At 39.2% G+C, this 199753-nt stretch carries 181 protein-coding genes, 2 tRNA genes, 2 riboswitches and 2 other annotated features; of the genes, 143 read left to right on the forward strand and 40 right to left on the reverse strand.

Features of this window, described 5'->3' with window-relative positions; genetic code table 11:
* Positions 1-32: 32 nt before the first annotated feature.
* Positions 33-590: a hypothetical protein gene (locus tag P9Q65_RS00005; protein WP_304507025.1), complete on the reverse strand. Its 558-nt coding sequence runs from the start codon at positions 588-590 to the stop codon at positions 33-35.
* 224 nt (positions 591-814) lie between these two features.
* Here P9Q65_RS00005 and P9Q65_RS13350 point away from each other — a divergent pair, with 224 nt between their 5' ends.
* The 3 genes from P9Q65_RS13350 (at position 815) to P9Q65_RS00020 (ending at position 3354) form a co-directional block, all read left to right on the forward strand.
* Positions 815-1042 carry a helix-turn-helix domain-containing protein gene (locus P9Q65_RS13350; RefSeq protein ID WP_304507193.1) on the forward strand — a complete coding sequence of 76 codons (228 nt, stop codon included), beginning with the start codon at positions 815-817 and terminating at the stop codon, positions 1040-1042.
* A gap of 4 nt (positions 1043-1046) precedes the next feature.
* Positions 1047-2180 (forward strand): tyrosine-type recombinase/integrase, encoded by a 1134-nt coding sequence (locus tag P9Q65_RS00015; RefSeq protein WP_304507026.1) that lies wholly within the window; start codon positions 1047-1049, stop codon positions 2178-2180.
* Between the two features lie 811 nt (positions 2181-2991).
* On the forward strand, positions 2992-3354 hold the full coding sequence (locus tag P9Q65_RS00020) for a hypothetical protein (protein ID WP_304507027.1): 363 nt from the start codon (positions 2992-2994) through the stop codon (positions 3352-3354).
* A 120-nt stretch (positions 3355-3474) separates the two neighbouring features.
* Here P9Q65_RS00020 and P9Q65_RS00025 read toward each other — a convergent pair whose 3' ends face one another.
* On the reverse strand, positions 3475-4656 hold the full coding sequence (locus P9Q65_RS00025; RefSeq protein WP_304507028.1) for an MFS transporter: 1182 nt from the start codon (positions 4654-4656) through the stop codon (positions 3475-3477).
* Between the two features lie 18 nt (positions 4657-4674).
* Positions 4675-5544, reverse strand: a complete 870-nt coding sequence (locus tag P9Q65_RS00030) for a methionyl aminopeptidase (RefSeq protein ID WP_304507029.1) — start codon at positions 5542-5544, stop codon at positions 4675-4677.
* Between the two features lie 318 nt (positions 5545-5862).
* Between P9Q65_RS00030 and cysK the strand changes: the two genes are divergently transcribed.
* Both cysK and P9Q65_RS00040 read left to right on the forward strand, forming a co-directional pair.
* The gene (gene cysK, locus P9Q65_RS00035) at positions 5863-6792 is read left to right on the forward strand and encodes a cysteine synthase A (protein ID WP_304507030.1); all 930 of its coding nucleotides are present in this window, start codon (positions 5863-5865) and stop codon (positions 6790-6792) included.
* Entirely contained in the window at positions 6792-7421 is a 630-nt protein-coding gene (locus P9Q65_RS00040; RefSeq protein ID WP_304507031.1) for a TraX family protein, read from the forward strand. Before cysK ends, P9Q65_RS00040 begins: the two co-directional genes overlap by 1 nt.
* 70 nt (positions 7422-7491) lie before the next feature.
* Here the strand turns inward: P9Q65_RS00040 and ytvI are convergent, their stop codons facing one another.
* From ytvI to ribD, 5 genes are all read right to left on the reverse strand, one after another.
* Positions 7492-8553 carry a sporulation integral membrane protein YtvI gene (gene ytvI, locus P9Q65_RS00045; RefSeq protein WP_304507032.1) on the reverse strand — a complete coding sequence of 354 codons (1062 nt, stop codon included), beginning with the start codon at positions 8551-8553 and terminating at the stop codon, positions 7492-7494.
* Between the two features lie 172 nt (positions 8554-8725).
* Positions 8726-9196 (reverse strand): 6,7-dimethyl-8-ribityllumazine synthase, encoded by a 471-nt coding sequence (gene ribH / locus P9Q65_RS00050; protein WP_304507033.1) that lies wholly within the window; start codon positions 9194-9196, stop codon positions 8726-8728.
* Positions 9197-9277: 81 nt separating this feature from the next.
* Positions 9278-10483: a bifunctional 3,4-dihydroxy-2-butanone-4-phosphate synthase/GTP cyclohydrolase II gene (locus P9Q65_RS00055; protein ID WP_304507034.1), complete on the reverse strand. Its 1206-nt coding sequence runs from the start codon at positions 10481-10483 to the stop codon at positions 9278-9280.
* A gap of 11 nt (positions 10484-10494) precedes the next feature.
* Entirely contained in the window at positions 10495-11139 is a 645-nt protein-coding gene (gene ribE, locus P9Q65_RS00060; RefSeq protein ID WP_304507035.1) for a riboflavin synthase, read from the reverse strand.
* A complete protein-coding gene (gene ribD, locus P9Q65_RS00065; protein ID WP_304507036.1) occupies positions 11124-12239 on the reverse strand; it encodes a bifunctional diaminohydroxyphosphoribosylaminopyrimidine deaminase/5-amino-6-(5-phosphoribosylamino)uracil reductase RibD in 1116 nt (371 codons plus the stop codon). Before ribD ends, ribE begins: the two co-directional genes overlap by 16 nt.
* Before the next feature lie 311 nt (positions 12240-12550).
* Positions 12551-12667: riboswitch (FMN riboswitch) on the reverse strand.
* Between the two features lie 245 nt (positions 12668-12912).
* Here ribD and ispE point away from each other — a divergent pair.
* The 18 genes from ispE to dusB all read left to right on the forward strand — a co-directional run bounded on the left by ispE (position 12913) and on the right by dusB (position 34732).
* Positions 12913-13833 (forward strand): 4-(cytidine 5'-diphospho)-2-C-methyl-D-erythritol kinase, encoded by a 921-nt coding sequence (ispE, locus tag P9Q65_RS00070; RefSeq protein WP_304507037.1) that lies wholly within the window; start codon positions 12913-12915, stop codon positions 13831-13833.
* Positions 13808-14482, forward strand: a complete 675-nt coding sequence (locus tag P9Q65_RS00075) for a GntR family transcriptional regulator (protein ID WP_304507038.1) — start codon at positions 13808-13810, stop codon at positions 14480-14482. The genes ispE and P9Q65_RS00075 overlap by 26 nt, the downstream gene beginning before the upstream one ends.
* Positions 14483-14807: 325 nt before the next feature.
* Positions 14808-15908 (forward strand): G5 domain-containing protein, encoded by a 1101-nt coding sequence (locus tag P9Q65_RS00080; protein ID WP_304507039.1) that lies wholly within the window; start codon positions 14808-14810, stop codon positions 15906-15908.
* Between the two features lie 71 nt (positions 15909-15979).
* Positions 15980-17314 carry a glucose-6-phosphate isomerase gene (locus tag P9Q65_RS00085; RefSeq protein ID WP_330695074.1) on the forward strand — a complete coding sequence of 445 codons (1335 nt, stop codon included), beginning with the start codon at positions 15980-15982 and terminating at the stop codon, positions 17312-17314.
* 245 nt (positions 17315-17559) lie between these two features.
* Positions 17560-18369, forward strand: coding sequence for an MBL fold metallo-hydrolase (locus tag P9Q65_RS00090; protein ID WP_304507040.1), 810 nt, complete (start codon positions 17560-17562; stop codon positions 18367-18369).
* Positions 18370-18381: 12 nt separating this feature from the next.
* Positions 18382-19641 carry an amidohydrolase gene (locus P9Q65_RS00095; RefSeq protein ID WP_304507041.1) on the forward strand — a complete coding sequence of 420 codons (1260 nt, stop codon included), beginning with the start codon at positions 18382-18384 and terminating at the stop codon, positions 19639-19641.
* A 137-nt stretch (positions 19642-19778) separates the two neighbouring features.
* Entirely contained in the window at positions 19779-22421 is a 2643-nt protein-coding gene (locus P9Q65_RS00100; protein WP_304507042.1) for an S-layer homology domain-containing protein, read from the forward strand.
* Between the two features lie 255 nt (positions 22422-22676).
* Entirely contained in the window at positions 22677-25079 is a 2403-nt protein-coding gene (spoIIE, locus tag P9Q65_RS00105) for a stage II sporulation protein E (protein WP_304507043.1), read from the forward strand.
* A 288-nt stretch (positions 25080-25367) separates the two neighbouring features.
* Positions 25368-26732 (forward strand): tRNA lysidine(34) synthetase TilS, encoded by a 1365-nt coding sequence (tilS, locus tag P9Q65_RS00110; protein ID WP_304507044.1) that lies wholly within the window; start codon positions 25368-25370, stop codon positions 26730-26732.
* A complete protein-coding gene (gene hpt, locus P9Q65_RS00115) occupies positions 26729-27259 on the forward strand; it encodes a hypoxanthine phosphoribosyltransferase (protein WP_304507045.1) in 531 nt (176 codons plus the stop codon). Before tilS ends, hpt begins: the two co-directional genes overlap by 4 nt.
* A 190-nt stretch (positions 27260-27449) precedes the next feature.
* Positions 27450-29375: an ATP-dependent zinc metalloprotease FtsH gene (ftsH, locus tag P9Q65_RS00120; RefSeq protein WP_304507046.1), complete on the forward strand. Its 1926-nt coding sequence runs from the start codon at positions 27450-27452 to the stop codon at positions 29373-29375.
* Entirely contained in the window at positions 29375-29776 is a 402-nt protein-coding gene (locus P9Q65_RS00125) for a thioesterase family protein (RefSeq protein ID WP_304507047.1), read from the forward strand. The genes ftsH and P9Q65_RS00125 overlap by 1 nt, the downstream gene beginning before the upstream one ends.
* 53 nt (positions 29777-29829) lie before the next feature.
* Positions 29830-30801, forward strand: a complete 972-nt coding sequence (locus P9Q65_RS00130) for a biotin--[acetyl-CoA-carboxylase] ligase (RefSeq protein WP_304507048.1) — start codon at positions 29830-29832, stop codon at positions 30799-30801.
* A 1-nt stretch (position 30802) separates the two neighbouring features.
* A complete protein-coding gene (locus tag P9Q65_RS00135; RefSeq protein WP_304507049.1) occupies positions 30803-31183 on the forward strand; it encodes a DUF6145 family protein in 381 nt (126 codons plus the stop codon).
* 211 nt (positions 31184-31394) lie between these two features.
* Positions 31395-32039 carry an ECF transporter S component gene (locus P9Q65_RS00140; protein WP_304507050.1) on the forward strand — a complete coding sequence of 215 codons (645 nt, stop codon included), beginning with the start codon at positions 31395-31397 and terminating at the stop codon, positions 32037-32039.
* Between the two features lie 65 nt (positions 32040-32104).
* On the forward strand, positions 32105-32902 hold the full coding sequence (locus P9Q65_RS00145; RefSeq protein ID WP_304507051.1) for a type III pantothenate kinase: 798 nt from the start codon (positions 32105-32107) through the stop codon (positions 32900-32902).
* Positions 32893-33660, forward strand: coding sequence for a type III pantothenate kinase (locus P9Q65_RS00150; RefSeq protein WP_304507052.1), 768 nt, complete (start codon positions 32893-32895; stop codon positions 33658-33660). The genes P9Q65_RS00145 and P9Q65_RS00150 overlap by 10 nt, the downstream gene beginning before the upstream one ends.
* A gap of 91 nt (positions 33661-33751) precedes the next feature.
* Complete coding sequence (gene dusB, locus P9Q65_RS00155) at positions 33752-34732, forward strand: tRNA dihydrouridine synthase DusB (RefSeq protein ID WP_304507053.1); 981 nt, start codon at positions 33752-33754, stop codon at positions 34730-34732.
* Between the two features lie 153 nt (positions 34733-34885).
* Here the strand turns inward: dusB and P9Q65_RS00160 are convergent, their stop codons facing one another.
* Entirely contained in the window at positions 34886-37405 is a 2520-nt protein-coding gene (locus tag P9Q65_RS00160) for a heavy metal translocating P-type ATPase (protein WP_304507054.1), read from the reverse strand.
* Positions 37406-37581: 176 nt separating this feature from the next.
* On the opposite strand from P9Q65_RS00160, the gene P9Q65_RS00165 reads away from it, so the two are divergent.
* Complete coding sequence (locus P9Q65_RS00165; RefSeq protein WP_304507055.1) at positions 37582-38058, forward strand: pyridoxamine 5'-phosphate oxidase family protein; 477 nt, start codon at positions 37582-37584, stop codon at positions 38056-38058.
* Positions 38059-38183: 125 nt separating this feature from the next.
* On the opposite strand, the gene uraA is transcribed toward P9Q65_RS00165, so the two are convergent.
* Positions 38184-39440 carry a uracil permease gene (gene uraA / locus P9Q65_RS00170; protein ID WP_304507056.1) on the reverse strand — a complete coding sequence of 419 codons (1257 nt, stop codon included), beginning with the start codon at positions 39438-39440 and terminating at the stop codon, positions 38184-38186.
* A 411-nt stretch (positions 39441-39851) separates the two neighbouring features.
* Here uraA and P9Q65_RS00175 point away from each other — a divergent pair, with 411 nt between their 5' ends.
* Positions 39852-40748: a copper amine oxidase N-terminal domain-containing protein gene (locus P9Q65_RS00175; protein ID WP_304507057.1), complete on the forward strand. Its 897-nt coding sequence runs from the start codon at positions 39852-39854 to the stop codon at positions 40746-40748.
* A 91-nt stretch (positions 40749-40839) separates the two neighbouring features.
* On the opposite strand, the gene P9Q65_RS00180 is transcribed toward P9Q65_RS00175, so the two are convergent.
* The gene (locus P9Q65_RS00180; protein ID WP_304507058.1) at positions 40840-41274 is read right to left on the reverse strand and encodes a GTP pyrophosphokinase; all 435 of its coding nucleotides are present in this window, start codon (positions 41272-41274) and stop codon (positions 40840-40842) included.
* Between the two features lie 196 nt (positions 41275-41470).
* On the opposite strand from P9Q65_RS00180, the gene P9Q65_RS00185 reads away from it, so the two are divergent.
* Together P9Q65_RS00185 and P9Q65_RS00190 are read left to right on the forward strand one after the other, a co-directional pair.
* Entirely contained in the window at positions 41471-42238 is a 768-nt protein-coding gene (locus P9Q65_RS00185) for an EFR1 family ferrodoxin (RefSeq protein WP_304507059.1), read from the forward strand.
* Positions 42239-42259: 21 nt separating this feature from the next.
* A complete protein-coding gene (locus tag P9Q65_RS00190; RefSeq protein ID WP_304507060.1) occupies positions 42260-43723 on the forward strand; it encodes a polysaccharide deacetylase family protein in 1464 nt (487 codons plus the stop codon).
* 259 nt (positions 43724-43982) lie between these two features.
* Here the strand turns inward: P9Q65_RS00190 and P9Q65_RS00195 are convergent, their stop codons facing one another.
* Positions 43983-44357, reverse strand: a complete 375-nt coding sequence (locus P9Q65_RS00195) for a metal-dependent transcriptional regulator (protein ID WP_304507061.1) — start codon at positions 44355-44357, stop codon at positions 43983-43985.
* A 454-nt stretch (positions 44358-44811) separates the two neighbouring features.
* Between P9Q65_RS00195 and P9Q65_RS00200 the strand changes: the two genes are divergently transcribed.
* The 8 genes from P9Q65_RS00200 (at position 44812) to P9Q65_RS00235 (ending at position 54359) form a co-directional block, all read left to right on the forward strand.
* Complete coding sequence (locus tag P9Q65_RS00200; RefSeq protein ID WP_304507062.1) at positions 44812-45534, forward strand: DNA alkylation repair protein; 723 nt, start codon at positions 44812-44814, stop codon at positions 45532-45534.
* A gap of 13 nt (positions 45535-45547) precedes the next feature.
* Positions 45548-46051 carry a DNA-deoxyinosine glycosylase gene (locus P9Q65_RS00205; RefSeq protein ID WP_304507063.1) on the forward strand — a complete coding sequence of 168 codons (504 nt, stop codon included), beginning with the start codon at positions 45548-45550 and terminating at the stop codon, positions 46049-46051.
* An 84-nt stretch (positions 46052-46135) separates the two neighbouring features.
* Positions 46136-46240, forward strand: a riboswitch (SAM riboswitch).
* A 161-nt stretch (positions 46241-46401) separates the two neighbouring features.
* On the forward strand, positions 46402-47580 hold the full coding sequence (gene metK, locus P9Q65_RS00210; RefSeq protein ID WP_304507064.1) for a methionine adenosyltransferase: 1179 nt from the start codon (positions 46402-46404) through the stop codon (positions 47578-47580).
* Positions 47581-47921: 341 nt separating this feature from the next.
* Positions 47922-50174: an SF1B family DNA helicase RecD2 gene (gene recD2 / locus P9Q65_RS00215; protein WP_304507065.1), complete on the forward strand. Its 2253-nt coding sequence runs from the start codon at positions 47922-47924 to the stop codon at positions 50172-50174.
* Positions 50171-50878: a ComF family protein gene (locus tag P9Q65_RS00220; RefSeq protein ID WP_304507066.1), complete on the forward strand. Its 708-nt coding sequence runs from the start codon at positions 50171-50173 to the stop codon at positions 50876-50878. The genes recD2 and P9Q65_RS00220 overlap by 4 nt, the downstream gene beginning before the upstream one ends.
* Before the next feature lie 188 nt (positions 50879-51066).
* Positions 51067-52554: a DUF1846 domain-containing protein gene (locus tag P9Q65_RS00225; RefSeq protein WP_334307187.1), complete on the forward strand. Its 1488-nt coding sequence runs from the start codon at positions 51067-51069 to the stop codon at positions 52552-52554.
* Positions 52555-52694: 140 nt separating this feature from the next.
* Entirely contained in the window at positions 52695-53720 is a 1026-nt protein-coding gene (add, locus tag P9Q65_RS00230; protein WP_304507068.1) for an adenosine deaminase, read from the forward strand.
* A gap of 171 nt (positions 53721-53891) precedes the next feature.
* The gene (locus tag P9Q65_RS00235) at positions 53892-54359 is read left to right on the forward strand and encodes a TspO/MBR family protein (RefSeq protein WP_304507069.1); all 468 of its coding nucleotides are present in this window, start codon (positions 53892-53894) and stop codon (positions 54357-54359) included.
* A gap of 147 nt (positions 54360-54506) precedes the next feature.
* Here the strand turns inward: P9Q65_RS00235 and P9Q65_RS00240 are convergent, their stop codons facing one another.
* Entirely contained in the window at positions 54507-54965 is a 459-nt protein-coding gene (locus P9Q65_RS00240; RefSeq protein WP_304507070.1) for a hypothetical protein, read from the reverse strand.
* 201 nt (positions 54966-55166) lie between these two features.
* Here P9Q65_RS00240 and cls point away from each other — a divergent pair, with 201 nt between their 5' ends.
* On the forward strand, positions 55167-56639 hold the full coding sequence (gene cls / locus P9Q65_RS00245) for a cardiolipin synthase (protein ID WP_304507071.1): 1473 nt from the start codon (positions 55167-55169) through the stop codon (positions 56637-56639).
* Positions 56640-56657: 18 nt separating this feature from the next.
* Positions 56658-57407: an acyl-[acyl-carrier-protein] thioesterase gene (locus P9Q65_RS00250; protein WP_304507072.1), complete on the forward strand. Its 750-nt coding sequence runs from the start codon at positions 56658-56660 to the stop codon at positions 57405-57407.
* Here P9Q65_RS00250 and P9Q65_RS13355 read toward each other — a convergent pair.
* The 3 genes from P9Q65_RS13355 to P9Q65_RS00260 form a co-directional block, all read right to left on the reverse strand.
* Entirely contained in the window at positions 57355-57948 is a 594-nt protein-coding gene (locus P9Q65_RS13355) for a lysoplasmalogenase family protein (RefSeq protein WP_442870827.1), read from the reverse strand. The two genes, P9Q65_RS00250 and P9Q65_RS13355, sit on opposite strands and share 53 nt — an antisense overlap.
* Before the next feature lie 267 nt (positions 57949-58215).
* Entirely contained in the window at positions 58216-58626 is a 411-nt protein-coding gene (locus tag P9Q65_RS00255) for an HIT family protein (RefSeq protein WP_304507073.1), read from the reverse strand.
* Positions 58627-58687: 61 nt separating this feature from the next.
* Positions 58688-59200: a hypothetical protein gene (locus P9Q65_RS00260; RefSeq protein ID WP_304507074.1), complete on the reverse strand. Its 513-nt coding sequence runs from the start codon at positions 59198-59200 to the stop codon at positions 58688-58690.
* A 150-nt stretch (positions 59201-59350) separates the two neighbouring features.
* Here P9Q65_RS00260 and P9Q65_RS00265 point away from each other — a divergent pair, with 150 nt between their 5' ends.
* From P9Q65_RS00265 to P9Q65_RS00410, 30 genes are all read left to right on the forward strand, one after another.
* Positions 59351-60409: an undecaprenyldiphospho-muramoylpentapeptide beta-N-acetylglucosaminyltransferase gene (locus P9Q65_RS00265; protein ID WP_304507075.1), complete on the forward strand. Its 1059-nt coding sequence runs from the start codon at positions 59351-59353 to the stop codon at positions 60407-60409.
* A 106-nt stretch (positions 60410-60515) separates the two neighbouring features.
* Positions 60516-61331 (forward strand): peptidylprolyl isomerase, encoded by an 816-nt coding sequence (locus tag P9Q65_RS00270; RefSeq protein ID WP_304507076.1) that lies wholly within the window; start codon positions 60516-60518, stop codon positions 61329-61331.
* 27 nt (positions 61332-61358) lie between these two features.
* Positions 61359-61802 (forward strand): hypothetical protein, encoded by a 444-nt coding sequence (locus tag P9Q65_RS00275; protein WP_304507077.1) that lies wholly within the window; start codon positions 61359-61361, stop codon positions 61800-61802.
* A gap of 471 nt (positions 61803-62273) precedes the next feature.
* Positions 62274-63872, forward strand: a complete 1599-nt coding sequence (locus P9Q65_RS00280; RefSeq protein ID WP_304507078.1) for a CTP synthase — start codon at positions 62274-62276, stop codon at positions 63870-63872.
* Positions 63873-63979: 107 nt separating this feature from the next.
* Positions 63980-64405, forward strand: a complete 426-nt coding sequence (locus P9Q65_RS00285; RefSeq protein WP_304507079.1) for a hypothetical protein — start codon at positions 63980-63982, stop codon at positions 64403-64405.
* Positions 64406-64633: 228 nt separating this feature from the next.
* Positions 64634-65134: an SEC-C metal-binding domain-containing protein gene (locus P9Q65_RS00290; protein ID WP_304507080.1), complete on the forward strand. Its 501-nt coding sequence runs from the start codon at positions 64634-64636 to the stop codon at positions 65132-65134.
* A 3-nt stretch (positions 65135-65137) separates the two neighbouring features.
* Positions 65138-66193: an L-threonylcarbamoyladenylate synthase gene (locus P9Q65_RS00295; protein ID WP_304507081.1), complete on the forward strand. Its 1056-nt coding sequence runs from the start codon at positions 65138-65140 to the stop codon at positions 66191-66193.
* Positions 66194-66223: 30 nt separating this feature from the next.
* Positions 66224-66652, forward strand: a complete 429-nt coding sequence (rpiB, locus tag P9Q65_RS00300; protein ID WP_304507082.1) for a ribose 5-phosphate isomerase B — start codon at positions 66224-66226, stop codon at positions 66650-66652.
* Positions 66653-66671: 19 nt separating this feature from the next.
* Positions 66672-67298, forward strand: a complete 627-nt coding sequence (gene upp / locus P9Q65_RS00305; protein ID WP_304507083.1) for a uracil phosphoribosyltransferase — start codon at positions 66672-66674, stop codon at positions 67296-67298.
* A gap of 99 nt (positions 67299-67397) precedes the next feature.
* A complete protein-coding gene (locus P9Q65_RS00310; protein ID WP_304507084.1) occupies positions 67398-68435 on the forward strand; it encodes an MraY family glycosyltransferase in 1038 nt (345 codons plus the stop codon).
* Positions 68436-68542: 107 nt separating this feature from the next.
* A complete protein-coding gene (locus P9Q65_RS00315; protein ID WP_304507085.1) occupies positions 68543-69469 on the forward strand; it encodes a DnaD domain protein in 927 nt (308 codons plus the stop codon).
* A 12-nt stretch (positions 69470-69481) separates the two neighbouring features.
* Entirely contained in the window at positions 69482-70477 is a 996-nt protein-coding gene (locus P9Q65_RS00320; RefSeq protein ID WP_304507086.1) for an ATP-binding protein, read from the forward strand.
* 287 nt (positions 70478-70764) lie between these two features.
* Positions 70765-71391 carry a dTMP kinase gene (gene tmk, locus P9Q65_RS00325; protein WP_304507087.1) on the forward strand — a complete coding sequence of 209 codons (627 nt, stop codon included), beginning with the start codon at positions 70765-70767 and terminating at the stop codon, positions 71389-71391.
* A 21-nt stretch (positions 71392-71412) separates the two neighbouring features.
* Positions 71413-71739 carry a cyclic-di-AMP receptor gene (locus P9Q65_RS00330; RefSeq protein ID WP_304507088.1) on the forward strand — a complete coding sequence of 109 codons (327 nt, stop codon included), beginning with the start codon at positions 71413-71415 and terminating at the stop codon, positions 71737-71739.
* Between the two features lie 59 nt (positions 71740-71798).
* The gene (gene holB / locus P9Q65_RS00335; protein ID WP_304507089.1) at positions 71799-72788 is read left to right on the forward strand and encodes a DNA polymerase III subunit delta'; all 990 of its coding nucleotides are present in this window, start codon (positions 71799-71801) and stop codon (positions 72786-72788) included.
* The gene (locus P9Q65_RS00340; protein ID WP_304507090.1) at positions 72785-73657 is read left to right on the forward strand and encodes a PSP1 domain-containing protein; all 873 of its coding nucleotides are present in this window, start codon (positions 72785-72787) and stop codon (positions 73655-73657) included. The genes holB and P9Q65_RS00340 overlap by 4 nt, the downstream gene beginning before the upstream one ends.
* A complete protein-coding gene (locus P9Q65_RS00345) occupies positions 73647-74402 on the forward strand; it encodes a tRNA1(Val) (adenine(37)-N6)-methyltransferase (protein ID WP_304507091.1) in 756 nt (251 codons plus the stop codon). The genes P9Q65_RS00340 and P9Q65_RS00345 overlap by 11 nt, the downstream gene beginning before the upstream one ends.
* Before the next feature lie 8 nt (positions 74403-74410).
* Positions 74411-75259: a 16S rRNA (cytidine(1402)-2'-O)-methyltransferase gene (gene rsmI / locus P9Q65_RS00350; protein WP_304507195.1), complete on the forward strand. Its 849-nt coding sequence runs from the start codon at positions 74411-74413 to the stop codon at positions 75257-75259.
* Positions 75260-75298: 39 nt separating this feature from the next.
* Positions 75299-75676 carry a hypothetical protein gene (locus P9Q65_RS00355; RefSeq protein ID WP_304507092.1) on the forward strand — a complete coding sequence of 126 codons (378 nt, stop codon included), beginning with the start codon at positions 75299-75301 and terminating at the stop codon, positions 75674-75676.
* Positions 75677-76042: 366 nt separating this feature from the next.
* Positions 76043-80311 carry an acyl-CoA dehydratase activase-related protein gene (locus P9Q65_RS00360; protein ID WP_304507196.1) on the forward strand — a complete coding sequence of 1423 codons (4269 nt, stop codon included), beginning with the start codon at positions 76043-76045 and terminating at the stop codon, positions 80309-80311.
* A gap of 364 nt (positions 80312-80675) precedes the next feature.
* A complete protein-coding gene (locus P9Q65_RS00365; RefSeq protein WP_304507093.1) occupies positions 80676-83828 on the forward strand; it encodes a PAS domain-containing hybrid sensor histidine kinase/response regulator in 3153 nt (1050 codons plus the stop codon).
* A gap of 355 nt (positions 83829-84183) precedes the next feature.
* Positions 84184-84876, forward strand: a complete 693-nt coding sequence (locus P9Q65_RS00370; protein ID WP_304507094.1) for a response regulator — start codon at positions 84184-84186, stop codon at positions 84874-84876.
* 11 nt (positions 84877-84887) lie between these two features.
* Positions 84888-86675: an ATP-binding protein gene (locus tag P9Q65_RS00375; protein WP_304507095.1), complete on the forward strand. Its 1788-nt coding sequence runs from the start codon at positions 84888-84890 to the stop codon at positions 86673-86675.
* A gap of 150 nt (positions 86676-86825) precedes the next feature.
* Positions 86826-87287 (forward strand): hypothetical protein, encoded by a 462-nt coding sequence (locus tag P9Q65_RS00380; RefSeq protein WP_304507096.1) that lies wholly within the window; start codon positions 86826-86828, stop codon positions 87285-87287.
* Positions 87288-87320: 33 nt separating this feature from the next.
* Complete coding sequence (locus P9Q65_RS00385; protein WP_304507097.1) at positions 87321-88730, forward strand: hypothetical protein; 1410 nt, start codon at positions 87321-87323, stop codon at positions 88728-88730.
* A 52-nt stretch (positions 88731-88782) separates the two neighbouring features.
* Positions 88783-89646, forward strand: a complete 864-nt coding sequence (gene yycI, locus P9Q65_RS00390) for a two-component system regulatory protein YycI (RefSeq protein ID WP_304507098.1) — start codon at positions 88783-88785, stop codon at positions 89644-89646.
* Positions 89647-90005: 359 nt separating this feature from the next.
* Entirely contained in the window at positions 90006-91262 is a 1257-nt protein-coding gene (locus tag P9Q65_RS00395; RefSeq protein WP_304507099.1) for a UDP-N-acetylglucosamine 1-carboxyvinyltransferase, read from the forward strand.
* Positions 91263-91690: 428 nt separating this feature from the next.
* Positions 91691-92479, forward strand: coding sequence for an MBL fold metallo-hydrolase (locus tag P9Q65_RS00400; RefSeq protein ID WP_304507197.1), 789 nt, complete (start codon positions 91691-91693; stop codon positions 92477-92479).
* 8 nt (positions 92480-92487) lie between these two features.
* Positions 92488-92967 carry a 23S rRNA (pseudouridine(1915)-N(3))-methyltransferase RlmH gene (rlmH, locus tag P9Q65_RS00405; RefSeq protein WP_304507100.1) on the forward strand — a complete coding sequence of 160 codons (480 nt, stop codon included), beginning with the start codon at positions 92488-92490 and terminating at the stop codon, positions 92965-92967.
* A 67-nt stretch (positions 92968-93034) separates the two neighbouring features.
* On the forward strand, positions 93035-93766 hold the full coding sequence (locus P9Q65_RS00410; RefSeq protein ID WP_304507101.1) for a YoaK family protein: 732 nt from the start codon (positions 93035-93037) through the stop codon (positions 93764-93766).
* 96 nt (positions 93767-93862) lie between these two features.
* Here P9Q65_RS00410 and murC read toward each other — a convergent pair whose 3' ends face one another.
* Positions 93863-95239, reverse strand: coding sequence for a UDP-N-acetylmuramate--L-alanine ligase (gene murC, locus P9Q65_RS00415; RefSeq protein WP_304507102.1), 1377 nt, complete (start codon positions 95237-95239; stop codon positions 93863-93865).
* Positions 95240-95678: 439 nt separating this feature from the next.
* Here murC and P9Q65_RS00420 point away from each other — a divergent pair, with 439 nt between their 5' ends.
* The 12 genes from P9Q65_RS00420 to P9Q65_RS00475 all read left to right on the forward strand — a co-directional run bounded on the left by P9Q65_RS00420 (position 95679) and on the right by P9Q65_RS00475 (position 112549).
* Positions 95679-96953 carry a glucose-1-phosphate adenylyltransferase gene (locus tag P9Q65_RS00420; protein ID WP_304507103.1) on the forward strand — a complete coding sequence of 425 codons (1275 nt, stop codon included), beginning with the start codon at positions 95679-95681 and terminating at the stop codon, positions 96951-96953.
* A 2-nt stretch (positions 96954-96955) separates the two neighbouring features.
* Positions 96956-98074: a glucose-1-phosphate adenylyltransferase subunit GlgD gene (gene glgD, locus P9Q65_RS00425; protein ID WP_304507104.1), complete on the forward strand. Its 1119-nt coding sequence runs from the start codon at positions 96956-96958 to the stop codon at positions 98072-98074.
* A gap of 192 nt (positions 98075-98266) precedes the next feature.
* The gene (gene glmU, locus P9Q65_RS00430; protein WP_304507105.1) at positions 98267-99643 is read left to right on the forward strand and encodes a bifunctional UDP-N-acetylglucosamine diphosphorylase/glucosamine-1-phosphate N-acetyltransferase GlmU; all 1377 of its coding nucleotides are present in this window, start codon (positions 98267-98269) and stop codon (positions 99641-99643) included.
* Between the two features lie 121 nt (positions 99644-99764).
* A complete protein-coding gene (locus P9Q65_RS00435) occupies positions 99765-100724 on the forward strand; it encodes a ribose-phosphate diphosphokinase (protein WP_330695082.1) in 960 nt (319 codons plus the stop codon).
* A gap of 410 nt (positions 100725-101134) precedes the next feature.
* Positions 101135-102115, forward strand: coding sequence for a 2-hydroxyacid dehydrogenase (locus P9Q65_RS00440; RefSeq protein WP_304507106.1), 981 nt, complete (start codon positions 101135-101137; stop codon positions 102113-102115).
* 454 nt (positions 102116-102569) lie between these two features.
* On the forward strand, positions 102570-103259 hold the full coding sequence (pth, locus tag P9Q65_RS00445) for an aminoacyl-tRNA hydrolase (RefSeq protein ID WP_304507107.1): 690 nt from the start codon (positions 102570-102572) through the stop codon (positions 103257-103259).
* Positions 103256-106762 (forward strand): transcription-repair coupling factor, encoded by a 3507-nt coding sequence (gene mfd / locus P9Q65_RS00450; RefSeq protein ID WP_304507108.1) that lies wholly within the window; start codon positions 103256-103258, stop codon positions 106760-106762. The genes pth and mfd overlap by 4 nt, the downstream gene beginning before the upstream one ends.
* A gap of 17 nt (positions 106763-106779) precedes the next feature.
* On the forward strand, positions 106780-107865 hold the full coding sequence (locus P9Q65_RS00455; protein WP_304507109.1) for a SurA N-terminal domain-containing protein: 1086 nt from the start codon (positions 106780-106782) through the stop codon (positions 107863-107865).
* A gap of 143 nt (positions 107866-108008) precedes the next feature.
* Positions 108009-108833, forward strand: coding sequence for a hypothetical protein (locus P9Q65_RS00460; RefSeq protein ID WP_330695083.1), 825 nt, complete (start codon positions 108009-108011; stop codon positions 108831-108833).
* 114 nt (positions 108834-108947) lie between these two features.
* Complete coding sequence (locus P9Q65_RS00465) at positions 108948-109847, forward strand: LysR family transcriptional regulator (protein ID WP_304507110.1); 900 nt, start codon at positions 108948-108950, stop codon at positions 109845-109847.
* A 70-nt stretch (positions 109848-109917) separates the two neighbouring features.
* Entirely contained in the window at positions 109918-110265 is a 348-nt protein-coding gene (locus P9Q65_RS00470; RefSeq protein ID WP_304507111.1) for an ArsR/SmtB family transcription factor, read from the forward strand.
* 94 nt (positions 110266-110359) lie between these two features.
* A complete protein-coding gene (locus tag P9Q65_RS00475) occupies positions 110360-112549 on the forward strand; it encodes a heavy metal translocating P-type ATPase (RefSeq protein ID WP_304507112.1) in 2190 nt (729 codons plus the stop codon).
* A 201-nt stretch (positions 112550-112750) separates the two neighbouring features.
* On the opposite strand, the gene P9Q65_RS00480 is transcribed toward P9Q65_RS00475, so the two are convergent.
* The 6 genes from P9Q65_RS00480 to P9Q65_RS00505 all read right to left on the reverse strand — a co-directional run bounded on the left by P9Q65_RS00480 (position 112751) and on the right by P9Q65_RS00505 (position 116829).
* Positions 112751-113233 carry a hypothetical protein gene (locus P9Q65_RS00480; RefSeq protein ID WP_304507113.1) on the reverse strand — a complete coding sequence of 161 codons (483 nt, stop codon included), beginning with the start codon at positions 113231-113233 and terminating at the stop codon, positions 112751-112753.
* A 46-nt stretch (positions 113234-113279) separates the two neighbouring features.
* Entirely contained in the window at positions 113280-113771 is a 492-nt protein-coding gene (locus tag P9Q65_RS00485) for a hypothetical protein (RefSeq protein ID WP_304507114.1), read from the reverse strand.
* 28 nt (positions 113772-113799) lie between these two features.
* Positions 113800-114552 (reverse strand): YdcF family protein, encoded by a 753-nt coding sequence (locus P9Q65_RS00490; protein WP_304507115.1) that lies wholly within the window; start codon positions 114550-114552, stop codon positions 113800-113802.
* 520 nt (positions 114553-115072) lie between these two features.
* A complete protein-coding gene (locus P9Q65_RS00495) occupies positions 115073-115267 on the reverse strand; it encodes a DUF951 domain-containing protein (RefSeq protein ID WP_304507116.1) in 195 nt (64 codons plus the stop codon).
* Between the two features lie 3 nt (positions 115268-115270).
* Positions 115271-116128 (reverse strand): mechanosensitive ion channel family protein, encoded by an 858-nt coding sequence (locus P9Q65_RS00500; RefSeq protein WP_304507117.1) that lies wholly within the window; start codon positions 116126-116128, stop codon positions 115271-115273.
* A 2-nt stretch (positions 116129-116130) separates the two neighbouring features.
* The gene (locus P9Q65_RS00505; protein ID WP_304507118.1) at positions 116131-116829 is read right to left on the reverse strand and encodes a gamma-glutamyl-gamma-aminobutyrate hydrolase family protein; all 699 of its coding nucleotides are present in this window, start codon (positions 116827-116829) and stop codon (positions 116131-116133) included.
* A 184-nt stretch (positions 116830-117013) separates the two neighbouring features.
* On the opposite strand from P9Q65_RS00505, the gene P9Q65_RS00510 reads away from it, so the two are divergent.
* From P9Q65_RS00510 to P9Q65_RS00595, 17 genes are all read left to right on the forward strand, one after another.
* Positions 117014-117712, forward strand: a complete 699-nt coding sequence (locus tag P9Q65_RS00510; RefSeq protein WP_304507119.1) for a 5'-methylthioadenosine/adenosylhomocysteine nucleosidase — start codon at positions 117014-117016, stop codon at positions 117710-117712.
* A gap of 251 nt (positions 117713-117963) precedes the next feature.
* A complete protein-coding gene (locus tag P9Q65_RS00515) occupies positions 117964-118431 on the forward strand; it encodes a hypothetical protein (RefSeq protein WP_304507120.1) in 468 nt (155 codons plus the stop codon).
* A 231-nt stretch (positions 118432-118662) separates the two neighbouring features.
* Positions 118663-119217, forward strand: coding sequence for a hypothetical protein (locus tag P9Q65_RS00520; protein WP_304507121.1), 555 nt, complete (start codon positions 118663-118665; stop codon positions 119215-119217).
* A 12-nt stretch (positions 119218-119229) separates the two neighbouring features.
* A complete protein-coding gene (locus P9Q65_RS00525; RefSeq protein WP_304507122.1) occupies positions 119230-120021 on the forward strand; it encodes a Cof-type HAD-IIB family hydrolase in 792 nt (263 codons plus the stop codon).
* A gap of 23 nt (positions 120022-120044) precedes the next feature.
* Positions 120045-121343 (forward strand): tRNA (N(6)-L-threonylcarbamoyladenosine(37)-C(2))-methylthiotransferase MtaB, encoded by a 1299-nt coding sequence (mtaB, locus tag P9Q65_RS00530; RefSeq protein ID WP_304507123.1) that lies wholly within the window; start codon positions 120045-120047, stop codon positions 121341-121343.
* Between the two features lie 105 nt (positions 121344-121448).
* Complete coding sequence (locus P9Q65_RS00535; RefSeq protein ID WP_304507124.1) at positions 121449-121712, forward strand: IreB family regulatory phosphoprotein; 264 nt, start codon at positions 121449-121451, stop codon at positions 121710-121712.
* A gap of 15 nt (positions 121713-121727) precedes the next feature.
* The gene (ruvX, locus tag P9Q65_RS00540) at positions 121728-122156 is read left to right on the forward strand and encodes a Holliday junction resolvase RuvX (RefSeq protein WP_304507125.1); all 429 of its coding nucleotides are present in this window, start codon (positions 121728-121730) and stop codon (positions 122154-122156) included.
* A 40-nt stretch (positions 122157-122196) separates the two neighbouring features.
* Entirely contained in the window at positions 122197-122499 is a 303-nt protein-coding gene (locus P9Q65_RS00545; RefSeq protein ID WP_304507126.1) for a DUF1292 domain-containing protein, read from the forward strand.
* A gap of 612 nt (positions 122500-123111) precedes the next feature.
* Positions 123112-124803, forward strand: a complete 1692-nt coding sequence (locus tag P9Q65_RS00550) for a ribonuclease J (RefSeq protein ID WP_330695096.1) — start codon at positions 123112-123114, stop codon at positions 124801-124803.
* Between the two features lie 154 nt (positions 124804-124957).
* On the forward strand, positions 124958-126079 hold the full coding sequence (locus tag P9Q65_RS00555; RefSeq protein ID WP_330695086.1) for a ribonuclease HII: 1122 nt from the start codon (positions 124958-124960) through the stop codon (positions 126077-126079).
* A 10-nt stretch (positions 126080-126089) separates the two neighbouring features.
* On the forward strand, positions 126090-126899 hold the full coding sequence (gene pgeF, locus P9Q65_RS00565; protein WP_304507128.1) for a peptidoglycan editing factor PgeF: 810 nt from the start codon (positions 126090-126092) through the stop codon (positions 126897-126899).
* 135 nt (positions 126900-127034) lie between these two features.
* Positions 127035-128360, forward strand: coding sequence for a ribosome biogenesis GTPase Der (gene der, locus P9Q65_RS00570; RefSeq protein WP_304507129.1), 1326 nt, complete (start codon positions 127035-127037; stop codon positions 128358-128360).
* Between the two features lies 1 nt (position 128361).
* Positions 128362-128976, forward strand: a complete 615-nt coding sequence (plsY, locus tag P9Q65_RS00575; protein WP_304507130.1) for a glycerol-3-phosphate 1-O-acyltransferase PlsY — start codon at positions 128362-128364, stop codon at positions 128974-128976.
* A 23-nt stretch (positions 128977-128999) separates the two neighbouring features.
* A complete protein-coding gene (locus P9Q65_RS00580; protein WP_304507131.1) occupies positions 129000-129989 on the forward strand; it encodes an NAD(P)H-dependent glycerol-3-phosphate dehydrogenase in 990 nt (329 codons plus the stop codon).
* A 265-nt stretch (positions 129990-130254) separates the two neighbouring features.
* On the forward strand, positions 130255-130800 hold the full coding sequence (gene spoVT / locus P9Q65_RS00585) for a stage V sporulation protein T (protein ID WP_304507132.1): 546 nt from the start codon (positions 130255-130257) through the stop codon (positions 130798-130800).
* 261 nt (positions 130801-131061) lie between these two features.
* Positions 131062-132009, forward strand: a complete 948-nt coding sequence (locus tag P9Q65_RS00590; protein ID WP_304507133.1) for a diacylglycerol/lipid kinase family protein — start codon at positions 131062-131064, stop codon at positions 132007-132009.
* 28 nt (positions 132010-132037) lie between these two features.
* Positions 132038-132253 (forward strand): DUF1653 domain-containing protein, encoded by a 216-nt coding sequence (locus P9Q65_RS00595; RefSeq protein WP_304507134.1) that lies wholly within the window; start codon positions 132038-132040, stop codon positions 132251-132253.
* Between the two features lie 69 nt (positions 132254-132322).
* Here the strand turns inward: P9Q65_RS00595 and P9Q65_RS00600 are convergent, their stop codons facing one another.
* Positions 132323-133210 carry a CPBP family intramembrane glutamic endopeptidase gene (locus P9Q65_RS00600; protein WP_304507135.1) on the reverse strand — a complete coding sequence of 296 codons (888 nt, stop codon included), beginning with the start codon at positions 133208-133210 and terminating at the stop codon, positions 132323-132325.
* Positions 133211-133279: 69 nt separating this feature from the next.
* Positions 133280-134500 (reverse strand): AI-2E family transporter, encoded by a 1221-nt coding sequence (locus tag P9Q65_RS00605; protein ID WP_304507136.1) that lies wholly within the window; start codon positions 134498-134500, stop codon positions 133280-133282.
* Between the two features lie 318 nt (positions 134501-134818).
* Between P9Q65_RS00605 and P9Q65_RS00610 the strand changes: the two genes are divergently transcribed.
* From P9Q65_RS00610 to mgtE, 7 genes are all read left to right on the forward strand, one after another.
* Positions 134819-135784, forward strand: coding sequence for an AAA family ATPase (locus P9Q65_RS00610; protein WP_304507137.1), 966 nt, complete (start codon positions 134819-134821; stop codon positions 135782-135784).
* The gene (locus tag P9Q65_RS00615; RefSeq protein WP_304507138.1) at positions 135781-136641 is read left to right on the forward strand and encodes a DUF58 domain-containing protein; all 861 of its coding nucleotides are present in this window, start codon (positions 135781-135783) and stop codon (positions 136639-136641) included. The genes P9Q65_RS00610 and P9Q65_RS00615 overlap by 4 nt, the downstream gene beginning before the upstream one ends.
* 152 nt (positions 136642-136793) lie before the next feature.
* Positions 136794-137102, forward strand: a complete 309-nt coding sequence (locus tag P9Q65_RS00620; protein WP_304507139.1) for a MazG-like family protein — start codon at positions 136794-136796, stop codon at positions 137100-137102.
* Positions 137103-137130: 28 nt separating this feature from the next.
* Positions 137131-139101: a DHH family phosphoesterase gene (locus P9Q65_RS00625; RefSeq protein WP_304507140.1), complete on the forward strand. Its 1971-nt coding sequence runs from the start codon at positions 137131-137133 to the stop codon at positions 139099-139101.
* A gap of 1 nt (position 139102) precedes the next feature.
* Positions 139103-139549, forward strand: coding sequence for a 50S ribosomal protein L9 (rplI, locus tag P9Q65_RS00630; protein ID WP_304507141.1), 447 nt, complete (start codon positions 139103-139105; stop codon positions 139547-139549).
* A 20-nt stretch (positions 139550-139569) separates the two neighbouring features.
* Positions 139570-140919: a replicative DNA helicase gene (dnaB, locus tag P9Q65_RS00635; protein ID WP_304507142.1), complete on the forward strand. Its 1350-nt coding sequence runs from the start codon at positions 139570-139572 to the stop codon at positions 140917-140919.
* A gap of 346 nt (positions 140920-141265) precedes the next feature.
* Entirely contained in the window at positions 141266-142609 is a 1344-nt protein-coding gene (gene mgtE / locus P9Q65_RS00640; protein WP_304507201.1) for a magnesium transporter, read from the forward strand.
* A gap of 189 nt (positions 142610-142798) precedes the next feature.
* Here the strand turns inward: mgtE and P9Q65_RS00645 are convergent, their stop codons facing one another.
* Entirely contained in the window at positions 142799-144187 is a 1389-nt protein-coding gene (locus P9Q65_RS00645) for a sodium-dependent transporter (RefSeq protein WP_304507143.1), read from the reverse strand.
* A gap of 527 nt (positions 144188-144714) precedes the next feature.
* Entirely contained in the window at positions 144715-146604 is a 1890-nt protein-coding gene (locus tag P9Q65_RS00650; protein ID WP_304507144.1) for an LTA synthase family protein, read from the reverse strand.
* Positions 146605-146867: 263 nt separating this feature from the next.
* On the opposite strand from P9Q65_RS00650, the gene P9Q65_RS00655 reads away from it, so the two are divergent.
* Genes P9Q65_RS00655 through P9Q65_RS00670 form a run of 4 tightly spaced genes read left to right on the forward strand, consistent with a single transcriptional unit; the run spans position 146868 to position 150261 of the window.
* Positions 146868-148052 carry an LCP family protein gene (locus P9Q65_RS00655; protein ID WP_304507145.1) on the forward strand — a complete coding sequence of 395 codons (1185 nt, stop codon included), beginning with the start codon at positions 146868-146870 and terminating at the stop codon, positions 148050-148052.
* An 18-nt stretch (positions 148053-148070) separates the two neighbouring features.
* Positions 148071-149408, forward strand: a complete 1338-nt coding sequence (locus tag P9Q65_RS00660; RefSeq protein ID WP_304507146.1) for an LCP family protein — start codon at positions 148071-148073, stop codon at positions 149406-149408.
* Between the two features lie 28 nt (positions 149409-149436).
* The gene (gene udk / locus P9Q65_RS00665; protein ID WP_304507147.1) at positions 149437-150063 is read left to right on the forward strand and encodes a uridine kinase; all 627 of its coding nucleotides are present in this window, start codon (positions 149437-149439) and stop codon (positions 150061-150063) included.
* Between the two features lie 12 nt (positions 150064-150075).
* Complete coding sequence (locus P9Q65_RS00670) at positions 150076-150261, forward strand: hypothetical protein (protein WP_304507148.1); 186 nt, start codon at positions 150076-150078, stop codon at positions 150259-150261.
* 76 nt (positions 150262-150337) lie between these two features.
* Here P9Q65_RS00670 and P9Q65_RS00675 read toward each other — a convergent pair whose 3' ends face one another.
* The 3 genes from P9Q65_RS00675 to P9Q65_RS00685 form a co-directional block, all read right to left on the reverse strand.
* On the reverse strand, positions 150338-150877 hold the full coding sequence (locus P9Q65_RS00675; protein WP_304507149.1) for a hypothetical protein: 540 nt from the start codon (positions 150875-150877) through the stop codon (positions 150338-150340).
* Between the two features lie 391 nt (positions 150878-151268).
* On the reverse strand, positions 151269-151622 hold the full coding sequence (locus tag P9Q65_RS00680) for a type II toxin-antitoxin system PemK/MazF family toxin (RefSeq protein ID WP_304507150.1): 354 nt from the start codon (positions 151620-151622) through the stop codon (positions 151269-151271).
* A gap of 111 nt (positions 151623-151733) precedes the next feature.
* Complete coding sequence (locus P9Q65_RS00685) at positions 151734-152360, reverse strand: LolA family protein (protein WP_304507151.1); 627 nt, start codon at positions 152358-152360, stop codon at positions 151734-151736.
* A gap of 424 nt (positions 152361-152784) precedes the next feature.
* Here P9Q65_RS00685 and P9Q65_RS00690 point away from each other — a divergent pair, with 424 nt between their 5' ends.
* The 14 genes from P9Q65_RS00690 to gdhA all read left to right on the forward strand — a co-directional run bounded on the left by P9Q65_RS00690 (position 152785) and on the right by gdhA (position 172026).
* Positions 152785-155133 carry a phosphodiester glycosidase family protein gene (locus P9Q65_RS00690; RefSeq protein ID WP_304507152.1) on the forward strand — a complete coding sequence of 783 codons (2349 nt, stop codon included), beginning with the start codon at positions 152785-152787 and terminating at the stop codon, positions 155131-155133.
* Positions 155134-155280: 147 nt separating this feature from the next.
* A complete protein-coding gene (gene murJ, locus P9Q65_RS00695; protein WP_304507153.1) occupies positions 155281-158421 on the forward strand; it encodes a murein biosynthesis integral membrane protein MurJ in 3141 nt (1046 codons plus the stop codon).
* Positions 158403-159515 carry a glycosyltransferase gene (locus tag P9Q65_RS00700; RefSeq protein ID WP_304507154.1) on the forward strand — a complete coding sequence of 371 codons (1113 nt, stop codon included), beginning with the start codon at positions 158403-158405 and terminating at the stop codon, positions 159513-159515. The genes murJ and P9Q65_RS00700 overlap by 19 nt, the downstream gene beginning before the upstream one ends.
* Entirely contained in the window at positions 159512-159997 is a 486-nt protein-coding gene (locus P9Q65_RS00705) for a DUF4330 domain-containing protein (RefSeq protein WP_304507155.1), read from the forward strand. The genes P9Q65_RS00700 and P9Q65_RS00705 overlap by 4 nt, the downstream gene beginning before the upstream one ends.
* A gap of 2 nt (positions 159998-159999) precedes the next feature.
* Entirely contained in the window at positions 160000-160476 is a 477-nt protein-coding gene (locus P9Q65_RS00710; RefSeq protein WP_304507156.1) for a DUF4330 family protein, read from the forward strand.
* A gap of 14 nt (positions 160477-160490) precedes the next feature.
* Positions 160491-162731 (forward strand): polysaccharide pyruvyl transferase CsaB, encoded by a 2241-nt coding sequence (gene csaB, locus P9Q65_RS00715; protein WP_304507157.1) that lies wholly within the window; start codon positions 160491-160493, stop codon positions 162729-162731.
* On the forward strand, positions 162731-163462 hold the full coding sequence (locus tag P9Q65_RS00720) for a WecB/TagA/CpsF family glycosyltransferase (RefSeq protein ID WP_304507158.1): 732 nt from the start codon (positions 162731-162733) through the stop codon (positions 163460-163462). Before csaB ends, P9Q65_RS00720 begins: the two co-directional genes overlap by 1 nt.
* A gap of 4 nt (positions 163463-163466) precedes the next feature.
* The gene (locus P9Q65_RS00725; protein WP_304507159.1) at positions 163467-164321 is read left to right on the forward strand and encodes a YitT family protein; all 855 of its coding nucleotides are present in this window, start codon (positions 163467-163469) and stop codon (positions 164319-164321) included.
* A gap of 305 nt (positions 164322-164626) precedes the next feature.
* Positions 164627-165718: a PucR family transcriptional regulator gene (locus P9Q65_RS00730; protein WP_304507160.1), complete on the forward strand. Its 1092-nt coding sequence runs from the start codon at positions 164627-164629 to the stop codon at positions 165716-165718.
* Positions 165719-166082: 364 nt separating this feature from the next.
* Positions 166083-166769, forward strand: a complete 687-nt coding sequence (ftsE, locus tag P9Q65_RS00735; protein ID WP_304507161.1) for a cell division ATP-binding protein FtsE — start codon at positions 166083-166085, stop codon at positions 166767-166769.
* A complete protein-coding gene (gene ftsX, locus P9Q65_RS00740) occupies positions 166759-167658 on the forward strand; it encodes a permease-like cell division protein FtsX (RefSeq protein ID WP_304507162.1) in 900 nt (299 codons plus the stop codon). Before ftsE ends, ftsX begins: the two co-directional genes overlap by 11 nt.
* Before the next feature lie 178 nt (positions 167659-167836).
* Positions 167837-169030 (forward strand): S41 family peptidase, encoded by a 1194-nt coding sequence (locus P9Q65_RS00745; protein ID WP_304507163.1) that lies wholly within the window; start codon positions 167837-167839, stop codon positions 169028-169030.
* Between the two features lie 107 nt (positions 169031-169137).
* The gene (gene mreB, locus P9Q65_RS00750; RefSeq protein ID WP_304507164.1) at positions 169138-170178 is read left to right on the forward strand and encodes a rod shape-determining protein MreB; all 1041 of its coding nucleotides are present in this window, start codon (positions 169138-169140) and stop codon (positions 170176-170178) included.
* A 501-nt stretch (positions 170179-170679) separates the two neighbouring features.
* Positions 170680-172026: an NADP-specific glutamate dehydrogenase gene (gene gdhA, locus P9Q65_RS00755; RefSeq protein ID WP_304507165.1), complete on the forward strand. Its 1347-nt coding sequence runs from the start codon at positions 170680-170682 to the stop codon at positions 172024-172026.
* A gap of 535 nt (positions 172027-172561) precedes the next feature.
* On the opposite strand, the gene P9Q65_RS00760 is transcribed toward gdhA, so the two are convergent.
* A complete protein-coding gene (locus P9Q65_RS00760; protein WP_304507166.1) occupies positions 172562-172732 on the reverse strand; it encodes a DUF362 domain-containing protein in 171 nt (56 codons plus the stop codon).
* Positions 172733-173355: 623 nt separating this feature from the next.
* On the opposite strand from P9Q65_RS00760, the gene P9Q65_RS00765 reads away from it, so the two are divergent.
* The 8 genes from P9Q65_RS00765 (at position 173356) to rplL (ending at position 177214) form a co-directional block, all read left to right on the forward strand.
* Positions 173356-173607, forward strand: a complete 252-nt coding sequence (locus P9Q65_RS00765) for a TIGR03905 family TSCPD domain-containing protein (protein ID WP_304507167.1) — start codon at positions 173356-173358, stop codon at positions 173605-173607.
* A 160-nt stretch (positions 173608-173767) separates the two neighbouring features.
* Positions 173768-173917, forward strand: coding sequence for a 50S ribosomal protein L33 (gene rpmG, locus P9Q65_RS00770; RefSeq protein WP_066052538.1), 150 nt, complete (start codon positions 173768-173770; stop codon positions 173915-173917).
* A gap of 32 nt (positions 173918-173949) precedes the next feature.
* A complete protein-coding gene (gene secE / locus P9Q65_RS00775; protein WP_304507168.1) occupies positions 173950-174207 on the forward strand; it encodes a preprotein translocase subunit SecE in 258 nt (85 codons plus the stop codon).
* A gap of 29 nt (positions 174208-174236) precedes the next feature.
* Positions 174237-174791 (forward strand): transcription termination/antitermination protein NusG, encoded by a 555-nt coding sequence (nusG, locus tag P9Q65_RS00780; protein ID WP_304507169.1) that lies wholly within the window; start codon positions 174237-174239, stop codon positions 174789-174791.
* Between the two features lie 83 nt (positions 174792-174874).
* A complete protein-coding gene (gene rplK / locus P9Q65_RS00785; protein WP_066090155.1) occupies positions 174875-175300 on the forward strand; it encodes a 50S ribosomal protein L11 in 426 nt (141 codons plus the stop codon).
* A 70-nt stretch (positions 175301-175370) separates the two neighbouring features.
* On the forward strand, positions 175371-176066 hold the full coding sequence (rplA, locus tag P9Q65_RS00790) for a 50S ribosomal protein L1 (RefSeq protein WP_304507170.1): 696 nt from the start codon (positions 175371-175373) through the stop codon (positions 176064-176066).
* Between the two features lie 57 nt (positions 176067-176123).
* Positions 176124-176248: a sequence feature (ribosomal protein L10 leader region), on the forward strand.
* A 22-nt stretch (positions 176249-176270) separates the two neighbouring features.
* On the forward strand, positions 176271-176765 hold the full coding sequence (gene rplJ, locus P9Q65_RS00795; protein ID WP_304507171.1) for a 50S ribosomal protein L10: 495 nt from the start codon (positions 176271-176273) through the stop codon (positions 176763-176765).
* Positions 176766-176851: 86 nt separating this feature from the next.
* A complete protein-coding gene (rplL, locus tag P9Q65_RS00800) occupies positions 176852-177214 on the forward strand; it encodes a 50S ribosomal protein L7/L12 (protein ID WP_304507202.1) in 363 nt (120 codons plus the stop codon).
* A gap of 534 nt (positions 177215-177748) precedes the next feature.
* On the opposite strand, the gene spo0A is transcribed toward rplL, so the two are convergent.
* The 3 genes from spo0A to P9Q65_RS00815 form a co-directional block, all read right to left on the reverse strand.
* Positions 177749-178540 carry a sporulation transcription factor Spo0A gene (gene spo0A / locus P9Q65_RS00805; protein ID WP_304507172.1) on the reverse strand — a complete coding sequence of 264 codons (792 nt, stop codon included), beginning with the start codon at positions 178538-178540 and terminating at the stop codon, positions 177749-177751.
* Positions 178541-179155: 615 nt separating this feature from the next.
* Positions 179156-180034, reverse strand: a complete 879-nt coding sequence (gene rsmA, locus P9Q65_RS00810; protein ID WP_304507173.1) for a 16S rRNA (adenine(1518)-N(6)/adenine(1519)-N(6))-dimethyltransferase RsmA — start codon at positions 180032-180034, stop codon at positions 179156-179158.
* A gap of 11 nt (positions 180035-180045) precedes the next feature.
* Positions 180046-180552, reverse strand: coding sequence for a COG2426 family protein (locus P9Q65_RS00815; protein ID WP_304507174.1), 507 nt, complete (start codon positions 180550-180552; stop codon positions 180046-180048).
* A 280-nt stretch (positions 180553-180832) separates the two neighbouring features.
* On the opposite strand from P9Q65_RS00815, the gene P9Q65_RS00820 reads away from it, so the two are divergent.
* Positions 180833-181696: a MurR/RpiR family transcriptional regulator gene (locus P9Q65_RS00820; protein ID WP_330695094.1), complete on the forward strand. Its 864-nt coding sequence runs from the start codon at positions 180833-180835 to the stop codon at positions 181694-181696.
* Between the two features lie 130 nt (positions 181697-181826).
* Here P9Q65_RS00820 and P9Q65_RS00825 read toward each other — a convergent pair whose 3' ends face one another.
* A complete protein-coding gene (locus tag P9Q65_RS00825; protein WP_304507176.1) occupies positions 181827-182348 on the reverse strand; it encodes a DUF6648 family protein in 522 nt (173 codons plus the stop codon).
* Between the two features lie 88 nt (positions 182349-182436).
* On the opposite strand from P9Q65_RS00825, the gene P9Q65_RS00830 reads away from it, so the two are divergent.
* Positions 182437-182856, forward strand: coding sequence for a hypothetical protein (locus tag P9Q65_RS00830; protein WP_304507177.1), 420 nt, complete (start codon positions 182437-182439; stop codon positions 182854-182856).
* Here the strand turns inward: P9Q65_RS00830 and P9Q65_RS00835 are convergent.
* Positions 182828-183379 carry a DJ-1 family glyoxalase III gene (locus tag P9Q65_RS00835; protein ID WP_304507178.1) on the reverse strand — a complete coding sequence of 184 codons (552 nt, stop codon included), beginning with the start codon at positions 183377-183379 and terminating at the stop codon, positions 182828-182830. The genes P9Q65_RS00830 and P9Q65_RS00835 overlap by 29 nt on opposite strands.
* A 140-nt stretch (positions 183380-183519) precedes the next feature.
* Between P9Q65_RS00835 and P9Q65_RS00840 the strand changes: the two genes are divergently transcribed.
* From P9Q65_RS00840 to trmB, 3 genes are all read left to right on the forward strand, one after another.
* Positions 183520-183984 carry a CYTH domain-containing protein gene (locus P9Q65_RS00840; RefSeq protein WP_304507179.1) on the forward strand — a complete coding sequence of 155 codons (465 nt, stop codon included), beginning with the start codon at positions 183520-183522 and terminating at the stop codon, positions 183982-183984.
* Between the two features lie 97 nt (positions 183985-184081).
* Complete coding sequence (locus P9Q65_RS00845) at positions 184082-185416, forward strand: DUF7922 domain-containing protein (RefSeq protein ID WP_304507180.1); 1335 nt, start codon at positions 184082-184084, stop codon at positions 185414-185416.
* 69 nt (positions 185417-185485) lie between these two features.
* On the forward strand, positions 185486-186121 hold the full coding sequence (gene trmB, locus P9Q65_RS00850; RefSeq protein WP_304507181.1) for a tRNA (guanosine(46)-N7)-methyltransferase TrmB: 636 nt from the start codon (positions 185486-185488) through the stop codon (positions 186119-186121).
* A 375-nt stretch (positions 186122-186496) separates the two neighbouring features.
* On the opposite strand, the gene P9Q65_RS00855 is transcribed toward trmB, so the two are convergent.
* On the reverse strand, positions 186497-187213 hold the full coding sequence (locus P9Q65_RS00855; RefSeq protein ID WP_304507182.1) for a GntR family transcriptional regulator: 717 nt from the start codon (positions 187211-187213) through the stop codon (positions 186497-186499).
* Positions 187214-187501: 288 nt separating this feature from the next.
* Here P9Q65_RS00855 and spoIVB point away from each other — a divergent pair, with 288 nt between their 5' ends.
* The 7 genes from spoIVB to xerD all read left to right on the forward strand — a co-directional run bounded on the left by spoIVB (position 187502) and on the right by xerD (position 194968).
* Positions 187502-188767 (forward strand): SpoIVB peptidase, encoded by a 1266-nt coding sequence (gene spoIVB, locus P9Q65_RS00860; RefSeq protein WP_304507183.1) that lies wholly within the window; start codon positions 187502-187504, stop codon positions 188765-188767.
* 446 nt (positions 188768-189213) lie between these two features.
* Positions 189214-190026: a sporulation initiation factor Spo0A C-terminal domain-containing protein gene (locus tag P9Q65_RS00865; RefSeq protein ID WP_304507184.1), complete on the forward strand. Its 813-nt coding sequence runs from the start codon at positions 189214-189216 to the stop codon at positions 190024-190026.
* Between the two features lie 161 nt (positions 190027-190187).
* Complete coding sequence (locus P9Q65_RS00870) at positions 190188-191120, forward strand: dipeptidase (RefSeq protein ID WP_304507185.1); 933 nt, start codon at positions 190188-190190, stop codon at positions 191118-191120.
* A gap of 392 nt (positions 191121-191512) precedes the next feature.
* Complete coding sequence (locus P9Q65_RS00875; protein ID WP_304507186.1) at positions 191513-192709, forward strand: pyridoxal phosphate-dependent aminotransferase; 1197 nt, start codon at positions 191513-191515, stop codon at positions 192707-192709.
* Positions 192710-192767: 58 nt separating this feature from the next.
* Positions 192768-193298 carry an NUDIX hydrolase gene (locus P9Q65_RS00880; protein ID WP_304507187.1) on the forward strand — a complete coding sequence of 177 codons (531 nt, stop codon included), beginning with the start codon at positions 192768-192770 and terminating at the stop codon, positions 193296-193298.
* A 53-nt stretch (positions 193299-193351) separates the two neighbouring features.
* A complete protein-coding gene (locus tag P9Q65_RS00885) occupies positions 193352-193927 on the forward strand; it encodes a stage II sporulation protein M (protein WP_304507188.1) in 576 nt (191 codons plus the stop codon).
* 156 nt (positions 193928-194083) lie between these two features.
* A complete protein-coding gene (gene xerD, locus P9Q65_RS00890) occupies positions 194084-194968 on the forward strand; it encodes a site-specific tyrosine recombinase XerD (protein WP_304507189.1) in 885 nt (294 codons plus the stop codon).
* A 215-nt stretch (positions 194969-195183) separates the two neighbouring features.
* Here xerD and P9Q65_RS00895 read toward each other — a convergent pair whose 3' ends face one another.
* The 3 genes from P9Q65_RS00895 to pepT form a co-directional block, all read right to left on the reverse strand.
* Positions 195184-195762, reverse strand: coding sequence for a DJ-1/PfpI family protein (locus P9Q65_RS00895; RefSeq protein WP_304507190.1), 579 nt, complete (start codon positions 195760-195762; stop codon positions 195184-195186).
* A gap of 370 nt (positions 195763-196132) precedes the next feature.
* Positions 196133-197362, reverse strand: a complete 1230-nt coding sequence (tyrS, locus tag P9Q65_RS00900) for a tyrosine--tRNA ligase (protein WP_304507191.1) — start codon at positions 197360-197362, stop codon at positions 196133-196135.
* 80 nt (positions 197363-197442) lie between these two features.
* Positions 197443-197665 (reverse strand) — a binding site (T-box leader).
* Between the two features lie 20 nt (positions 197666-197685).
* Positions 197686-198915 (reverse strand): peptidase T, encoded by a 1230-nt coding sequence (pepT, locus tag P9Q65_RS00905; RefSeq protein ID WP_304507192.1) that lies wholly within the window; start codon positions 198913-198915, stop codon positions 197686-197688.
* A gap of 423 nt (positions 198916-199338) precedes the next feature.
* Here pepT and P9Q65_RS00910 point away from each other — a divergent pair.
* Together P9Q65_RS00910 and P9Q65_RS00915 are read left to right on the forward strand one after the other, a co-directional pair.
* Positions 199339-199424, forward strand: a tRNA-Ser gene (locus P9Q65_RS00910).
* Positions 199425-199465: 41 nt separating this feature from the next.
* Positions 199466-199556: transfer RNA gene (locus tag P9Q65_RS00915), tRNA-Ser, on the forward strand.
* The last annotated feature ends 197 nt before the right edge of the window (positions 199557-199753 follow it).

Consider the following 199753-nt stretch of genomic DNA (forward strand, 5'->3'; position numbering starts at 1 on the left):
TATTTTCCGACATAATTACACTCCTTTTAGTTTTAGTATGTAAAATTTTTAATTAGTAAAATCCAAAAAATATAAGTTATAATTAGACTAAATACTGCTAAAGTCATATAAGCACTTAATTTCATTTGATATTTATTTTTAATTAAGTTTTGCTCTCTATTCTGGATGGCTTTATCTATAAAATAATTTTTCAAGAAAATACAATTAGCTTCTTCAATCTCATTTTCAACATAAAAATTGATTAACGATGCATTGTAAGATAATTTTTCTTTAATTTCTTTAATCGATATCAAATAATAACTATTTTTATAATAAGTTTTTAGAAAATAATATAATGTAATTAAAGTTAAAACAGCAGAAACTAATTCAAACAAAAAGAATATAATTGGTATGATTTTAAATACTAAATTCAAGTCTGTCAGTATTCCAATTATAAATGTTTGTCCTGTGCATAAGATTGTAAGTAGTGTTAAAGACGTTCCAATTTTGTTGTTCATAGCGTCTTTATATTCAATTTCTTTATAATATAATTCTTTGTATTCGGCAACTAAATTAAGTTTGTCCATGATATCCCCTTGTACAATAATCATATATACAACATCTCTTAAATATAGTAACATTTTTACAAATATTGGTCAATGTTAATATTATAATAAGATAGTAATGATTTTCTGAATGTTTAATAGTTTTTATGTGTGAACAAATATAATAAAATTTAAAACTTTTAGGACAGGTATTTAAGTATAGCTGTCCTTTTTTTGATTGGAAAGAAGGATGATTAATTATAGAAGAAATTTTAAAGGATTGCCCTGATATTGTTGGAGTTAATGATTTACAGAATTTATTACATATTGGCAGAAATAAGGCATATGAACTATTGAGGAATAATGAAATACGCTCTATTAAAATTGGAAGAGATTATAAGATACCTAAAAGATGTATTATTGACTATATTTATAACGGATTAGGAATTCAAAACAATAATGCTTTATGTTATAATATTATTGATTTTAAAAGTGGGCTATCAATAAAAGGAGAGTGAAACTATGACTGGTAGCCTTCAAGAGAAAAATAATAAGTTTTACGTTGTCCTTAACTTTAAAGTGGAAGGTAAAAGAAAACAAAAATGGATACCATCAGGGTTAGATGTTAAAGGCAATAAAAGAAAAGCCTTAGAATTTCTAAAACTAACACTTCAAGAATATGAAAAAAATGAAGAAAAATTAGTTGGTTCATCTAAAATGTTATTTGCGGATTTCATGTTGGAATGGCTAGAAGTAATTAAGACTACAGTTAGACCAAATACATATTGTTCATATGTAACCGTTGTGAAAGCTCATATTGAGCCGTATTTCAGAAAAGAAAAATTAAATCTTCAAGACTTAAAACCTATTCATATTCAAAAATATTATTCTTATAAACTTGAGACTATAAGTGGAAATACAGTGATCAAACATCATGCTAACATTCATAAAGCATTGGCTTACGCAGTTACTCTTGAATTGATTCAGCATAATCCAGCAGACAATGTATTGTTGCCAAAGAAAAAGAAGTTCAAATCTAGCTATTATGATGTTGAGCAAATTAATAAACTATTGCAAATTGTAAGAGACACAAGCCTTGAAACCCCTGTACTATTAACCTCATATTATGGATTTAGGCGTAGTGAAATATTAGGTTTAAAATGGAGTGCAATAGACTTCAAGCAAAATGTAATCCACGTTGACCACACTGCTATATTGGTAGGAAGTCAAACAGTTTACGATGATGTGACTAAAACAAAATCCAGTTGCAGAACTTTGCCATTGGACAAGAATATTAAGTCATATCTTCAGAAATTAAAAAAGAAACAATTAGAAGATAAAATGTTGATGGGAAATTGTTACCAAGATAATGATTATGTGTGTAAACGGCAAGATGGAAGTCTGATAAAACCAAACTATATCTCACAAGCATTTAAAGATATTCTGGTTGAAAATAATATGCCATCAATAAGATTTCATGATTTGAGGCATAGTTCAGCATCTATGTTGTTAAATTTGGGGTATAGTATTAAGGATATTCAAGAATGGTTGGGGCATGGAGATTACGCTACCACAGCTAATATTTATGCTCATTTGCAATATGAATCTAAGGTTAATATGGCAAGTGAGATTGAAGGGAAGTTGGCTATATATTAAGACAGGATTACTTCTAACCACTTCTAACATTTTTCTAACCAATGGCGTAAAAATGAGAAGTAAGCAAACTTAACGAAATTTGTGTAAAAGTGGTGAAAACTCAGTAAAATCAATGGTTCGAGCGGTGCTAGTTAAACTTAATTAATGCTGAAAAGTGATTGATAACATATAGATTTTTAGATTCAGGTTCTAGTCGGGGTTTTCCTGGTGCAGGTTCAAGTCCTGTCATCCGCATTATTGCTGAAGTCTTGAAAATCAACATTTTCAAGGCTTTTTTAGTGCTTAAAATTTGCTTTTTAAGCCTTGAATAGCCTTAAAAGAAGGGTATGAAACTAACGAAGATGTAACCATTTAATTGTCTTAAGAAAAATATGGAAATTTATAGAAATAATCATTGCAATTTAATTTGAACGTAGATAAAATACAATAAGACAATACAAACGTAGTAATTGATTTCATTGCAAAAATTCCGAAAATAGGGTGCTTATCTACACAGTTAAAAAAAGGAGCCTTTATTACAGAAATTTAGAACGTTTGGAAAAATTCAAAATTTACGGGAAAAAGATTTCTTATTCTGCAAAAGCAACAAATTGTGAACGCAAAGTAGAAGAATCAGAATGATACAAATTTTATGATATATATGTTTTAAAGCGAATTCTCATAAAGCAAAATATTTATTAGATGAATGTATAAGAAATTTTAATGGTTAGAAAAGCATAAGTATTTCGTCAGAAGTGGGTTGAACCCGTATATGACCTTTCTTTAGCTATGATAAAATAGGGTTTAGATATTTGTGATAAGGAGTTAAGCTATGAAAAGAATATTACTGTTTCCAGTAGCAATGGGATTAATGATAATTGGATTGATATGGTGGAGCAATAAAGAGGAAATTATGCACATAGGAGTAAATGCAGAAATTTTAGAGATCAATAAAGAACTAAAAGGTTTTGTAGTTAAAAGCTTAGACGAAGACAGTGTTTTAGGGGAAAAGTGTTATATCAGCTGTGAGAATCCGGAAGTGTATTTTATTTATGTCGACTATGACACCAGAGAAGTTCAAAATTTGACATATGATGATTTCGTTGTTGGAGATGAAATTACAGTAGATGTAAAATCGGTTGAAAAGAAATATGCGTTAACTTATAGGGTACAACTGCTTACGCAAAGATTATGAAAAATGGGGAGTGTTAAAATTCCTGGTAGATACGGGGCTGAAAAGAACCGGGGTTTCAACAAAAGAAAGCCAGCATCGATTAGACGCTGGCCATAGATAATCTATGATATGGAATTTACCTTAAGCTGTACACTGTACATCGTTGTTTGGGGTATTTTGCGCACCCAGAAGAAAGAACACCATGCCGATGACACATAATAAAGTAGAAATCCATAGCATAACGCTTACATTGAAATACTGTAAAATATACCCACCTGAAAGGCTGCCCAGGATATTTCCCACTGTAATGCCAACTGTGATAAGGGCTTGCCCTTTGACTTGATCGCATCTTCCTAAGACTGCACTAACATAATATACGATTGCCGCCGTAAAAGGAGCGAAGGAGATGGCTTGAAAGCTTAATGCCAAATATAACATGGTTAAGTTTGAGGCAAGTGTTATGCCAAGGCCTTTCATAACAAAGAAAACTGCCGTAAAACGAAGCAATTTTCCGCAATTCCATTTGCGAATCATCCTTGTGCAAAAAAGCATTGCGGGAACCTCCAAAAGGGCGGTATAAGCCATAATTTGCCCCAATGCTTCATTTCCTGCCCCGATGTGCTTTATGATATGTATCATATAGTTGCTGATTGCGCTATGGGATATAAAAATGCAAGCGATTCCTATGACGAGCAGGGCAAAGCGAGGATTATTTTTTAATACTGTAATGCTTCCCCCTTGTACCAAATCTATGGTTTGCTGGCTTCCCATTTCCGGAAATTTTTGAAGGAAAAGCAGAAGAATTATGATTAATCCACAGGCAATCAAAGGCAGGCAGTTTGTAGAAAAAATAACAGTGAGTGTTCCTAAAAAGAATGTCAAAACAGAGTATGATAATGAGCCGATACCCCTTGAAACCCCGAAATTTAGAGGGATTCCGTTTTGAATCAGTTGGATGCCCAAGGCACTTAATATTGGCTGTGAGGAAAGCTGCAAAAGAATGAGCAGACTATACAAGATTGCCACGATGATTTTAGGCAAGGGAAACACAGCCAAAAGGAGAAAAGGGACAATTTGCGCCAAGTAAAGGAGCATAAGCACCCGTTTTACGGTAAAATGTGTGCCTTTATCTGCCGCACCGGCAATGATGGGTTGTAAAAGGACAGAAAGAAAGCTGGAGACAGCAATGAGCGTTCCAATACTGCCATTGGAAAAACCGTGGTCTAGAAGGAATAAGGCTGTAAAGCTTACAACACAGCCGTAACTCATCCAATAGAACCCTTGCAAAGCACCATAGAAATAGATTAAATTATCCCTCTTCATTTTTTAAACCTCATACAGTTAATGGGTAATGATTTCTGCTCCATCCTCCGTTACAAGAACGGTATATTCCCATTGGGCGGATAGGGAACCATCTTTCGTGTAAATTGTCCACCCGTTTTCTTCATCTTGGTAAAATGGCTCTTTTCCTGCATTTACCATAGGTTCGATGGTGAATACCATGCCGGGAACCAAAAGCATTCCCGTTCCCCGCTTGCCAATATGGCAAACATAAGGGTCTTCGTGGAAGTCATTTCCAACGCCATGGCCGCCAATATCTCTTAATACTGTATAGCCGTTGGCATAAATATATTCACTGATAACAAAGCCTATATCCCCTAAAAAACCCCAAGGTTTTACTTCTTTTAAAGCCAAATCCACAGATTCTTTTGTCACTTGAACCAGTTTTTTTGCCTCCGGGCTGACTCCTCCAATGCAAAACATACGAGATGCATCCGCATAATAGCCGTCTAAAATTGTTGTTACGTCAACGTTTATAATGTCCCCTTCTTTTAAAACCTCATCGGGAGATGGGATGCCATGACATATTACATCATTGACAGAGGTGCACACACTTTTGGGATATCCGCAATAATTCAAGGGTGCAGGTATGCCGCCGTGGGAAACGGTATATTCATGAACCAGAGTGTTGATATCGTCGGTGGACATACCGGCGCAAATTTTTTCGGACACCATATCCAAAATTTCCGTATTTAATATTCCGGCTTTTCGGATACCTTCAATTTGAGCCGGAGTTTTAATGATTTTGTGTGAGGGAACCGTGGCGCCCTTTGCTTTATATTGTGCAAGTTTTTCATCCAATACTGCATGGCAGTGTTTATATTTTTTACCGCTGTTGCACCAGCAGGGGTCGTTACGACCGAGCTTCATAAATGGTCAGATCCTTTCTTAAAATTAATTTAGTGTGTTAGAAAGCCATATTTATTGGTTTTTTGCAAAAAAGTTTCACAAACAGCAGAGGGAACTCTTATAAAGTAGTTTTTTGTCTATTTGTGAGTAAATTTAGGAAGAACACACAATAAATAAAAGGTTTTTTCAAAACACCTAAAAAAATCATTTACAAATTCAATTTTCATAGTAGCATAAAAGAGAAGGAATAACAATAGAGATATTGCTTGACTGGAATTTATATCAGTGGTATTACTAAAACATATGGAAGCAGATAAAAATGGAAAGGATGGGAAAATTATGATTTTTCGCAGCATTGAACAGTTAATTGGAAAAACACCATTATTGGAATTGACGCAGTTTGAAAAAAAATATGAGTTACAAGGTAAATTACTTGCAAAGGTGGAATTTATGAATCCCGGCGGCAGCGCAAAAGACAGGGTAGCCAAGGCGATGATTGAAGATGGAGAAAAAAGGGGTATTTTAAAAGAAGGGGCAACCATTATTGAGCCTACCAGCGGTAATACGGGGATTGGCTTAGCGGTAATGGCTGTGGCGAAAGGATACCGTGCTATCATCGTAATGCCGGATTCTATGAGTATGGAACGTCGTTTGCTTATGAAAGCCTTTGGTGCAGAGTTGGTGCTTACTCCGGGTGCAAAAGGGATGGCGGGAGCCATTGAAAAAGCGGAAGAATTAAATAAGGAAATTCCTAATTCTTTTATCCCCGGACAGTTTGATAACCCGGCGAATACAAAGGCTCATTATGATACTACGGGGCCTGAGATATATGAAGATACGGAGGGAAAGGTGGATATTTTTGTTGCGGGTATTGGCACCGGAGGTACAATTTCAGGTGTGGGTAAATATTTAAAAGAAAAGAATCCAAACATTCAGGTGGTTGCTGTTGAGCCTGCTTCCTCTCCTTTGTTATCCAAAGGCGTGGCAGGTTCCCATGGTATTCAGGGGATTGGTGCAAATTTTGTTCCTTCTATATTAGATACCCAAATATATGACGAGATTATTACTGTTGAAAATGAAGAAGCCTTTGAAATGGGACGGGATATTGCGAAAACAGAAGGTCTTTTGGTGGGCATTTCTTCAGGAGCAGCTATCTTTGCCGCAAAGAAATTGGCAGAACGTCAGGAGAATGCGGGAAAAAATATTGTTGTGTTTTTACCTGATACAGGTGATCGCTACCTTTCCACAGCAATGTTTGCTGAAGGATAATGGGTGAGCGGAATCATTTGACAGCGGCCTTAGCGGCCATTCTTATGGTTGTTGACCATATTGGTGCCATATTTTTTCCCGGTGAAATAGGTCTGCGTTTAATTGGTCGGCTGTCTTTTCCTTTGTTTGCATACGGAATTGCCCAGGGGGTAACTTATACATCCAATTTCTATAAGTATATATTCCGTATTCTTTTGGCGGCAGTTATTTCTCAGCCTATTTATCAGAGGGCATTTTACAGCACCAACTTGAACCCTTTATTTACTCTGGCACTGGGGGCAGTGGTATTGCGGCTCTGGAGAAAGGGAGAAAAAGAGAGGTTTTTGGCAGGGATATTACTGATTCTTTCTTACTGGTTCAAAAGCAGTTATAGTTGGTACGGCGTTGCTACTATTTTTTTATATGGATTCTATTATTGTGCCAAAGAGATTTCTTTTTACGGACAGGTGCTACTTCAGATTTTGTATGGATTTTTTACAGGCACATGGTTACAAAGTGCTTCCCTATGTGCTTTTCCTTTGGCGGGGAAGAAATGGAAACAAACGGTGCATTTGCCGAAATATTTTTTCTATGTATTTTATCCTATGCACCTACTCATTTTAATAGGTGTCAGAGGAATACTATATTAAAAAACGGTCTGCTAAGTTCTGGCAGACCGTTTTTTAATATAGATGATATCTATGATAAAGGAAAGTTTTTTTAGGTATATTCTTGTTTTTTTGGTTGGCGAATGCGGATAATGGTCCGTAATATAACAGCAACAACAGGACCCAGAAGTAACCCCCAAAACCCAATGCACTTATATCCAAAATACATGGAAAATAAGGTGAGCAATGGGTGCATTCCGATTTGCGCACCCAATATTTTGGGCTGCATTAGCTGGCGCACAATCTGAACAATTCCATAAATCACAAGGTATCCGATGCCTAGGCCCGTATTTCCTAAAACAAAGTGAATAACCGCCCCGGGCCAAAGAATAAATCCGCTTCCGAAAAAAGGGATTGCGTCGATAACGGCGATACAGACACTGATTAATAGGGCATAAGGGGAACGCAGAATATATAATCCAATGACGCAGATGAGAAAAATATAAACCATCAGAATCAATTGGGTTTTTACATATCCCCAAAGGGAGGCTGCCAAATCCTTCTTTGTTGCTTCCAGAGAAATGCCCAACAACGGTTCTACATGGGTTTGATATGCCAAATGAATACTTTCTCGATCCTTTGTTAAAAAGTATGCGGAGAATAAAGCAATGAAAAAACCCAGTAAAACCTTAGGTACGGCAGTAATGGCTGTGACGGAGCCGCTGCTTTGTACCAAGGAAAGCAAAATCCCAAACAGTTTCTCATGCAAGTTGGTGGTTGCATTAAAAATGCCGTCAGGCAGGTGGATGAGAAGCTCATCTACTCTTGCCCAGAATAAGGTGAAACCTTCCTCCATCTTTTTCAAATAAAAGGGCAGATCGTTGAGCAAATTTTGTAGCTGTTCATAAAGCCCATTTCCTGCAAAATACCCTAAAAGAGCCAGGACAGAAATAAGAAGAACAATGCCCAGCAAAGCACCTGCCCAACGAGGAATATGATGGTTTTCCAATTTATCTGCCAAGGGATTAAACATTAGGCTTAATAACCAGCCGAAAACAAAGGGCAGAAAAATGGGGAACAGGTAGCGAAAAAATAGAAAGCAGGCAAGGATTCCTCCGCAAAGAATTAAAAAATTTTGTATTGCCTGTCTGTTTTTCATGTAAAAATCCTTCATATCATCCCTCCTTATCAGGATAACCTGCCATATTATGTAATTATATAATATGATAAAAGGATTTGGTACAAGTTTCACAAGAATTAAAGAATAATTAATTTTTCTACCATGAAAGACAATAAAACAGTTTACGCAAATTGTCCGGTTAAGCCCTTCCGTTTTTGGCGCAAAATTAAATATTATTAATTTCAGCGGAGAGGTTTACCATTTCAATGGCTGCCAATGCAGTATCATAACCTTTATTGCCTGCTTTTGTTCCAGCACGTTCAATGGCCTGTTCGATATTTTCCGTTGTGACTACGCCAAACAGTACAGGGGTGTTGGTTTCCATGGAAAGATGAGCGATGCCTTTGGAAACTTCGCTGCAAACATAATCATAATGGGTTGTAGCTCCGCGGATGACTGCTCCAAGGCAAATAATTGCATCAAAGGTACCGCTGTTTACCAGAAGCTTTGCCGCAGCGGGAATTTCAAATGCCCCGGGAACACGCACCAAAGAAATATTGTCTGCATCTACACCATGACGCAAAAGCGCATCCTCAGCTCCTTCAATCAACTTTCCAACAATAAAGTCATTAAAACGAGCAGCTACAATGCCTACCTTCATATCTGTTGCAATTAAATTTCCCTGAATTAATTTCATAGTATAATCCTCCTAATAGAATCATTTTGAGATGAGTGAATTTATTTTTTCGTTAAGAACTCTGAGAACTTGTATTACCCCTTAAATTGTATGGGAAAAAATATGCCCCATCTTTTCTTGCTTGGTGCGCAAGTATTCCAAATCGTGTTCTTGAGGTGCGATTTCTATGGAAACACGTTTTGTGATATCTACACCAAATCCATCCAGACCATAAACTTTTTCGGGATTATTGGTGAGAAGATGTAATTCTTTTGCGCCTAAGTCCTGTAAAATTTGTGCACCAATCCAATATTCTCTTAAATCCGGGGCAAAGCCCAAGGAGATATTTGCTTCTACGGTATCTTGTCCCTGTTCCTGCAGAGCATATGCCTTTAATTTATTAATGAGACCAATGCCTCTGCCTTCCTGACGCATATATAAAAGAATGCCTCTGCCTTCTTTTTCAATTTGGCGCATGGCGGCTGCCAACTGCTGTCCGCAGTCGCATCTGCAAGAGCCGAACACATCTCCTGTTAGGCATTCCGAGTGCACACGGCATAAAATATCTTTTCCGTCGCCGATTTCGCCTTTGACCAAAGCAACATGATGTTCTCCGGTAATATCGTTGACATAACCGTAAATTTTAAATTCTCCGTAAGGGGTGGGAAGGTGTGCAGCTGCTTCGCAGTGGACATGTTTTTCATGGCGGCGGCAGTAGTTTTGTAAATCATGAATGGTAATGAATTTTAAATTATATTCTTCTGCCAACTTCCAAAGTTCCGGTGTTCGCATCATAGTGCCATCCTCTGCCATGACTTCGCAGCAAAGGCCGCATTCCTTTAAGCCAGCAAGACGCATCAAATCCACAGTGGCCTCGGTATGTCCTTCTCTTTTTAAAACACCGCCTTTTCTGGCAATGAGGGGGAACATATGCCCAGGTCTACGAAAATCTTCGGGTTTTGCGTCATCTTCCACACATTTCAACGCTGTAACGGAGCGTTCTGCGGCGGAGATGCCTGTGGTCGTATCTACGTGGTCAATGGAAACGGTAAAAGCGGTGGAATGGTTATCCGTATTTTCTGAAACCATTTGGGGTAAGCCTAATTTGTGCCCTAATTCTTCATTCATGGGCATGCAGATCAAGCCTTTTCCGTATTTTGCCATAAAGTTTACGTTTTCTTGAGTTGCAAATTCTGCAGCACAGATGAGATCACCCTCGTTTTCACGATTTGGGTCGTCGGTAACAAGAATGATTTTTCCTTGTTTTAATTCTTCTAAGGCTTCTTCGATGGTGGTATAAGTATACATTTTTTCTCCTCCTAAAATCCGTTTTCTTTTAAAAATTCCAAGGTTAAAGGTTTATCCTGTTGCGCACTGTTATTTTCCAAAAAGCGTTGGATATACTTGGCGATAATATCTGTTTCTAAGTTTACCTGATCGCCTATTTTTTTATCCAATAAAGTGGTTTGCGTTCCTGTATGGGGAATAATACCTATAGAAAATTGTTCGTTATCTACAGAAATTACGGTTAGACTAACACCGTCAATGGCGATGGAGCCTTTTTCGATGATTTGTTTTAATAGGTCTGGGTCAGCATTGATGAAAATTCGGGTTGCATTGCCCTCATTCTTTTTGCCGGAAATAATGCCTGTTCCGTCAATATGACCGCTTACCATATGCCCTCCAAAGCGTCCGTTTGCTGCCATTGCCCGTTCCAGATGAACGGGAGTACCTTTTTGAAGTTGGCCTAAATTGCTGCGTTTTAAAGTTTCGGGCATAACGTCTGCGGTAAAGGATACTTTGGTCAAATTGGTTACGGTAAGGCAAACGCCATTGACTGCAATACTGTCTCCAAGCTTTGCGCCTTCTTGTATTGTTTTGGCGTGGATCACCAGCTGACCACCGCTGTTTTGAGAAATTACTTTATCTATGAAACCAATTTCTTCGATTAATCCTGTGAACATACAGCGCCTCCTTTTGTTTCAATTTGATACTCTAGTAAAATATCCCCCTCCAGCGTATTACTATGCAAGAGTTTCAGTAAAAAAGCGTCTTTCGGTTCAAGAATTCCCTCACCGCCCACTGGTGTTTTTGCGATATTACCGCCGAAAATTTTGGGGGCGAAATAAATATAGAGCTTTTGTGCAAGGTTATGTTGTAAAAACCCATAATGGATGGTTCCGCCGCCTTCAACCAAAACGCTGTCGATTCCTGTTTCTCCCAGCTTTTTCATTAGCATGGGCAGAGAAACTTTGCCATTTTCATCGGGTAACTGCCATAAAGTAAGTCCTAAGGCCTCCAAAGATTCTTTTTTGTCAAAGGGATCTTGGGCATAGGCAATAATTGTGTCATATTCCTTCGCCGTTTGGCAGATTTGGCTTTCCGGGGGAATACGCAGACGGCTATCGCAAATAATTCGAAGGGGTTGTGTTCCGTGTTCCAGCCGACAATTTAATAAAGGATCATCCTGTAAAACCGTTTCAATGCCCACTAAAATACTACTGTATTGATGGCGCAGGTGATGAGCATGATGGCGGGAGGCCTCATTGCTAATCCATCGGGAGGCGCCTGTGGAGGTTGCGATTTTTCCATCAGCAGTCATGGCATATTTTAAAGCGACATATGGCATTTTTGTTGTAATGTAATGAAAAAATACGTCATTTAGTCCATCACATTCTTTTTGAAGAAAATGCTCTGTTACGGTAATGCCATTTTTTCGCATGATTTCCACACCTTTGCCCTTAACAAGAGGGTTAGGATCGGAAGAACCAATGACGACACGTTTAATACCTGCCTCGATGATGGCTTCTGTGCAAGGGGGGGTACGGCCTTGATGACAGCAAGGTTCCAGGGTAACATATATGGTTGCCCCTTTGGGGCTTCTTTTACAGTCAGCAAGTGCCATACGCTCGGCATGGGGTTGACCGGCTTTATGATGATAGCCTTCGCCGATAATTTTGCCATCTTTTACAATAACAGCACCTACCAAAGGGTTTGGGCTTGTGTACCCCAAAGCTTTTTTTGCTAAAAAAACAGCTCGTTTCATATATTTTTCATGAAGCATAAAAATAACTTCCTTTCTTTCAGGGAAAGAATGGGAGAGAATTCCCAAGGAAGGGATGGAAGAAGAGGCCTCCGAAGGTGGAGGGAAAAGCGATTATTTGAACATGAAAAGAAAAATCTTTTAAAAAATAATCGCAAATTCAAAATAAAAGCCCTGTATGTGCTAAAAAAGCTCATACAGGGCATATCAAACATTTTCATACAGCAAAAAGCGTCCATAAAACTAGTAAAAGGTATTATGGGTATGCCAAATAGACATAATAAACCATAGCTGTATTATAGGGCAATCAGAAACAGATTACCACCTTGATGTTTGCTCTTCTTCCATCCAGACTATACTGTCGGTTTTGGAATCTCACCAAATCCTGCGTAACAACGCTCGCGGACTTTACCGCCGATCGGGAATTTCACCCTGCCCTGAAGAGGTATTATATATTTATATGACATTATTATACACTTCTTCGTTCATTTTGCAAGAGGAATTTTCAAGAAAAAATATGCTCTAAATATTAAGGAAGAAAGTGGGCAAAAATGGGCTATTAAATTTTATTTATTAGCGTTTTTCATAGGGAAAAGGATGCCTTTTTGTATAAGATGGTGATTGTAACTTTGTGAAAACTATTATACAATAAATAGATAAAACAATGTATACAGTATTATTAAGAGGTCATATTTTGAGAGAATTAAAATTAAAAGCGCGAGCAAAAATTAATTTAACATTGGATGTGACAGGTAAACGGGAAGATGGCTACCACCTGATCAAGAGTATTATGCAGACGGTAAGTCTATATGACGGAATTTACATGAAGCGTATCCGCACAGATACCATTCTTATTAAAACCAATCTGCCTTGGCTACCCGCGGATAACCGCAATTTGGCATACCGTGCGGCAGAGCTGATGAAAACAAGGTTCAACATTGCGGAAGGCGTTTATATTGAAATTGATAAGCGTATTCCTGTGGCGGCAGGCTTGGCAGGGGGAAGTGCGGATTGTGCGGCTGTTATTGTGGGAATGAACCGCTTGTTTGGATTGGGGCTTTCCTTAAAAGAATTGGAAAGCATTGCTTTTTTATTGGGTTCGGACATCCCTTACTGCGTTCAAAGGGGAACGATGTTAGCAGAGGGTGTTGGAGAAATATTGACACCGGTGAAATACCCGTGTCCTTTGTGTTATGTTGTATTGGCAAAACTTCCCGTCAGTGTTTCTACGGCGATGGTTTACCGTAAATTAGACTGGCAGGAAATTGAGAATCATCCTGATACAGAAGGGATGATACAGGCTATGGGTGAGGCGGATATTGGGAAAATGGGCAGGCTTTTAGGTAATGTGCTGGAAACTGTGACCATACCCATGTATCCCAAAATTGCTCAGCTAAAAGAAGAAATGCTTCGTCTTGGTGCAAAGGGTGCCTTGATGAGCGGAAGCGGTCCGACGGTGTTCGGATTGTTTCCGGAGGAAGAGAATGCAAAAAATGCGGCGGTAGCAATTCGAAAAAAATTCGGTTTGAAGGAGGTTACTGCCACAAAGATTTATCACGGAAACGGTGGTAAGGGAGGAGAAGAGAGGAATGGAAGAAACAAAATTTATCATTAATGGCAACGAGTACCTTCCTTTAAGGGATGTTGTTTTTAATACCCTTAGGGATGCCATCCTTACAGGTAAATTGATACCTGGGGAAAGACTGATGGAAAATCAATTGGCGGATAAGCTTGGTGTAAGCAGAACCCCTGTGAGAGAAGCCTTGCGTATGTTGGCTTTAGAAAATCTGGTGGAGCTTGTACCCAGAAAAGGTGCCCAGGTGTTGGATATGAGTGAAAAGGATATTATTAATATCTTAGAGGTCAGAGACGCCTTAGAAAGCTTAGCAACCAGCATTGCCTGTAAAAAGATGAGCAAAGAAATGTTACAGCAGTTAAAACTTGTGGAGGCTGAATTTGAACAGGCAATTGAGGTAAATGATTTGGAGCGAATTATTCAGTTGGACGAAGACTTTCATGATTTGATTTTAGAATCCACAGAAAATGATAAGTTATCTCATATTTATCAAAATCTGCGTATTCAGCTATATCGGTATCGTATGGCTCATTTAAAGGTGGATAGCTCTATTCCTGCGATTATTGCCCATCACAGAGGAATTTTACGTGCCATTGAAAATCATGACGCTGAGGAAGGGGCAACTGTTGCCCATGGCCATATTAAATACCATACAGAGTTCATTTTACGTTCCATTCACAATAAATAATAGTACAAGGTTGTCAAATGTTTAAGGAAACAAAGAACCGACAGGTTTAAAAAATATATTAAACTTTTTTAATTGAACAGAGGGAAAAAGGTCCGATTGCTTGCACAAGATTTACACTTTTGAAGCAATGGGACTTTTTTATTTTTGCAGGAAAATTTATTTTTTCATTTTTTTTGATACAGGTTTATCATTCCTTTGAAGAATTAAGTTACAGTTTTCCAATAGTTCTTTCTTTAATGGTGTCTTTTGCTTGCAATCCGTTGTTGAATAATTTAAAATGATAGTAGTTTTAGACGAATCGTGTAAGAAAGAAGGTGGCGTAAAGGTGGCCGAAGGAAAAGATAATTTTCCCCGTAGACAAGAGCGGGAATTATATGGCGTGAAAAAGGAGAGAACGTCTAGACGAGATAATACAAGTCAGGGCAGAAGGCCACAAAAGGCGCAGAATACGGAGAAACGAAAACACAGAAAACGTAATGTATTGAATAGAAAGCAGATCATTTGGGGAATCGGCCTAGTGTTTTTGCTGATAATCCTTTTCTTCTTTTTACGGAAAAATGGAACGGAAGTTTTTGTTGGTTCAGAGAGTGTTGGTGTATTGGAAGGAAGGTCTGCTACGGCGGAAACCATTACAGATACAATTGAAACCCAGCTTGCGGGGATTGTAGGCACTGAGGTTAAGTTAAACGAAGAAATAAAGACGGTACGCATTCATATTGGAAGCAGCCGAAAAAAAGATATTTGTACACTGGAGCATTTAATACCAAAGATACGAAATATGGTGACATATAAAGTGAATGCGGCGATTATTATGATTGATGGAGGCAAAGGGGTTGTTTTGGCAAACGAAGAACAGGCAAACAATGTTTTGGATGCCATCAAGGAGCCATATCTTCCGGCGGAGGGCGTTGATGCAACGGTGGAATGGGTGGAAAGTGTTACCATTACCACGGATTTTGTTGATTCTAAAGAGGTGCTTTCAGAAAGTGATGCAACCTCTGTTTTGCAGGCTACCACTACTGTAACGGGAACTTATACCGTACAATCCAATGATGCCTTATATAAACTTGCGCAAAACTATGATTGCTCTGTAGAGGATTTGCTTAATTTGAATGAAGGGCTAACCATTGAAGCGGGTATTCGTGTGGGGCAGGTTCTCAATGTGCCTATTCATAAACCGAAGCTGTCCGTTAAAACCAATGAAACACAAGTTTTGACTACGGTTGAACCAAAAACTTATGAATATCAAACGGATAATACTCAGCCCAAAAGCTATCAGAAAGTGACACAGCAGGGGAGGGCAGGTCAGAAAAAAAGCACCATTCAAATTACGAGGATAAACGGATTTGTTCAGGAGGAGAAGGAAATTTCGAAAGAAATTATTACTGAGCCTATTCCTGAAATCATCGTAAGAGGAACCTTATAATAAACTGGAAAAAGGGCATACTTTCCCAATGGGGAGGGTATGCCTTTGACAAAGAAAAGGAGGATTTCAAAATGGGACTTAAGTTTTTACTGCAAGGGGAAGCAATGCAAAAAGAAGAATTTATGGTGCTTTCCAAAGAGGTGCGCCGTTGTCATGAGGTACTCCACAATAAAACCGGTAAAGGGAATGATTTTGTGGGATGGGTGGATTTGCCCCCAAATTATGATAAAGAGGAATTTGCAAGGATTAAAAAGGCGGCGGCAAAAATTAAGCAAGACAGCAGCGTGCTCATTGTAATTGGTATTGGTGGTTCTTATTTGGGGACGAGAACAGCCTTGGATTTTATCAAAAGCCCGTACTATAATGATCTGAAAAAAGAAACACCGAATATTTATTTTGTAGGCAATAACATCAGTTCAGCCCATTTAAACGATATTTTGCAGATTTTAGGCGATCGGGATTTTTCCATCAATGTGATTTCAAAATCGGGAACCACAACAGAACCGGCCATTGCTTTTCGTATCTTTAAACAGCTTTTGGAAAAGAAATATGGTAAGGAGGAAGCGGCTTCCCGTATTTATGCCACCACGGACAAAGAAAAAGGTGCATTAAAGGAAATGTGTAATGAAGAAGGGTATGAAACTTTTGTAATCCCTGATGATATTGGCGGAAGATTTACTGTTTTGACTGCAGTGGGGTTATTGGCTATGGCAGTGGCAGATGTGGATATTGACGCTGTAATGGCTGGGGCGAAGGATGCAATGGAAACCTATGCAAAGGCAGATATTCAGGAAAATGAATGCTATCAATATGCTGCAATGCGGTATTTATTTTATAAACAGGGTAAAACCGTTGAAATTTTTGCAAATTACGAACCTCATATGACTTCTTTTGGTGAGTGGCTGAAACAGCTTTTTGCCGAAAGCGAAGGAAAAGATGGCAAGGGTGTCTTCCCTGTTTCTGCGAATTTTTCCACGGATTTACACTCTATAGGCCAGTTTATTCAAGAGGGAGGAAGATATTTTTTTGAAACAGTTTTGTGGAACAAAGAACCCAAAACTTCGGCAATCATTCCTTTTGACCAAGGAGATGGAGATGGTTTAAATTTTCTGGCGGGAAAGGAATTGCAATTTGTCAATAGCAAGGCATTTGCAGGAACCATGCTTGCCCATATGGATGGCGGTGTACCAAATATGGTTATTGAAATAGACAAGATGGATGCATGGCACTTTGGTGCATTGGTTTATTTCTTTGAAAAAGCTGTTGGCATCAGCGGGTATTTACTGGATGTAAACCCTTTTGATCAACCAGGGGTAGAGGCGTATAAGAAAAATATGTTTGCTTTGCTTGGAAAACCGGGATATGAGGCGTTAAAGGAGAAGCTGGAGGAAAGGCTTTCTAAATAATTGTGTGTTTTTCTAAGTTTTCATTATAGAAAAGATTCATATTTCAAAGGTGCAGACAAACACTGCACCTTTTTTATGGGGAAAAGCGAAGGAAGATGGGATAGTGTTGAATCGGAAAAAGAGTGGAGAAGAATTGAAACTTTTTTCACAGGTTTTCGTCACAAAAAAAGTAGATCATCCTCTCTTCCTTGTGTTTATTCAGTGCTTCAAGTATAATGGTAGGAAGAATGTGGGAGGGGAAATAGATGAAAGTTACAGTATTAATGGATAATCATACAAATATCGATGTTTATTATCTGGGTGAACCTGGAGTATCTTATTGGATTGAGACGGAAGGGAAAGCTTTTCTATTTGATGTTGGCTATTCCTCTGCGTTTTTGAAAAATGCTTCAGATATATCCATTGATGTGACAAAGGCGGATGCCATTGTTCTTTCCCATGGACATAATGACCATACCAGGGGGCTGAAATCATTAGTGGATGTTTGCCAAGGTGAAAAACCAAAGGTAATATGCCATCCCCATGCCCTGATACCCCGTTTCTTTGATGGGCTTTCCATTGGATGTCCCTTTGACAAAAAAACAATGCAAGAGCATTTTTCCCTTTTTGAAACAACAAAACCTTATTGGCTTACGGAAAAGCTTGTTTTTCTTGGGGAGATTCCCAGAGAGATTGGATTCGAAAAGCCGTATCCTATTGGCATATTGGAAGAAGAGGATGGAGCGAAGCCGGATATGATTTTGGATGATACCGCGTTAGCTTATAATACGGATGAGGGAATTTATATTATTACAGGCTGTTCCCATGCAGGGATTTGTAATATTATTGCATATGCAAAAAAAATACTGGGAAAAGAAAAGGTGTTGGGAATCTTAGGAGGTTTTCACCTTTTTAACATCAATCAACGTACGAAAGAAACAATTTCCTATTTAGCAAAGGAACAAATACGAGATTTGTATCCTTGCCATTGTACGTCTTTTCGGGTAAGAGCCGCTTTGGACAAGGAGTGTCCGGTGGAAGAAGTAGGCGTTGGATTGGTTTTGAATTGGGAATAGGAGGAAATGGGAATGCTTACAAAAGAAGAACTATTTTCGTTTATTGAGAAGGAGAAGCAGGCCATTTTCCAACGAGGTGAGACATTTTTTCATTGTGCTGAATTGGGTTTTAAAGAAGTGGGAACGGCAAAAAAAATAACAGATTTATTGGACGAATGGGGTGTTTCCTTTCAAAAAGAGGTTGGGGTTACCGGGGTGATTGCAACCATTGGTAGGGGAGACGGTTATCATATTGCCTTTGTGGCAGATATAGATGCATTACCAAGAAAAGACGGTATGGGGAATATTCACTCCTGTGGACACAGCATACAGACTACCATGGCTCTGTCTGTTTTAAAGGCGCTGAAGGATTCAGAGATTATGGAGCAGACGGATTGCAGGGCTAGTTTTTTCTTTACGCCTGGGGAGGAGTATATTGATTTTAAGTATCGGGATGAATTGATTGCTGCTGGAAAGCTGGAATTTCGTTCGGGTAAACAAAATATGATTGCTTTAGGATGTTTTGACGGTGTGGATTGTGTGCTTTCTGCCCATGCCAATGGGGATGAGGGAACAAAATTTGATGTAGGATCCACATTGGCGGGCTTTATGGCGAAGAAGGCAGTTTTTATTGGTCGTGCTGCCCATTCCGGTGCTGCCCCTCATTTGGGGCGAAACACTTTGCATGGGGCAAGCTTAGCTATGAATGCGATTTCTTTTTTGAAAGATCAGTTTGCTCCGGAAAAAGGATTGCGTTTAAATCCGGTTTTGACGGAATGTGGCGGGAGTGTAAACGTAATTCCTGATCGTACTGTTTTGGAAACCTATGTAAGAGCCAATGATAATGAAACACTGTTTGAGGCTTGCAAACGTGTGGATAGTTGCTTAGAGCATTGTGCAAAGGCGTTGGAATTGGAGTGTTTTATTACAAACACTACGGGGTATTTGCCTTTAAAGCAGTCAGAGAAACTAAACAAAACAGTAAGAGAGAACATGCTTTTATTTTGTGGTCCGGAAGAAATCGTGGAAAATCCTGTTTCGGGAGCATCCGGAGATGTAGGAGATTTAAGCTTTTTAATCCCTACAATTCAGTTTGGTTTTTCCGGAATAAAAGGTCGGTTTCACGATGATAGTTTCGAAGTTTCGGATTATGAAAATTGTTATCTTACTTCGGCAAAGATTATGCTGGGGACAATTTACGACTTGTTGAAAGAAAAAGGTGCCAGGGCATATCCCAAGGAATATAAACAAAGAAAAAAAGATTATCTTTGTATGTTGCGTCGAAAAGATTGAAAAAGGGCGGAATATTATAACAACCTTAATATTTTTGAAAAGATTTTTTGCGGATGAGTATGTTATAGTAGAGTTAGAACGCCCGAAGTGGCAAAATTTTAGGATAAAAGATATAAGTTGAATGGGGGCATTTACTTATGAAAAAATTTTTAGCGGTGGCAATGGCCACATCTTTAGTGTTTGGAAGCATGGGTGTAACTGCTTTTGGTTCTGTATTTTCGGATATTAATGCAGCTCCGTGGTCAGGTGCAAAAAAGTACATTGATGAAGCACAATCATTGGGATTGATGAATGGTTATACTGAGAATGGAAAAAAGTATTCCAAGCCCAAAAATAATGTTACATTATGTGAATCTGTACAAATGATTTACTCTATTATGAAGGTACACACCAAACAGGATGTATCCTCCCAAGAGGTTACAAAATGGACACCTGTAATGAGTGCCTATAACATTCCAACATGGGCTTATAACGCGACAGCTTATGCCTTGGAAAACAAAATAATTGAAAATAGTGATTTGACAAAATTGAAAGATGGCACACAATATGCAACCAGAGAAGAAGTTGGATTAATGTTTGGTAAGGCACTAGGTACTATTTATACTGTTAACAACAGTGCAACCCTTTCTTATGGAGATAAATCTAAAATTTCCAGCGATGCAGTGCCATATTTGGCTCTTTTGAATAGTAAAAATATCATGGTAGGGGACACGAATAATAATTTTAATCCCAAAGCCAAAATAAATCGTGCAGAGATGGCAGTGTTATCTGTTATTACATATAACAATTTGGATGGTTCGGCTACTACGACACCGACTGCCCCAGCTTCGGGCACGGTAACAGGAACAGTCATTAACAGTATGATAATGGCGAATGGCGATATCTTTTTAAGTGTAAAAGCCAATAGCGGTGAAGGTGTAAATGTATTTGGCAAAAGCAGTTCTGTGAAGGTGACTTATGATAAAGAAACCGTTTCCTTAAAGGATATTGGAACGGGGGATAATGTTACCATTACATATAATAAAGAAAATTTAAGTGCAGTAGTCATAAATAAATCCGTAAATGGTATTATTACCAACAAGACCTTCACATTGAAAGACTTAACAAGCAGCAAGATTACCGTAAAGGATGGCAGTAAAGAAGAAGTATACCGCTTGGATGATGATGTTAAGGTTACAATTGCTGACAAAAAATCCACTGTTTCTAATTTAATTGATGAAATGGAAGATTATGAGTACAACGTAACGCTGACCTTTGACAAATCAAACTACGTTACAAAAATTGAAGCAATGAGCAGCAAAGATAATCCACTTACGGGTGATCTTACCTATATGAACAATTCAAAATTGACCATAGAGGTTGGCAGCAAAGATTATGATTATCCCCTTTCCGATGATGATGTTAAGGTAAAATTTGATGGGAAAACAGTTCTCTTTTCCAGGCTAATGAGTGATTATAAAAAGAATAATTATAAGGTTACTTTGAAATTGGATAGCAAAGGCTATGTTACCAATATTGATATTGATTTCATGGAAGATGAAACGCATGGAACGCTGGAGTTCCTTAACACTCGTCGTCTTGAATTAAGTGCAGCAGGCGAAACTATCGGTTATTATCTTGATGACGATGTGGATGTTGAGATTGATGGCAAGAAAAGTACACTTGCAAAATTAAAGGATCAATATGAGGATAATCCTTACCGCGTTTCTTTAACGGTGGATCGCGATGATGTCGTTACAGAAATTTCTGCTACAACAAAAAATTCTGCTGTATCAAAGGGAACATTGAAGGAAGTGACATCATCTAAAATTAAAATTACAGTGGACGGTAAGAATTATGAATACGATTTGGACGATCCAACTGTTAAAATTGATAAGAAGACGGTATCCTTCTCTACATTTAGAAGCAGCTACAAGGATTATGAATATGAAGTTGAACTGGGCTTTAACAGTAAAGGCGATGTTACGGAAATTACAGGGAAAAATAAAGATGCCACCGAGGGTATTCTTAAAAATATTGAGCCTAAAAGAGATACAATTGAAATACGTGCTGGTGGTGTGAATTATACTTATGATATTGACGATGATGTTACTGTAAAGCTGGATGGCAGCAGTTCCACCGTTTCCAAATTGGATTCTGCTTTTGAGGATGCTTACAGTCATGACGAAGAAATAGAAGTTAAGCTGACCTTGAATAGCAAGGACGATGTAACAAAAATAGAGGCTGATTGGGTAGAGGATTCCGATGATACGGAGAAAGGTACCCTTAGGGACATAGGATATTTTGATATTACGATTAGGAAGGACTCCAAAACCAAGACCTATGATTTTAAATCCGGAAATGTAACTATGACACTAGATGGAAAAAGTGCCGATAAAGGTGATTTTGATGACGCACGGCATGACTTGGACAGCAATGAGGTAATTACAGTAACCCTTTATTTGAACTCTGATGATAAGGTCACCAAGGTAGTGGCAAAGATTGAGGATGAGGATGAGGATAAACCGACAAAAGGTAATTTAACCAGTGTATCAACTTCAAGCGGCAGATTGAAAATAGAGGATAGCTCAGAGGATGAGTATACATGGTATGCGAAAGACAGTGTAAAAATATATTATGATGATTTGGGCAGTCACTATGACGAAAGTGATTATGATAATGATCTGAGCGGATTGAAAAAATTCTTGGGAAAATGCAAGGATAGAGATGATGACTGCTATGTAAAATTTGAAGTTAATAGCAGTGATAAAGTAACAAAAATTACGGCTACGGATAAATAAGTTTGCCCAAAGAATCATGGGAAATTAAAACAATATATCATGCTATAGCGGAAAAAGGCTTGTAATCCATAGGATTACAAGCCTTTTATATGTAGAAGTACCTTAAATTAATTTTTATTTTTCTTGCAAACCAAACCTGCAATGGATGCGTAGGTTTATAAGGATATTTGTCGTAAAAAAAAGTACGATACCTCCAGCAATTGACAAAAAAAGCAGTCATATTTTCCTACAATAGGGAATATGGAGGGAAGAGTCATGGAAAAAACAGAAATCGTATTAGAACGAGTTATCCAAGAACCGGTGGTGTCCAGGGAGACACCTTTTGCTAGGGAACGATTACCTAAGTTGATACACGGCAAGGATATATTGAAGTTTGTGCTGTTATGTGTGATGGGGGTCTGCTGGGGAAAGGCAGAAATGCTCCACATACTACGTCCCATGGGGATTGCATACATATCTTTATTTTTCGGGGAGGGAATTTTATTTTGGGGCGCATTGATTTCCGTTGCGGCCGGATGTATTGTAGATATTCCTTTAAAGGCAGGAGCGGCACTAGCTGCTGCATGTGCAATCCAACTGACATTGGGGAGGTTTGTAGAACGGGATGAAATGTTAAAAAAGGCACTTCTTGGGGCGTTTGCTATGGCATTGGCGGGGATTTTTTTAGCAATCAGCAAAGGAGGTTTAACCTTTTATTTTGCAGTTGCGGGAATGGAAAGCGCTTTGTCCGTAGGTCTCTCCTTGCTTGCACAAAAAGGTGTTATGTTTCTGTGGGAGAAAAGAACGGTTTCCATACCCAGTCGAGAAGAAACCTTGGGCTTGGTGTTTCTGCTGGGAGGAGCGTTGGCGGGACTTTCCACAATGGAGGTGCCGTATCTGGAACAAGGATTGCTTCCCTGTCTTTTGGCATATTTCGTGGCTGCTTGTGCTTGGCGCGATGGAATGGGCGGAGGTGCAGCAGCGGGGATATTGTTTGGACTCTTACTGTATCTTTGCAGCGGTGTAGATTTGTTGTTTTTCACGGTTCTTGGTGTGAGCGGATTGATAGCAGGTTGTCTCAAGGATATGGGACGCTTTGCATTGGTGTTGACCCTTATTATTACCCCGTTGTTGTTTTTGTTTTATGCCAGCCCTTCTTTGGTAGCGCCATTGTGGGCAGGGGGATGGGCATTGGGCGCAACAGCATTTCTACTTACCCCTAAAAAATGCCTTGTATGGATGACAGGAAACTTATGGGAACAAGAGGGTAGTAAAGATAAATATATTAGAAAAAAGGAATTGCTGGAGGAAAGGCTTATGGGCTTTTCCCAAGCATTTTCTGCATTGGCAAAAACCTTTGTACACCAAGAGGAGGTGCAGGAGAAAAAGGATGTCTCTAAACTGGTGGATACCATTGCGGAGAAGGCCTGTCAAGGCTGTGGTATGGCGCACTATTGTTGGAATGAGGAATTATATCGTACTTACAGTATGACGTTTTCTGCCCTATCCCACTGTGAGGAGAAAGGCTGTGTTACTCTATCTCAATTGCCGGAGCCCTTTCGACAAATGTGTGCAAGAGGAGATCTGTTTGTGGAAACGGTAAATAAGGCTTATGACGGCTATCGAAGAGATCGCCTTTGGTTGGGACGATTGGCAGAGTGCAGGGAGCTGGTGGGTCAGCAAATGACAGCGGTAAGTGATATTTTATTAGGTCTTTCTGACCAGCTTGAAGTCGGCTATGTTTTTTTAGAACAAGCTGGACAAATGTTAAAGGAGGAATGTGCAAAGGAAGGCATTCGTTTGCGAGACGTTCGCGTAGTGGAGGAAAAAAACAGATATGGCAGGCAAGTGCAAATTTCCTTCCGTGGCTGTGGATGCCGAGGCATATGTAAAAGTAAATTATTGCCTTTGGTAAAGCGAACAATGAATCGTCCTATGGTTTTAAAAGATGGAAACACCTGCCATTGCCAGAAGGATGGGATATGTACGCTCTGCTTTACGGAGGTTCCCGCTTTCAGTTTGACAACGGCCACAGCTTTTTCTTCGGCAGCGCAAAATCAGCCCATTGGCGATACCACGGCTTTTTTGGAGACGGACAAGGGGATGGCTCTTATGGCGTTATCTGACGGTATGGGACAGGGAAAGAGTGCGGCTGAAGAAAGCAGAACCGCCATTGAACTACTGGAACAGTTTACAGAGGCAGGGTTTGAGCGAGATTTGGCGGTGAAAATGATAAATTCAGCACTGTTATTGAGAAAAGGCGAAGAAACCTATGCAACCCTTGATATTTGTGCCGTTGACTTATTTGATGGCAGAGCGGAATTTATCAAGCTGGGAGCTGTTTCTTCTTACATAAGCCGAGGCGGGCGTATTTTGACGGTAACAGCCCACACCTTGCCGGCAGGGATATTGCAACAAGTGCAAATAGTAAAAAATGAAATGCTTTTAAAAGATGGAGATATCCTTTTTCTCTTATCTGATGGAATTACGGAGGCATTAGGTGGCGAAAACGTTACAGCCGGATGGTTAAAAGATAAATTAGAAAAATTTCCATTAGCCAATCCGCAGGATGCGGCGGAATATATTCTGAAAGAGGCGGAAAAAGAAAGGAAGGATGGTGCAAAAGACGATATGACTGTTTTGGCAGGGCGATTTTGGAAAAAAAGAAAAAGTGCTTAACAGTGAATAAAAAATTGAACATTAGTTCATGCTAATAGAGTGAAATTTTTCCTTGGTTAAGATAAGTAAATATAATTGATTTTATTGGGTTGGCAAAATCTCTCCTGGTTTTTCGAAATCGGGAGAGATTTTTCGTTTTAAATGGGTTGGATTAAGTAAAACGCATCAGGTTATTGCTATTTCCCCAAATTTCATGTAAAGTGAATACATATTTTTATTGATGAAGCTGGGAAAATTTCTGTTTTTATGGACAGGGGTTATCTGAAATTTTGTTTGGGGGCTTTCGGCTTGGAACATAAGGTTTGGTGTACAATTAAAGAATTTCACATGTGCCCGCAGGGTGCCAATATTGTGGTTGGTGTATCCGGCGGTGCCGATTCCGTTGCGTTGTTGCACATATTAAAGGGCTTTGCATCTTCGGAAAGCTGGAACATAACCGCAATCCATGTGCACCACGGTTTACGAGGAGTAGAGGCTGACCGAGATCGAGATTTTGTGGAGGGAATTTGCCGTAAATGGGAAATTCCTTGTAAGATATTTTACTTTGACGTGGCAAAAGAAGCCCAAAAAAGAGGCTTAGGTACAGAAGAAACAGGGCGCTTGCTTCGTTACGAAGTTTTTGATAAGGAGAGAAAAGGCGGAGTTGTAGCTGTTGCCCATAATAAAAATGACCAAGGAGAGACGGTTTTGATGCGTCTTTGTCGAGGTGCTGGGGGTGCAGGATTGGCGGGAATTCGACCTGTGCGGGATTATATTGTGCGCCCGTTGCTATTTTGCACAAGAAAAGAAATTGAGGAGTATTGTGAGGAAAATGGCCTGCATTATTGTCAGGACAGTACAAATCAAGAAAATATTTATACCAGAAATCGGGTTAGAAATGAAATACTACCTCTATTGGAGGAAATTTATCCAAGAGCAACAGAACATATTGCCCAAACTGCGGAAATATTAGCGGAGGAAGAGAAATATTTGCAGGGGCAAGCCAGAGCTCTATATTACGAGGCTTTGGAAAGCGCGGGCAAAGACGAGGTGACCCTTAAGGTAAATGCATTAATGGATATGCATAAGGTAATGCGGAAAAGAGTTTTCGCAATGGCTTTTCGGAAATTAGGGGCCAAAAAAGATGTATCCTCCATTCATTTTGAATTACTGGAGGGGCTTATGAAGCAGGAAAGTGGTAAGAGCTTGAATTTACCGAATAAAATTCATGTGAGGAAAAATTATGGTGTGTTAACTATAAAAAAAGAGGTAGAGAAAAGCAAAGGATTTTCCTATTCCTTGCCCTTGGATCAGGAAATCTTTGTTGGGGAAGCGGATTTTTTTGTGCGTGCTTGGGTTTGTACAGAAAAAAAAGCAGAAAATAGAGAAGATTACTGTACGAAAGTATTTGATTATGATAAAATAGGCTGTGCGATTTTTTGTCGAACCAGACAAAAAGGCGATAGCCTTGCCATTGGAAACGGACGAAAGAAGCTGAAAAATTTTTTGATTGATGAAAAAATTCCCAGAGAAGAGCGGGAGAGTTTACCTCTGATTGCCTTTGAGAATGAGATTCTTTGGGTAGTGGATCAGCGGATTTCGGCGGCTTATCAGCCAGATGAGGAAACAAAACGGTTTTTAACAGTTCAGATACGGAGGTTCGTTAGGGAATGAAAGAAAGAGTAGAAGTTATGATCAGCGCTGAGGCAATCAGCAAAAGATTAGAAGAAATGGCCGAGCAGATTTATGAAGATTTTGGCGGCGAACAGGTAGAGTTGGTTTGTGTATTAAAGGGAGCCGTTGTGACCTTGACAGAGCTTTCTAAGAGACTGAAAATGCCCGTTACTATGAGCTTTATGGATGTTTCCAGCTATGGCAATGGCACCGAAAGCTCAGGTAAAATCAAGATTTTGCGTGATTTGGATGAAGATATTTCAGGTAAAAATGTTCTTTTAATTGAAGATATTATCGACAGTGGTAGAACACTGAGCCATTTGAGAGAGCTTTTATTGAAAAGAGAACCAAAAACATTTAAGATTTGTACTCTTCTGGACAAGCCTGACAGACGTGTTGTTGATGTGCCTGTTGATTATGTCGGTTTTACCATTCCCGATGCATTTGTTGTTGGGTATGGCTTAGATTATGCTCAAAGATATCGTAATTTAAATTATGTAGGTGTATTGCACTTTGACGAAGAGTAAGTAATAAAAAAGAGGAGTTTTCTGCGAGGAACTCTTCTTCTTTTTTTGTAGGAAAAAGAGTTGTTTTTGGTTAAACTTTTCTAATCCTTCGTTGCCTTTTTTATTAAAATATGATAAAATTATTAACTGATACGGATTCAGGAGAAGAAAAGAAAAAAATTCGCATTACGAATCAACAGGAGGGAATCTATTGAATAAATACTGGAAGGCCATAGGGCTGTATGCGGTGATTTTTGTTATTATTTTGGCTTTTTTGGCCTTCAATGGCGAGGGATTCACCAATCCTCAGAAGGAAGAAGAGGCATATACTTACAGTGACTTAGTAAGCGAGCTGGAAGGCGGAAATATAAAAGAGCTTGACATTAGTAGAAGCAAAGAAGTTGGGGATTTTGGTACTGTGGATGCAACACTTAACGATGGCAGTGTGATTACTGTAAATATTCCCAGTATTTCTACTTTCCAAGAACGTGTGGATCAAAAAGTTGCTGATGGGGACGCAATTAAAGTAACAACGGAGGATGTACAAAAAGAAAGTTTGCTTTCAACCATATTACCGTCTTTGATTATGATGATTGTTATGGTGCTGTTTTTTATGCTGCTGTTTAATAAGCTTCAAGGCGGCGGCGGGAAGATGGCAAGCTTTGGCAAGAGCAAAGCAAAGATGAGCGTTGAGGGTGAAAATAAAATTACCTTTGAAAACGTTGCAGGCTGTGATGAAGAGAAGGCGGAGCTTGAAGAATTGGTTCAATTTCTCCGAACCCCTCAAAAATTTACGAATTTGGGTGCACGTATTCCCAAAGGCGTCCTTTTAGTAGGCCCTCCGGGGACAGGTAAAACATTGTTGGCAAAGGCTGTTGCAGGAGAGGCAGGCGTACCCTTCTTTAGCATTTCCGGATCGGATTTCGTGGAAATGTTTGTCGGCGTTGGTGCATCACGTGTGCGTGATTTATTTGAGCAGGCAAAAAAACATGCGCCAAGTATTGTTTTTATTGATGAAATTGATGCCGTAGGTCGTCGCAGAGGCGCCGGACTTGGTGGCGGACATGATGAAAGAGAGCAAACTTTGAATCAGCTTCTTGTTGAAATGGATGGTTTTGGGATTAACGATAGCGTTATCATTATTGCTGCCACAAACCGTGCAGATATTTTAGATCCTGCGCTGTTGCGTCCCGGTCGTTTTGACAGACAGGTTTATGTTGGCAGACCTGACGTAAAGGGCAGAGAAGCAATTTTGCGTGTGCATTCCAAAGGAAAAACTTTGGCACCTGATGTTGACTTAAAGGTTGTTGCACAAACAACAGCAGGGTTTACAGGTGCTGACTTAGCAAACCTTTTGAATGAAGCGGCGTTATTAACAGCCAGAGCGAATAAAACCGCCGTTGATATGGCAGAAATTCAGAAAGCCCTTATCAAAATTGGCGTGGGAACAGAGAAAAAGACCAGAGTTATCTCTGAAAAAGAAAAATATATTACGGCTTACCATGAGAGCGGCCATGCCATTCTATTTGAAGTTTTAAGCGAGTTGGATCCTGTTCATAGTATTTCCATCATTCCTACAGGTATGGCAGGGGGTTACACCATGCCGTTGCCCGGGGAAGACAAAATGTATATGACAAAGATGTTTATGGAACAGGAAATCATCAGCTTATTGGGCGGTCGTGCTGCGGAATATATTGTAATTAAAGATATAACCACAGGTGCGTCAAATGACATTGAACGTGCAACGGCAATGGCCAGAAATATGGTTACAAAGTATGGTATGAGCGATATTTTGGGCCCGATACAGTTTGGTGATGACAACAATGAGGTGTTTATCGGCAAAGATTGGGGACATCAGCGCAATTACAGCGAAGCTGTTGCAACGGATATTGATAAAGAAGTGAAACGTATTGTAACTTATGCTTATGATGAAGCAATACGAATTTTAAAAGAGAATTTGGAAGTATTGCATGCTTCAGCAAAACTCCTTGTGGAAAAAGAAAAAGTAACGGGAGATGATTTCCGTAAATTATTTGACCAAGAGGTGCGTAATGAAGTTTTAGGCATCTCAACGGAAGAAACAAAAGCAATTACAGATTCGCAAAACATAAGAGAAGATAGAGAGGAGCAAGACTAATGGATTTTAACAACATTGTACCCGGCATTACCTATGAAAGAGAATATATTGTTGAGGAGGCGGATACAGCAACTGTATTCGGTAACGATAATGTACCTGTTTTTGCATCTCCTAGATTATTATCATGGATTGAAGGTACCTCTATTGGTGCTGTAAAGCCGTTTTTGCCAGAAGGCTGGGAAACTGTGGGAACATCTTTTGAGTTTAAGCATATGGCAGCTACTCCCGTGGGAATGAAGGTACGTGTTGTAGTAGAGTTAACAGAAGTAAACGGTAAGCTCTTAACATTCCAGATTAAAGCTTATGATGAAGTTGACAAAATCTGCGAAGGTACCCATGGCCGTGCAATTATTGAACTACAAAAATTTATGAGCCGTGTAAACAGCAAGGCAAAAGCGTAAGGTAAGAATTTAGAGCGTCTCATAGGCGCTCTTTTTTTGACGGAGGCTATCATATGTATCGAATTTTAGAAATATTACGTCGAGAATCGGGATTTCTTTCAGGCGAAGGGATTGGAAAGCAATTGGACATTAGCCGAGCCGCCGTTTGGAAAGGAATCAAAAAATTGAGGCAAGAGGGTTATGAAATTGAAGCTGTTACCAATAAGGGCTACCGCTTGGTTTTGCATGATACCATGTATAATGATAAGGAGATTGCTCAGGGGCTGGAGACAAAAAAATTTGGGCATCCCATTTTCTTTTATAAAATTACGGATACCACCAATGGATGTTTGCGCGCGGCGGCAGTAGAGGGGGCACCGGAAGGAACCATAGCCGTTGCAGAACAAATGACGGCAGGACGGGGCAGACGAGGAAGACATTGGGAAGCTCCTGCCGGTTCCGGTATTTGGATGAGCATATTACTGCGTCCTACGATTTTCCCTTCAGAAGCATCCGTACTTACCCTTTTGGCGGGTTTGGCTGTTTGCCAAGCATTAGAAGAAGAAACAGGCCTTTCCCCTCAAATTAAGTGGCCCAATGATATCTTATTAAATGGAAAGAAACTGGTTGGAATTCTAACGGAAATGGATTGCGAAATGCAGGAAACCCATTTTGTGATTGTTGGAATCGGCATTAATGTGAATACAGCAGAATTTCCGGAGGGAGTAAATGATGTTGCAACATCCCTTTATTTGGAAAGTGGTAGAACTTTTTCCAGGAAGAACATCCTGCAACGGGTTTTACTGAATTTTGAAAATTTGTATGAAGCGTTTATCAGTTCTCATTCCGGTTTTGCACCGTTTTTATCAAGGTACAAGGAAAAGTGCAGTACCCTTAATCAGGAAGTTAGGGTGATTGGAAAGGAAACTTTTTTTGCGCAAGCGGTGGATATTACGCCGGAGGGTGAATTGGTAGTGATTAGGAAGGATAATGGGAAACAAGAAATTGTGTTTTCCGGAGAGGTTTCTATCAGAGGGGGAAAGTAAGTTGAGTGACTTTATTTTGGCAGCGGCGAGCTATGAGAAGCAAAAATATTATTTGGAGCCAAAGTTTCAGGCGCTTCCTGAATCCATTCAGGAGGAGATACGTATCATTTGCGTTACAACGGCGCAAAAGCTTGGTTGTACTTTTCTCATGGGGTTTCGCCAAAACGGTGAAATTTATTTTGAAACCGTAAAGCGGGAGGACGATTTCAATTTTGATGAAATTGGCGCAGAGTTAGAGGTAAAGGAGATTATTCGTAAACAAAAAAGTCTGCTTGCATCTTTAACAGCATGGTTTACCATTTTTTTTACGGAAGAAGGGGAAAAATTAAAGGACAAGCTTTTAGAAGAATCAGAAAATGGAGAAACATTGTACAAAAATTAACGAATTTTTAAAAATATATTGTAATTATTTCATTAGCTGTTATAATGGTTCATGGTAACCTTTCTAAGAGGAAATCAGGGAAAGATGTCATGGTTTTAAGAAGCCAGATATACTTCGAATGCTTAGGAAGTTTAACAAAAAAACAACCTAGTAATCTTATATCTTCCGCTATGCGGAGCATAAGAGTGAGAATGAAAGGAGCTATATTTAAATGAGTGAACAACTAGTGGCAATGAAAAACGAAAACAGGATTTCTGCGAAGGAATTAACGACAACAGGGATGATGATTGCAATTATTTTGCTAATGTCATTTACCCCTTTAGGCTACCTTCGAACGGCTGGTTTAGAGGTGTCATTAATTACAATTCCCGTTGCAATTGGAGCAATGATTATCGGACCCAAGGCGGGTTTGCTTTTGGGGGCGGTTTTCGGGTTGACAAGCTTTTACCAGTGTTTTGGAATGAGTCCTTTTGGGGCGGCGCTTTTGGGAATTAATCCCTTTTTGACTTTTCTTGTTTGCGTACCTACAAGAGCTTTGATGGGGTGGTTTACGGGCCTGGCTTTTAAAGGAATTGAAAAGTTAGACCGTTCCAAAACAGTTTCCTTTTTCATAGGTGGGCTTCTTGCCGCATTATTTAATACAGTGCTGTTTATGGGAGCACTCATGTTGTTTTTCTGGAATACGGAATTTATACAGTCCATTAATGCCAGTATAGGCAACTTAAGCTTTTTTGCATTTGTACTTACCTTTGTCGGTGTGAATGGTTTGTTGGAGATGCCTGCAACTTGTATCGTTGGTGGGGTGGTTTCTAAAACACTGAAAAAAGTATTATATAAAAAAATTCGTTCAAACTAAGGCTATCGGTAAAGGTGCGGGTCAGCCCGCACCTTTTTAACCCTTGTTTTTAAGGAGAGGGCAGAATGATACTAGTAATTGATGTTAGTAATACCAACACCGTGATAGGCGTTTTTGATGGAGAAGTGCTTGTGGCTAATTGGCGATTATCTACGTTAAGCAGCCGAACCTCTGATGAAACGGGCATACTAATCCGTTCGTTTTTTCATCATGCCGACATTCCGGTGATAGAAATTGAAGCAGTGATTATTTCCTCTGTTGTCCCCAATGTGATGTATTCATTGACCAACGGGATTCGTAAATATTTTAGGCGGGAAGCATTGATTGTTCGTTCGGGGATGAAAACAGGTATCAATCTAAGGATGGAAAATCCTAAGGAGATGGGGACAGATCGTATTGTTAATCTGGTCTCTGCATATGAAAGGTACGGCGGACCGGCTATCGTGATTGATTACAGCACGGCAACGACCTTTGATGTGATAAGCGAAAACGGCGTGTTTTTGACAGGAATTACGGCACCCGGGCTTCAAGTGTGCGCGGAGGCTTTATACCAAAAGGCTGCAAACTTACCTAAGTTCGAAATTGTTGCGCCAGAGAGTATTATTACCAAAACCACCATTGAGAGTATGCAAGCAGGGCTTGTGATCAGTCATATTGGAGAAACGATTTATATGATTGAATGTATTCGAGAGGAAGTGGGTTTGCCTGAATTGAAAGTCATTGCCACCGGCGGACTTGCCAAAATAATTGATGATCAGGAAGAAATATTTGATGTTTTTGACCCTGTTCTTGCGTTGCATGGGTTACGGCTTATATATGAAAAGAACAAGAACAGGCGACAGGGGGAAAGCAAATGCTTCTAGTAATAGACGTTGGGAATACCAACTATGTTTTAGGTGTATACCATGGAGAAAAACTTGTAAAATGCTGGAGAATGGCTACCGGTAGCAATAAAACTGCAGATGAAACAGGGATTTTTCTGTATAATTTATTTGAAACAGCAGGTTTTGATGTAAAGCGGATTGAAGCAGTGATCATTTCCTCTGTGGTTCCTGACATTATGTATTCTTTAACACAAGGAATTAGAAAATATTTTAATATAGAACCTATGATTGTAAGTGCTGGAATGAAAACGGGCATTGTAATCAAACGGGACAACCCCAAAGCAGTGGGAGCGGATCGTATTGTTAATTTGGTTGCAGCAAATGAAATTTACGGTGGACCTGCCGTGGTGATTGACTATGGTACTGCCAATACCTTTGATGTAATTAATGAAAAGTCAGAATTTATAACGGGCTTGATTACCCCGGGTATTTCCATTTGTTCTGAGGCTTTGTACCAAAGAGCCGCTCAGCTTCCGAAAATAGAGATTAAAAAACCGAAATCTATTATTGTGAAAAATACAGTTGGAAGTATACAGGCTGGTTTGGTTATAGGGCATATTGGACAAACGAAATATATTATTCAGCAGTTAAAAGAACAGCTTGGGTTTTCGGAAATTAAAGTCATTGCCACCGGCGGTCTGGCAAGGGTCATTGATCCGGATAAGAAAATATTTGATATATTAGATCCTGTTTTGACTTTAAAGGGTCTAAGGATTTTGTATCAGAAAAATAGATAATGAAAAGGACGGGGGTGCCTCGTCTTTTTTCTTGCCAAGAATAAAAATGTTTGGTATGATAAAAAACCGAAGAAAGAAATGAGGTGTTACCATGAAAATTGGCAATGTTGAACTTGAAAATAATGTTTTTTTGGCACCCATGGCGGGGGTAACCGATCTGCCTTTTCGCCTTCTTTGCAAAGAAATGGGCTGTGGATTGGTTTATTCTGAGATGGTAAGCGCCAAGGGAATTTTATACGATAATAAAAACACAACAGAGTTATTGAATGTTGAAGCGGCTGAGCGTCCCACTGCGATACAGCTTTTTGGCTCAGATCCCCAAATATTAGGGGAAATGGGAAGAAAAATAGAGGGATATCCCTTTGATATTATAGATGTAAATATGGGATGTCCTGCCCCCAAAATTGTGAAAAATGGGGAGGGGAGCGCTTTAACAAAGGATCCCTTTCGAGTTGGAGAAATTGTAAAGGCTTTGGTTACAGCGCAGAATAAACCCGTTACCATTAAATTCCGCAAGGGCTTTGATGATTTGCATATTAATGCACCGGAAATTGCAAAAATTGCTGAGGCAAATGGTGCGGCAGCAGTGGCGGTACATGGTAGAACCAGAGAGCAATATTATAGCGGCAAGGCAGATTGGGATATTATTCGCCAGGTGAAAGAGGCTGTTGCCATTCCGGTTATCGGAAATGGTGATGTGTTTACCCCCCAGGATGCTAAGAATTTATTTGAGCATACAGGCTGTGATGCCATTATGGTAGGGCGAGGTGCTCAAGGGAATCCTTGGATTTTCAAACGGATTCTTCACTATTTAAAAACAGGAGAACTTTTGCCAGAACCAACTGCACAAGAACGGGTGGAAAAGGCATTGTGCCATGCAAAAATGCTGATTGCCTATAAAGGGGAATATACCGGTATTAGAGAAATGCGCAAGCATATGGCTTGGTATATGAAAGGGATGCCCGGGGCAGCTGAATTGAGAGGTAATTTGAATTATACGGAAAGCTTAGAGGAAATGGAGAGTTTATTGCAGGGATATTTGAGAAAACAAGAAAAAGATTTATTGAGATGAAATATATGAATAAGCTTTTTTGTTGAGTGGGATTGAGAACCAATCTAGATTCCTTTCGGAGGAATTTATAAATTTAAAAAGACCATATACCAAGGGAACGCCTTGAGATATGGTCTTTTTCTTTGGTTCTTTCATAATTTAGAAAAACAACGATTACTGAATATCTACAACTTCGTAGCCTGCGTCGGTAACGGTTTGAATTAATGCCTCATCGCTAATATCTTTTGCAAGGGCAACTGTAGCACTTTTGTCGTCTAAACTAACCTGGGCAGATACCCCATCCATATCGTTTAAAGCTTTTTCAACTCTTGCTGTGCAATGCCCACAGGACATACCCTCAATTTTCAATACTTTTTTCATTGTTGTTTCCTCCTTTTGTGTATTACTCGGGTTATTTAAATTTGTCTTGGTTATATGTTTTTCTGGGCGGAACAGCTTCAGACGCAAAGCATTTCCTACTACAAATACAGAACTGAAACTCATGGCCGCTGCGGCGAACATGGGATTTAATTTCAACCCAAATGCAGGAATGAAAACTCCTGCGGCAAGGGGAATCCCCAAAGTATTATAAAAGAATGCCCAGAATAGGTTTTGCTTGATATTGCGAATGGTAGCATGGCTTAACTGTATTGCGGTAGCTGCATCCAACAGATCGCTTTTCATAAGGACAATATCTGCGGATTCCATAGCAACATCGGTTCCGGCACCGATGGCAATGCCTACATCGGCGCGAGTAAGGGCAGGGGCATCGTTGATGCCGTCGCCCACCATTGCCACTTTTTTACCTGATTCTTGTAAACGGCGAACCTCTTGTTCCTTATCTTGGGGCAATACATCAGCAATGGCACCGATGCCTAATTTTTTTGCAATAGCATCAGCGGTTCGTTGATTATCGCCTGTAAGCATCACTACATGAATGCCCATTTCATGGAAGGCGTCAACGGCATCCTTACTGCTTTCTTTTAAGGTGTCTGCCAGTGCCAATATGCCCAGAAATTTGTTGTTTTCCGCAAAATATAAGGGGGTCTTTCCTTCGTTTGCAAGGGATTCCCCTTTTTCAAGATAGTCACCTAGGTCAATGTTCTTTTGCTGCATCATTTTTAGATTTCCACCGCAAATTATTTTACCGTTTATTTCTGCTTCAATCCCTTGTCCGGGGGTTGCTGACAAGTTTTTCGCTTCCAAAAATCCAATTTCGTTTGCTTTGGCGTGTTGCACTACGGCCTCAGCTAAAGGGTGTTCCGAAAGGGATTCTAAAGAGGCGGCAAGTCGTAAAAAAGGATTTTTTAAAACGCCTTTGGCAGGGTAAATATCTGTTACCGTTGGCTTCCCCTCTGTTAATGTACCCGTTTTATCTAATACAACGGTATCCAGCTGATGGGCAATTTCAAGACTTTCTGCGGATTTAATCAAAATACCGTTTTCCGCACCTTTTCCCGTACCCACCATGATTGCGGTAGGGGTTGCCAATCCCAAGGCACAGGGGCAGGAAATAACCAATACTGCAATCCCAATGGATAGGGCAAAGGCGAAGGTTTGACCGGCGATGAGCCAGATAATTGCAGCAATGATAGCAATGCTGATTACAATGGGGACGAATACACCGCTAACCTTATCCGCCAATTTTGCAATGGGTGCTTTTGAGGCGCTTGCTTCTTCCACAAGGGAAATAATCTGAGAAAGTGTGGTGTCCTTTCCTACACGGGTCGCCGTCATTTTAAAATAACCACTTTTGTTTACCGTTGCTCCAATAACGGAGTCCCCCACTTGTTTTTCTACGGGGATACTTTCACCGGTGAGTGCACTTTCATCAATGGCGGAAAAACCTTCGATTAGAGTGCCATCCACAGGAATACTATGCCCGGGACGTACCACAAGAATATCGCCTTCATGGACTTCTTCCACGGGAATTTCTGTTTCTTCGTTATTTCTTATGACCGTAGCCATTTTGGGAGTAAGGTTCATTAGCTTACTAATGGCTTCGGAAGTTTTCCCCTTCGAGCGGGTTTCCATGTATTTACCTACGGTAATTAAGGTAAGAATCATTGCCGCAGATTCAAAGTACAACTCCATGCTATAGTGATGAGCATGCTCAAGATTTCCACGCCCCATATAAAACGCCATGGCAAAAATGGCAAAAACGCTGTATAAAACCGATGCCCCAGAGCCTAGGGCGATCAAAGAATCCATATTGGGCGAACGATGCCATAGAGCCTGAAATCCAACGGTAAAAAATTTTCTGTTAATAAACAGAACAGGAAGGGTTAAGAATAACTGCACCAATGCAAAAATAAGGATATTTTCATTACCAAGAAGAATACCGGGCAACGGTGCACCCATCATATGACCCATGGAAATATAAAAAAGAGGAATCAAAAAACAGAAGGAAGAAATCAGGCGAAGCTTCATTGCCTTCATTTCTTCCGCCGCAATATTTTGTGTTGAAGCATTCTCTTTTTTCCCGTCGGCAAGGGAAGCGCCATAGCCGCTGCTTTTTACAGCTTGAATAATTTTGTTGCTATTTACAACGTCATCTTCAAAAGTGACTGTCATAGAATTCTGCAATAGATTTACATTTACTGATGCGACTCCTTCCAGCTTACTTACACTTTTTTCCACATGTGCGGAGCAAGCAGAACAAGTCATCCCGGTTACGTCAAATTTTTCTTTCATTGTTTACCTCCTTTCAGTTAGTAGAAAATAACTACTATCATGAGTGTATCCTTTTTTGTGGATAATGTCAATCTCGATTTGGATGATACCTAAATCTATTTTGCGCATAAGCCTAGGAAAAATAAGTATTCTTTTATCAAATATCATGTTAAACTATGGAAAAAAGGAGGGATGTTATGAAAAAGGAAATGCGCCGCAAAGATAGATTGGTTTCAGAGGAAAAAGCAAGAGATATTATCGAGAACAGTGAATACGGAATATTGGCTACAGCCAGCTTAAATGGGGATCCTTACGCCATTGCAGTGAGCCATGTTTTATATGAAAATAATATTTATTTTCATTGCGCTTTAGAGGGGAGAAAGCTTGATAATATAAGGGAAAACCCTAAGGTATGTATGAGTTTTGTAAGCAAGGCAGATGTGGAGCAGGAAGCATATACCGTTCGCTATGAAAGTGCAGTGGTCGAGGGAATTGCAAAGATTATTGAGGAGGAAGAGGAGAAGCTTCTGGCGTTACAATTGATTTGTAAGAAGTATAGCCCCGATTTAATCCACCAGCATCTTTCTTATATTCAACCAAGGCTCAAACATACGGGAGTATGTCGGGTTGAAATGCAAGAGATTTCGGGAAAAGCAAATGAAAGAAAACAATAATATGAAAAGGTTATATATGAATTCAGGTGCAGATAGACAGAATTTTTATTTACAAGAATATAAGTATGAAAGAAAAACAAGGAGATTTCTATTTTTTGAGATCCCCTTGTTTTTTTGAAAAAACATTATTTATCGTTCATGATACCCATTTTGTCAAAGATAAAGAAAATCAAGCTTAATCCCATACCAACTAAAGCAGCAAGAGACATACCTCTTAACGCAATACTGCCAAGATTAATGGAGATTCCGGAAAGACCTACTACGAAAATAACAGAAGTTAAAGCAATATTTCTGGATTTATCGAAGTCCACTTTAGAATCCACAAGAATTCGTAAGCCGGAGGTCCCAATCATACCATAAAGCAGGAAAGAGATTCCGCCGATAACAGCCCCTGGAATTGTGCCGATTAATATTGTCAATTTGCCGATGAAAGAACAGATGATGGAAAGAATTGCAGCACCTGCAATGACTCTAACGCTATAAACTTTGGTGATTGCCATAACGCCGATGTTTTCGCCGTAGGTTGTAGTTGGTACGGAACCAATAAAACCGGATAACATGGTGGAGAAATTATCTGCGAATAAAGAGCGATGCAGACCGGGATCTTTTAATAAGTCACGTCCAATGATTTTACTGGTAACAATCTGATGGCCGATGTGTTCGGAAATGATAACCAATAGAGCGGGAAGCATGATTAAGATTGCCTCTATGCTAAACTTAGGAGAAGAGAAATTAGGAACTGCAAACCAGCCTGCGTCAGCCACAGCGCCGAAGTCTACCAATCCTACAAAATAAGCAGTGATATAACCGCAAATAACGGCAATTAATATGGGGATAACTGCAAAAAACTTTCGGAATAGTACGGAACCAAAAACAGCAATACCCAAAGTAACTAAGAATACAGTAACGTTTGCAGTGGAAGGACCGCCTTCTTCCAAAAGTCCGGCAGTGTTTGCAGCGGTGCCGGCCAATTCCAGACCGATTAAGGCAACCACGGGGCCCATTGCTGCGGGGGGAAGAATAACATTAATCCAATCGGAACCAAATTTGCTTATGATTGCGGCAACAATACAACCGCAGAAGCCAACAGCAACGAAACCGCCTAAAGCATAAGGGTATCCGAATTTTTCAATAATCAAAAGACCGGGGGCCAGGAATGCAAAGCTTGAACCTAAATAAGCAGGAGCTTTTCCTTTGGTAATGAAAATAAAGAGTAATGTGCCTAAACCATTCATAAACAGAACGACAGCAGAGTTGATGCCAAAAAGGAATGGAACCAGCACGGTTGCACCAAACATAGCAAACATATGCTGTAAAGATAGGGGGGCAAGAAGAGAAAAAGGTACTTTTTCATCTACTTGTATAATTTTACGGTTTTCCAAAACAATAACCTCCTTAAGTTGTTGTGATGTGAATGATAATAAGATAACGATTTTTTGGCACAAATGCATAAAAAAAATGCTTGGTAATGAAACCAACAATTTTTGTGCCTGAAAGATTATAGCATCCTCTTTTTCTTCTGGCAATGAAAAATGTATAAAAATAAAAGAAATTAGCGTTATGCCATAAAATTTTGAAAAAACAGTCCATCTATAGGAGTAATCTACCAGAGTATGTTAAAAAGATGTCTTTCTTTTTATTCGTTTTTTTTAAAAAGTTACCACTATATTTTTTAGAGTCTGAGGAAAAATAAAATTTGAAAGATTATATCAAAGTGTTTAGAACTTTTATAAAAAATTGCCGTCTTACCATTGGAAAGCAAAAATAGTTTTAAAATTAAGGAGGAAGAACATATGAAAAGACATTTGAAGATAATGGCACTGGGCATGGCATTTGCAATAATGGGAAGCACGGTGGCTTTTGCAGAAGCAAAAGAAGCAGCTCAAATTACCACCGGAGCCACTTATGTGGTTCAAGAGAGTGAAGCGGCATTTATAAGTCAGAGTGGCAAAGTTGTTTCTGTTACAGCAACGGAAAATGGTTCTTATGAAGTTTTAATCAATAACGACGATGGCGGTTTACGATTTATGATTGATGGAAATTCAATTATCGTTGATAGAGAAAGTGGCAACTATTTAACACCGAATCAATTAACAGAAGGCATGGAGATTGCAGTGATATATCCTGTGAACAGCCCTATGGGGATGAGCATGCCGCCTTTTCTAGGCAAGGTAACAGCAGTTGTTGCAAATGCAGATAAGGGAGGCTTCATTGTAGGCTCTTTTGATGAGGATCTGTTGAGCAAAAGAGACATGCTTGTATTAAATATTAGCGAAGATACGGTAATTCAAAACTTAACGGGCACAAAAAATAATATGACTGCAGATGATGTAAAAGGGAAAGATGCTTTGGTATTTTTCGATACTACAACCAGAAGTATTCCTGCACAAACAAATCCTTCCTTTGTTTTAATTTTAGGAGAAAAGAAAAGTGAGGATGAAAAAACAAAGGTTGAAGAAACAGAAACGGCTGGAGAGATGATTGCTTTACGAGACACAGCAGAAAAATTGGGTTATGTTGTAACATGGCAGGGCAAAAACAAGCCTGTTTTGGTGGAAAACGCTGAGCGGACAATTAGCGTATCCGTTGGTTCAACAAAGTATGTAGTTGATGAGAAAGAAAAGGATGCAAATGCTGCCGCTGCTTTGGTTAATAGTGTTTTATATGTATCTTCTGATATTTTAGCATAATTAAGATAAAATGGCTTCTCTTTTGAGAAGCCATTTTTATTATAGAAATTATTCTACATATGTTAAAGGAATCCATTTAAATTTAAATTTATCAAAAGCCCCTATTTTTTTGCGCAGTTTCTAATATTATTTGAGCACGCAAATAGCGTTCCAGCCTCTGGAAATCTCTTGGCGTCAATCCCGGTAGGCGTTTGAGATCCATATTGTCTGCCAAATCAGAGAGCTTTACCGCAGTCGCCAAGGGGTTTTTTGACACTTTTTGGATATATTCCATATAGTCTCCCCCGATTTCTCTGGTAAGACAAACCACTGCATCCACAATTGTTTCTGAAAAGCCTTCTTTTATAAGATCTTCAGCGGTTAAGCCACTGTTTTCCAAGGTATCATGGAGGACAGCAACAATTTTTTCATCCAGGGTTTTACATCCAAGCATAACGCGTATCGGATGTAGAATATAGGGGTTTCCTCCCTTATCTAATTGACCTGTATGAGCCTTTGCGGCAAGAATGATTGCTTTTTCCAGCATAATGCGTACTCCTTTTTATAGATTTCTTTCAAAAGTGTAGCATAATAAGCAAGAGAAAACAATAAAAATGGGCAAAAATTGGAATAAATCGTCGGCGAAATGTTACAAAATTTAATAAAATCTTCAATAACTCCTTAAAAAATTATGTTATGATAAATATGTAGTACAGATTTATGAAAAAAGGGAGGGCAAGAAAATGATTTTTTATTTTAGTGGAACGGGAAATTCATATGCCACTGCCCGTTTTTTATCAGATAATTTAGGTGAGCCTATTATTGATATTGCACAGGTTTTACAAAAAAATGAGGTGGAATATTTTTTACAGGAAAATGAGAAGCTGGGTTTTGTTTTCCCAATATATGCTTGGGCACCTCCAAAGGCTGTGTTGGATTTTATAAAGAAGCTGATTTTACATAGTGAAAAACTACCCTATACTTTTGGCGTTTGCACTTGTGGAGGCACAGCAGGAAATGGGATGGAGGTATTGGAAGATGCTTTGGGCAAAAAGGGAATTATTTTGAATAGTGGTTACTCTGTAATCATGCCTGATAACTATGTTGTTATGTTCAAGGTGGGGTCTCTGGCGGAACAGGCCGAGATATTAGAAAAAGCCAGGGAGACAATGGAACATATTTTAAATGCTGTAAAACAGGAAAAATCAGGATTTTTTCGTGTGAAAAAGGGTAAGGCGGCAGGACTTTTGACCTTAGCCGTGAATCCTGCTTTTCAGCGTTTTGGAACCAAAACAAAGCCGTTTCATGCTACCGGGGATTGTATTGGATGCGGAATCTGCGAGAAGGTATGTACAGATCATTGTATCCAATTAAAAGACGGGATTCCCCGTTGGATCAAACAACAATGCAATATGTGCTTGGCGTGTATCAATCGATGCCCCCAAGGGGCAATTCAATATGGAAAAAAGACAAAAGACAGGGGACAGTATGTACATCCTTGCTGGAAATAGCTTTTAAATGGGGGATAACGAATGAAGAGAAGAAAATGGATGATTTGCCTTTTGGTATTGGCGGTTGCCCTTGGCTTATGCGGTTGTGGGCAGAATAACGCAGTTTCGGCAGCAGAGCCGTTGATGTTACCGGTTGAGCCGATCAGGCCTGTAAAAACCGAAAGGAAGCAGTTGATTGGTGAGAAGGAATCAATGATTGAGTATGCAGCACCCCTTGCTTATGTGTTAGCGTATCCGCATATGTCCAATGAGGAGATTAACAATCAGATTTTGGATTTCGTGCAGGGACTGAAGGGGGCTTTTGCTGAACAATATGATGTAAAAGATGAAAAAGAAAAAAGACGTTTGACACAAAAAGACTGTGATAAATTCTTATATTTGGATTATGACAGTTACGTTGTGAGTGAGGATAAAGTTTGTATTGTATTTTATGAAACCCAAGAATTGGGGCAAGATGTTTTGCCGGTAGAAAGAGTACATATATTTCATTTTGATACCAATACAGGTCAGCGTATTGTAGAGAAGGATATTAGAAAAGATGGCTTTTTGGAAGCGGCATCTGCATATACCATTCAATATTTTACGCAGAACGAGCCATATAAAGATAGAATTTTTGGGGACTATAAAACCACTTTGGCACCCGATGCCGGTCGTTTTGAACGTTTTGCCTTAAATAGTGAAGGGGTTATATTTTACTTTGACCGTTATGATATATTTCCCGGTAGCCTTGGCAGAGTAGATCTGTTAATCCCTTATAGTGAATTGCCAGGATTATTAAACGGGGTAGGGGTAGAAGCACCTCCTGTGGCGGAGGAGGAAGAGACAGAACCCATTCAACCTATTGAAAAGCCGGAGCGGGAAATTGACCCAGATAAGCCAATGGTTGCTTTAACCTTTGATGATGGGCCAAAGCCTGCGCAAACAGAGCGGATTTTGGATGCTTTGGAGAAGTATGGTGTGGTAGCAACGTTTTTTGATCTGGGCAGTTTGGTAGAGGCTTATCCCGATACAGTGAAAAGAGAGCTGGAATTGGGCTGTGAAGTGGGGAGCCATTCCTATTCTCATAAAAACTTTAATACTCTTTCAGAGGAGGCAATTGCGGAGGATGTGAAGAAAACCGAGGAGGCCTTCCGAAATACAATCGGTGTTGAACCCACGGTGTTCCGCCCCCCTTATGGAAACTGCAATGATTTTGTGAAGGAGCATATTCCTTTGGCTATGGTAACTTGGTCAGTGGATACTTTGGATTGGAAGAGCAAGGATCCCGATGCAATTATGAAGGTAATACGTAGTCAGGGAGATCTAGACGGAAAAGTTATACTAATGCATGGAATTTATGAAACCAGCGCAGAGGCAACTGAAGAATTGGTACCTTATTTATTAAAACAGGGCTATCAGTTGGTAACTGTTTCAGAAATGGCTCAATATAAACATGGAGAGCAGTTGGAGGCAGGAAAGCTTTATGGCTATTCTTATTTTCAATAAATAAAAAAATTGAGGGAAAGCCCTTTCGCATAAATTTTTAGCGAGGGGGCTTTATGTTTTGGCAAACAAATTGCGAAGGAGTGCTAGTAATAAATTTAAAAAATTCATCGCCGTATCACTTTCCAAGATTTAATCTTTGTTTATATAGAACGGAAATATCTAAAAGTTTTCTTTCAAAAAAATAAAAGTCTAATTACAAGGCTTGAGCCATATAATTAGACTTTCATTCTTTAAAATAGACGAAGGTATTTAACACTGTTTACTCCTTTTGATTTATTTCCAAAAAGTTTTTCATGCCTAGAAAGGTTTCTTGGCTAATTACATGCTCAATACGGCATGCGTCTTCTAGAGCAGTTTCCTTGGCAACGCCAAAACGCATTAATATTTCGGAAATAACACAATGGCGTTCATAGGTACCCATAGCTTGGGCTTTTCCTTTTTCCGTTAACTTAATACTACCCCGATCTTCCATTTCGATATATCCGTTGGCCTTTAGCTTTTTCATAGCATTGCTGATGCTGGGCTTGCTAAAACCTAGGGCAGTAGCAATATCAATGGAGCGCACGTAGCCGGTTTGCTTCTCCAGCAGATAAATTGTTTCAAGATAATCTTCCATTGATTCTTGGACTTTCAAATAGATCTCCCCCTAAGCTTTTTTATTATGGTAACAAAAAAATTGCAGATTGACAATGGGTTTGTTTAATTCGTAATATATTGTATAAAAAATAAGACAAAATGAAAAAATAAATAATTTATCATTGACAAGTAGAAAAAAATGATGCAATATAAATACATAATTACGACAAGGGCGTCGCAAGACAATAAAATGTTTTGACGCCTTTTTTAGATAATATGCCTATTTTGGCATGTTTTAATTTGCTTGTTTCTGTAGTTTGATGCTTTCTCCTAACGTCAAACTATTTTGAATCAAACTTTTCATCTCTTCTTGTTGTTGCCGTACCGAATATAGCGGAAACGCCCCCCAATTGTTTTCGTTATATGGCAATGACGACCCTTAAAGAATAAGCGACTTTCTCCCACAAGAAAGTCGCTTATTCTTTATATTAAAATAAAGAAAGGATGTTATTATGAGTGAACAAAGATGGACAGCAGAGGATTATGCAGTGTTTCGGAATGAGCTTTTCAGTCTGCAAGAAGAAAAGTATCGTTTGTTTCATGAAAAGCTGCTATGCTCATCTCTGCCTGTAATAGGGATTCGTACACCGATTTTACGGGATAAAGCCAAAAATCTTGCAAAATATGCAGGAGAAGATTTTTTCCTTTTTTGTGGAAAAGATACTTATGAAGAAAGATTGCTATATGGTCTTGTGGCTGCGGCGCTGCCTATGGAGTTTGAAGATTTTCTGCGTTTTTGTAATACATATTCTTTTGAATTTGTGGAAAATTGGGCGCATTGTGATATATTTTGTGCATCGCTTAAAAAGATTGCAGCGAAAAACCGAGATCCCTTATTCCAACATGCAAAGGGCTATCTAAAAGGAGATAATCCTTGGGTTGTACGAGTGGGATTGATTATTCTGCTAAATTATTATTTGAAAGAACCATATTTACAGGAGGTTTTATTGGAAACGGATGGCGTGAATTCTGATTTTTACTATATTCAAATGGCACAGGCTTGGTTACTGGCAACAGCTTGGGCAAAGAATCCTGAGGCGGTTCGTGGATATTTAGACAATAGCAGACTATCTTACAAGGTGAAGGCAAAGTTTGTACAAAAGGCCTGCGAATCTTTTCGTGTATCCCCAGAAGATAAGGAATGGCTTCGGGAATGGAAAAAGGCACAGGCATAAAGGAGGGGTGCATATGAAGGAGATGGAACGGGTGGTTCACAGCTTTTTGCCTGTTTGTAATGAAAACAGCAAGGTGTTGATTCTAGGAACTGCGCCGTCTGTGAAATCCAGAGAAAACAATTTTTATTACGGACATCCCCAAAATCGTTTTTGGCGGGTGCTGGCAGAGGCAACAGGAGCAGAAGTTCCAAAAAGTATCGAAGAAAAAAAGAATTTTTTATTGCTAAAAGGAATCGCCGTTTATGATGTGATTGAAAGCTGCGATATTCAAGGCAGCAGTGACAGCTCCATACGAAATGTTGTGCCTGCAGATTTAAGTGAAATACTGAGAATAACGGGGAATATCCCTATTTTTGGAAATGGCGGTACTGCGTTTCGCTTATATCAGAAGCATCAGCAGAAAAAGACTGGAATTCCTATGATTCTTTTGCCGTCTACAAGCCCTGCCAATGCTGCCTGGAATTTTCAACGGCTGACAACTGCGTGGGATGCTGCCTTAAAGCCATATTTGGATTAGAGTGGTTTTTGCCAGAGATTTATGAAAGAATGTTGACTTTTAGTGGAAACGGTGTTATAATGCACCATATAATAGTGAATAGAGAACTTATCAAGAGTGGTTGAGGGACAGGGCCCTATGACACCCGGCAACCGGCGTTGTTACGCATCGGTGCCAATTCCCCCGTTTGATTCAAGCGGAAGATGAGAATGTATATTTTAAGCCCTGGTTAGGGCTTTTTTCTTGCCAAAAAATATAATTTGGCTTGCAGCTTTTGCCAATTTTTTTATTGATTTGGCAGTATAGTAAAACATCTCTCCCTGCATTCTATTCACAAGGAAAATTATTTTATTTTTACAGGAGGGAAAAAAATGAGCAGAAGATTATTTACATCCGAATCTGTTACGGAAGGACATCCCGATAAAATTTGTGATCAAATTTCCGATGGGGTTTTAGACACCTTATTGGCAAAGGATCCAAATGCCCGTGTTGCTTGCGAAACAGCAACCACCACAGGGATTATTTTTGTAATGGGTGAAATTACCACAAATGCGTATGTAGACGTAGAAAAAATTGTTCGGGAGACCTTAAATGAAATTGGGTATAACCGTGCAAAATACGGGTTTGACAGTGAAACCTGTGCTGTTATTACTTCTATTCATGGACAGTCTGCGGATATTGCCATGGGTGTTGACAAAGCATTGGAACATAAAACAGGGGAAGATGACAGCGAATTTGATACCGGAGCCGGAGATCAAGGCATGATGTTTGGGTTTGCCTGCGATGAAACAGAAGAGTTGATGCCTTTGCCTATTTCTTTAGCGCATAAATTGACAAGAAAATTAACAGAAGTTAGAAAAAACGGTACTTTAAAATATTTACGTCCCGACGGAAAATCTCAGGTTACTGTTGAATATGTGGACGACAAGCCTGTAAGGGTGGATACAGTTGTGATATCTACTCAGCATGATCCCAATGCAACAAACGAACAAATTCGTGGGGATATCCTTCAGCATGTTATCGAAAAAGTGATTCCGGCAGAGCTTTTAGATGATAAAACAAAATATTATATCAATCCCACAGGTCGTTTCGTTATCGGCGGGCCCATGGGTGACAGCGGTTTAACAGGAAGAAAAATTATTGTTGATACCTATGGCGGTTATGCAGCCCATGGCGGCGGTGCATTCAGCGGCAAGGACCCCACAAAGGTTGACCGTTCTGCTTGTTACGCAGCAAGACACGTTGCAAAAAATATTGTTGCCAGTGGCATTGCAAAGAAATGTGAAGTGCAGTTGGCTTATGCCATCGGTGTTGCAAAGCCTGTATCCATTCTTGTGAACACCTATGGAACAGGAAAAATTTCCGATGAAGAAATTACTGAAATTGTTCAGAAAAACTTTGACTTGCGTCCTGCGGCAATCATCAAAAATTTTGATTTGAGAAGACCTATTTATAAGCAAGTTGCAGCTTACGGCCATTTTGGACGTACAGATTTAGACCTTCCTTGGGAAAAATTGGATAAGGTTGAGGTATTTAAAAATAAATTTTAATCTAGTCTTTTTGAGGTGTCGACTTTGGTCGACACCTTTTTTATGGAAAAATGTAGGAACGAAAGTTCCCTTTTTGCTTTTGGTGTGGTATACTTAAAAAATTATATAATACAAAATATTGAAAATAATAGAAAAATATATTTTGTGGTGTTTTCAGCAAAAATATATTTATTTGCAAATATAAAGTGTGGAGAAAGACTTTTCAAAACTGCACGCCCAAGAGAAGCAGGCTATAAATTTCCTGGCTTTGCGTAGCAAAGGTGTTTAAATCCTTTGCCGGGTTGGGGACAGAGTCTCCGGAACGTTTAGGACTTGCATTTTTATGGGAAGGAGGGGTGTTCATGGAGGACGTAATTTTAAAAGGCGAGATTAGAGATATTATCTTTCAAAATAAAGAAAACGGTTATACCGTTTTTACCATTTTTGCCGAAGAAGAGGAAGTTACCTGCGTGGGCATTGTTCCTATGCTTCATTCCGGTGAGAATGTGGAAGTAAGAGGGAATTGGAATAATCATCCTGCTTATGGAAAGCAATTACAGGTTCAGTTTTATGAAAAATTTATGCCAACCTCTCAAAGTGGTATGGAAAAATATTTAGCCTCTGGGCTAATTAAAGGCTTGGGGCCGAAAACATCAAAAAAAATAGTGGAACGCTTTGGCGATGCCTCTTTTTATGTAATTGAGGAAAAGCCGGATTTGCTGACGGAAATAAAGGGGATTACCCATGAAAAAGCCCAGAGGATTTCTGAGATTTTTCAAGAACAGCGGGAATTGCGTAAGGTTATGATGTTTTTGCAGAGCTTTGAGGTTTCTCCGGCGTATACCATGCGTATTTACAAAAGATATAAGAGCAGGACGTTTGAAATTGTAAAGACAAACCCCTATCGTTTGGCGGATGACGTTTTTGGAATTGGGTTTAAAATGGCAGACAAAATGGCGGCTCATGCAGGGATTGCAGAGGATGACCCCAATCGCATAAAAGCCGCAGTAAAATATGTTTTAAACCAGGCCGCAGGAAACGGGGATTGTTTTTTACCCAAGGATAAACTCGTTGCCCAGGCAGTGGAGCTTTTGGAACTACATCCTCTTTCTGTGGAAAATGCTATCAGGGAACTACAGGTGGAAAGCCAAATTTGGCAGGAAAGAATGGGAGAGATTGAGGCGGTTTACCTAAACTTCTATTATTATGCAGAAATGGCGGTGGCAAAACACCTATTGGAATTATCCATGGACTGTGAAGATGTGGATTTAAATATTCTTGAAGAGCAGATACAGCAGGTTGAAAAGGAAACAGGTGTATTGTTGGCTCCGGAGCAGCGCCAGGCGGTGATGGAGGCAGTGAGCGGTGGCGTGCTGATTATTACAGGGGGCCCCGGTACAGGGAAAACCACAACCATAAATACCATTTTACGTTTACTGGAAAAAGAGGAAAAAGAAGTGGTGCTTGCTGCACCCACAGGTCGTGCCGCCAAACGGATGACAGAGGCCACTGGCGTGGAGGCAAAAACCATTCATAGGCTATTGGGTACCACTTTCGTCAGTGATGATAATCGCCGACAGGTTTTTGATAAAAATGAGGATGACCCCATAGAAGGAGATGTAATTATTATTGATGAAACCTCCATGGTTGATCTACATTTGATGCACGCTTTATTACGGGCAGTTGAAATAGGAACGGCAGTCATTTTTGTGGGAGACATGGATCAGCTTCCCTCCGTTGGAGCAGGGAATGTTTTAAAAGATATGATTCGCAGTGAGCGTTTGCGTGTGGTTCGATTGTGCCATGTGTTTCGACAGGCACAGGAAAGTGCCATTATTATGAATGCCCATCGAATTAATCAAGGGGAAGAGCCCATTTTAAATGAAGGCGGAACGGATTTCTTTTTTATGCGCCGTGCATATGGTCAGGAGGTTTTGGCAACGGTACAGGAGTTGGTAAAAAGTCGTTTACCCAAGTATACCGGCCATGACGGCGTGGCTGATATGCAGATATTAACCCCTATGCGGAAGGGAATTTTAGGGGTTCAAGGTTTAAACCAGGTATTGCAACAAACCTTAAATCCTCCTTCTCATAAAAAAAAGGAAAAGACATTTCGCCAAACAACTTATCGGGAAGGCGATAAGGTAATGCAGATTAAAAATAATTATAATATTGTCTGGTGTTGCTATAATTGCGGAGGAAAACGGACTGATGAGGGTTTAGGGATTTACAATGGTGACGCAGGTCGCATTACAAAAATTGACGAGGAAAATGAGATTGTGCAAGTTTTATTTGATGATGGAAAGACCGTTGATTATGATTTTACCCAGTTGGAGGAGTTGGAACTTGCTTATGCCATTACCATTCACAAATCTCAGGGGAGTGAATATCCTGTGGTGATTCTACCCGTTTATAGCGGTCCGCCTATGCTGATGACCAGAAATTTACTTTATACGGCGATTACCCGTGCAAAGGAATTGGTGGTACTTGTGGGTTTAAGGGAAACGGTAAACAGTATGATTGCAAATAATCGAGAGATTGGGCGATATACGGGTTTGGCGGAGCGGATACAAAATCTATATGATTTTATGCATGAACAGGAGGTACAGCCATGAAAAACGTATTGCAAGGGTTTTTAAATGTACTGTATCCTCCTTACTGTGTGTTATGTGGTGAGCTGCTGCCCATGGAAGAATGGGAAAATGGGATTTGCAAAGGTTGTGAAGAAAAAATCCCTTTCCTAACGGGAAACCGATGTAAGTTTTGTGGCAGAGAATTGGAGTTTGGTGAGGTATGTCATTCTTGCTTGGAAAATATCCCTGTATTTGAACGAGGAATATCGACTTTTTATTATGAACCGTTGAAAGATGGAATTGCAAGATTTAAATTTGAAGGGGCAAAGAATGATGGGAAAATATTTGGCCGTCTCATGGCTGAGTTTATGCTTTCTTATCACAAAGAGTGGATAGAGGAAATAGATTTTATCACAGGGGTTCCTCTCCATGCCCATAAAGAAAAAGAGCGGGGATTTAACCAAGCGGATATTCTTTGTAAAATTATTAGTGAAATGACCGGGATTGCGTATCAAAAGAACATTCTTGCCAGAACAAAGGCAACAACGCCGCAAAGCAAGCTTTCGGCCAAGGAACGCCATGAAAATTTAAGAAATGTTTTCACAGCGAAGGACTGCACAGATATGCGTGTTCTTTTGGTAGATGATATTTTCACCACGGGGGCAACGTTAAATGAATGCAGTCGTGCATTATACCGTGAAGGGGCAAAAAAGGTTGAAATATTCTGCCTTTCGGTAACAGAATAATTTAATAACAAATTGAAATGATAATAAAGGTTCTCTTTAAAACGACGGAATGGAAATGTCTGAAACGAAAAGAGAATTTTTTTATGGAAAAAGGTTTTAAATTTTATTTGTAATATATAAAAAAAAATAGTATAATTTAATACCGTAGTTAAAAAAACGGACGAGAAATTCGGGGGAATTAAGCAATGATGCGAATGGGATTTGACAATGAAAAGTATTTAAAAATGCAGTCGGAAAGAATCAAAGAGCGTATTGGGCAATTTGGTGGAAAGCTGTATTTGGAGTTTGGCGGAAAGCTGTTTGATGATTACCATGCTTCACGCGTGCTTCCAGGCTTTAAGCCGGACAGCAAAGTAAATATGCTTCTCCAGTTGAAGGAGGATGCAGAGATTGTAATTGTAATCAATGCAGGAGATATTGAAAAGAACAAGGTACGTGGAGATTTGGGAATCACCTATGATATGGATGTATTGCGTTTGATTGATGCATTTCGTGGGTATGGCTTATATGTAGGCAGCGTTGTTTTATCTCAATTCAATGGACAAGCAGCGGCCATTGCCTATGAAAAAAAATTGGAAGCATTGGGTCTTAAAGTTTATAAACACTACCCGATTGCCGGATATCCTGCAAATATTCCCTTGATTGTAAGCGACGAGGGATATGGAAAAAATGACTATATCGAAACAGAACGTTCTTTAATCGTAATTACGGCTCCTGGCCCAGGCAGCGGAAAAATGGCAACTTGCCTTTCTCAGCTGTATCATGAAAATAAAAGAGGGGTAAAGGCAGGTTATGCAAAGTTTGAAACCTTCCCCATCTGGAACGTACCCTTGCGTCACCCTGTGAATGTGGCTTATGAAGCGGCTACGGCGGATTTAAATGATGTAAATATGATTGATCCCTTCCATTTGGAAGCCTATGGAGAGACAACTATTAATTATAACCGAGATGTAGAGGTTTTTCCTGTTCTCAATGCTATGTTTGAGCAGATTTATGGGAAGTCCCCTTATAAATCTCCCACAGATATGGGGGTAAATATGGTTGGAAATTGCATTGTTGACGATGAAGCGGTGCGAAAAGGATCTTCTAACGAAATTATCCGCAGATATTATAAAGGCCTTTGTGATCATAGAAAGGGCAATCTGGATGAGGATGTTCTTTTCAGATTAGAATTATTAATGAAGCAGGTTGGTGTTTCTGTAGCCGATCGCCCTGTGATTGCGGCGGCTGTGAAACGGGCAGAGGAAACAAATGCGCCGGCGGCGGCAATTGAATTGCCTGACGGAACCATTGTGACAGGGAAAACTACGCCTTTATTGGGGGCATCCTCGGCAATGCTGTTGAATGCATTGAAGAATTTGGCAGGCATTCCCAAAGAGGAGAAGCTGATTTCTCCTACGGTTATTGAGCCCATTCAGAAGTTAAAGGTCAATAACCTTGGAAATCATAATCCTCGTTTGCACACAGACGAAATATTAATTGCCCTTTGTATCAGTGCCACAACGGACGAACAAGCAAATTTGGCATTGCAGCAGTTAGAGAAGTTAAAATGTGCAGAGGTTCATTCTTCTGTAATTCTTTCAAATGTGGATGAAAATGTGTTCCAAAAGCTTGGTGTGAATTTGACTTGTGAGCCAAAGTATCAGACGAAAAAGCTGTTCCACGGTAATAAATAAAGAAAAGTTTTTTTATACGTGAAAGTATCCCCTTTTGTTAGGCAAAAAAGTGTCTGATGAAAGGGGATTATTTTTTGACATAAGGTGGAATTTTCGGTTATGATATATTTAATTTTATAGAACAAAAGGAGGATTTTGGTGTGGGAAAATACAATTTACCGAAAATAGATTTACACTTACATTTGGATGGCTCCATTTTACCCGAGACTGCTTGGGAGTTGGTGCAGGAACAAGGAATTACAGTGCCGGCAAAGGATTTGGAAAGTTTTACTCCATTGATTATGGTGCCTAAGAATTGTAAGGATGTGAATGAGTGTTTAGAGAGATTTGAAATTCCTGTTCAGATTTTGCAGGATCAGGCGGCCTTAAAACGGGTGACGGAGGAACTCATTGGATGGTTGGCAAAGGAAGGGGTCGCTTATGCAGAAATTCGCTTTGCACCTCAGCTTCATACGAGAAAAGACCTTACTCAAAAGGATGCCATTGATGCAGTTTTAGCCGGAAGAAAGGCTGGGTTACAGAGGCATTCCGAAGTTGGTATTGGTATTATTTTGTGTGCCATGAGTATTGGACCGGAAACGGTAAATATGGAGGAAAATTTAGAAACGGTACGCCTGACAAAAGATTATTTGGGTAAAGGTGTAGTTGCCCTTGATTTGGCAGGCGCAGAGGGGATTGTGCCCCTTTCAAACTTTGCCCCTATTTTTGATTTGGCAAGGGAATTGGAAGTGCCATTTACCTGCCATGCAGGAGATAGCCAAGGTCCTGAAACCGTAGGGGAGGCTATGAATTTGGGGGCAAAAAGATTGGGTCATGGGCATCATATTTATGAGGATGCAGCATTATGTGAAAGAGCAATGAAAGAGGGTGTAACCTTTGAGATTTGTCCTACCAGTAATGTATGTTGCCAAAGTACAACGGGGTATGGCGAGCATTATGTGAAAAAGATGTATGATTTGGGGATGCGTGTTACCATTAATACAGATAACATGACATTATTTGATTTAACCTTAGATAAAGAATACGATCACTGTATCATTGATATGGGCTTTACCAAGGATGATATCATACAAATGCTTTTGTATGCCGCAGAAGCATCATTCCAAGGAGAGAAAGAGAAAGAGGCTTTGAAAAAAAGGATTTTAGACTGCAAAAAAGGGAAGTAAACCAACGATGAAAGAATAGGTAATACAAAAGATATCCTCCAGGCAGACGCTATGGAGGTGTTTTTTATGGAAAGAGAATCGAATGAAACAACTTTGTTGAATGGTTTTTTTTGATATGTAATATAATGGATGTAAGAAATAACTGGTTTTCCTGAAAAAGGAGGAAAGGACATGTGTAATAAAAAAGGAGTCGGCTTATTTTTTGTTTTGTTGTCTTTAGGGGTAGGTGCGTTATCGGGTTTTTTAAATATGGAGGCCATGAGCCGGTATCAGGTTTTGAATCGGCCACCTCTCTCCCCTCCGGCATGGGTTTTCCCTGTGGCATGGACCATTCTTTATATTTTGATGGGCATTGGAGCGGCCATGATATATTGCTCCAATGAGGACAAGAAAAAAACAGCATTAATTTTGTTTTTTATCCAGCTTGTTTTTAATTTTTGTTGGAGCTTCTTTTTCTTTACGTTGGAATGGCGATTGTTTGCCTTTATTTGGCTGGTTGCACTATTGATTCTGGTTTTGGCAATGACAAAGGCGTTTGGAAAAATATCACCGTTGGCGGCAAAACTGCAAATTCCATATATTTTATGGCTATGTTTTGCGGCATATTTAAATTTTGGCGCTTGGTGGTTAAACCGCTAAAGGAAAGGAATAAGAAGGTCGTACTTAGATCAAGGTTTTTTGTAAATTTTCTTTGAAAAGAGTCCCAGTAGAAACCGTTTTTATGTATTTTGGTTTGTTATAAAAAAACCTCTTTGTAATCACAAAGAGGTTTTTAATGTGCGAATATTATTTTTTAGATATTTTTTGGTTCAAATTAAGAGACATTTTCTCTGTAAGGGTTTTCTTCTTTTTGTTTTCCAAGTTCATACCGGTAATACCAACAATATACATTCCCGCCAAGTCAACCTTAATGTTTTTTTTCACAGGAAGTACATTAAAAACAGGTTTATCGCAAATAAGCGTAGCAATTTGCGGACCGATTTTTGCACGAACCAAATTGGCTTTACGCATTTTTGTGGTTCTTGGCATTTGCTCATATACGGCTTTGGGCAAATTGGAAGGAGATGGTTTTTCTTGCTTTTTATCAATGACAAAGATTTGTACGGTTGCCCGGTTATTGTCTATAAAGTCCTGTGCCTGTATCATTTTACGCATACTAACCTTGTTAAAATAGTATAAAGCAGCAACAATGATGGCTAATACCACAGTAATAATAATCAATACATCTGAAAAGTTTCCGTTCACAAATAGTTCCTCCTTAATTTGCACAAACAAAAATGTTTGCGCATTTGCATTTCATACTTATCTATTCTAACATTGATTTTGTTTTTAGGGAAGTAGAAAAAAAGAAAATTTAACTTTTTTTACATCTATCATATCTTGCATATTTTTGGAAGAATATAGTATACTACAAGAAACTCGTTACATAAGAGGGGAGAGGCTTTCATGGGTTCACAGGTTTTCACGGTGATGGCTTATTTGGTTTTGCTTATTTTAGTTATCAACGTGCTTTTAGCCGGTCTGATGGTCTTTTTTGAGCGCAGAAATCCCGCCAGCACATGGGCATGGTTATTGGTGTTGTTTTTTATACCGATTTTTGGATTTTTAAGTTATTTGATATTCGGAAAAAACGGCAAGCGGGAAAAGATGTTTTGCGAGAAGGAAGAGTATGACCAAAAGGTTTATTTTAAATACTTATTTCATGACCGCCACTCCATAGAAAAAATTCAACGGCAAAAGGCATTAATACAAAACAGAGGTCGATTGGTCGAAGCTGAATATTTAACGGATTTGGCATACTTGCATTTAAATTCCGGAAACTGGATGACATTTAACAATAAAGTAACGGTATTTAGTACAGGCAGAGATAAATTTGAAGCGTTGGTTCGGGATATTCGCAAGGCTCAAAATTTTATTCATCTGGAGTATTATATTTGGCGGGGGGACAAGCTTGGCAAGCGCTTGCTGGCGGAGCTGGCGAAAAAAGCCAAAGAAGGCGTAGAGGTACGTCTTTTATACGATGGCATGGGCAATTCTGCATTGCCTAAAAAATTTTTCGACGAGCTTCATGAGGCAGGAGGCTATACGGCGGCCTTTTTGCCTCCGTTTATTGTGCGGTTGAATTATAGAAACCATAGAAAACTTTGTATTATTGACGGCAAGATTGGCTATATCGGTGGTTTTAATGTGGGGGATGAATATTTAGGTATTGTGAAGCGTTACGGCCCTTGGAGGGATACGCACCTGCGTTTTGAAGGAGATGCAGTGGATCAGATGCAAATTCGTTTTGTCATGGACTGGAATTTTACCGCAAAAGACAGTAAGGTTCCTCTTTCGGACAAATATTTCCCTGAAAGAGAACAATGGGATGGCGTAGAAACTCAAATTGTATCCAGTGGACCCGATACCCAATGGAAAAATATTCGTAATGGTTATTTTAAAATGATGAACGAGGCGGAGGATCATATTTATTTGACTACACCTTATTTTGTTCCAGATGACGGGATATTTGAGGCTTTGCGGGTTGCTGCGTTATCTGGAATTGATGTGCGCATTCTCATTCCCGGTAACCCTGACCATATTTTTGTATATTGGGCCAGTATGTCCTATTTAGGGGAGCTCTTGGAAGCTGGGGTACGCTGCTATCAATATGAAAAAGGTTTTATTCATGCGAAAACATTATGCATTGATGGTTTGGTTGCATCCGTTGGCACGGCCAATATGGATGTGCGAAGCTTTGATTTGAATTTCGAGGTGAATGCATTTATGTTTGATGCTGCATTAACACGAACTTTGGAAGCAGATTTTTTACGGGATTTGGAAAGCTCTGTAGAAATTACCAAAGATTGGTATTATAGAAGAAAATGGTGGTTTAAGGTAAAGGAAGCAGTGGCAAGATTAATTTCGCCGATGCTTTAAGAAATGGAGGAAGTAGAAGTGGAACAGATTGGATATGAAGAAAGTCGAAAAATATCCTATTTTCAAGTGGATAGCAATAGACTTATGACCCCTGCGGCGTTGTTTTCCGATTTGCAGGAAGCGGCTATTAATCATTCGGATTCTTTAGGGTATTCGGTGGAGTATTTAACGGAGATACATTCGGGTTGGGCTGTGGTAAATTGGCATTTGGAGGTAACAAGAATGCCAAGGCTGGGAGAAACCATTACCATACAAACATGGTGCGAAAAGTGCCGTCGTATGCAGGCAATCAGATGTTTTTATGTTTTAGATGAAAAGAATGAAATCATTATTAGGGGCAATTCTCGTTGGATTTTTATGGATTTGGAGAAGCGTAAGCCCCAAAATATTCCGGAGGAGATGGTTTTGAATTATCATTCTGGGCAGGAATCCGCAATTCCCGGAGAGAAGTTTTTCATGCCGAAAGAAGGGGCGGGTAAAGTGATAGCAAATCATTCCTTGATTATTACCAGAAGGGATACGGATACCAATGGTCATGCAAATAATGTAAAGTATTTGGAGTGGGCAATGGATGACGTGCCGGATGAAATTTACGATGAGATGCAGTTGGTGGACGTCCGTATTGTTTACCGTAAAGAGTGTGTACGGGGTGACGAAGTTTCCATGAAAACCTATGTGAATGATATGGACGGCGGCAAAGAAATATTAACCTTTATTACGGATAAGGAACAAACGGTTTTGACTGAGATTGCAACGTTCTGGCACTAAAGGCCAGAATCAGCTGAGAAGGCCCATAGAATATCCAAATAAGGATAGGTTGTGGGGCAGTGAAATAGCCTATGGCAACCAAAGTGTCACAGCAAATAAAAAGAATCAATCCCAAAAGGTACAGCCCGCAAAAGGGCTCTGCCTTTTTTTGCTTCCAAAGAGAGAATGCAAGAAAGGCATGTATGAAAAAAAGAAAAGCGTAGATTCCTCCCATGACTGGAAGGGGGAGCACCAGAAGAAGTAAGCTGAAGAAGAATAGTAGAATGGGTGGCTTTTTATCAGAAAAAAAGTTGATATAACATAGTTGGACAAGGCAGAAAAAATAAACGCCAATTTTATAATAGGGAGTGAAAAGCAAAAAGCAGTCGCTTATTACAGTAAAAAAGGCTGCCCCAAAAACGCCATGACGAAAGGCTGGAATCAGACATAGGCAAATCACTAAAAATCTGACAAAGTTAATATAGGGACTTTGAGCCCAAAAAGTAATAAAAAAATATAGAATAAGAAAAGAAAATAAAACGATATAATCTGTTTTGTCCATAAATTAGCACCTCAACACTAGAGTTCCCCAAAACAGAAAGGACATTCCGGAAAGAAAATGTCCTTCAATAAAAAATAAACAGTATCGTTGCATTTTTAGAAAACTTAATAAAGCCCGCTTATTCTCTTCTCTTGAATTTGAATAGAGAGTTTTTCCAATAGGGGCTTTGTCTGGAGAAGTTATTACATGGACTGTTACAATGTATTCAGTCGGTGAACTCCGACTGAATACAAAACTTCTTGAAGCAAGCATTTCCGCATGAGAAAATTACAGGCTCATCTCTAATTTTTTACGCATATCCTCGATTTGTGCATCCGTCAAATCCATGGGTTTATAGGCGATGGTAATCCCATCATTTTCATAACGGGGAATCAGATGCAAATGGAAATGGAATACCGTTTGACCTGCAACAGTACCGTTATTCTGCATTACGTTTAAATGTTCAAAGCCCAAGACATTTTTCATTTCCCTTGCGATTTTTGTTGCAAGAACAAACAGGCGGCCAGCTAGTTGGGGATCAATATCAAAAATATTGGCAAAATGCTGTTTGGGCAGTATTAATACATGCCCTTCGTTTGCTGGGAATCTGTCCAAAATCACTTTAAATTCCTCGTTTTCATATATTGTGGCAGACGGAATATCTCCGTTTATGATTTTACAAAATATACAGTCGCTCATGGCAGCCATTCCTTTCGTTTTTTCTTTTCAGTATAGCACGAAAGGACAGCCTTGCCCAGTATTATCCCGCATAATATTTTGCAAATAAGTAGGTTAAAGCATTACCGTGACTCATTTTGTCTGAAGAGATTTCATAAAAGATATCCCTTAATTCCTGGGTAGGCATTGTCAGGTAAAGAGTACGGTAAAAGTCACCATTATCCATCTCCAAAAGAAGAGTATCTTCCAGCAATTCCTGCCCTGATGCATCGGGGGCCTTGCCTGTGATTTTTGTGTCGTCTCGTTTGTCGGAAATAAGATAATATGCGTCCTTTAACTGATTGATATGTTTTAATTCATCTAAATACATTGCTTTTAATACATTGGCGGATGATGCCAAATCAGGATCAGCCATAAGGTATGCATAGCGTTCTGCCATATCGCCGGATTCCTGTTGTGCCATGAACAAAACTTCCATCAGATGGCGATCTTCAGCCAAAGTGTCCTTTTGGTCTTCCCTTGCAACTTCCTTTGCTTTTTCTTTCGCTTCCAGTACTGCGTTATAGCGTTGTGTATTTCTGTTATATGGATACATCGGTCAGGCTCCTTTTTCTTTTTTTCTATCATCATATGCGAAAAAGTTTGTTTTCTTGCCTGAAAGAGCATAAAATAAGTGTGGATACCAAAAAGGTTTTCTGATAAGCTATAATAAATGATAACTAGGTAAAATAAAGGTGGGAAAACCATGAAAAAAATCGTGTTGACGGGCGGGGGAACTGCTGGACATGTAACGCCAAATTTGGCATTATTGCCGTTTTTAAAAGAAGATGGCTGGGAGGTTGTTTATATTGGCTCGGAAAAAGGAATCGAGCGCAGCTTGATTGAAGGGGAGGGGATCCCCTATTACAGCATCCCTACGGGGAAACTGCGGCGTTACCTTTCGAAAAAAAATTTCAGCGATATGTTTCGCGTAGTGCAAGGAGTGGTTGAGGCCAAAAAGCAAATAAAAGAGATTAAACCGGATTTGGTTTTTTCAAAAGGTGGATTTGTTGCCGTTCCTGTGGTTTTGGCAGCAAAGGCAAATGGTGTGCCTGTCATTATCCATGAATCGGATATTACCCCGGGCTTAGCCAATAAAATTGCTATGCCTTGGGCGAAAGTGATTTGTACCACATTTCCCGAAACTTTGAAGCATATTACTAAGAAAAAAGGTGTGCATACAGGCTCACCCATTCGGCGGGAATTGTTTGAAGGGAAGAAGGAGAAGGGGCTTGCAGCATGTGACTTTGATGGTACCAAGCCGGTGCTGTTGATGATGGGCGGTTCTCTGGGGGCGGCAAAGCTCAATCAATGTCTTAGGGCAGAACTGTCCACACTTTTGGAGAAATTCGATATTATACATCTTTGTGGGAAAGGAAATTTGTCAAAAGACCTGTTGCACCAAAAGGGATATAAGCAGTTTGAATATGTTTCCACAGGACTGGCTGATCTATTTGCCGCTACAGACCTTATTGTATCCCGGGCGGGCAGTAATTCTATTTGTGAGTTTTTGGCATTGAAAATTCCTCATTTGTTGATCCCTCTTTCCAAAAATGCCAGCCGAGGTGATCAGATTTTAAATGCAGCTTCTTTTGCAAAGCAAGGGTTTGCAAGGGTATTGCCGGAGGAGGAAATGACACCAAGGGCACTGGTTGAAAACATTCATACCTTGTATAAAAATCGAGAAAAATATATTGAAAAAATGGAAAAAAGTGGTTTATCCAATGGCACAAAAGGTGTTTTAGAGCAAATTCAAAAGTTTTAATAAAGAATTAAGAAAAATAAATTGACACATTACAAGAAAAACTATAAAATGCTAAAATGTGATTTGTAGAATCAGTGGCAAAGGTAAACAACAAGGAGGATTCGCCATGAAAAAGTATGCTGCGGTGGTTTTTGCAGCAGCTTTGCTGCTTTTTGCAGCAAGTTGTTCTGCAAAGGAAACAAATGCAACAAAGGAAACAAACGAGAATGTTTCAGCGGGAACAGAAACCATTTTACAGGCGCAGATGCCAAAAGAAGGAGATGAAATTGCGGTAATTACCACATCGGAAGGGGTAATTAAGCTTCAATTTTATCCTGAAGAAGCACCGAAAGCTGTGGAAAATTTTAAAACCTTGGCAAAGTCTGGTTACTATAATGATGTGATTTTTCACCGTGTGATAGATGGATTTATGATTCAGGGTGGAGACCCTACGGGAACGGGTACCGGCGGTGAAAGTTGCTGGGGTGAGGATTTTGAAGATGAAATTTCTCCCAAACTTCACTTTTACCGTGGGGCATTGGCGATGGCAAACAGAGGTCCAAATACCAACGGCAGCCAATTTTTTATTGTTCAGAATAAAGAAGTGACACAACAAGGTATTGATGCAATTCGTCAAGCAAGAGTTCCTCAAACAAGTGATGGAGATAAAAAAGAAGAAGTGGGTATTACCATAGGCGAGACATTCTACACCTTAAATCAATTGTTCCCTGATTCTGTACTTGATTATTATACGGAGCACGGCGGGAGTATTCAGCTTGAATATATTTTCGGCAGCCCTTATACTATATTTGGGCAGGTATTTGAGGGCATGGATGTGGTGGACAAAATTGCTGCTACGGAGGTAGATACTGAAAACGATAAGCCTTTGAATGATATTGTAATAGAAAAAGTCGAAATTTTAAACTATGAGTCACAAAGTTAAAGGGATTTACGGTTAGGAGAAGAAGCGATGAAGAAGAAATTGTGGCTTGGGGTAATGGTGTTTGGTATGCTTTTCGGCTTAACTGCATGCAGCGAGGCGAAAGAAGAACCCATGGGGCAAGGGAAGAACGTTTCGGTGGAGTTTATTAACCAGACAGGTGAGGATGTAGGAATATTAAGAGTACGTCCTGATGAAGAGTATGATTGGTCGGAAAATTTGCTTCAGGAAGAGGTTTGGAAGCAAAATTACAAGATGCCGGTATCCTTAAGTGGTGAATTACCAAAAGCGGAGGATGGCTGGCAAGTTGAAATGAAGTTTTTGGATGGCACGGAGGATATTTGGCAAGGCGTTGTTTTAGAGGACAATACAACTGCAGTCTTTTCTTACGAAAATGAATTGCCGGTTATAAAAATTGAAGAAGGTGGCAATGACGATAGCCAAACTTCAGAGGAAGGCAATGTAACAGAATAAAATTGGAGTCAACGGAGACTGCAAGAAGGGATAAAACCAGGCTTGCAGTCTCTCTTTTTATTGAAAAATTTTTACTTTGCAGTAGGTTTTTAATAATTATAACCACTTAGTAAATTTTGGTTACAGATTGATGGAAAACTTTTTTTATAAAATGAAAGGGTTTGGAAAACCAAGAGTTTCCCAAATAAAATCTGCAGGATGAGCTTTGACCATTCTGGAAAAATAGGGTGTTTCAAGACCTTTTGGTCGCAGGAACACATCTATTTGTTCTTTGCTAACTTGAAAAAAGCTTGAAGGAACTGCGCTTTTTTAGAGGGGGTCGACCTTATCGGTACCCTGTAATTACTCAGGAAAGCGTGGTTATTAATATATATTTTTTTATTATTTATGTAGTGGACTATGAGAAACTTTAGAAAAAGGGATTTTATGGTCTAAGGTGCTGAGGATGGATACAAAAGAAGGAGAGAGACGATGGAAACAAAATATGTTTTTGTAACAGGCGGTGTGGTTTCGGGATTAGGTAAGGGGATTACGGCGGCCTCTTTGGGAAGATTGTTAAAATCTATGGGGTACCGTGTTCGGATTCAAAAATTTGACCCCTATATTAACGTAGACCCGGGAACAATGAGTCCTTATCAGCATGGCGAAGTTTTTGTTACCGAGGATGGCGGAGAAACGGATCTTGACTTAGGGCATTATGAGAGATTTATTGATGAAAATTTGAAGGTAACCAATAATGTAACCACAGGGAAAATTTATTGGTCTGTTTTGCAAAAGGAAAGACGTGGAGAATACTTAGGGGCAACAGTACAGATGATACCCCATATTACCAATGAAATCAAAGGTCGTATTTATGCAGCGGGAGAAGAGGCTGATGTGGTAATTACAGAAATCGGCGGCACCGTAGGTGATATGGAAAGCACACCGTTTTTAGAGGCGATTCGCCAGGTTGGCAGAGAATTGGGACGAGAAAAGTGCTTATATATCCATGTTACTTTAATTCCTTATTTATCTAAAGGCAAGGAAATGAAAACGAAACCCACACAGCATTCTGTAAAAGAACTTCTTTCCATCGGGATTCAACCGGATATTATTGTTTGTCGAACGGAACGCCCCATTAGCGTAGAAATGAAGGAAAAATTGGCTCTCTTTTGTAATGTGGACGAGGATTGTATTATTGAAAACCTTGATGCGGATAGTCTTTATGAGGTGCCTTTGATGCTCCGAAGAGAGGGCTTAGGGAAAATTGTATGCCGCAAGCTTGGTTTGGAAGAGAAAACCATGGAATTGGATGACTGGATGGAGATGCTGGAAAAGGAACGTCATCCCAAACAGGAGGTTTCCATTGCTTTGGTTGGAAAGTATGTGGAGTTACAGGATGCGTATCTTTCTGTAGCTGAGGCTTTGCATCATGGTGGCATTTATCATCGGGCGAAGGTGAATATCAATTGGATTGATTCGGAAGAATTAACAGCGAAAAATGCAGAAGAGTTTCTTGGCGCCTGTCAAGGGATTTTGGTTCCCGGTGGGTTTGGAACGAGAGGACTTTCCGGAAAAATGGAGGCAATCCGTTACGCTAGGGAGAAGGATATTCCGTTTTTTGGGATTTGCTTGGGAATGCAATGTGCTGTGATTGAATTTGCCAGAAATGTTTTGGGTTGGGAAACAGCCAACACCACGGAAGTGGATGAAAAGTCGGAATACCCTGTAATTCATTGGATGCCCGATCAAAAGGATATTAAAAACTTAGGGGGTACCATGCGTCTGGGGGCTTACGAATGTCATATTGTGGAAAATACTTTTGCGAAAAAGGCATATGGAGAGTCTATTATTTGGGAGAGACATCGTCATCGTTTTGAGTTTAACAACGCCTTTCGGGAAACCTTGGCAGAGGCCGGTCTAAGTATTACAGGTCTTTCCCCTGATGGCAGATTAGTGGAAATGGTAGAGAATCATAACAACCGTTGGTTTGTTGGCGTGCAATTTCATCCTGAATTCAAATCAAGACCAAACAGACCTCATCCCTTGTTCAAAGATTTTGTTGGAGAGGCACTCAAAACAAGCAGGTAGAATTGTAAGAAAAACTTAAATAAATTCTTGCTGTATTCTAAGATTTTTCTGTTAGAATGAAACAAGAAAAGGGGAAATACTCTATTACTATAAGGAGGAGTTCCAAAATGAATACAGAGAAAAATGAAAAGGTTTTGGTGCTGGCAACTGCACAAAAGAATGCCTTACGGTTAATTGATTATGGTTTTTCAATGGCGTTGGCCAATGACGGAGAATTACATATTTTGCATGTACAAAAGGGAAATAGCGTTTTTGATGGAACGGATACACTGAAGCGATTACAGGAATTGATTGATTACGGCGTGCGCTTGGGTGCGTGCATTCATGTTCTATGCGATAATGATGTGGCTAAATGTATTGGCAATTTTGTTGAGGAGGAAGAAATAACCCGTGTGATTTTGGGGGAACCACCCAAGGGAAAGAATGAAAAGGTACTTAGCGAATGGGATCGAATTATTGATACAATCCCTGAAGAAGTTAGACTGCATGTTGTGGCGCGAAAAGACGCAAAGCCTCAGCGTATGATTGTGTAAAAACATAAAGGGAGTCGTTAAAATCGACTCCCTATTTTTACGGTTTCTTATATGGAATTTTGATTTTTTGTTGCAATCGGAGAAGAATTATATTATCATTGCAAAGAGTGGAGAAATCTGCAACTTAATAAGTGCTTTTAGAGGACATCGAGACTTTTGTTTTTTTATGCCGTGGTGTTTTTCGAAGGTATTTCTTGATAAAGATATGAAATAAAGGAGAGAGAAGAAATGAGTTTATACGAAAGCTGGATGGAAAAGGCTTTTTCTAAGGAAGGAAGAAGCGTGGATGCGGTTTGGGATGAATATTTGCCTAAGGAACAGCGAATTTATGAATATATAATCGGTGAAAAAGTAAAATCTTTGGAAGGTACAGTAGTGGAGTTGGCAAAGCGTTTTAACATGACTGCAGAAGAAATTGTTGCTTTTGTAGATGGGATCAACGAGGTTTTGCCTGAAAAATATGAAATGGAAAACCTGACAGAGGAATCTCAGATATCCATGCAGATTGACTTTGAAAAATTATATAAGAAGATGGTTGAGTATAAAGCAGAACATCTTTATAACTTAACCCAGTGGAACAGAATTTTTGATGCAGATACCCGTAAGAAAATGATGTTGGAACAGAAGAATGCTCGTACAGTAATCAAAGCAGAGAAGATCGGACGCAACGATCCTTGTCCTTGCGGCAGTGGCAAGAAATATAAAAAGTGCTGCGGAGCAAACCTGTAAAAAATGAAAACAAAGCTTATAAAAATCAGCACAGAAAACCCGGAACCTCAGCTTGTTGAAGAGGCAGCACGTGTTTTAAAAGAAGGCGGCCTTGTGGCTTTTCCTACGGAAACGGTTTACGGTTTGGGCGGAAATGGGCTGGATAGCGAAGCTTGTAAAAAAATTTATATTGCCAAGGGGCGTCCTTCGGACAACCCCTTGATTTTGCATATTTCCCAAATCAGTGAGTTGCGTCCCATTGTGCGGGAAATACCGCCGGCGGCGCAAAAACTCATGGACGCCTTTTGGCCCGGTCCCCTTACGATGATTTTCCCGAAATCTGACATTGTCCCGTTGACAACCACTGGAGGGTTGGATACAGTGGCAGTGCGTTTCCCCTCTCATCCCGTGGCGATTGCCATTATTCGTGCATCGGGTTTGCCCATAGCAGGGCCCAGCGCAAATTCTTCAGGCAAGCCTAGCCCAACAAGGGCATCTCATGTGGAATTCGATTTATCTGGTAAGATTGATATGATTGTTGATGGCGGTGCTGCAGAGTGGGGTTTGGAGTCTACCATTGTTGATGTATCGGGAGAAGTTCCTGTTATTTTGCGCCCCGGGGCAATTACAAAAGAAATGATGGAGGCGGTGGTGGATCAGGTACTTATTGATCCTGCTATTTTATCAAAGCCTTCTGATGATTTGCGCCCGAAAGCGCCGGGGATGAAATATACACACTATTCCCCGGTGGCTAAGGTTATTTTGGTAAAAGGGAATACAGAGGCTGTGATACACAAGGTAAATGCGCTATGTGCAGCAGATAAGGCAATGGGTAAAAAAACCGGCGTTATGGCGACGGAGGAAACAAAAGGGCAGTATGAGGCTGATGTGGTACTGTCTTTGGGAAGCAGAGGCAACCTTGAAGAAATTGGTGCAAATCTGTTTAAGTATTTACGCAAGTTTGATTTTCTTGGCGTGGATATGGTATATTCCGAGGTATTTACCGAGGAAGGCGAAGGCTTAGCAATTATGAACCGCTTGAATAAGGCGGCAGGTTATAGCCGAATTGATGCAGAATAAGTAATAAAAAAACGGATAAGGAGAGTTATTATGATAGCTTTAGGTTGTGATCATGGCGGTTTTCCGCTGATGGCAGAAGTAATAAAATATTTAGAAGAGCAAAACATTCCTTTTAAAAACTTCGGAACTTTTTCTGATGAATCCGTGGATTATCCCAAGTTTGGAAAGTTGGTTGCCCACGCGGTTGCAGATGGAACTTGTGAAAAAGGAATTTTAATTTGCGGGACTGGAATTGGGATTTCTATTGCGGCCAACAAGGTAAAGGGCATTCGTGCGGCTCTTTGTGGAGATGTTTTTTCTGCAAAAGCAACGAGAGAACATAATAATGCCAATATTCTTGCTATGGGGGCTCGTGTTACCGGCCCTGGCTTGGCTTTGGAGATTGTTAAGGCTTTTTTGGAAACGCCGTTTTCCAATGATGAACGTCATATAAGAAGAATCAATCAAATTGAAGACTGAAGAGAAAGAAGGAACGAAGATGAGTAAACTGTTCGTATCTGAACACCCTATGATTCAGAGTAAAATGGCTATGTTAAGAAACAAAGAAACTGGTTCAAAGGAATTTCGTGAAATTATTGGAGAGGTTGCTATGCTTTTGTGTTACGAAGCAACCAGAGATTTGCCTTTGACAGATATTGAAGTGGAAACACCTGTAGCCATGGCACAATGCCGCACCATTGATACGAAGTTGGCAATTGTACCTATTTTAAGAGCAGGAATTGGTATGACGGATGGCCTTTTGAATTTAATGCCCAATGCGAAAATCGGGCATATTGGGTTATATCGTGATCCTGAAACATTAAATCCCGTTGAATACTACTGTAAACTTCCTTGTGATGTGGAAGAGAGAACCGTCTTCTTGACTGATCCTATGCTTGCAACAGGTGGTACTGCGGAGGCAGCAATTGGATTTTTGAAAGACAGAGGCGTAAAAAACATTATTATGCTTTGTATTCTTGCAGCTCCTGATGGTGTAAAAAGAATACAGGAAGCACATCCTGATGTTGACATTTATGCGGCTGCTTATGATGGTAAGTTGAACGATCATGGCTATATCGTTCCTGGTTTGGGTGATGCGGGCGACAGAATATTCGGAACAAAATAAAATGAAGATAAGACAACGGGGATTTTGGTGGATTTGAAAATCCACTTCCCCATTTTCCTGTAACGGGAGTTTTCCCAATTGTTAGGAGAGGATTTTTGGATGCAGCATAATTGGTTATTATATATAGCGGCTTTTGCCAGTGCATTCGCGATTACGCTGGTAACAACTCCTCTTGCAAAGTGGATTTCCATAAAATGCGGAGCGATTGATTATCCAAAGGATAGAGGTGTCCATAAAAAACCTATGCCCAGAATGGGTGGTGTTGCCATTGTATTGGGGTTCACCATCACTGTTCTAATGGTATTTTACTTTGATCGAAGTATGAGCACGAAGCAATTTGTTGGCTTTCTGACGGGCGCGTTGCTGATTGCGGCCCTGGGTGTGCTGGATGATATGAAAAACTTACCTGCAAAGCTGAAGTTTTGTGTGCAGCTTGTGGCGGCGCTCATTGTAATTTTTTCGGGAACACAGATACATGTGGTTCTTTGGCCTGTAACAGCTGCTTTGCAGAAGTTCAGTATTCCCATTACATTAATTTGGATTGTGGGAGTGACGAATGCAGTAAATTTAATTGATGGCTTGGACGGATTGGCGGCGGGGGTTTCCTCTATTGCAGCTTTGAGCCTTATGGTGCTTTGTATCATGACAGGCAGTAACACGGCGGTTGTTTTAACGGCGGCTCTCGCAGGTGCTTGTTTAGGATTTTTACCCAGAAACTTTAATCCTGCTGAAATTTTTATGGGGGATACCGGCTCTACATTCCTTGGTTTTGTGTTGGCGGTTACCAGTATCCTTGGGGTATTTAAAGGGTATGCCCTTTTGGCGGTCAGCGTGAGTGTATTATGCTTAGGTTTGCCTGTGTTTGATACGATTTTTGCCATGTTGCGCAGAATGGCAAAGCATCAACCTATTATGCAGCCTGATCGTGGCCATTTACATCACCGTTTGATTGATCGAGGTTTTTCTCAAAAACAGGCAGTGCTGATTCTGTATGGGATTAGTGTCTTTTTGGGAGTTTTGGCTATTTTTATCTCTTTTAAAGACTCCGGAACGATAGTGGTGGTATTACTTACTGTAATTTTGTTAAGCTTTGTTATTTATTATTTTAATGTTCATGTGAAGCACAAGAGCAAATAAAGAAAGACTGTCCAAAGACGAATTCCGTCGGTGGCAGTCTTTTCTTAACCGAAAGGACATGATATACTTAAAGGTACGAAAAGGTTAGGATAGAAGGGGGGATACAAATGGCGAGAGAAATTTGCATAACAAATGAATTCATTGAAAGAGAGTTGCCTCTGGCACCGCCGCTGTATGTTTCTATCTATCTGATGACAAAGGCTTTGGAAAGCAGCGATGCATCCGTTATTGCCAAAAGGCTGAATGTTTTAGAGAGTGACGTACTTCGTGCTTGGCAATACTGGCAGGAGCGGGAGACAGTAAAAACTCATGATGTTCCGCAAACGCGTATATTTATGGAACAAAGACCGGAGTATAGTATGGAAGAGCTTTCTGAATACATGAAACATCGGGAAATGAAGGCATTACTGCAAACAGCCCAGAAGAAATTGGGCAAACCTTTGACGCAACAGGATATCTGTATGATTTATGGGCTCTATGATTGGCTTGGATTTCCTCTTGATGTGATTGAGGTGTTACTTTCTTATTGTGTTTCTGATGGGTTTAAGGGAATGCGATACGTTGAAAAGGTTGCTATGGCTTGGGCGGAAGAGGGCATTAACACGTTGGAAAAAGCCGCACAATATATAGAAATGCGAAAAACGGGTTTTCATGCAATTATGCGTGCCTTTGGACAGAGCGGTAGGATGCCTGTAGATGGAGAAGAGGCCTACATGCGAAAATGGATGAAGGAGTATGAACTACCCATTGATGTGATTAAAATGGCATGTGAAAGAACGGTAATGCAGACAGGGAAAGTCAGCTTTGCTTATGCTGACAGCATTCTTAGAAAATGGAAGCAGGCGGGTGTAAAGACCCAGGCGGATATAGAAAATTTGGATCGGGCTTTTGTCGCAAAGAAAGCAGTGCGAAGTGGAGAGACTAAGCCCGTGGCGGCGGCTTCTAAGCAAAACCGATTTATTAATTATTCACAAAGACAATGGGATTTTGATAAACTGGAAAAGCTACAGCGGGAAGAAAGAGATAAGTGGTAGGAGGTGGATGTATTGGCAACGAGGACACAGATTTTTCGTGAGATTTTAAGGGAATATGATGGCTTACGCACAGAAAAGGTGGCAGAGTTGCGAGAAAGAAAAGCTATGCTCTATGCAAGACTCCCCCGCTTGGAGGAAATTGAAAGAGAAATGTCCCTTTTAGGAACAAAAACAGCCAGATTGGTTTTAGGCGGAACGGCAGATCCACAAGAAATGATAGATCAGCTTAAAAAAGAGCAGAAAATATTGGAGCAAGAACGTTCAGAAATTTTAGCAGCCAATCATTTATCCCCGAAACTATTGGAAGTAGAATATGTCTGCCCAAAATGTAAAGATACCGGTTATATTGGAACAGAGCAATGCATTTGCTTAAAAAGGCATTTGATGGACAAGCTTTATGATCAGTCTAACGTACGGGATATGATCAAGGTTGAAAACTTTGATAATTTTGATTTCTCTTTATACAGTGGGGTGCAATCAAGGGAAGAAGGAATTTCTCCCAAAGGGAATGCTGAGAAGCTTTACCGCCGAGCGTTGGCCTTTGTTGAAGAGTTTGGTAACGGAGCCAACCTTTTGATTTATGGCGGAACAGGTTTGGGCAAGACTTTTCTTTGTAACTGTATTGCCAAGGATTTATTGGAAAAGGGCCATACTGTTTTATATCTTACGGCAGGACAGTTATTCCGAAAACTGGAGGAGCAAAGGTTTCATAAAGACGATGACGAGGAAGATGCCAAGGATTGGGATCAGGAACTGCTGGAGGCGGAGTTGTTGATTATTGATGACTTGGGCACGGAGTTTTCCACCATTTTTACGGCATCGGAGCTTTTCCGTATTGTGAATGACAGGAAGTTGGCGAAAAAGGCGGTTGTAATCTCCACGAATTTAGGCCCCACGGAGTTAATGAGTCTGTATTCTGACCGTGTCACATCAAGATTTCTGGGGGAATTTGAACAAATGAAGTTTTTTGGTGAGGATATTCGTATTATAAAAAAGTATCAAAGATAAGAGAAAATCAAAATATAAAAAGGAGCCTATTTCCGGTGAGATGGAAAGGTTCCTTTTTTTGATTTGCCCCCCAAATGGTAGCCAAATTGTTTGCAATGCATGAAATTCAGAAAAACAATTACAATATGAAAATGGACTACACTTGTCTTCAACATCAAAAAAATTAGGCATTAATAGGGTTTTGTGTTATAATAAAAAAATATAAATATTTTAATATATGTATGAGCATTTTTCCTATAGAATAAGGCTTTTTTTGAATTTAGTAAAAGTAGTTTTTGAGGTGACCAATGAGGGGATTTTTTATTTCAGTGGAAGGCAGCGACGGCAGTGGCAAGTCCACACAAATTAAAAAAATTGAAGTGTATTTAAAAAGTAAGAATCAGGAAGTCCTTTTGACTAGGGAGCCGGGAGGCACAGCGATTTCCGAAAAAATCCGGGCGCTATTGCTGGATCCTTCTAACAAAGGGATGACGGCTAAAACGGAAATGCTTTTATATGCTGCAGCCAGGGCACAGCATCTGGAGGAGTTTATACGCCCGAACTTGGAACAAGGGAAAAATGTTTTGACGGATCGCTTTACGGATTCCAGTATTGCTTATCAAGGTTTTGGACGTGAGCTTGGTGATATTGTGGCAGAGGTGAACTATATCGCAACAGGAGGCGTTTTGCCGGATATTACGTTTTTTTTGGAGCTTTCTCCCGAAGCGGGAATAGCCAGAAAAAAAACGGAAGAAAACCACAAAATGGATCGATTGGAACTAGAAGAGCAAGAGTTTCATGAAAGAGTATATAACGGATATAAAGTGCTGTGCCATATACACGGGCGACGTATTTGCCGAATTGATGCAAGCAAAGGGATTGATGCTGTTTTTGCTGAAATACAGGAGAATTTGGATAGATTGTTTGGTTTTTAAAGAGAGACAGGAGGGGTATTTATGAAGCTCATTATTGCCATAATTCAAGACGAGGACGCGGGAGAGGTAATTTCCAATCTAAACAAAGCGGGTTTTCTTATAACAAGGCTGGCAACAAAGGGTGGCTTTTTAAGAGCCGGAAATACGACTCTCTTAACTGGAGTTGAAGATGAAAAGGTTGACGAGGTTATGGGAATTATTGAGGAAAACAGTAAATCTCGTACACAATATGCGACTTTGCCATCTTCCTGCGGTGCAATGCATGGCTTTATATTGGCACCCATAGAGGTGAATATAGGCGGTGCAACGGTGTTTGTAGTGGATGTTGAACAATTTCGGAAGTTTTAACAAGAAGGGAAAGAAGGGATTTTCTTTCTCGGGTATATGAATGAAAAGGAGTGGACGCTTTGTATACCTTTCAGGAAATTTGGGGCAATCAGCGTCTGCTCCAGCATTTGCGTATGGCGACAAAAAAACAAAAAACCTCCCATGCTTATTTATTTATAGGTGGGGCTGGTGCAGGCAAACGGTTGATTGCCAAAACTTTTGCAAAATATCTGCTATGCACCTCGAGACAGGAAGAGCCTTGTGGAGTATGTGAGAGTTGTAGAGTGTTTGACAGCGGGAACCATCCCGATGTGATACATGTCACTTCGCAAAAAAAGACGCTGGGTGTGGATGAAATTAGAGCTCAAATATTAGAAACCGTTGATATAAAGCCCTATCGATATGACAAAAAAATATATATTGTTCATCAAGCCCATACAATGACGATTCAGGCACAAAATGCATTTTTAAAAACCCTGGAGGAACCTCCCGGCTATGCCGTTTTTTTGTTATTGGCAGAAACCGGGGATGCTTTTTTGCCCACAATTTTGTCCAGAACGGTCACATTAAAGATAAATCCTCTTTCTGAGGAAGATATCAGCAATTATTTAGTGGAAAAAGGGGTGGCATCCCATGAAGAAGCTATTTTTTTTGCGGCCTATGGCCAGGGGCGCATTGGGCATGCATTGGAATTAATTGAGGATGAAACCTTTCGACAGATGAGGGAAGATATTTTGACCCGGATGAGTCGATTGTCGATGATTCCTTTGTCAGAGGCGTTGCTTTTAGCAAAGGAATGGGAAATTTATAAAAATGATTATCGTTTTTTAGACATTATCAGTTTGTGGTATCGAGACTTACTGGCGGCAAAAACGTTGCGAGAAGAACGATTTATTATACAGAAGGACAAAAAAGAATTGATTTTTTCCGCCGCAAATGAATCGGCAGAAGGATTGGCGAAAAAGGCGGCGGCTGTTGCAAAAGCAAAAGAACGTTTGATGCAAAACGGAAATTTTCGGCTGACCTTGGAGGTTATGCTGATGAAGCTAAAGGAGAATGAAACCCGATGATTGAAGTAGTAGGAATTCGATTTAAAAAAGCAGGAAAAATGTATTACTTTGATCCGGATGGATTAAAGCTGGATAAAGAGGATTATGCAATTGTAGAAACAGTGCGAGGCGTGGAATATGGCCTAGTAATCAAAGAAAACACTTTCGTTCCCGAAGAAACCATTGTGCCTCCCCTGAAGAAAGTATTGCGTAAGGCAACAAAGGACGATGCCCGTACGGTGGAAAATAACGACAAGAAAGAAACAGAGGCTTTTCAGATTTGCTTAGGATATATTGCCCGCTTGGGTTTGGATATGAAACTGATTGAAGTGGAGATGACTTTTGATCGGAATAAGTTAATCTTTTATTTCACATCTGATGGCAGGGTTGATTTTAGGGAACTGGTAAAGGAGTTGGCAGCAACTTTTAGAACTCGTATCGAATTACGCCAGATTGGAGTTCGTGATGAGGCAAAGATGCTCAATGGGATTGGAATTTGTGGAAGAACACTTTGTTGCGCTACCTTTTTGGGGGACTTTCAGCCCGTATCCATTAAGATGGCCAAGGAACAAAGTCTTTCTCTGAATCCTTCGAAAATCAGTGGGATTTGCGGACGTTTGATGTGTTGCTTAAAATATGAAGAGGACGTATATGAAGAGTTAAACAGTAAAATGCCAAAAGTTGGAGACATTATCTCTACGCCTGACGGAACGGGGGAGATTCTTTCCACCAATGTATTGCTTCAGCAGGTAAAAGCCGCTGTGAGAAAGACCGATAATGAGCCGCCGACAATTGCATTTTACTACGCAGACGAAATTAAGATAATCAAATCGAGAAAAAAGAGAAAACAGGAGACTGTTCCTGAGGAATTAAAGGCATATGAGGACTGAAATTAAAATCAATGAGTTTGAGCGGGTAGATGATTTGCACCGCAATGGCTATAAAATTATCCAAGATCCCAAACGGTTCTGCTTTGGTGTAGATGCCGTATTGCTTAGCGGTTTTGCAAGAGTAAAAAAAGGGGAACGCGTTCTGGATCTGGGAACAGGTACGGGTATTATTCCCATTTTGCTTGCAGCCAAAACAATGGGAGCCCATTTTAGCGGACTTGAAATACAGGAAGAAAGCGTTGAAATGGCAAGACGAAGTGTGGCATTGAATGAATTGGAGGAAAAGGTATCGATACACTTTGGAGATATTAAGGAAGTTAGCGGCCTTTTTTCCGGACAATCCTTTGAGGTTGTGACATCCAATCCGCCTTATATGAATGAGGGCGGAGGGATTGTTAACCCCTATAGTGCCAAGGCAATTGCAAGGCATGAGGTGCTTTGTTCTTTAGAAGATGTAGTGTCTGGGGCGGCAAAGGTTCTGCAAGAGGGCGGTAGATTTTATATGATACATCGTCCCCATAGGCTTACGGATATTATTCTGCTCATGCGCCAGTATAAACTGGAACCCAAGAGACTGCGTTTTATCCATCCGTTTCAAGATAAGGCACCAACTATGGTTTTAGTAGAGGGCGTGAAGGGCGGAAATCCCATGATAAAAGTGGAGCCGCCGCTAATTATTTATCTTGAACCGGGAAAGTATACCCAAGAGGCATATGATATATATTATGGAGAGGGGCAGGCATGATGCAGGATATGGCAGGGACATTATATCTATGTGCAACGCCCATTGGTAATTTAGAGGATATTACACTCAGGACATTAAAGCTGTTAGAAAGTGTTGACGTGATTGCCGCAGAAGATACTAGAAATACGCTGAAACTCTTGAACCGATTTGAGATAAAAACGCCCATGACCAGCTATCATGAGCATAATAAAACGGGGAAAGGCCCGGTACTCATAAATAAGCTTCTGGCAGGAGAAAATATTGCGTTGGTAACGGATGCGGGAATGCCGGGTATTTCAGATCCCGGGGCAGACCTAGTGAAGTTATGTTATGAAGCCGGGGTATCGGTAACTGTCGCACCCGGTGCATCGGCGGCAGTAGTTGCATTGGTGCTTTCTGGGTTAGATACCAGAAGGTTTGTATTTGAGGGTTTTCTACCCATGGACAAAAAAGAGCGACGCTTGATTTTGCAAACATTGGAAAGAGAACATCGCACTATGATTTTTTATGAAGCCCCCCATCGTTTGTTAAACACCTTAGAAGAAATGGAAGGAATTTTTGGTACATCTCGTGAATGTGCCGTAATCCGAGAATTAACCAAAAAGTTTGAAGAAGTGCGCCGAGAATCCATTGGGAAGCAAAAAGAGCATTTTACTGAAAATTCCCCGAAAGGTGAATTTGTATTGGTAATAGCAGGGCTTTCCCTAGAAGAGCAAAAACGAGAAGCCCAAGCTAGTTGGGAAGAAATTTCTGTGAGTGAGCATATACAGAGGTATTTAAGTCAGGGATTAAATGAAAAAGATGCCATGAAGCAGGCAGCAAAGGACAGGGGCGTTTCCAAACGGGAAATTTATAAAGAATATAAGACAAATCAATAAATTTTTTATGAAACAAAGAGAAGGAAAGGGGTTTTTTAAATGCTGGATGGTTTTTTTGCGCTTAGTTGGCGAGATATATTCCTTGCTGCTTGTATTGCATATGTAATTTTTTTTGCAATACGTTTTTTGCAAAAGTTATTTGGCAAAAAAGAGCAAGAACTTGGTTTTAAAGTGAAAAATGTGGATATGGCTGATGTCTATGAAAAATGCAAGGAATTGTTTCCCATACAAAATCTCGATTTTCATGGAAAAGAGTTTACCCGTGGGATGCGAATCAAAGTTATTACAATTCAGAAGAAGATTATTGAGGGAGAGTTGATCGGTATCAATAAAGTAAACCTCATATGTATTCGCACCCATAATCAAATCATTGCCCATCAGATTGAAAAAATTGAAGAAATTATTGTGTTAGATTAAAAAAGAGGTTATTTCCGTGCGAAGGGAATAGCCTCTTAATTTGCGAAAAAACGGTTATGCCTGTAATGAAAACCTTAACAGGATTTTAGCGGCTTGGGATATTGTAATTCATAGGATTACGCATATAATTGAGATTATAAACAACAAAAAAATATAAATAATAAGTAATTTTTTTATAGATCAACTTAATTTTTGCGTGTTGGATTTAGAGACCTTCGTAAAAATCTAAGAATGTGAATGACCCGAGTAAGGTTATTGGGAAGATATATATGGAAGGTTATCAGTTGGTGGGATTGGTGGCAGAAGTATATTGAGGGGGTTGTGCAAGTGAAACAGTATCAGAAAGACTTAAGTAATACATGCAAAATGGGTATAGATATTGGCTCCACAACCGTTAAGGTTGTATTGGTAAACCAAAAAGCAGAAATGCTATTTTGCTGCTATCGTCGGCATTATTCAGAAATCAAGAAAACTGTTATGAACATGATACAGGAGGCGAATGAAGAGCTTGGGGAAGCCGATTTTTCCGTTATGATTACGGGAAGCGGTGGCGTTTCCTTGGCGAAAAGCATTGGCGTGGAATTTATACAGGAGGTTGTTGCTACGGCAAAAGCCCTTGAAACTACGGCGCCTTTAACGGATGTTGCCATTGAGCTTGGTGGAGAAGATGCAAAAATTATATATTTTGATGGTGGCAATGTAGAGCAGAGAATGAACGGTGTTTGCGCCGGAGGGACGGGTTCTTTTATTGACCAAATGGCAAGTCTTTTGCAAACAGATGCTACAGGTTTAAATGAATTAGCAAAAAAATACAGCGTAATCTATCCCATTGCTTCCCGTTGTGGTGTATTTGCAAAAACAGATATTCAGCCTTTGATTAACGAGGGTGCAAAGCGGGAGGATTTAGCGGCATCTATTTTTCAAGCCGTGGTTAACCAGACCATTGCAGGCCTTGCCTGCGGGAAACCCATTCGTGGACACGTTGCTTTTTTAGGAGGGCCACTCCACTTTCTTTCAGAACTTAGAAATCGGTTTATTGAAACCTTAAAATTAACAGATGAAACGGCAATTATCCCTGAAAATTCTCATTTGTTTGCAGCATTCGGGACAGCTGTTTCCTGCACGGACAGTGGGGATTTCAGTTTTTCTTCAATTCTGAAAAAATTAAAAGAAGAAGGAGAATTGACAGCGGAAGTTGGGCGCATGGAGCCATTATTCCAAAATGAGAAGGAATATCAGGTATTTAAAGCTAGGCATGACTGCAATAAAGTAAGGCGTGGGGCGATTTCTACATATCATGGAGATGCTTTCTTGGGAATTGATGCAGGCTCTACCACAACAAAGGTTGCATTGGTGGGCGAGGACGGGAGCTTGTTATATTCATTTTACGCAGGCAACGAAGGAAACCCTTTGGGAGTCGTAACCAAGAATTTGAATGAGATGTATGATTTAATGCCGAAGGATGTGGTAATACGCAATTCTTGCGTCACCGGATACGGTGAGGGGCTGTTGAAAGAAGCTTTGATGATTGATTTAGGATATATTGAAACGGTTGCTCACTATAAAGCGGCACAGTTTTTCCGCCCGGATGTAGATTTTATTTTGGATATTGGCGGGCAGGATATGAAATGTATTCGCATTAAAGACAATGTGATTGACAGCGTTTTGCTCAACGAAGCTTGTTCTTCAGGTTGTGGTTCCTTCATTGAAACCTTTGCAAAATCTTTGAATTATAGTGTGGCGGATTTTGCAAAAATTGCCCTTTTTGCAAAGCACCCCATAGATTTGGGTTCCCGTTGTACTGTTTTTATGAACTCTCGTGTAAAACAAGCGCAAAAGGAAGGTGCTGATGTTTCGGATATTTCAGCGGGCTTAGCATATTCCGTTATTAAAAATGCGTTGTTAAAGGTAATCAAAATTGCAGACCCTCAGTCTATGGGAAAATCCATGGTTGTACAGGGCGGCACGTTTTATAACGATGCGGTGTTAAAGAGCTTTGAGATGATTAGCGGTAAGCAGGCTGTTCGCCCCGATATTGCGGGTATTATGGGTGCTTTTGGTGCAGGGCTTATTGCAAGGGACAAATATGAAGCAGGCTACCAAACAACCCTTATAAGTTGTGAGGAAATGAATGCACTTGAGGTGCATTCTACCATGGCAAGATGCCAAGGATGTACAAATCATTGCCTTTTGACCATCAATATGTTTAGCGGCGGAAGGCGGTTTATTACAGGGAATCGTTGTGAACGAGGGCTGGGAAAGGAAAAAATTGAAAATCCGGCTCCCAATCTTTTTGAATATAAACGCCATAGATTATTTGATTACGAACCTTTATCTCCAGAGAAGGCAAAACGTGGTACCGTGGGAATTCCTCGGGTATTGAACATGTGGGAAGACTATCCGTTTTGGCATACATTTTTCACAAAGTTGGGGTACCGTGTGGTACTTTCTCCTTATTCCTCAAAGGGAATTTTTGAAAAGGGAATGGAATCCATTCCAAGTGAATCCGTATGCTACCCTGCCAAGCTGGTTCATGGACATATTATGTATTTGATTGAGCAGGGAGTGGATATGATTTTCTATCCCGGTGTTGTATATGAAAGAAGAGACAGTATTGCGGCAGATAACAATTATAACTGTCCCATTGTGGCATCTTACAACGAAAATATTAAAAATAATGTGGAAGAATTACAGGAAAAGGGAATTCGCTTTATGAATCCGTTCCTAGCCATGGATAGAATTGAAAACGTTTTGAAGCGTATGACAGAGGAATTTCAGTCTTTGGGATGTAGCCCAAAAGAGATTAAGGAAGCGGTTTATTGTGGTTGGAATGAATGGTCTGCATTCCGTATGGATATGCATGAAAAAGGGGAAGAAACCTTACGGTATATCGAGGAAAAGGGCATGCAGGGGATTGTTCTAGGGGGACGGCCTTATCATGCAGATCCGGAAATCAACCATGGCATTCCTGAGTTGATTGCGGGATACCGTATTGCGGTTTTGACAGAGGATAGTGTTGCCCATCTGGGAAAGGCAAAACGTCCCACTGTGGTAAGAGATCAATGGACATACCATTCCAGGCTATATGAAGCGGCTGCTTTTGTTACAACCCAAAAGAACCTTGAATATGTTCAGCTCAACTCTTTTGGTTGTGGTTTGGATGCCGTAACAACCGATGAAGTAAAGGCTATTTTAAATGCTTCGGGCAAAATATATACGGTGTTGAAGATTGATGAAGTGAATAACCTTGGTGCAGCCCGTATCCGTATCCGCTCTTTAATTGCCGCCCTAGAGGACAGGCGGGAAAAAGGGGTTGTACTAAAGAATGGCGATGCAAGTTTGCATAGAGTGTTGTTTACAAAGGAAATGCGGAAAAAATATACCATCCTTTGTCCACAAATGTCTCCCATTCATTTCAACATTTTACAACCTGCTATGCGTGCATGCGGCTATCAACTAGAGATTATGGATGCCATGGACAGGAGTGCCATAGACACTGGACTAAAATATGTAAATAATGATGCCTGTTACCCTGCGTTGATTGTGATTGGACAGTTAATGAACGGTTTGTTTTCGGGAAAATACGATTTAAACCGTACTGCTCTTTTGATTTCTCAAACAGGCGGTGGCTGCAGGGCGACCAATTATATTGCTTTTATTCGTAAAGCCCTGGAAAATGCGGGAATGCCAAATATTCCTGTGATTTCCATTAACCCTGTGGGGTTGGAGAAAAACCCCGGCTTTAAAATCAGTTTGGGTTTGATGAATAAGGCTTTGCAGGCATTGGTATATGGAGATGTGTTTATGCGGGTATTGTATCGGACACGTCCCTATGAAAAAGTGAAAGGCTCTGCCAATGCTCTTTACGAAAAATGGAACGGAAAAATCAAACAAGATGTTACTGTGGGAAATTTTTATACATATGCGGAAAATATCCGTGGAATTATTCGAGAGTTTGACGAGCTTGAACTTCTTGATATAGAAAAGCCCAGAGTAGGTGTGGTGGGAGAAATTCTGGTGAAATTTCACCCAACTGCGAATAATGACTTAGTAAACCTCTTGGAAAGAGAGGGGGCAGAGGCGGTGGTACCTGATTTGCTGACTTTTGGTTTGTATTGTTGTTATAATGCAACGCAAAAGGAAAAATACTTGGGCGGATCAGGAAAAAGCAGAATGCTTGCTGATGGGGTAGCCCAAATAATTGAACTCTATCAAAAACCTATGATCACGGCATTGAAAAAAAGCAGTCGTTTTGATTGCCCTCAAGATATACGGGAACTGGGTAAGTATGCGGAAAAGGTAGTTTCTCTTTGCAACCAAACGGGAGAAGGCTGGTTCTTAACTGCAGAAATGATAGAGTTGATTCATACCGGTGTTGCAAATATTGTATGTACCCAGCCTTTCGGATGTTTGCCAAACCATGTGGTGGGCAAGGGGGTTATTAAGGAGTTACGGAAACAGTATCCTTTGTCTAATATCGTTGCTATAGACTATGACCCGGGAGCAAGCGAAATAAATCAGTTGAATCGCATTAAGCTGATGCTTGCAGGTGCCAATAAGAATTTGGAGGCAAAACGGTCCAATGGACTCAGCAATGCGCATTCTTTGGAACAGGCAGCGTTTCAAGTCAAATAATAAAAATGGGTTTACTTACCTAAGGCTTTTGGGTGTCGACGGAGTCGGCACCCTTTGTTAAGTCAAATATTTATTTTATTGGAAAAATACTTGGCTTGTTAATTAGAAAAAGTATTTTTCCAAATTGAGGCATGGAGAAATCTATGCCTTGTTTTAATCGTTTTTTATAAATCTTCTTTTTGGGGAATTTCAAATAATAACAAAAAAAATTTGCTTACTGATTTATGAAAAATTTTGAGAGATTGTATATAAAGAAAAGAAACATGTATTTACAATATTGACAATGAAAGTAGTAAGAAATTATACTTGTGTAATAGGGAAAAGAAGGGTGTGTTTTGTAAACAGGAGAAAGGGGGTATCCGGAATGAATTCAGCACAGAGGGAGAGTTTTGCGTGTTTGTTAAATGCCATGGGGGAAGTGGCGGTATTTGTTGTTTGTCGGGATACTCAAGCCATATTATTTTGTAACAATGAGGCCAAAAGGCAAGAAGAAACAGGTGGAAGGCTGAAAGAACATTGGGGGGAATTTTTTCATTGCTTTGAAGACAATATAAATCAAGATGGAAATTATACAAAAACCATCATAGATGAAACAGCAAAGAAAGTACTGCGTATGTCTGTAACTAAAATAGTATGGGGAACGGAAGAAATTCCAGCTTTTTCAATTGTATTTACGCCTGTTTTAAGGGGGAAAGGTGCTGAAATGCATTTTAATTTCTTTGAAAGTTTAGACGTCATACTATCAGAGGGATATGTACACAGCGGCATGGTTAATTTAACAAAAAATGAATACAATAATATATTACCTGATTTTTACAGCCAAAAAGCGTTTTTTAATGCTACAAGCTATGATGAAATGATTGAATCACTCAGTGGGCGGGTACATCCCATCCATGGGGAACAAATCAAAGAAGTTTATGGCAAAGAACGGTTGATACAGGATTACAATGCAGGAAAAAAAAGAATTAGCCATGATTACTTACTTCAAAATGAAAATGAGGTGTACCGCTGGGTAAGAGGCAGTGTGGTATTCCCAAAAAACAGGGGAGATGCAGATGTAAAGGCTGTGATGTTATGGAGGGAAATCGAAGCAGAAAAGGGGTTTGCACAGCAGCTTTTAATGGAACAAGAGGCGCTTTTTGACAGCCTGCCGGGATATGTACTAAAGATAGCAGTGGGCGAGGAAATTACGTTTTTGGAAGCCAGCAAATCATTTTATGACGTTTTTGGGGAAATGAATGATAACTATCATGTGGGAGATAACGTTTTTATTGAAGATAAGGAGTTTGTAGTTTCGGAAATTAAAGAAAAAGGGAATTTGGGACAGTCTATTTCCTTTGAATGCCGTGTATGCAACAAGGATGGGAAAATCGTTTGGGCTCAATGTGAAGGAAAATTGGTAGGGCATCAAATGGGAAAACCCATATATTTGATGATTTTGCTTGATATCAGTAATATGAAGGAAGCACAGGCACAGTTAATACAAGAAAGAGAACGTTATCGTTTAGCAGTAGTAAATATGGCAGATGGGATTTTTGAGTATTATGTAAAAGAGGATTATTTTATATTTCATAGCACCGATAGGTGCAATAGAGGAACACTAAGGGTTCGGAATTATGTAAAAAATCTGAAGGAGAATTCTTTTTTTCCCGCAGAAGCAGCCGCATTGCTTATAAAAATATTGCATGGCGAGGGCGCAGGTGCTGAAATGGAAATCTGCTTGGGGAAACATAAACAGAGAGAATGGTTTTTTTGTCAGGGAATTCCTATATTTCATGAGGGAGCGGTAAAGAAAGTAGTCGGGACATTCCGCTCCATTGATAGGATAAAAAAGGAACAGCTGCGTGTTGAAGGGGAACTTCAGATTGAACAGAAAAAATGTCGTATGTCAAATCAAAGGTTTTTGCAAGTAGTGAATCAATTATATGATTTAATTATAGAGGTAGATATAAAAAGCCGAAAAACTTATATTTGGAAGGATGCAGAAAATTATTCATTGCTAATTCCTCGAGATGAAACCCTATATGATTTTTTGACAACAGGTTGTTTTGAATTGGTTCATTCTGAGTATTGTGAGTTGGCGAGGGAGAGGTTTTCTCTTTATTCTTTGATGAAGGAGTTTCACAGGGGGAAAAAAGAGATTATGCTGGAGGTGCCCGGACGTAACAGTATGGGGGTTTATCGTTGGTATCGTATTCAAGTTCAACTGATAGAGGAGGATGTGCATTCTAGTCGTGTCATGGTTTACTTTAAAGATATTGATGAGCAAAAATCAAGAGAGGCCTTGCAGCAAAGTGCCTTAGAAGATGCGCTAAGACTGGCAGAGCGAGCAAATGCAGCAAAAAGCGAATTCTTATCTCGTATATCCCATGATATTAGAACGCCTTTGAATGCAATCATGGGTATGGTAGCGATTGCAGAGTCAAATTTGGATTGCAAGGAAAAGACAACAGATTGTTTGCACAAAATCAATTCTTCTTCAAGGTATCTTTTGGATCTAATAAATGATATTTTGGATATGAGCAAAATAGAGAGTGGGAAAATGCCCCTTAATATAAAAGAGTTTGACATTCATGAGTTGCTTCATGGGCCTATAGTTTATGGTTATACCCAAGGACAAATAAAAGGGCAGGAGTTTATTGTACAGATAAAAGGGGAGGCAGAAGAAGTTTTTGAAGGTGATTTACTGAGAATTAATCAAATTTTAATGAATCTTTTGAGCAATGCATTTAAATATACTCCGAAAAAAGGGAAAATTTCATTATCAGCTGAAGAAAAACAGTTGGATGAAAGCAATATTTTGCTTCAAATAGAAGTTGAGGATAATGGAATTGGGATACAAAAGAACTATCTGGAAAAACTTTTCGTTCCTTTTGAGCAAGGAGAAGGTGGATTGAAATTTGGTGGAACAGGATTAGGACTGGCTATTTCACAAAATTTAGCAATGCTTATGGGCGGACAAATTTTCGTTGAAAGTGAGGAAGGAAGAGGAAGTGTTTTTCGGGTTGAGATTCCTTTAAAAAGAAAGACAGAAAATGTTCCCTTTTTATCGGACAAAGTGTTATCAGTAGAGGAAGAAAATGTGAATTTGGGCATAACCGGAGACGGAGTTATGGAAAATAATGAAAAGGCTAGCGTTCTCTTAGCTGAAGATAACGAAATGAATGTGGAAATTGTAAAAACCCTTTTGGAAATGTGTGACATTACTGTTGATGTGGCAAGAAACGGACTGGAATGTGCTGCAATTTTTCAGCGGTCAGAAGAGGGGAATTACCTTGCTATACTTATGGATGTTCAGATGCCGGTTATGAATGGTTATGAGGCAACAAAGATTATTCGTAAAATGAATCGGGAGGACGCGGCTGGTATACCCATTATTGCCATGACCGCCAACACCTTTTCTTCGGACATTGGGGAGACTTTGGCGGCGGGAATGACGGATCATATCCCCAAGCCCATTGATATGACGGCCTTGCTTGATTTGCTAAAGAGCTATGAGCAGGCAAAAAGGCCATAAAGAAAGAAAACAAGAATTTTTGATTATTTTATCAAGCTGTTATAGGTATACATAATACAAGTTGAAAATTTTTGTCTGAAGTGTAATGGCAGGGTACGGTATGAAACAACCAAACTATGGGCTTTATCATCATATAATAAAAAGTGCACCGTGAGTTTATAAGAGGATAGTAACGTGGTGAAAATATCGAATTAATGGGGAATTGCTGGAACATAAAATAATCCCCTTACTTTTAAAGGTTATTTATGATAAATTGTAATATAGAGATATATTGTGCAAAAACTGTACTTTTCTCGATATATTTTGTATAATGGGGAAAGAAATTTATTCTGACCTATGCTATGGGGGGCAGCAAATGGATAAAAAAATATTAATTGTAGATGACGAAAAAAATATTGTTGACATTATAGCGTTTAATTTAAAAAAGGAAGGCTACAAAATTTTAAAAGCTGGGGATGGAGCAGAAGGGGTTAAGCTTACCATGGAGGAAAACCCAGACTTGATCTTGCTGGACATTATGATGCCTAAAATGGACGGTTATGAGGCCTGCAAGAAAATAAGAGAAAAGAAAAATACACCCATTATTATGCTTACAGCACGTGCGGAAGAAGTTGATAAGGTTCTGGGGCTTGAACTGGGGGCGGATGACTATGTTACAAAGCCTTTTAGTGTTAGAGAGCTGATGGCAAGAGTGAAAGCAAATTTACGCCGCCAAATTGTCCGGGAAGAACCGACGCAGGATGAGGCAGAGGGCTGTGTTTTTGGCAGGCTGAATGTGAATTTGGAAAGATACGAGGTTCGCAAGGATGGGCGGGTACTTGACTTAACTTTGCGTGAGTTTGAACTCTTAAAATTCCTTACCCAACAAAAGGGGCAAGTTTTTTCCCGAGAAATTCTTTTAGAGAAGGTTTGGGGATATGAGTATTTCGGGGATGTTCGTACGGTAGACGTTACGGTTCGCCGTTTGCGGGAGAAGCTGGAGGATGATCCGGGAAAGCCACAATATATCCTAACCAAAAGAGGCGTAGGCTATTATTTTGATTGTTAAGGAAGACGGGGTTGGAGCCTTTGCGAAGTATTAAATGGAAGTTAATAATCATGTATCTTGGGCTTGTGCTGATTGTGATGATTGTCAGCGGTTCTTATATTTTGCTGAGCCTTAGAAATATAGAGATGGAAAAATCCAGGAGTCAGCTGGAATCATATGCAGAAAAGATTGAAGAACAAGTTATCCAAAATAATGACACAGAACATTTTCAGGATAAGATTCTTGGCGCAGATAGTAATGCCGTGGGGATTCAAGGTAATATTTTGGATGCCAAGGGCAATACCATTGCGTCTACTTCTGTGTTACAGGAGCCATATCCTGTTTATACGGATCAGGCCATTATTGCCGCCATGAATGGAACTCCTTCTTTTTCCTCGGGGAAAAAGAGTACGGATTCCTTTGGACTATTGAAGGAATGGATGAGCTATGCAACGCCCATTCAAGGGACGGATGGTAATGTGTCTTATATCATCTATACCCGCCTGGATGCAGGAGATATGCGCACTAGTTTGGATGAGACAACGAAAACCATTATTATTGCAGTTGCCATTTCCTTGTTTTTAGCCATTATCATGGGCTATGTATTTGCCCAAACGTTGACAGGCCCTATCTTGGCGTTGACAAAGGGCGCAAAAAACATGGCTGAGGGAAATTTTGAGCAAAGCTTAAAAGTGCGAAGTTCTGATGAAATTGGACAGTTGACCAGTAGTTTTAATTATATGGCATCTGAGTTGACTAAAAATATGTCAGAGATCTATCAGGAAAAGAACCGTTTGGAAATCTTGCTTCATAATATGAGTGATGGCGTCATTTCTTTCAATAAAGATGGTGGCTTTATGCTTGCCAACACAGCTGCAACGGAAATGCTGGAAGTTGATAAAATTGATATGGATTTTTCTACCTTTATCCGAAAGTATGACATAAATTCCGGTGTATATTTGGATATGGGGAGTGAACCGTCTCAAAAAGTAACCTTCCCCGTTGGTAAGCAATACATTAATGCAACCTTTACCCCATATTACAATGCGACAGGGCAAATTGAGGGCGTAGTTGTTGTACTGCAGGATATTACAGAGCAGAAGAAGTTGGATGATATGCGCAAAGAGTTTGTGGCCAATGTTTCCCATGAACTACGAACCCCTCTTACAACAGTGAAAAGTTATACGGAAACACTCATGGATGGCGCGATAGATGACAAAGAAATTGCCATGGAATTTTTAGGTATTATTGATAGTGAGGCTGACCGAATGGCTTTCTTGGTTCGGGATTTGCTTCAGCTATCTCGATTTGATAATAAACAGGTGCATTTGGATATTTCGAAAATCGAAATGAACGAATTTTTATGTTTAACAGTGAAGCAAAATAAAATTCATGCTGAGGCCAAAAGACAGCAGTTAACTTTTGAACCATACGCGGAACCGGTAGTGATACATGGGGATAGAGACCGAGTGGGTCAGGTTGTAAATAATATCGTTACAAATGCAATCAAATACAGCCTGGAACAGGCTTCCATTAAAATTTATATTACGGAAGATGACACTTATTATAAAATTTCTGTAAAGGATACGGGTATGGGGATTGCACGTGAGGATTTGCCACGTATTTTTGAACGTTTTTACCGTGTGGATAAAGCCAGAAGCCGCGCCATGGGAGGTACGGGACTTGGGCTTGCCATCGCCAAAGAAATTATGGAAAGCCATGGAGGAAGGCTGATTGCAGAAAGTGAGTATGGAAAAGGGACAACCATGACCATGTGGTTTCCTAAAAAGTCACCTGAGCTACGCTATACAGAAGGATAACAATCGTATTTCTGCGAAAAAAACCGCTTATTTTGCAGTAGAAAAAGTTGTTATGAAACTGTAAGCCCGTTGTAACATGAATGTAATATTTCCAGTATATAATAGTAAAGTAACGATATTATTCTGTACAATGGAATGGAGGTGTCTGGAATGAAACAGAGAAGCAAGAATTTTGTAGTATTTATGATTGCAATGATGCTTTCTTTTTCACCCGTTTGCGCCTTTGCTGATGAGATAAATAATCCGGCACCGTTTTCAATTACAAGTGGGCTGGGTTTTAACGAAGACGATCAGGATGTTACGTTTGATGATTCTCGTATGGTTTATGGGGAGACTGCACCTTTTGCAGGTATTTCCGTGACTGTTTGCCGAATGGATTCGGAAGGAGTTATGTTTGAGGATTACAACGATACTTTGGAAGTAGGGTCTTTGGGCATTTTTAGTACGGTGCTTCCTCTAGAACTGGGAACCAATTATATCGAAATAACGGTTAACGGTGAGGACTATGAGGAGGAAACTTATTGCTATGAAGTGAAAAGAAAGCCTCAGGCAGTGAAGGAAGAACTAAAAAGCATGATTGCTTTACCTGGTTTAATGCCAAAATACGAATAAAAAAATAAATTATAGAAAAAGCGGTGGGATCAAATGAAATTATACAAAATTACTAATTTTGTCATTGTTGCTTTGGTCATAGCTGCGGTTTATCAAACAGGAGAGTTATGGCTTGAGGGAACATCGAGTCATAACTTTTTTAATGTGCTGATGCAGGGAGAATCCCAAATAAGCAAAGAAGCAGATGGAAATGTTCTTTTGGCAACGCGCTATGCTGTCGGGGAAGGAGAGGGAACTTTTTCTGTTTATTATCCTGATGAAACAGGAACCAGTAACCTTTTACACGAGGCAAACAGTGTTTTGAATGAAATTTTATCGGCGAAGGATAGCCAAGCAGAGTTTGTAACGGCCGATTGGAAAGAAATTCTTGCAAAACGTTGTATTGTAATGCAGTATGACTTTATGGTATCTGCAGATGAATATTTAAGTGATTACAAGCGGCTGAAAAATAACAATAAGATGGATTCTTTTGATTATATTACAATTATTCCCTCTAAGCGTCCAGGGGAAGAGAGTAAAGCTTTTTTTGTAAATTCCAAAACCAATGAAAGCCTATGTTATACTACAATAAAAAGTCAATCTGCGGCGGATTTTTATGAAAAACTTGTAACGGACAAAAATACCATGACATATATTTCCACGGGGCAGAAAACAGGGGCATCCGTCATTTGGCGAAATCTATTTTTACCCCAATGGGCAGATTTACCGTATCACTATAGCAGTTTACGTGAAGTTCCCGCTTTTGAGAAAGATGGGGTGGTGAGTCGTGTCAATATGGAAAGTACGGTGAAAGGATTTTTCCGAAACTTTTCTGTAGACTGGAGCACAAAGGACGAGAGCGGAGACTTTGTTTTTAGTGATGACCAAACAGTGATAAAATATTATCCGAAAATACGGGTTTTGGAGTATTACAGTTACGAAGCCTATGGGAATGATAAGAATAACACCAGTTTGCTAGAGGGATACCAAATCAGCTGTAATTTTTTGGAAAATGATTCCTCGTTGACTACGGATATTTTTTTGGCGGATATTGAGACAAAGAGCAACGAAACAATATATTATTTTGACTATGCCGTGAACAATTTGCCTGTTAATCTTTCTGTGGCATTGCAGGAAAAAATCGGCAGCAAACATGCAATAACGGTAACCATTCGCAACCAAAGAGTTAAGAAATATCAGCGGTATGTGGTAAATTATGAAACTTCACCTGGACAAGATATGGAGTTAGATGTTCAGTTTATTGATGCTTTGGATGAAGCCAATAAAACCTATCAAAAAACGGTGGAGGAAAAAGTTATTACTGATGTAAAAAATATTTCTTTGGGCTATTACGTTGATCTTACAGGAAAGCAAGGATTAAAGTGGTTCGTCACACTATATGATTATTTATTTGTAACTGACACCCTAACAGATCCCGTTGCTGAAGTGAACAATATTTCGTAGGGAAATATTGTCGTTGAAAAAGAGGTTAGGTGCCGAAGAAAGGAGGCAGGTCATGGAATGGGCAGGTGCTAAGCGCTTTGTAATTGTTTTGCTGCTTATCTTAAATATAATATTGGCTGGGTTAAATATCCAGCAAAAGCGGGATAACACCATGACTTCTGCCCAGGAAAAGGCGATTTTTGAAGTTTTGTCCCAAAATGGAATTACCTTATATACAGATTTAAATATTGATACAAAGCCTATGTATCGCTTGGAGGCAAAAGTTCCTTCTTACAGCAAGGAAGATTTGGAGGCTGCTATTTTTGATGGAGAAAAGACAAAAGTTTCTGTAGGTACAAAAACCGTCTATAAAACAGAGAATGAAATTCTTACATTAGAGGGAGATAAAGGGACTTTTGTGGATAAAACCGTGGAAAAGGGTTTGATTAATTTAAACAAGGAGGCAGCAATAAAACTGGCAGAACACAAGATGCAACAAATGGAACCGATTTTTGGGGAATATGAGCTTTGCTATTCTTTTAAAGAAGAAGATGGATGGCGGATTGATTTTTGCTCCATCTATAAAGACGAAGTTGTTTTTTCCAATCATTTTTCGTTTTTTGTGTCCGATCAAGGAATTTATCAGCTGGACTTTACATATTGCGAAATAACGGGAATGACCCAGGAAAAGAAAGAAATTTGCATGGAGGATGAAGCGTTAATGACTTTTATGCAGGAGTGGAATAAACGTGACAGCGCCGAAGATGCAGCAATACAGAAATTGGAGATTGGGTACGATTTAATGGAACAAGGTCAAGCAGTAATGGGAACGGGGTTATTTTTGGAACCATGTTATCGTATTTATCTTATGGAAGAAAGTGAGCCTTATCTGGTGAATGCTTACACTTGCCAAATCGTAAAAAAGGATGTAAAATAATCAATAACTTAACGGGCTTTGGGAAGCTTCCTGCTTTTTTAGACAGATATCTTTTTAAAAAGGATTGTGTAGGAGGACAAGCTTTAGAAGAAATACAACTTGTTGTAAAACGTTTTTCGTTATGTAAAACCATTTTGCCATTGGTCTTGATTAGAGGGGGATGCCCCTTTTTTCTTCTGTGCAACAGAAAGGCTGAATTTGAAGAGAAGGAAAAAAGACTTTTCTCAATTACTTTTTCATGATATAATTCGAATGGCTGGGTCAACAAGAAAAAAATCGGTTGAAACAAAAAAAGAAAGCCCGGCTTTCGTGTACAAAGGGAATATCCTTTGGCAATTCATTGGAAGGATGAACGTTTAATGGAAAAATTGCTTGTAAAAGGCAGAAAACGTCTTGTGGGCGAAGTAATGATCAGCGGAGCAAAAAATGCAGCAGTGGCAGTATTGCCTGCAGCAATTATGGCAGGCGGCAAAAGTGTTTTGGAAAATTTGCCTAACATTGAGGATGTAAGCTGTATTTGCCATACAATCGAAAAAATGGGAGGAAAATGCTTACATAAAGACAAGCATACCATAGAAATTGATTGTTCAGCTGGACTTGATTACCGCGCTACATTTGAAGAGGTACAGAAAATTCGTGCATCCTATTATTTCTTAGGCGCACTTTTGGCTCGTTACAAAAAGGCAGAAGTTGCAATGCCCGGTGGCTGCAACTTTGGTAAACGCCCCATTGATTTACACTTAAAAGGTTTTCGTGCGTTGGGGGCAACGGTGGAGGAAGAATGCGGTCTGGTAAGAGCTTATGCAGATCGATTGGTTGGTGCTTCCATTTATATGGATCAGGTTAGTGTTGGAGCAACCATAAATATCATGCTGGCGGCAACGATGGCAGAAGGAATTACCACTATTGAAAATGCGGCAAAAGAACCTCATGTTGTGGATACTGCCAACTATTTGAATATGATGGGAGCAAATATCAAAGGTGCCGGAACAGATGTAATTCGCATCAAAGGTGTAGAAAAGCTGGATGGCGCCCAGTATACAATTATTCCAGATCAAATTGAAGCCGGTACATATATGATTGCTGCGGCAATTACAGGGGGAGATGTTCTGGTAAAGAATATTATTCCCAAGCATATGGATTCTTTGACGGCGAAGTTGGAGGAAATGAAAGTTCGAATGGAAGAAGGGGATGACTCTATTCGGGTTATGGCGAACAAACCCCTACAGGCTGTGAATGTAAAAACCATGAGTTATCCGGGTTTTCCCACGGACTTGCAGCCGCAAATGGCGGCACTCTTAAGTATTTGCAAAGGTACCAGCGTTATTACTGAAAACGTATGGGAAAACAGATATCAATATATAGAGGAGTTGCGCAAGTTAGGTGCTTGTGTAGATATTAACGGCAGAATTGCCACAATCGAAGGAATTCCTCATTATCAAGGTGCTTGTGTAGAAGCAACTGATTTAAGAGCGGGGGCAGCAATGATTTTGGCGGCACTGGCTGCGGAAGGAACCACTCAAATTGACGGTGTACGTTATATTGATAGAGGCTATGAAGATGTTGAAGCCAAGTTTAATGCTTTAGGGGCAGATATTCAACGTATGATTAAGTGAAGGAAATGATAAAGAGGGGAATTTGTGTTACGGGTTTGCAAAGGCGGAATGCTTTGATAACGGTTTAAAAACCAATGGTTTCCCGTCGGTTCCTCTATAAACAATAGGTTTTTCGTAAAGGTAAGCAGGGGAAACCCTGTCAGGGTGTCGATAAAATCGACACCCTTTGAAAAAAGCTCAGTTTCTTCAAGCTTTTTTTAAGTTAGCAGAGGACAAATAGATGTGTTCCTGCGACCAAAAGGTCTTGAAACATCCTATTTTCCTCGGATGGGCAAAGCCCATCCTGCGGATTCTACTTGGGAAACTCTTCGTTTCCCAAGCTCTTCCGTTTTTAAAAATAGGTTTTTCGACAGTCTGGGCAGGGGAAACCCTGCTTTCTGTATTTTAAAAGAAAGTCATCAAACTGGAATGGGGGAGTTTTTTTGGCAGTGGAGTTTTGTACCCTCGCAAGCGGAAGCAGTGGAAACAGCACTTATATCGCTACAAAACATACCCGAATTTTAATTGATGCCGGTGTCAGCGGAAAGAAAATTGAAGCGGGGCTGGCGGAGTTAAGGGTAACAGGGCATGATATAGATGGATTGTTTATTACCCATGAGCATTTGGACCATATCAAAGGTGCGGGAATTTTCTCAAGACGCTTTAATGTTCCCATTTATGCTACCTATGAAACTTGGATAGCGATGGAGGATGGGTTGGGAAAGATTTCACCGGGAAACAAACGCTTTGTTTATCCCGGCGAGAATTGTATCGTAAATGATATTTGTGTAAAGCCTTTTCACATTCCACATGATGCGGCGGAACCGGTTGGATATAATATCTTTGCAGGGGGGAAAAAGGTTACCCTTGCCACGGATATTGGGCATATTACCGATGAAATTCGAGAAAATATTGCGGAAAGCGAAATTCTTTTGCTGGAAGCAAATCATGATGAAAATATGGTGCAGACGGGAAGTTATCCCTGGCATTTAAAAAAGAGGATTTTAAGCGATGTAGGACATCTTTCTAACAAAACAGCAGGAGAACTCCTTTCTTCCGTTGTGGATGGAAAAATGAAGCATGTTTTTTTGGGGCATTTGAGTCAGGAAAATAATGAGCCCCATTTGGCATTTGATACAGTTGAAAAAATTTTGGAGAGAAACAAAATTCTGGTAGGCAAGCATATAAAAATGGACATGGCATACCGCCATAATACAGGGAAAAAAGTTGAAATATAGGTGAGAGAATGAAGATTACCATTGTATGTGTGGGAAAGCTTAAGGAGCAATATTGGCGAGGAGCTGTTGAGGAATACAGCAAGCGTTTAGGGCGCTACTTGAAGCTGGAAATTATAGAGTTACCTGATGAAAAAGCGCCGGAAACCATGAGTCCGGCTCAGGAGGATGAAGTCCGCCAAAAGGAAGGGCTGCGTATTTTAAAGGCAGTTAAGGATGACGCTTTTGCTGTGGCCTTAGCCATTGAAGGTAAGAGTCTTTCCTCAGAGGAATTGGCTGATTTTATGGCAGAAAAGGCGGTTCGAGGGGTTAGCCATGTGGCGTTTATCATTGGCGGTTCTTTGGGATTATCCCAAGAGGTTATGAAAAGAGCTGACTTTGCATTAAGCTTTTCCTCTATGACATTTCCACATCAAATGATGCGTATTATTTTACTGGAGCAAATCTATCGGGCTGAAAAAATTAATCGAAAAGAGCCTTATCACAAATAATGATTGTAAATTGTAAGAAAAAAATATACCATATGCTTTTATTTCAGATTTGGAAGTGATAGATTTTATGGGACATGACGTTTTTGAAGAAAAAGAACAGGCTTATCTCCAATGCGAGAAAAAATGGATATTCGCCATATTAATGGCAGTCAGCGGTTATCTTGGTGCCTTCACTGTAATTTTGCGGGGTGGCGTATTTTGCAATGCACAGACAGCAAATTTTGTATTTCTTGCTGTTGCTGCAGGCAAAGGGGAGTATCGTCACGCTCTTTATTTTTTTATACCTATTATGGCGTATTTCTCCGGTGCTTGTATTTCCGAGTTTATTCCGTCTAAAATAAAAAGATATATGAGTATCCGTTGGGATACCTTTTTGGTGGGGCTTGAGGTGGTTGTAATCTTATTGTTAGGATTGCTTCCTGAAAGTGCGCCGGTACAGATTTCTCAAATTTCCATTAATTTTATTTGTTCTATGCAATATAATACATTCAGGCAAGCGGAGCATATTCCCATGGCAACAACTTTTTGCACAAACCATTTACGACAGACAGGGGTCTATTTTATGAAATGGCTGAAGCATGGGAAGGACAAAATATACTTACGCAGATTTTTCAGTCATATTGAAATGATTGTATTTTTTGTTTCAGGAGGAATTTTATCATCGGTGATGTGTCAAATTCTTCTTGGAAAAGCTTTGTTTGTTGCGGCATTTTTATTGTTTATCGTTTTTTTAAGTTTATTAGGTGCCGATTTAACGCGAGAAAAAAATATGCTGAATAAAATACCTTTGGGACATTAAAATGATAAGAAACGTTTTTTTTATATGTTTGTTGAAAAAAAGCCGGGAAACACTTTCGTTTCCTGGCTTTTTTCATTTTTGGCTTACTGATATTTTTTATTCGGAAAGAAAAGACTCCCCGATTTTATATACATCTCCTGCGCCCACAGTGAGAAGCAGATCTCCCTTTTGACAGTGCTTTTGCAAAAAGGTCAAGATTTCATCAAAATTCCCCACATAATGGGCAGACTTTCCTGTTTTAGCAATGCGTTTTGCCAACTGAGCCGCACTTACAGTACCATCGTCCGTTTCTCTTGCTGCATAAATATCGGCAATGATAATTTCATCTGCATCAAAAAATGCATCCCCAAAGTCTTCAAATAAAAATTTCGTACGAGAATAGGTATGGGGTTGGAAAACACACCATGTGGTATTGTGTTTTACCTTTTTTGCAGCAGCTAAGGTTGCACGAATTTCTGTGGGATGATGGGCATAGTCATCGATAACAAGAACGCCGTTTTTTTCTCCTTTTCTTTGGAAACGTCGGTTTGTTCCTGTAAAGTGGGCAAGACCTTTGATCCAATCCTCAGGGGGGATTTCCAAAAAGCTTGCAGAGGCAATGGCTGCCAGGGCGTTAGAGATATTGTGGTCCCCCGGAACATTCAAATGAACGATTGCCTTTTTTTCGTGATGATAAAATACATCGAAGGTGTTTTTCCCGTCTTCGTGATGAATTACATTTTTTGCAGTCCAGTCGGAATCTTCTTCCATGGAAAAGGTTTCCACTCTACATACCAAATCTTTTGTAATTGCAGCTAGATTGGGTATGGTTTTATTGATAACCAAAACCCCGTTCTTAGGAATACGTTTTGCAAAGTCATGGAATGAGTGATAAATATTTTCCAAAGAGCCGAAAAAGTCCAAATGGTCACTTTCGATATTCAAAATAACACCAACCAAAGGGCTTAAGCGCAAAAAGCTGTTAAAATACTCACAGGCCTCCGCTACAAAATAAGAGGAATTTCCAATTTTTAAATTGCTCCCGATGGTAGGAAGGACGCCTCCTACGGTGATGGTGGGATCTTTTTCAGCCGCCAGAAGTATTTCTGACACCATAGACGTTGTTGTTGTTTTGCCATGGGTTCCGGAAACTGCAACGGAATTGCTATGCTCTCCCATAATTTGTCCTAAAAGCTGTGCGCGATCCATAATAATTAAATTTTTTTCTTTTGCCGCTTCTAATTCCGGATTTCCATCATGAATGGCTGCCGTAAAAACAACGTGGGTTACATCATCTGTAATGTTTTTTGTATGATGTCCAATATTAATATGGATGCCAATGGATTGGAGATGGTTTGTTACAGGTGTTTCACGAATATCGGTTCCGGAAACCTTGCATCCCCGCTTTGCCAGAATTTCTGCCAGGCCGGACATGCTAATACCGCCGATGCCGATGAAATAAATATGGTCTGAATCTTTAAACATTGTTGTCATATAGTACCGCCTCTATCGTTGTATGAATCGTTAAAAAACCTAACATAATATTGCTTTTCATTATAGTATACTAAAAAAGGAAAGGCAATCATTTACAGAGATTTCTATATTTAATTTTATACCAAAATAATGGAAATAAACCAAAAAGTTACGAATCTTTTGAAAAAAGACGAAGAAGAGATCATTTAGTAAAAATGATGAGAGAAATACCTGTTTTTTTTACAGGCTGAATATGGTATAATTGGGTAAATTCAAAGAAAAATGGTATAAAACACAGAGTTTTTTCGTGAGACGAAAAGGTATTGATACCGGGGAAAATGCAAGACTATTTCCTGGTTAACTTTTTTAGAGAGGAAGGTTTATTTTAATCTTTAACGGTTTTAATCGCAGCATCTGCATAAGCAGCCATTGTATAAATAAAGGCAGGGGGTAGATACAAATGCGTAAAAAAGAAATGATTGCAATGCTTTTAGCAGGCGGCCAGGGAAGCCGTCTTGGTGTTTTGACACGCAAGGTTGCAAAGCCGGCGGTGGCGTATGGTGGAAAATTCCGAATTATTGATTTTCCCCTCAGCAACTGTATCAATTCAGGTATAGACACAGTGGGCGTGTTGACGCAGTATCAGCCCTTACGATTGAATCAGCATATTGGGATCGGGATTCCTTGGGATTTAGATAAGAAAAACGGCGGTGTGACAATTTTGGCACCTCACGTAAAGGGTGGAGATTCCGGTGAATGGTTTCTGGGCACTGCCAACGCAATTTATCAAAATATCGACTATATCGACAGCAATAATCCTGAATATGTATTGATTTTATCAGGAGATCATATTTACAAAATGGACTATTCCAAAATGCTGGCGTTTCATAAAGAAAAGGATGCAGCAGCAACCATTGCTGTTTTAGAAGTCCCTTTTGATGAGGCAAGCCGTTTTGGTATTATGAATACAAAGGATGATGACAGGATTTACGAGTTTGAAGAAAAGCCCGGAAATCCCAAAAGTAATCTGGCATCTATGGGTATTTATATTTTTACTTGGAGCAGATTAAGAGAAGCACTTGTTGAAGATAGAGAGATTCACCCCGACAGCGATTTTGGTATGCATATTATCCCCAAGATGTTGGATGAAGGGCAGACGATGTATGCATATCGATTTAAAGGTTATTGGAAGGATGTTGGAACCATTGAATCTTACTGGGAATCCAATATGGAATTGATCAAGGCTTTACCGGAATTTAATTTGTATGAGGATTTTTGGAAAATTTATACCAACTCTGACCATCAGCCACCTACGTATACTGCACCTGAGGCTGTGGTAAAAGAATCATTGGTAACCGACGGCAGCGAAATTTATGGGGCGGTTTATCATTCTGTATTGGGCTCGGAGGTAGTCGTTGGAAAAGGTGCAGTTATTAAAGACTCAATTATTATGGGCAAAACTGTAATTGGAGAGAATGCTGTGTTGGAACGTTGTATTGTGGATGAGAATTGTGAAGTTGGCAATGGCGTACAAATGGGTATGGGTGAAAACTTACCCAATGAAACGAAGCCCAATATTTATAACACCGGAATTACTGTAATTGGTAGTCATACGAAGGTACCCGAAGGCATTGAAGTTGGAAAAAATTGCGTAATCTACGGCTATACAAAAGCAGAGGATTATGCGGAAGGTAAATTAGATAGTGGTAAATCTGTTGTTCGGGAGGGGATATGAGTATGAAAGCCATTGGTATCATATTAGCAGGCGGTAACAATGAAGGACGACTCGGTGTTCTTACCGACCATAGGGCGGCAGCTGCATTGCCTATCGGCAGCAGCTATCGGGCCATAGATTTTACTTTAAGCAATATGTCAAACAGCGGAATTGGTAAGGTTGCTGTGCTGACGCAGTATAATTCCCGTTCCTTGCGGGATCACTTGACTTCATCCAAGTGGTGGGATTTCGGTAGAAAACATGGAGGATTATTTGTGTTTACGCCGTTTACCAGCAGCACCGATTCCAATTGGTTTCGGGGGACGGCTGATTCTATTTATCAGAATATGACCTATCTTTTGAGAAGCAATGAGGAATATGTGATTATCACCAGTGGTGATTCCATTTACAAAATGGATTATCGGAAGCTGGTTGAAAGCCACGAAGAAAAGGGTGCAGATCTTACCATTGTTTATCAAGAGATGGAGCGTGCAGATTTAAACAATTTTGGGATTATGGAAATGGATGAAACGGGACGGTTGGTTGAATTTGAGGAAAAGCCTGAGCAGCCCAAGTCGAATAAGGCTTCCCTTGGGACATACGTGATTGCCAGAACCCTTTTAATTGATATTTTGAATGAAATTGTGCCCCAAGGTAAGTATGATTTTGTAAAGGATATTTTAATTGGAAAACGGAAAGAAATAAAGATATACGGATATGAATTCAAGGGGTATTGGAATACCTTGAGTACGGGCATTAGCGCTTATTATAATGTTAATATGGATTTTCTCAAAAAGGAAGTTTGGGATGCTTTTGTAAATGAATATCCCTACATTGAAACAAAGGCAAAGGATGAACCACCGGCAAAATATAATAAGGATGCGGATGTACGAGATTCTATTGTGGGCAGTGGTACGATTTTTAACGGCAAGGTGGAGCATTCTATCATCTTCCGCAGGGTTTATACGGAAGAAGGCTCCGTTGTGAAAAATTCTATTCTCATGGAGGGATGCAGAATTGGGAAAAATTGTGTAGTTGAAAATGCAATTTTAGACAAAGAGGTTGTACTTTCCCATGGACAGCGGGTGATTGGAAAATCTATTCAGGAGTTGGCTATCCTGAAAAAAGGGACAAGACTATAAAATGGGAAAAAGCAGGCGAAGCAGAGCAACGCCTGCTTTTTTTCCATGATTTTCAATGATGTTCTACGGACTTTTTTAGGAATTTAAGTGGTTTTTTAGTAAATGCGTATATTGAATTTTCGTGTCAAAAATGAGAAAATATCCAAAGTTGTGTACAGCTTATGAGCAGAAGCTGTGAGAAAGGAGAACTGCATGAAAAACTTAAAGGCTGTTATTTTGGCGGCAGGAGAAGGCACCCGAATGAAATCAAAAAAACCAAAGGTGCTCCATGAAATACTAAATAAAACAATGATAGATTATGTGATAGATACGGCAAAAGGCTGCGGTGCGGAAGAAGTTTGTGTTGTTGTGGGGCATAAGGCTGATGAGGTGAAAGCCGCTATTGTGAAAGATGGTGTGTCCTTTGCCTTGCAAGAAAAGCAAAAAGGCACGGGCCACGCAGTTATGATGGCTGGTGATTTTATTGAACCAAACCGGGATATACTGATTCTTTATGGTGATACACCTTTGATTCAAGGAGATACTTTGGAAAAATTGGTGGAAAAGCATCGTCAGGAAAGCTTTGGGGCTACTGTAGTTTCCGCCGCTATTGAAAATCCTGAGGGATATGGACGTATTGTCCGTGATAGCAACGGGAAGTTTTTGAAAATTGTTGAACACAAAGATGCCACCCAAGAAGAACGTTGTATAAAAGAGATAAACACAGGGATTTATATTTTTAAAGGTGCTGATTTAATCACTTCTTTGGCAAAATTGGATAACCACAATGTGCAGGGGGAATATTATTTACCGGATTGCTTGGAGCTGATTTTAAAAGCCGGCGGAAAAGTGGGGGCTGTTGTTGCGGAAGATGACAAGGAATTCTTCGGTGTGAACTCTCGCGTGCAATTGGCGGAAGCAGCAAAAATTATGCAGCAAAGGATTAATCGCCGTCATATGGAAAACGGTGTGACTCTTGCAGATCCGGAAAACACTTATATTGACAGGGATGTAAAAATCGGCATAGATACAATCATTCTGCCGGGCTGTGTATTGGAAGGGAAGACCGAAATTGGTGAGGATTGTAAAATTGGTCCCAATTCCCGTATGACAGATATGCATATTGGAAACGGTGTAACATTTCAAAGCTCAACAGGCATAGAATCGGAAATTGGGGACAATACTACGGCAGGACCCTTTGCTTATATTCGCCCCAACTGCAAAATCGGCAAGAATGTAAAAATCGGCGATTTTGTGGAAGTGAAGAATTCAACAGTGGGTAATGGAACCAAGATTCCTCATTTGGCTTACATCGGTGATACAGATGCCGGGGAAAAGGTGAATTTTGGATGCGGTAGTATTATGGTAAACTATGACGGAGAGAAAAAGCATCGTACTACGGTGGAAGACAACGTTTTTGTAGGTTGCAACGTGAATTTGGTTGCTCCTGTTACAATAAAAGCGGGTGCATATATTGCAGCCGGCTCTACAATTACAAGAGATGTTTCAGAGGATGTGCTTGCTGTTGCAAGAGCGAGACAGCAGGTTATTGAGGGCTGGAAAAAGAAGAGAATGAAAAAAGAATCGTAAAAAATGAAGAAATACGGCGAAATACAGTTGAAATTGACACGGGATGGGTGTAACATATAAATGATGGGCTGCGTTCAGCCACAGTTGATAAAATGCAAAAGATTAATAGGGGGATATTGAAATGATTAATTCTAATGGTGGCAAAATCAAGATTTTTGCGTGCAATTCCAACCACATATTGGCACAGGAAATCGCAAAAAAACTAGATATGACACTGGGAAATGCAGAAGTTGAAAAGTTTAGTGACGGCGAAATTTCCGTAAAAATTAATGAAACCATTCGTGGCGCGGACGTTTACATTATTCAGTCTACCTCAGCTCCTGTGAATGATAATTTAATGGAACTGCTGATTATGATTGATGCTATGAAACGTGCTTCTGCGGCAAGAATTACAGCTGTAATGCCTTATTATGGTTATGCAAGACAAGATCGTAAAGCAAGAGCAAGAGATCCCATTAGTGCAAAATTGGTAGCTAATATTTTGACAACAGCGGGTGCAAACCGTGTACTTACAATGGATTTACATTGTGCACAGATTCAAGGCTTCTTTGATATTCCTGTAGATAACTTAGTAGGAAGTCCGTTATTAACAAATTATTATATTAATAAATACAGTGATGAATTGGATAACTTTGTTGCTGTGGCCCCTGACCTTGGAAGCGTTACCAGAACGAGAAAATTTGCAGAAGGTTTGAATATTCCTCTTGCAATTATTGATAAGCGTAGACCCAAGGCAAATGTCAGCGAAATCATGAACATTATTGGTGATGTAAAGGGTAAAAAAGTTATTTTGGTTGACGATATGATCGATACCGCAGGTACAATTACAAATGCGGCGAATGCGCTAAAAGAAAGAGGCGCTGTTGAAGTTGATGCTTGCTGTACCCACGCTGTGTTAAGTGGGCCTGCGATCAAACGGATTGAGGATTCTGCAATTAATGAATTATTGGTTCTTGATACCATTGACCTATCTAAAGACAAGAAGTCTGACAAGATTGTTAGTGTATCTGTCGCTGATATTTTTGCAAATGCAATTAAATGTATCCATGAAGGAAGTTCCATTTCTCAGTTATTTGACTAAAGACTGAGATTATTCGGATAAGCTTCTATTTGAAGAAGAAAGCCCCTATCTACTCTGTTTTGGAGAGATAGGGGTTGTTTGCATTGCGAAAAAATATTCCTTTTTTTCTTAGAAATGGGGGCTATTTGGTTGTTTTTTTTGGTATATTTGCTATAATAAGGGGGAAATAGGCTTTTGTTCCAAAAAGAAGGTTGGGAACCAGAAGTTTTCCGGTATTTTATGAGAGAAAAGTTGGTGTGTATTAGGCAAACTGACAATTTTATGAATTGTCAGTTGACAAACTATGATAAATAGATTATATTGTTAAAAGTAAAACAAACAAAGCGAACTCTCAATGTGTAAGATGAGATACCGATTTTGTTTCCCAACTAATTTTACTATTATTACATAATTTTAGGAGGAGTTTTGATATGAAAATTGCTTTTTTTGACACCAAGTCTTACTGGAAAGACTCTTTCGGTCCTGTGGCTGAAAAATACGGCTATGAAGTTACATTTTTTAACGAAAGACTGACACCTGCAACTGCTCATTTGGCGGCTGGTCATGATGCTACTTGTTCTTTCGTAAACGATGAAGTGCCTGCAGAGGCGATTCGTAAATTGAAAGAATTGGGAATTAAAGTTCTCTTGTTGCGTTGTGCAGGTTTTGATAGTGTTGACTTGGCAGTTGCAAAAGAATGCGGTTTGCCAGTACTTAGAGTACCTGCATACTCCCCTGAATCTGTTGCAGAACAAGGCGCTGCTTTGTTAATGGCTGTAAACAGAAAATCTCATTTGGCTTATGAGAGATCTACAAAGTTCAACTTTGATATCAATGGTTTGGATGGTATTGCTTTAGTTGGTAGAACAGCAGGCGTTGTTGGTACCGGTAAAATCGGTCAGTGCATGATTAATATTTTAAAGGGCTTTGGCATGAACATCATTGCTTATGATGCATTCCCTAACCCTAACCTTGGTTTGGAATATGTTGAGTTGGATGAACTTTACGCTCGTTCCGACGTTATTTCTCTTCACTGCCCTCTGATGCCTGCAACACGCCATATGGTTGATGCAGAAGCGATCTCCAAAATGAAAGACGGCGTAATCTTGGTTAACGTTGCTCGTGGCGGCTTGGTTGATTCCGTAGCTTTGGCTGATGCAGTAGAAGCTGGCAAATTCCGTGGCGTTGGTATGGACGTTTGCGAAGTTGAGCATGAATACTTCTTCGAAGACAGAAGCAATAAAGAAGACAAAGATCCTACATTGGCAAGATTGCTGGCTAGTGAGAAAGTTGTTCTTTCCGGTCACTTGGCATTCTTGACAGAAGAAGCTTTGACTTCCATGGCAGAAGTAACTTGCGGCAATGCAAAAGCTTTCTTGGAAGGCACAGAATTGGTTAATGAAGTAAAATAATTTTACACGATAAATTAAGCGGACACGAGAGTGTCCGCTTTTTTGTGCTGCTCAATTTAAAGTTATATAAATTCTGTTTAAGATAAATAAAAGAAAAGTAATTTATAAAATCTTTGCATAGCTTACAATTCTTTATGTGGATAGGTGGATTTTGTCATGTTTTTTTGCTGAGAAGAGGAGAAGGGGGCTGTTTTTAAGGTTACGATTATGCTATAATATGAAAGAAAGTAAGAATCTTTTGATATAGAGATTAAGATTCTTGAAGTGATTTTTGTAATATACAAAAACATGAAATTAAGTAAAAGATGTGCTTAGCTCTAATTCATGAAATTAGGGCTTTTATCTGTTTTTACAACTCCGTGAAGAATTTTTTATAAATAGTTTTCGTGCAGGGTGCAATAATAAAATTGTTTTTGTAAAATATAGTATTAAGGCTTGGTTACTGGAGGAAGAAATGGGACTTTTCGATAAATTTAAAAAAAATGATAAAGGGCAGGATTTTTTTGTGATTGCGGGGCTAGGCAACCCAGGCCCCAAATATGCAGGAACAAAGCATAATGTTGGCTTTGATGTGTTAGATCGTCTGGGTAAGAAATATAATATAGAAATTGATAAATTTAAACATAAGGCACTGGTAGGCGATGGTATGATAGAAGGTAAAAGAGTTCTTCTTGTAAAGCCCCAAACTTTTATGAATTTAAGCGGAGAAAGTATTCGTGAGATTGTTAATTTTTATAAAGTGCCTCAGGATCATTTTGTTGTAATATATGATGATACAAGCTTGCCCGTGAGCGGTGTGCGTATCCGGGAAAAAGGAAGCCATGGCGGACACAATGGTATTCGGAATATGATTGCTCAGATGGGTACCGATGAATTTTGGCGAATTAAAGTGGGGATTGGTGAGAAACCCAACGGATGGGATTTGGCGGATTACGTGTTGGCCAAGTTTGACAAGGATGATTTACCTATGATTGAACAGGGGGCCGACAAGGCTGTAAAGGCAGTGGAGTTGATTCTATCTCGTGGTATTATGGATGCCATGAATCAAACCAACCAAAAGGCCAAAGCTCCGAAAAAAGAGAAAAATGAAAAAACGGCTGAGGTTAAGGATGAAAAAAAACCTCAAGGCGAGGTGAAAGGATGAAAGCATTAACTGAGCCTTTACTGGAACTGGAAGGCTATCAGAATGTATTGGAAGCAATAAGAAAGAACCACACCCCTGTGTTTGCAACAGGGGTCATTGATGTGGAAAAAATGCACTTACTCTATTCTTTAAAAGAGCATTGTGAAAAACCGCTGTTGATTTTAACTTACAGCGAATTGCGGGCAAGAGAAATATTGGAAGACATTTCATTTTTTTATAAAAATGCCATTTACTACCCTGCAAAAGATATTCTTTTTTACAGCGCGGATGTTCACAGCACGGAAATGAACCGCCAGCGATTTGCAACAATGGAAAGGCTGCTATCCGGAGAAAGACCTGTTATTGTGGCATCCATGGAGGCTCTTTTAGACAGGTATCCGGCAAAAGAAGTTTTTACCCAATTTATTCTGACCTTGAAGGTTGGAGATATTGTGGATATCAATAAACTTACAAAGCAACTGGTTTGCTTAGGATATGAGCGTACGGAACTGGTGGAAAGTGCAGGGCAGTTTGCATTACGCGGTGGAATTTTAGATATTTATTCCTTAACGGCAGAGGATGCAGTAAGAATAGAATTTTGGGATGATGAGATAGACTCCATTCGTTCCATGGATGCATCCAGCCAACGTTCCGTTGACAAGTTGGAGCAAACGCACATTTTTCCCATGCGGGAATTGGTTTACGAAGAAAGTATGGTGGAAGAGGCGGCAAATAAAATCAGTAAGGAATTTACCAAGAGTTTGCAAAATATGACGAAAAAAGGTTTGACGGAGGAGGGGGAAAGGCTAAAAGAAAATATAGGTGAAGATGCAGAGCGGTTACGGATAGAAAAAAATTTAACCAATATTGGTTCATATATCACATATTTCTATGACAACACAGTTAGCTTGCTGGATTATATTCCCCATGATACATTACTATGCTTTGACGAACCAGAACGTATACGAGAGCACATGGCTACAGTGATGGAAGAATATGGAGAAAGCATGAAGGGGCGGATTGCCCAAGGCTATTTATTGCCGGGACAGGCGAAGTTGTTATTTGATTACACGGATATTTTGCGCCAGGGGGAAAGATTCGGTCGGATTTTACTTGCCGGCTTGAATCAAAGAACCGCAGATTTTGCCCCAAAAGTCAAGGTGGATTTTGCCGTTCGTTCCACGCCTTCCTTCAGTAAAAGAGTGGATCTTTTTTGCGAAGAATTAGAGTACTTAAAGAAAAATGAATACAGAACTTTGGTTTTAGGCGGAACAGGATCCAGAGCCCAGCGCATGGCAAAGGAGCTTTCGGATATGGGCATTCCTGCGGTTTATATGGAAAATTTGGACGAACAGATACCGAAAGGAGCCGTTTGGGTTGCTAAGGGGAGTTTATCCAAGGGGTTCTGCTATGAGTATATTAATCTTATGGTTTTTTCGGACAGCGAATTGTTTGGTGGCGGCGAGAAAAAGCGTAAAAAAAATAAGAGAAAGAACGGCGCAGCCATTGAGAGTTTTACAGATTTAAAAATAGGAGATTTTGTGGTACATGATAACCATGGTATTGGGGTGTTTTGTGGTTTAGAAAAAATCTCTGTTGAGGGTATACAGAAAGACTATATGAAAATTTCTTACCGTGACGGTGGTAATCTTTTTGTACCTGTGAACCAGATGGATTTGGTTCAAAAATATATCGGCAGCGGTGGGGCATCACCAAAATTAAACAAGCTGGGTGGACAGGATTGGGTAAAGGCAAAGGCAAAAACCCGTGCTGCTATTAAAATATTGGCGGAGGACTTGGTTGCACTATATGCAAAGCGTGTGGCGGCGAAAGGATTTCAGTATACCCTGGATACCGTATGGCAGAGGGAGTTTGAAGAAGCCTTTCCTTTTGCAGAAACAGAAGATCAGCTAAACGCCATTGAAGATGTTAAACATGATATGCAGAGCGGCAAAGTAATGGATCGTTTGATTTGCGGAGATGTGGGCTATGGAAAGACAGAGGTTGCCATTCGTGCCGCTTTTAAGGCGGTACAGGATGGAAAGCAGGTGGCATTCCTTGTCCCCACAACGATTTTGGCTCAGCAGCACTATAATACGTTTTTACAGCGTATGTCAGGGTATCCTATTACGGTGGAACTGCTTTCCAGATTCCGAACAGCAAAACAGCAGAAGGAAAGCCTGAAAAAAATGGAAAATGGATATGCTGACATTGTAATTGGCACCCATCGAATCCTGTCTAAGGATGTTGTTTTTAAGGACCTGGGATTGATTATTGTGGACGAGGAGCAACGTTTCGGTGTTTCTCATAAGGAAAAACTCAAACGATTGCGGGAAAATGTGGATGTATTAACGCTATCGGCTACGCCTATCCCTCGCACACTGCATATGAGTCTTTCAGGAATAAGGGATATGAGTTTACTGGAAGAACCGCCTCTGGAGAGGCACCCCATTCAAACCTATGTTATGGAAAACAATCCTGAATTTGTAAGGGAAGCCATTCATCGGGAGGTTGCGAGAGGCGGACAGGTATATTATTTGTATAACCGTGTGGATTCCATAAGCGAAGAAGCTTTTCGTCTTCAAAAAATGATACCGGAGGCGAATATTGCCTTTGCCCATGGGCAGATGTCTGAGCGGGAGCTGGAAGGCATTATGGAGGATTTTATCAGCGGGGAAACGGATGTATTGGTATGCACTACAATCATAGAAACGGGTATGGATATTTCCAATGCAAATACCATTATTATTCAGGATGCTGACCGAATGGGCTTAGCCCAGCTCTATCAGCTTCGGGGTCGTGTGGGACGAAGTAACCGTATTGCCTATGCATATTTGTTATATCGTCGGGATAAAATGCTTCGTGAGGTGGCGGAAAAGCGTTTACAGACCATTCGTGAATTTACGGAATTCGGTTCCGGCTTTAAAATTGCCATGCGGGACTTGGAAATTCGTGGAGCGGGAAATCTTTTAGGGGCAGAACAACATGGACATATGGAATCCGTAGGGTATGATATGTATTGCCGTTTATTAGAAGAAGAAGTTCAACAGCTAAAGGGAGAAGCGCCAAAAGAAGAGGCATTCGAAACGACGGTGGATTTGAATATCAGCGCATATATTCCGGATTTCTATATTAAAAATCAGGAACAGCGCATGGAATTATATAAAAAGATTGCAAATGTACGCACACAGGAAGAGTATTTTGACATTCAAGAAGAAATGGAAGATCGTTACGGTGATTTACCGAAAAATGTGCAAACTCTGTTGGAAATTGTGTTGGTGAAAAGTGAAGCGAGACAGTTGGGCATTTCTTCCATCGTGCAAAAGCGGGGAAATATTTTGGTTGAGTTTCGTTCTGATGCAAAAACAGACCCCGTGAAGTTGACGAAAATAATTTCCGAAGGTCGGGGAAAATATTTATTTACTGCGGGGGCAAACCCATATTTAACAGTAAAATTGCAAAAAGAAAAGGAAAACAAAGTTTTAGATGAAATTAAATTCTTATTAAATGCAATAAAGGGATAGTCATTTGATGAAAGAATGTGTATACTAGTCATATTAGATATTTTTTATATGATATAATACGATTTGAAGAATTTTTGAAAGTACTAATTATTAGAAGGAAAGAGAGAGGGATTATAATGAAGAAAAAGGGACTTCTTTGCCTGTTGATTGCCGGGGCAATGGCTCTTTCTGCCTGCGGAGGCGGTAGCAATGACGGGAACACCAGCAATTTCAATGACGAGGTGGTTATGAAAATTGATGGCAGAGAGATCATGAAATCAGAATATATGGTGTATCTGTATACAACGACAAAGAGTTTTACGACCGTTGGCGGAGAGGATATCTGGACTACGGATTTTGATGGACAGACGGCGGATGAGTTGGTGGAAGAGCGTACACTTAAGACACTGCAAAGTGTGATTGCAGCAAAAAAATATGCGGAGGATAACGGGATTTCTTTATCCGACGAGCAGAAGGCAGAAGTTACAAAGGCATGTGAACAGTTTATTACCAATGTGCCCCAGGAAGACATTGCAAAAATGGGGATTGATGCTGAATCGTTGGCACCCTATATGGAAGGCTCTTATATTTATTCGTTAGCTTATAAAGCATTGGCTGCTGAATGTGAAGTAGATGAGACAGAAATGGCAAATTATTTTGAGGATAACAAGGCGCAGATGAAGGACGATTATACCGTACTGGATATTGATTCCGTTGTTTTAAACGATTTAGATAAAGCAAACGAGGTCGTAGAAAAAGCGAAGAATGGTGAAGATTTCCATAGTCTTTTTGAACAATATGATATTGACGAAAATGCCAAGCAAAAAGAGAACGGTGAAAAAATGTCTGTATATAAATCTCAGTTTAAATCCTCTTTTGGAGTGGAAGACATTCCTGAGGTTGGGCAGATTACAGAACCTATTGATGTGGATGGGACATATTTTGTGTTGCGTTTAAATTCTGTCACTGTACCGGAAGACAGTGAAATAAAGACGATGTCAGATGCTGCATTTACAAGCCAGAAGCAGGCGGATTACAGCGATGCCAGATTTGAAGAAATGATGTCAGACCAAAAGATTGAGTATGTTGACGAAGTATATAATAACCTTGAAAAATTTCATTAAATAGCATTTTAAGAGGAGTTCTTTAATCAAGAAATGATTTTGGAGTTCCTCTTTTTCTTTGTTGAAAAGTAAATGGGGATAGAGTATTATGGAAAGAGAGTTATTTTGGAAGGGAGGAAGGATGCGGAACAGGGCATCCGTTGATGATGAAGATAAAAAAAGTTTGGGCAGTTTTTTTCAGTCCTACGGGAGGCACGGAAAAAGTTGCAACGACCGTTGCGCAGACAGTTGCAATGGCATTGAATGCGGCTTATGATACATATAATTTTACTTTGCCTCAAAATAGAGAAGGTGAAGTTCATTTCGGTGAGGGGGATCTTGTGGTTTTGGGGACACCTGTGATTGCAGGGCGTGTACCGAATCTTTTATTGCCATATTTAAACGATAAAATAAAGGGGAAAGGTGCCCTTGGCGTGCCCGTTGTTTCCTTTGGAAACAGAGATTATGACGATGCACTTATTGAATTGAGAAATATTATGGAAAAAAATGAATTTCAAACCATTGCAGGAGGGGCATTTGTCAGCGAACATTCTTTTTCCCGCAAGTTGGGAGCAGGCAGACCTGATGGGGAGGACATTACAGAACTAAAGGCCTTTGGCCAAAAAATAGCCGAAAAGGTGAAGAGCGGATGGGTATACGACGGTCCGGTATATGTAAAAGGGGAAGAACCAATACGGCCATATTTTACACCTCGGGATCGGCATAATGTCGCAATTGATATTCGTAAGGTAAAGCCCAAAACAGAGGAGGGTTGCTGCGGTTGCGGTGTTTGCGCAGAAAGCTGTCCAATGGGTGCTATTTCCTTTGAGGACCCTACTATGATAACAGGGATTTGTATAAAGTGTTGCGCTTGCATCAAAAAATGTCCGATAGGAGCAAAACATTTTGATGATCCAGGATTTATTTATCATAAAGAGGAATTGGAAGAACTTTATGAAAGAAGAGCGAACAATGCGTACTTTTTGTAATGAAGAAGCTTGATGACTTTTTCAATGGGCACCCTTGTTCATGTAAGGGTGCCTTTATATGATTGCACAGATCTTATTTTTCAAGTATGATAAAAAGAGGAAGGGGGGGTGGACTTGAAGGTTGATGTTTCGTTGGATTTATACCGTGTTTTTTGCTCTGTTGTGCGCTCGGGTAATATGTCTGCCGCAGCTCGAGAACTATATATTTCACAACCGGCGGTGAGTATGGCAATTCGTCAATTGGAAGACAGAATGGGGAGCCCCCTTTTGGTTCGTACCGCAAAGGGAGTTTACCCTACTGCGGAAGGAAAATTGCTGTATACTTATCTGGAGCAAGCCTTGGGTCTCATTCATGCGGCGGAGGAAAAATATTTCCAAATGGTAAATATGGAGATGGGCGAATTGAAAATTAGTGCCAGTGATACGGTTATTGCAAATTTTTTACTGCCCTATCTGGAAAAGTACCATAAGCTTTATCCGGATATTAACATTAAGGTGACCAATAAAACTACCTATGAATCTTTGCGCTTGCTGAAAAACGGTAGTGTGGATGTATGCTTTATCAATCTACCTATCGGGGATGACGGAGACTTGGAAATAACCCCTTGTATTGAAATTCATGACGTTCTGGTGGGGGGAGAGCGATATAAGCTATTGTCTCAGGTTGGTTTGGATTTAAAAGATTTGCCTGGGTATCCTTTATTGCTTTTGGAAGATTTGAGTAATTCCAGAAGATATATTGATGGGTATGCAGAAGAGAATGGGGTGATTTTGAACCCAATTTTAGAACTGGGCAGCAGTGACTTATTAATTAGTTTTGCGCAGATCAATTTGGGTTTGACCTATGTGATAAAGGAATTTACAGAAGAAGCGTTAAGGGAAAAACGTTTGTATGAAATACCGGTTACACCACCTTTGCCAAAACGCAATATAGGAATGGTTATGCTAAAAAATGTTACGCCGCCCCATGCAGTGAAGGGTTTTATTAATCTAATAGAAATTCAGAAAAGTTGAAGTGGACATTGACAAAATCGAAATAATGAGTTAATATATGAACATATATTCATTTGAATGGGGGGATTCTATGAAAAACTGCCATACTGATTCTGCAGAAGTCAATGTGATTGATGAGTTGGAAAATGATTTTCTTCGTGATGTTGCAGAGTTTTTTAAGGTTTTTGGCGATGTTACGCGAATCAGAATTTTACAGAGCCTTTTAACCGGAGAAAAAAATGTCACAGAATTGGCGGATTTATTAGACATATCCCAATCGGCCATTAGCCATCAACTGCGGGTTTTGCGCCAGAATAATTTGGTGAAATATCGAAAAGAAGGAAAAACTGTGTTCTATTCTTTGGACGACGAACATGTGCAAACCATTTTAGAACAGGGCATGGTTCATATTCGCCACAAGCGAGGTTATGCAGAATAAAAATAAGGCTGTCTTAAGGCGATACTTAACAGCCTAATTTTTGAGAATATATATGAATAAGTAAACATATGAGCAAATATGGGGGTGTTTTTACGTGAAGGTTTATTTAAGAGGATTAACCTGTGCAAATTGTGCAGGAAAGATTGAAACAGCGGTAGGTGCCTTGGATGAAACCCGTGAAGCGGAGATTAATTTGGTCAAACAAACCATGGAGGTTTCTTTGATACAGGGGACAGAGGAAGAAAGAGTTTTGGAGAAAATAGAGAAAATTGTACATAAATATGAGCCGGATGTTGAGGTGGCATTAGAAGGGGGAAAACCGATGCAACTTATCGGTTGTTCCTGTGAACACTGTCACGCAGGTAATCATTGTCAGGATCGTGACAACCACCATCATGATCATGAGCTACATCCCCAGCATGCCAAAGAACATCATCATGACCATGGGCATGTTGGGGAAGCGGAGGGAAAAATGATTTGGCTTCGCTTTGGTTTTGGGGGGATGTTGTTTTTAGCCGCAGTGTTTTTGCGTGATACCAGTGCAGCTTTATTCTTATTTTTGGTTGCTTACGGGATTTTTGGCTATGATGTGTTACTGAGGGCATTGAAAAATATTGTGCGTGGTCAGGTGTTTGACGAAAATTTCTTAATGTCTCTTTCTACGGTAGGTGCCATTGCCATTGGTGAAATGCCGGAAGCGGTATTTGTAATGATGTTTTATCAGATCGGTGAGGCTTTTCAGGAGTATGCAGTGCGCAGATCAAGAAAATCTATTACATCATTATTAGATATTCGACCGGACTCTGCTGAAGTGGTTACAGAAAGCGGTATCAAACGGGTTCACCCAGATGAGGTTCAAATTGGTGATTTGATTTTGGTGAAAGCTGGAGAAAGAATCCCATTGGATGGTAAAGTAATGGAAGGGCATGCTCTTTTAGATACAGCGGCTTTGACGGGGGAGGCTTTGCCCAGAGGAGTTGAAGCGGGAAGCGATGTTTTAAGCGGATGTATCAATTTGGATGGAAACTTAAAAATTCAGGTTACCAAACCCTTTGGGGAATCTACGGTAATGAAGATTTTGGAAATGGTTGAAAATGCTGCGGGAAAGAAATCAAAAACAGAACGTTTTATTACCAGATTTGCAAGGGTTTACACACCGGCGGTGGTAGGGTTGGCAGCGGCCCTTGCGGTACTTCCCCCATTATTGGGTTTTGGAGAATTTGAAATGTGGTTTGGGCGGGCTTTGATTTTTCTGGTTGTTTCCTGCCCCTGTGCTTTGGTACTTTCTGTTCCACTAAGCTACTTTGCGGGTATTGGAGCAGCATCGAAACATGGTATTTTAGTAAAGGGCGGCGGGGATATGGATACCCTTTGCCATATTACGCAAGCAGTATTTGATAAGACGGGAACATTAACCAAAGGGGAATTTTCCGTAGTGAAAATAGAAGGGGAAGACAAAGAAGAACTTTTATTTTTGGCGGCTTTGGGAGAAGCTAACAGCAATCATCCTATTGCAGAGGCAATTGTTCGAGAATTTCAAAAAACAAAGGAAATCCCCTTGGATTCTGTAGCAGAGTATCAGGAACTAGGCGGGTACGGCATCACTTATCAGATAGATGGGAAATCGGTTTTATTAGGAAACCAACGCTTGTTAGAGCGAGAGAAGATTGAATTTAAACCTTATTTGGGTGTTGGAGCGGTAGTCTATGTTGCGAAAGGCGGGGAATACAAAGGGTACATTGTTGTTGCGGACACCTTAAAAGAGGGATGCAGAGAGGCATTAGAGGCATTACGCAGGAAAGGTGTTCAATCTATGGTCATGCTGACAGGCGACCGTAAAGAAAATGCCGAGGCTATGGCAAAGGAATTAGGGTTAGACAATTTTTATGCAGAGCTTCTACCTGGGGATAAAGTTCGGATTCTTGAGGAATTAAAGGAAAAGAATGGTCTTGCAAAAACGGCATTTATCGGAGATGGTATGAACGATGCGCCTGTATTGGCGGGAGCGGATTTAGGGATTGCCATGGGCGGCATCGGTTCGGATGCAGCCATTGAAGCGGCGGATGTTGTACTAATGGATGACGATATTGGAAAAGTAGCAGTGGGAATTCGGATTGCAAAAAATACCAGAACCATAGTAAGACAAAATATTGCATTTGCTTTGGGCATAAAGGCTTTGGTTTTAATATTGAGCGCAGTTGGTATTGCAACTATGTGGATGGCGGTTTTTGCAGACGTTGGCGTAGCGGTATTGGCAATTTTAAATGCCATGAGGAAGAAGTAAAATGATCAGAATATTCTTGAGTTTGCGTTGCAATAAAAAATAGTAATAAAAAGAACCTTTTTCATCTTATATATTAAGACAAAAGGTTCTTTTTATTTGATTTATCATACAGTATTGCAAGCATTCTCTCTGCTGAGATATGAAAAAAGGAAGTGCAAAATAAATTTTCATATTGCTTTTTAGAGCCATAAAATTAGAAAATTAGGATTCATTTTCAGAATCTTTAATATACTTCTTTGCTAAACGTTCATATTCTTTATAAACATCATCCTTTATATAAGCAGTAATCGTCGTGTCCCAATCAGAATAATATATTATGTGCTGATTAGAACGAAATTCAAAGTTGCCAATACAAAATAGGATTTTACTATTATCTTCTATATGATTTATTTCAAGCTCATAATTACTGGAATCAAAAACCAAATTTTCTGGCAAATCAGGATCAAACTTGGGATTCATATATTTGATAGATGATATTATCTTTAAAAAAGATTCATAATCAGCCTGATCAATTTGTATATGCTCACTTTCGTTTTTAATACCTGTTTCATAAACATATACCTTTACATTTGTTCTAGGAAAGTTATCTAGACCTTGTATCCGTTGGTAGTATGTTGAGAAATAGTAAAATAGGCAAATACATGCAATTACAAAACAAACTAAAATTATTTTTAATTTTTTCATAGTTTACTCCATAGTTATAGTTTTGTTAGATATAGGATTAGAGAAATTAGGATTCATTTTCAGAATCTTCCGAATCTTTAATATACTTCTTTGCTAAGCGTTCATATTCTTTATAAACGTCATCCTTTACATATGCAGTAATAGCCGTGTCCCAATCAGAATAATATATTATGCGCTGATTAGAACGAAATTCATAGTCTCTAATAAAAAATATGGTTTTACTATTATCTTCTATATGATTTATTTCAAGCTTATAATCACTGGAACCAAAAATCATATTCTCTGGCAAATCAGGATCAAACTTGGGATTCATATATTTGATAGATGATATTATCTTTAAAAAAGATTCATAATCAGCCTGATCAATTTGTATATGCTCACTGTCGTTGCCAACACTTGTTTCATAAACATATGCCTTTACATTTGTTCTAGGAAAATTATCTAGACCCTGTATCCGTTGGTAGTGTGTTGAGAAATAGTAAAATAGACCCACGCATACAATTACAAAACAAACTAAAATTATTTTTAATTTTTTCATAAAACTACTCCAATCCCATTTAAAACAGCTACTGTCTCAGTAAAATAAACTTAATATTCGCTAAAAGTTCCCTGATATAGGTTACTGGAGCTAAATACCATTGTATTTTTGCATGCATATAGTTACTATTGAACCCTACAACTTTTGAGATCTCTTTTGCTCTATATATATGAAAATCATTTGTTATAAAAATTGTCTTGTATTCGCTTTTAAAATAATCATCTAAAAGCTTTTTGGATAAAAGAAAATTTTCGTAGGTACTTGTTGCACTGTCTTCCTTTATTATTTTATTTTCAGGAATTCCTTTTGACAGCAAGTACCTTTCCATTGCCAGGGCTTCCGTTATGGTTTCGTTACGTCCTTGTCCTCCGGATACAACGATAATGGCATTTGGATTTTTATTGAAATATTCTATGCTTTTTTCCAGCCTATAATAAAGGGGTAAAGTAATCGTTTCGCCATTCAGTCCTGCGCCAAGAACAATGACAGCATCTTCTTTATAAGTTACGGTGTCTATTTTACCAAAGACACCAAGAAATAAAATGGCTGAAAGCATAATTGCGTTACCTATTAAGAATAAATTTTTTATCCACTTAAGAAGGCCTTTTTTTGAAAGAATTTGAATGGTTTCATAATAGAAACCATAAATTAAATAGGCACCACCAACCATAAACGTTGCAAGAGGACCTATATTAAAACTTGTTAATATTGATAAAAGCAGTGCATCACAAACGAAAAATATGCCGAGAATGATAAATAAAGCTTTTTTAAAACGTTTCAATGTTTACCCCACCTCTTAAATTCTAAAATAGCCTGTACCAGCTTCTCAGCAGTACAGCCTGTGGAAAACCTTGATGCCACCCACACCCCATTACTTTTCGTAAAAAGCAAGAACAAAAATGAATGTACAAATCCCATGTTATGGGGATGTAACAGTCAGGAGAAAAACCCCAAAGTTTTTGACCTTATGTGATCGTAATGCATCAGCAACAGACATTATCTAAGATTTTACATTTAAAATTTAAGAATATCAATTGGTTTAAGAAATGGTACTACTTATTTAAGAAAATTGTAGGATCTCCGTAAACAAGCCTTTCCAAAACACCCCTCTAGGGTTCTACCATGGTGAGGTGTTTTTATGGAAAGGCTTGTTTTAAATATTATTTTTACAGTATATATAAATCTTTGTTTTCATTTTTAATAAACGTACCATCCTCCATTCAAATATAATAGCCTCATTTGGTTCTAGCAAGGAGGCTTATTTTTTATGGAAGGGCTTTCGGTTGTTTAATCAAAATTATTTATTTTTCTTCTTTGCTTTCAGAAATAATTTTTTTTACATTTTTTTCAAATTTTACTCTGGGTAGCATAACCATATGGCCACATCCACAGCATTTCATTCGAAAATCAATACCAACTCGCAAAATTTCCCACTCATTGGTACCACAGGCATGGGATTTTTTCATTTGCACAATATCTCCAACGGAAAAAACCATAAGTTAGGCCTCCTTTTGCTGCACAATATGAACTGTTCTCTGGGGGAAGGGAATTTCAATCCCTTCTTTGTCAAGGCGATTTTTAATACGTCTACGCAATTCTGTTTCAACGGCAAAATTGGTTTTTATTTTGCATTTTGCTACGATTCGGATAGAAACAGCGGAATCATCTAAGCCAACAACGCCAACGACTACGGGTGTTTCCAAAATGCTTTCTATATCAGTGGTTTGGTTCATTTCATCCTCTAAAATTGCTAGTACATGGTCAATATTTGCATCATATGCAACGCCTACTGTTACAAGTGCATTGATAAAGTCATTACAGAGGTTTGTTACAATACCTACGGAGCCATTGGGAATGATATGCATTTTCCCTTGAAAATCTCTGATTTTTGTATAACGCAAGCTTACACCCTCTACAACACCGGTAACGTTTTGAATTGTAACAATATCTCCTACTGCATAATGGTCTTCAAAAAGGATGAAAAAGCCATCCATCATATCGGAAACGACGCTTTGTGCCCCCAAACCAATGGCAACAGAGCCGGCACTGGCGATAACCAGTAAGGAATTGCTATCTACACCTAATATTTTTAGTATGGTAAATAGCCCGATAAAATATATAACATATTTTAATATACTTGAGCTAATGGAGTTTAAGGTGTTGGCTTTTCTTTCGGATATTGCCAAGCGATGCTTTTGCGTTTGTTTTTTAAAGAACTTGTGTGCCAAACCGTTGGCTATACGGATTAAAAACCAACAAAGTACGAATATGCCTATGATTTGCAAAATTTTTATGCCTATACCAGCCCCGGCACTAACCAGTGACTCTAAACCCAGTATTTCTTGTAAATTTTTCATTGTTACCTCCTGTTTCTTTGAAATTCTTCAGCCGCACTTAGGAAAGCTGAAAAAAGTTTTCTTTGGTCTTCTCCCTTCATGGCCTCGGGATGCCATTGTACCCCTAAAACAAAGGGGTTTTCAATATGTTCTATGGCTTCTATTAAGCCATCTTGGCTCTTTGCTGAGATACGAAGCCCATCACCCAACACAGCAACTGCTTGGTGATGAAAGGAATTTACTGTTGCTTTTTCTTTACCCCAAAGGGAAGAGAGTAAAGAATTTTTCTCCATTATGATACTATGTGTTCCGTAACCACGAGGGGCCTGTTGGCTATGCTTTAGGGTACTGCTTGTTTGTACGGAAATGTCCTGAAAGATGGTTCCGCCCAAAGCAATATTGATGATCTGCATCCCTCGGCAGATTCCCAATAAGGGAATGTTGTTTTGTATTGCCAGGTGGCACAAGGAAAGCTCAAAGTCATCCCTAAGGGGCGAAATCTCTCCGCTTTCCCGCAAAGGTTCTTCGTGGAACAGAAGTGGGTCTATATCACCTCCGCCGGTAAACACAATCCCGTCTATAAAAGGTGGCATTACAGGCTGGGGAAACAGCATAACAGGGTATCCCCCAGCGGAAATTATAGCAGAAATATAATCTTGATGCACTTTATATCTGCCGGCAATATTATCGTAGTCTGGCGTAATACCGATTACCGGTTGCATAGAATCAATCCTTTTGATTAGTGTTGCTAATAGTATACAAAAGATGTCATGGTTTTGCAATGGAAGACAAGGAGAAAATGTTAGCTTGTACAATAAGGTAGGGTTGTGGTATGATTAAATGAATAAATAATTAGGTGAAAATGTAACTACTGAGAAGCATTATATTGAACGGAGATGACAAAAAATGAAAACCATTGGCATTATTGGAGCAATGGAAGAGGAAATTCTTTGTTTGAAGGAAAAAATTGAAATTGTCACAACAAAGAATGTGATTGGCTTATCCTTCTATATTGGCAGATATAAAGGTAATAACGTTGTTCTGGTAAGAAGCGGTATAGGGAAAGTAAATGCGGCCATTTGTACCCAGGCTATGATTGATCATTTTGGGGTGGATTATGTTCTTGTGCTTGGGGTTGCCGGGTCATTGATTGAAGATTTAAATATTGGTGATATTGTTATTTCAACAGATGCGGTGCAACACGATATGGATACATCAGCTTTAGGCGATCCGGTAGGAAACATTCCTCGTATGGCGGAAAGTTATTTTAAGGCTGATGAAGAATTGGTTCGATTGGCCCAGGCATCAGCGGCAGAGATTGTCGACGGTTTTCAGGTGATCACAGGCCGTATTGCCAGTGGAGATCAATTTATTTGTACAAAAGAAGGAAAAAGCAAAATTCGTAAAGATGTGCAAGGCACTTGCGCAGAGATGGAAGGTGCGGCAATTGCCCATGCTTGCTGGCTTAATCGGATTCCTTTTCTCATTGTGCGTGCTATTTCCGATGGCGCAGGAGAAGAGGCTGGAATTTCTTTTGAAAAGTTTAGTATTTTGGCAGCAAAACGTTGTAGTGAATTAGTGGAAAGAGTGTTAGAAAAATTGTGATTTTTGCATATAATAAGAGAAGGCATACCCAAGAAATAGAGGGGATTTAAAAAAAGTCCATTGAAATGGTGTTAATCCCTGAACTTGGATAAAAAAGTGCCTAAAAAAGCCCTTGATTTTTTTCTTGTTATTCTTCTTGATTTCTCTTGTCATAGCTGATTTGTTCCTGTATAATGCAATCAAGAAGAGATATTTAGCACACAAAATATTTTTCGACAGGAGAGTAAATTTAAAGAAAGGACGTGCCATCTATGACAGCAAAAACTCATGGATACATTACAAAAGAGATCGAACTGGAACAGCTATATCAGTTTGTATTAAAATATTTTGACCCTAGTGCAAAAATAAACCGCTACGAAAATCGTTTTGGAGAAAGCAATGAAATGGCTGTTTATTTCACTTACAAAGGTGAGGAAAGACGACTTTTTACAATGGTTTACAAAAGCCGTAAATTTTCCAAAAATGGAGAAAAGCATCGAATGATTTTCTTGGATTTGGATTATTGGGGACATAGTGTAGAAATTATGCGTTCTATTTTGTCTTTCTTCGGCGGTTGGCTGGATGAAAACGATTGTGATAATGAGGAGCCTTATTATATTGAAGTGCAGGCAGACGGTGTTACGCCCAATATTATTAAGATTACCAGAAGCGAGTTAAACAGACGTTTAGGCGGTATGGTAGTTATTATTGAAGATGAAGATGAAACCCAGGTGAAATAAAGAGAAGAGTGTCGATAAAATCGGCACTCTTCGTCTTACTTTGGAAAATTAGGAGAAGTTACTCTTTTTTCAAAAAATAGGGAGTTTGTTAGGCTGAAAGGGGTTTTTCCAACAGGAAGAACTCTTTTCCTTTTCGTGGAAATCTTGCAATGATCTTTCGATTTATGGTATAATTTAAAGATATCGTAAGATGACAAAATGGAATATGGGTGTAAGAAGGGTGGGGTCTTTATGGATAAAATTGATTTTTGTCGAAAAGTAGATGAGGATATTGACCGTAGCCGTAAAACATGGGATGCTTATTCCTATGATGCAGAAAAGATGTCCGTTTTGTTTCGTTATCTTATGAGTGAATATAAAAGTGAAATAGATGGTTTTTGTGTTGGGCTTAGCGTAATTCAGCCATATGAACAGACTGCGTTACAGGCAGAGGCGTATCGTGAAAATGTAAAAAAAATGATGGAACGATTAGATGGTTTTCGTCAGAATGGTTACCAAAATGAAGGCCTATTGGAGTATTATCTTAAACAAGAGCAAAACGATGTACCGATGGATGTGAATTTTACGCAATTGCGTTTGGAATTTGGATTTATGGATCATATTTCCAAACATGAGAAGGATGAAATTATTGATAAATTAGAAGAGATGGAAGAAATATGTTCCCAGGTTATATTCAAACGGCAAAAATGGGAATTGATGCGCAAGTATTTGGTTTGGTTGTCAGGCAAAGATGTGGACATTGCGTTAAAAATACTTCCGGCTTTTTTTAAAATAAATAAGATGTAAGAGGGAATACAGATGGTTAAGTTGATTGTTTCAGATATGGACGGCACATTATTAAACGATGAAAAGAAAATCGACAAAGATATTTATAAGATTTTACCAAAATTACAGGAAAATGGAATTCGCTTTGTTGTTGCCAGTGGGCGACAGTACCCAAGCTTGAAAAAACATTTTCATGAACACATAAAAGATGTTGTTGTGATTGCAGAAAATGGTGCCTTTGTTGTGGATGATGGGAAAGAGCTTGTGGTTGAGCCAATGCGTCATAAGGAAGTGACCCATTGCCTAGATACCATATTTTCTATGGAAGGGGTGGAGCCCCTCCTCTGTGCCAAATATTGCAGTTATACAAGAAGCCCGGAACTTTTGGAATTCTTGTCTTCTCCGCTATTTCATTATGAAATGCGTTTGGCAGAGGATTTATTTCATGTGGAGGATGATATTATTAAGGTATCCATGATTTCCCATGAGGGTCAAAGCGCTGAAAGTTGCTACAAAAAATTACGCCCTTTGCTGGATGACGGTTTAAATCTTGTGATTTCCGGCGATGCTTGTTTAGACACGGGGCTTAACGGGGTAACCAAGGGAACGGCTGTGGCGGCTTTGCAAAAGATGTGGGGCGTAACGCCGGAAGAGACCCTTGTTTTTGGTGATCAATACAATGATGTGGAAATGTTTAAGCAGGCTTATTATAGTTATGCCATGCAAGGCGCAGCGGAAGGCGTGAAACAGTTTGCCCGTTTTCAGGCGGGGAGCAATAATCATGGTGGAGTAGTCAAGGCGATACGAGAATTAACAGGGCTTTAAACCCAAAAAGAACGGAGAAAATCATGAAAAAAGCAGCAAGCTATGCCCTTGGGTGCAAGGTGAATCAATATGAGAGCGAGGCAATTGCCGAGTTATTTGCCGAAAAGGGATATGAAATAGTAGGAATTGATGAAGCAGCAGATGTATATGTTATTAATACCTGTACGGTTACGAATTTTGGGGATAAAAAATCCAGACAATTAATTCGTAAAGTAAAGCGACAGAATGAAAATGCTGTGGTGGCTGTGGTGGGATGTTATGCCCAAACAGCACCTCAGGAAATTATGAAGGTAGAAGGCGTAAATCTAATAATCGGTACGAAGGATCGAGGACAGATTGTGGAAATGGTTGAAGACTATAACCCTCAAAATGGGGTGGAAAACCATGTTTCCGATATTATGAAGGAGCGGGTGTTTGAACCCCTTTCCATTCAGAAATTAGCCAATCGTACCCGTGCATATTTGAAAATTCAAGATGGGTGCAGCCAGTATTGTTCCTATTGTATTATTCCTTATGCCCGAGGACCCATTCGTAGTCGTGAGCCCAAGGATGTTTTGGAAGAAGTAAGATGTTTGGCGAAAAATGGATTCAAAGAAGTTGTTTTAACGGGAATTCATGTGGCAAGTTACGGCAAAGACCGTAAAGATACAAGCCTTTTGGATATTTTACGTCAGGTACATGAGGTCGAAGGGATCAGCCGTATCCGTTTTAGCTCTATTGAGCCCAATGTGGTGACAGAGGAATTTGCAAAAACAATGGCGGAATTACCTAAGGTTTGTCACCATTTCCACCTTTCATTGCAAAGTGGATGTGATAAAACCTTAAAAGAAATGAACCGCAAGTATGATACGGAAAAATATCGTCAAGCGGCAGCAATGTTACGCAAGTATTTGCCGAATGTGGCATTGACAACGGATATTATCGTTGGGTTTCCGGGAGAAACGGAGGAAGATTACCAAGAATCCTTTGATTTTGCTAAGGAAATTGGGTTTTCTAAAATACATGTATTTCCATATTCTCCTAAGAGGGGCACCCCGGCGGCAGAAAGACGGGATCAGCTTCCTAACAGTGTAAAAACGGAAAGAAGCCACAAGTTACTTGCCCTCAGCGATGAGATGAGTACTGGGTTTTTGGATGGTTATGTGGGGCAATCCGTTGAAGTTTTGTACGAAAAACAGGTTACAGCGGGAGTATACGAAGGGCATACATCAAATTATATAAAGGTTCATGGAAGAAGTGAAGAAGAAATCACCAATCGTATTGTTTTGACGAAGATCACCCATATTGATGAAGAAAATGCTTTGGGTGAGGTTATTTTGTAATGATTCTGTAAGGAGAATATAGTTGCAATCCGCTTTGGTTTATATTATGATGAAGTAAGATGATAGATGAAGAGCGAATGGATCCAGTGTTGGGGAGTGAGCAGTATGAATAATAATATCAACGAGACACAATATTTTGGAAGATTGGATAAAGAACCCGAAAACGAAGCAAAAAAGATCCTCATCGCTGTTAGTACGGCTTTGAAGGAAAAAGGATATAACCCAGTGAATCAGATTGTCGGATATATCTTATCCGGCGATCCTACCTATATTACCAGCTATATGAACGCTCGTGTGATGATCAGAAAATTGGAGCGGGATGAATTATTGGAAGAATTGGTAAAAGATTATATGGAGCGGAATGAATAAGAAAGAGGAAATCATTTGCGTATTTTAGGATTAGATTATGGCGATAAAACCATTGGTGTTGCGGTAAGCGATCCCTTGGGTTGGACAGCGCAGGGGGTGGAGATTATTCGTAGAGAGAACCCTGCCGAATATAAAAAAAGCTTGAAACGCTTATCGGAATTGGTTGACGAATATAACCCAGAGGTTATAGTAATGGGTTACCCCAAAAATTTGGATAATTCCGAAGGGGAGCGTTGCATCAAAACAAAGGCTTTTGCGGAGCGGATTGAGAAACGCTTTCCCAAGATAAATTTAGTTTTTTGGGATGAACGTTTTAGCACGATTGCTGCTGAGCGTGCGTTGCGTGAGGCAGAACTGAGCCATGAAAAAAGAAAAAGTGTAATTGACAAGATGGCTGCCGTGCATATTCTTCAGGGCTATTTAGACAGCAGAAACAGAGGATAGAAGCGGTGGCAAACGGAGCGTAAAAGGAGCAAAGAAAAGAATGGCAGATATTTTTGATGAAGTAAATGAGTATGAGTTTGAAACAGTGACAATGGCTGGGGAAGATGGTTCCGAAGTTGAATTTTCTATTATTGATAACGTCGCTTGCGGCGGTGAACGATATTTGTTGGTCGTGGAAACAGAATTGATGGACGATGATGAAACAGAAGCCCTTATTTTAAAGGAAACTTCTATTAATACAGATGACGTAACTTATGAATTGGTTGAAGATGATGCAGAATTTGACCGTGTGGCGGATTTATTTGCTCAAAAGGGTGAAGATTACGAGGTTGAAATCGATTAAAAAAAATTTGTATACAGATGATTTTATCACAATTTTTTAGGCAGACAGGAACCACTTTAGATCAAAGAAAATAGTCTTAGTTCCCAAGATGGAAAGTTTGTGTCAAATAGAATGAAAATTTTTTTGCCGGATTGAATAAAGTCTTTTGGAATGAGAGAGAATATGAAAAAGTAAAAGAATAAATCGAAAAAGTATGAAGTGTTATCCAATAGATTGGTAGGGTAATTAACTTTTTACCAATGAGAAACATAATTGTTTCTTACTCTTTGTTTACAAAAAGAATTGTCAAACAGAGTGTTTTTGTAATTTTTAATTATGATCAAAAACGTATTTATTAATACGTTTACGATAGATGAGGGGCTAATTGCCTAATCATCATGTGCGGAAAAAAGAAGAAAACAGAATACGTATGACTTGGCAGAGCCTTTGGAAGGAAAACATGGGACGGGAGAGATGTTTTTAAAGATATGGGTGACCTGCCTTCTTAACGTATACCCAAAAAGAGATGAAAGAGATTTTTATCTGTATGGGTTTTGTTTTTGCGGTTTAAACTGCGCTTTTTTGCGGCATAATAATGGAATAAGTAAATCGGAAAAACGAAAAGTAAAGGAGGTGTGTTTTTTGGCAGGAAGAAAACCAAAACCCAAGGCTAAGCTTAAAGTTGCTGCTTTGGGGGGGTTGGATGAAATCGGGAAAAATATGACTATGTTGGAATACGGAAATGATATTATGATTATTGACTGTGGCCTGGCATTCCCTGAAGACGATATGCTGGGAATTGACTTAGTTATCCCCGATATAACTTATCTGACTAAAAACATCGACAAAGTAAGAGGTATTGTATTAACCCATGGGCACGAGGATCACATAGGCGCATTGCCTTATGTTTTAAGGCAGCTAAATGTACCTGTGTTTGGTACACTTTTGACATTGGGATTGTTGGAAAACAAACTTAGAGAACATAAAATGCTGGATAAAACTGTTTTGCATACCGTGGTTCCCGGAGAACGGGTGAAGTTAGGGCTGTTTAATGTGGAATTTATCCACACGAACCATTCTATTGCAGATGCTGTTGCATTGGCAATTCATACGCCCATTGGAACAGTTGTGCATACAGGGGATTTTAAGATAGATTATACTCCCATTGATGGGGATATTATTGATCTTCAGCGTTTTGGAGAGTTGGGAAAAGAAGGCGTTCTGCTTTTAATGAGTGACAGTACCAATGCGGAAAGAAAAGGCTTTACCATGTCAGAAAAAAATGTGGGTAAGGTTTTTGAAAAGATTTTTGAGGAGTCTCCTAAAAATCGTATTATGGTTGCGACTTTCTCATCTAATATTCATAGAATACAGCAGGCGGTAAATGCAGCCCATATGTATGGTCGAAAGGTTGCCATTATCGGTAGAAGCATGGTAAATGCGGTAAAAACGGCATCTGAATTGGAGTATTTGGATTTACCGCCTCGTACCATTATTGATATTGGCGAGATTAAAAACTATCGCGATGAGCAACTTGTTATTATTACAACCGGCAGTCAAGGGGAAGCCATGTCTGCTCTTTCCAGAATCGCAATGAACGAGCATAAGCAGGTGAGCATTAAGCCTGAGGATAAAATTATCATTAGCGCATCTGCAATTCCCGGTAATGAGAAGAATGTAATTCGTGTTGTAAATGAGCTGCTGAAAAAGGGTGCAAATGTTATTTATGGGGATATGGAGGAAATTCATGTTTCCGGGCATGCAAGACAAGAGGAGCTCAAGCTGATGCTTGCATTGACAAAGCCAAAGTTTTTTATGCCTGTGCATGGTGAGTTTATGCATCTTGCCAGCCACAGAGATTTGGCCATTTCCATGGGAATAGAGAAAAAAAATATTTTTGTTATGAAGTTAGGCGAGGTGCTGGAAGTATCACGAAACGAGGCGAAGGTCAATGGAACTGTACCTGCGGGACAGGTTATGGTAGACGGCCTTGGCGTTGGTGACGTGGGCAATATTGTCCTGCGAGATAGAAAGCATTTATCCCAGGATGGTCTGATGGTGGTTGTTGTTACCATGGACCGGGAAAATGGTAATATTGTTGCCGGACCTGATATTATTTCCAGAGGTTTTGTATACGTTCGTGTTGCAGAAGACCTTATGGATGAAGCAAAAAAAGTGGTAATGGAAGCTTTGCTAAAATGCGAAGAAAAAAATATTACCAGCTGGAATTATATTAAGGGTATCATTAAAGATACGCTGAAAAACTTCCTTTGGCAAAAAACCAAAAGAAGCCCTATGATTCTACCTATCATTATGGAAGTATAAAAGGAAAAACCCCGAGGATACTGATAGAATCAGCATTTTTCGGGGTTTGTTTTTTGTTGGCGTACCGTGGAAAATACGAAATAATTTTAACAATTGGTTTGAATGTTTTTTTGCTGTTTTATGATATAATTATTTAAGGAAAGGCGGGAAAAACATGCAGTCAATTAAACAAATCAAAGATTATTTACAACATTGCCCTATGGAACAGCTGAATCAAGGGATTGAGAAGTTTGCCTTGGATGAGCGAAAAGGGGTGCAAAGTGCTATTGCATCGGCAATGAAACGAAAGGATGCTTACGAGAAAGAACAGATCCGTCTGGAAGGACTGCTGGAATATGAGAAATCCTGTTATGAACAGGGGTACGATTTGATTGCAGGGGTGGACGAGGTTGGTCGAGGCCCATTGGCGGGACCCGTTGTTGCTGCAGCAGTTATACTCCCCAAAAATTGTAAAATAGAGGGCGTAGATGATTCCAAAAAGCTTTCGGCAAAGAAACGGGAAAGTCTTTATGAAGAAATATTGGAAAAAGCCATTTCCTATGGAATTGGCGTGATTTCATGGGAAAGAATAGATGAGATTAATATTTTGCAGGCGACCTATGAGGCCATGCGTCAGGCAATTGCTGATTTGAATCCTGTACCTAGATTTATTTTGGCGGATGCAGTGACCATTCCTGGAATTTCTATCCCCCAAAAGGGCATTATAAAAGGAGATGCTAAGAGTCTTTCCATTGGTGCGGCAAGTATTGTAGCAAAGGTGTATCGGGACAGGCTGATGGAGACCTATGACGAATTATATCCTGCATATGCTTTCGCTTCAAACAAAGGCTATGGCTCGGCGCAACATATTGCGGGGATTCGTGTTCACGGAATCTGCCCCATTCATCGTAAAAGTTTTATAAAAAATTTTTTGAATCCAGAAGATAATCAAACAAAAGGTATTTATGGTGAGGAGCTGGCGGTAAAAGAGATGCGTCGCTTGGGCTATGAAATTTTGGAAAGAAATTATCGTAGTCTGGGAGGAGAAATAGATATTATTGCAAAAAAGGATACATACATCATCTTTACTGAAGTAAAATATAGGGCAGGGCGAAAAAAAGGGGAGCCGGCAGAAGCGGTAGACAAACGTAAGCAGGAGCATATTATCCGTACTGCGAAAGCTTATATTGCTGAAAACGGTCTCGATTGTGATTTTCGTTTTGATGTTGCGGAGGTTTTGGAGGAGAATGGAAAAACGTATTTTCGTTATACGGAGAATGCGTTTTGGTTAACATAAGGAGTGGATTATGAGGATTGAGAAAATTGGAGAAGTAGAAGTAATTGTTTTTGACAATTTAGCCAAAACGGATATGGTGAAGCATTGTTTTACAACACGTTACGGCGGTGTAAGCCAGGGTTACTACAGTAGTATGAATATGGGATTAACCAGAGGTGAAGACCAAACTTTGGTTTTGAAAAATTATGAGATATTAGGGGATGCCATAGGTTTTTCCAAAAAAAATTATGTGACATCCCAGCAGACTCATACTACAAATGTGCGGCGGATTACGGCGGAAGACAAGGGAAAAGGTGTGTTGCGAGAACGAGGATATTCCGACGTGGATGGACTGATTACCAATGAATCCGACATTCCTCTTGTTATTTTTGGTGCAGACTGTGTGCCTGTTTTTTTGTTGGACACTGAAAAAAGAGCCATTGGTATGGCGCATTGCGGCTGGATGGGCACCGGCAACCGCATGGCGGAACATACCTTAAAGGCTATGATAGATGCTTTCGGAACAGACCCGAAAGATGTAGTTGCGGCAATTGGCCCTTCCATTGGAAAATGTTGTTTTCAGGTAGATGAACCGGTAGTATCGCTGTTTCGGAAAAATCTCGATTTTGCTGAGGAAATTATTTTTGACGACCCAGAGGAAGGGGGGAAATACCGCATCGATCTTTGGGAAACAAACCGTCAGTTATTAGCAGATATGGGTGTGGAAAACATCGAAATTGCAGGTCTTTGTACCATGTGCGATACGGAGCGTTTTTATTCTCACAGAAAAATGAGGGAGAATAGAGGCGTTATGGCGGGCATTATGGAGTTAAAAGGCTGAAAACAGGGTATGTGCTATTGTATTTGGAAAGAATACTGTGGTATAATCCTATATGGTTTTCGTGGCTAAATTTACCTAATTAATATGGAAAACACAAATGAATTGTAAAATAGAGAGAAGTATGGAGGAAAAAATATGAGCAGACCAATCGTAGCAGTGGTTGGCCGTCCCAATGTAGGAAAATCTACATTATTTAACCGTCTGGCAGGGGAGAGAATCTCCATTGTTCAGGATACACCTGGGGTTACCCGTGATCGTATCTATGCGGATGTGGAATGGCTGAATCATAAATTTACTTTGATAGACACCGGTGGTATGGAAATCGGTTCTGAAGAAATCATTCAAAAGCAGATTTTACAGCAGGCGGAAATTGCCATTGAAACTGCTGATGTAATTATTTTTGTTACCGATGTTAAAACAGGGGTGACTGATGATGACCGTCAGGTGGCAAATATGCTGCGTCGTACAAAGAAACCTGTGGTTCTGGCGGTGAATAAGGTAGACAGCACAAAGCGGGACAGCTTAGACATTTATGAATTTTACGAACTGGGTATTGGAGATCCAGTGCCGGTTTCCGCCGGACAGGCATTAGGTCTTGGCGATATGTTGGATCAGGTAGTTGAAAACTTCCCTGATGGTTCGGAAGCAGGAGAAGATGATGATGCTATCCGTGTTGCAATCATTGGGAAGCCAAATGTTGGTAAGTCCTCCTTGATTAACAAAATTCTTGGGGAGGATCGCTTAATTGTCAGCAATATCCCCGGTACAACAAGAGATGCCATTGATACACCCATTACTGTAGACGGAAAAAAATATATTTTTATTGACACGGCAGGAATGCGCCGTAAAAGCAAAATCAAAGAAGAAATCGAGCGTTTTAGTATTATCCGTGCAGTTGCTGCGGTGGAACGCTGTGATGTAGCGATTTTGGTGATTGATGCTAACGAAGGCATTACCGATCAGGATACTAAAATTGCGGGGATTGCCCATGAAAGAGGAAAAGCAGCCATTGTAGCTGTGAATAAATGGGACTCCATTGATAAAGACGATAAGACCATGAACCGTTACTTAAAGGACATCGGAAATGAATTGGCCTATATGGCTTATGCACCTAAAGTATTTATATCTGCCTTTACGGGACAGAGAATAACCCGTATGCTGGAGTTGATCGAGACGGTACACGAAAACCATGCTCTGCGTATTAGTACCGGTGTGCTGAACGAAGTATTGATTGAGGCCATGGCAATGCAACAGCCTCCTGCGGACAAAGGAAGACAGCTGAAGCTGTATTATATGACTCAGGTTTCTGTAAAACCGCCAACTTTTGTAATTTTTGTTAATGAAAGAGAATTATTCCATTTCTCCTATCGTAGATATATTGAAAATCAGTTAAGAGAAGCCTTCGGGTTTGTTGGTACACCTATTCATTTTATCGTAAGGGAAAAAGGGGAAAAGGATTGATATGTATAGACTCATTAGTTTGCTAATCGGGTATTTTATTGGCTGTATCTCTATGGGCTTTATTGTTGGAAAGCTGACAAAAACAGATTTGCGCCAAAAAGGAAGCGGAAATTTAGGAACAACCAATGCCCTTCGTGTTTTAGGTTTTCGGGCTGGTTTGGCAACATTTCTTGGGGATATTTTAAAGGGTGTTGTGGCATTCTTTCTTTGCAGAGCCATATTTTCGGATTTTGGTTTCATGGCAGGCGTTTATGCGGGGGTCGGTACCATTTTAGGGCATGACTTTCCCTTTTATTTGAAATTCAAAGGTGGAAAGGGAATTGCATCCACCATTGGTTTTGTTCTTTCTTTAGCTTTTGTATTTTCACCTTTTTTTGCAGTCGTTACCATAGGGGTGGGAATTTTGGGCGTTTTGTTTTCTCGTTTTATTTCTGTTGGTTCTATTTTATTTTCCATTTCCATTCCCATCAGTGCATTCTTTTTGGGAATGCCCATAGAGGGAGTTGGACTTTTTACCGCTTTGGCTATTTTAGCCATATGGCGCCATAGAGAAAATATAAAACGTTTGAAGTCTGGCACAGAAAATAAATTTACACTGCATAAAAGTGTGCAGTAGGAGTATATTGGAGGTGGGCAACATTGAAAAAAGTTACGGTAATTGGTTCAGGCAGTTGGGGTACCGCTTTAGCCGTTATGCTTCAAAAGCACGGACATGATGTTGTGATTTGGTCCAGAAGGCAGGATGCAGTAGATGAAATGCAAAGGGACAGGGAAAATAAAAAATACTTGCCCGGCATTACACTTCCTGAGGGATTGAAATTTACAACAGACCGTGAGCAGGCAGTGAAGGATGCAGAAATTATTATACTGTCTGTACCATCAAAGGCTGTACGTCAAACGGCAATGGATTTTGCGCCGTATTTTACCAAAAATCAGGTTTTGGTAAACGTTGCCAAGGGCCTTGAGGAGAGCAGTTTAAAGCGTCTTTCACAGGTGATTCAGGAGTGTATTCCCCAATGTGAGGTATGCATTTTATCCGGCCCCAGCCATGCTGAGGAGGTAGCCAGGGATATTCCCACTACCTGCTTAATCGCTTCCGAAAATGAGGAAACGGCGAAAATGGTACAAGGGGAGTTTATGAACCCAAGATTTCGCCTCTATACCAATACGGATGTGATTGGAGTAGAAATGGGTGCTGCACTTAAAAATGTTATGGCTCTTGCGGCAGGGGCTTCGGATGGACTGGGCTTTGGGGATAATACAAAAGCCGCAATTATGACCCGTGGTATTGCGGAAATGCGGCGCCTTGGGGTAGAAATGGGCGGAAAAACAGAAACCTTTGCAGGGCTTTCGGGTATTGGTGATTTGATTGTAACCTGTACAAGTATGTACTCCAGAAACCGCAGAGCCGGAATTTTATTAGGTCAGGGAAAAAGCCTGGCAGAGACATTGGATGAGGTTAAAATGGTTGTTGAAGGGGTAAATACTGTTCAGGCGGCGTATAAGCTGGCGCAGGAGCATCATGTGGAAATGCCAATTACCAATGCTATTTATGAGGTGCTGTTTCAAGGCAAAAACACGAAACAGGCTGTGCTGGATTTAATGAGCAGAGACGGTAAGGCTGAATAGAGATAAAAATGCTCCGATTTTTATAAGTTGGGGCATTTATTTTTTTACAAATTATTGTTTTATTTGGAAATAAATATAAAAGAATTGCATATAGATTACTTTGTTTTTTATCTTCTGGGCGGGATGATTTTATGCGCAAATCATTTCAAAATATAATTTTATTATTCCATGAAAGGATTAGGTATATTTTCTTTTCTTTTACAAATAATACAAGCACAAGAGAAATCAAGTGAAACAACCTTATTTGTAAATGGAGGAATTTTCTATGAAAGCGACGGGAATCGTAAGAAGAATAGATGACTTAGGAAGGGTGGTTATCCCCAAGGAGATCCGCCGCACATTGCGGATCAGAGAAGGAGATCCATTGGAGATCTTCACAGATAGAGAAGGCGAAATTATTTTAAAGAAGTACTCTCCCATTGGTGAGATGGGAACATTTGCGAAGGAATATGCAGAGAGCTTGGCACAAACTGCCGGACATGTAACCTGTATTGTGGATAAGGATCAGATTATTGCCGTTTCCGGTGGCTCCAAGAGGGAATTATTTGAAAAGCATATCAGTCAAGAAATGGAAAAATGTATTAACCGCAGAACAACATTGATTGCGGATAAAAATGACAGCAACTTTGTACCGATTCTGGACGATGACAGTATGGAAGGGTATAATCACCAACTGATTACACCTATCATCGCCGAGGGTGATGCTATGGGCGCAATTGTTTTCCTCTCAAAAGACAAAAAGATGGGCGAGGTAGAGGGCAAATTAGCCCAAACGGCAGCCGGCTTTTTGGGCAGACAAATGGAACAGTAATCGCCCATGTTATTGCTTGTTTTGAAGGAATACAGAAGAAATTTCGTTACACTTCAAGTTGATTTTAGAAACAATAAAAACGGTATTCGTAAATTGGTGCGGATACCGTTTTTATTTGAATAAAAATGTCTTAAGGCTTCTGGAATGGTAAAGATGAGATAGCATCATGGAAGAGATTTTTTTGAGGGAATTGTCTTTTGTTGTAAGAATGGTAAAAGTATGGTACGCTAAAATAAGTTTATTTTAAAGGGGATACAAAAGATGAAGCATTATTTTATCATAAATCCTAAAGCGGGTCACGGCAAAGGGCGGAACATGATACCAAAGATACAAAAAGCATTAGATGGTCGGGGGATTTCATATTGTATTCATATGACACGTTGTCAGGGAGATGCTGAGGTGTTTATAAGAGAAAAGGCGCAGGACGGCAGAACAGCCAGATTTTATGTATGTGGCGGCGATGGAACACTACATGAGGCCATGAACGGAGCGTATGGATTTACCAATGTTTCTGTGGGGTTGATCCCTACAGGAACAGGAAATGATTTTGTGAAAAATTTCGCTCCTAAAGATGCTTTTTTTAATATTGAAGCCCAGATGAATGGGACGGAAATACCCATAGATCTCATCCGAGTGAATGATAAGCTGGCAGTAAATATGATTAATATCGGGTTCGATTGTGAGGTGGCAGCGGAGGCAACGAAACTAAAAAGGTATCCCTTAGTAAGAGGGTCTTTGGCATATTGGATGGGGCTATGTAAGCGTTTTTGTGGCCCTATGGGCAATGAAATGGAAATTTCCCATGGAGATGATGTGATTTTTTCTGGCGAGTTTTTACTCTGTACCATTGCAAATGGAAGTTTTTGCGGTGGAGCTTTTCGATCGTCGCCCTATGCAAAAATTGATGATGGGCTTATGGATTTTGGGGGGATTAGAAAATTTACACGATTGAAATTATTAAAAATGCTTCCCAGCTATCAAAATGGTACATATTTGAAAAAAATGGAACGGGATAAAGGGGTGTACTATAAACAGTGTGAGAATTTATCAATGCGCACAAGAACCCCTTTATTTGCCAGTGTGGATGGGGAGATTATCTCCTTTACCCATTTGGATATGAAAATTGAGAAAAGGGCGGCAAAGTTTATAATGCCAAAGGGAACAATAAAAATTGAAAAACCAACGACTGACAAGAAAGAATTTATTTAGTATTTGGGTTAGGAAAGGTGGTTTTATTATGGATTTGGTAATTGGTGGAACATATGAACACTATAAAGGAAAAAAATATTGTGTTGTTGGGATAGCAAAGCATTCGGAAACTCTGGAGGAAATGGTTGTATATCGCCAACTTTATGGAGAGCATGGTCTTTGGGTACGGCCAAAGGAAATGTTTTTGGAAAATGTAAAGGTGGAGGGGAATTTGATCCCTCGCTTTCGATTGCTTCAGGAATAAAAAAGTTTTTAATAAAATGAATTTAAAGGAAAAAGGCACGATCCCTTTCTTGGAACGTGCCAAAATATTTTAGAATAAGTAACTGAGATATGGAATGATCCCAAAAATAATAAACAGACCAAATACGCAAAAAATAGGGAGAGAAAGAAAATGCTCTGTGGTTCCGTTTTTTAATGTATAAGGATTGGACGCAGGGTTTATTTTTAAAAATGCGAAGAGGATTAAACCCAATAACGGCAGAGATAAAAAGGCGGATATCCCGGTATAAAACAAAATTGTGGTGTTTCCCGGCATTTCCATGGCAGCAACATCCTGAGATACAGGAAGAAACATACTTATGACATTCGTTGCATTAATAATAAAATGCGGGATAATAGAAGCCCATATGGAACCTGTTCTTTCTACTAAAAAACAAAAAAATAATCCGGCAAAAAAAGCATAGGGAAATTGCTGAGGGTTCATGTGCAAAAGCCCGAACAAAAGGGCGGTGCAGAAAATTGCCTTCCATGTGCCCAAGCGGCGATAGCCTGATAAAAACACACCACGTAAAGAAAGTTCTTCCAAGAATGCCGGTAAAATTGCCATGGAAATTAATGTACTGACAAAGCTTGCACCCTCCAGTGTTTCAGCATATTCCAGAGCCACGTTTGGGAAAAACATAGACGTGAAAAATGAAAGAAAACGCATGAGGGGTTGTATGACAAATCCAAAAACAATAATCAGCAATAAATTTTTCCATCCCAAAGGGTAAAGACGAAAAACTTCCTTGGGATTTTTTTTGGTACAGATAAAGTATCCGATGATGGGAATTGCAAAATACACAATTTGCACGATGCTGGAAAACCAGACATAAGGTATCGCTTGCATAACGGGGACAAAATATAAAAGCTGCCCGCTGACAAGAAAAAATACAAAAAAGATTAATGCAAAAAGATTTGTTTGTTTGGTTTGATTCATTTTTTTCCTCCAAAAAATTGAAAGAACAGTGTCTTTTGGTCAGACTGTTCTTTCTGTTTATAATTTAGCTTATGCCTCAGGTGGGGTTTCATGCGCTTGACTTTTTAAATTAAGGGGATCATCATCAGCATACTTTTTTTCATATTTTCTATTGATATACTCGGAAATAAACATTTTAAAGGTTGCTAAAATTGGCACCCCGATAAACATACCCAAGGGCCCCATGAAGGCACCACCCAATACCACTGCCAAGATGATCCAACTAGGGCTAACATCTAAAGAGCTGCCTAAAATTTTAGGACCTAGGAAATTACCATCAAACTGCTGTATAGCAAGAATGAATAAGATTACCCATAAAGCGGTAACGGGACTTACCAAAAAGGTGATAATTGCTGCCGGGATTGCACCGATAAACGGCCCAAAATACGGAATCATATTGGTTACACCAATAATTAAACTTAACACAAGGGCGAATGGTGCGTTGAGCAATGAAAGACCTACAAATGAAATGATACCGATAATTAAGGAATCAACAGCTTTGCCAACAATAAATTTTTGAAAAATACAGTTTACCCGTTGCGCATTATAGAATAGGTGCTCTGCTATTTTTCGATTTGTAATAACGTAAACGATTTTTCGGGTATATTTTGTAAAGTTCTCTTTATCAAATAGCATATAAAAAGAAATAAAGATTCCCATTACAATATCTACCGTTAGTTTTCCCACAGAATATAGATTTGTGGCAATTTCACTGACAAGCTCAGGTACATTTTGGAATACGCCCATAATAGGAGCCAGTATTCTATTGATAATATTATTTACATCCGTGGCATTGATAAAATCAATATGGTCAAATAGATTTGTTACAGATGCATTCAGTTGTGCAGTGTAGGTGGACAACTGGGACACAAAGGAGATAACGGAATCCTTTAGTTCGGGAATCAAATAGATGGTAATCCAGAAGATGCTCCCGATAATAATAATGTAAATAATTAAAATACAGCAGGTTCGCATTATCCTTTTATGATTCTTTGCTTTGGGGATATATCTTAAAAAAATAGATTCAAAGAATTTCATAAAAGGGTTCATAATATAGGCTATGGCAAAACCAATAAAAAATGGGGATCCCAAACGCAGAATTGTTTTTACTGTGGTATGGAAAAGAACACCCAAATTGGGAAGATGTCCAATGATTTTTTCAAATAAAATAATTGCCGCAGCAACAGTAAATATATAAAGACTAATCTTAAGATAAGTTTTGTCTAGTTTTTTAAAATCAATCTTTTTCATGGGTGCTCCTCATAATCGTATTGGTGGAAGGAATCATTTCTCCCTTTTATCATACTATGAAATTCACAATATTTCCATAATAATTGAGTTAATTTTATGGAATACACGGATTTCGCTTCTAAGTTTATAGTTTTAACACAAGCACTAAAATTTTGTGAGACCTCTAAATTAGCCTTGATTTTTTCATATTATACATGCCCTTTTTTAAGAAAAACCAAACAAATTCCTTATATTTCTTTACGTTTTTTCCCATTGATTGACTAAGAATGGGAAAAGACTTTATAATACAGCTATGGACATAAGGAGGGAACACTAATTATGGAAGAAGAGATGATTCGTCAGTTTGAGACAGAATTTCAAAAGATAGAAGAAGAAATAGGTTCGATAATTATTGGGCAAAAAGACTTAATCAGGGGCGTTTTAACTGCCATGATTGCCGGAGGAAATGTATTGCTGGAGGGGTTGCCCGGGCTTGGAAAGACTCAACTGGTGAAAACCATTGGGAAGGTTTTGGATTTGCATTTTTCTCGTATTCAGTTTACCCCTGATCTGATGCCGGCTGACGTTACAGGAACTACAGTTATGACGAAAAATCCCCATGGGGAGATGGGCATGGAATTTCGAAAAGGCCCAATTTTTTCAAATATTGTTTTGGCAGATGAAATCAACAGAGCAACGCCAAAGACACAAAGTGCTTTGCTTGAGGCAATGCAGGAGCACACTGTAACCAGCGGAAATGTAACGTATACTTTGCCGGAACCTTTTTTTGTTTTGGCTACACAAAACCCCTTGGAGTCGGAGGGAACTTATCCATTGCCTGAGGCACAAATGGATCGTTTTTTGTTTAAACTGGAAGTATCTTTTCCCAGTAAAGCAGAGCTTTTGGAAATTGTTTCTTCTACTACAACAGGCAGTCAAAGGGAAGCAAAGAAAATTTGCAGCCAAGAGAAATTATTGGAAATGAGAAGAATTGCAAAGGAAGTACCTGTTGCAACACCTGTGGCAGAATATATTATGGATGTTGTTTTAAAGAGCCATCCGGATTATGCTGAGGCACCGGAAATGGTGAAAAAATATGTGCGCTTTGGGGCAAGCCCCAGAGGTGCCCAAGGGATTATGATGACTGCAAGGGTTTATGCACTGATGGCCGGACGTTATAATGTGGCCTATGAAGATGTTAGGGCTGTTGCAAAGGGTGCTTTAAGACACCGGATTTTCTTGAATTTTGAAGGGATGGCTGATGGAGTAACGGTTGATCAAATAATCGAGGCATTATTGGTATGAAAACTTTACAGGATATTTTTACAAAAGAATACTTATTGCAGTTAGAGAAGCTCTCTTTTTCTTTGCGGCAAAGGCTGAGCGTGAATGGTTACAGCGGAGCAAGAAAATCCCACGCTAAGGGTAGTTCTTTAGAATTTTCCGATTTTCGGGAGTATATTATGGGGGATGACCTGAGAAGGGTGGATTGGAATAGCTTTGGTCGGTTTGGTAAGCTTTATGTAAAGCTTTTTATGGAGGAAAAACAGGGGGAAATCAATATTTTTTTAGATTGCAGTAAATCTATGGAGAAAGAAGGAAAGTTTTTGCAGGCAAAAGCCTTTGCTGCCTCTTTGGCCTATATTGGTCTTTGCAGTGGCGACCGAGTAAATCTTTTCCTTTGGAATGATATCATTTTTTTTGAAAAAAGAGGGAGTACCCAGAAAAATAGTTTTTTCCAACTATTGAGTTTATTGGATCAGGCGGAGTGCGGGGGAGGTTCTAATCTTTTACGTGCTGGTTTATTCAGTGGAAAATTAGGCAGAGGGATCTCAGTGGTTATTTCGGATTTTTTTACGGAAGCTCCCTTAGAAGAAGCTTTGCGGATTTTCCAAGGAAAAAAACAGCAGGTTTGCATGGTTCAGGTTTTATCTAATGAAGAAGAACAACCAACGGAGGGACAAGCGGCTCGTTTGGTAGATTCTGAAACAGGGGAAACCTGTGATTTGGAGTTGACTGCATCCGTCCTTACGGCATATAATAAGGCATTAAAAGAGCAGAGAAGGGCTTTGGCGGAGATTTGTTTTCGTTCAGGTGCGGTTTTCTATTTTATGAACGAGAAAACACCGCTGTTTCCTATACTTAGAGAGATTTTACGTTGATTTAAGCTGATACAGTTTTTTGCGAAAAAGGCTGTTTCGGCTTTTTTATTAGTTACAACAAGATACGTTCGTATTGAGATAGACGTAAGTTTATGTTATAATATATCATTGCAGATAATAAATAAAACCATCTGATAGGAGGCGGTTTTTGAATGGACGGAAAGGATTTTGATATTGCAAAGAATATAAAGATGACTGAAAATCTTCAATGTCAGATGTTAACGGCGGTTTCTCAGTTTTTTACGGCAATGCAGGAAAATGCGACAAAGGCAGAAAAAGCAGAGATATTGGCAGATTTAGAAATCGTAATGTATCTTTTAGCGGCAAGGATGGGGATTTCAAAAGAAACCCTTGATCAAAAAGCGGCGGCAAAGCTGAAGCTTGGGCTTTTACAGGAAGAAAGACCGGAATGGAAAACTTCGCTATTGGAATTGCACCGGGAACTGGGGCTGAAAATGTGAGGGAACTGTTAGGTTTGGAGGCATATCAATGTATAAATTAAAAAAGCGAGACAAAGTTATTTTTCCTATTTTATTAATGGGTGTTATCGTTTTTGTATGTAGCTTAGTTGATATTTATTTAGGAATTGGTACATTAATCGGCGGAGCTGCTGTTTTTTTCGGTTGGCCTGTGCTGAAAGAGCTTCACTCCCCATTTGAGGTGGAAAAGGAAGGCTGCTCCTCTTTTTTAGATACTACGGTTTTGCAGGAAAACTTTCATATTCCTCAAAATTTACCAATTCCATATGCTGTTTTGGATATTCGTGGGCACATACTAATGTATAACAAAAAATTTGCTGAGGTTTTTACAAACATAGAAGAAGCGGATCAGTCTGTTGAAAAGTTATTGAAAAACAGCGGGGAAGGGGAAAAAACGCTACTTGAAATAGGAGAAAGATTTTTTGAAGGAGCATTGGATCATTGTGATGTAGTTGAGGAAAATGGTGCCATTGGAACGGTTTTAACCATGACGTTGGTAGATATTACACAAAAGCATCAGCAGACGAAGCTTTTGGAGGATCAGCAGACAGTTGTTGGGATGATTTTCTTGGACAACTATGAAGAAGTGGTGGATAATCTGGATGAAACCCGGTGGCCAATTTTATCGGCTTTAATTGACAGAAAATTAAACCAAATGGCGCAAGATGTGGACGGAGTTATTAAAAAACTGGAGAAGGATCGTTATTTCTTTTTGCTCAAAAGAGGCACGCTGGTGCAGTTGAAGGAAAAGAAATTTGACTTTTTAAATGATATCCGAGAAATTAGTGTAGGAGATCACATCCCTGTTACAATCAGTATGGGTATTGGGTGTGGTGAAAATTCCTTGGATGAAGCCATGCAGAACGCAAAAGCTGCCATTGACTTGGCCTTGGGGCGAGGTGGGGATCAGGTAGTAATGAAAGAGGGAGAGAATTACCTCTTTTACGGTGGCAAGATCGGCGAAATGGGTCGTAATGCAAGAATTCGAGCAAGAGTAAAGGCTGATGCTCTTTGGGATTTAATGGATGAATCCTCGGGAATTTTAGTTATGGGGCATAGAAATGCGGATTTGGATAGCATGGGTTCTTGCATGGGTGTTTGTGCCATTGCCAGGGGTATGGATAAAAAGTGCCATATTGTAATGGATGATGTTGGAGTAGGAATTCGTAGGCTTTGGGACAAAATAAATACCAGTGGCAGTCATCCTAATCTAACGATAAAAACCCAAGATGCTTTAAAAATGATGGATGATAATACTTTGGTAATTGTGGTTGATACCCATAGAGAAGGTATGGTGGAGAGTCCTCAGGTATTGGAGACAGCAAAAAGGATTGTTTTGTTTGACCATCATAGAAAGAGTAAAGATGCAATTGATCAAGCGGTTTTAATTTACCATGAGGCTTATGCATCTTCAACTTCAGAGTTGATCACAGAGATGATTCAACATATTGGAAAGAAGGTAAAGCTCTCTAATATTGAAGCTGATGCCCTTTTGGCAGGTATTACAGTGGATACCAAGAACTTCTGCGTAAACACTGGGGCTATAACCTTTGAAGCGGCTGGTTTTTTGCGCCGTAACGGTGCGGATAGTATCCGTGTCAGACTACTTTTTCAAAATGATATGGATGCCTACAAAGCAAAGGCTTCTGCGGTTAGGGATGCAGAATTGTTTATGGGAAATATTGCAATTTCTGTTTGTCCCGCCAATGTTGAAAATTCAACGCTGACAGCGGCGCAGGCGGCAGATGATTTGATGAATGTATCGGGAATCAAGGCCTCTTTTGTGTGCTGTAAGGTAGGGAATATTGTGTATATCAGTGCCCGTAGTTTTGGCGACATTAATGTGCAAAGAATTATGGAAAGATTGGGCGGTGGCGGCCACCTTACAGTTTCCGGCGGTCAGCTTAAAGATTCCACCTTAGAAGAAGCGAAGGAAAAGATTCGTCATGCCATTGAAGAATATTTGGAGGAGGAAGCATAATATGAAAGTGATTTTATTAAAGGATGTAAAAAGTGTTGGTAAAAAGGGCGATTTAATTAATGCAAGCGAAGGCTATGCAAAGAATTTCTTATTACCCAGAAAATTGGGTGTGGAGGCAACAAAGTCCAATTTAAATGATTACGAATTAAAACAAAAATCTGAAGAAAAACGAAAACAAGAAGAGCTTGAAAGTGCCCAAAAAATTGCGGATGCACTGAAAGATCAGGTGGTTACGATTAAGGTGAAAACAGGCGGTAACGGTAAGTTATTTGGTTCTGTTACCAATAAAGAAGTTGCAGATGCGATTGTGGATCAAACAAAACAGGAGATTGATAAAAAGAAGGTTTCTATCGGCGACCCCATTAAAATGATTGGGGAAAGAACAGCCACCATTAAACTGCATCCTAAGGTAACTGCAGAAGTTTCTGTTAAGATTGTAGAGGCTTGATGATAGCGGAGGCGGAATACATGGAACAGCAACAAAAACAAAATGAATATATCCGTGGCGTGCCGCCCCATGATGAAACGGCAGAACAAGCCGTTTTGGGCTCTATGTTTCTGGATCGTGAAGCAGCATCCGTTGCCCTTGAGATTCTTTCGGGAGAGGACTTTTATCGCCCTGACCACAGAATGGTTTTTGAGGCGTCGGAAGAACTATATCGATCTGCATTGCCCATTGATGTAATTACAGTGAAGAACAAGCTGGAAGAAAAGGGTGTATTTGAGCAAATTGGGGGGGTACCTTTTTTAGCGGCCCTTTCCACTGCGGTAGGTAGCTCCGTTAATGTGCGGCACTATTCGGCGATTGTGGAAGAAAAATCGGTTTTGCGTCGCTTGATTCGAACCGCAGGGAATATTTCTCAAATGAGCTATGAGGGGAAAGAACCCATTAATAACATTATGGAACAGGCAGAAAAAGGCATCTTCGATATTATGCAGAATCGTCATTCTGAGGAATTTCATCATATTCGAGATATCGCCGTTGATTCCATTGAAAAAATTGAAGATATTTATCGCTCTAAGGGGAAACTTACGGGGGTATCTACAGGTTTTGCTGACTTTGACGGTAAAACTGCCGGATTGCAAAAGTCAGATTTGATTCTTCTTGCAGCCCGTCCTTCTATGGGCAAAACTGCTTTGGCATTAAATATTATACAAAATGTTGCAATTAGAAGTAATGTACCTGTGGCTGTGTTTTCTTTGGAAATGAGCCGAGAACAATTGGTAAACCGTATGCTCTGTTCTGAGGCCATGTTGGATGCTCAAAAATTAAGGACAGGTGAGTTAAACGATAGAGATTGGGAGGATTTGATTCGGGCCATGGGTCCTCTTTCCCAAGCCCCTATTTTTATTGATGATACCCCCGGCATTTCTCCCATGGATGTTCGCTCCAAATGCCGTCGATTAAAGGCGGAAAAGGGCCTGGGGTTGATTGTCATTGATTACTTACAGCTGATGAGCGGCAATAGCAAAAACGATTCTAGACAGCAGGAAATTTCTGAAATTTCACGTAATTTGAAGGCTATTGCCCGAGAGATGGAAGCACCGTTGATTGCCTTATCTCAGTTAAGCCGTGCCTGTGAGCAGAGAAGTGAACACAGACCTATGCTATCTGACTTGCGTGAATCCGGTGCCATAGAGCAGGATGCTGACGTGGTAGCATTTCTTTATCGGGATGAATATTATTTCCCCGAAACTGAGAAAAAGAATCAAGCGGAATTAATTATTGCAAAACAAAGAAATGGCCCAACAGGAACGGTAGATTTAACTTGGATGGGACAGTATACAAAATTTGGTAATTCTTTGAAAAAATATTAATATTTACGATTAAGCATATGCCTTATGAAAGAAATTTCACCTATTAAGGGAACCTTTTAAAGAATTTTTATGTAGGGTGTTGACGTTAAAATTTTTCAGGCATATACTAAATATATAAAAAAATTCGAAAGCAGAGGTGATTCAAATGGACGGCAAAAGTGAAAGTATTCCTTTAGAGCCTGAGAGTTATCGAACGTATCAGTTGAATATAGCCGTGTATTTGGGTGTACCTCTTTTTCTAAGTTAGACCCTTCGGTTTCTACGCCTTTTTTCGGATAGTACACGGCTAATTTGTAGAAAATAAGTCGTGTTTTTTTGTTGAATGGGGTGAAGGAATATGGAGGAAATGCAAGAGCTTTTTGACTTTTTGGATCAACTAATGGAGTCAGGTGAGTATGTTCAATTAAAAGAGGAACTTAACTCAGAACAACCTGCCAATGTTGCAGAATATTTTGAGGAATTGACTGCTGAAAAACAACTATTTGTTTTTCGTTTACTTACAAAAGATATGGCGGCGGAAGTTTTTTCTTATATGGATAGTGATACCCAAGAACATATTGTGCATTCTATAACGGATCGAGAAGTACGCAATATTGTAGACGAAATGTTTTTAGATGATACAGTGGATTTTTTGGAAGAGGCACCGGCAAACTTAGTAAAGAAGGTATTGCGAAATACGGATGCGGAAACAAGAAAGTTAATTAATCGGTTTTTAAATTATCCTGAAAATTCTGCGGGAAGTTTGATGACGATTGAATTTGTAAAATTGCGCAGCAATATTACTGTTGCCAATGCTATGAAGCAGATTAAGCGAACGGGAACGGACAAGGAGACAATTTATACCTGTTATGTTATAGATAACAAAAGAAAACTGATTGGCGTTGTGCCCTTAAGAACATTGATTTGTGCATCGGACGATGAAACCATCGAAGAATTAATGCAAGAGGATGTCGTTTCTGTGTTGACCACTGACGATCAGGAAGAAGTAGCCAATAGCTTTAAAAAATACAATTGGATGGCCTTGCCTGTTACTGATACAGAGGGGCGTTTGGTTGGTATTATCACTGTGGATGATATCGTGGATGTAATTGATCGAGAAACCACAGAAGATATGGAGAAAATGGCGGCGTTATTGCCTTCTGATGAGGAGTACTTAAAAACGCCGGTTATGGCACTTGCGAAAAATAGAATTCCATGGCTATCAGTGTTAATGATCTCAGGAACCCTTAGCAGTTTTGTTATTGTCCAGTATAATAATCTTTTAGAAATTGCAGTGGTACTATCAGGTTTTATTCCAATCATTACGGGCACAGGCGGTAATGCCGGTTCTCAGGCATCGACAATGATTATTCGTGGTATGGCTTTGGGAGAAATTGAAATAAGAGATGCGATTAAGGTTGTCTGGAAGGAAATTCGTGTGGGAGTCCTTTGCGGTTTTGCATTAGGCCTACTAAATATGTTGAAGATGACTTTAATTAATAGAGATACTGGGTTTCTGATTAATCTTTCTGTATCCCTTAGTATGGCAGCGGTTGTTGTTTTAGCAAAGACAATTGGTTGTATTCTTCCAATTTTAGCCAAAGCTTTAAAATTTGACCCGGCAATGATGGCGGGACCTCTGATTTCAACTGTTGTTGATGCAGTTGCATTAGTCATTTATTTCAGTATTGCAACAATATTGGTTTTATAAGCATTCCATTATTTTTATTTAAATTGTATTGATTTTAAGAGCGATAACCGTAGGTAAATGGTTGTCGCTCATTGTGTTTAAAGGGAAAGCATAAATAAAAAGAGGGATAATCACTATGATAGTGATTATCCCTCTAAAACGTTATCTAGTTTATACTGATTAACAGTTTAAACTATTCTTTTTGTAGGATTAGGAAATAGACATACCAAGCAACAATCCTGCTACGATGATGAAAAAGATACCAACAGGAGCAGCAACTTTTACAAGGAATGCCCACAAAGGAGCAAGAGTGAACTTGTATTTTCCGTCAGAAGTTGCTTCTTTGATTGCATTGTCTGTACCCCAAATCCAACCAACAAAAATAGTTGTAAAGAATGCACCGAAAGGTAACAGCAAACGGTCTGTCAAATATTCCATAAAATCGCCGAAGATAGGGAACTGAACACCATCCAGTGACCACCAGATACCTTTGATGGGCAAGTAAGCCTGAGATAAGGTGTAGAAAATACCGATGACGAACAGAACAACGGAAACATAAACAACTGTTTTCTTACGTTCCATACCTTTTTCTTCAACCAGGAAGGCTACAGTACCTTCTAAAATGGAAATGGAAGAGGTAATAGCCGCAAAGAACAACAAAGCGTAGAATAATAAACCGAAAATAGTACCGCCAGGAATTGAGTTAAATACACCGGCCAAAGTTGCAAAAGCAAAACCACCACCCATACCGGGGTCAATGCCTGTTGCAAATACAGCGGGGATAATCATGAAACCAGCAAATAAAGCTACGCAAGTATCCAATACACAAACAACACCGGTATTGCTTATTAAGTTATCATCTTTGCTTAAATAAGAAGCATAAGTAATCATAACGCCCATACCTAAAGAAAGAGAGAAGAATGCCTGACCAAGAGCTACAAGGAATGAATTACTATTAATTGTAGAGGGGTCAAAATGTAGCATGTAAGAAACACCTTCGCCTGCGCCGGGCAATGTACAAGCACGAATCATCAAACCAATTAACAAGACAAACAGCAAAGGCATAAGGAATTTGCTGAGTTTCTCAATACCATCTGCAACACCACGGCTAATAATGAATGATGTTAAAGCCAGGAAGATCAAGGGGAATATGATTGCGCCTTGAAGAGGGAATCCATTTGCACCCAACATATTCAAGAAATAAGCAGTAGGATCTGCATATACTGTTGCAGAATCTGTGATGTAAGCGATGATGTACTTGATGGTCCAGCCACCAACTTGGCAGTAATAACAAAGAATAATGAAACCTGTTAAAACGCCGAGACCACCAACCCAAGCAAATTTCGCGTTCAATTCACGAAGAGCACCAATTGCGTTCTTTTGTGTTTTACGACCGAGTACGAACTCTGCAAGCATTACAGTTGAACCGATCAAAGCTACCATAAGTATGTAGATTACCAAGAAAGAACCACCGCCGTTATAGTATGCTTTGCCGGGGAACTTCCAGATGTTACCGAGACCTACTGCAGATCCAGCCGCAGAAAGGATAAAGCCTAGTTTGGATCCAAATTGACCACGGTTTTCTATTGATGTTGACATATAATTCCTCCTTACAAAATGAATGATTTCGTTTTGGCAAAAAAGCCACATCCATCCAGCAACTATTCTGCCACAGAATAAGTTTCGTGTGGCGATAAAATGCTACATCTTAAGCCCCTCCCTCCATGTTAAACTGCATTTTTACTGCTTACATCACTGTTGTGATGTGAAACAAATCTCATACAATTTCCATAAACTCCAGATGATGATGGATCATTTCTATTCTACATGAATTATTAATCAATTTCAATAAAAAAAATAAAAAAATACAATATTTTTTGGACGTTATATTGTACAAAGTAGGAGAATAAAAGAATATTCCAACGAATATACCCAAAAAACAAGATATGGAAAATCATTTTTATAAGAGAAAATCTAAGTATTTTCTGTATTTATCCAAAAAAAATGGAATAAAATGCAAGGGAAATGACGGAGTTTAACGAAAAATGTAAAATCGTTATAGTGAAAAAAATTCGTAAAAAGAAAAAAACGGCGGGATATTTCCCGCCGTGAGAACTGCATGAGGTCTATTTTGAAAGGGATTGATCAAAAATCTTGTAGTATTGCCAAGCACTAAGCTTCGAAATGATTTCTTTTTGCTCATCCGATGGTGAGTCAGTATATGTTCCTTTGTCATCAACAAAAATCGCATTTGTGCCTGCGGGAAGGAGCTGACGCGCTTCATTAACATAATCGTATAGGGGAGATACACCTTCCATTCCCAATAGCTGAGTTAGCAGGGCCCCCAGGTATTGCGCATTTATGATGCCGGATTCCGGTAAATTTGCTTCCTTTTCCGTTTCACTAAATGCACACTGTTCTTTTGCTGCATCGTTTTGCCAGATAAGAAAAGGTGTTTCATACAAAGCAAGACGTTCTTCCAAAGCTCCGTTTGGGTCGATGGGATAATCCAGAAGGCTGAAAAAGTCCATGCCATTTGAAAAACCGGGAAGATGATCACCAAAATATACAACCACAATGGGTTCGGTGCTTGCTTGGGCGTAATCTCTTAAGCGCCCCAACTCCTTATCTGCATCGTTAATTCCTTTAAAGTATTGGGTCAATAAATCTTTTTCGCCGTCAGATAAAGAAATATTCGTATCAAAATTTGCGGGCAGTGTTCCATAACGATTGTCATAGGGTCCATGATTTTGTATGGTTACTGTGAATGAAAAAAGCGGTGTATCTTCAGTTTGTAAATGTGTATCCAGGTTTTTAATAATTTTATCCATTGTAGCAGTTTCGTTAATATATCCGGCTAAACCCTGTGTTGCCAAATCAAAGGAGTCCTCTAAGAAATAGCAGTTGTTAAAACCCAAATAGGGATAAACGTTTTGCCGGTTATAGAACCATTGATAGCCGGGATGGATCGCCTGTGTTTCATACCCCAGTTGTGCCAATCTGCGAGGCAGGGCATCGAAGGGTTGATGGATAAAGTTATAAGAAGGTAGGGAATTGTTCAGGTATCTGGTGGAGCAAGCTGTTAAAACATCATACTCGGTGTTTGAGGTGCCACCGCCAAAGCCGGGAACAACGATCTTACCGCTTACAGCATTTTTACTGGCTGCCATCTTTTTAAAGTTTTCCAAGGGATCTCGATAATTTGTAAAATCTAAATTTTTGTTATTACTTAAATCAGAGAAGGCCTCACCCATAATCATGATAATATGAGGCTTGCAGTTTGCCACGGTTAAGCCTTGTTCCTTCTCAATTTCATCAAAGGTGGATTTATTATAGTCTTTGGGAGGTGTTATTCTTGTTATATTAAATTGATGAAAAAAGGAATAAATTAATCCCTTTGAGTTGTATTGATTGACTTCAAAATAAGGATTTTCCAACACAGGATAGCTAGCATATAATTCTTTATCTGCATACCAAAATGCGTTGGTACTGTAGCCGACAATAAGAAGAATTATAGTTCCCAGAATACGTATCCTCCAAGATGGCGGTATGTTTTTCTTCTTTCGCAGAAGCAAATTTAATGCAGCCACAAGCAGGATAACGGCGAATGTCCCCAAAAAAAGGGGAAGAGGCGGAAAGGTTTTCACAATTGTAAGTGCTTCCTTTGCCAAAGTAAGATCCGTGGGGAGTAATGGTTCTTGACGCATATTAATTTTAACTTTGTCCGCAACTGCAAAAAAAATAAAAATGGCAGTTGTGAATGTAATGGAAAATGTAGATTTCCCAGATAAAAAGTAAATACAAGCAATAAATAGAAATACAGGTAAAATGTTTAAAAAAAGCAGCGTAGGGTTTTTTAACATATTGATCCCCAATAAATACAGGTGGTTTGAGGTAATGAGAAAAACCAACCCTGTGATAAAGAAAGATGCTATAATGAAGAAAAGCCAAACATTATATTTTTTAACAAAATAAAACAGCTTGGCTTCTTTTTTTTCTTCGCTTGAGTCTGACATGATACAACCTCCCTAATAAATTCATTGTTTGAATTATACGAGTTTTTTCAAAGAAAGTAAAGAAAACACAGAAATTAAGGAAAATGTAGATTTTTGCTTAAAGAATTCATGTATAATAAATATAGTGTTTTATAGGGAATATTATTGAAAAAATAACATGTTTTTTAAAAGAAACGATTTTTTATTGTCAGTTTTTGCTTGTTTTGATATAATAAATAAGTTGTAGAAGTGTCAGAATACTGACGAATGAGGAGAAACGAAGGATGCGCAGAAGAAGAATAGATCACGAGTATAGGGATCGACGTGATGAGATACGCGTGGATAGAGAGACGGTTCGTCGCAGGCAAGTGCATAGTAATAAACAAATGACGACGCAGGCGCCAAACCAAAGAGCCTATAGAAACGTACCCGTTAGGGTACCACAGGGAAAACGAAATGCCAGACGCAGGCGGTTGGCAAAAAAAAGAAGGATGCAGGGGATTTTTTTGGTTTTGGGTATCCTTTTGATATTGGTGGGGGCTTATGGTGGTTCAAAGGTATATATAGCGTTGCATAAATGGGAAGGAAAAGCCGAACAGAAGACCTTTAATGTTTCGGCATCCACCCCGGAAAAATTGGAAGATGAGATTATTAACTTGGCAATTTTAGGGACGGATGAAGATGGTTTTCGGGCAGATGTTAATATGGTTGCCAGCTTTAATACCACAACAAAGGCGCTGAATTTAATTGCAGTACCAAGGGATACCAGGGTTATTATGACCAAGGAAATGACTTCATTTTTGGAGAAAAATGGCCGAATGGTTCCGGAAAGAAACGGTGTTTACGGAGAGTGTAAGCTGACTGAGCTCCATGCGTATGCAGGGGAGGGAAACCGCAGTGCATTTTCTGTTAAGATGCTGGAGGAGATCCTTGGAATAAAAATTGATTATTATATTAAGGTGGATTTATCTGCATTTCGTGATATTGTAGACGCTGTCGGCGGGGTTGATATGGAGGTAAAGGACAGGCTATATTATGTCGACCCTTATCAAGATCTTTATATTGATCTGCAGCCGGGATTTCAGCATTTGGATGGAGATAAGGCTGAGCAGTTGGTTCGCTTTCGAGAGGGATATGCCCAGAAAGATTTAAAAAGAATTCAAGTTCAGCAAGATTTTATGCGGGAATTTTTGGAAAAGGTTTGCAGTACGGAGTCCATATTGAAAAATATGAATGGTTTAATTCAAGTTGCTTTGGACAAAACAGAAAGCGATATAACTATTTCCGAAGCATTAAAGTATGTAAAGTATTTAAAGGAAATTGATCCGGAGAAAATGACGACGGTTACCATTCCCGGTGAGGGTGGATCATATTTCGATATGGATGAAGCGGGTACAAAAGCTTTGGTTGATCGTTTGATTTATGGTATTGAATCAGAAGAAGCGGTGCAAAATATGGCAGAAGAATAATAACAGATGGGTGAGAAGATGAACGGAAAACAGAGAAGACCAGTACGACGTACGGAAAGAACTGCTCCTAAAAAAAGAGGATTTAATCCATTTAAGGTGTTTTTTAAAATTGTTATTTCTATTGTTCTTGCATTTGTGATGCTTGCCGGAGGTGCTTGCTTTGCATATTATAAAATAACAGGAAATACGCCTTTTGCAGATGATGGTGTGATAAGCAATAATGCGTCAGAAACAAGTCTTTTGGATGCATTGTTAAAGCGTAACATCAAGTTAAATGTGGCGGTTTTTGGTGTAGATAAAGACGGAACCAGAACGGATGTTATTTTTGTCGTTCATTATGACAGTGCAACAGAGGGCATTAGCTTGGTTTCCATACCTAGAGATACCAGAATTTCCCTAGCTGATGAGGTTAAGGCGAATATTACAGCGGAAGGCCGCTCTTACAATCAGGTTACAAAGATAAATGCAGTACACGCCTACAGCGGCGAAAAAATGGGGTGCCAAAATGCCGTTTTGCAGATCGAAGATCTTTTGGGCATTAAAATTGACCACTATGTGAAAGTAGATCTAGAAGCTTTCCGTGCCATTGTGGATGCCATTGGTGGTGTGGATATGTATGTTCCCCAAGATATGTATTGGGATATGCGGGATACAGGAGATCCGCTGATTAACCTTAAAGAAGGGCAGCAGCATTTAGACGGAGATAAGGCGGAACAATTGGTTCGCTTCCGCCATTATTCTAATGGGGATGTAGACCGAATAGAGGTGCAGCAATTATTTTTAAATGCCCTTGCTGAAAAAGTTTTAAGTACAGAAACAATTTTAAAGAATCTTCCTGATTTCATATCCGTAATGTATAAATATATTGAAACGGATGTTTCTTTATCAGACGCATTAAAATATGTAAACTATATTGACAAATTGGATATGAGTAAGATTTCCATGGAAACGTTACCCGGTGTTGGCCAATATGTTGGTAAAATATCCTATTTTATATATGACCCGGAAGAAACCAGAGAAATGGTTGACCGTGTATTTTATAGTGTTGACCCTGTTACGTCTGATGATGGGACACAAACGGACAGCAAGGCACTTTTGATAGAGGTTGCCAACGGAGGAAGTATTAACGGTTTGGCTGCGCAGTATAGCAAAAAGCTGGAGAATTCCGGCTACCGTGTAGCTTCTCCCACCAATTACAGCGGACAACAAAATACCTATACAAGGATTCAGGTGAAGAACGAGGGTGTTGGTTCGGATTTGGTTTCTTTCTTCACAGATGCGAAAGTCGAAGTTGCGCCTAACGAAGTAGACGATGATGTAGATATAAGGATTATTTTGGGGACGAAGGAAAAATAGGGGAACGGAAAAAGGGAGGATCAATAAAATGGATGATATCATGATTATTGGTATTGCTGGTGGCACAGGAAGCGGTAAGACAACGTTGACCAATAGATTAAAGGAACGTTTTGGAGACGATGTGACAGTTGTTTATCATGACAATTATTACAAAAGACATGACGAAATGTCCTATGAAGAGCGTAGCCTTTTGAATTATGATCATCCAGATGCCTTTGAAACAGAACTTATGATTGAGCACATTCAAAAGTTAAGAAAAGGAATTGCCATTGCATGTCCAATTTATGATTTTACCATACACAATCGTTCCAACGACACAATAACCATTTCCCCAACAAAAGTAATTGTGATAGAAGGAATTTTGATCTTCCAAAATGAAGTTTTACGTAATTTAATGGATATTAAATTATTTGTGGATACCGATGCGGATGTACGGATTTTACGCCGTATTTTAAGGGATGTAAAAGAACGGGGCAGAAGTCTGGAATCGGTGGTAACCCAATACCTAACAACGGTAAAGCCTATGCACGAGCAATTTGTTGAACCCAGCAAGCGTGCTTCGGATATTATTGTGCTGGAGGGTGGGAACAATGTAGTTGCATTGGATATTTTAATACAGAGGATACATAATCATGTTTGTGGAACAAAGGTATAAGGGGGACAAAGCTTGGACTATTTAAAATTACTAAAAAGAACGCTTGGTACAGGCGTACTTTGTACCTTAGTATATAACGGAACCCTTTTGATGTTAGGGCAGACGGTTACGTTAAAAAGTGCCACCACCTTTTTTGTTGTTTTTATTGTTCTTTACTATCTTTGGCTTTTTTTGACTTCCATGGGTAAAAAGAAATAAAAGAAAGGAGATACGTTGTCTTATACAGACTTGTATCTCCTTTTTTTATTTCGTGAAAGAAGTTCAGGTCACAAGTTTAATCCTGTTGTAAATCAACCAAAATTGTTTTTATTGTTTCAAAAGAATCAAATTGTTTCATAAACAGTTTATCCGCTAGCGAAGAAACTCCATCTTCAAGTAACTTTTTATGTCTTTTACCATTCAAATTTAAAGATTGTGAAAACCAATCAAGTAAATCAGCATCTTCATCTATATCATCTACCTTAGCCATGTATGAAATGATATTTCCATCAGCATCTATACTAACAGAGGTGATGTTTAAAGGAGCAGAAAACGGAAGATTTGAGAGAATTCCCATTTGGCACAGCTCACCCATTAGCAAACCGTATTCATGGGAGTCCGTCTTAATTTTTGATAAATCATATTTCTCATTTATATATGCTTTTTGTTCATTCGTCAAAGCTTTTAACTGAGATAGTGGATTTTGAAAATCTTCAAGATCTTTAACAGTTCTTAATACTGGCAAGCATCCTTCTTGACACGCTCTTATTTCTGAGGCACTGAGTGTCGGTCTGTTTTCGCTAGAAATTTGATAAGTATCAAAATCTTTTTTCAATTCATTGGTTTTTTGTTGAAATAGCTTTTTGAAGTCATCTGTTTTCTTAAGCGAACTTTTGTTCTTTATATAATTCTGATAAAACTATTCTGTATACACCCTAGGGATATGTAAATTATAAACTATTATGGAAATATTTGCAATTAAATTTGAGGGTTTAAGAAAGTTTTAAAAAAATTATCGAAAATTTAAAGTAAATAATTTTTCAGAGATTTTTTCCATGGAATCCAACACAAAATGCAACGCAACTTTTGCAAGATTTTCGTTGGCATATAAACGAAAGCAAAACAACACAAAAAGTCTATTTTAGGCACAAAAGAATCCTCAAAGTAACGAATAAAAGTTACCTTGAGGATTCTTTCAATGGCGATATAGTACCTTTCCCTTTTTGCTACGAAGTTTGCTGCAAACCCAGGCTAACTAACAAGCTTTGATCAACCCTTTGCATCATTTCTCCATCTAAGCGGCATACTTTTTCTTTTAGTCTTTGCTTGTCAATGGTACGAATTTGTTCCAAAAGGATTACGGAATCTTTAGGTAAGTCATACTTTGCAGCTGACAGAGGGATATGTGTTGGTAGCTTTGCTTTGTTCATCTGGGATGTAATGGCTGCACAAATGATGGTGGGGCTGTATTTATTGCCTACATCGTTTTGTATGATTAATACGGGGCGGATTCCCCCCTGTTCACTGCCCACTACCGGGCTTAGATCTGCAAAATAGATATCTCCTCTTCTAACGATCATAGGCTCACGCTCCGCTTAAAAATTCATCAGGCAGCAGAGGCATAGAAATATGTAGTAGTATTATTTGGCTTCTGTGCTGACTGCTACCATTATTGCCACGAATGTGGGCCTTTATTCTTCAATTACGAAAAGATCTTCCTCAAATTCAGGATTATATATAAATTCATCAAAATCCAAACGATACCGTTCATTCTCCTCGGCATCATATAAGACAAACCGTTTCGGCAAAAATGTCTCCCGGTCTACCCAAAGTTTTTCCGTGGCTAAGGTACCGTCAGAGCCTGGAATAACGGCTTCCAGAACAATACATTGGGATTCGTCCAAAGCAGCAGCCTCTACGCCCACGCCTTCAGACTGCATATAGTTTTTGATAAATTGCCCTAAAAATAATTCGTTTCGTTGCTGAGATTCGGGAACATCTTTTATCAGTTTGTTGTCTAATCTGGGGTTATACTGACAAATTCTTTTCCCATCGAAAACGGTATAGTTTCCGGTGACGCTATCGGGGGAAGTTAGCTCCAGACGATATTCCCCAGTTGACTTAGCATATTGCTTGGTGCCATAGACGGTTTCGCCTTTGTTGGAAGTGCGGGTGAGGGTGGCGGTACAGTAGTAGCCATCCATCTCGGCTAATTGCTTTTGTATTGTCTCCAGTTCTGATAAGGGTTCTTCTTTTTTACACCCACTAAGGCTAAAAAGAAGACACAGACTAAGACAAATGGATATTGCTTTTTTCATAATGAAAACCTCCTAATTGAAATCTGTATCATTTTATGAAAGGGACAAAAAATCTATGAGAAGAAGGAAATGAGAAAATATAGTTCTTTGAAAAAACAGCTTTTCTCTCTAAGAGAAGGGAAGGGTTTTTGAAGAATTTTGAAAGAAAACAGCGATAATTAATTTTAAAATGTTCAAAATTTTTTAAGGAAATATTGATTTTCCGGCGGAATAAAATTCCAATATTTTTTGTTTTTCCAGATGCTGGTTTGGGAATATTACAGATATATTAAATTTTTAAAATATAGGAGAAATGAAAAAGAAAAAGTGCTAGAATGTAAGTCTAATGTTGGTAGAAAACGTTTTTTTTGGAAAACGAAAAGGAACGAATTTCAAGAGAATGCGTCAATATAAATGATTTTTTGAATTTAAAGGAGAGTATAGAATGAAATATAGATTGGGCGGTTTGAAAAGATTAATGGGTGCCATATTGGCAGCGGTGCTGACGGTTTCGGCACCTACAATTTGGGCTTTTGGTGCCACTACATATTATGACCAGAAAACGGAGCAAACAGTAACCAGGGGTGTGGAATACGAAAAGAGCAGCCGTATGACGGATGCGGGTATTCAGAATTTGTATGTATTGAAGGTGGATTTAACGGAAAGTACTTTGGAATTCAAGGAAGTGGAAAGTACCGTTGAGTATGGATTGAAAGAAACGGTGAAAAAACTTTTGTCGGATAACGGTGCTCTTGCAGGCGTGAATTCGGATTTTTTTGGTATGACCGGGACTTATTCAGCACCCTTTGGCGCAGTTATGAATGATGGAGAGATTGTTTCAGCCGGAACATCTTTAAACCATGATGGGGATCAGTATGTATCTTTTTTCATGGATGAAGACGACAATCCCTTTTTTGACTATTTTAAAATGACAGCGACTTTTACAAATGGTGAAAAAGCAATGGAACTTGCATCCATCAATAAGGTTACTTCCATGGTTTTTCCTATTTATTTTGACAGACAGGCGTCGGAAAGTACGGCAGATTTAGATAAACGATTTGGAGGACTTGTAAAGTTTGTGGTGGAGGATGATGAGATTACTTATATTTCACAGCCGGGTGAAACGGTAGCTGTTCCCGAGGACGGTTACCTGATTGTTATGAGTAAGGATTATCGTACCAACGCAGCAAGCACATTTCAGGTGGATGATGAGATTACACTTAATATAAATTCATCCATTGATTTAGATGATAAGGAATTTGGATTTGGCGGCGGTGGCAAGTTATTAATTAATGGCACTGAAGCACCTGCGACTTCTATTGTGGCAAGCGGGCGCCAGCCAAGAACTGCGTTTGGTCTTTCTGAAGATGGAGAAACTGCCATTTTTATGGTTGTAGATGGTCGTGGAGACAGTGTTGGTGTAACGCACAGTGAAATGGCAGCTTATATGAAAGCGTATGGTGCATATAATGCCATGCATTTAGATGGGGGCGGTTCCTCAACAATGGCTGTAAAAACAGTAGAGGATACCCAAGTGACAGTAAAAAATATTGTTTCCGATGGCTCTGAAAGAAAGGTAATCAATGCAGTGGGCATTTTCCAGAATGCAGAAAAAGGGGACATAGAGGAAATTGTAGTTTCACCGTCTATGATGCGTACGGTTCCCAATAAGACAATGACTTTTACCGTTTATGGCTTAGACGAGTATTATAATCGAATTGAAATTCCTGTGGATGAGGTGGAGATGCAGGCAATCGGTGTGGACGGAATGTGGAATGGATATGATTTTACCCCATCTGAAAGTGGGAATTTTGCAGTTACCGCAATTTATAAAGAGTTAGCCGCATATTCTGCCGGCGTGGTTTCTGCACAAACGGGTAGGTTAAAGCCTTCTGCTGATATTAAGCTGAATGGGGCAGGAGGAACGGCTACGGTTGCTATGCAAGTGATTGACACCGACGGCTTTAGCCATTGGGTGTCAAAGACAACACAATATGAGGTGGCAGATCCTTCTATTGGCACAATGAAAGAAAATGTATTTACAGCATTAAAAACAGGATCTACATATATTAAATGTACGAGAGATGGACAAACGGCGTATATTGCAGTAACCGTTGGAGACAGTAAGGCTGTGACAACGCCCAAAGCTACATCAGCAGCAGATCCTTTGCAAAAAACAGTTTCGAAAACCAATGATGGAGCATATTACCTGAACATTATCGGTACTGTTACTTATACAGGGGATGGAAAGATTGATGACAACACTTATGCAGATGCGAGAACGAAAGCAAGAGATACCGTTGATTCTAATGCAGAGGTAGCCATTTACGGTGGCAAGAGTGATATTAAAACTTCACCAAAGCTAGATACTTTGAGTTGGACAGGAGGATATCGGTTCTTAACCAGAGGCGGTACAAGTGTTGCTATGGTTTCTGCGGCAAGTGGCGGCATTCGTGCTACAAATGCTTCTCAGTATGCAAACTTAGCAAGGGATTTGGATGCTTCGGATAACAGTACCATTGTGATTATTATGGATAAAACTCCGGGAGATTTTACATCAGCAGCTGAAACAGCATATTTCCGTGGAATTTTAAATAAGTATATTTCTCAGGGTAAAGCTGTTTTTGTGGTTTCTTGCAGCGGCGTGGGACAGTGGAGTTCTGTGAAGGACGGCATTCGTTATATTAATCTTCCTAGTCTTTGGAAAAATGATGGCAGTGTGAACGGCAACTTTAGCATGCTAAAATTACGTGTGAATGGACAAGAAGTTTCTTACGAGGTTGCAAAGGTATAAGATTATTTTAAAATTGCAGTGTTTTATTGTAAATTTGGGCAAAATAAGGTAATATTAGGTGGGTGGAGATAAAACTCGACCCATCTTGTGTGTTTGCAAAAGAATTGGCTTCCTAAAAGGAGGCCCATCTGACAGGAGAACAAAAATATGTCACAAAAAGGCAATCAGGCAGTGAAGGCTGTCAGCTTAATGATGATTATAACATTGACAGGAAAAGTTCTTGGCTTGGTTCGAGAACAGTTTCTTGCCGCAAATTATGGCTTGGGAATGGAAGCATCGGCATTTATGGTTGCCAGCCGAATTCCCAGGACTTTTTTTGATGCGATTTTTGCATCGGCTATTTCAGCAAGCTTTATCCCTATATTTAATGAATATCTGAAAAAAAGAGGAAGGGAAGAAGCTTTTTCTTTGGCAAACCGATTTATTACGCTGATTTCCACGGTAACAGTGCTCATGATGCTTTTGGGAATGGTCTTTGCCAAACAATTTGTATGGTTATTTGCAATTGGCTTTGATGCCCAGACGGCAGAATTAAGTGTGTCCCTTTCCAGACTTTTGTTTCCTACTATTTTATTTACAGCCATGGCTTTCTCCTTTGTGGGGATTTTACAATCTCTGGATGAATTTAATATACCAGCGGCAATCAGCGTGGCATCAAATTCCATTATCATTTTCTATTTTATATTTTTCAACGATAAGTTTGGTATATATGGTTTGACTTCTGCCTTTTTAATTGGCTGGGCCATGCAGGCATTTATTCAAATTCCGTCTCTACAAAAAAAGGGTTATTGGTACAGACCGAATTTCCATTTTCGTGACGAGGGTCTGAAAAAAATAGGAAAGCTAATGTTACCGGTTATGATTGGTACTTGGGTGCAACCCATTAACTTTATGATAAACTGTCGTTTTGCCTCACAGCTTTTTGACGGCAAACAAAAGGTAGCGGCATTGGAATACGCCAACAATTTATATACCATTATTGTAGGAGTATTTGTTTTGGCTATTGCCAATTTGATTTTCCCTAAACTTTCCCGTATTTCTGGGGAAGAGGATAAAATTGAATTTGGAAATACGATAAAAGTTACATTACGTTCGATGATGTTTTTATTGATTCCTATGATGGTTGGGATGATGGCGCTAAGCCGTCCTTTGGTGGCACTTATTTATGAAAGAGGTAATTTTGGTGCAGACGGAACCCTTTTAACCTCCTCTGCGCTTTTCTTCTTTTCTCTTGGTGTTATGGGTTATGGAGTACAAACAATTTTAAGCAGGGCTTTTTATGCCAATCAGGATGGGAAAACACCCTTTTATTCCGGCGTTGTATCCGTCGTAACCAATGCAGTGTTATGCCGATTGTTCATAGAGTCCATGGGTCTTGGCGGGTTAGCCTTAGCAGCGGCAGTTTCATCTTTAGTTGCTGCGCTGGTGCTTTTGGTGCCTGCCATAAAGCGCTACCCTGAAATAATAGACAAAAAACTAGTTATGAGTTTTGGTAAGATGGCTATGTGCGCTGGGGTGATGCTGATTTTTGTACTGGGAAGTTTTCGTTTCTTGGAACCCAGAGTGGGAGCGGGACTGATCGGCCGTTTTCTTGCTCTAGGCATTCCTACGGGTGTTGGTGCCTTTGCTTATATTATGATGGCGTTTGTTTTAAGGATTGATGAGGGGCGAATGGTATTTTCTACCCTTGGAAAGCTGAAAAACCGAGGAGTTTTAAAAACTGAAGGTAGTCAAGGAGGCAGAAAAGAAAGAAAGCAGAGAGGATATTTGCGTATGTTCCAAAGGATTTCCTGGATAATTGAAGACAGTTTATGCTATAGGGTATTAGAAAAAATAATTATAACAATCATGAATATCTGGATGGGAAGTTTTACCTATGCCTGTTATCGCAGCATTTGTGACAGGGTGGGCAATGCTTTTTGGCAAAGTGGTATTTTAGGCTTTTTTCGAGCAAATTGGGATGCTGTACTGGGGAGCTGGCAGGGAATTATTCCCAAAACCTGGCGCAGACTGACGGTACTTTCGGGGAAAGCTGTGAAAGAGCGAAAAAATCCCTTTGCGTCAGCACTGGCAGAGAGTTTTTTCCTACGGCTGTTTAACCAGAATTTTATTATTTTGTGTTTATGTGCTATCGTATTTGCCATTCCTATTTTGCCTACCATGCTTTTGGCGTTGCTTTCCCTTGGCACTCTGGGGGTTTATATCCTAAATCTTTTTATGGGACGCATTCGGGTGCAGAGAACAAGCTTGGTCAGTGTTTTCCTTGGACTTTTTGGTGGTTGCTTTATTTATGGCAGTCTTACAAGTTATCATTTTCCCAAATCTTTGCAGGTTATGGCGATTTTCTTGATTTTTATGTCTATGTTTTTTGTTGCCAAGGATTGTGTTGACACAGAAGAAAAACTGGATTTTGTTCTTTTTGTAATGATTTCAACGGGTGTTTTGATTGCCCTTTATGCTGTATATCAATATGTAGTGGGTGTTGAAATGGATGCCGCTTGGGTGGATGCGGAAAGCTTCAATATCCGTACCCGTGCCTATGGAACATTCAATAATCCCAACGTTTTAGGGGAATATTTAATATTAATCGGGTCTTTGGCGGCAGGAATGCTTTGGAAGGTACGCAATTGGTTTGGAAGAATTTTCTATGCAGGTTGTTTCGGCGCTATTTGTTTGGGACTTTTGGCTACAAACTCCAGAGGCGCAATGCTTGGTTTGATGTTTTCGGCGGGGTTATTTGTGCTTTTAGCGGAGCGCAGGTTGATACCCTTGGGATTGGCTGGACTTGCTGCTATGCCCTTTGTTTTGCCGGCATCTCTTTGGGCAAGACTGGCAAGTTCCTTAACCATGAGCGATTCCTCATCACAGTATCGTCTTTCCATTTATCAGGCGGGACTTGATATCGTAAAACAGTATTGGCCCACCGGTATTGGCGTAGATGCTTTTAATCAGGTGTATCCCTTGTTTTCCTTAGAGGCAGCCAATGCGTATCATGTACACAATTTATTCCTTCAGGAGTTTATTGAATTGGGTTTCCTTGGTTTTATTATTTTAATTTTCCTATGTTTCCTCTTTTTTCAAAAGCTATATAGCAGTATGAAAAAAGTTCCAAAACGATTTCTGATGCTTTTGGCAGCCTTTTTCGGAGGGTTTGCTGGATTACTATTACAAGGAATGACGGACCATATTTGGTTTGATTATAGTATTGTTTTGCTATTCTGGTGCTTTCTTGGCATAGGCATGGCAAGTGTGAGAGTGGGTGAAAAGCAGTGGAAAAAAGAAAAATAAAGGTGTTTCATGTTTTGACCGACCGCAATGTAGGCGGTGCAGGTAGATGGCTTTTAAACTATTTGAAACATCATGACCGAGATCAGTTTGATGTATGGGTTATTTTACCCAGCAACAGTGCGTTGTACCCTGCGGTGACAGCATTGGATGTGGCGGTCATTCCTATGAAAGATATGGCGGACAAATCCTTTGACAAAAAGGCGGGAAAAGCCCTTTTTCAATTGTTTCAGGAAGAAAAACCGGATATTGTCCATACCCATGCCAGTCTGACGGCAAGAATGGCGGCGAAGAAGGCTGGCGTGCATAAGATAATCAATACGAAGCATTGTATGGAATCGGCTCCAGGGTCACTACCAAAGAAAATTGCAAGAAGAATGTTGAATAAGAGATATAGTGATATAATCATTGCTGTGAGCAAGGCGGTAAAGCACAGCATGGTAGCTGGTGGAACAGACCCTAAGCAGATTGTGACTATTTTCAACGGGATAGATGGGATTGAACCAATTTCCCAAGAAGAAAGGGCGGAAATTCTTTTGTCCTATGGCGGTAACCCGGATAAAAAAGCAGTGGGGATTGTGGCTAGGCTGGAAGAAGTAAAAGACCACAAGACATTTTTGCTTGCTGCCAAAGAGGTTTTACGGCATCACCAAGACATCATGTTTTATATTATCGGTGACGGTACGCTAAGGGATTCTTTAGAAGAAGAAGCAAGGGCGTTGGATATTTATGGAGATATCATTTTTACCGGGTTTGTAAAAGATGTGGAGAAAATAGAAGGAGCACTGGATTTAAGCGTAATTACGTCGAAGCAGGAAGCCCTTTGTTTGTCGGTGATTGAGTCTATGAGTGCGGGAATTCCTGCCATTGGTACGGACAGCGGTGGTGTGAATGAAGTGATCCGCCATGGTGAAAATGGATATCTTGTGTCGGTGGGAGATTGGAAGGCATTGGCAGAACGGATTTTAGAAGTCCTTGCGAGTGAGGAGAAACACCTAAAATTTGGTGAGAATGCAAAGGCTTGGGTACAGGAAAATTTTACTGCCCGAAAAATGACGTCAAAGATTGAGAGACTCTATTTGGAGGAAAAAAAATGAGAAAAAACAGAAAACTATTTGGGATATTCAATATAGTGGATATCATATTAGTTCTCCTTGTCATTGTGGCGGGGGTCATTGGTTTTAAACTGTTTATGGGCGGCGGTCAAGAAAGTGCTACTGCAACGAAAACATATACCTACGTTGTTGAGGGGCGAGAAGTGTTGGATGAAACAGCCCAGATGCCTGTAGTGGGAGAGAAGGTCTTCAACAGTTCTACCGCTGTATATTTAGGGGTTGTGAATGAGGTTACCTCTGTACCCTATAATGAGATTATTTATAGCAAGGAAATTGGGGCATATCAAAAATTACCCGTAGATGGATATAGTGACATCTTACTGACTATTGAAGGCAATGGGACAGAAACGGAAAAGGACATTACTGTGGAGGGTACTACGGTTAAAGTCGGCATGGAATTAAATGTGAAAGGCAAAGGATATGCTTTCAAGGGGTTCGTTGTCGAAGTAAGGGATGGTGAATAAGGATGACCCAAAGAAGACCAAATGTGGTAGATATATTGATTTTACTGAGTTTAGTAGCTGTGGTCGTTTTGGCTATTTTAAAATTAGGTGTGGTAAATCATATGGAATCCTCTAAAGCTGAAGAGGCAGGGACTGCGACAACATATACCGCTTTTGTGGACAAGGTGCGAATGCCTACGGTGAATGCGCTGCATGAAGGGGATTTGATTTTTGATGATAAAACAGGAGTTTGCATCGGAGAAATAAAAACCGTTTCCTTTGAGCCTTTGGTTTATAATTTACCTGATGGTTCCGGCGGTATGGTTCGGGCAGAGTATCCTGACTACTATCGAGTAACAATGACTATCGAGGGCTCTGTCCTTGAAAAAGAGGATGGATATTTTGTGGATGGTGTTGTGGAGTTGAAGGTGAACTCTGAAATGGACGTTTTTACAAAGTATGCAAAACCTACAATCAAAGTTACAAATATTGAGATGTGACAGGCGGGGTGGATATGAAGTATAAGGTATTAATGGCTTTAATGGGGTTGGAAATTGGTGGAGCCGAAACGCATGTGGTGGAGCTTTCAAAGGAATTAAAGAAACAGGGATTTGATATTGTTGTGGCTTCCAACGGCGGTGTATACGAAAAAGAGTTGGCAGAGGTGGGAATTAAGCATTACAAGGTACCCATGAATCAGCGAAACGTATTAAAAATGATAAAATCCTACTTTTTATTGAAGAAAATAATACGTAAAGAAAAGATCGATATTGTGCATTCCCACGCAAGAATTCCCGGCTTTATTTGCGGATTGTTATTTAAAAAAGAGAGATTTACATTTGTTACTTCAGCCCACTGGGTATTTTATACGGGAATGGGTTTGAAATATTTAACAAACTGGGGGCAGAAGGTTGTTGCAGTAAGCGAGGATATACGTAGGTATTTAATTGAGAATTACCATGTACGCAATGAGGATATTTTTGTAACCATTAATGGGATTGATACAGATAAGTTTTCCCCTAAAACAGATGGCAGCAAAATTCGTGAGGAATTTGCTCTGAAGAAAGAGGAACCAACTTTGGTTTATGTCAGCCGTATGGATGAAAGCCGTGCTTTGGTGGCAAGACAACTGATTGCCCTTGCGCCGGAGCTTGCGAAGGTGATTCCCGGGCTTAGAATGATAGTCATTGGCGGCGGTGACGTTTATGATGAACTTTTGGAAAAAAGCAATGAGGCAAACAGAAAAATCGGCAAAAAATGTATTACAATGACTGGAGCCAGAACGGACATTAACGAATTAGTAGCAGTGGCAGATGTTTTTGTTGGTGTGAGCCGTGCGGCGCTGGAGGCCATGGCTGCGGAAAAGACTACCATAGTTGCCGGTAACGAAGGTTATATCGGTATTTTCGGCCGGGACAAGCTGGAACTTGCCCAGGAGAACAATTTCTGTTGCCGCGGATGTGAATTATCCACGGAAAAGCAGTTATATCAAGATGTGGTTTATGCTTTTAATCAAATGACGAAAGAACAGCGTCAGCAGGTGGGTGCCTATGGCAGAGAGGTTATTTTTCAATACTATTCCGTATCGAAAATGGCGTTGGATTGTGTAAAGGCCTATGATACGGCATGGAAGGAAATGCATACAACACAGTACCATGTGGTTATGAGTGGTTATTATGGTTTCAACAATACAGGTGACGAAGCAATTATGATTTCCATGCATAAGAACATTCAGGATATGGGGGATAACTACCACATTACCGTACTTTCCAATAATCCTGCGGGTACCAGAGAAAAATATGGCATTGAAGCGGTATATCGTTTTGGTTTTTGGGAGGTCTTGCGTGCAATTAAGGGCTGTGATGTTCTTTTAAGTGGCGGCGGTTCTTTGCTACAGGACAGTACCAGTACCCGTTCTTTAATGTACTACCTTTCTATTACAGTTGCGGCTAAGATGATGCGAAAAAAAGTAATGCTTTATGCCAATGGAATTGGCCCAGTTTCGGGAAAGCGAAATAGACGATTGGTAAAGCAAGTTGTAAATCGTGCGGATTTAATTACGTTGCGGGAAGAAAACTCTTATGAGGAATTGCTTTCCATGGGTGTCAATGGGAAAAAATGTTTTGTAACAGCAGACCCTGTATTTACAATGGATTGCATCTCCAAAGAGGAAGCTAGAACGCTTTTAGAAGCGGAAGGAATTCCTTTGGACAAACCCTTGGTTGTGGTTTCTGTGAGAAACTGGAGAGAAATGGATCGGTTCATCGACCGTTTTGCCAAGCTATGCGATACCATTGTTGAAGAGTATGATAGAACCATCGTTTTTTTAGCAATGCAGATGCCAAATGATATTACAGTGAGCGAAAAGGTTCGCAAGAAAATGAAGCAGAATGCTCATATATTACGAAATAATTACTCTCCTTATGAGATTATGGGAGTTATCAGCATGGCTGATTTCATTTTAAGTATGCGCTTGCATACCCTAATATTTGCTGCACGGCAAAAAGTACCCCTTGTGGGATTTATTTATGATCCAAAAATTGAGTATTATTTGGAAAAACTAGAGATGCCAAGCGGAGGTAAATTAAAAGAATTTGATATGGGGAAAACTTTGGAAATGGTGGATGACATTATCCATAACAGAGGGAAATATATTGAGATTTTAGAAGAGAAGGAAGCATTATTGGAAGGACAGGCACACCAGAATGAAAAATATTTGGCGAAGCTTTTAAGGCATGGAAGAGGGCGAAAATAATGAGAAAAATCACGCAGGTTTTAAATGTACCCTTTGATGCAGTCACAATGAAAGAAGCAGTGGCAAGGGTGAAGGTACTTATGAATGGTGAGGGCCAGCATTTTATCTGTACACCAAACCCGGAAATTGTCATGGACGCCCAGAAGGACAAGGAGTTAATGTCTATTTTGCGGGAGGCGGACATGGTGGTGCCTGATGGAATCGGTGTAGTCTGGGCATCAAAATACAGCTCCATTCGTTTGAAAGAACGGGTTGCCGGATATGATTTAACTCAAAATCTTTTTAATGAATTTGCAGGAACGGATAAAACGTTTTACTTTTTTGGCGGAGCACCAGGCGTTGCGGCGGATGCAGCCAGAAAAATGAGGCATAAGTATCCGGGCCTTAAAATTGTAGGGTTGCATAACGGATATTTTGATGGGAAAGAGGAAAAAAAGATAATTCATGACATAAAAAACTTATCTCCGTCCATACTGTTAGTAGGACTGGGAGCACCAAAGCAGGAAAAGTGGATCTATGATAACATGCGTCTTCTTGGTGCAAAGGTTTCCATTGGCGTAGGCGGAAGCTTTGATGTTATGGCGGGAAATGTAAAACGGGCACCGAGACCATTTCAAAAGCTTGGTTTGGAATGGTTTTACCGTTTGATTACGCAGCCCACCAGATGGCGAAGAATGATGCGCTTACCAATATTTGCTTTCACAGTCCTGAAAACGAGGAAGCGGAGATAACATTATGTCTGAAAAGAATATAGAGGATTTGGTTTTAAGTATATGCGGTACATTAATCATGGCGGTAGGGATACAATGCTTTTTAGAGCCGGCGCATTTGGTTGCGGGGGGCGTAACGGGTATTGGTATTATGCTGAATGCGGTAACAACGGAACGATTTGGGATTCCTACCCCTCTTTGGTTTGTGAATGTGACTTTAAACTTCCCTCTTTTTCTTGCAGCTTGGAAGATGCAGGGAGGTCGATTTGTTGGGAAAACAATTATGACCTCTCTTTTATTTTCATTTATGCTTTTTTTAGTTCAGGGTATTAATTTTTATACGGGGGATCTAATATTATCATCGGTGTACGGCGGTGTGCTGGTGGGGATCGGACTTGGGTTGGTGTTGCGATGCGGTGCAACAACAGGCGGGGTTGATTTGGCGGCATACCTAATGCAGATGGTTTGGCATAGACCATCCATTTCAAAAAAAATATTCATTATGGACTCAGTGGTTATTTTTTCCGGTATGATTATGTTTGGGAGCATTAACGGTTTATATGCGATTCTTTCTGTATTCATAACGGAAAGATGTACCAAATGGGTCATAGAAGGGGGCGAGGCCGTAAGGGGGGCTATCGTGATTTCTGACAAGGCCAAAGAAATCGGTGGAATATTAAATTTGAGATTGAATCGAAATGTAGTTGCATTTTGCACAAAAGGTACCCTTGGTCAACCAGGGGAGGAAATCCTATTTTGTATTTTTTCCCAGAAGGAGATCCAAGCGGCAAAAAGCATTATCATGAATATTGACCGAAAAGCCATTTTTTTACTTACGGATATTCGGGAAGTTTTAGGAGAAGCTGCAATCACAAAGTAAAAAATACTAAGATTTTTATTTAGCTGCGCACCGAGATAAATACAAAAAACATAGTGGGTGGTACAGTTTAAATAAAAAAAACAAGCCATTTTTATATAAAATTTATCTTTAAAGAGAATTTGTATGTTTTTTTTGCAAATTCCCTTTATTTTTTTGTGATTTTATTATAAAATGTGTTTAGGCTATTTTATCAATAGACAAAGAGGTTACTTTTCGTCATATTTTACAGGCTAGCGGGTAAATTAAGGTTGGCTGATTTTTTAGGATAAAGAGGCATAAAAATACGAGTTTGAGGTGAGCGCGCAATGATTTCCAATCAGATTTTGCAAAGTACAATTGATGGTTTAAAAAACATCACACGCAAAGAGTTAAGTGTAGTCGAAAAAGAAGGGAAAGTAATCGCCACAACAGAAGAAAACATGATCGGCCGACAGATTGATGCAGTTGAGAATTTTATTAGCTCTCCTGCCGAAAGTCAGTTAATTTTGGGATATCAATATTTCAAAATCTATGACAATGGTGTGCCCGAGTATGTCATCCAGGTAAAGGGCGAGGATGAGGCAGGTTACCAGATTGGTAAAATTGCTGCTTTCCAGATTCAAAGTTTACTGGTTGCCTACAAGGAAAGATATGACAAAGACAACTTTATTAAGAATTTACTCCTCGATAATTTGCTTTTGGTTGATATTTACAGCCGTGCGAAAAAGCTACATATCGAAAACACTGTTCACCGCATCGTTTATTTGATTGAAACAAATATTGATAAGGAAATGAATGTTGTTGAGATAGTAAGAAGTATTTTCCCGGCGAAAACCAAGGATTTTGTTACAGCTGTAGACGAGCATAGCATTATTTTGGTAAAAGAATTAAAAGATAAAGAGTCTTCTGAAGATATTGATCGCATTGCCAAGAGTATTGAAGAAACCCTGAATGCGGAAACGAATAGTCGTGTTTATATTTCCAGCGGTACCATTGTTAGTGATTTAAAGGATGTTTCTCGTTCCTATAAAGAAGCAAAGATGGCTTTGGAAGTAGGAAAGATTTTTGAAACAGAAAAATATATCGTAAATTACGAAAAATTGGGAATTGGTCGTTTGATTTATCAATTACCTTTGCCCCTTTGCCGTATGTTTATCAAGGAAGTACTCCATGGTCTGACGATGGATGATTTTGATGATGAGACATTGGCAACGGTAAACAAATTCTTCGAAAACAACTTGAATGTTTCAGAAACAAGCCGTCAGCTATATATCCATAGAAATACTCTGGTTTATAGATTGGACAAGCTTCAGAAAATGACAGGCTTGGATTTAAGAAACTTTGATGATGCAATTATTTTCAAGATTACTTTGATGGTAAGCAAATATATGATTTATATGGATAAGATGGCGTATTAAGGGCTTTTTAATTTCATCTGAAAAATTCTTTTTTAATATGGATCAGTATTAGTAATAAAGCAGGTATTTTTTGGTAGGTTATACCACAAAGATACCTGTTTTTTTGTGGCGGTTGGGTTTGGGAAAAGTTCGAAAAATGCCTGAAACAATGATGATTTCGATAAATAAGGATTGAAATATTTCTAAAAATAAATTTCGAGTAATTTTTTTCCCTAACAAATTTTTAATAAATTCGCAAAAACCATAGGGTTGTTCACCACTGTATTTTATGCTATACTGGATGATGCATTATAAAAGAAAAAGACGAAATATGAAATATTTGTTCATATTTTCTTAAAATTTTGTAGGAAAGGAAGATACGTTAATGATTTGGCTCAATAACGTAACGAAAACATACCCAAATGGCTCTCGCGGTGTGGAAGATTTAAATTTACATATTGAAAAGGGAGATTTTGTGTTTATTGTTGGCTCCAGTGGTTCGGGGAAATCTACCCTAATTAAACTCCTTTTAAAGGAGTTAGAGCCTACGTCGGGGGATATTACAATAAACCGTGTAAAAACAAATGAATTAGGCAGGAATCAAGTTCCTTATCTTCGCCGTAACTTAGGCGTTGTTTTTCAGGATTTTAGGTTGTTACCCAATAAAACGGTATATGAAAATGTTGCATTTGCAATGCGAGTAATTGAAGCACCTAACCGTATTATTCGCAGGAATGTTCCGGCAGTGTTGGCCTTGGTTGGTCTTGGCAAAAAGGGTAGGAGTTATCCCAATCAGCTTTCCGGTGGGGAGCAGCAGAGAACTGCTTTGGCCAGGGCAATTGTAAATAATCCTCCTATTTTAATTTGTGACGAGCCTACAGGAAACCTTGACCCTGAAACGGCGTGGGGGATTATGCAGCTGTTAGATGATATTAATAAACGAGGAACTACCATTGTAATGGCAACCCATGCAAGGGATATTGTGGATGATATGCAAAAAAGAGTTGTTACATTAAAGCAAGGACATATTGTTAGAGATATTAAAAAAGGTGGTTATTGTGATGAGGCCTAGTACAATTAAATATTTTTTAAGAGAAGGCCTTAGCGGATTAAAGAAAAACCTACTGATGACAATGGCATCTATTGTAGCAGTTATGGCTTGTATTTCTATAATGTCTTTTTCTTATTGTGTTGCTTCAAATTTACAACATATACTACAGCAGATGGAAGATTCCATTGGGATTTCTGTTTTTATAGGAGGTAATCCTACCAGCCAGGAAATTGAGGACATGAAAAGCAGGATATCAGAAATAGACCATGTATTGGATGTTCAATATATTTCTCCCGGGGATGCATTGGAAGAGTTGAAAGCCGACTGGGGTGCAGATGAGGATATTTTTGTGGGATTGGATGATTCCAACAATCCACTGTCCCATTCTTTTCAGATTACTTTAGACAAGATTGAAAGTCAGAACAGTGTTTTGGATGCCTTGAAGGGAATTGATGGCATTGATAATATTCGCCATGGGCAGACAGAAACAGAGCTGATTATGAAGGCCAGCAGGGTATTTAATATTGCAGGAGTTTTAGTAATGCTGATCTTAGGTATTATTTCTGTTATGATTATTATGAACACCATTCGAATTTCTGTTGTAAACCGAAGAGTTGAAATCAACATTATGAAGTACGTTGGGGCAACGGACTGGTTTATTCGATGGCCGTTTATTATCGAGGGCGTGATTATTGGTGTGGTTGGTGCAATCATTCCTCTGCTGATAGGAATACCCATCTATGCAAAGGTTATTAGTGCTTTATACAGTTATTTCCCGGTAATTAAAATCATTCAATTTAGGCTTGTGGGGGATATTTTTATTGTGTTATTCCCTATGGCATTGCTCTTTGGAATCCTTTTGGGAATTATCGGCAGCGTAACATCTATTCGTAAACATTTGCGGGTATAAATAATAGGAACCATCCTGTCGGGAGGGATTTTTAGGAAGGTATGGCTTTGGCAAGATTTTGCAAGGCATTTCCTGAAAGGAACTTGGATAGGGTGGTTTTTGCAATTTGTGTTGCGGTATGTTTTTCATTTAATATTCATAGGATAAAAGAAAGTCGTAAGAGAATGAGGCGAGAAGATTGAAGAAAAAAGATTTCTGGAAAGGATTTGGCGCTGCGATAGCGGTGATGGTGGTTTGTGTATTGGTTTGGAGAACTGCACTGGTTCAGCAGTGGATACCTTGGCAGTATTTACCTTTTGACATAGGAATGTCAAAGTCAGCAAAAATGAATTTAGTGGAAGACTTTTTAGACAAATATTATGTGGATGATTATGATAAGGACATGGTAAAAGAGGGGATGTATGCGGGGATGTTAGCCGGTGTTGGCGACAGGTATACATACTATTTAACGGCGGATTATTTAAAACAGTACTTAAGGAATAATAATGGTCATTTTGAAGGAATAGGTGTGAAGGTATATCAAACAGAAGACGGCGAAGTCACTGTATATGCGTTGATGGAAGGATACCCTGCGGAGCGTGCCGGTATTCTTGAGGGAGATGTGATTACAAAAATCGATGGTACGGATATTTCCGGTCTTACGCTCAATGAAATTGCAAACAAAATGCGTGGGCCGGTAGGCAGTACGGTGGATATTGAAGTTTCACGCCAAAGTGATGGATCGAACCAATCATTTACCCTCAAACGGGAGGATATTGTTGAAAAAAGCGTTGAAGGAAGAATGCTTGACGATGAAAAGGGGTATATTCGTATCAGCGGTTTTAAAGAGAATACATATGATCAGTTTATGGAGGCTTTAAATGATTTGCAATCTCAGGGGATGAAAGGGCTGGTTTTAGATTTAAGAAATAATCCCGGGGGATTGGTGCGAATTGTTTATCGTATTGGGGATGAGCTTTTACCTGAAGGGGTTATGGTATATACTGAGGATAAGAATGGAAAACGGGAAGAGCTTATTTGTGATGACAAATATTTAGATATTCCCATGGTCGTTTTGGTGAACGGGAATAGTGCCAGTGCTTCTGAAATTTTTGCGGGGGCAGCAAAGGATACGGGAGCAGGTACCTTGGTAGGTACACAAACATTTGGCAAAGGCTTGGTACAACGGTTATTTACCTTGCCTGACGGCTCGGGTTTAAACATTACAATACAGAAGTATTTTACACCAAACGGAACATCCATTCATGGAACGGGAATTACGCCAAATGATGTTGTTGAATTGCCGAAAGAATATGGGGATGGAGATACAGTTCCACAAGACGAAGATACACAATTAAAGGAAGGTATTCGTATCTTGGAGGAGAAAATTTAAAGAAAAAGAAAAATTAAAGCATTTTTTGTAAAAACATCTTTTCAGAATACTTGCTTTCCAGTATACTTAAAGAAAAATAGGATTTTAATTGACAAAGGAGCGTCACGATGTTCAACTTTATGAGTTTTGGCGAAAATATAGGTATTGACTTGGGGACCGCAAGTGTACTGGTTTATATCAAAGGGCAAGGGATTGTAATTCGAGAGCCATCAGTGGTTGCCATTGACAAAGATACCAACAGTATTATGGCTGTAGGGGAAGAAGCAAGGCGGATGCTGGGTAGAACACCCGGTAATATTGTGGCAATTCGTCCGCTACGAGAAGGTGTTATTTCTAATTATGATGTGACGGAAAAGATGTTACAATATTTTATTGAAAAGGCTCTTGGAAAGCGTTCTTTTGTAAAACCTACCATTGCTGTTTGTGTGCCCAGCAGTGTAACGGAAGTGGAGAAGCGTGCTGTTGAAGATGCAACAAGGCAGGCTGGTGCGAGACGCGTTCATATTATAGAAGAACCCATTGCTGCTGCCATTGGGTCAGGGATTGATATTTCAAGAGCATGTGGAAGTATGGTGGTGGATATTGGAGGAGGAACGACGGATATTGCGGTGATTTCTTTGGGAGGGGCAGTAGTAAGCCATTCCTTAAAAATAGCCGGTGATAATTTCGATGAAGCCATTATTCGCTATATGAGAAAAAAGCATAATATATTAATAGGCGAACGTACTGCAGAAGAATTAAAAATTGAGATTGGAACTGTTTTTGAACGTTCTATGCCTGTAAGTATGGATGTTAGAGGACGTAATTTAATTACGGGTTTGCCAAAAAATATTACGGTTACTTCCGATGAGATGTTGGATGCTTTGCTTGAATCGGCTTTGGCGATTACGGATGCAGTGCATAGTGTTTTGGAGCGTACGCCGCCAGAATTGGCTGCTGATATTTTTGAACGGGGGATTGTCATGACCGGTGGCGGCAGTCTATTATATGGTTTAGATAAATTAATACAAAGTAAAACGGGCATAAACGCAATGGTAGCCGAAGATGCTGTAAGCTGTGTTGCGATTGGAACAGGGCGGTATATTGAATTTATGGCTGACAATACCGGGGAAGAGAAAAAAGAAAAAATGAGATTTTTTTCAAGATAAAAAAAAGCAATTATAAGAAATTTTTCTTATAATTGCTTTTTTTGTGGAAATGATAACAGAATAGGACAAATGAAATATCAGCTTATCAAACAAGGCCACAGAAAATGGGTGTCAATAAAAGAGTGAATGTTTATGATTTAGTGCGATTAAAAGAAAGATGTATAAAACATCCAAGTTAATTTAAAAAAATGGATTTTTTTTGTCATATTTTATTATAAAAAAGGCGTATTACGTCAAAAAAAATATAAAACGTTTTTTTGCATAATTTATAACGGGAAAATTTGTGTAAAAATAAAGATAAAACTTCAAAAAAATACTACACAAAAGAAAAAAGTGTGTTATAATATCATCGTAAAACACGGTGATTCATGTTTTATTGTTCAAATAAATCGAAAAATCACCTGGTTTTTTATGAAAAGATGCCTCAAAGGCGAGGTAGTCTTTTAGAGATTTACGTTAAAACAAGGTTAAAGAAAAGACAAATGTAGGAGGCAATGAGTTATGAACGCTTATATGGCAAGTGTAATCGAACAGGTTAAAAAACGCAACGCTGGTGAGCCTGAATTCATTCAGACAGTAGAAGAAGTATTTCACTCTATTGAAAAGGTAGTGGAAACACATCCTGAATATGAAAAAACAGGTTTGTTGGAAAGAATAGTAGAGCCTGAAAGAGCTGTTTCTTTTAGAGTTACATGGGTTGATGATGCTGGCAAAGTGCAAGTTAACCGTGGTTTCAGAGTACAGTTTAGCAGCGCAATTGGACCTTACAAGGGCGGTCTTCGTTTCCATCCTTCCGTATATATTGGTATCATCAAGTTCCTTGGCTTTGAACAGATTTTCAAAAACAGCTTAACAGGATTACCTATCGGTGGCGGTAAAGGTGGTTCCGACTTCGATCCTAGAGGCAAGAGCGATATGGAAATCATGAGATTCTGCCAGGCTTTCATGACAGAACTTTACAGACACATTGGTCCTGACGTTGACGTACCTGCTGGTGACATTGGTGTTGGTGGTAGAGAAATCGGTTTCTTATATGGACAGTATAAGAGAATCAAAGGCGTTTGGGAAAACGGCGTTCTTACAGGTAAAAACCTTGAATTTGGTGGCTCTTTAATCAGACCTGAAGCTACAGGTTTTGGTGCTACTTACTATGTAAACGAAGTATTGACTCACTTGGGTGATACAATGAAGGGTAAGACAGTAGCAGTTTCCGGTTTCGGTAACGTTGCTTGGGGTGTTTGCCAGAAAGTAGCTGAATTAGGCGGTAAAGTTGTAACAATCTCCGGTCCTGACGGCTATGTATATGATCCTGATGGTGTTTCAACTCAGGAAAAAATTGACTATTTAGTAGAAATGAGAGTTTCCGGACGTGACCGTGCTCAGGATTATGCTGACAAATTTGGTTGCAAATTTGTTGCTAAGACAAAACCTTGGGAAGTAAAAGTTGATATCTGCATGCCTTGTGCGACACAGAACGAAATCAACATGGATGAAGCTCAGAAAATCATCAACAACGGCACAAAATACTACATTGAAGTTGCTAATATGCCTACAACAAATGAAGCATTGACATTCATTCAGAGCAAGGGCTTAGTTGTTGGTCCTTCCAAAGCTGTTAACGCTGGTGGTGTTGCAGTTTCTGCATTGGAAATGGCTCAGAACTCCATGAGATATAACTGGTCTGCTGAAGAAGTTGATGCAAAATTGAAAGGCATTATGAAGAATATCCACGCTGTATCTGTAGAAGCAGCTGAAGAATATGGTTTGGGCTATGACTTGGTAGCAGGCGCTAACATTGCTGGCTTCAAGAAAGTTGCTGCTGCAATGATGGCTCAGGGCTTGGTATAAGATAGTCAAGCTTTAAGTTTGGGATGTCAAAGGTGTCATCACAAATATTGAACGGTTTCAAAAAATCGGTTTAATTAAGGGTTAAACAGATGAAGAAGATGAAAAAATAGGTTGATTCCTAATAGATTACACCCCTGCGTTTTTGTGGGGGTGTTTTTTTAGGTGATTTAAGGTGAAAAGATATTTTTTAACTGATGTTTAGCAAAAAGCTTTATGTGAAGCGTAAAATGTTAATAGAAATTGCATAAAAATGCAAGAATAAATCTATCAAGGATATGTTTGATTAAGATGATTGACAGGAGATAAGGCGGTTAAAAGTGGTATTCTTAGAATAAATTAGTCGTTGCAATAAGCAAATGTGATGAGAAAATTTAACATTATTGTAATTGAACGTAAGACTACCTGACAGAAAAAATTTCTTAAAATTAAAGTGAATAGAATATTTTGTACAAAGGAAATGAACAATAAGGAAATGTTCTGTGATAAATGGCGAAACAAAAAAAGTGAGCAAACGCTCACTTTTTTTAAGTAAAAATTATTCGGGTTTAATTGCACCTGTAGGACAAGCACCAACACAAGTACCACAATCGATGCATTCAGCAGCTTTAATTTCAAAAACGCCGCCAGCTTCAACGATGCAGCCTGTTGGACATTCGCCAGCGCAAGCGCCACAACCAATACATTCAGGTCCGATTTTGTGAGCCATTATAAAACACCTCCTTCTTCATTCTACAATGCCTATTGTATATCAAAATATTACATTGTGCAAGGAATATTTCACTTTTTTTAAAGAAAAAAATATGAAAAAGTGTAATTTTATACAATAAACTGAATTCATTATTATTTTAGCATTATAAGAATAATTGAGGTATTTAAAACTTTATTTTTCTAATTTACATTATTAAATTGCGGTATCTCTGAGATTCACTACTTTGTTTGATAAGGAAGTATATGAATTATATGTTAAGGTGCAGAGATATGGAGGTAAGCAAATTGAATGAATATGTTTCTTGAATAAGGGTTTGGGAGTGATCTACTTTCATAAAGCATTCGTTTTGCACCAGTTTTATCCTATTAATAAGGAAAGGATTAGTAGCGTGGTTTTCTTTGATATGAAAATTTATTAATGCCGTACTATTTAGAAGTTTTTATAGGAGTTGCGATATTAGCATTGAAGCAGCAATTTACTTAAACAATATTGTTGGAAAAAAATTGATGATGTGGGTACTAATAAACCTGGGGTGTTTAACTAGAAAAGACAGGAAGATTGAATTTTGTCGACTTTTATGATATGATATTTCGGTATATGAGGAGCAAGGGGGATGAATAATGCATTACAGCTTTCATACAAAAGGGATTTGTGCCACAAAATTGGAATTTGATGTGGAGGATGGTGTAGTAAAAAACGTATCTTTTTTTGGAGGGTGCGATGGTAACCATAAAGGGTTGGCAGCATTGGCAGAAGGAATGACGCCTGATGAGGCTGCAAAAAAATTGAAAGGTATTACTTGTGGGACGAAAAAAAGTAGTTGCCCGGATCAGTTATCAGTGGCACTGGAGGAGTTCATGAAAAATCAGTAAAAGAATCTGATATACTACAAAATATACATGTTCTCAGAAAAAAGCAGATTTTTCACGAATTGTTATTGACATAAAAAGAGACTTGTGTTATTCTAAGTCTGAAGACGCAGGTCTTTTTTTTATGTACAAAAAAATATCATCAGTAACGGAGGTGGAAATCTTGAGAACAAGGATTACCTTAGCCTGCACAGAGTGCAAACAGAGAAATTACAGCACTACCAAGGACAAGAAAACTATGCCTGACAGAATGGAAATCAAAAAGTATTGTAAGTTCTGCAAAGCCCATACATTACACAAAGAAACAAAGTAAGTAAGGGAAATTCCGAAAAAGGAAGTGAACGTATGGAAGAAAAGCAAAACACCAACCAAACGAATGAAACAAAACAAGCAAAGCCTAAGCAAGTAAAGAAAAACAATGACAGAGATGGCTTCGCAGACTACAAGGCAGAATTTAAGAAAATTATTTGGCCCAGCCGTCCTGAAATTGCGAAGAAAACGTTTACCGTTATTGTTACTTCCCTAATTCTCGGTGTTATCATTTTCTGTATGGATTCGGTATTTTCAGCCGGATACAGTGCGATTATCGGACTTTTGGGTTAAAACAAATCGAGTAGAAAAAGGATGGTATTATGTCTGAAGAAATCAACAAGCCAGAAAAAATCAAAACTTCCGCCGAATCAAGATGGTATGTTGTACATACCTATTCAGGGTATGAAAACAAAGTAAAAGCCAATATTGAGAAAACGGTTGAAAACAGAGGAATGCAGGATCAAATTCATGAGATCAGTGTGCCTTTGCAGGATGTTGTTGAAATTAAAGATGGACAGAAAAAAACTGTTCAGCGCAAAGTATTTCCCGGCTATGTGCTGATTAAAATGATCATGAACGATGAAACGTGGTATGTAGTCAGAAACACAAGAGGCGTTACAAGTTTTGTGGGTCCCGGTTCTAAACCAGTTCCATTGACCGAAATGGAAGTTCGAGCTATGGGCATTGGTGGCGAGGTGGAAAATCTGGATGTGGCATTGGGCGATTCCGTTCGTGTTGTTTCCGGGCCTTTTGCGGATTCTGTTGGTCAGATCAAAGAGATCAATACCAATAAGAAAATCGTCATTGTCAGTCTTTCCATCTTCGGCAGAGAGACTCCGGTTGAGCTTGATTTCACTCAGATCGACAAGATTTAAAGTCAACGTTTCATAAGGCGGCAAGTCCGCTAGGTGGGAGGGAAAATCCCCGCTAATTACCACATTTATAGGAGGTGCCTATCATGGCAAAAAAAGTAACAGGTTATATCAAATTACAGATTCCAGCAGCGAAGGCAACACCCGCTCCTCCTGTTGGTCCTGCTTTGGGTCAGCATGGTGTGAATATCATGGGCTTTTGTAAAGAATTTAATGAAAGAACAGCTTCTCAGGCAGGTTTAATTATTCCTGTAGTTATCACTGTATATCAGGACAGAAGCTATACTTTTATTACAAAAACACCCCCCGCAGCAGTTCTTTTGAAGAAGGCTTGCGGCATTGAATCCGGTTCCGGTGTACCTAACAAAACAAAAGTTTCTAAAATTTCCAAAGCAAAAGTTATGGAAATTGCAGAGTTGAAAATGCCCGACTTGAATGCGGCGAATATTGATACTGCTTATAGTATGATTTGCGGTACAGCAAGAAGCATGGGTATCGTTGTTGAAGAATAATAGCCGACTGATTTGACGGCAGAAGTGGGAGGGAATTCTCCCGATATTACCACATAAGGAGGTCACGAAAGTGAAAAGAGGAAAAAAATATAACGAGGTTGCAAAACTCGTTGACAAGGCAATGCTTTACGATGCAAATGACGCAATCGAATTGGTACAGAAAACTTCTGTAACAAAGTTTGACGCAACCGTAGAAGCACATATTCGTTTGGGCGTTGACAGCAGACATGCTGATCAGCAGGTTCGTGGTGCCGTTGTTCTTCCACACGGTACAGGTAAAACAGTTCGTGTATTGGTATTTGCAAAGGGTGACAAAGCAGAAGAAGCTTTAGCAGCCGGCGCTGATTTCGTAGGAGCAGAAGATTTGATCCCCAAAATCCAGAATGAAAACTGGTTCGGTTTCGATGTTGCTGTTGCAACACCTGATATGATGGGCGTTGTTGGTCGTTTGGGCCGTGTATTGGGACCTAAAGGCTTGATGCCTAACCCCAAAGCCGGCACTGTAACAATGGATGTTACAAAGGCGATCAATGATATCAAAGCAGGTAAGATTGAATACCGTTTGGACAAGACAAATATTATTCATGTTCCCGTAGGCAAGGTATCTTTTGGTTCCGAGAAATTGGAAGAAAACTTCCAGACTCTGATGAGTGCTATCATAAAAGCAAAACCTACAGCAGCTAAGGGTCAGTATTTGAAGAGCGTTGTTATAACAACAACAATGGGCCCTGGTGTAAAGGTTAACCCTGCGAAAATTTCTGAGTAATCTCAAAGAAAGTTCTTGACGGAAACGTGTTTATCTTATATAATAAACAAGTTGAAAAGAAACAACCGAATAGTACCGTAGACAGCAGGTGCAAAGTTTTGCGTAAATCCTGCCGAGGAGATTGCTGAAATTGAGCTATAAGCCTCTTTGTCTATGTGCAAAGAGGCTTTCTTGATTTATATAAGGATTTAAGGAGGTGTAGATATGGCAAAGATTGAACAAAAGCAGGTCATCGTAAATGAAATTAAAGAAAAGCTGGACAAAGCAGCTTCCGTAGTAATGGTAGATGCTAGAGGCTTGACTGTAGAACAGGATACAGTTCTTAGAAAACAGCTGAGAGAAGCAGGTGTTGACTATAAGGTTTACAAAAACACAATGGTACACTTTGCAATTCAAGGCACTCAGTTCGAAGGGTTGGATGAGTACTTGGCTGGCCCCAGCGCATTTGCATTTAGCTATGAAGATGCTACAACAGCAGCAGCTGTCTTAAACAAAGTAGCAAAAGATGCAAAGGCTTTGGAATTCAAAGCAGGCGTTGTGGAAGGCGTTGTATATGATGCAGAAGGCATGAAGCTTGTTGCAGACATCCCTTCCAGAGAAGTATTGCTTTCCAAATTGTTGGGCAGCTTCAAAAGCCCTATGTCCTCTTTCGCACGCGTTATCGATCAGATCGCAAAGAAAGATGCGACAGCAGAATAATTTAATGCAACAAAGAATTACCTTTATTGGTAAGTGGAAAATAAAAATATCCTAAAATTAATCGGAGGTGCTTTAAAATGGCAAAATTGACAATTGAAGAAATTATTGCAGCTGTAAAAGAACTTACAGTATTAGAATTAAACGACTTAGTAAAGGCAGCAGAAGAAGAATTCGGTGTATCCGCAGCAGCAGGCGTAGCAGTAGCAGCAGGCCCTGCAGCAGCAGCAGCTGAAGAAAAAACAGAATTCGATGTTGAATTGACAGAAGTTGGCGCTGAAAAAATTAAAGTAATCAAGGCTGTTCGTGAAGTAACAGGTCTTGGATTAAAAGAAGCTAAGGAAGCTGTAGACGGCGCTCCTAAGGTTCTGAAAGAACAAGCATCCAAAGAAGAAGCTGAATCCATCAAAGCTAAATTGGAAGAAGTAGGCGCAAAGGTTACATTGAAGTAATTAAAAGCCAGAAGAAAACCCCTAAAACATTATGTTTTGGGGGTTATTTTTTATTTGAGTGTACTCTTACAACAGCACCAGAATAACACTGAAAAGTGATGCATAAGAAACGAAATAAGGCAATGCATAATGCCTTTGTTTTTGAAACCGTGTATAGTATAAAAAATATGAGCTTTTGAAAAAAATATTTTAAAGGAAAGTGCTTGTACAAGCTTTAAAGGCGTATTTGAAGACATTTATCCGTGTTATAGTGTTTTTCCATGGAAGACACTCCAAACAAGCCAATTTGGTGTTTTTTTAGGACATGAGAGAAGTTTGATAGGCCGATGCTATTGTAGGATTCAGTTGTAATCATTTTGGGTTGGCTTATACATAATAGTTTGTCAAATCTTAAATAATATGAAAAAATAAATAAACCTTTTAATTTGGGGTAATTTCTAACCAATATTAAAAGGTTTATCAGGTTATAGAGAAAAAATTGTAGGGCTTTGAGACGAGAAATCCACAATGAAAGCCATATTAAAAGTAATAAAATTATCCGGCTTTTTGTTCTAAACGCAATCTATCCGCAATTAACGCAATAAATTCACTGTTAGTAGGCTTGCCTTTATGGTTATTTACGGTGTATCCAAAGAGGGCATCGATGGCATCAACCTTCCCTCGATTCCAGGCTACTTCAATGGCATGGCGAATTGCACGTTCTACACGAGAGGGTGTTGTATTACATTTCTTTGCAATAGAAGGATAGAGCTCTTTGGTGATATAATTTAAAACATCCATGTCATTAACGCTCATAATAATTGCTTCCCTCATATAGTGATAGCCTCGAATATGAGCAGGAACACCAATTTCATGTAAAATATTTGTGACTTTTGTTTCCAAATCATAATTTAACACAGGTAAGGGCTGATTAAAGGAGGGAATACCGCTTTTAATCAAAGGTTTTTCCTGTAATAACTGCCTGATGCGTTGGGTAAGTGCATCCATGTCAAAAGGTTTAACCATATAGTAAGAAGCACCCAAGTCTAAAGCTTTCTGAACAACTTTGTCTTGGGAGAGAGCTGAAAGAATGATGGTTACTGGTTGATGGATATCATTATTTTTCTGCAATCTTTCCAAAACGCCAATTCCGTCCAAACGAGGCATGATACCATCAATAATTGCGATATCCGGTTCTGTATCTCTAATTTTGTTCATGGCATCGATACCATCAACGGCAACTGCGACAACAGTCATATCATCTTGTTTACTTAGATGACTTGCAATTACATCGCAAAAATCCTTATTATCATCAGCTAACAGCACTTTTATTTTATTTTGATTCAAAATGATCCCTCCGATTGTTGTTTGATGAATGAATATGCAAATAATACTTGCTTTTGGGATGATTATAGTACAGGAATTTTCTCATGGCAAGACGTTTTCGCCAGACAAATTCAGACTGAAAATTTAACAAAGTTGTAAAAAGTTGCACTGTTCTTATTGGGGAATATTACCCATGCTGATTCGTGGAGATTCATGGCAGGGGGAAATAAGGGAAATGAAGAAAAATGGCGTGTTTTGTGGTGGAAAATACGATATTTTTCTTGTCGAGTTTTTCATTTTCCTCAGGAAACTAAGATAATTTCTCCTAAATAATGTTAATTAAATAATTAGTAAATGGAAAATACTAGTTAATATTTTTAATATAAAGCGGTAAAAATTTAACTTAATTGAAATATATTTTATTGTTTTTTTTTCGTTTTTATGACGTAAATTAAGAAAAAAGTAATAATTATTGTGAATTTTGGAGAATATTTATACGAACACACCATAATTAGCAAAAATTGCTGAGATAGAGCGGAATATGGAGGAAGATAAAAGTAAACCCCAAAAAAGGGACGAAAACGGCTAGGAAAAAACGAAAATGTTTTTTCTTAGCCGTTTTATAGTATTTTTTAGTTACTCATTATGAAGCTTTTGGTAAATTGCATCCGTTAAAGCCCCAAATTCTTGAATACCGAGAGCTTCTCCTCGTATTCGCGCATCCCAACCCAAAGATACAATAATTGAGGTTAATTCTTCTTTAGACAAATTTAGTTTTCCTTGGTTATTTAAGCCATTAAGCAAAGTTTTTCGCCGTTGTCCAAAAGCGCATTTTACCAAATGGAAAAACAAAGATTCATCTTTGGTTGATATTTTACGCTCAGGCAGCACTTTAAGGGTAATCACAGCAGAGGCTACTTTCGGTTGCGGCATAAAGCAAGAAGGTTGCACGATCATATCCAAATGAGCGTCGCAATAATATTGTACTGCAATAGATAAAGCACCATATTCCTTTTCCTTTGGACCTGCCTGCATACGTTCGGCTACTTCTTTTTGAACCATAACTGTGATAGTATCGATGTGACGTTCCTTTTCCAACAAGTCCATAATAATTGGTGTGGTAATGTAATAGGGAAGATTTGCCACTACCTTAATTGCTTTACCGCTATTTTTTTTCTCGATGATGGCATCAATGTCAGTCTTTAAAATATCCTGATTTAAAATTTCTACATTATCATAGGTGTCTAGGGTTTGTTTTAAAATTGGAATCAGCGTTGTGTCAATTTCAACAGCAACAACTTCTCTTGCATTTTCAGCCAGAATTTGGGTCAATGAACCGATACCCGGGCCAATTTCCAATACGCAGTCTTCTTTTGTAATGCCAGCACAGTTAGCAATGTTTTCCAGTATGTTAGAATCTATCAAAAAGTTCTGTCCAAAATTTTTCTTGAAAGAAAAACCATTTTCTTCAATAATTTGTTTGGTTTTTGACGGGGTAGAAATTCTTTCTGTCATGGTATTCTCCTTTATGCACCAACGCCTAATCTGCCTAATAAACCAAAGGACAGTATAGACACAATAATTCCTGCTGTTAATATGCCCAGAACGATAACAGGGAATGTTTTTTTCGGGTTTAAATTTAAAAGAACGCTGATTAAGGCTCCCATCCAAGCACCTGTACCAGGCAACGGAACGGCAACGAAAAGAAAGACGCCCCAATATTCATATTTACGAATTTGGTCGCTTTTTTGATCTGCCTTTTTTTCACACCAATCAACAAAAGAGCGCAAGGGCGTTTTTTTCAATATGTTAAAAATATAGCGGATGAAAAGCAAAATAAATGGAACTGGCAGCAAGTTACCAATAAAAGCAATAATGAATGTGGGCAGCCAATTCATTTGCAGGGCAAAACCCGCAATGATACCACCTCTTAGTTCCAGAATTGGGAGCATTGATACAATAAAAACAATAAATTCCCTAGCAAGGGAGCCCTGCAGGTTTGTAACAAACCAGGTTGCAATCGTTTCAGCCAATTGAATTCCTCCTGAAAAAGAGCATGGCAACAAAGTCCATGTCGTTTTTTTCGAATCTTTAAAAATATATTATATACTAATATGATTTTCGAAACAATAAGAGTCGCAAAAAAAATATTTTTCTTTTGTTTTTCATTCTTTTGAAGTTTTGAGTTGAAAATGTGTTATATTTATGGTTATAATGGTGCTATAGAAATTAATTTACTATAATATTAGCATGAAAAAATATCATTTATATAGAGTTTGTTATATCATTTTTACATACGAAAGGGTGGAAGATTTGACTGAAGAATTAAGAGGCCAGTTAATGGGGGTTAAATTAACAAAAAAAGAGAAATTAATTGCCGAATTTATATTGGATAATTTTGCTGAGGCTTGTTTTATTACTTCTACTGATATTGCGAAAAGACTTCATGTCAGCGATTCTTCGGTAATTCGTTTTACACGTACTTTGGGATATTCAGGTTTTATGGATTTTCAAAAGAGTATTCGTAAAACTTATACTGAGAGAATCAACAGTGTATCGGATAATATTACTGTGCCATCAGAAAGGTTAAAATTATCCATCAGCAAGCTGGGACAGAGTGATATTGTTGAGAGTTATTTTTCCAATGTGCTGCAAAATATGAAATACTGTATTAATCATAATGATACCCTTTCCTTTGAGCGTGCGGCAGGTTTGATTGCGGGAAGTAAGCGCAAATTTATTGTTGCGTCCAGAGCAAACTCATGTATAGGTGATATGATGCTGCTATTGCTAAAGCATCTACTAACGGATGTTTATGAAACATCGCATCCTGCTTTGAATGTAATTGACCATTTATGTGATATTACGGAAAATGATTGCATAATTGCCGTTAGTTTCCCCAGATACTCGGAAATGGATTTATTGGCTGCTCAAATGGCTTATGACGCAGGGGCAAAAATCATTTTAATCACCGATAAGGCCAGTTCGCCCTTAGCTCAGTATGCAACGCAGTTGTTAACGGTAAGTGTGGACAGTAATACATTCTTTAACTCCTATGTTGGGGTGTTATTTACTATGGAATTACTATGTTCGTTTATAAGTAGAAAAATGGGTTATTCTACAGAGGCTAAATTACAGTTGGTTGATAAATATATTTCCAAAGTCGGCTTATTTTAAGCTGTTATCAGTAGCAAATTGGATATTTCACAAATAAAAAAAGGACCTATTTAATTGGGCCCTTTTTATTTGATTTTTATTATTTATGGATATTATGGAAAGTATTTGTAATGTTACAAGAGATACAAAATTAATATCTATGATTCACATATTCATCAATTAAAGATTTCCGGCTTTCCTCGGAAAAAACGCCTTCCTCTCGCAAGTTTTTTAAAATAAAAGGACTAGTAGAATGAAGAATAATATCTGCATTTTCGATTACAATTTCAAAAAGCTTACCCTTTAAATATTTGCTGTGCACTTTTACAAAATATGCTTCCGTTCCTCTATAATCCAACATTCGTAAAACTGTTTGGGTGGCTTTGTCTTTCTTTTTATAATAATAATTGCTATGTTCTAAAAAGTCCCTTTTTAGTTCATAATCCATATCTTTTGTGGTGCTGATTGATTTTTGTTCCTTTGCTAAAGCATTAAAATACTGGTAGTTAAATAACGCCTTTTCAACTGTATCCATATTTGAAAAAGGGCCTATGTTTCCATATACAACGGCATTATAATTCTTTTCAAGATATTCTCTTTTGTTCATATCACCTTTCATGTATTGATCAATAAGACTTTGTCGGTATTTAAAATATTTCTGAATTGCATTCATGGTTTGCCTCACTTCCATCCATTCCCTATGGCAATGTTATGTTTTATCCTGTTACAATGATGAAAGAACAATTAGGGAGAGGATATATATGCAGACTTTTTTAGAATTTTATCAAAGGGAGATTCAGCCCAAAATTGCGGCAATAGATGTTTTTTTAAAAACAGAGCCTCAGCCTTACGATCAAGAACAAGTTTCAAACCTTTTATGTTTATCAACAACTGAATTATTAGAACTAATGGAACGAGAGAAAATTGCTATCATAACAAAAGGTATGTTTTTGCACCTAATGCAAATTGGATCTTCTCCCCTGTGCAAGATGTTTCGCAGGGAGGTTTCCTGCGGTATGTCAGCAGTATACTCCTTACAGGAGATTTCATACATATACGATTTGGCGCAAAAGGATGTGGAAGAAGCAGCGGACAAAATTGGAAAAAGTCAATTTTCCTCAGCAGAGCTTCCCTCTCTTTTTGGCGAGATATTCATTTCTGATAAACAATATCGGCTCTAAGATTTTCAGCCGTTTCTTTGCCTGCCAAAATTTCAACAAGTTTTAGGGCGAAAGGAATGGCTGTGCCCGGTCCCCGGGAGGTAATGATATTGCCGTCAACACATACTGGGTTTGCAGAAGGGATTGCTCCCGTCAGTTTATTCTCCATACCTGGATATATGGTTGCGGTTTTTCCTGCTAAAAGATTAAGTTCACCTAAGATAAGAGGTGCAGCACAAATTGCACAAACTGTTTTTTTGGCATCATTGTAGCTACAAATCAGGTTATACAAGCCTTGATGGGCCAAAAGATTTAAAGTGCCCGGCATACCTCCAGGTAGAACAATGGCATCTGCCCATACTTTTGCGGCTTCATCAAACATGATATCAGCGGTATAGACGATATTATGCGCTCCTTTGACCTGCAAGGATTTGCCAACAGAAACAAATTTTGCACTTATTCCAACACGAAGCAGTAAATCTAAGGGAGTGACTGCTTCTATTTCTTCAAAACCTTCTGCAAGAAAAATATAAACAGTTTTCATAAGAATAGCCTCCTGATTTCTTTTTTTTTCTTTGGTTTTATTATTAACTATATTATATTCCAGAATGAAAGAATTATCAAGAATACCCTTGACAGAGGATTGTCTCGGGATTATGCTTAAAAAAATTTGGGGGTGAGCAATTGGAAATTGAAAAAAAATATTTAACCAAAGAAATTCCTTTTTCATTGGATGGATTTGTCTGCAAACAAATTTCTCAGTCATATCTATCTTTTTGCCCTACCATTCGCATTCGAAAAAGTGATGAGCAATATTTTTTGACGGTGAAAGGAAAGGGACACATTAAAAGAGAAGAGTTTGAAATGGAGATTGCGCAACAGGAATATGAACATCTGTATGAAAAAATAGAAGGGAAAGAGATTAGAAAAAAACGTTTTCTCATTCCTATAGAAAATGGGCTTAGCGCCGAGGTGGACATTTACGAGGGTCAATTGGAGGGCTTAATGACTACAGAAGTGGAATTTTCAACCATTGAGGAAGCGGAAGTATTTATTGCCCCCAGTTGGTTCGGAGAAGATATTTCTGAGGATTCGCGCTATAAAAATACATCCCTTTCGTTTTATGGCAAACCTTTAATCACGGAATAAGCATCCTAAAAGATGCTTTTTTTATTGGTCTTTTTCTTATCTATGGTGCATAAAATATAGCGATGGACAAGAGACAAGCGAAGGGGAGAGGCCGAGTATGTATAATAGAAGATATGACAAGGTATTTCTAATGCTCAGACAGGAAACGGCAGGCTATAGTATGGGCCAAAGAGCGCCGTGGGGCAGCTGTATTATGGAAATTAAAAATGGAACGGGAAGAATTAGCCTGACAGTACAAGGTTTACGCCCGATCCACCGAGGCAGGTATGCTGTTTATGCCATTGCGGGGGAGAAAGAAAAACAAAATAATTTTTTCTGTGGCGTTTTAACACCGGATAGTGGAGGACACGGTGAGTTGAAATGGGACTTTAATCCGGATGGGTTAGGGGGAAAAAATATCACAGCAGAAGAATTAAACACTGTTGCGATTTTAGCGGAAGCCGACGGAGGGTTTTCCGCACCATTGGCTGCGTATTTCAGCGGCAAAACAGATTGGCGTACATATTTCAACAAGGCGGCTATGAAAAAAGGGGCTCAAAAGGAGCCTACCAATATCCAATTGCAAAACTTGAATCAGCCGGTGAAAAAAGAACTAAAGGTGGAAAAACCTGTGGAAGAGCCGGCATTGGTTGCAGCTGAGGCAACGGTTGTGGAGATGCCTTCTTTTGAGATGCCTAAAATTAATTTAAAGAAGGATGGGGCGAAAGAGGAGAATTTAAAACCAAAAGAAGAAAAAAAAGAAAGCTTTCATGGAAGTTTTCGAGGATTATTGGAAAAATTTCGTCAAGAACTGGATGAACTTCAGGACACAGGGGTATTTACGGACAAAGATTTAGATCGCATTGCCCGGGCGGGGCGAAGAAATTTTCAAAAAGAGGCTGTTATGCAAACCGCAGTTGAAGAGCCATCCACGGTTAAGCAAGCTACCATCGTTGAGGAATCTCCAATAGTGGAGCAAGCTACCGTAGTTGAGGAACCGTCCATAGTAGAGCAAGTCACTACGGTAGAGCAAGCTGATGCAGTTGAAGGCTCAGAGCTGAATTTGGATGACAGCGTTGAGAAAGCTTCTGCCATCGAGGAGGAAGATCTGAATGAGGTAAAGGAAAATTTTTTGGAGAGATATAGGATGTTAAAGGAAAATACGGATATATTTCCTTTTGGTGAAGAGGTGATGCCCTGGAAATGCATTTCTATAGAAGAGATGATTTTACTGGAGGATATTCCTTTATCCTGGATGAAGGATTATTTTATACTATTTGCTATGAAAAAATATCATCATCTTATTTGGAAGCCCCAGAAAAATGGGTATCTTCTTGGGGCGCCAGGGGTGGATACAGACCAAGAACGTGCCAAGGCCGAAGAGTTAGGATTTCAGGAGTTTCGGAAAATGGAAGATGGCGACCTTGGATACTGGATTTTTACAAAGAAATAGGGGTTGCCTTTGGGGGATTTCGATAGTATGATACTTTTATGATATTTTGTTTGATTAAAGGAGAACGTTATGAGAATCAGAAAAAAACCTTGGGCAGAAGCGGAACTTGAGAATAATAGCAGAGTCGTTCAGAATGCACCAATAAAAAAAGGGGAGTGGGCAGAGTTTTTTGGAAATGATAATCCAATTCATGTGGAAATAGGCTGTGGCAAAGGTGGCTTTATAACAAAGAATGCCCAAGCATATCCTGAAGTTAATTTTATCGGGATTGAAAGACAGCAATCGGTTATTGCCCTTGCAGCAAGAAGAACAGATGATGAGCTTTCAAATTTGGCTCTTATTTGGGAAAATGCTGCTAATCTTTCCGATTTATTTGAAGTAGGAGAATTTCAAAGGCTTTATTTAAATTTTTCTGACCCTTGGCCGAAAAAAAGAATGTATAAACGCCGTCTGACCTATCGGGATTTTTTGGTAAGCTATCGCCAAATTATGGGTGGACATGGGGAAGTGTTCTTTAAAACGGATAATCGAAATCTTTTTGAATTTTCCTTAAATGAGTTTTGCGCAGATAATTGGAAATTATCTAATATTTCTTTAGATTTGCACCACAGCGACTTTGAGGAAAATATTATGACAGAATATGAAGAAAAATTTTCTGAACAAGGGATGCCTATTTATCGTTTGGAAGCACGCTATGACCGATAGTACCCTTTGATGTTTGAGATGAGCATTTAGCAACAGAAAAGGATATTCAAGGTCAGAAAAAACAAAATAGAAAAAGATATTTAAAATACCTGCCGTAAGGCAGGTGTTTTAGGGTGTCGATAAAGTCGACACCCTTTGAAAAAAGCTCAGTTCCTTCAAGCTTTTTTCAAGTTTGCAGAGGACAAATAGATGTGTTCCTGCGACCCCAAGGTCTTGAAACGCCCTATTTTCCTCGGATGGGCAAAGCTCATCCTGCGGATTCTACTTGGGGGGAACTTTTCGTTTCTAATCTCTTTCGTTTTATAAAATAGGTTTGTCTACAGTCTGAAATACCTGCCGTAAGGCAGGTATTTATTTATGGTGAATTTAAGATATTCATTTTTGTATTTTTTCCGCTTTTGCTGCCATTATTTTGAACAGTTCTTGCATATCCATATTTCCATTACGCATAATCCATTCAATTGCGCCAAAAACAGGTGTTAAATGGTTGGGGATAAACTCTAATAACGCTGCTTCGTTTTTATCTTTCAAAAGCTGTACCATTTGTAAATGTTGGTCAAAAGAAGGTTGATGTTTTGTCAGCGGCATTTTTGAGAGCGTGAAGATTTGAAACATTGCCCCGATATTCCAATTATTTACATATAGTTTTGTTAATTGAGAATTCCCTGCTAAGGTTACAAACAATGTATGAAAGCGAATTTCCAGCTCAGTGGCAAGGTTATAATTTTGGCTGTCAATACCTGATAGATCAATTGCGACTTGCTCCATTTCATCTAAAATTTCATGAGAAAAATCTATATTTTGAATCGCTTTTTTTACAGCATAAAGTTCGAACATTTCACGTACTTCTATAATTTCTTTCAGCTGCTGCGGCGAAAAATCTGCTACAATAACACCACGCCGAGGTAATGCTACGGCCAATCCTTGTGCTACCAGGCGGTTAATTGCGGAAACAACAGGGGTTCTGCTAATTCCCAAAGAGTCGGAAATTTCTTGGGTGGATAATTTTGATCCTGGTGGATAGGTACCGTTTTGTATACGCGTGCGTATTTCGCGAAAAGCGTAGTCTAACAGTGATTCTGTATGTTCCATATAGTATCCTCTTTCTTTACTAATTTGCTTTTTTTTAATTTAAAATAAATAAAATTAAATTCAAAATAATTCTTTTTTATTATAATGCCTCTGATTGACGTTGTAAACCCTATTCATTGATGTTGACGAAAAATGTGGCAGAAAGCTTGAAATACTTAAATTTCGGGATTTTTGTTTTACTGTATTTTATAGGTTGTATAGCAGGGTTTTTGTTTGGTCACATTAACTAAGGAACAAAAATTTTTAAAATTTTTTGTTTCAAAATCAGCTGCAGTGGGAGTGGGGCATATGTGGTTTAAAAAGGAAATAAAACGTCGCTTTTTTATACCTGTTGCGGCGATTCTAATCCCAATACTGCTCGGGTGTAGTGTAAACTGGCTCCTACCGAACGATCTGACTTTAGTAGAAGGTGAAAAAACAGAAATTGCCACGCAACTTCCTGTTTCAGCAAAATCAGAGGAAAGCATTGGCGTTTTGGGTATTACAACAAAGCCATTGGCTGATGCTTTTCATCTAGAATTAGGTTCTTCTATTATGGCCGATCCTATTCAGGCAGGAACAACAAAAATTACTTTTTATTTCTGTAATGCGGTGCCAATTAAAACCATTGATGCAACGGTGATTCCCAAAACCACTTTAGTTCCGGTTGGAAAAACAGTTGGAGTAAGCTTGGACACAAAGGGACTTTTGGTTTTAGGAACTGGCCAAGTGTATGTGGAGGAAAATGACACAGAGGAACCTTGTAAGGGACTTTTGAAAACGGGTGATCTTTTATTAGAAGCAAATGGAGAAAAATTAATTAACAAAGAAGCGTTGGTTGATGTAGTTACACAAAGTAATGGTCAAGAAATTGAAGTGTTATTGGAAAGAAAGGGCGAGGAAAAGCGTGTGGAAGTAACACCGGTTTTCAGTCAAGCAGAACAAGCGTATAAGTTAGGAATATGGGTGAGAGACAGTATTCAAGGCATAGGAACCATAACCTTTTATGATCCAAATTCAAACCAATTTGGTGCATTAGGACATGGTGTTTATGATGTAGATACTGGCGAACTAATGATAATCAAAAAAGGTATGTTAATTTCTTCTGATCTTACAGATATTGTAAAGGGAAAGAAAGGAGAGCCGGGAGAATTAACTGGGATTATTCAGAGAGACAATGTTTTAGGAGAAGTAAGAAAGAATACGGAAGTTGGTATCTACGGAAGTTTAAATGAAACGGATGATTTTGCTGGCACTGCGTTACCAATTGGATTAAAACAGGAAGTTAAGATTGGTAAGGCAGAAATTTTATCTAACATTGAGGGAGATAAAGTGGAAAAATATGAAATTGAAATTGAAAGTTTCGGCAAAGGAAACGGAAAAGATATGATGATTCGAGTTACGGACAAAAGACTATTGGATAAGACCGGTGGCATTGTTCAAGGAATGAGCGGAAGCCCCATTATCCAAAACGGTCAACTAATTGGTGCTGTGACTCATGTGCTTGTAAATGACCCTGAACGGGGGTATGGAACATTTATTGAGACAATGTTGCAAGAGATGAAGAACAAATAGCTAAAATCAAAAATAAAAATTAAATTTTTATTTTTAGGGGAGATATAAAATCAGTATCTCCCCTTTGTTAAATTATAGCAAATTAGGGAACTTGGCATTTATTTTTTCATTTTTTTTGCTGAAAAATAAAATATAAAACAAAATAAAATACAATTTAAGGAATATATTGTTAGAATAATACAAAAATGGTAAAAATGTTGTATAATATTTTTTAAAAATAAATAATAATTTTTGATTATTAGAAAATTTTTTATTAAAATATATTGAAGTGCAAAATTTTAGGAGTGTTTGGAGAGGAAAGATTGCCGAAAAGCTGTGAAAGGTAAAAATCTTGCGAAATGTTCTCGAATACTGGCGAAAAGTTAATTGCATGTTATAATATGTTTTGTGGGAGAAAGGAAGGGAAGCCTTTTCTCCCAACAAATTTAAGGATGGGGGAGTCAAAATTGAGTGAGTCTGATAAGTTAAAAGTTGTTCTGGCAGACAGGGATGGTTTTTATTTGCAAAAACTGAAACGTTGCCTGGAACGCAAAGGTGACATGGCTGTCGTCGGAATGACTGACAGTGGACCAGCAGTTCTTGAAATGATTAGGAAACTTAATGCAGATGTTGTACTCCTGGATATTCTTTTGGGAGATCGCGATGGTTTTTGGGTTTTAGAGAGCCTGAAAAAGTTAGGCAGCGATTGTATTTGCATCATGATTTCAGCTATTGACAGTGACAAGCTGGTACGAAGAGCCATTGGATTGGGTGCCGAATATTATATGGCAAAGCCCATTCAAGGGGAGTTGTTGCTTGAACGCATCCACCAGCTGATTGATGGTGACAACAATGAAATGCATCAGCCTATAAAAACAGGCAAAGAAGATGTGGCAAAGTATGTGGTGGATGATGTGTATCATAATCTGGAAGCGGATATTTCGGCAACATTAAGTCGAATGGGAATATCTGCCAGTATCAAGGGCTATCATTTTATCAGAAGAGCAATTATGATGGCAGTTGATAATGAAGAGGTACTGATTGGTATTACCAAAGGACTATATCCCGATATAGGGAAGATATTCAAGACCTCGGCAAGTAAAGTAGAAAGAGCTATCCGTCATGCAATAGAAAGTGCGTGGAAGAAGAATGGTCAGCAGGTATTTTTTGAAGTGGTTGGTTATTTAACCCCGGACAAGCCTACGAATGGACAGTTTATTGCTGCTTTAACTGAATATTTCCGAATTCGTCAAAATGAGATCACGAAAAAAATCAGTTGATGATTTTTAGGAACAGATCTTTTATATAATACTAAATGACAACCCTTTTTGCTTTTTGCAAGGAGGGTTTTCTTTTAAAAAAATACTGTGAAACAATTATTTTTAGTTCTTTTTATTGTAGGTTATTCCATACCTTATAGAAAAAGAATGAGGTGAAAAAGATGAGATCATATGCAGACGGGCATTGTGATACCATAGTTAAGATTTATGAGAGGAACCAGGAGCTTTTTTGCAATGATGGACACATTGATATTCAGCGTTTAAAAGATTTTGATGCGCCACTGCAATTTTTTGCAATTTGGCTTGATCCAAAGTACTATCCCATTTCCATGCATCAAACGATGAAATATATTGAGTTTTATTATCACCAAATTCAGAAAAATTCAGAATTCATTGGCCATGTAAATTCCTATTCGGATTTATTGGAAAACATTAAAAATAAAAAAATCAGTGGATTGTTAACGATTGAGGGTGGAGAAGCATTAGAGGGGGAAATTTCTGCTATTCATACCTATTACCGTTTAGGGGTTAGATCAATGACGCTTACATGGAATCACAGGAATCAATTGGCTGATGGTGTGGCAGAGGAAGACAGCAGAGGAGGCCTTACAATTTTTGGACGGCAAGTGGTGGAGGAAATGGAAAAACTGGGAATGATTGTTGATGTTTCCCATCTTTCTGAAATGGGATTTTGGGATGTGACAGAAATTACGAAAAAACCATTTATTGCAAGTCACTCTAATGCACGAGCAATTTGTGATGCTCCAAGAAATCTGCGAGATGAGCAATTACAAGCCATAGCTGAAAAAGGAGGCGTTGTGGGATTGAATTTATTTCCGCCTTTTTTGGCAAAAAATAAGCAGGCGGATTTAGCGGACATCTTGCGGCACATTTATCATATGCTTTCTGTCATTGGAGAAGATTATATTGCATTAGGGAGCGATTTTGATGGAATCGACAGTGTTCCCAAAGAGATAAGAAATGTTAAGGAGCTGGAGGGCTTATTTGACAGAGTTGAAGAAGAATTCGGAAGCAAAACGGCGGAAAAAATATTTTCAAAAAATTTATTGCGAATAGTAAATCAGGTGCTTTGACAAAAGATATATCGTTGCACCCAGAAAGTAAAAGTTTCCAGTGGTCTTAACGGATGAAAATTGACTAAGGATTTTTTGAGAAGAAAGCAGAGAATAGGTAGGCACTTTTTAGTTAAACTCTTTTTTTATTTGTGGGATATTTATTATTTTTTGGTTTAAAATGATAGGAAACTTATCAAAAATATGGTCAGAAAGAATAAAAATGCACAAGGATAAGCTATAAAATTTATTAACCTTATTTCGAATGCAAAAAGATGTTATATCTTGCGTTTGACAAAGCTTTTTGATAATATGTTAAATGATATATAGAATGGATTAAGGCAAATTATGTTTTTTAGCTATTGATAAAAGTGATTTTCCTATTAAAAAAACGGTTATGAGGTGTAGAATTTATGGAATTATCAAGAAAAGCATTGAGCATCAAACCATCCAGTACCATGGCTATTTCATCCAAGGCTGCGCAATTAAAGGCGGAAGGAAAAGATATAGTGACTTTCGGTGTGGGTGAGCCTGATTTTGACACTCCTGAGCATATTCGCAAAGCTGGAATTGCTGCCATTGAAAATGGGGAAACAAGATATACAGCAGCGGCAGGCATCCCTGCTTTACGGCAGGCAGTTTGCGACAAGTTAAAACGAGATAATGGATTGGATTATGAAGCTGCACAAGTAATTATCAGTAACGGGGCAAAGCATTCCTTAATGAATGTGTTTATGGCTATTTTGAATGAAGGCGATGAAGTAATTATTCCTGCACCTTATTGGTTAAGCTATTCGGAAATGGTGAAAATTGCCGGAGGAAAACCGGTTGTTGTACATACAAAAAAAGAGAATCAGTTTATGTTGACCAAGGAGGAATTGGAACAGGCATATACGGATAAAACAAAAGCTTTGGTAATAACCAGCCCCTCCAATCCCACAGGCATGGTGACTTCCTATGAAGATTTAAAGATGGTTGCTGATTTTGCAGTGGGGAAGGATATTTTTGTGATTTCAGATGAAATTTACGAGAAGTTAATTTATGAAGATGATAAAAAGCATATCAGCATTGCATCTTTGGGGGAGGAAATTTATAAAAGAACCATTGTGATAAATGGTGTTTCCAAAAGCTATGCTATGACCGGCTGGAGAATTGGCTTTGCTGCGGCTCCTTTGGAGGTTGCAAAGCTTATGGCTTCTTTACAGTCTCATATGGCATCTAACCCAAATACCATTGCCCAAGCGGCAACGTTGACGGCACTTAACGGTTCCCAGGCATGTGTTGATGAAATGTGCATAGAATTTAAAAAAAGAAGAGATTATATTTTTGAAAGAGAAGAAGCAATTCCTATGATTCATGCATTAAAGCCTGAGGGAGCATTTTACTTATTTGTAGATGTTGCGGGTACTTACGGCAAAAAGCATGACGGTATGGAAATTCAATCTGCAGCTGATTTTGCTTCGATATTATTAGATAAAAAATTTGTTGCTGTGATTCCTTGTGCTGATTTTGGTATGCCGGATTTTATCAGACTTTCTTATGCAACAAGCATGGAGCTGATTAAAAAAGGCATGGATCGTATTGAAGAACTGGTAAATGAATTGAAATGATAATTTTTGAAAGAGGTGGTTTTTGACCGCCTCTTTCTGATAAAAGGAGGTATTTTTCATGAGCTACAAGGTATTGGAAAGCAATGAAACATACAGAGGTAAAATAGTGCGGGTAACGGTGGATAAAATTGAGATGCCGGATGGCAAAGCCGCTTACCGGGAAACTGTCCTAAGAGATAAAAACGCGGCGGCCATACTCCCTATTATGGAGGATGGGAAAATACTTTTTGTTCGACAGTATCGTCATGCCTTTGGGGAAATGTTATTGGAAATCCCTGCCGGTGTCTTGAATGGTAGAGAATTCCCGGAAGCGTGCGTGAAACGGGAGTTGGAGGAGGAGACGGGAAAGAAAGCGGGACGCTTAGAATTTCTCTGCGAAATGTATCCTTCGGTTGGAATTTGCAATGAAATCATTTCTATCTATTTTGCTTATGATTTAACGGAAGGACAACAGAATTTTGATGAGGATGAATTTATTGAGTTAGAAAGCTATACTTTAGACCAAGCGCTAGCAATGATTTATAGCGGTGAAATAAAAGATGGCAAGACGATAGCAGCATTATTTGCTTATAAAAGCAAGCATATTTAAGTAAGACGAGCCATATCCTGTTAGCAGAGGATTGTGAAGGGAGGATGGCTTTTATGGTAAAACGAAATACGAGGCTTGATAAAAGAGGACAAAAGATAATTGCTATCGTTTGTCTTTCTTTTTTAATCGGCGTGACCGGCGGAGCGATCGCAGCAAATTTGATGGGAACTAACGTAAAATCGGAATTGGCAGGGATGATTCGAAATGCCGCAGAAATGCAAGAATCGGGAAGCTTTGCCGCAGTTTTTTGGAAATACTTTAAGTATGATATTGTTATTTGGCTGGGAGGTTGGTTGCATCTTGGGTTATTTCTCTCGGGGATGGCATTCTTACTTCGAAGCATTTCCTTGGGATTTGCTTCTGCTATGATGATGGTTACATATGGTGTGAAGGGTGTATGGGGTGCAATGTTGGCCATATTACCACAAAATATTATTTTGATTCCGGCTTATATTTTCATAATGTGTGCTGCCATTTATTATCTTATCAGTTGGAACGAAGGAAATGGAAAACGAGGATTAAAACGAGAACGAAGGAGGAAACAAACAGAATATTGTATATTGTTTTTATCTTCCATTGTTTTGATTGCAATTGGGGCAGGGATTGAAGTTGCTTTATATCCATTGTAAGAATTGGGCGAAATTACCTTTTTTATTGTTTTTTATGCATAAAATAGATTTGCGGGCGTTCAATATGACGATATTTGGTTTTTTTTACAAATAATAGTGACAATCTATGGAAAACTAAGTATAATGAGTCATACATGATAAAAAGGGGTCTTGAGTATGGAAAGAGCGGTAAATGAATTTGCGAATTACCTTAAAAATGATAAGCATTCATCTGAGAATACAGTGCTTTCTTACATAAGAGATTTAAAAGGATTTAGCAAATTTATGAAACAGTGCGGCGTGGATGACGCAAACAAAGTGAATTATACCAATATTATGGCATATATTTATGAACTGCAAAACCAGAAAAAGGCAGGATCTACGATATCCAGAAATATTGCGTCAATTCGCTCCTTTTATAATTTTCTTATAAAAAGGGGTGAGGTTTCGGAAAATCCTGCTGCCAATTTAGAGCTCCCTAAGACCGAAAAGAAAATGCCTGGTGTTTTAACATTGGACAAGGTGGAATGTTTGCTGGAACAGCCCCAAGGAATAGACCCAAAGGGGATCAGAGATAAGGCAATGCTGGAATTATTGTACGCCACAGGGATTCGTGTTTCTGAGTTAATAACTTTAAAGGTTTCAGATGTGAATTTGCCTTTGGAATATATTCATTGTGGTACAGACCGAAAGAATCGAATTATTCCCATTGGAAATCAAGCGAAAATAGCGCTTAAGAAATATATGGAGAGAGGTCGTAATGGGTTAACTTTGGCTGAAGAGGAGCAAATGCTCTTTGTGAATTGTAATGGAAAACCTATGACAAGGCAAGGGCTTTGGAAAATCATAAAATCTTATGCAAAGAAAGCGGGAATAGACGAGGATATTACACCCCATATGCTACGACATTCATTTGCGGCACACCTCATTGAAAATGGTGCTGATTTAAAATCGGTGCAGGAAATGCTGGGGCATTCTGATATTTCTACAACGCAGATTTATATTAAATTGACAAATCAAAAGTTGAAAAATGTTTATGCAAAAGCTCATCCCAGAGCCTAGTAGATATGAAAAACCGCCGTAGGGCGGTTTTTATTTTTAAAATAAAATAGTGAGAGTATGATTTGGAATCCTTTTGTTGATTAAGGGGGTTAAAATTATCATATGGTTGAATTTGGGAGTTATAAAGCAAAAGGTTAATACCGATAAATAAAAAATTTAAAAAATAATTCCCACGTAGTTCATGGAACCACGTGGGGGAATTTTTGAGAGTAATGTTAAATTTCAATTTTTGCGCCAAGGAGTTTTGCAAATTCTATAAGAATTGCGGTATCCCCCGGCCATGCAGGTGCTGTCACTAGATTGCCATCAACTACAGCTTTATCTGCATCAACTGCTACGTATTCGCATCCTGCTAAAGTAATATCGGGCCCAACAGCAGGGTAGGCTGTGGCCTTTCGACCTTTTAAAACATTTGCCGCTGTTAACAGCTGAGGACCATGACAAATTGCCGCTACAGGTTTATTTGCTGCAAAGAATTCCTGAACGATTTCGATTGCACGTGGATATAATCTCAAGTATTCGGGAGAACGACCGCCTGTGATGAATAAGCCTACATAATCGGATGTATTTACTGCGTCAAAATCTGCAGTTAAAGCAAAGTTATGTCCTCTTTTTTCGGAATATGTTTGATCACCTTCAAAATCATGGATTGCAGTGCGGATGACATCACCTGCTTTTTTTTCAGGGCAAACTGCATCTACCTGATAGCCTAAAACCTGTAAAGTCTGAAAGGGTACCATGGTTTCATAATCTTCAGTATAGTCCCCTACTAGCATTAATACTTTTTTTGCCATAATATTTTCCTCCTTTGTTTTATTTGAACAGCATAATCACTGTACTTACCATTGCGAAAAGAGTTTTATTATTTAATGAAAAGTATAATGCCATTTGTTGGAAAAATCAAGTGCATCTCACTATTTTTTTGTGACAAATTACTGAAAAATGTGGGACGTTTTATGTCTATAACATAAACTTGGAAGGGATAAATTTATTCGTTTTAAAAGGAACGATGGGTTTTGTGGAGGATATTTTTTATAAGGTTGGATGAAATGGGATGAAAGGATTGGATCAATTATATAAATTGTATCTACCTGGAAGTACACAGGTATGGAATGTAAAAAGGAGCTGTAAATTTTGACAGCTCCTTTTTAAAGTATATTCATCTTATTTTAATACGACGTTATGGAAGGTCTTCTTACCTTTTTGCACTAAGAGTTTGCCATCAGCAAATAAATTTGTAGTTACTTTAAATTCAATATCACTCACTGTTTGCTCTGCTATTTTGACACCACCTTGCTGAACAGCACGACGTCCTTCGGAACGAGAAGGCACAACACCAATGGAGGTGAGGAGTGTTAAAATATCCATACCTTGTGCAAAATCTTCAGCAGGTAATTCTGTTGTCGGAACCGAACCTGTAACTGCACCTTTTCCGAAAAGGGCACGAGCGGCTTCTTGTGCTTTTGTTGCTTCTGCTTCGCCGTGAACGATTTTAGTTAATTCAAATGCTAAAACTTCTTTTGCTTTATTAATTTCGCTGTCTTTTAGCGCACCTAGGCGGCGTACTTCTTCCATGGGGAGGAAGGTGAGTAAAGCCAAGCATTTTTCTACATCTTTATCGCCCACGTTTCTCCAGTACTGGTAGAATTCATATGGTGCTGTTTTTTCGGGATCTAACCAAACAGCTCCGCTTACGGTTTTACCCATTTTAATGCCTTCGCTGTTTGTCAGAAGCTTAAAGGTCATACCATACGCGGGTTTACTTAATTTACGGCGAATTAATTCTACGCCGGCAATGATGTTTGACCACTGATCGTTACCGCCTAATTGCATAACACAGTTATGGCGTTCGTTCAATTCCAGGAAATCATATGCCTGCATAATCATATAGTTAAATTCCAAGAAGGAAAGTCCTGCTTCTTTATCCATACGGGTTTTAAAGCAATCGGCTGCCAACATACGGTTTACTGAAAAGTGAACCCCAACATCACGAAGGAATTCAATATAATTTAGATTTCTCAGCCAGTCTGCATTATTTGCAATGATTGCGCTGCCATCATCAAAATTGATAAAGCGGGATAGCTGATTTTTGATGGAAGCAACGTTATGATCAATGGTTTCCACGGTCAGCATTTTACGCATATCCGCTTTTCCGGAAGGATCCCCAATCATACCTGTTCCGCCACCCATTAAGCAAATGGGGCGGTTGCCACAGCGTTGCATATGAGCCATTGCCATAACAGTCAGAAAGTGACCTACATGAAGGCTGTCTGCAGTTGGATCAATGCCGATATAAAATGTTACTCCTCCTTTTTCAAATAGTGCTTTGATTTCATCTTCGTGGGTTAACTGTTCAATAAAGCCACGTTCTTTTAATACTTCGTATGCATTCATTTTCATTCTCCTTACTGTCATTTTATGTTTTTTTGCAGATTAGTCACATTAATATGGACAAAATAAAAGGGTTCTATCGTCGAAAGGACGAGAGAACCCGTGGTACCACCTTAGTTTATGCTTATCATGACAAAAAGACAAACATCTTTCGTCTCAGATAACGGTGAGCAACCGTTGTGCCATTTCCTGCACAAAGCTCATGAGGCGTAATTTACAAATGCTGTTCTACAGTTTTTTCACCAAACAAACTGCTCTCTGTTGTTGTAACCAGCTTTGCCCATAAAACTCATTCAACGCTGATATTTAAATATGGCGATATTCTATCATATCTTTTTTTTAAAGTCAAGATTTCTTCCTAATTCAGAAATCTTAACAATTGTTTTTACTGCTTTATTCATAGAAGATACGGGAATAAATTCATATGGACCATGAAAGTTGTGTCCACCTGTGAACAGATTAGGGCAAGGTAACGACATATAAGAGAGTCTTGCGCCATCAGTGCCGCCTCGGATAGGACGAGTAATGGGAGCAACACCACATGCATCCATGGCTTGTTTTGCTAAGTCTACAATAGACATATGCTTAGATATGCACGAAAACATGTTGTAATATTCATCCCGTATATCCAAAGTAATTGCATTCGGATACTGATTTTTCTTTCTATCTACAATCATTTTTAGCATATTTTTACGATGCTCAAATGCATTACTATCAAAATCTCTTATTATATAGGTAAGATTTGCGGAAGAAACCGAACCTTGAAAGGAGCAGAGGTGGAAGAAACCTTCATAAGCATCCGTTTTAGACGGGATTTCCTTCTCAGGAAGCAAAGTTACAATTTCTGTGCCCAACAGGGCGGCATTCACCATAACATTTTTAGCGGTACCGGGATGGACATTCTTTCCTTTTATATGAATATCTGCGTGAGCAGCATTGAAATTTTCATATTGAAGTTCTCCCAGTTCACCGCCATCAACTGTGTAGGCAAAATCTGCACCGAAAGCCTCAACATTAAAGTAATCAACACCATGACCAATTTCTTCATCTGGCGTAAATGCAATGCGAATTTTTCCGTGAGGAATTTCGGGATGTTTTTTTAGATAATCCATAGCGGTAAGAATTTCGGCAATACCTGCTTTATCGTCAGCTCCCAAAAGAGTGGTTCCATCAGATGTGATTATGGTATCTCCAACATATTTTTTCAGTATAGGAAATTCGTCGGGAGAAATACTTACATTATTTAAAGGAATATTTCCACCATCATATTGCTCCACGATATTAGGCATGATGCCTTCACCTTTTGCATCGGGACTGGTATCCATATGAGCAATAAAGCCAATGACGGGTGCTTTATCAATATTCCCTGGCAAGGTTGCTATGACATAACCGTTCTGATCTACATTTATATCTACGAGACCAATTTCTTTACATTCCTTTGCAAGATAATCTGCAAAATGAAGTTGTGAACGTGTACTGGGGAAAGTATGTGAACTAAAATCAGAAGTTGTATTATGTTTTACATAAGTTAAAAAACGTTCGGTAACAGTTTTCATGGATTTATATCCTCCTTTGTAGAAATACATGAATATAAAAATTTTTATGATTAATATTAAGGTTAATAAAAGTTAATCTTAATTATACAAATTTTTATCAGATAGATTCTATCTATTGTAGCATTCATTTTGGATAAAAGCCACCCTTAAATTAAAACAAAATTAGAAGCAGAGGAAGCAAGAACATAAGGTTTTTATTAAAGCGTGTGGCTGAAAAAGTCATTAAATAAAAAAAACATCTAAAAATCAAAAAAAAGGTTGACACAAATAAGAAATTGAGGTATATTAGTTTCTGCCGCTTCTGATTTCAAAAAACGGCAAAAAAGTAAAAAAAGAGTGAAAAAAGTTCTTGACAATATGGTATCTGCTTAGATATAATATTAAAGGTTTCGCTGCACAAGAAAAGCAATGAAAAACCCATAAGGAGAGATGTCCGAGTGGTTTAAGGAGCTGGTCTTGAAAACCAGTGACTCCGAAAGGGGCCGTGGGTTCGAATCCCACTCTCTCCGTTGTTACAATTTAATAAGCACTTTTAATTCGAGATCATTATGGAGAAGTACCCAAGTGGTTGAAGGGGTTCGCCTGGAAAGCGGATAGGTCGTTAACGCGGCGCGAGGGTTCAAATCCCTCCTTCTCCGCCATTTTAACTCGAAGAAAGAGAAACTTTGAAACAAAGAAAACTTTCGAAAAAAAGTTAAAAAAAGTGCTTGACAAGATGAAGAGAGTCTGGTAAGATAATCTTCGCCGCTGAAAAAGCGGGTTGATCCTTGAAAACTAAACAGTAGAGATACAAACACACAACCCATAGTCAATTCAGCTAGTGAGCTTTGAACCGATT

Source organism: Anaerotignum sp. (assembly GCF_030625865.1).
In the GTDB taxonomy this organism is placed as follows: Bacteria; Bacillota; Clostridia; order Lachnospirales; family Anaerotignaceae; genus Chakrabartyella.

Excerpts from the sequence above, each read along its gene's own strand:
- P9Q65_RS00005 (WP_304507025.1), bottom strand. The coding sequence starts at position 590 with ATGATTATTGTACAAGGGGATATCATGGACAAACTTAATTTAGTTGCC.
- P9Q65_RS00015 (WP_304507026.1), top strand. The coding sequence starts at position 1,047 with ATGACTGGTAGCCTTCAAGAGAAAAATAATAAGTTTTACGTTGTCCTT.
- P9Q65_RS00020 (WP_304507027.1), top strand. The coding sequence starts at position 2,992 with ATGAAAAGAATATTACTGTTTCCAGTAGCAATGGGATTAATGATAATT.
- P9Q65_RS00025 (WP_304507028.1), bottom strand. The coding sequence starts at position 4,656 with ATGAAGAGGGATAATTTAATCTATTTCTATGGTGCTTTGCAAGGGTTC.
- P9Q65_RS00030 (WP_304507029.1), bottom strand. The coding sequence starts at position 5,544 with ATGAAGCTCGGTCGTAACGACCCCTGCTGGTGCAACAGCGGTAAAAAA.
- cysK (WP_304507030.1), top strand. The coding sequence starts at position 5,863 with ATGATTTTTCGCAGCATTGAACAGTTAATTGGAAAAACACCATTATTG.
- P9Q65_RS00040 (WP_304507031.1), top strand. The coding sequence starts at position 6,792 with ATGGGTGAGCGGAATCATTTGACAGCGGCCTTAGCGGCCATTCTTATG.
- ytvI (WP_304507032.1), bottom strand. The coding sequence starts at position 8,553 with ATGAAGGATTTTTACATGAAAAACAGACAGGCAATACAAAATTTTTTA.
- ribH (WP_304507033.1), bottom strand. The coding sequence starts at position 9,196 with ATGAAATTAATTCAGGGAAATTTAATTGCAACAGATATGAAGGTAGGC.
- P9Q65_RS00055 (WP_304507034.1), bottom strand. The coding sequence starts at position 10,483 with ATGTATACTTATACCACCATCGAAGAAGCCTTAGAAGAATTAAAACAA.
- ribE (WP_304507035.1), bottom strand. The coding sequence starts at position 11,139 with ATGTTCACAGGATTAATCGAAGAAATTGGTTTCATAGATAAAGTAATT.
- ribD (WP_304507036.1), bottom strand. The coding sequence starts at position 12,239 with ATGCTTCATGAAAAATATATGAAACGAGCTGTTTTTTTAGCAAAAAAA.
- P9Q65_RS00075 (WP_304507038.1), top strand. The coding sequence starts at position 13,808 with ATGGAAGAAACAAAATTTATCATTAATGGCAACGAGTACCTTCCTTTA.
- P9Q65_RS00085 (WP_330695074.1), top strand. The coding sequence starts at position 15,980 with ATGGGACTTAAGTTTTTACTGCAAGGGGAAGCAATGCAAAAAGAAGAA.
- P9Q65_RS00090 (WP_304507040.1), top strand. The coding sequence starts at position 17,560 with ATGAAAGTTACAGTATTAATGGATAATCATACAAATATCGATGTTTAT.
- P9Q65_RS00095 (WP_304507041.1), top strand. The coding sequence starts at position 18,382 with ATGCTTACAAAAGAAGAACTATTTTCGTTTATTGAGAAGGAGAAGCAG.
- P9Q65_RS00100 (WP_304507042.1), top strand. The coding sequence starts at position 19,779 with ATGAAAAAATTTTTAGCGGTGGCAATGGCCACATCTTTAGTGTTTGGA.
- spoIIE (WP_304507043.1), top strand. The coding sequence starts at position 22,677 with ATGGAAAAAACAGAAATCGTATTAGAACGAGTTATCCAAGAACCGGTG.
- hpt (WP_304507045.1), top strand. The coding sequence starts at position 26,729 with ATGAAAGAAAGAGTAGAAGTTATGATCAGCGCTGAGGCAATCAGCAAA.
- P9Q65_RS00125 (WP_304507047.1), top strand. The coding sequence starts at position 29,375 with ATGGATTTTAACAACATTGTACCCGGCATTACCTATGAAAGAGAATAT.
- P9Q65_RS00130 (WP_304507048.1), top strand. The coding sequence starts at position 29,830 with ATGTATCGAATTTTAGAAATATTACGTCGAGAATCGGGATTTCTTTCA.
- P9Q65_RS00140 (WP_304507050.1), top strand. The coding sequence starts at position 31,395 with ATGAGTGAACAACTAGTGGCAATGAAAAACGAAAACAGGATTTCTGCG.
- P9Q65_RS00145 (WP_304507051.1), top strand. The coding sequence starts at position 32,105 with ATGATACTAGTAATTGATGTTAGTAATACCAACACCGTGATAGGCGTT.
- P9Q65_RS00150 (WP_304507052.1), top strand. The coding sequence starts at position 32,893 with ATGCTTCTAGTAATAGACGTTGGGAATACCAACTATGTTTTAGGTGTA.
- dusB (WP_304507053.1), top strand. The coding sequence starts at position 33,752 with ATGAAAATTGGCAATGTTGAACTTGAAAATAATGTTTTTTTGGCACCC.
- P9Q65_RS00160 (WP_304507054.1), bottom strand. The coding sequence starts at position 37,405 with ATGAAAGAAAAATTTGACGTAACCGGGATGACTTGTTCTGCTTGCTCC.
- P9Q65_RS00165 (WP_304507055.1), top strand. The coding sequence starts at position 37,582 with ATGAAAAAGGAAATGCGCCGCAAAGATAGATTGGTTTCAGAGGAAAAA.
- P9Q65_RS00175 (WP_304507057.1), top strand. The coding sequence starts at position 39,852 with ATGAAAAGACATTTGAAGATAATGGCACTGGGCATGGCATTTGCAATA.
- P9Q65_RS00180 (WP_304507058.1), bottom strand. The coding sequence starts at position 41,274 with ATGCTGGAAAAAGCAATCATTCTTGCCGCAAAGGCTCATACAGGTCAA.
- P9Q65_RS00185 (WP_304507059.1), top strand. The coding sequence starts at position 41,471 with ATGATTTTTTATTTTAGTGGAACGGGAAATTCATATGCCACTGCCCGT.
- P9Q65_RS00190 (WP_304507060.1), top strand. The coding sequence starts at position 42,260 with ATGAAGAGAAGAAAATGGATGATTTGCCTTTTGGTATTGGCGGTTGCC.
- P9Q65_RS00200 (WP_304507062.1), top strand. The coding sequence starts at position 44,812 with ATGAGTGAACAAAGATGGACAGCAGAGGATTATGCAGTGTTTCGGAAT.
- P9Q65_RS00205 (WP_304507063.1), top strand. The coding sequence starts at position 45,548 with ATGAAGGAGATGGAACGGGTGGTTCACAGCTTTTTGCCTGTTTGTAAT.
- metK (WP_304507064.1), top strand. The coding sequence starts at position 46,402 with ATGAGCAGAAGATTATTTACATCCGAATCTGTTACGGAAGGACATCCC.
- recD2 (WP_304507065.1), top strand. The coding sequence starts at position 47,922 with ATGGAGGACGTAATTTTAAAAGGCGAGATTAGAGATATTATCTTTCAA.
- P9Q65_RS00220 (WP_304507066.1), top strand. The coding sequence starts at position 50,171 with ATGAAAAACGTATTGCAAGGGTTTTTAAATGTACTGTATCCTCCTTAC.
- P9Q65_RS00225 (WP_334307187.1), top strand. The coding sequence starts at position 51,067 with ATGCGAATGGGATTTGACAATGAAAAGTATTTAAAAATGCAGTCGGAA.
- P9Q65_RS00235 (WP_304507069.1), top strand. The coding sequence starts at position 53,892 with ATGTGTAATAAAAAAGGAGTCGGCTTATTTTTTGTTTTGTTGTCTTTA.
- cls (WP_304507071.1), top strand. The coding sequence starts at position 55,167 with ATGGGTTCACAGGTTTTCACGGTGATGGCTTATTTGGTTTTGCTTATT.
- P9Q65_RS13355 (WP_442870827.1), bottom strand. The coding sequence starts at position 57,948 with ATGGACAAAACAGATTATATCGTTTTATTTTCTTTTCTTATTCTATAT.
- P9Q65_RS00255 (WP_304507073.1), bottom strand. The coding sequence starts at position 58,626 with ATGAGCGACTGTATATTTTGTAAAATCATAAACGGAGATATTCCGTCT.
- P9Q65_RS00260 (WP_304507074.1), bottom strand. The coding sequence starts at position 59,200 with ATGTATCCATATAACAGAAATACACAACGCTATAACGCAGTACTGGAA.
- P9Q65_RS00265 (WP_304507075.1), top strand. The coding sequence starts at position 59,351 with ATGAAAAAAATCGTGTTGACGGGCGGGGGAACTGCTGGACATGTAACG.
- P9Q65_RS00270 (WP_304507076.1), top strand. The coding sequence starts at position 60,516 with ATGAAAAAGTATGCTGCGGTGGTTTTTGCAGCAGCTTTGCTGCTTTTT.
- P9Q65_RS00275 (WP_304507077.1), top strand. The coding sequence starts at position 61,359 with ATGAAGAAGAAATTGTGGCTTGGGGTAATGGTGTTTGGTATGCTTTTC.
- P9Q65_RS00280 (WP_304507078.1), top strand. The coding sequence starts at position 62,274 with ATGGAAACAAAATATGTTTTTGTAACAGGCGGTGTGGTTTCGGGATTA.
- P9Q65_RS00285 (WP_304507079.1), top strand. The coding sequence starts at position 63,980 with ATGAATACAGAGAAAAATGAAAAGGTTTTGGTGCTGGCAACTGCACAA.
- P9Q65_RS00290 (WP_304507080.1), top strand. The coding sequence starts at position 64,634 with ATGAGTTTATACGAAAGCTGGATGGAAAAGGCTTTTTCTAAGGAAGGA.
- P9Q65_RS00295 (WP_304507081.1), top strand. The coding sequence starts at position 65,138 with ATGAAAACAAAGCTTATAAAAATCAGCACAGAAAACCCGGAACCTCAG.
- rpiB (WP_304507082.1), top strand. The coding sequence starts at position 66,224 with ATGATAGCTTTAGGTTGTGATCATGGCGGTTTTCCGCTGATGGCAGAA.
- upp (WP_304507083.1), top strand. The coding sequence starts at position 66,672 with ATGAGTAAACTGTTCGTATCTGAACACCCTATGATTCAGAGTAAAATG.
- P9Q65_RS00310 (WP_304507084.1), top strand. The coding sequence starts at position 67,398 with ATGCAGCATAATTGGTTATTATATATAGCGGCTTTTGCCAGTGCATTC.
- P9Q65_RS00315 (WP_304507085.1), top strand. The coding sequence starts at position 68,543 with ATGGCGAGAGAAATTTGCATAACAAATGAATTCATTGAAAGAGAGTTG.
- tmk (WP_304507087.1), top strand. The coding sequence starts at position 70,765 with ATGAGGGGATTTTTTATTTCAGTGGAAGGCAGCGACGGCAGTGGCAAG.
- P9Q65_RS00330 (WP_304507088.1), top strand. The coding sequence starts at position 71,413 with ATGAAGCTCATTATTGCCATAATTCAAGACGAGGACGCGGGAGAGGTA.
- P9Q65_RS00340 (WP_304507090.1), top strand. The coding sequence starts at position 72,785 with ATGATTGAAGTAGTAGGAATTCGATTTAAAAAAGCAGGAAAAATGTAT.
- P9Q65_RS00345 (WP_304507091.1), top strand. The coding sequence starts at position 73,647 with ATGAGGACTGAAATTAAAATCAATGAGTTTGAGCGGGTAGATGATTTG.
- rsmI (WP_304507195.1), top strand. The coding sequence starts at position 74,411 with ATGGCAGGGACATTATATCTATGTGCAACGCCCATTGGTAATTTAGAG.
- P9Q65_RS00355 (WP_304507092.1), top strand. The coding sequence starts at position 75,299 with ATGCTGGATGGTTTTTTTGCGCTTAGTTGGCGAGATATATTCCTTGCT.
- P9Q65_RS00360 (WP_304507196.1), top strand. The coding sequence starts at position 76,043 with ATGGGTATAGATATTGGCTCCACAACCGTTAAGGTTGTATTGGTAAAC.
- P9Q65_RS00365 (WP_304507093.1), top strand. The coding sequence starts at position 80,676 with ATGAATTCAGCACAGAGGGAGAGTTTTGCGTGTTTGTTAAATGCCATG.
- P9Q65_RS00370 (WP_304507094.1), top strand. The coding sequence starts at position 84,184 with ATGGATAAAAAAATATTAATTGTAGATGACGAAAAAAATATTGTTGAC.
- P9Q65_RS00380 (WP_304507096.1), top strand. The coding sequence starts at position 86,826 with ATGAAACAGAGAAGCAAGAATTTTGTAGTATTTATGATTGCAATGATG.
- P9Q65_RS00385 (WP_304507097.1), top strand. The coding sequence starts at position 87,321 with ATGAAATTATACAAAATTACTAATTTTGTCATTGTTGCTTTGGTCATA.
- yycI (WP_304507098.1), top strand. The coding sequence starts at position 88,783 with ATGGAATGGGCAGGTGCTAAGCGCTTTGTAATTGTTTTGCTGCTTATC.
- P9Q65_RS00395 (WP_304507099.1), top strand. The coding sequence starts at position 90,006 with ATGGAAAAATTGCTTGTAAAAGGCAGAAAACGTCTTGTGGGCGAAGTA.
- rlmH (WP_304507100.1), top strand. The coding sequence starts at position 92,488 with ATGAAGATTACCATTGTATGTGTGGGAAAGCTTAAGGAGCAATATTGG.
- P9Q65_RS00410 (WP_304507101.1), top strand. The coding sequence starts at position 93,035 with ATGGGACATGACGTTTTTGAAGAAAAAGAACAGGCTTATCTCCAATGC.
- murC (WP_304507102.1), bottom strand. The coding sequence starts at position 95,239 with ATGACAACAATGTTTAAAGATTCAGACCATATTTATTTCATCGGCATC.
- P9Q65_RS00420 (WP_304507103.1), top strand. The coding sequence starts at position 95,679 with ATGCGTAAAAAAGAAATGATTGCAATGCTTTTAGCAGGCGGCCAGGGA.
- glgD (WP_304507104.1), top strand. The coding sequence starts at position 96,956 with ATGAAAGCCATTGGTATCATATTAGCAGGCGGTAACAATGAAGGACGA.
- glmU (WP_304507105.1), top strand. The coding sequence starts at position 98,267 with ATGAAAAACTTAAAGGCTGTTATTTTGGCGGCAGGAGAAGGCACCCGA.
- P9Q65_RS00435 (WP_330695082.1), top strand. The coding sequence starts at position 99,765 with ATGATTAATTCTAATGGTGGCAAAATCAAGATTTTTGCGTGCAATTCC.
- P9Q65_RS00440 (WP_304507106.1), top strand. The coding sequence starts at position 101,135 with ATGAAAATTGCTTTTTTTGACACCAAGTCTTACTGGAAAGACTCTTTC.
- pth (WP_304507107.1), top strand. The coding sequence starts at position 102,570 with ATGGGACTTTTCGATAAATTTAAAAAAAATGATAAAGGGCAGGATTTT.
- mfd (WP_304507108.1), top strand. The coding sequence starts at position 103,256 with ATGAAAGCATTAACTGAGCCTTTACTGGAACTGGAAGGCTATCAGAAT.
- P9Q65_RS00460 (WP_330695083.1), top strand. The coding sequence starts at position 108,009 with ATGATGAAGATAAAAAAAGTTTGGGCAGTTTTTTTCAGTCCTACGGGA.
- P9Q65_RS00470 (WP_304507111.1), top strand. The coding sequence starts at position 109,918 with ATGAAAAACTGCCATACTGATTCTGCAGAAGTCAATGTGATTGATGAG.
- P9Q65_RS00480 (WP_304507113.1), bottom strand. The coding sequence starts at position 113,233 with ATGAAAAAATTAAAAATAATTTTAGTTTGTTTTGTAATTGCATGTATT.
- P9Q65_RS00485 (WP_304507114.1), bottom strand. The coding sequence starts at position 113,771 with ATGAAAAAATTAAAAATAATTTTAGTTTGTTTTGTAATTGTATGCGTG.
- P9Q65_RS00495 (WP_304507116.1), bottom strand. The coding sequence starts at position 115,267 with ATGGTTTTTTCCGTTGGAGATATTGTGCAAATGAAAAAATCCCATGCC.
- P9Q65_RS00500 (WP_304507117.1), bottom strand. The coding sequence starts at position 116,128 with ATGAAAAATTTACAAGAAATACTGGGTTTAGAGTCACTGGTTAGTGCC.
- P9Q65_RS00505 (WP_304507118.1), bottom strand. The coding sequence starts at position 116,829 with ATGCAACCGGTAATCGGTATTACGCCAGACTACGATAATATTGCCGGC.
- P9Q65_RS00510 (WP_304507119.1), top strand. The coding sequence starts at position 117,014 with ATGAAAACCATTGGCATTATTGGAGCAATGGAAGAGGAAATTCTTTGT.
- P9Q65_RS00515 (WP_304507120.1), top strand. The coding sequence starts at position 117,964 with ATGACAGCAAAAACTCATGGATACATTACAAAAGAGATCGAACTGGAA.
- P9Q65_RS00520 (WP_304507121.1), top strand. The coding sequence starts at position 118,663 with ATGGATAAAATTGATTTTTGTCGAAAAGTAGATGAGGATATTGACCGT.
- P9Q65_RS00525 (WP_304507122.1), top strand. The coding sequence starts at position 119,230 with ATGGTTAAGTTGATTGTTTCAGATATGGACGGCACATTATTAAACGAT.
- mtaB (WP_304507123.1), top strand. The coding sequence starts at position 120,045 with ATGAAAAAAGCAGCAAGCTATGCCCTTGGGTGCAAGGTGAATCAATAT.
- P9Q65_RS00535 (WP_304507124.1), top strand. The coding sequence starts at position 121,449 with ATGAATAATAATATCAACGAGACACAATATTTTGGAAGATTGGATAAA.
- P9Q65_RS00545 (WP_304507126.1), top strand. The coding sequence starts at position 122,197 with ATGGCAGATATTTTTGATGAAGTAAATGAGTATGAGTTTGAAACAGTG.
- P9Q65_RS00555 (WP_330695086.1), top strand. The coding sequence starts at position 124,958 with ATGCAGTCAATTAAACAAATCAAAGATTATTTACAACATTGCCCTATG.
- pgeF (WP_304507128.1), top strand. The coding sequence starts at position 126,090 with ATGAGGATTGAGAAAATTGGAGAAGTAGAAGTAATTGTTTTTGACAAT.
- der (WP_304507129.1), top strand. The coding sequence starts at position 127,035 with ATGAGCAGACCAATCGTAGCAGTGGTTGGCCGTCCCAATGTAGGAAAA.
- plsY (WP_304507130.1), top strand. The coding sequence starts at position 128,362 with ATGTATAGACTCATTAGTTTGCTAATCGGGTATTTTATTGGCTGTATC.
- spoVT (WP_304507132.1), top strand. The coding sequence starts at position 130,255 with ATGAAAGCGACGGGAATCGTAAGAAGAATAGATGACTTAGGAAGGGTG.
- P9Q65_RS00590 (WP_304507133.1), top strand. The coding sequence starts at position 131,062 with ATGAAGCATTATTTTATCATAAATCCTAAAGCGGGTCACGGCAAAGGG.
- P9Q65_RS00595 (WP_304507134.1), top strand. The coding sequence starts at position 132,038 with ATGGATTTGGTAATTGGTGGAACATATGAACACTATAAAGGAAAAAAA.
- P9Q65_RS00600 (WP_304507135.1), bottom strand. The coding sequence starts at position 133,210 with ATGAATCAAACCAAACAAACAAATCTTTTTGCATTAATCTTTTTTGTA.
- P9Q65_RS00605 (WP_304507136.1), bottom strand. The coding sequence starts at position 134,500 with ATGAAAAAGATTGATTTTAAAAAACTAGACAAAACTTATCTTAAGATT.
- P9Q65_RS00610 (WP_304507137.1), top strand. The coding sequence starts at position 134,819 with ATGGAAGAAGAGATGATTCGTCAGTTTGAGACAGAATTTCAAAAGATA.
- P9Q65_RS00615 (WP_304507138.1), top strand. The coding sequence starts at position 135,781 with ATGAAAACTTTACAGGATATTTTTACAAAAGAATACTTATTGCAGTTA.
- P9Q65_RS00620 (WP_304507139.1), top strand. The coding sequence starts at position 136,794 with ATGGACGGAAAGGATTTTGATATTGCAAAGAATATAAAGATGACTGAA.
- P9Q65_RS00625 (WP_304507140.1), top strand. The coding sequence starts at position 137,131 with ATGTATAAATTAAAAAAGCGAGACAAAGTTATTTTTCCTATTTTATTA.
- rplI (WP_304507141.1), top strand. The coding sequence starts at position 139,103 with ATGAAAGTGATTTTATTAAAGGATGTAAAAAGTGTTGGTAAAAAGGGC.
- dnaB (WP_304507142.1), top strand. The coding sequence starts at position 139,570 with ATGGAACAGCAACAAAAACAAAATGAATATATCCGTGGCGTGCCGCCC.
- mgtE (WP_304507201.1), top strand. The coding sequence starts at position 141,266 with ATGCAAGAGCTTTTTGACTTTTTGGATCAACTAATGGAGTCAGGTGAG.
- P9Q65_RS00645 (WP_304507143.1), bottom strand. The coding sequence starts at position 144,187 with ATGTCAACATCAATAGAAAACCGTGGTCAATTTGGATCCAAACTAGGC.
- P9Q65_RS00650 (WP_304507144.1), bottom strand. The coding sequence starts at position 146,604 with ATGTCAGACTCAAGCGAAGAAAAAAAAGAAGCCAAGCTGTTTTATTTT.
- P9Q65_RS00655 (WP_304507145.1), top strand. The coding sequence starts at position 146,868 with ATGCGCAGAAGAAGAATAGATCACGAGTATAGGGATCGACGTGATGAG.
- P9Q65_RS00660 (WP_304507146.1), top strand. The coding sequence starts at position 148,071 with ATGAACGGAAAACAGAGAAGACCAGTACGACGTACGGAAAGAACTGCT.
- udk (WP_304507147.1), top strand. The coding sequence starts at position 149,437 with ATGGATGATATCATGATTATTGGTATTGCTGGTGGCACAGGAAGCGGT.
- P9Q65_RS00680 (WP_304507150.1), bottom strand. The coding sequence starts at position 151,622 with ATGATCGTTAGAAGAGGAGATATCTATTTTGCAGATCTAAGCCCGGTA.
- P9Q65_RS00685 (WP_304507151.1), bottom strand. The coding sequence starts at position 152,360 with ATGAAAAAAGCAATATCCATTTGTCTTAGTCTGTGTCTTCTTTTTAGC.
- P9Q65_RS00690 (WP_304507152.1), top strand. The coding sequence starts at position 152,785 with ATGAAATATAGATTGGGCGGTTTGAAAAGATTAATGGGTGCCATATTG.
- murJ (WP_304507153.1), top strand. The coding sequence starts at position 155,281 with ATGTCACAAAAAGGCAATCAGGCAGTGAAGGCTGTCAGCTTAATGATG.
- P9Q65_RS00705 (WP_304507155.1), top strand. The coding sequence starts at position 159,512 with ATGAGAAAAAACAGAAAACTATTTGGGATATTCAATATAGTGGATATC.
- P9Q65_RS00710 (WP_304507156.1), top strand. The coding sequence starts at position 160,000 with ATGACCCAAAGAAGACCAAATGTGGTAGATATATTGATTTTACTGAGT.
- csaB (WP_304507157.1), top strand. The coding sequence starts at position 160,491 with ATGAAGTATAAGGTATTAATGGCTTTAATGGGGTTGGAAATTGGTGGA.
- P9Q65_RS00720 (WP_304507158.1), top strand. The coding sequence starts at position 162,731 with ATGAGAAAAATCACGCAGGTTTTAAATGTACCCTTTGATGCAGTCACA.
- P9Q65_RS00725 (WP_304507159.1), top strand. The coding sequence starts at position 163,467 with ATGTCTGAAAAGAATATAGAGGATTTGGTTTTAAGTATATGCGGTACA.
- P9Q65_RS00730 (WP_304507160.1), top strand. The coding sequence starts at position 164,627 with ATGATTTCCAATCAGATTTTGCAAAGTACAATTGATGGTTTAAAAAAC.
- ftsE (WP_304507161.1), top strand. The coding sequence starts at position 166,083 with ATGATTTGGCTCAATAACGTAACGAAAACATACCCAAATGGCTCTCGC.
- ftsX (WP_304507162.1), top strand. The coding sequence starts at position 166,759 with ATGAGGCCTAGTACAATTAAATATTTTTTAAGAGAAGGCCTTAGCGGA.
- mreB (WP_304507164.1), top strand. The coding sequence starts at position 169,138 with ATGTTCAACTTTATGAGTTTTGGCGAAAATATAGGTATTGACTTGGGG.
- gdhA (WP_304507165.1), top strand. The coding sequence starts at position 170,680 with ATGAACGCTTATATGGCAAGTGTAATCGAACAGGTTAAAAAACGCAAC.
- P9Q65_RS00760 (WP_304507166.1), bottom strand. The coding sequence starts at position 172,732 with ATGGCTCACAAAATCGGACCTGAATGTATTGGTTGTGGCGCTTGCGCT.
- P9Q65_RS00765 (WP_304507167.1), top strand. The coding sequence starts at position 173,356 with ATGCATTACAGCTTTCATACAAAAGGGATTTGTGCCACAAAATTGGAA.
- secE (WP_304507168.1), top strand. The coding sequence starts at position 173,950 with ATGGAAGAAAAGCAAAACACCAACCAAACGAATGAAACAAAACAAGCA.
- nusG (WP_304507169.1), top strand. The coding sequence starts at position 174,237 with ATGTCTGAAGAAATCAACAAGCCAGAAAAAATCAAAACTTCCGCCGAA.
- rplK (WP_066090155.1), top strand. The coding sequence starts at position 174,875 with ATGGCAAAAAAAGTAACAGGTTATATCAAATTACAGATTCCAGCAGCG.
- rplJ (WP_304507171.1), top strand. The coding sequence starts at position 176,271 with ATGGCAAAGATTGAACAAAAGCAGGTCATCGTAAATGAAATTAAAGAA.
- rsmA (WP_304507173.1), bottom strand. The coding sequence starts at position 180,034 with ATGACAGAAAGAATTTCTACCCCGTCAAAAACCAAACAAATTATTGAA.
- P9Q65_RS00825 (WP_304507176.1), bottom strand. The coding sequence starts at position 182,348 with ATGAATGCAATTCAGAAATATTTTAAATACCGACAAAGTCTTATTGAT.
- P9Q65_RS00830 (WP_304507177.1), top strand. The coding sequence starts at position 182,437 with ATGCAGACTTTTTTAGAATTTTATCAAAGGGAGATTCAGCCCAAAATT.
- P9Q65_RS00835 (WP_304507178.1), bottom strand. The coding sequence starts at position 183,379 with ATGAAAACTGTTTATATTTTTCTTGCAGAAGGTTTTGAAGAAATAGAA.
- P9Q65_RS00845 (WP_304507180.1), top strand. The coding sequence starts at position 184,082 with ATGTATAATAGAAGATATGACAAGGTATTTCTAATGCTCAGACAGGAA.
- trmB (WP_304507181.1), top strand. The coding sequence starts at position 185,486 with ATGAGAATCAGAAAAAAACCTTGGGCAGAAGCGGAACTTGAGAATAAT.
- P9Q65_RS00855 (WP_304507182.1), bottom strand. The coding sequence starts at position 187,213 with ATGGAACATACAGAATCACTGTTAGACTACGCTTTTCGCGAAATACGC.
- spoIVB (WP_304507183.1), top strand. The coding sequence starts at position 187,502 with ATGTGGTTTAAAAAGGAAATAAAACGTCGCTTTTTTATACCTGTTGCG.
- P9Q65_RS00870 (WP_304507185.1), top strand. The coding sequence starts at position 190,188 with ATGAGATCATATGCAGACGGGCATTGTGATACCATAGTTAAGATTTAT.
- P9Q65_RS00875 (WP_304507186.1), top strand. The coding sequence starts at position 191,513 with ATGGAATTATCAAGAAAAGCATTGAGCATCAAACCATCCAGTACCATG.
- P9Q65_RS00880 (WP_304507187.1), top strand. The coding sequence starts at position 192,768 with ATGAGCTACAAGGTATTGGAAAGCAATGAAACATACAGAGGTAAAATA.
- P9Q65_RS00885 (WP_304507188.1), top strand. The coding sequence starts at position 193,352 with ATGGTAAAACGAAATACGAGGCTTGATAAAAGAGGACAAAAGATAATT.
- xerD (WP_304507189.1), top strand. The coding sequence starts at position 194,084 with ATGGAAAGAGCGGTAAATGAATTTGCGAATTACCTTAAAAATGATAAG.
- P9Q65_RS00895 (WP_304507190.1), bottom strand. The coding sequence starts at position 195,762 with ATGGCAAAAAAAGTATTAATGCTAGTAGGGGACTATACTGAAGATTAT.
- tyrS (WP_304507191.1), bottom strand. The coding sequence starts at position 197,362 with ATGAATGCATACGAAGTATTAAAAGAACGTGGCTTTATTGAACAGTTA.
- pepT (WP_304507192.1), bottom strand. The coding sequence starts at position 198,915 with ATGAAAACTGTTACCGAACGTTTTTTAACTTATGTAAAACATAATACA.